Origin of the sequence: Salmonirosea aquatica (genome assembly GCF_009296315.1) — a bacterium.
GTDB classification, from domain to species: Bacteria; Bacteroidota; Bacteroidia; order Cytophagales; family Spirosomataceae; genus Salmonirosea; species Salmonirosea aquatica.
The window spans coordinates 2,130,508-2,361,193 of record NZ_WHLY01000002.1 but is presented as its reverse complement, the minus strand read 5'-3'; the positions used below and the strand labels follow the sequence as shown (position 1 = coordinate 2,361,193).

Here is a 230,686-nt window from a genome sequence, read left to right as displayed (position 1 = left end):
CCCGTCATAAGATTGAAGTTTTCGGTAAGAAAACCGATTTCGTCGTTGGAGGTGACTCTGACGGATGTGTCCACGGCTCCTTCGCGTACCTTGTTCACTCCCACCAGCAACCGTTCGAGCGGTATGATAATACTGGCACGCAAAATGATGGGGTATACCAGCGCTACCAGAAAAGTGGACATAACGATCAAGCCACAGACATTGATTAGATTTTCCTGGATCTCAGCCCGATGGACCAAATCTTCAGGTGGAAAAGGAGGAAAAAAAGTAAGGGTGACCACTGAAAGTACCAGCATGACCAGCACGAACGTAAAACCCACCAACTTGACCTGAAAAGTGATGGGAACTGTTGAAAATACTATGTAGAGGATGGCTCCTCCCAGAATCCCGATCCAGGTGAAAAGAAAATAGATCCAGTACCCTACCGAGCTATAGATCCCAATCGTGACCGCATCAATTTCTGAGCCGATAAAGAACAACTCCATCAGCATCAGCAACAAGCAGGCGGTCATGGACTGCCGATTGCTGTGAGTACGGAAGTAGAATACTTTTCGGAGATATACCAGTATGGTCCAGCTTATGATGAATAAAGCCGGAATAGCGATTATGACCGGTTCTTCAAATTCCCGATGTCCCTGACTGGAAAAAACATGGTAGACATAATATAGCCACACCAAACTTAAAGCCGCAGTACAGACCCACAATACAATTTTACGCTCCCGTTTGAAGGGGTTTTCGGGAAAAAGGTAGGCGAGTTGTATTTGAGCCAGCAGGATGAATACGCTGGATAAGCCATAGACCAGCACCAACTCCCACTTGCGCCAGGGAACGGATTCCAGATAGACGGGATTGAGACCGAACGTGATTACATTATCGAATTGCCACCCCAGGATACCCACCGACGCTGCGATGAGCCAGCGCGTCCAGGAGGGCTTATGCTCGAGATTGGAAAAGGAAAGGATGACCAATCCTGCCGTAAGGCACAGGATTAGAGACATCACCGCATGGGGATGTAGTAAAATTTTTTCCATAAAAGTTTTTGCGCTGAGTAGCTAAAGCATTTGCCTGCACTTCCCCGCAAACAGAGGACGGCTATGTAAATGTACCTGCTTTGGAGTGCTAGTCCAAATACTGACGGCATGATTTAGTAAAGGGTATTTTTTAGTAGCCTATCCAGGAATTAGGCAAGGCGTGCCACTCAGTATCAGGAGGATACAGAAGATCAACAAGCTGAATCTTTTTTGCGTAAGAAAATCTTTTTGATCGCTGGCGGCAGAGCCGCTGAACTGCACGTGAAATGGGTGTAACCGACAAGAGCAGAGGAAGAATGAGGGTAAACTCTTAGCGGCTGACTTGCTTGGACGGTTGCTTTGTTTTTTTCATAAAATCACCCTGGGCAAAATACTTCTCGATGAGGCAGTACATCAGGATGAAAAAGTAGCGGCTACCCATTTCCTTAATTTTCAATTTGGACTCGCCGTATTTCCGGTTGGTCCAGCTATTGGGCACTATGGCATAGTTGTAGCCCCTTACTATGGCTTTGAGCGGTAGCTCGATGGTAAGGTTGAAGTGAGGCGAAAGAAAGGGCTTGATGCCCTCTATCGTCTCGCGTTTATAGAGTTTGAATGCATTGGTGGTATCGTTGTAGCTGATACCCATGACAATTCGTACGATAAAATTAGCGACTCGGTTAATGAATTTTTTCAGTTTCGGATATTCCACCACCTTCCCCCCTTTGGACCAGCGCGAGCCAAATACACAGTCGTAGTTCCCTTCCAGCATTTTGAAATAGTACTTTACCAGGTCGTCGGGATCGTCGGACATATCGGCCATAAATACAGCCACACAATCGCCGTTGAAACGTTCCAGACCGTAGCGTACCGCGTATCCGAAACCGTTGGGACCAAGATTGGTATAGTATACCAATTCGGGAATTTCTACGGATAGTTCATCTAATACGCGCAAGGTTCCGTCTTTTGAGTTGTCGTTGGTTACCAATATTTCGTGTGGAATATTGTATTTCCGCAAAGCCTTATTCAAAGTCCGAAGGGTGTGGGGAATGGATTCTTCTTCGTTGTAGGCAGGAATAACTACGCTTAATTTCATAGACAAACAGCTGGATTTGAAAGCCCAAAGATAGGGAGAAAAAGGGTCAACGCGGGGGACATGGTCTTAAATGGACAGAGGACTACGGCTTAGTAGAAGTCTGAACTGTAAGCAGGGCAAGAATCGAACCACTTCGCGCAGAGGGTACCCCCTGCCCCCTGTAATCGTCAATAGGTGAATCGAGCTTCATTTGCCTTCAGCCAGGCCCTGACGTTTTCAAACATCTCCTTTTTATTTTTTACAAACCATTCATTCGCGGGCGTATGAACATGGCTTAGTCCCTCCTTATGCTTGCGATAGACACCCATCACGTCGGGAAGGTACCCTATTTTACCACGGGCGGCCAGTTGCAGTACCAGGGCCCAGTCTCCGGCGGCGGCCTGGGCATGCCAGTCTGCGAAATCTTCGGTCAGGAAATAGTTGCGGTACATCAGGCTCGCCGTGGCCATGAACCAGCGGTCGGCCAGTAAATCGTCAATCGTGGAGGTACCTTTTTGATCAGGGGTATTGAACAAATGTCCGGGTGAGCCATCTTCGAAGACGACCCGCACATTGTGATGGCAGATGACAAAATTAGGATGAGTATCCAGGAAGTCGACCTGCTTTTGCAATTTCTGAGGATCGGTCCAATAATCGTCGCCCTCACAAAGCGCCACGTACTCACTCCGGCAGGCTTTCAACAGAAAAAGGACATTGTTCCGTCCGGCAAACTCGCGCGGTACGTTTGGCCCTAAATTCTTGGGATGTAGGTAGGCACGGATGCGATCGGGGTAGCGCTCGGTGTAGGCCTGGATAATAGCTGGTGCACCATCCGTAGAACCATCATCACCAACCACGATCTCGTAGGAAAACGTAGTTTGCTGCGCCAAAGCTCCGTCGAGCATCTGCGCGATATAATCTGCGTGGTTGTAGGTAGGTACACAGACCGAAACCTTCGTCATGTCGTTCGCCGTAATCGGTGTGGCAGCAACGCAAAGAAACTGTAAATGTCCACAACCCACTTAGGCAGGATATAATCACGGAAGATTTCCCGGGTTTCAGCCTGATCGGGTCGGCGGTACTGCAGGTAGTGGACTGCCAGCCCTGCGCGCCGAAAATAGCTTCTGCCATATTGCCGGGCGTCGAGCATCATGCGGTGGTAGCGGGCTATATTCTTGCGAAGCAATGAGTTGTATTGGTGCCTGGTTTCGGCATTGATTCCCTCGTACATCATAATGCGGTTGCTGAGAAAACGAGCGTCGCGATAGTGGTCTTTAAAGCTTGCTCCCGCGTGGTTTTTTCGATAAACCGACATAGTGTCAGGAATATAACCGATAGGGCCGTTCTTAGCCAGAATCACGTAGCGGGGTATATCGCCGCTCGTCGATTTCAAAAACCATTCGGGATAGTGAATCAGGCCATGCTTAAACATCACCGCCGAGGTAGCCATGAACCATATTTCGTCTTCGCCAATGAGATCGTCCATCCCAATGACCTGCTTCTGATCAGGGGCGTTGACTTCCCGCGCGGGCGAGCCGTCCTCATAGGTAATGAGGGCATTATGAAAACAGGCCGAGAAATCAGGATGGCTTTCCATAAAATCCACCTGTTTTTGCAACTTGTGCGGGCTTGTCCAATAGTCGTCGCCATCCAGCGGAGCAATGTACTTTCCCTTTGCCAGCTTGAGGGTTTCGATGGTATTGAAAAGCCCGTTTTGGCCAAGATTAGTCTTGTGCAAAACGGGCTTTACCTTGTCAGGGTAGCGTTTCTGGTAATCTAGGATCACATCCCGGGTACCATCCGTAGAATAGTCGTCACCCACTAGAATCTCGTACGGAAAATCCGTAATCTGATTGAGTGCGCTTTCGATGGCTTGCCCAATAAAAGCTACCTGATTATATGTAAGTATCGTTACGCTGACTTTGGTCATGGCTGAATGAGTGAATGAAAGACGGCGTGCTCCTTAGTGGTATTTGCCCGTGCAACCCCGTCATAGCTCATAACTCCTATCTGTACAAATCCTTCAATTGCTGAGGGGTAGGAAAATTTGGTGTCACCAAATCGGGTTCCGGCTTGTAAATATAAGCCATGGGGTATCCCCGTTCAATAAAAGTAGGCTCGGCCAGATTGTTGTAGCGCAACTGCACCGACCAGCGGATGTTACGGGTAACATTATTGCCCGACTGGTGTACCAAAAAAGCGGAGAAAATAAGAACATCACCTGCCCGGAATTCTGTCTGCACAAAATCCTCTTCTTTCAAGGTGGCCGTTATGCCGCCCTGATAGCCGGAAGTATTGGCTTCCAACAGCCCCGATTTGTGACTGCCCGGAATCACCTGCAACGCGCCGATTTCGGCGCCAGCTTCCACCATCGGAAACCAGATCACGGTACTGTCCAGCGAGCCTTGTCCAGTACGCCAATCCTGGTGAGCATCGAGCTTCCAGTGCTTGCTGCCGTCTTTGGACAGGAACCGGCTATTGAACTGCATGGCAGGACGCGCCCCAATCACGGGTTTTTCGATGCCGATTTCTTTTAAAATAGCTTCAATTTGCTTGCTTACCGCCAGGCGATGAAGCGAAAATGAATGCTGAACGGTCTTACCCGTATTGACGAAAGCGTCGAAATCTTTTTCAAAGAAATCAAACATGGCCGCCTCAAAGGCATCCCGATCCTCGATATCGACCGGTTGCCCCGCAACCCGTTTGATTTGGGTGGCAAAAATCTCCCGCGCCTCGCGATAAATTTCCGCTACGGTTTCCTGGTCCAGAAAGTTACGCAGCAACACGTAGCCGTTTTTATTGAACTCTTCCTTATGCGTTGTCATGGTTTTGTTTTAGATGTGTGTAAAAAGATAGTGCTAGGTACTACTCTTTTTTGCGCCAACGACTGACCCACCTCAGTTCGTACATTGATTTTAGCTAGTGGTGCGTTGGTTCGTTTAGAGATTGAATTGATTTAAATGCTAAAGCATTCAGTGTTGCGATATAATTTACTACCATCCACTCCAATCAATCCTCCCAGACGGCATAGGCAAAACCCGCCGCTCCAAAGCCGTTACCATTGTAGAGGAGGTACTTTTTGCCATTATGTTCATAGCGGTGGGCGTAATTAATCATGGTATAATCAAAATCCTCCGGATTCTCAGATTTCGCTATTCCCACCAAATGGTCTTTCCGTTCCCAGTGGGTACCGTCTTTTGACTCCGCGTACCCCAGCCGGTAACTTTGGTTGCGATCGGTGCGGTAGTCGCGGGTATGGCGGTAGGAATAGTACATTTTGTATAGCCCATCCTCCTTGAACACACTCGGGCGCCCCACGGCGTGCAGGAAATCGTCGAATTCCAGGGTAGGTACCTCGCTGATTTCCCAGTGAATTCCGTCTTTCGAAATTGCCGATTGCCCCCGGTAGAAGGGTTCGGGATAGCCGTGTATGTACTCGCACTTATGGCCCGATATGTACCACATCCGCCAAGTACCGTCCTCATCGATCAGGACCGACGGCTGCGCCGCCCAGATGGGGTTCTGTATGCTGCGATCCATAATGGGGCCGGTAAACATTTTCTTAAATGTAAGCCCGCCGTCATGGCTCACCGACAAGCCCATCGAGAGCCGGTAGGAGTTCCAGGTCCGGTTCCAGCCGGTATAATACAGCCAGATATCGCCGTTGGGACGGTCCACAAACCACGCGGGCATGGCTCCGGTTTCGTCATACTCGCCCGGTCCACCGAGTTCCAGAACGGGCTTGTCGTGGATATATAAAATTTGGGCCGGATCGTCGTAATCTACGTCGATGAAGGTAGGCCGGGATTGCCCCTGGGCGTCGCGCGACGAAAAATAAATCCTCAGAAAATCCTGGTGCTTATAGGCAAAAGGTACCTGCGCGTGCGAAAGGCTGTGCGGCAGGGTACCATCAGGCTTATATACTATTCCTTTTTTAATCCACATATTGATGAGTTGAGGAGTCAGGAGTTCAGGAGTTTATGAGTTCATTAGTTTGTGAGGTCAGAACAGGGTACCCCCCCTATCGACTCATGAACTTTTCACTCATACACCCATACACTTCACAAACTCGTTTCAAAAATTTACTCCCCGGCTTTCTCGGCCCTGATCCGCCAATTATCCACAAAATCCTTGCCGGGAATGGGCAGGTCAATATCTATTTCGGGGGCCTGAGCCGTTACGGTGTACTCCATGACGTAAAAAGCATTTCCAAAAACCCAGTGTAGTCTGAAATTCGCCACATTGGGGGGCACATCTTCCAGGGGTACCTCGGCGCGGAACAGCGGGTTGGCCTTCCAGAGGGTCTGGTAGGTGGGCTGGTTGCGCATCCAGGGGGCAATGCTCTCGTCGCCGATCACGACCTTTCCGCCCGGACGCACCACACGGGTGAGCTCGTCGAAGGCTTTTTTGCGCTCCGAAAAGGTATTGATCCCTCCGAAATGAAAAACGGCATCGAAGGTGTCGTCGGCAAAGGGCAGGTAGGAACCATTACCCAGGAAATAATGCACGTTAACATCGTCGACGGCCAGTTTGTCCTGTGCCAGTTTCAGCATATTGGGCGACAGGTCCGAAAGAACGGCGGTACCACCGGGTTTAACTTTTTCAAGAATCAGCGCTGAATCTTTGCCCGTTCCGGCTCCCACTTCCAGGGCGGTCATGCCGGGCTTGAGATCCATCAGGCCAATCATAAACGCACGTGTGGCGGCTTCGTCGGAATGGTTGAGGGTTTCGAAAACCCAGGAAACGCCCCGGTCGTAACGCAGGAAAGCCTGGTCGTAGAGATACTGCTCACGGGCGTCATCAGGAAGCAACTCCTTCGGGTAAAGCATATTGACGATGCCCGTGTCGCCCACTTCGTAGGTGACCCCATCCTGGCTGGTCAGGCTTTTTTCGTCATCGGCCAGTTGGAGCGGGGTATGAGTGGTGGGACAAACGAGGGCGTGCAAAAAGTCCTGGTGGGTCATTAGGCGGGGTAATTAGATTTTTTTCAGTCGGGCAAAATTAATTATTTTCCGGGAAGTACTTCCATCCCCGCTGATGTTCTTCGTGAACGCAACTGAACTGACAACAATGTCGGAGTATCCGAGTTGATCGAAGTAGGAAGAATTTATTTTTTCACAACAGCTGGAAGCGAATGCCACGAAAATTACTCAAATACAAAAACTACGACATTCACTCGATCACCACAGCTACTCCCGACGGGCGAAAAAACGCCAACATTGCCATGTGGGTCATGCAGACGGCCATGGGTGGAAAAATGCTGTGCGTAGCTCTGGACAAAACCGACTATACGCTGGAACTGGTGAAGAAAAGCGGAATTGTGAACATAAATCTACTGTCCGAAGAGCAAACCCGGCTGATTGCCAAACTAGGCCGCCAAAGCGGGAGGGAGGTGGATAAATTCAAAAACCTGCCCTACGCCCTCGACGAGCGTGGTTGCCCCTATCTCACCGAAGCAGTGGGTTATGTACAAGGCCGGGTGACGGGCTACGCCGATGGGGGCGACCACGAGCTTGTTATTTGTGAAGTGCTGAAACAGCTGGTATTGCATCCCGACAAGCCGGTCATGACGCATCATTTCCTGCGGGAGAAAGGACTGGTGCGGGGGTAGGGTACCCAGGTTGTTATTTCTCCTGACTGATTATCTCCAGTATTTCTTCCAGGTACTTGCGGTCGTTGCTCAGCCGGGGTACCTTGTTCTGGCCGCCCAGTTTTTTGCGGCGCCCCATCCATTCGTAAAAGGTACCTGGCGCCACCGTATGCACCAAAGGCGTGAGCAGGGCCATGTCCTGGAAACGCTTGGCATCATAGTCGGAATTGACTTGCCGTAGGGTGGTGTCCAGAATTTCAAAAAAGACGTTTCGATCGTGGGGTTCCTGCGAGAATTCGATGATCCATTCGTGCCGGCCCTTTGAGCCGTCGCCCATATACACGGGGCCGGCGGTGAAGTCACTGACAATGGCCCCGGTTTGTGCGCAGGCTTCGGTAATGGCGGCTTCGGCATTTTCCACGATCAACTCTTCCCCGAAGGCATTGATGAAATGCTTGGTGCGGCCGCTGACTTTCAGGCGGAAGGGGTACCTCGAAGTGAATTTGATGGTATCGCCGATCAGGTAACGCCAGAGGCCCCCGTTGGTAGAGATGACAATGGCGTAATTCTTATCCAGTTCCACCTCGTCCAGCGTCAGCGTCCGCGGATGGGGTTTGCCTACCTCTTCCGGGGGAATGAATTCATAAAAGATGCCATAATCCAGCATCAGGAGCATTTCGCCGGGCTTACTCAGATCGTCCTGCAGGCCAATGAAGCCTTCGGAAGCGTTGTACGTTTCGAGGTAATAGGTCTGGCCGGAAGGAAAATATTTTTGGGAGAACAGATTGCGGTAAGGGTGGAAAGCCACCGCGCCGTGGACAAATACCTCAAAGTCGGGCCATACGTCGAGCATGGAGCTTGCACCCGTTTGCGCCATAATCCGGTCCAGCAGTACGATAGTCCAGGTAGGTACCCCCAAAATGCTGGTTACGTTCTCCTGCGAACAGATTTCAGCCATTTTTTCCAGCTTTTCTTCCCAATTATCCATGAGGGCCACTTCCAGCGGTGGGGTACGGATGAACTGACCCCAAGCGGGGAGGTTCTGCATGATTACCGCCGATACATCGCCCACCTGGGTGCGGGGATCGTACGGGTTGGCATGGATGGTACCCCCGATGGAAAGCCCCTTGCCATCGAACACCTGGGTATCGGGCCGGTTGGCGATGAGCAGCGTCATCATGTCCTTGCCGCCCATGTAGTGGCATTCTTCCAGCGACTCGGGCGTGACGGGAATGTACTTACTGCGGGCATTGGTGGTACCTGATGACTTAGAGAACACCTCTACCGGCGATGGCCACAGTACGTTGGGTTCGCCCTTCAGTACGCGCTCAATGTAGGGGAATAAATCCTCGTAAGTCGAAACGGGTACCTGCTCCTGGAATTCACGGATGGTTCTGATCTGGCTGTAGTTGTAGCGCATGCCCCACTCGGTGTAGCGGGCGGTTTCGACCAGTTCAGAAAACATGCGTTGCTGGGTTTCGACGGGCCGGGCCATGAATTCCTGAATGCGCGGCAAACGCCGCTTCATGAACCATACCACCGTGTCGTTGACCATTCCCATGTTCTAATGTGTTGCTTCTTGGTGTAGTTGAAATGTGTTCCTGCTCTCTACAAACTTACCAAAATATTATTTTAAAAGCTGAAAATGCCCGATCGACCGGAACAACCGAGGTAGGTAGGAGAATGAGGAAAATGAGCTTAAAACCGCAGCATTTGCTTCCAGGTACCTTTGATCCGATTGTACTTCAGGGTGCTCGGCAGGGCTTTCCACCAGTATTTGTTCATTTCTACGGCAAAGGAAGGCTGCATGTAGCAATTAATGGCGCAGCCCTCGCAGGCCGGCAGCCGGCCTTCCAGGGCCACAAGCTTCTGGACTTCTTCGGATTGATAGAGCGCTTTCAGATTCCCCTCAATGGGAAATTCCTTCAATCCCAGGTGATAACACGGAAGCACCAGTTTGTTTTCGGGTGAGATGACAAGCGTAGTGCTGGCCGCTTTGCAAACAGGATCCGCGACGTGGTTGCCGCCGTCCAGACGGAGTTGCACGAAACCGTCGTTGAGGTACACGTTCTTTTGTTTGCCCCAGCGGGTCAGTTCTTCCAGCGCGGCCGGGGAAAGCCGACCGCCTACGTCGTTGTATTCAAAAACGGGGTTCAGAATCAGTACCAGGTCATTAGGTATGCAGATGTCCTCCCAGAGACGGCGGATCTGATGAATGTTTTCTTCGAAAACAGTAAAAAGAATATCAGGCCGCTCGCCCAGCCGGCGCGCTACCCCGATGGATTCCATCACCTTATCGAAGCATTTTACGCCCCGTGATTGATCATGCTCTTCCCGAATGGGCGAATCCAGGGAGAAGTGGAGCATGTCGACCAGGCCGTGCAGCCGTTCGGCGTATTTGGGGTACAGTAGCCCGTTGGTCGTGACAGTGGTGATCATCCCCTGCTTCTTGGCTTCGCGCAACAGCTCGTCCAATTGCCGGTGTAACAGGGGCTCTCCGCCCGTAAAGTCGATGACTTTTACCCCCAATGCCTTGAGATCACGGACGTTTTGCCGGAAGTTGTCGAGGGTTACGTAGGGCGAGGGCCGTTCCCAGATATCACAAAACCCACACGTGGCATTACAACGGTAGGTTAGGTAATAATTGCACAGGACAGGATGGGAAACCAGCCGCATTTCGTAAGGATGAAGGGTGAATGATGAGAGGCAGCACGGGTGCCGCCAACGGACACCTAGGTAAGCATGCCGAGCAGACTGGTAAGTTTGTCTTTCAGATCTTTACGGTCTACGATAAAATCCAGGAAGCCATGTTCCAGCACGAATTCGGCGCTCTGAAAGCCCTTGGGCAGGTCTTTGCCGATGGTCTCGCGAATGACCCGCGGGCCGGCAAAGCCGATGAGCGCCTGGGGTTCGGAAATGTTGAAGTCACCCAACATGGCGTACGAGGCCGTGACGCCACCCGTGGTAGGATCAGTCAGTAAAGAAATATAGGGTACCCCGCTTCGGAAAGCAGGGCGAGTTTGGCTGAAGTCTTGGCCATTTGCATCAACGAGAAGCCAGCCTCCATCATGCGCGCGCCGCCCGATCGGGAAATCATCAGGAAGGGTGTTTTGGTTTTCAGGGCGTGGTCGATCGCCCGGGCGATTTTCTCACCGACGACCGAACCCATAGAGCCTCCAATAAAATTGAAATCCATACAGGCCACCACGATGTCGGACTCGTTCATTTTACCGTAGCCGGTGCGTACGGCATCTTTCAGGCCGGTCTTGAGCATGGTCGTTCGAATTCGGTCCGGATATGCTTTGGTATCCGTGAAATTTAGCGGATCAGCCGAAGTCATGTCCGCATCAAGTTCGGTAAATTCATTGTTGTCGAACAAAATTTCAAAGTACGCCTCGGAACCGATTTTTTCATGGTAGTTACAATGCTCGCAGGTATAGGCATTAAGCTTATGCTCACGGGTTTGCATGATTTTCTTGCAATTGGGACACTGGTACCAAAGTCCATCGGGCGCCTCGCGTTTCATTTCCGTGGGCGTACTGATTCCTTTTTCTTTTCGAATAAACCAAGACATGATGCTAGGAAGTTATTGCAGCGTTGGAACAAGTCTAATCTTTAACATAAAGCGGCGTTCGCTCCATGTTTGGGTTTCAAATATAGCAATAATTGCATTGGCTAGCGCAGCGACAGGTAGTATTGCCTGCGGAAAGGGGGTAGGTGTTCAATGGCATAGCGCAGGGAAGTACGCGGTAGGCGCTCGATATGGCGGTGCAGAAATTCCTCCATCACATCCAGATCGCGCTTCCCGGTTTCGCGCAGCATCCAGCCGATAGCCTTATGGATGAGATGGTGTTCGTGAGATAGTAAAAGCTCGGCTAGTGCCAGGAAATCGGCAAATTGATTTTTACGAATGAAATAAAAAGTAGCAATCAGCGACACCCGCTGCGACCACAGATGAGAACGCTGCGCCAGATCGTACAATACACTTCTGTCCTTATCAAATAGGTGCCTTCCCACAATATCCCGGGCTGACAAATCAACCAAATCCCAGTTATTAATATATTCCAAATGGGCCAGGTAGCTTTCGAAAATGGCTTGCCGCTGTGCTTCTGAAGCTTTAGGGTACTGCCTTACCCAAATGAGCAACGCGGCAAAACGGCATTCGTGTACCGGATCGCGAAGCAGATTTTCCACCGCTTCAAATTCCAGATGTTGCCATTGACGGGCTACCTTTCGTACTTCTGGATTAGAAATTCCCCAGAATACATCACCCTCGGCGTATTGTCCAGGTCCGGTCTGGAAGAATCTTGCTACCTGGACCGCCCGTGATTCGTCAGCCAGTTGGGCTAGCGCGGCTCGGATATTTTCCACCGATTGGAAGATTTTTAGGGGAGGAACAAAAACAAAAGCGGGGTTTGAGCCCCGCCTTTGCCTATTAGTTCAATCGGATTTGCTCCATTTCACTGGCCGGAATGCTGGGCTTGCGCCAAAGGTCGATCTGGCTACGCCGAAAGGCCGGGCTGCGATCAAGATCGTCCCAGTTTATTTTTTTCTTGTCTCGAAACCGCTCTACCATTTCTTTAATCCGATCGTATTCCGCATCTGACCAATCATCGCCCTCGGCTTGTCCAGGTACCATGCCGCCGTACGTATGGACGGGTGAGGGGTCGTAGGCAGGGAAGAATGTTTCGGGTTGGGTAGGTAATTCGCTGGTGGGTACCATCTCAGTGGGCGGCGCCACAAAAGGACTGGTAGGGGTACCTATCCCAGCCTCGGCTACAATAATGGTTTCGGGCTTGGTGGGACTCTCTTCGGGGGGAGTAGGCATGTCTTCCAGTGTAGCCTCTGGTGTTTCCTCGATCTCGGGCTCTGTTTCCTGAACCACGGTTTCATCTTCCGGTTCCATGGTCGCTTCTACTCCCGCAATGGGCGAATCGACACTATCAAAGCCCGCCGCTACTACCGTGACCCGGAGTTTTTCACCTAGGGTATCATCGGTAATGGTACCTAATTTGAACAGATGTGCTTCGCCTCCCACCTGGTCAAGAATGTACTTCCAGATTTCTCGCTGTTCCTTAACAATGGCCTCCCTTTTATTACTGGATGCCAGCGTGACCAGAATCCGCTTCGCACCCTTGATGTCACGGTCATTCAGCAGGGGAGAATCCAGCGCTCGGCGGATGGCCTCGTGCGCCCGGTTTTCACCTTCTACCTCAGCGGTACCCATTACCGACTGTCCGGCTTGCTTAAGAACTTTCTCGACGTCCCGGAAGTCGGTATTGATATTCCCGCTGGTGGTAATGATTTCGGAAATACTTTTTACGGCGTTGAGGAGAATGCTGTCGGCTTGGGCAAATGCCTCCGTAATGCGCATGTCTTCAAACAGCTCTTCCAGCTTGTCGTTAAGAACCACCAGTACGGTGTCACAGTATTTCTTGAGCTGCTCAATTCCTTCAAAGGCATGTTTTTTCTTGACTGTACCTTCCCACGAATACGGGGCCGTGACCACGGCTACCGTCAACAGATTCATTTCTTCCTTGGCGATCTGGGCAATCACCGGGGCAGCACCAGTTCCGGTTCCTCCTCCCATACCTGCCGTAATGAATACCATTTGGGTGGAGCCGCCAAGCAGGGATTTCAGTTCTTCAATCGTTTCCAGGGCAGCCTCGCGACCTCTTGAAATTTCCATTCCTGCTCCCAACCCCTTCGTGAGGGCGGCCCCCAACTGGATTTTGGTAGGAACCGGACTTTTGAGCAAGGCTTGGCGGTCGGTGTTGCAAATGGCAAACTCCACATCTTTGATTTTTTTCTCAAACATGTAGTTGACCGCATTACTACCTCCACCCCCTACTCCAATCACCTTGATGATTGATTGTTCTACGGCTTTATCCTCTATTCCGTTCACGATGTAGTCTTGTTCTAAGGCGTTTAACAAATTGGTATTCATGGGCGTGTACTTCGTTTCAGTCTGTTTGATGAACTACTAAATTCGGATCAGTATCCTCCTCCGGTCTTATCCTCTTTATCATTTCGGTCCGTACCGAAGAAGCGGCTCCTCAAATTCCAATTTGAAAAGAAATCGGTTGTTCTCTCGGTGGAGTCGTCTTGCTCTTTGTGCGTCGTTTTTTGATGGGTCGTGTGAGGCGCGCAAATCGAGTTAAGGCGCTTGTCAATTTTCTTGATGCCTGCCCAGGCCAGGCCCAAGGCGGTGGCATAGCTGGTGTTGCTTACCTCGTCGGCTTTGGGCGTATGAGCCAGACGTTCGGGAATTCCCACCCGCACAGGCATGTCATTGGCCACCCGGCTGAACAAGGTTTCTATTTCCGGCAGATTAGCCGTGCCCCCTGTAAGCACGATGCCACCAATAAGCTCGTCGGCCAGGCCCGATTCAAGAATATCGGCATATACCAGGGCAGCGATTTCCTTCAGGCGCTCCTCGATGATAAGGGCTATATTCTTTTTAAGTACCTGCTTGGCGGGCCGTCCTTTGAGGTAATTGACCAGAATTTCAATGTTCAGAGCCGTATGCGCCGATAGGGCTTCGCCAAACTCCTTTTTCAGAAGCTCGGCATTTTCAAGCTGAATCCCGCATCCGGCTTTCAGGTCGGCCGTAATGTGGTGACCCGCAATGGGCAAAGAGGAGATATGGCGAATAATGCCTCCCTGGTAAATGACAATATCGGTGGTATGATCACCAATATCGACTAAGGCGATACCGGCCTGTATTTCATCTTCACTCAGTACGGCTAGTCCCGCCGCAATGGGAGCTAGCAGAAGTTGATCGTATTCGAGTGTAGGATCGGCCGTAATCAAGCTCTTTCGAGTAACGTCAATGACTTGCTTATCCGTAGAAACCACCAGGAAGTCGCCTCCAAGACGTACTCCGATACGCCCGACGGGTACTCGCACACCCCGGCTGCTGTCTACCATGAATTCACCAGGGATAACGTGCATCACTTCGTTGTTGGGTTCCGTTTGGGCACGGTACAGATCTTTAATAAGATGCTCTACATCTTCCTGCGTTACTTCGTTGCTGGTGGCCGACGTGGGGCGGACCATCGAACTGCTAAGGGACGCTACCTGTATGTGACTTCCCCCAAAACTTACATTTACTGTTCCAATCTCCAGATCAGAGCGCATCGTTAGCTCTGATAGGGCGCTACGGATAGCCATCCCTACCTGCTTTACGTTTTTTACCGCTCCTCTCACAATGGCATCGCTTGGTACGGCTACCTCACTAAATCCGATGATTTCTACTGTGTCGTGGTCGCTGTAGAGGTTGCCCTGGCTTTCTACGGCAACAGCGGCTACCTTAGTGCTTCCTATATCAAGGCCTACGCAAATGGTGCCTTTTTTCATAATTTGAACGGTGTTATGGATCTATGGATTACTCACAAACAATCTGGTCGTGATATTTTATACTTATGCGCGAGTAACGACTCCAATCAGAAGCCATCACTTTTTGGTAAAAGATACGAAGTTTTGTCAACTTCGTTTTAATATCTTCGGCTTTTCCGAATTCAATCCGCTGGTTACCCAGGGCGGTTAGCATGTCTATTTCCCCATTCTTTGACACGTTCATCTGGATTACCTGAGCCTGCCAGAATGGATCTTCTTGTATGTACTTGATCAGATCCAGCACTGCTTCTCCCGACCCGGTGCGCAGATCGGCCCGATTCTGAAAAAAAGGGCCGGCTACCATTAAGACCCGCGCCGAGTAGCGGTCGGACAGGGGAATGAAGTCACCATCGCCATTGATATAAAAGCCACTGGACTTATGCCATTCCTCATTTTGCGAACTATTGATCCAACGGGCCACTGGCTTTTCCTGCTCTATGTCGACGACCAAATTACCGGCCAGATCGTGGTATACCTGACAGTCCCTCACAAGCTTGTTGATTCTGATCCGCTTCTCGAGGGTAGCCAACTGAATATTCTTCTGCTTACTCCCATGCAAAGGCTCGTGCCCATTGGCAGTCAGGAGGTTTTCCACATCCGACTGGTTAATGAAACGGATTCCCGAATCATAATCCACATTCACCAGCAGGTTGTCACACTGTTGGGTACTTACCCTACTTTCAGCCATTCCCACGCCCAGCAAAAAGACCAGCAGCCACAGGGTTTTACCGAGCCATTTTTTGGAATAGTCAAATTTACGTAACATGGTGATAATATTAAAAGGCTTTAAATATAAATTAGCAAATGGAAATCACAGGATTGCCCTGATTTCCCCAACCAGCTTGTCTATATCTCCTGCACCCAGGGTTACTACCACGTCGGTAGGAAGTGTTTTAAGCTCATAAAGCAAATCTTCTTTTGAAAGTAACACTTTATCTTGTATAGTCACTTTATTGAGTAACATTTCTGAAGTAACGCCCGCCATAGGCAACTCGCGGGCGGGATAAATATCCAGCAGGAGCAGACGATCTGCCAAACTCAGGCTGACGGCAAACTCATCGGCAAAATCGCGGGTGCGGCTGAACAAATGGGGCTGGAAAACAGCCGTTATGTGCCGTCCGGGGTACAAGGCCCTTACCGATTTCAGGAATGCTTCAATCTCGGCCGGATGATGGGCATAATCGTCAATCAATATTTTTTCTCCAGTCTCAATCCAATATTCAAAGCGGCGCTTTACACCCCGGTAAGAGCCCAGGCCCGACCGGATATGCTCGGGAGAAACGCCCAGTTGTAGCGCTACGGCCGAAGCGGCCACCGCATTTTCTACATTATGGTAACCCGGTACAGTCATGCGTATTTCTTCGATGGTACCCTGGGGATGAACAATATCAAAGACAAACCTGGCTTGCTCAATGCGCAGATTTGCACTTCGATAATTTCCTGCATCCAGCGAATAGTCCCGTACTTCGGCCGTAGTACTATGCATCAATTCCAGTCCTTTTCGCATAAATAGTACACCCCCGGGTTTGATTTGTCCCACAAAAGCCCGGAACGAATCGAGCAAGACATCGTGCTGGCCGTAAATATCGAGGTGATCGGCGTCGGTTGAGGTAACAATGGCCCAATCGGGATAAAGGGTAAGGAAAGACCGATCGAATTCGTCGGCTTCTACCACACAAACGATTTCTTCGGGGCGATCGGTAGGTTCGTTCAATAAAAAATTTGTCCCGTAGTTCTGGGTGATGCCCCCCAGGAAAGCCGTACAGTTGATGCCCGCCGACCGTAACAGGTGAGCCACCATGGAGGAAGTGGTGGTTTTGCCATGCGTGCCCGCTACACCCACCGTGCGTAGGGTACGGGTGATCCAGCCCAGCACCTGCGAGCGTTTGTATACTTCGAAACCGTGTTCCCGGAAATATTCCATTTGCCGGTGTCCGGCAGGAATGGCCGGGGTGTATACGATCAGGGTACCTTCAGGATTGGCTAGGAATGGTGCAGGTACCTGGTCTACCGCATCATCGAAACACACATCGATGCCCTCCTGTTCGAGAGTTTCGGTCAGCGTGGTGGGCGTACGGTCGTAACCTGCTACTGCGAATCCGTTCACGTTGAACCAGCGCGCCAGGGCACTCATACCAATGCCCCCGATGCCCACGAAATAGACGTGCTTCCAGGATAATTTTCCGTCGGGCGAAAGAGTCATTTGCTTCAATCGATTAGTTTCATTACTTCGTGGGCGATTTCGGTGGCCGCGTCGGGCCGCGCCAATTTCGCGATATTGGTTTTCAGTTCTTTCTGTTTGCCGGGGTCTTCGAGGAGCCGGATGGCCGTTTCGATCAAATCCCGGTGCGCGTAGGCATCCGTTACCAACAGCGCAGCGTTCTGTCGAATCAGGCTCATGGCGTTCTTCGTCTGGTGGTCTTCGGAAGCGGCCGGGTAAGGTACCAGAATGGCGGGTTTGGCAGCCAGGCACAGTTCCGAAACCGACAATGCGCCTGCTCGTGAGATTACCACATCGGCGGCGGCATAGGCCAAGTCCATCTGGTAAAGGAAGTCGAAGGCTTTGGTTCGTTCGCTCCCTACCTGGGCAATGGCTTCGCGGGCAGTTTGGATATAAGCCTTACCGGTTTGCCATATTATCTGATATCCCGAATCATTGAGTGCCTTCAGGCCTTCCCGGATGCTCTCATTTATGCTACGTGCTCCCAGACTTCCTCCCATAATGAAGAGTGTTTTGCGGTGATTGGCAAAGCCAAAATGAGCGAGTGCCTCGAGGCGTTTGCTACTGCTGCCGATGATGTCGCTGCGGACAGGATTTCCCAGAAGTTTGATTTTTCTTTTGGCAAAAAAGCTTTCCATGCCGGGATACGCCACACAAATGGTTTTGGCCCGGCGCGCCAGGAGCTTGTTGGTGATTCCCGCGTAGGAGTTTTGCTCCTGAATCAAAATAGGAATTCTCAGTAGCGATGCTACCATTAATAAGGGACCGCTGGCGAACCCGCCTACACCCACGGCTACGTCGGGTCGGAAGCTCCTCAGTACCGTCCGCGCCTTTAATAAGCTGCGCGTCAACTTCAATGGAAAGGCGGCATTGTCGAGCGATACTTCTCTTTTGATGCCCACAATGGGAAGGCCCACAATGTGGTACCCTGCTTTGGGCACTTTTTCCATTTCCATTTTCCCCTCGGCCCCCACAAAGAGTATGTCGATCGAGGGGTCCTCCATTTTCAGCGCATTCGCGATAGCTATGGCCGGGTAAATATGCCCTCCCGTCCCTCCACCACTAATAATAATGCGCTTTGACATAGGTATTCTAAATGGTTTTTTCTTCCAGTTCGCCCCGGCTTACACTGAGGATAATACCCATGGCCAGCCCGGTAAAGAGCATGGAGGTACCTCCCTTGCTGACAAAAGGCAAGGTCTGGCCCGTAACGGGCAAGAGGCCTACCGTAACAGCCATGGTGGCGAAAGCCTGAAATACAATACTGAATGTCAGACCCGCCGACAGCAGGCCACCGTATGGTCGCTTGGGCTTTTCGATGGCCCGCATTCCCCGGTAGAGCAAGAGTAGAAAAGCGCCGATCATCAGAATAGCGCCGATGGTACCATATTCTTCTACTACGATGGCAAAGACAAAGTCGCTATTGCTGTGGGGCAGAATGCGGCGCTGGCGGCTTTTGGCCACCCCTTCTCCAAACAGCCCCCCGCGTGCCATGGCAATAAACGAATGGGAAGCCTGGTAGGCCACTTTGTCTTTATCCATAAATTGTTCGATCCTGCTCTCGGCAGTACTACCCCGTTGCCCCAATTTGAGGACCACCAAAAAACCGGATGCAATGAGGAAGATGGCCAGGGTCGACAATAGGTACCGCACAGGTACCCTACCTACGTACATCATCATAAAGCAGGTAGCTCCCAGCAACGCAGCGGTAGATATATTGGAACGAAAGATCAAGGCACACACCATCCCGATCATGAAAATGGGTTCGGCCATGGATTCCATGCTATAGCTGGTCTTGAAACGCCGGGCCAGTACCAGGGCCAGATGAGCGATTAAAGCTACCTTGGCCAACTCGGAGGGCTGGAAGCGCTGCTTGATGAGAGGAATTTCGACCCACCGTGCGGCGTCGTTGACGCTGACGCCCTTGAAGAAAGTAAACAGTAGCAGAATGACCGACACCCATACTCCCAGCCGAGAGAAAACCACGAATTTGGTATAAGGCATCCGGTGTACCACGTACATCACCAGAAAAGCCATGACGGCTGCCTGAATCTGCTTGTACAGCAGGTACTCCGTATCGCCGTTGTACTCAAGGTACGACTCCATCACGCTGGCGCTGTATACGACCAACACCCCGCTCCCCAGCAAAAAAACGGCGACACCCCATAAAACCGGATCGCCCTTGAGATTGCGGGCAAACCAGGCCTGGATATCTTCTCCGAAATTCAGTATTGTTTCCATACTCAGTTATTTGCCAGATTTAGTACTTCATTCCTGAACTGGTCACCACGGTCCACGTAGCTTTTGAACAGGTCAAAACTGGCGCAGGCGGGCGACAATAGCACCACTTCGCCCGGCCCCGCCCAGGAGCGGGCCTTTTGCAAGGCGTCGTGTAAACTCTGAGTGGCGTAAAATTCCGGCACCATTTCTCCGAAATACGTTGTCAGCTTGGTATTATCTTTTCCTAACGCGATCATTCCTTTTACTTTTTCGCGCACCAGGGGAGCAATCTGGTCATAATCGTTGCCTTTGTCCACGCCTCCCATAATAAGAATAATGGGCTCTTGGAAGCTACCTAGCGCATAGAAAACCGAATCGACATTCGTGGCTTTGGAATCGTTTACGTACGCCACGCCGTCCAGGGTAGCTACCAATTCAAGCCGATGCGGTGCATTCACAAACGACCGTAAGCCGGCGTGGATCTGTGCGTCGGTGAGGCCGACGGCCTGAGCGGTGAGTACCGCAGCCAGAACGTTGATTGCATTGTGTGGACCTTGCAAAGGTAGCTCGCTCATGGCGTCGGTGAATTCACGGCCATGCCTCCGTGCCATCAGGATACCATTTTCCAGAAAACCGCCCTGCGGTAGGGTACCTTGCAGGGAGATGGGCCACTGACGGGCGGAGAGGGTACGTCGGGATAATTCAGCAGTCAGCGCTTCGCTTTCGGCAAAGTAGATGAAATCGTCGTCCGGCGTTTGATTCTGCGTAATTCTGAATTTGGAGGCCACGTACTTCTGGAAATCATAGTCATAGCGGTCCAGATGATCGGGCGTAATGTTGAGCAATACGGCCACATGGGCGTGAAAATCATACATATTGTCCAGCTGGAAGCTGCTGATTTCCAATACATAATATTCTTTGGGATCTTCCAAAACCTGCCGGGCAAAACTGTTCCCCACGTTTCCGGCCAGCCCGACCGATAAGTCGGCTTCCTTCAGAAGATGGTAAATCAGCAGGGTGGTGGTGGTCTTGCCGTTGCTGCCTGTAATGGCGATCATCCGGGCCCGGGTGTAGCGCGCCGCGAATTCGATCTCGGATAAAACCGGAATTTTCCGGCGATACAATTCTTGGATCAGGGGTACCTTGTCAGGAATACCAGGACTTTTGACTACTTCATCGGCCAACAGAATGCGTTCAGCGGTATGACCCCCCTCTTCAAAGGCTATATTTTCTTTTGCCAGTAAGTCGCGGTAGGTAGGCTGTAGAAGATTGTGATCGGATAAGAAGACATCATAGCCTCGCGCCTTGCCCAAAAGTGCGGCCCCCGCGCCACTCTCCCCCCCTCCCAGAATCACAAGTTTTTTAGCGGTGTACGACGGTGTCATTGGGTTGCGCAAAAGGTAATTCAGGGTAAATTTCGCAGAAAATGGGCCTTTATTCAAAGAAAAGACCGGCTCTTTTGCTACAAATATTTTATACAAAAAAAGGGGAAGGTACCTGCCTTCCCCTGAATTCCATTAATAATACAATTCTATTTCGTCACTTCTACGCTTTCTGAGGCTTTGATGCGGTTGGCAAAACGTACGATAAAGAAGATTACCAGCGCAACCAGCAAGAACTGTATGATAGTCTGAATGAAATTGCCATACATAATCGCCACCTCGGGTTCTTCGCCTACCGCTTCTTTTAATACAACTTTCAGATTTTCGAAATTGACCCCGCCTATGACCAGGCCCAGAATTGGATTCAGGATATCCTCCACCAGCGAAGTAGTGATTTTCCCGAACGCCGCGCCAATAATCACACCGACCGCCAAATCGAGGACGTTTCCCTTGGCCACGAAAATTTTGAATTCATTCAGCATAGTTGTACTGTTTAGATTTGATTGAAATATGAAAAGTGTATGTATTCAGAAAGTGTAGAGAAAACCGATTGAAAGCGACTGGGCAAGCTGGACGTCCAGACTCTGATCCTGATCATAAATCAGGATTGCGCCCAAGTTGACATTCCAATATTTATTGATTTTGGCCGTGAAACTTGCGTCCAGGCGATGATCCACCGCTCCTAAATCCTTATAATTAGCAAACAACTGATAGCGGAATTTAAGGTTTAGATTCTTGGCGATTTTTTTATCAAAATTAGCTATGAGTTGCATCAGAGCTACCTCGGTGCGCACGCGCTGACCGATAGGTACCCCGTAATTTTTGGGAAAGGTCTTGTAAAGATTCAGATCAGATACGATGGTCTGCCGGATTGCACCGGGTGAAAATGTCAGGAAAAAGTAATCCGCTGGCTGGTACTCGATACCCACGGCTTCGGTCAGGTAGGCCGGTGAGAAAAGGCCTGATACTTTCCTTCTTACTAATTCGCCGGTGGGTAATTCGTCGTAATCATAGCCGGGCGCAAACTGCGATAGGAAATTCAGGCTGGCGATCATGCTCCAATGCTCGGTAAGTTCGCGACCGTATTTGGTATCGAAAAACAGCCGGTCCACACTTTTACGACTTTCCTGACCCTTGTTGCGCACGATGCCGTATTGACCCTGAAAATCGTTACGCCAGCTGTTGCGGTCCTTTTCGTACGTTAGAACTGCGTTCAAATGAACTCCTACCGCGATGGAATTGACGGCTCCCCCTGTCCAATTGGAACTAAAACTGCCCTGATTCAAATTAGCACCGAATTCCACTTTTTTCTTCCAGGAAGTATCCACGGCGAGTTCGTTGCGTACGGAATCAATGAGTATCTCGTCTTGGGAAAAAGCGGGAAATGAATTCAGAATGGCGGTTATGACAAGGAAAATATAACTCCATTTCATGCTGTATAGGATTTATTGAGGGATGGTTTCGTTAAAAATCTCCACTTTCCTGGACTGGAAAAGCTGTAAAGGCAACACAATAGTAGCCTCGGCGCTCTGAATCGTCACGGACACATTGTCCAGTTGGGTAATGATTCCCTTGACGTCATCCAGTTTTACGGTCTGGCCTACCTTGTACTTTTTACGGCTGTACATCGCCGAAATCATATTGGCCAGCACATCGCGCGAAGCAATGCCATAGCCCAAAGCGAAAGCCGCTACGATGCCGCCAAGAATGAGGTTGAAGCTGGAGATTAGCAAAGTGGTTTCGATGCCGATCTGGCCCAGAGCGCTGATGAAGGTAATGATAAGAAAAAACACGAATACGAGGTTGCCGATGAGCTTGGCCGAAGGTATATTGAACGATTTGCATAGTCCCGTGACGGTATTTTTGATAACATCGGCCAGCATGATACCTACCTGTAACATAATGGCGGCGGCAATCAGCTGCGGAATAAAATTAACGATGGACAATACCATGCTCGTGATGGCATCTACACCCAGGGTTTCGGTCGCTGCCGTCAAGAACACCAGCAGTATGAAGTAGTACAGTACTTTGGCGGTGATCTCGCTGAGTTTGATTTCTGTCTTTAGTTGCTTGATGATGCTGATTTCGTTCAATTTCTCACCAATCCGGTCGAAACCTACCCGACCCAGTATATTGCCGACTAACACCGATACGCCCTTGGCTACTAGGTACCCCACGATGAGGATGACAAGACAGCCCATCAAACGAGGCACGAAATCAATGAATTGATTGATAAGCGTGTTGAACGTATTGATGAGTATTTGAGTAATGTTAGGAATTGTTTGCATACAGGATCGGGACTAGGGTTCTGAATCAACAAGTTGGGAAAGGTTGTTAATAGCCGCACCTAAAAAGCCTTCTGTAAAATGGGTGACGATCTGCAACGTATCACGAATGAAATCAATCTCCGACACCAGTGCTTCCTTCAGGTAGGCAGGAGCCTGATGGTCGGGATCCAGCTGTTTGAATGCGTCGTTCTCCACAGGGACTATTTAGTGTATCGTAACAATTCCAGTAGCTTGGCGAACAGCAAGCCCCAGAACACGATGGTTTCCAGGTACCTGGTCCTGAGTTTTTCCCGCGATCGCAGCAGGCGCATCTTGACCGCGCTTTCTGTAATGCGGAAAGCCTGTGCAATCTCCCGGATACTGAGGTCATCTTGGTATTTCATCATCAGAATTCCTTTTTCTTCGGTATGCAGGTAGTTAAGGGCTTCATTCAACCGCCGTATCTCCACATCAGGCTCCTCAAAGGCCATATCCAGATTCGTATCGTCCGGAATTTCCAGTTCCTCCTCAGCGTATACCTCGCTACGTTTTTTGTTGATCCGCAATTGATCCATACAATAATTGTAGGTAATAGAATACAGCCAGGTTGAGAATCGGGCATCTTCCTTATAGGTACCTAGCTTGAGAATCAATTTCAGGAAGATATCATGGGTGAAATCCTCTGCCCGGGCAGAATCCTTCACAAACGACAGGCACTTTCGGTATACCTTATCGGCATACCGTCGGTACAGTTCTTCAAAAAACAAATTGCGTTGGGTAATGATGAATCGATGAACGAGTTCCTCGTCACTATATACGTCAATTGCTTTATCCTGGAATGTTAGGACGTCCATAGGGTGGGAAGGTAACTTGCCCTGAGTACACTTTCTGCTATATATTATTTCAAATAACACAAAAAAGCCCGGCAATCTAAAATTGCCGGGCTTCTTGATACTATAATTATTATATAAATCAGAATTAGGCGCCAATCGCAACGCGCTTGAAATCTTTCACTGTAAGTCCTTTGGCGGTTTTTTCCAAGAGCTGGCGGATAGTCAAAGAAGAATCCTTTACGAAGTCTTGATTCAGGAGCGTATTGTCACGATAGAACTTGTTGAGTTTGCCCATGGCGATTTTCTCCAGCATGGCCTCAGGCTTGCCTTCGGCGCGAGCCTGATCCTTACCTACCTCGATTTCACGTTCGATGGTAGCAGCATCTACGCCGTCCTTGTCCAGGGCCACAGGTTTCATAGCCGCAATCTGCATGGCCACATCCTTGCCTAAATCGGTTACGTCAGTACCGTTAACACCCTCGAAACCTACCAGTACTCCCAACTTACCGTTGGAATGAATGTAAGACACCACTTCCTCAGCCGATATGTTTTCGTAGGCCACAACATCGAGTTTCTCACCCAATTTACCCACCAGGTCCACGATGTGCTCACTCAACGGGCGACCATCTTCCGCCGTTGTGGCCAGAAGTGTTTCTTTATCAGCGGCATCGGTAGCTACGGCTGTATCCAGAATAGCCTGAGCCAGGTTTTTGAAATCTTCTACGTTAGAAACCGGCTCGGTTTCGCAAGCCAGTGCTATTAGTTTACCATTCTTTCCGTTCTCGCTGATTTGTACTAATACCGTACCTTCCGAAGTAGCATTGTCGGCCCGTTTGGCGGCTACTTTTTGTCCCTGCTTACGCAGAACATCTACTGCTTTGTCAAAATCGCCATCGGCTTCAGTGAGGGCTTTTTTACAATCCATCATGCCGGCGCCAGTCATTTGGCGAAGTTTGTTTACATCTTGCGCAGTTATTGCCATGGTCTTCTTTTTCGATTAATGTTTGTTATTTGTTGGTCAAAATTTTGGTAAAGGTACCTCTAGTAACGTTACTGGTATTTTAATAATACAGTAGCCCATAGCGGGAGGCTACGGGCTACTCATCTATATTCAGATTTTCCTAAGAATAGCTGGTGCTGAACCGTACTCCACGTGGTGGTACCCGGTGCCGGACGGTTTACTCTTCGTCGCTCTCCTCAACAACTGCTTTGGGAGCAGCAGCCTTGGTTTCTTCGTCACTTTCAGTCTCGTTCCGCAGGTCGCTCTGACGCTTGGCTTCTTCTTCTTCGGCCAACCGCTGATCGTCCTTATCTTGCTTGCGCTCCATTAGACCTTCTTCGATGGCCTTGCCTACAGCTAGCGTAAGCAGGGAGATCGACTTATAGGCGTCGTCATTACCCGGAATCGGGAAATCCACCAGGTCAGGATTTGAGTTGGTGTCACAGATCGCAAACACCGGAATATTCAATCGCTGGGCCTCGGATACGGCAATATGCTCACGCTTTACATCTACCACAAACAAGGCAGCTGGCAGGCGCGTCAGGTCAGCTACACCACCTAACACTCTGTTCAGTTTTTCCTGCTCACGGCTCAGCATAAGCCGCTCGCGCTTCGCAATATTATTCACCGTAGCTTCGTCGCTAAGCATCTTGTCGAGCGTCTGTAGCTTCTTAAGTGATTTGCGAATCGTACCGAAGTTGGTGAGCATACCCCCTAACCAACGATCAGTGACGTAGGGCATTTTCAGGCGCTTGGCCTCTTCGGTCACAATTTCCTGGGCCTGCTTCTTAGTTGCCACGAACATGATCTTACGACCGGACCGGACAATTTGCTTGATAGCGTTCTCGGCCTGATCCAGGCAACTCAGGGTTTTGTTCAGATCCACAATATGGATGCCGTTCTTTTCCATGAAAATGTACGGGGCCATGCGGGGATCCCACTTGCGGGTAAGGTGGCCAAAATGCACACCTGCATCCAGCAAATCCTTATATTCTATTTGTGCCATTTCTGATTAAATAAATATGAGTATAAAAAAATAAAAATTACGCAGCACAGCACATCGGGCACGATAAGTACTGTCTGGACATTTATCAGCTACTGGCTATTGGGTTTCTTAAAAATACTAAGAAGCACTAGGACTGTCTGCGCATTTCTAAAAAGCTACCAGCCAGCTGCTATAAGCCATGGGCCAGATATTAACGCTTCGAGAACTGGAACTTCCGGCGAGCTTTCCGACGTCCGTATTTCTTACGCTCGACCATACGAGGATCGCGGGTAAGGAATCCTTCTTTCTTCAAAGCGGGACGGTTTTCTGCGCTATTCTCAACCAATGCCCGGGCAATCGCCATGCGGGTCGCTTCGGCCTGTCCGGTCACGCCGCCACCGCGTACGTTCACTTTGAGGTTGTAGGTTCCCGTCGCGTTAAGCGTCGTGAAAGGTTGCTGGAGAATGATCTGGTGAACTTCAAAGGGGAAATATTCTTTGTAGTCGCGGCCATTGACCTTAATTTCTCCATTTCCGGGCGTCATGTAAATCCGCGCCACGGCGGTTTTTCTTCTACCGATTGTGTTGATAACTTCCATGTGCTGTTGGCTTACAAATTAAATTTGACTTGCTTGGGCTGCTGAGCTTCATGCTTGTGTTCAGCGCCAGCGTACACAAACAAATTGGTGAACAAGCGACGACCCAAACGGCTCTTGGGCAGCATGCCCCGGACGGCCTTCTCGACGATGCGCTCGGGGTGCTTGGCCAACAATTCGCGTGGCGTTTGAAAACGCTGTCCGCCTGGATAGCCTGTATGCCGAACATAGACCTTGTCGGTCATTTTCTTTCCGGTCAGTTTGATTTTATCGGCGTTGATAACGATCACGTTATCACCACAATCAACGTGCGGGGTGAAGTCGGGTTTGTGCTTACCCCGGATGATTTTGGCTACTTCACTGGCCAAACGGCCCAGTACCACATCCTTGGCATCCACCACGATCCACTCCTTTTTGACTGTGTTTTTGTTCGCCGAGATGGTTTTGTAGCTTAACGTATCCACGATTAACAAAAAGTTTTATAATTGATATTCAGTATTTTACACAATAAAATGCCTGTCCCACCTGAAAATGGGACTGCAAATATAGAGTTTAACATTTTGAATTACAAGGCAGTGTAAGAAATTAATGTTTCGATATCCAGCGATAAAGGCGACGGCAGAGAAGCTCACGCAGGCAAATCCGCTGCTATTATTTGCCTCCCAGCCATTCCTGTTGCATTTTCTGAGCTTTGGCCGGTACCTCCGTTTTCAGCGTAGTAGAATACGATGGGTCACTCTGAAAAGTGACGGCTGATTTCTGCTTTTTTCCAAATCGCTCGAAAATAACCTCAACGGTTTCGCCTACCTTAAACTCGGCCAATAATTTTTGGGTGTCTGTATCATTGCCAACGGGCTTATAGCCAAGCGATAAGATCCGATCGCCCTGCGCCAGGCCTGCCAGATAGGCGGCGCCACCTTCGATCGGATTGGAGGCTACCAGGGCGGCTCCATCGCGGATAACCAGATAAGCTCCCAAACTGGCCGTTTTGGGATTAGCTTTATTGAGATTTACCCCGAAGTCTGCCAGTAATTTCTGGTAGTCCGGCATCTGTGATTTAAAAATATAAGAGCCAAAAAAGTCTTGGGCGAAGTTTTCCCCGGCATAGCTGCTGAGGGCCAATTCAAGATCCCGGACTGTGTAAGGTACCTCGCCCCTACCATAGGCGAGCCATACTGCCTGCATGAAACCATCCAGCGAAAGGCCTTTATCCAACTTTCGTAAGGATAGGTCTAGCGCCAGGCCCAGTACACTGCCGTAGGTATAGTACGAGATAAAGGTATTTTCCCGATTGACGGGATCGAGCGAGGTGGCTGCATCTACGAAGGGTGCCTGGTAGCTCATCTCGATGGGTGTAAAATACTTATGAGCGGGCGAATTCCAGACGTAATTGAGGCTACCCGCCAGTCCTTCCACGTATTCCTGAGGAGTAATCAAACCCGCCCGGCAAAGGATCAGACTGGTATAATATTGTGTGAAACCTTCGGCAAACCACAGCTCCCCCGACATATTGGCTTCAGTGTAGTCAAAGGGCTGCAGGGATTTGGGGCGGATACGCTCGACATTCCAGCAGTGGAAAAATTCGTGGGAAATCGTGCCGGCATTGCCCTTCAGACCTCCTGCCTCCAAGCTCCGGGTGCTGGTGAGCACTGTGGAATTACGGTGTTCCATGCCATCGCCTGACACATGGCCCAGGTAGCAGGCCAGGAAGGTATATTGGCCAAAGTCGTAATCGGGCAACTCGCCGTACACGGCTTTTTCCTGCCTAACGATCTTCTTTACACTTTCCATGTAGGTATCCAATTCTGCTTCGGTTCCTGTGTGGTGCAGTGCAAAGCGGATCGTATAGGGTTTGCCATTGGAGGTTTCTATAAATTCCCGAATTTGAAAGTTGCTGATTTCAGTAGGACTATCCATGAAATAATCTAAATCAGGCGCCAGGTAGGTATTGTTGCCTAAGTCTTTGAGTTGCGTCGCTACCTTCCAGTTCAGGTCGTCGCGAACTTTGACATGAACCCTAATAGGCCGATTTGGATATTGCGGAGGGTACATGAACGTAGCCGGGATGTTGAGGTGCGCGTGAGTTTCGTCTACTTGTGAGTAGGTACCATCGCCCCGATTGGCAAAGAGCGTATAGGAAAGCTTGACGGTACCGTGGTGGCCGCTCACATTCCACTGATAGGGGTTGGGCCGGGTTACGGACAGTACTTGGCCGTTTTCATCGGTGGCCTTGACGTTATAAACATTCTTGGCAAACTCATGGATGGCGTATCGGCCCGGCGAGGTACGGCTCATGCGTAGTTCGAGTACCTTATCTTCCAGTCCTTTGAAGGTGGCTGACACCTCTGCCTCGTGGTGAACGGCATTTGGGAAGGCGATCTGGTAGTCGTGGTGAGTTTGGGCGTAGGCGGGAGCAAACAGACAAATCAGCCCTATAAAATACTTCATGAATTTGATGGTTATAATTGGATCATTAGAAAAATTGCCATTACCTACACAAATAGAAAATACTCTCACAACCGCGCCAATGCCCGTTCTGATACCGTCTGCCCAATGGAAAGCGACGAGGTAGCCGCTGGCGACGGGGCGTTGATTACGTTGATGGCTGTGGTACTTTCCAGAATGGCGAAATCGTCGAGCAGTCCGCCGTCGTAGTCGCAGGCTTGGGCTCGGACGCCCGCGCCGCCAGGTTCAAGGTCCTCAGCCTGGATCTCGGGAATGAGCTCCTGTAATGCTTTAGTAAAAGCGGCTTTGGAAAACGAGCGGTACATTTCACCTAGCCCCGTTTGCCAGTATTTGGCCGCGACTTTCCGAAAGCCGGGCCAGGCCAGCGTTTCGATGAATTCTTTAAAATCAATATCTAGCTTGCCGTATCCTTCGCGCCGGAAGGCCAGCACAGCATTAGGGCCCGCCTCCACGCCGCCTTCGATCATGCGCGTAAAATGAACGCCCAGAAAGGGAAAGTTGGGGTCGGGAACGGGATAAATGAGGTTTTTGACCAGATGCTCTTTCTCCGCTTTCAGCTTGTAGTATTCACCCCGGAAAGGAATGATACGTACCTTCATGGAGTCTTCCTGCGTGAGTTGAGCTACTTTGTCGGAGTATAGGCCGGCACAGTTGATAATAAGTTTTGCCTTATATTCTCCACCCTTTTCGGTGCTGATCTGCGAACGTCCATCGGTAGCATGTACCTGGACAACCTTCTCGCCCAACCGGATTTCACCGCCCAATTCCCTGATTCGCTTCGCATATTTTTCCGATACAGCCTTGTAGTCGATGATGCCGGTGTAGGGTACCCATATTCCTTCCAGGCCCCGCACGTGGGGCTCGATTTCCCGCATTTCCTCCAAGGTAATTTTGCGGTTTTCCACCAGACCATTCTGCAGGCCGCGCTCATGCAGGCCATTAAGAATAGGTACCTCCTCGGGACGCGTAGCCACGACAATTTTCCCGCACAAGTCATAATGAATGCCCTCACGGTCGCAAAAATCCAGCAACATCCGGTAGCCCCGAATGCAGTTGGTGGCCTTCAGGCTGCCCGGCTTGTAGTAAAGCCCCGAATGAATGACGCCGCTATTGTGGCCGGTCTGATGCTCGGCCACCCGTTTCTCTTTTTCCAGTACGAGCACTTTCAGCTGGGGCCGTTGCTCTTTCAATTGCAGGGCAGTGGCAAGTCCGACGATGCCGCCGCCGATGATGATGATATCGTACATTTAACGCTGAATTGTTGGTTTGAGTAGTCGTGGAATCGTTTTGGTTGAAAGAAGATGGCAGGTATCTATATAAGGATAATGGATTACTCATTTCATTTGAAGATGTTGAATCATGAATCACCCAGAGGGCTGATGCTTCTTACACACGTTGGTACCTTTGCTCTATTATTTGTTTCTATCAATGACATTTATCCCGGGAACGAGATTTTCCCCATCGTAATGCTGGGTACCCCCTGCCGCCCACCAAAATCAACCGCTCCTCCGGCCACAGTTTCATTGGCCAGTAGAGCAAAAAGTACCGCCTCCTTGGCATCCCCCGCTACCCCTAGCTCCTGCATAGGTAGTATCTTGAAATCAGGTACCTGACGTTGGATCTCCCCCATCAAAGCCCGGTTGTGCGCGCCCCCACCACTGACATACAGGGTATGATATTGATCTAGATGAATTGTTTTTTTGATGGCATCCGCAATTGTATCGGCACTAAACCGGGTGAGGGTAGCAAGCAGGTCCCTGGGTTCGATTGTTTCGGTACTACTTTGTTGCTGGGCCCGTCGCACATATTCGATATTGAAAACCTCCGGTCCGGTGGTTTTGGGAAAATCCGATGTAAAAAAAGCGTGATCTTTCAGGGCATGAAGCAAACTTTCGTGGGGGGTACCTGCAGCGGCCAGTGTTCCATTCTCGTCGAAAGGTTTGTGAAAATATAACCGGGTGAAGGCATCCAACAGGATGTTACCGGGGCCCGTATCGGTTGTAAAAACTTCACGGGCATCCTGTGACCCGGATAGGTAGGTGAAATTGGCGATACCGCCCATATTCAGCAGAATCCTGTTTTCTCCTTTTTTAGAAAATAAAAGATAATCACCGTACACGGCCACGGGAGCCCCCTCACCGCCCGCCGCAACGTGCTTTTGCCGGAAATCGCTGATGGTGATGATGCCCGTCGTAACGGCTATATGATCGCCATCACCGATTTGCAAGGTACCATTAGGGAACCGAGTCAAGCCATGCTGTTTTTTGGGTGCATGATACACCGTTTGACCATGGCTAGCAATCAGGTCGATATCTTGGGCAGGAATATTCCAGGTTTGCAAACAGTCGAGTACCATGTGCCCATGCCGAATCCCGATATAAGGATTCAGGAGACATAGCTGTTGGAAATCAATTTCTTTCCTGGCAAAGACGGATCGTATTTCATCTCGAAAATCCTCGCTATAAGGTACCGTAGCGAACTGCTCGACACTTAGCTCGCTGGTCAGGCCGCTACCCGTGATACGGCATAGCGCTATGTCCAGACCATCGAGGGAGGTACCCGACATGAGTCCAATGATCCGCCGGGTGGAGCTTCCCGCCAGGTGGTACAGTTTTTCGAGTTGAGGGTTCACTTCCTGTCTTTTTTATACACTTGAAGGAAGGCGTTTGCTACCATGTGGTTGTAAAAGAGGCTGCCCGAACCGAACAGCCTCTTTCTCGCAACACGCCCCTACTTTTATTTCTTTACTTCATGATTTTTCCGCTTTAGGCGATTGATTCCGGTTCTTATTCCGGTTGTTGCGGTTTTTCTTCTTCTTTTTCTTTTGTGGTGACTCGCTGTACTTACGATCCAGACTTTCCAGATCGGTATTGAGCGAGCCGGCTTCCTTACGTTCCTGCGCCAGTGCCATCTCCGGCATCAACATGATTTCCAGTGATTCGGGTACAATCCCTTTTTTGTTCATGTCCAGGATTTCCCGCACTTTGTCCACGGCTACGGGGTACCAGTTGTTGTCCTTCTCGAAGCCGAAATACATAATCCGCTTGAAAATATCCGTCTTTTGTAGAAAGGCGTTGCCTTTCTTGGTCTTGAGTGGCGCATTTACGGACGGAATATCGCTGAGAGCATCCATGTAGGTCTCCAATTCATAATTGAGACAACATTTCAGCCGACCACACTGTCCGGAAAGCTTCGACGGATTGAGTGACAAATTCTGGTACCGGGCCGCTGAGGTAGAAATGCTTTTGAAATCGGTGAGCCAGGTAGAGCAGCAAAGCTCGCGTCCACAGGAACCCAGGCCACCCAGGCGGCTGGCCTCCTGCCGCAGGCTGATTTGTCGCATCTCAACCCGTACTCTGAATTCAGAAGCCAGTAGTTTGATCAACTCCCGGAAATCCACGCGCTCCTCGGAGGAGTAGTAAAAGGTAGCCTTGGTGTTGTCCGACTGGAATTCTACGTCCGACAACTTCATATTTAATTTCAGCTCGCGGATAATCTCGCGGCTTCGGTACATCACGGGTAGGTCACGGGCGATAGTCTGCGTGTGTTTTTCGAGATCCTTCTCATTCGCTACCCGGTAGATCACCTTCAGATCATCATTGACCAGTACTTTCTTGCGCTTCATCTGTAGGCGTACCAGCTCACCCTGTAGCGAAACCATGCCGATATGGTAGCCTGATTGCATCTCACAGACCACGAAATCGCCGGTAGTAAGGTCAAGCTGATTGACGTTGCGGAAATATTCCTTGCGTCCCCCTTTGAATTTTACTTCCAGTACGTCAAACCGCTGCGCCACAGGAATATCCATATCGCTCAGCCAGTCGAATACGTTCATTTTGTTGCAGCCGCCTGTTCCGCAGCTGCCGTTACTTCCACATCCGGCTACTGCGCCACTCGTGCCACAGCCACCCGATGAACATGATATGCATCCCATAATCTCTTTCCTCAATCTTTAAAACGAAGTAAATCGAGGCCGATATCATGGCGGTAGTATTTTCCTTCAAATTGCACCGTATGGGCCGCTCGTTGTGATTTATGAACGGCGTTTTCCAACGAATTGGCGATACCCGTCAGGACCAATACTCTTCCACCGTTGGTAACGACCTCCGTGTTGCCGTTGAATGCGGTTCCGGCGTGAAACACCACCACATCTTCGGTCTTGTCTGTATCGGCAATTACCTTGCCTTTTTCGTAGTCGCCGGGATAGCCTCCCGACACCACCACCGTTGTGACGGCCACCTGCGGCGAAATGCTCATGGGCGTATCCTGCAGGGTACCCTTGGCCGTGGCCGTCAGCAGCGTCACCAAATCCGACTGAATGCGTGGGAGCACCACTTCGGTTTCGGGATCGCCCATGCGAACATTATATTCGATTACATAGGGCTCACTCTTGACATTCATCAAACCGATGAAAATGAAGCCTACGTATTTTATGCCTTCCTGGCGAAGCCCTTGCAGGGTGGGCTTCACTACTTTCTCTTCTACCTTCCGCAAAAAATTGCTATCAGCAAATATTACGGGCGAGACGGCACCCATACCGCCTGTATTAAGGCCGGTATCGTTCTCCCCAATGCGTTTGTAATCCTTGGCTTCGGGCAGGATTTTGTAATGCTCGCCGTCGGTCAGGACGAACACCGACAGTTCAATTCCTTTCAGGAATTGCTCGACCACCACCTTGCTGCCCGCATCGCCAAACTTTCCATCCTGTAATATTTCACGCAGGCTTTCCTGCGCCTCCTGCACTGTTTCGGAAATGATGACACCCTTGCCTGCGGCCAGTCCATCCGCCTTAAGAACGACAGGCATGGTGTGTGATTGTAGGTAGGCCATGCCTTCCTCCACCGTAGCGGCCGTAAACGTACGGTACCCTGCGGTGGGAATGCCGTATTTTTGCATGAAGTTTTTGGAAAAGTCTTTGCTACCTTCCAACTGAGCACCTGCCTGATCCGGTCCAATCAGTCGTACGTGCTTCAGTTCGGGTCGATTTTGTAGAAAATCAATGATTCCTTTTACCAGAGGTTCTTCCGGACCCACAACGACTAGTTCGATGCGCTTCTCCGTAATCAGGGCGGCTATTGCTTCAAAATCATTGTAGGAAATTTCGAGATTAGTAGCCACTGACGCTGTGCCCGCATTGCCGGGTGCCACAAACAATTCATCACAAAGAGGACTCTGAGCCATTTTCCAGGCAAAGGCATGCTCCCGTCCCCCAGAACCCAGTATAAGTATATTCATAGAGTTGTAATCGTGACCGGGCTCCATGGGCTTATGGAGCCCTTTTGTAGGGATAATGTAATTTAATTGGCTAGTTCGGAGAGAAACTTGATCCGCATGAGACGAAGTTCTTCTTCTGTAATATCATCCTGGGCGAATTCTTCCAGCGCTACGGCGATGTTGTCGGTTTCGGCGGTCATGAAATAGTCATAAATATCCTGTTGTCGATCGCGGTCCATGATCTGGTTGATGTAGTAATCAAGATTGAGCTTGGTACCCGAATAGCAGATGTGCTCGATCTCTTCAATCAAATCTTCCATCCCGAGTCCTTTAACTTCGGCAATCTCTTCAAGATCTACCTTCCGATCCACTTGCTGAATAATGTATATTTTTATTTTTGACTTATTCACCATGGACTTAATGACCACGTCCTTGGCGGTTTCTATATCGTTTTCCTCTACATAGCGATTGATCGTCTCAAGGAATTGCCGACCAAATTTTTGGACTTTCCCCATTCCCACCCCATTGATCTGGGCCATTTCCTGCTGCGTGGTCGGGTAGGTGGTCGCCATTTCTTCCAGGGATGGGTCCTGAAAAATAACGTAGGGCGGCAGGTTTTTCTCTTTGGCTACCTTTTTACGGAGTGCCTTCAGTAATCCCAGTAAGGCATCGTCATAAGCATGCGCGTTACCACCCGATCCGTTATTACTGGATTCATCATCATCAGTCTTGGTGTCTTCTTCAGCGTAGTTGTGATCCGCATGAATCGTGACAGGATAGGGGTCTTTGAGGTAGTTGCTACCCTTTTCGGAAAGTTTCAGAACACCATAATTTTCGACATCTTTTTCCAGGTAGTCAAAAATCACCAATTGCCGGAGCAGGGATATCCAATAGTCAACCGACTCATTATATTCCACTCCCTTACCGTATACATCCAGCTTATCGTGCTCATAGCTGCGCACATACTGATTTTCCGTAGCCGTTAACAGATCGGCGATATGCTCACCGTCAAAACGCTCGTCGGTTAGCGTGACTGCCCGTAGGGCCAGCACTACTTCGTCCTGTACCTTATGCCTTTCAGTAGGTTTCACGCAGTTGTCACAAAAACCGCAGTCATGGTCCATGTACTCGCCGAAATAACTCAGCAATTGCCGACGGCGGCACACACCCAGGTTGGCATAAGCTACCATTTCACCCAATAAATGGCGGGCATTGTCGCGTTCGGTAACGGATTTGTCCTTATTGAATTTTTCCAGCTTCTGAATGTCCTCGTAGCTATAAAACATCAGACAGTTGCCCTCCAGCCCATCACGTCCGGCACGGCCCGTTTCCTGGTAGTAGCCCTCCAGCGACTTAGGTACATCATAGTGTATCACAAACCGTACGTCGGGCTTGTCAATGCCCATGCCAAAAGCAATCGTGGCCACAATGACATCGGCTTCTTCATTCAAAAAAGCGTCCTGATTGGCCATACGGGTATTGGAGTCCAGCCCGGCGTGGTAAGGAAGTGCCTTCACATCGTTCACACTCAATAGCTGCGCAATCTCCTCGACCGTTTTGCGACTCAGGCAATACACGATGCCTGACTTCCCCTTGTTGTTGCGAACATACCGGATCAGCTGCTTCTTGGCGTCGTTTTTGGAGCGGATCTCATAGTAGAGATTCTTACGGTTGAAAGAAGACTTGTAGGTTTCAGCTTCTTCCATTTGCAGGTTTTTGCGAATGTCCTGCTGTACCTTGGGCGTAGCGGTAGCGGTGAGGGCGATAATAGGCAGATCGCCGATATTGTCAATAATACCGTGGATGCGCCGGTACTCCGGCCGGAAGTCGTGTCCCCATTCGGAAATACAATGCGCTTCGTCGATGGCTACAAAGGACAGATTGGTCTTTTGTAGAAAATCAAGGTTTTCTTCCTTGGTGAGTGATTCAGGGGCGATATAAAGAAGTTTCAGGCTACCATCGAGGGCATCGCGCTTCACCCGGTTGATTTCGGCCTTCGTAAGTGTCGAGTTAAGAAACTGCGCGTTAATACCGAAGGCATTGAGTTGATCTACCTGGTTCTTCATCAGGGCGATCAGCGGCGAAATGACAATGGCCATGCCGTCGGTGACCAGCGCCGGCAGTTGATAGCACAGGGACTTTCCAGCGCCCGTGGGCATAATGACGAAGGTGTTTTTCCGGCTGAGGATATTCTGGATAATTACTTCCTGATCACCCCGGAACTGGCTATATCCGAAAATGTCTTTTAATCTTTCTTTTAGGGTGTCCAATATGGCTCTATCGACCTGCTGTATCATATTCGTGTCACAAATGGGTTATTCCAAAGTTCTTTATCTTTGTTCGTTGGTAAGGAAGGGCTTTTCGATTGATTTGAGCAAGCGCCGACTTCACATAAAACCGGGCTTGTCTGCTTCCCAGTTTTAAAAATAGCAATTCCAAAACAAGGATTCAAATTTGAAATTAGTAAAAAATATTCAGTCCATCGCAAAAGATGTGCTGGTCCAGGAAGCCGAAGCCATTCAGCAACTCGCTGAACGCATCGATGACTCTTTTGAACACTGCGTCGAGACTATTCTGCGGGCGGGCGGACGTGTGGTGATTACGGGTATCGGCAAGAGCGCCATCATTGGTCAGAAAATCGTAGCTACCCTCAATTCGACGGGTACCCCGGCCCTGTTCATGCATGCCGCCGATGCCATTCATGGCGACTTGGGCATGATTCAGCCCGACGATGTAGTCATCGCGATTTCCAAAAGTGGTGATACCCCCGAGGTGAAGGTACTGGTGCCCCTGCTGAAACAAACGGGCGTAACGCTGATCGCGATGGTCAGTAATAAAGATTCGTTTTTGGGACGTAACGCCGACTTTATTTTACATGCTTATGCGCCTTATGAGGCTGACCCGCTAAATCTTGCTCCTACCACCAGTACGACCGTCTGCCTGGCCTTGGGCGACGCTTTGGCTATTTGTCTACTCGAAGCACGAGGATTTACGCGGCAGGATTTCGCCCGGTATCATCCGGGGGTACCCTGGGCAAAAAACTATATCTGCGGGTAAGCGATCTCTACCCACACAACGCCCTGCCTACAGTACCCCAGACGGCCAATCTTAAAGAGGTGATTCTGGAAATTACGTCTAAACGCCTGGGCGCCACGGCTGTTCTGGATTCTTCACAAAAACTGGTGGGGATTGTTACAGATGGAGATTTGAGGCGAATGCTTAATCAACACCAAGAAACCGAACTGTTGCACCTCAGCGCCCGCGACATTATGACGGTAGCTCCCATTGGTATCGCTCCGGACGAATACGCCGTAAACGCTCTACAACTTATGCAGGCACGCAGCATCACACAGCTCGTGGTGGTAGATGAAGACCAACTGCTTGGCTTTGTACACCTGCACGATTTGTTAAAAGAAGGATTGATCTAACCAAATGTCAACGCATCCGGTTCGACTCCTTCACTAGGCGCTCGTCGCGGCGGATAAACCGATTTGCCAGTACATTGGACAGCATAGCCACAATCAACGCGTAGAAACCAACCAGATAGTCTCCCGTTTCCGTGGGATCGAAGAGTTTGGCGGCTTTGTAAAAAGTCTGGTACACCACTGTAGCCAGAATGACCGTCATCAGGATTGAATTGACTGCGCATAGGGCGGATTGCAGCAGGCGGTTGCGGAATTTGAAGATGGAAAAGAGCGCAACCGCTACGACCAGAATAGCCATCCCTGCCAGATAGAATACAGGCTGCACCTCGGATTGGGTAGCATTTATTTTGAGAGTAAGGTACAGGGCCGTCATAGAGGCTTCCTGTATACCATCCATCGCAACTTTATGCCAAAGAGGGAAAGCAACGAAAATACCCATGGCAATAGCCACGATCGCCAGAAATATGGATTGTACGCGTTGTAACACTTAGGTGATTATAAAGATGATAGTTGAAAAAGATTCTGCAAAATTAAAAACAACGCCTAAACTGCCAACCCTAGCTCACTACATTACCATACAAATCAAATTCCTCTGCGGATGTGATCTGAACCCGGGCATAATCACCCAGACGCACATAGTGTTGGGCAGGTACCAATACCTCATTATCCACCTCGGGTGAATCAAACTGAGTACGGCCAATGAAATAGCCACCTTCCTTACGGTCAAAGAGTACCTTGTGGGTTTGTCCGATTTTCTCTTGGTTCAATTCCCACGAAATACCCTGCTGTAGTTCCATGAGGGCATCGGCGCGTTCCTGCTTGATTTCGGCGGGTACATCGTCGGGCATGGTATGCGAGTGCGTATTGTCCTCGTGAGAGTACTGGAAAGCACCCAACCGGTCAAAGCGCATTTTTTCCACAAAGTCGTAGGTTTCGTCAAAAAGTGCTTCCGTTTCACCGGGATGGCCCACGATGAGCGTAGTGCGAAGCGCGATACCGGGTACCTTCTCGCGGATGGTTTCGATCAGCGCTTCGGTTTTCTCGCGGGTAATGCCGCGCCGCATGGCTTTCAGAATTTCCGTCGAGCCCGATTGCAAGGGCATGTCGAGGTACTTGCAGATATTGCTCCGCTCCTGCATCACATCCAATATATCCATCGGAAAACCCGCCGGGTATGCATATTGCAGCCGGATCCACTCAATACCTTCCACATCTGACAGCCGGGCGAGGAGGTCAGATAAGTTCCTTTTCTTATAAATATCAAGTCCGTAATAAGTCAGGTCCTGGGCGATGAGAATCAGTTCTTTGGTACCCCGTCGGGCCAATGACTTTGCTTCGGTCACTAATTCTTCGATGGGCCTTGACACATGGCCGCCGCGCATGAGCGGAATGGCACAAAAACTGCACGGGCGGTCACAGCCCTCGGCAATTTTGAGGTAGGCGTAGTGCGTGGGCGTGGTGAGTAGCCGCTCACCGACCAATTCATGCTTATAGTCGGCTTTCAGGGTTTTGAGCAGGCGGGGTAGCTCGTTGGTACCGAACCAAGCATCTACCGTCGGAATTTCCAGGGCCAGTTCGTCCTTGTAGCGGTGCGACAGGCAGCCCGTCACGTACACTTTATCCACTACACCCGCTGCTTTGGCGTCGGCGTAGCGCAGGATAGTGTCGATGGATTCTTCCTTAGCTCCATCGATGAAGCCGCAGGTATTGATGACCACGATCTGCGCATCGTCTTTTTTGGATTCGTGTGCCACGTTGTAGCCGTTGCCTTTCAATTGGGTGTAAAGTACTTCCGAGTCCACCAGGTTTTTGGAGCAACCCAGCGTGACAATGTTGACTTTATTAGTACGTATTCCTTTGGTTTTCATAAGTATGCCGCAGGCGATAAGCCCCAGGCCGGATGCTTTTTATGTAAATCGCTTAGTATGAAGCGAAATTCGGGCTGCAAAGTTCGGAAAAATTAAGGTAACAATCCTTTTTTGATGAAACCAAAGTAGGAGTAGCTGGCTGAAAATGGAATTTTGGGGAAGTATTCGTCGATTATATCCCAACGTACGCTCTCCGCTAACAGAAATCGGTCGCCATTGGTGAGGTAGTAAATTCGATAAGACAAACCTAATCTTGCTTTATGGACCACTGCCTCAATTCTTTCTATATCGCCTTCCCGCAATGTCAGGGACCGATCACGAAGTCTTATTTCGAGCGAATGATCGATGGGGTTGGTGGTGATGCTGACGCCTCGGACGTAAGGCCAGTGGTTGAGAAGCAGGGAGAAGGCCAAAACGCCTAAACCTGTACTACCCGTGAAAATCAGGAATAGCAGGAAATGGAAGAATAATGGATGGACAAGATCAGTAGAAGGGGGTACCCATATAATCAATCACAAGTAGGAAGGCTATTCCCTGCGCTATGGATATAAAGCCCATTATTCCGTAAAAACCCATAAAGTATCCCCGCTTCGAAACCTGGTACACGCGCCGGACTTTGAGCGGCGAATTCCCACCAACCGTATCGCGGGTAAGGCGCAGGAGCCGCCAGATTCCCCATGCAAATAGCCCGAAAATGAAGAGGAATATAAGCAAGGTACCCATAGCAAAGAATTCGTTCGGCTTATCGGTTCAATTGCGCTGCTTGGGGTATGGTAGGTACCCTACGCTTATGTCTGTGGAGGGGAAGGTTTTTGAAAAATTCAAAAATGGCATACGCTCCCTTTGTTTTGTCGGTGATGATCAATGCTCGGCCATCACGCAAGGTAAAACGGAAGTAGCTGTAAATAAACCTATAACCTTCATTGGAAAAAACATCGACCATTTCTATATCATTTTCGCTTAACACGTATTCATCCTCATCGGTTTGTACGGTCAGGACGCGTGCTTCTGGGTCAAAAGTTAGAATACGATCTTTGGTATATTTCCAGTAGTTGACATTCAGAAGGAGGATGTAGGAGGCTACCCCGGTACATAAAAACGTGAGTAGCAGATAAATAGAATAGACTACCCAGTAAGGAGTAGAGTCATTTATTCTAAGAGGCTGGGACAAGAGGGTTGTGAAAAAAGTGCCGAACACCAAGAGTAAGATGACCAGCAAAAAATCCATTGAAAAAAGGTAGAACCATGCTGAGGTACGGTAGGTGCGCGACTGGTAAACCGGTTCGAAAGTTTCGTCACTCGCACGAACTAATTGATAGATTATTAAAGCCCAGGGACCGACGGTACCTCCAAGTGTAATAAGTACAATCAGAATTGTTTCGCCCGTAGTCATCCAGACAGAAATTAAATCATAATTCAGGCTTCGTTGATTACCAGCATATCATTTACGCTAATCTCAAAATCGGGCAAGACGGGTGCGGCGGAGCAAATATCGTTTTCCAGGCAAGCCCGCACATCGCGGCGGGAAGTATAGACGTTGACAACTTGCTCTTCAGGAATCACAATCCACGCTATTTGTACCCCGGCTTTGAAGTACTCTGTGAGCTTGCGCTCCATCTTGTTGATCTCATCATTATTTGAAATAATCTCAATCACAAAAGCCGGAATCATTTCATTCCCTTTTTTACCTTGTACAAGTTGCTCATAGGTAAAATACGCAATGTCAGGGCGACGAAGTTGTATTCCACTCAGATGGACGTTCTGTTCCGCGATCAGCGCGCCTACCTCCGCATACCCTTTGCGAAAAAACAATCTGCTCAGGATGCCATAGATATAAGCCTGTTCTTTATTCATACCTGTAAATTGAATAATTTCCCCGTCATCCCACTCATACTTGAAGCCATCGTTCGGCTCCCAGTCAAGGAAAGTTTCCAGGCTTTGGGGGAGGGTTTCGGTAGTGGTTTGTGAAGTCTGGAGCATGATTCAATCGGCTTTTTTCCAAATATACAAAGAAATGCGTCAGAATATTTAACCTACTTATTGGGCAATTTTCCTACTTCTTAAATAGCGAATCCACGAACTCCTCGCGGTCGAAGACTTGCAAATCATCCATTTTTTCGCCCACGCCGATATACTTCACGGGGATTTGGAACTCGTCGGAAATACCGATCACCACGCCGCCCTTGGCCGTGCCGTCGAGTTTGGTGACGGCCAATGATGTTACCTCAGTAGCTTTTGTGAATTCGCGAGCCTGAATGACGGCATTCTGCCCGGTACTGCCGTCCAGAACCAGCATCACTTCGTGCGGAGCGTCGGGGAGTACCTTCTGCATCACGCGCTTGATTTTGCCCAACTCGTTCATCAGATTGACTTTGGTATGCAGACGTCCAGCTGTGTCGATAATGATGACATCCGCGCCAATCTCTACGCCTTTTTTCAGCGCGTCGAAGGCTACGGCCGAGGGATCGGTGTTCATACCGTGCTCGATCACGGGTACCCCTACGCGTTCGCCCCAGAGTTTGAGTTGGGTCACGGCGGCGGCCCGGAACGTGTCGGCCGCTCCCAATACTACCTTGCGGCCCCGCTGCTGAAACTGATGCGCCAGTTTGCCAATGGTGGTGGTTTTACCTACCCCATTGACCCCTACGACCATAATAACATAAGGTTTGGGCAGATGTTCCGTTTCAAAGCTATCCGTAACGCCCACAACAGATCCTTCGGAAAGCAAGCCCGCCACTTCTTCGCGCAGGATGCGGTCGAGTTCGTTGGTCGAGGTGTACTTGTCCTGCGCCACGCGGGCCTCGATGCGGCGGATGATCTTGACGGTGGTACCTACCCCTACATCCGAGGTAATCAGGATTTCCTCCAGCTCGTCGAGTACCTCTTCGTCCACGGTGTCTTTGCCCACCAAAGCCCGCGAAAGTTTACCGAAGATGCTATCCTTGGACTTTTCAAGTCCCTTATCGAGTGTTTCCTTTTTCTCTTTGGAAAAAAAACCAAATATGCCCATACCAGAAGTGGTTGCCCACCATTAAAGTGTTGAGGGTGCTATGTTTATAAAAAGCCATGCTAACGCAGAACCACTTGGAGGGGTACCTTAGCAACTTGCCCAAAAATAAAACAAAAAAAGTCCCATTTAGGGACTTTTCGTGTATTCGGTCGTAAAATCAGTCTTTTAGGCTGATTGCGCTTATCGTTTTAATACGTCCTGAACGGTATCAGTAGGTACCATTTCCTCTTTAAAAGTGTAGGCACCGGTTTTGGGCGATTTCACCGCCTTGATCACTTTGGCGAAGGTCCTGCCTCCTTCTTTTTTCAGGGTTGCAACTACTTTCTTAGCCATATCTATGAATAGTTTATGAATTGCGGGCTATACGGACAGAACTCATAGAAGTAGCCAACCTGATCCGATACCACCCCCAACGGGTTGTATATTATTTAATCTCTTTATGAACCGTATAACGACGCAGGTACGAATTAAATTTCTTCAATTCTATACGCGTCGGCGTATTCTTGCGATTCTTAGTCGTGACGTAGCGTGACATACCCGGTACGCCCGATCCTTTTTGTTCGGTGCATTCCAATATAACCTGAACTCTGTTACCTTTCTTAGCCATTGCTTTGCTTCTTTTTTACAAATAGGATTGCAAAAGTAAGGCTTATCCCTAAATTAGCAAAATCATTTTTTAAAAAAGCGAGAATTATTTCATCTCCCAGGCATCAGACGGTTTTTGATTGATTTTTTTTCAATACTCATTCTATTTTATTGTTCACAATTTAGGAAAATGTACGAGGTTTGTGCTTTATTGATAGAGAGTCTGTAACATGGCATGATTGTTTCAATCTCTCCTATTAACTTACTTCTTACCCAAATTCAGTCTCCGTATGGCACTCAAAAAACTAACCCTACTTGCTTCGTCGCTGGCCTTTGCCGCCTGTGTTGGTATAAGTTGCTCTTCCAAAGAAGATAAGGCCCAGTATGATAAATTTTACGGCAGTGGCCGCGCTGAGCGCGAGGAAACCGCCGGAGGTGGAAGTTTTACTCCCCGTAAGGACAATGACGAAACATTTGCAGACAATGAATTGAAAGTGAATCCTGACTCGATCAACTCGCTTTCGGTAACTGAAAATGCGGATTCGGAGCAAGGTACCAGTACCGCGCTGACCGAAGGGAAGCCCGAAACTGCCGGCAAAACCATAGCGGAAGTTTCGGAGAAAGAGGAAGCATCCGCTAAGAAAACTGACGAGGCGCCTAAGCAAAAACCTGTTCCGGCGGATATTGCGGCTCTGCTCAATAAAAATACCTGCTCAGCCTGCCACAAACCCTATGACCGACTGGTAGGCCCGGCTTATTCAGAAGTTGCTAAGAAAAAATATTCCATTGCTCAAATCGTGGAATTAGTGTACAAACCTCAGCCCGAGCATTGGCCGGGGTACCCACCTATGGCTCCCATGACCCAAGTACCCAGAGAAGAAGTAGAGAAGTTGGGAAGATGGATTAACTCCCTATAATATATATCTAGATCATCAAAAAAGGCTGCTCCATCTTATAGAAGCAGCCTTTTTTGTTCACTGGCTAAAGCGGTATAAGCTGAATGCCCGCCGGATCACATATTCTGTGGAGCTACCTTTGCCTCACGCAAGGCAAAATACACGACTACCCCAAAACAGAACAACGGCATGACAAAGGCCGTATTGATACTCTGGGTAGCGTCGGAAATCTGGCCTTGTACTCCCGTCAATACCGCACCGCCCAGGATAGCCATGATGAGCCCGGAACCGCCAATTTTGGTGTCCTGTCCCACACCACGCAGCCCCAAGCCGTAAATGGTAGGAAACATCAGCGACATACAGCCCGAGATACCTACCAAAGCATATACGCCTACATACCCTCCCGAAGCCATGACGGTACCTGTCAAGATCAAGGCCAGGACGGCCAGGCTGGCCAAAAGCCGATGGGGCGCAATGAACCGCATCAGGTAGGTACATACGAAGCGCGATAACAGAAATAGCACGAGCGCAGCCAGGTAATAGCTGGAAGCCTGCTCTTCGTTGACGTTTAATTCCTTCATCACGTAGCGGATCGTAAACGACCAGGTACCTATTTGTGCGCCAATGTAAAAAAACATGGTAATCACCGACCAGACATACGACCGTTTTTTGATCAACCGTCCCCAGGCTTCACCGAAGTTGAGCGAGCTATTTTCGTCTGAGGCGGTAGGCATTTTATTAAAAAATATAAGTAGCCAGATCAGAACCAGAAATAAAGCTACCCCTACATAAGGCCCCATCACACCCGTCAATTCTTCGGACTGAATAGCTTGCAATTGCTCGGGCGACATGGAGGCGCGTTCTGCTTCGCCTGCTACATTCAGTTTGGAAAGAATGAATAGTTTGCTGAGAAGTACCCCGATGATGGAACCAATGGGATTGAACGACTGCGCCAGATTGAGGCGCTGGGTGCCGGTTTCCTCAGGTCCCATAGCGATAATGTAGGGATTGGCCGAAGTTTCGAGCAGTGATAAGCCACCCGCCAAAATGAAAAGCGCCGCCAGGAAATGCCCATAGACCATGGTTTTGCTAGCAGGATAAAAAAGTAACGACCCGCCGATAAAAAGGCCCAAGCCAATGAGAATGCCGGTTTTGTAAGTATATTTTTTGATGAGGATAGCAGCCGGAATGGCCAGACAAAAGTATGCTCCGTAGAAAGCGTACTGCACAAAGGTAGTCTGGAAGTCGGACATGCTCATGATCCGCTTGAAGGCTGAAAGCAGCGTGTCGGTCATGTTATTGGCCAGGCCCCACATCAGGAACAGGCTGGTGATGAGAATAAACGGGAGGATAGGAGTTTTTTTCAGCATAAGGTGTTTTTTTAGTGTAGGAAGAGTGGGAAGGGGGAATCATACTTGCCTCGGGGAAAAAAAGCCGGGAATGAACCCGTACGTCCCCATATTCTGTTAAAGTCCGGATTTTCTGACCGCTCTTTGCCATTCTCTTTTGTACTTTTATCCCATGAATGTACCTCTGCAATACGATTACCGCCCCGAGCACCTGACCCATTCGGAGCCGAACAAATATGGGCTCAGTGATTTGCGGAAAGAGGAGATGATTCTGAACATGGGTCCTCAGCATCCGTCTACGCACGGGGTACTCAGGCTGGAGATCATTACCGACGGCGAAGTAGTGGTCGATGTGGTCCCTCATCTGGGGTACCTGCACCGCTGCTTTGAAAAGCACGCCGAATCGCTGCCTTTTAATCAGATTATCCCCTATGTCGATCGCATGGACTATGTGGCGGCCATGAACTCAGAACATGCCTACGTAATGGGCGTGGAGCGCATGCTGGGCATCGAAAACGATATTCCCAAACGGGTAGAGTACATCCGGGTATTGGTGGCCGAGCTGAATCGCCTGGCTTCGCACTTTGTGGCAATAGGTACCTATGCAATGGACATTGGGGCTTATACGCCTTTCCTGTGGATGATGCGGGATCGTGAACAGATTCTTCGCCTGTTGGAATGGGTTTGCGGCGCGCGGATGCTGTACAACTACATCTGGATTGGCGGGTTGTTCTACGACCTACCCGTGGATTTTGAAGAGCGGTGCGCCGAATTCATCCGATATCTAAAGCCCAAGCTTATCGAGCTGCAGCAGTTGGTTATCGAGAACAAAATCTTTATCCAGCGTACGGCCAATGTGGGCGTACTGCCCATGCCAACTGCGATCAATTATGGTTGCACGGGTCCGGTCCTGCGCGGCTCGGGTCTGCGCTATGACTTGCGGCGTGTAGACAACTACTCGGTGTATCCCGAACTGGATTTCGACATTCCCATCGGCACGGGCGAAATGGGTACCCTGGGCGACTGCTGGGATCGGAACTGGGTGCGCGTGGCCGAATGCTGGGAATCCGTGAAAATCATTGAGCAATGCCTGGCAAAACTAACGACCGACTACGCCCGTACCCGCGATTTTGACCCCCAGGCGATGGTACCTAAGAAAATCCGCCCCAAAGCCATGGACTTCTACGCCCGGGCCGAATCGTCCAAGGGCGAGCTTGGCTTTTTCTTCCGTACCGATGGACGTTCGGATGTGCCCGTACGCTGCAAGGCGCGTGCGTGCTCTTTCCATAATCTATCGGTCATCAGCGAGATTTCACGCGGCGGCCTGCTGGCCGACCTGGTGGCCGTCATCGGCTCGCTGGATTTGGTGATGGGGGAAGTTGATCGCTGAGCGCGAAACTCCTGACTTTGAACCGCAAATCTGTAAATTACTGAGTTTACAAAAAAAGCCGCTTCTGATCAAGGCAGAAGCGGCTTTCATAATTATTGGGTGTCAGATTGTTAGTGCAAACTTACACATTTTCGGTTACTTCAACCAACTCATGTTGAACAAGGTACTCCGCAATCTGTACTGCGTTGGTAGCGGCTCCTTTGCGCAGATTATCTGCTACAACCCACAAATTCAGCGTTTTGGGCTGCGTTTCGTCGCGGCGTATGCGACCTACAAAGGTATCGTCCTTGCCATGGGCCGTCAATGGCATAGGGTAAAGGAAATTCTTGGGATCGTCTTGTACCACTACGCCTTCGGTGGCTTCCAGGATAGCCCGTACTTCGGCCAGGTCGAATTCATTTTCAAACTCCACATTGACCGCCTCCGAATGCCCGCCGATGGTTGGGATACGAACTGTGGTAGCCGTGACCGCAATGCTGTCGTCCCCCATGATTTTCTTGGTTTCGTTGGTCATTTTCATTTCCTCCTTGGTGTAGCCGTTGTCGAGGAATACATCGATGTGCGGCAGCACGTTCAGGTCGATGGGGTGCGGGTAGACTTTCTTGATCGAATGGTCGCCTTTTCGCTCGGCAAAAAGTTGATCCACAGCCTCTTTGCCGGTACCTGTCACCGACTGGTAGGTCGAAACCACCACGCGCTTGATTTTATATTTTTGGTGCAAAGGATTCAGCACCAGTACCATCTGAATCGTTGAACAGTTGGGATTAGCAATGATTTTATCTTCAGGCGTCAGCGTGTGGGCGTTGATTTCGGGTACCACCAATTTTTTGGTGGGGTCCATGCGCCAGGCCGATGAATTATCTACCACCGTAATACCCGCTTCGGCAAATTTCGGAGCCAGATTGAGCGAGGTACCTCCGCCTGCCGAAAAGATCGCAATGGCAGGTTTGGCCTTGATGGCTTCCTCAAATCCCACCACTTTCACCTGTTTACCTTTGAACGTGATTTCCTTGCCAATGGAACGCTCAGAAGCAACGGGCAGCAATTCCGTCACGGGGAAATTGCGCTCGGCCAGTACTTTGAGGATTTCGCTGCCCACCAAGCCGGTAGCACCTACGACTGCGATTTTCATTTTTAGAATTGATTTGAATAAAACATGAAACGGGAATTGATAAAATTGGCGCAAAAATACAAAGAATATCCACACCTTAATTCAGGGAACCTGAAAATCAATAGTCCCAGCGGTGTACCGCGAAAGGCGTCACGCAGAAGTCGAGCCGAATGTCCCACGCATTCACATCACTGATGGCATCGATGGGCTCAAAAAAGGACAGGCCGATTTTTAGAGTATCCGACCGGCATTCGGCCAGGAAACGGTCGTAATAACCGCCGCCATAGCCTGCACGGTTGCCCTGTCGATCATAAGCCAGCAAAGGAACCAGGACGGCGTCGATCGAACGGAGGTCAAAGATTTGGGCAGAACTGGCGTCGGGTTCATCGATCCCCCAGCGATTGACCGAAAATACCGTGGTGTCGTCCCATACGTAATGTTCCATGCGGCGGGTACCAGGAATAATGCGGGGAGTAGCCCAGTCCAACGCCGGAATCTTGGTTTGCAACAGTTGGCGCAGCAGACGGGTATCAACTTCTTGGCGGGAGTCAGCCCCCAGGAAAGAATGAAGGTACCTCACTGAGCGTTCCGTAAGAATATGGAACAACCGACCGGCGATCAACCGGCTCAAATGTTCCGTTTCAGCGGGAGTGAGTTTGGCTCTTTCTTCGAGGAAAAACACCCGACTTTGCTGCTTGGTCAAGATCACTCTTCTAGAATATTAAACCTGAAATCCAGCGGATCGAAAGCATCGAACAGTATTTTGATGAAATTTCGGTTGTTCAGATAGAAGTTCAGGAAATTGTCGTGTCGCTCCTGAGGGGTACCTTTGGGAAAGAAAGTGTCCAGCAGATTTTCCAACTGACCTACCTGAATGCCGTGCTTACGTTCTTCGGCCTTTCTAATGCGTTTTTCCAGCTTTTCCAGGGAATTATAAAGCCGCGCCCGCTCGGCCAGCACGGCCTTTTCCAGGGTAGAGTCCACATCTACAGCCTTGTGCACTACCTTAGAAAGTACCTCGGCAAAGGAATATTTCTCCATATCCAGCGAAAGCGTATGCTCCGAAAGCCGCTCGACCAGATCGCGTTTTAGCTGGTATTTTTCCTTAAAAATAGCTTCGTACGTGAGCCCCAGTTTTTCGACCCGGTGGCGGCTGGCTGCATTAACGTACAGCGCAAAATTGCGCGGAATCATCATGGGAAAAGGTACCTTATAATGGTCGAACACATCCTTCAACTGCAGCCAGTAGGGTACCTCCGAAGGACCACCGATGTAGGCTAGGTTAGGTAGGATAATTTCTTCGTACAGCGGCCTGAGTACCACATTGGGACTGAAACGCTCAGGATGTTCGGTGGCTTCCTGGCGGATTTCAGCTTCGGTAAATTGCAGATTTGTATTAATTATTTTAAAGGTACCCTCGGCTCGGATAATGCGCTCGCGCAGGCCCTCCGTTAAATAAAACAGGTTGATTTCGCGCGCGTGAATCGGTGTGTGGTACCCCAGCTTCTCGAGTCGGGCAGTCGTTTCTGCTACCAGGCCACCGGAAGTTTGGTTAAACAATTCGTCTTCGATGACAGGCAGGAAGTGACTTTTGAGCGCTGCGTCGTCCGCGTCCAGGGTCACCAGTCCTTTTTTCCCAAACAGTTCATGCATATAACATCGCACGGCACCGGCCAGGGTTTCATTCTTAAGGTAGGCTTTTCGGAAAATGGGAACGGCTTCGGGGAGCTGGTTCAGAATTGTTTCAAGTTCTTTCGGATCGAGCCGGCCCACGGCCCCACGAGGGGTACCTGACCAGGTATATTTTTGTCCGAAAAGATTAAAAGAAGCGATCTCGGCAAAATCGTGATCTTCGCTGGCCATCCAGTAAACAGGCACGAAATCGTAGTCAGGGTAGGTTTCTTTTAAAACGCGCGCCAGATTGACCGTCGTCACGATTTTATAAATGACGTACAGCGGCCCAGTGAAGATATTCAGTTGGTGGCCGGTGGTAACGGTGAAGGTGGTTTCGTTCTGTAACAGCGAGAAATCAGGCGGATTGGAAATCCCTGCGTACTGTTTTGACAGAATCTCAACCAGGGTTTGTCGTTTGGCCGGATCAAAGTTCGTTCGTTGCTGTATCGCTTGCTTGGCCTCGTCGAGGCTAGGAAATACAGTATAAAAATCGTTCAGTTCGGGTTTTTGATCGAGATAATCGAGCAGAAGCGGGGGAAATTGACCCGTGGTACGTAGCGCAACGGAATGAAGTTTCATCGAATGTAGGTAGGTAGCTTTTGGCTGTTAGCGAATGGCTGATGGCTTTGGAAATAGGAGACTGAACAAAAAGCTGCAAAATAGTTGATTTAAGAACTATATGCCATTCCGTTAAGTTTCGACCATTCGAAAAGCCTTTTTTATTCTGAGCATTTTACAAAAAAGCCGACCCTGAATCAGAATCGGCTTTCTCAACGTAGTAGTCGTATTGGTTCTTAGTTGCGCGGACCTTGGCCCGTACAGTCTTGATTTTCCGCCACGTCGGAAAACGTCTCTTTAAAAAATATACTTGTTTTCGGCCAGCATGGCATCGGCAATGCGGCGGCGGGCCTCCTTCAGATTCATCGGATCGATTTTGGTGAAACGCTTCAGACCCATTAGCATGACCCGAAGCTCATCGCCTTCGGCAAAAGAGGTGATTGCCGAGCGACCTGCCGAATTGATCTTGTCCACGGCCTCGTGCAAATATGCCAGAGCCATATCTTTGGGCAAGGCCACAGCCGCTTCGTCCTGCTGACTCATGAGTTTTTCTACCCGCAGCAGGGCCGATTCGGCCGCATAGATTTCAATAATCATATCCGCTACATCCATCAGGATTTCCTGCTCGTGCGAAAGTTTCATCATGAACTTCTGCACGGCAGCACCAGCGATCATCAATGCGGCTTTCTTTAGGTTCTTCAGTACTTTTTTCTCTTTGGCAAAGGGTACCTCGTCATCCTCGATCCCAAAGTCGGGGATGGACATGATTTCCTTCGCCACGGCCGTGGCAGGACCCATCAAGTCCAGTTCGCCTTTCATGGCCCGCTTCAGAAGCATATCCACAATCAGCAGGCGGTTGATCTCATTGGTACCCTCAAAAATACGGTTGATACGCGAGTCACGGTAGGCCCGCTCCATAGGAGCATCGGCCGAATAACCCATACCGCCGTAAATCTGCACCCCTTCATCCACCACGTAGTCAAGTACCTCTGAGCCGTGTACTTTGGTGATAGCGCACTCGATGGCGAATTGCTCCACACCTTTTAGTTTGGCTTCGGCATCGCTCATACCACCTTGCTTCAAATCTTCCACGGCGTCGTCGATATTTTGCCCTGCGCGATAGCATGCGGTTTCCGACACGTAAATTTTCAAAGCCATTTCGGCCAGTTTGTGCTTAATGGCACCAAAACGACCAATCGAGATACCGAATTGTTTACGTTCGTTGGCATAATTGATGGCATGATCCAAGGTACCTTTGGCCCCGCCCAGAACTGCTACCCCTAACTTGATGCGGCCAATATTAAGAATGTTCACGGCAATCTTGAACCCGTTGCCTCTACTTGATAGTAGGTTTTCGACCGGGACCTGACAATCGTTAAAAAATATCTGGCGGGTATCCGAACCTTTGATGCCCAGTTTTTTCTCCGGCTCGTTCATGGTGATGCCTCCGAAGTCTTTTTCTACGATAAAAGCCGACAGGTTTTTATCCGTCTGGCCGCCCTCTTCGATCTTGGCAAAGACAATGAATAAATCCGCGAAGCCCCCGTTGGTAATCCACATTTTCTGCCCATTGAGATTGTAGTGCTTCCCGTCATCGGAAAGTACCGCTTTCGACTTACCAGAATTGGCGTCCGATCCCGAGTCCGGCTCAGTCAGGCAATAGGCGGCTTTCCACTCGCCCGTGGCGAGCTTGGGCAGGTACCTGGCCTTCTGTTCCTCGCTGCCGTAATATACGATAGGTAGCGTACCAATTCCCGTATGTGCAGACTGTGCCACTGAGAACGAATGGCCCGTTCCCAGGCTCTCGGCCACGAGCATGGAAGTATTGAAATTCATGCCAAAACCGCCGTACTCTTCTGGAACGGCAGTTCCCAGTAGGCCCAATTCACCGGCTTTGTCCATAAGCGATGCCATCAGCTCGGGCGATTTGGCTGCGTCGATTTCGTCAAGCCGGGCATGTACCTCGGTGCGCAGAAAATCCCGGCAGGTGGCGGCAATCATGCGTTGCTCCTCCGTAAATTCTTCGGGAATGAATATTTGCGATGCGTCGGTTTCCTGAATCAGGAATTCGCCGCCCTTGATGGAAGCTTTATCTTCAACAACTGACATAGACTTTTATTTTTCGGGTTTGGGAAATCAACCAAGTAGTATGCATGCATACTATAATAGACAAGGCAAATATAAGCAGTTCGATAATAGTATGCAAGCATACTATTATCGAACTTTTCCTTTCTAAAAAAAATGGCTGGCTATTTTTTCATGACCCTGAATAGCCGGACGTATTCTCCGTTGGATTCTACGCGCACAAAGTAAATTCCCGCCCCGATGGATAAGCCTGAGAGGTCGATTTGGGCGATTGAATTATAAAAGGACACCCATTTGGCGGGGACAGAAATGCGTTGCCCGGAGGTATTCACCAGCGAGAATGAGTAAGCAGCCGATGGCTGGCTTTCGGGGAGCTGGATATTAAAAACATTCTCGAAGGGATTAGGGTAGCTTTGCCATTCATCGAGGCTGGTTGCGGTCTGGATTGAATCACCGGGAGCAATACTGAATCGTAGCGAGTTGATGAGTACCAAAGAGTCCATTTTATAGGCTTTGGCTAAAAGGGTGTAGCTTCCAATATAGGGTGCAAAACCACTTTCATCATCAAAAAGGGCGTGCGGAAATTTTCGGGATGTGGCGTTGTGCCTGTAGGGTCCGCTCAGGCTAAAATCCACCCGGTCGAACTCAAAATTGCCATAGGCGTAAATGTTCAGTAAGGGGGGCATCGACCCTGCCCGCAGCGTGTCAGCCTCTTTAAGCGTGCGAATAAGCTGCCGATCGATTGCACGACCCGAGCGCAACAAGTCAAAAGTAAGACGGGGAATTTCCACATTCAGAATAAAGGGGGTATCCACATAGCCACCCACATTGTCGTAAGCACGGACAATGATCCGGTATTCGCCCACCTGAGGTGGAATGCCCGAAAACTCGTTGAGCGAAAAAGTAAGCCAGGTAGGCAAGTTCTGCGCCGTAATCAGAGCGATATAACCATCACCATCCCCGAATATGTTGGTAGGTAAAGTATACTTAAAAGGTTCGTTTACCTTCGTGAATTTCACAGGAATCGTATTCTGGACGTAGGGAGCATTATTCAGAAACCTGGGCTCTACTACCTGAATCGTAAAGTATATCTCCACAAAGGCATTCAGATCATCATAGGCTTTCAAAGCTACCCGATAATCGGCAGCCTTTGTTGGAAAGCCCTTAAACTGGCCATTTTGAAAAGTCAGCCACGGGGGTAGTTCACTAGCCTCGATGCGACTTACCGTTCCATCGTCATCCACAAATAAATCGCCAGGAAGCGTAAACAGAAACGACTCGTTGACCGCCGTTACCACATTGGCCAGATTTTTCCGTACTGTGGGAGGTTTATTGGCATTTTCTCGGGTATCAACCCGGATGGTCAGGTAGGCCTCCGTGACAGCGCCTTCGTCGTCAATGCCCCTTACCAGCAGCCGGGAATCTCCCAGTACGGTGGGCGTACCGGTCAGCACGCCATTTTCATACCTCAACCAGCTAGGAAGCGAGGGTACCTCTACGCGCATGATGCTTCCGTCGCGGTCGGCGAAGGTATCCGTCGGCAGCCGGAAGGTAAAGGCCCGGTTCACCGCGATAATTTGCATGGGTATAGGATTCAATATGTAAGGGGGCATATTAGCTGCCGCCTTCCAGTATTCATCCGTCAGGATATCCTCTTCCAGGTGTACATACACCGGTCGTGGAGTACTTCCGCCTCGTGCCAGCCTTTTCCAGGTGTCAAAGGCCCCCACATCATTGACTGTCTTGTCGATCACGCGTGACAGCAGGTAGGAAACCGTATCGGTGGCCACAATGGGCTCAAGGGGTTTATTGAGCCATTTAGCCGCCGAATTCCGGATTACCTCGCGAACGGCAGCCACGTGACCCGTAGTAGACAGCACAAATACCACCATTTTGGCACCACTTTCGAAACATTCGTCGATCTGTTCGTAGAACTCACTGTGGGGTAGGTAATCGGCGTAGAACACTTCGTTCATCACCATCTGGTCGGGTCGCGAATTGCTGCGGATTACATCCATCGTCCAGCGGTGGTCATACTGCTCCGAATCGTGGATTTTGATGCCGTCAGCTTTCTCACATAGATCCCGAAAAGCCAGCGTAGCCCGAACGGCACTGATGTTGTCAATAACAGCTCCAAATTCTGCAACATAGGATATACTGTTGTCTACTTCTCTAACGGCCTGAATCATTCGGTCGTTGAACTGCTTGAAGGCCAAATGACGGTAGATGTACCAATCTTTGCCCCGGCGCCCGAAAAAGGATTCCTTGACATCCCAGGGCGTGACCGGCGGTAGTATTTCATCAAAGGTCTTATAATCGCTTCCCCACAGCAGATTTAGTCGGACAAGTTTCTTATACTTACCCCTCAGCCAGGTAACAAAACCCTGTTTGTATAGTGTGGAGTAATCGAAAATAGTGAGATACAAATCCTTATACTCCCCGTTAGGGGGAATACTGAACATATGGTACCCTGCCTCCTGAGTGGGAGTAGCGACGGTGGATATGAAGAGCAGGTTATTCTGGGTTTGGAGGTACTTATAGCGTTCCGTTACCTGCTTCACAAAATCAGCGGCCAGATTCACCGAGGGCTGGTGCAGATAGCTGAAAGAGGTGGACTGATAGCCTTCCCTGAGGGGATATTGGCGATAATCCTTCATACTTTCGGCGTCGGTCCAAAAGCCCTTGAGAAAAGCGTTATTACGCCCCACCATGATTCGAATAGCTACTTTGAGGCCTAGTTCGGTAGCAAGTTTGATCTCACTATCGTAGCGGTACCAATCCCCTGGCCCCGTGGGAGAATCTTTATAGACCCGGTCCCAGTGCACCGTCAGGAGAACAGAATTCATGCCCGCTGCCGCCGCCTGCCGAATCACATCCAGTTCAAAATCCTTTTCCTGCGAAATATTGAGCAACATCAGTGAAAAGTACCGCTGCTTATCCGCTTGCGTGCCCGGATGCTGGGCCAGTACCTGACGAAATGACCCGCTTATAAAGATCCCCAGTAGACTTACTGCTAGAAAAATCTGTCTTAATCGGATAGGCCTGTAAAATGACGTACACATACTATGGTTTTCTTAATAAACTTATTGTTTCCCCACCGCTCCCTACCTCACTTGCTTTTTCGCCCCGTATCTCAGCATTTTCTGGTACAACGGATAAAGCAATTTTTTACATAAGTCTATCGGAAGTTATCTACTTACTCTAAGCCCGGGCTGGAGCTCAGGATAAAGGTAACACAAACATCAAGGGATTGTTGTTAGGAGCTTATATTTATCTATTTGTGTACAGTCATGGGGATGCACTAAATATAGAATTTCTTCATAGGAAAATTCTGTTGTAAGTACTCCAGGGAAAGCCTACTAGAAATACCGCCGGCGTCCCATTGGGATAGTATTGCTGAGGCTAATGGAAGTCATGTCAGGGTTGAAGGGGGTAGTGACAATATGTTCGACCTGTACTTTCAAATCGCCTAAAACTACACCGATGTGTGGAGCAACGGTCAGGAAAATATCGCGGTTACGGCGGCGTAGGTTATATACCTCATCAGTAGCCACATTCCGAGCTTCCAGCTTTCCAATGTAGGTAGCGCCCACACTTACACCAATAAGAAATCGCGCTGAATGGTAACCGGTGCCCCCCAGGTACAGATCCACAAAGGGTAGGGCAAAGGGAGTAAATTTGCCCTGTAGCTGGCTATTAGACTCCTGGTCATAAAACTTAGGCCTGAATACACCCCCCAACTTTAGGCCCATATTGATTCGTTGGGCAAGCAGAAGCTGTGGTGCCAGAAAAACCTGCCAGCCCAGACGGGTATTTCTCAGGAAAACAGGATTGACCGTATAGGCGGCCCCCGCTTTGGAAGCTACCGCCCCCACGCCGATCTCCATATAGCCATTTCGTTCGTCCTGGTAGGGTCTTTTGAATTCCTGCGCCTTCGTACTACCGAAAAAGACAAGGACACATAGTAAGGAATGATAGAGTGTGCGCATAGGTGCATATGTTATGGTGCAATTAGAACCCGAAACTACGGGACCCGGCCCGGCAGTAAAATTAAAAAAGCAACTGTACTTCACCTACCTTCCAAACCGCACCCAGTCCAGAGCTCCCGAATTTTTAGAAGCATTATCTTCCTTACGAACAAAGACGAAGTACAGGTCATGGATGCCAGAAGAGGTTTTTACAGGAGTACTCGCTTCGGCATATGCATCGGCGCTCTCCGATGGCGTGTAGGATAAAGTACTTAGTAAAGGACCTCCTGGCGATCCTGTGTGTACTTCTATTTGAACACCCGGTTCGCTTACGGCATACCGATAGGTCAGATTTTTTATTTCCTTTAAATCAATATTTTTCAATACAAAGAACGAGCCATTTTTTAGACCAGAAATACCCCCGCGCTCTTTCCTGATCTGATAGAGGCTGTCAGCCTGCTCGACTTCCACCTGGGCCGGGCGAAGCCATAAAGATGTTCTGGTCGTTAAAGGCATGATACCTCCGCCTCCTCCATCGGTATAGGCGGCCGTGATCTGGTACAGGCCGGGCTTGCCAGCTTCTGAGTGATCTTTGAGTACCCTAGTACCTTGGGGGGCAGGAATGATTGCCCTTCGCCCAGGGCCAGTACGTACTTCACAATTTCGGTGGCCTCTTCCTTGGAGAGTTGTGGGTGGGCATTCATGGCTGTTTCGCCCCACACACCACCACCACCCGTAATGACCTTGTTGGAAAGCCTGGCCAGGGCACCTTTGTCAGTTCGATATTTATTCGAAACGTCGGCAAAGGCGGGACCTACTGATGCCTTATCTACCTGATGGCATGCTTTACAGTCACTTTTTTCCATGAGCTCTTTACCCAGATCGACGTTTTCCGAAGTTTCCTGATGCCCGATGAGCGCAGCTTGATTGGCTAACTGGGGTATGAAGTTGAATTTTACTTTAATTCTTTTTGGATCAATGACCTTATCTTCCTGATCTGTTGCCTTTACAGAGTAGGCAAATGATTCATTATCAAAATAGAACGTGCTATTATTGGGAGTGTGGATTGCTACCTGTGGAAGCGTATTGCCCACCCGCACCAATAAGGTATCAGTAGAACTTGCACCCGTTGGATCGGTGGCTTTTAACGTTATAGGGTAGGTGCCATTTTTAGAAAATGTATAGGTTACCGTTCCGCCATTAGATGTTACTGTGTTGTTGCCGAACTTCCATTGGTAGGTAAGATCGTCCTGATCCAGATCGTAGCTTTTATTAGTATCGAACGTGACGTTCAGGGGAGCAGTCCCTAGTGAATCGGAAGCGGAAATAACTGCCACAGGAGTGCGGTTCCCGGCATTGTAATCAATCCGAACCAGCCGGGCGTCCTCATTGTCGATGCCATACACAGAGCCATATTCCAGTGCATAAAGTGATCCATCGGGACCGAAAGTCATGTCGATGGGGCGCCGGAAATCACCCGTAATTGGCATAAATGGCTCCATGCCCCGGTAGTTTTGGTTCTCATCCAGGTCGACAGCAAAAACCCAGTTGCGCATCCACTCGGTAATGAACAATTTATTATCAAAGTATTCAGGGAATTTTGTGGCCGATTTCAGAGCAGGATCGTAATGATATACCGGGCCGATGATAGCGCTCCGCCCGCCCTTGCCCAGCTTGGGAAACTCAGGTGAATCATCGTAGGGGTACCAAATCAGGGCCTTCTGGGCGGGGGGCAGGTTCTTGATGCCCGTATTATTAGGTGAGTCATTGACCGGGTGTGCCGGGTCGAAGGCCGGACCGATTTTCTCCGTGGCAAAATCATAGTCGTGGTAGGCTTTATTATCCCCAATGAAATAGGGCCAGCCAAAATTCCCCGCTTTCCGGGCTTGATTGTACTCGTCGTACCCTTTGGGCCCCCGGTCGCTATCCTTGCCGCTGTCGGGGCCAATCTCGCCCCAGTAGAGGATGCCCGTTTTCTGGTCTACCGTGATACGATAAGCGTTGCGTAAGCCCATAGCGTATATTTCCGCACGGGTACCGGGGGTACCTTGAGCAAATAAATTCCCGGCGGGAATACTCGCTGTACCGTTAGCCTCGGGATGGATGCGCAGAATTTTGCCCCGAAGGTCATTGGTATTGGCTGCGGATCGTTGGTCGTCGAACTGACTTCGTCCGGGGCGTTCATCAATGGGTGTAAAGCCATTGGATGCAAACGGACTGGTATTGTCGCCCGTCGAAATGTACAGGTTGCCATCGGGTCCGAAAGCCAGCGACCCACCCGTATGGCGGCTTATTTCAAACTCGATTGGAATCTCCAGCAGGACCTTTTCCGAGGTAACATCCAGCGTATTGTCGTCCAGAAGGGTAAAGCGCGATACGTGTTGCTTGGGTGTATCCGAGATAGGGGTGTTATAGAAATAAATGAAGTGGTTCTTTTCAAAGTCAGGGTCCAGAGCCAGGCCAATGAGGCCATTGCCGTACTTAGTTTCCCAGAATACTGGAAATTCACGGATGAGCTTGGTTTGTCGCGAAGCAGGATCATACATGTAAAAATTTCCCTTCCGTTCGGTAAAAAACACACGTCCGTCGGGAGCCACGGCCAACTCCATAGGCTCGTTCAGATCATTCGAAAGAACGGTTTTGGTGAAACGGTTCTCTTCAGGTACCTGAGGAGACTGCGCGCGGACATAACACCCTAAAAGGTATAAGGTAATCAGGGAGAGGTAGAACGTTTTTTTGGTCGGTTGCAGCAGAAGGGCCATACAGGTACAGGAATATAAGATAAACACAGGTAGCCCAATACGCAGGCTGAAATAGTAACGAACAATGGTTCAATGTCTTGTCAATCGCTGTCAGTAGGACGATTTTTCGTCGGATAAACCTGTATATTTTCTCACATTTTCCGGGAAATTTACAACAGGTAGTATAAGAACTGATCTGTTGGTCATCGTATTGGCAATTTACTCTTTCATTTGATTGCTCCTGATGGATGAGAATTGCAAAAGCTCCTGGGCGTTAGTAACCTAAATTCTTACAGACATTCTTCCTTTCGCCGAGTGTCCGTTATGCTTGCGATTTTCCAGCCATGCTGGGTTTTGATCAAAGTGAAAGCATTGACTCCACAGTGGCTGAATTTATCGCCCAGATAGAATTTGTAGGGTGCCCAAACGGTGGCCATGGGTCCATCCACCTGAATTTTCAGGTCGTAGATGCGTTCGTCCCATACATCTTTGTGAGGGGTACCTACCGCCCGTACAAAGCCGGTGATGGCGTTTTTCCCAATCTTGATTTGGCCGTCAGCAGTCAGCGACACCGATTGTAGGGTCGCATCGGCGGTGAAAGACTGACTGACAAGGGAGGAATCGCCCGTGCGCATGCCCGTAAAAAGACGGTCTACGGCCGCCTTTACCTCCATAGGCTCGCTTTGTGCGTATAGCTGCACACGAGCCCCAAGGAATACGACAAACGCCAGGAGCAGTACTTTCGGACTGAGACTTGATTTCATGGGGATTGGAATAATATTTTTGAATGACCTACCTTTGCATCCCTTTATCTACTTGAGAAATGTCTGACAAAATAGTTAAAAACGTAAACATTGTAAACCGACGGGCTTCATTTGAGTATTTTTTTCTGGATACGTTCTCGGCGGGCATGGCTCTGACCGGTACCGAAATCAAGTCGATCCGTCAGGGAAAGGTGAATTTTCAGGATGCTTACTGTCTTTTTCTTGACGAGGAACTGTTTATCAGGAGCCTGCACATTTCTCCCTACACTGAAGGTACCCATTACAATCATGATCCGATGCGCGACCGTAAGCTGCTCCTGACTAAGCGCGAACTCCGGCGGTTATCCGAGAATCTCAAAGATCAGGGCCTGACGATTATTCCTACCCGCCTCTTTACCAACGAACGGGGCCTGGCTAAGCTGGAAATCGCTTTGGCAAAAGGAAAGAAACTATACGATAAGCGTGATTCCATTAAGGAGCGGGATATAAAGCGTGAAACAGATCGAATGGAGTTCTAGGCAGAAAATAAAATTTTGCCCTAAAATTTACCAACAAATCACCTGCAATTGGCGTTAGTTTAAGGTATATTTTCTAAATTGCTCGAAAGAAAATACCAATTAGACTTATGGGCAGGAAAGTTTTGGTTCTCAATCAGGATTACAGTGCGCTTAGTGTTTGTTCCGTTCCCAAGGCCTTTCTATTGGTGTACATGCACAAGGCCGAAATGATTGCCCAATCTTCTACGCATGCCCTGAGAACTGTGAATGAGGTGTACCCTATGCCGACCGTAGTACGCCTGTACAAGTACATCCACCTGCCCTATCGGGGTGTGATGATGACCCGGCAGAATATCTTCAAGCGTGACGGGAATAGTTGCCAGTACTGTGGCACACAGGAAGATCTTACCCTAGACCACGTGTTGCCCAAATCACGCGGCGGTAAAACTAATTGGGATAACCTGGCTACCGCCTGCAAGCGGTGTAATTCCCGGAAAGGCGACTATACTCCCGAAGAGGCCTCGATGCCTCTACACCAGCGTCCATTCCGGCCTTCCTTTCTCATGTTCCTTCGTGACTTCTCAGGCTCGGTCGACGAGGGATGGCTTCCCTACCTTGGGGCCAGAGAAGCGGTTTATTAATCCAATACGCTTACCTACTTCATACGGTTATCGATCTCTTCGGCATGCCTAAAAGCATGCACGAAAAATGTTTGATTTTCTGTACGACGTCCAGAAAAAAAACACTACCTTTGCGGTCTATTTTTCAAAAGTAACAGTATGTTTCATAAAATTCAGTCCAGTGGTCCGGGGACTGATGTATAACAGGACAGATTCTCTAACTATTTATGGCAAAGGAAAAGAAAAGCCACGCGATGCCTGATTTTGATTGGGATACCGCAGATGACAAAGGATTCGGCACGGGATACACGGCCGCGGATCGTGCTCGGATGGAGCAAATGTACGAAACCACGCTTTCTCCGGTTCAGGAAAAGGAAGTGGTACGGGGCGCGGTGGTAGGTATCACCGACCGCGAAGTGATTTTGAATATCGGATTCAAATCGGACGGAATTGTATCGTCCAACGAATTCCGGGATCTGCCCAATCTTAAAATTGGTGACGAAGTAGAAGTTTACGTAGAAAATCAGGAAGATGCTCAGGGGCAACTGGTACTCTCGCGCAAAAAGGCGAAAGTGATTACTGCCTGGGACAATATTCAGAAATCATTTGAAGAAGACCTCGTTATGGATGCTACCGTAAAACGTAGAACCAAAGGTGGTCTGATCGTGGATGTATACGGCATTGAGGCATTCTTGCCGGGATCACAGATTGATGTGAAACCTATCCGCGACTTCGACGTTTTCGTCGGCAAGCGGATGGAAGTGAAGGTTGTCAAAATCAACCATGCCAATGATAACGTAGTAGTATCGCACAAGGTATTGATTGAGAAAGATCTTGAAGCACAGCGTCAGCTCATCCTCAACAACCTTGAGAAGGGTCAGGTACTGGAAGGGGTAATTAAGAATATGACCAACTTTGGTGCGTTTATCGATCTGGGTGGGGTCGACGGCCTGCTGCATATCACGGATATTTCGTGGGGCCGTATTGGTCACCCCTCCGAGCTGTTAAGCCTGGATCAGAAGACCAACGTCGTAGTGCTGGATTTTGACGAAGAAAAGAAGCGAATTTCACTTGGCTTAAAGCAATTGCAAGCTCATCCCTGGGATTCACTGTCAGAGGACATGGTAGTAGGTGCCAAAGTGAAAGGCCGTATTGTGAATGTGGCCGATTACGGCGCATTCCTGGAAATCATGCCTGGTGTAGAAGGATTGATTCACGTATCCGAAATGTCGTGGTCGCAACATTTGCGTAATCCACAGGAATTCTTGAGCGTGAATGACGAACTGGAAGCGGTTATCCTTACATTGGATCGTCAGGAGCGTAAGATGTCATTGGGTATCAAGCAGCTCACCGAGGATCCCTGGACACAGGCTGAATTGAAGGACAAATACGCGATTGGATCACGTCACACAGGTATTGTTCGCAATCTGACCAACTTTGGTTTGTTCATTGAGCTTGAAGAAGGTATTGATGGGTTGGTACACGTTTCGGACCTATCCTGGACTAAGAAAATCAAGCATCCTTCCGATTTCATCAAGGTAGGTGATAATCTTGACGTGGTAGTACTTGAACTGGACGCTGACAACCGCCGTCTGGCGCTGGGCCACAAGCAGCTCGAGGAGAATCCATGGGATACCTTTGAGTCGATCTTTGAAGTAGGTTCGGTACATCGTTGTACTCTACTGTCGAAAGGCGACAAATTCGCTACTTTGGAATTGCCTTACGGAATTGAAGGCATTGCCACGTTGAAAAACATCGCGAAAGAAGATGGTTCTATGCCTGAAACCGGTGAAAGCCTGGACTGCATGGTTCTGGAATTCTCAAAAGAAGAGAAGAAGATTGTTCTTTCTCATACCAAGGTATGGCAGGGTGGAACCGTAGAAGAAAAAGCTCCAAAAAGATCTTCGCCCAAGCCTGCCGAATCTGCCCCCGCCAAAGATACCAAGGAGGGAGACAAATCTACCTTTGGTGATTTGGACGTGCTGTCAGCGCTGAAAGAGCAAATGGAAGATACTGAGAAGAAGGAAAAGAAATCAGCCAAAGAAGAAAAGGCCGAAAAAGAACAGAAAGAAGCCGAGTAAGTCGGAATAATTTCTAATTTTGCCACCGTTCAGTACCTCGTGAACGAGGTACTGAACGGAAACAGGGTTCCGTGGCCGAGTGGCTAGGCAGAGGTCTGCAAAACCTCGTACAGCGGTTCGAATCCGCTCGGAACCTCGCTTGATAACAGTTGCCTCAACTAGCAGTTAGGAACTTTTTTGGAATTGGAAAAATACCATTTGTGAAAGTCTAAGATACTAGCTTTTTCAGATGGTATTTTTTTTGTAAGTATCTGATAGACAAACTAAAAGATATTTATTTTTACTGCTAAAAGGGTTGCTTAGATTAGAAAAAATATAAATAAGTAGGTAGGGGAAAATATAGCTGAAATACTTTTGTGGATAAAAAATCGTGCAGTAGATTTGCGTGTTGATGTATCACAGAGACCTCACTATGAATCTACCAGCAAGGAAAACCGTTCTCTCTGGAAAAAATCTACCCTTTAAAATGAAACAATTTATTGTAGGAGTAGCCCTTTGCTGCTTACCTTTTTTGACACTGGCTCAGGACGCCGGAGGTGATGCGGCGGCAGGGGAAACCATTTTCAAAAACAACTGTGCCAGTTGCCACAATGTCTCGGCCGAAAAGTCTGTAGGTCCCGGTTTAAAGGGGGTGGCGCAACGTCATGACCTACCTTGGCTGGTATCCTGGATTCACAATTCGCAGGCCATGATTGCGGCAGGTGATCCTGCGGCCGTAAAGTTGTACAATCAGTATAACCAGGCGCAGATGACGAGTTTTCCTAACTTGTCAGAGGATGATATCAAAGGAATTCTGGCGTACATTGAGCAGGCCAATGCCGCTCCTGCCGCAGCGGCAGACGGAGCACCCGCTGCAGGACCAGCCGTAGCTCAATCCAGCGGGCCTTCCGATCTGTTTGTGTTAGTGCTTGTAGCACTGCTGGTTGTGATGCTTCTGGTATTGGGAGTATTGCTGGTTATAGTCACACTGCTTTCCAAAGCAGTGAGCGGAGAAACCGGTACGGGTGAGACGGCACAACCGTTTATGGAGCGGTTGAAGGGTACCCTGACCAAAACTGCCACCAACCCGGCTATCCGATCTGCTACCATCTGGGTATTTATACTATTGGTAACCAAAGCGCTTCTTGACGGAGCCTACCACGTTGGAGTCCAACAGGGATATGCTCCAAAGCAGCCTATCGCCTATTCACACAAATTACATGCCGGTACCTACCAGATTGATTGTAACTATTGCCACACGGGAGTCAACCGAGGTAAATCGGCCCATATCCCTTCGGCCAATATCTGTATGAATTGCCACGGCGTAATAAAGAAAGAGTCGCCCGAAATTCAAAAAATATATGCGGCCATTGAAAACAACCAGCCTATAGAATGGGTACGGGTACACAACCTTCCTGACTTGGCGTACTTCAACCACTCTCAGCACGTAAATGTAGGCGGGCTGGAGTGCCAGCAGTGTCATGGCGAAATTCAGAACATGGAGGTAGTAGAGCAAAGGTCGTCACTCACGATGGGTTGGTGTATTGACTGTCACCGGAAAACCGATGTGAATACCAAAGGCAATGCGTACTATGACAAGCTTGTGCAGCTTCACGGCAGTGAAAGCAAAGAAGCCCTGAAAGTGGCTGATATTGGCGGTTTGGAATGTTCAAAATGTCATTATTAATAGCAGAGAGAATTCCAAGATACAATTTGTGTTGAACAATTTTATGGAAAATACTATTAAGAGGTACTGGAAAGGTCTGGAAGAACTACGTAACGATGCCAGCTTTGTCAGAAATGCCAACAGTGAATTTGCCCCAACCCCTCCTGGTGAGAATGAATATGAGAATTTGGTGGATGGAACCGGGACGCATCGACGCGATTTTCTGAAAGTACTGGGCTTTGGGATGGCGGCCGTCTCACTGGCTGCTTGTGAAACCCCGGTAAAAAAAGCCATTCCTTATTTGAACAAACCTGAAGGTGAGTTCCCGACCATAGCCAACTGGTATGCCTCCACATACGCCGAAGGGGGAGACTACGCAAGTGTACTGGTCAAAACCCGTGAAGGCCGCCCCATCAAACTTGAGCCTAATACTCTCTCAAGTGTATCAAGTGGGGTCAGCGCCAGAGTACATGGTTCGCTTCTAGGGCTCTACGATATCGAGAAATTGAAGGGCCCGGCTAAAGGAACCGACACCAAAGTAAGTTGGGAACAAGTCGATAAGGATATCATGGGGCAATTGGCTCAGGTTGCTGGCAGCGGCACTCCTATTCGCCTGATTTCCTCAACCATTATTAGCCCGTCTACAAAAGCTGTAATTGCCGATTTTACAGCAAAGTACCCTGCTACTACTCATATTCAGTACGATGCAAATTCGGCTTCTGCGCTATTAAAGGCCAATGGAGGAATTATTCCTGCTTTTGATTTCAGCAAGGCCAAGACCATTGTCGGTATCGATTGTGACTTTCTGGGAACCTGGCTCATGCCGGGTACTTTTGCTCGTCAATATGCCGAAACGCGCAAGTTGAGTAGCGAAAAGGGAGGCAAGAAAGAAATGTCGCGCCATTACCAGTTCGAATCAATTCTGTCGCTGACGGGTTCCAATGCGGATTACCGTACTGCTGTGAAGCCTTCTCAGATTGGTTCGGTAGTTACGGCGCTTTATAATAAGATTGCCGCCGGTACAGGAGGCAAGTCAGTATCTGCATCGGCGGCAAACATTCCTAATATAGACAAAGCTGCAGCCGACCTGATTGCTGCAAAAGGTCAGGCGCTCGTAGTGGCGGGTACAAATGACCCTGCCATTCAGACTGTTATTAGCTCGATCAATACCCTGCTCGGCAGCTATGGCTCCACGATCGACACTGGTTCGCCTCTAAACGTTCGTCAGGGTGATGATGTAGCCATGAATGGGTTTATCGACGAATTAAAAGGAGGCCGTGTTGGAGCCGTCATGTTCCTCAATGCCAATCCGGTGTACGATCACCCACGCGGAGCCGAGATTGCAGCCGCACTTCCCAAGGTACCCCTAAGCGTATCCTTTGCTGACCGGGCCGATGAAACTGCTTCCTTGACCAAATACATTTGCCCAGCTTCCCACTATCTCGAATCTTGGGGCGATGCAGAGCCGCGCTCGGGTTACTATAGTCTCACACAACCGGCCATTAGCCTTATCTACAATACGCGACAGGCTGAGTCCAGTTTGTTGAAATGGGCCGGTAAAAATGCCGATTACCATGAATATGTGAAAGCTTACTGGCGCAGTACTATGTATTCCCAAGCGGCCGGGGGTGGGTTTGACCAATTCTGGATAAAGTCGTTGCATGATGGGGTATTTGAGCCTAAGAAAGGTACCTCTCAACCCGCGAGTACATCAATGGCAACCGATGTGGACGCCGCATCGGCTGCCATCAGCAGAACTTTCAAAGCGGGTGGATCTGACCTGGAACTTGTCCTATACGAAAAAGTAGGGATGGGCACCGGAAGTCTGGCTAATAATCCTTGGATACAGGAGTTCCCGGATCCAATTACAAAAGCTTGCTGGGACAATTACGCCTGTCTTGCCAAAGCTACGGCCACTGAACTAGGAGTAGAACAGGGCGACATAGTAAAAGTTGACTTGAAAGGCAAGGCACTTGAGCTGCCAGTGGTTATTCAACCTGGACAGGCTCCAGGTACAGTAGCAGTCGCGATTGGTTACGGTCGTGAAAAGGCCGGAAAGTCAGCAAATGGCGTGGGTGTGAATGTGTATCCATGGGCCACTTTTGTGGGAGGGTACCTGTCATTCATGCCGGGTACGGCATCGATAACCAAAACCGGAGATTTCAGGGATATCGCTCAGACTCAGACGCACGATACCGTAATGGGTAGGGAGTCGGTGTTACAGGATACCGTTCTTTCCGATTACAAGAAAAATGTAATGGCCGGTCGATTTGTCCCAGAGGTAGAGACCTCTGAAGGTCCCAAAGAAGCCACCGATATCACACTTTGGAACGGGCACAACTATAAGAACCACTCGTGGGGAATGGTTATCGACCTGAATTCCTGCACGGGCTGTGGAGCTTGTGTAATTGGTTGCCAATCAGAAAACAATGTTTCGGTGGTAGGACGGCAAGAGGTAATCAATCGCCGTGAGATGCACTGGATTCGTATTGACCGGTATTATAGCAGCAAGTCTGCTGAAAGCCTCGACGCTCTTGAAGAAGCGGCTGAAAATCCTGAGGTGACTTTTCAGCCGTTGATGTGCCAACATTGTAATAATGCACCCTGCGAAACGGTATGCCCCGTATTGGCTACTACCCATAGCTCGGAAGGATTGAACCAAATGACCTATAACCGTTGTGTAGGAACGCGTTACTGCGCCAACAACTGTCCTTATAAGGTCCGTCGCTTTAACTGGTTCAAGTACTTCGACAATGACAATTTCGATTACCATTTTAACAATGACCTTGGTAAAATGGTAATTAACCCTGAGGTGACTGTTCGCTCTAGAGGCGTTATTGAGAAATGTTCGATGTGTGTACAGCGCATTCAGGAAGGAAAACTGACGGCCCGCAGGGAAAGAAGGCGTCCAGTGGATGGTGAAATTGTTACTGCCTGCGCCCAAACTTGCCCTACCAATGCCATTACTTTCGGAGATATGAATGATCCAGAAAGCCGGATTTCAAAAATACTGGAAGTAGAGCGCGAAGGACGAGCCTTCCACATGCTGGAAGAAATCAATGTACGTCCACAGATCTCGTATTTGACCAAAATACGGAATAAAGAAGCCGAACAGCCTGGAATGGCTGACGCGTGAGTAGAATACAAGCAGTAAACAGAGCTATTTATCCAATATAAAATTACACTCGTATGCATGTTACTTCACCCGTGAGACCGCCGCTCGTTACCGGCGGAAAGACGTACGCCGATGTAACGGAAGATATTTGTCGCCACGTTGAGAATAACCCTACAAAAGAGTGGCTGATCGCATTTGGTATATCCGTAATCGTGCTTATCTATGGTACCGCTTGCGTACTATGGACTTGGTGGGAAGGTCTTGGTGTCTGGGGATTGAATAAAACCGTAGGCTGGGCATGGGACATCACCAACTTTGTATGGTGGGTAGGTATTGGTCATGCCGGAACCCTAATTTCAGCAATTTTGCTGCTTTTCCGGCAAAAATGGCGGACTTCCATCAACCGCGCGGCGGAAGCTATGACGATTTTTGCAGTACTGTGTGCCGCCTCGTTCATTTTGATGCACATGGGACGTCCATGGCTTGCTTACTGGGCATTGCCATTGCCCAATGCATTCGGGTCCCTGTGGGTTAACTTCAACTCCCCACTGGTTTGGGACGTTTTCGCCATTAGTACCTATTTCTCGGTTTCACTGGTATTCTGGTACATTGGTCTTATTCCTGATTTGGCTACCATCCGTGACCGAGCTCGTAGCAAAGTGTCTCGTTTTATTTACGGATCGTTGGCAATGGGCTGGACGGGTGGTGCCAAAACCTGGTCGCGCTATGAATACATAAGTCTGATTCTGGCAGGTCTGGCTACTCCTCTGGTACTTTCCGTACATACGATTGTAAGTATGGACTTTGCAACATCGGTTATTCCAGGCTGGCACACCACGATCTTTCCTCCCTACTTCGTAGCTGGGGCAATTTTCTCAGGATTTGCCATGGTACAAAACCTGATGTTGATTACCCGGGTGGTCTATCGATTGGAAGATTACATTACCTTGGAACACATTGAGTCTATGAATAAGGTAATCACCCTGACAGGATCGATCGTTGGAGTAGCCTATCTTACTGAATTTTTTATTGCCTGGTATTCGGGGGTAGAATACGAAAGTTATGCTTTCATAAACCGTGCTACGGGCCCTTATTGGTGGGCATACGCTACCATGATGACCTGTAATGTGGTTTCTCCGCAACTCTTCTGGTCGCGCACCATTCGTAGGAGTGTAACATGGACTTTCTTCATCTCGATCATTGTAAACATTGGGATGTGGTTTGAGCGATTCGTAATCATTGTTACTTCATTGCACCGTGACTACCTACCTTCAAGCTGGGCGATGTTCTCACCGACTCGCTTTGACATTGGTGACTACATATTCTCGTTCGGGTTTTTCTTTACTTTCTTCCTGCTTTTTTCCAAGTATTTACCTGTCATAAACATGGCGGAAGTAAAAGCAGTAATCCGTTCATCGTCGGAGCGTTTGCCGATCAAGGTAGCTGGAGTTGCTAAAGGAGACCGGGTGGCAAGCCCTACATTTAATAAAGACGCCCAATAAATACTATTATATACTACCTATGTCGGACTTCAAAGGAAAATATTTGGTTGGGGTTTATGATGATGATGAAGTAATTCTTCATGCTGTCCCCAAACTCCGCAAAGCAGGAGTTAAAATAAATGAGGTATACTCTCCTTTTGCTATACATGGTATGGATGATGCCCTGGGACATCCTCGGACACGTATTGGGATAGCTGCCTTTATGTTTGGTGTGACGGGATGTATCTGTGCCCTTACTTTACTAATCTGGACAATGGGAATAGATTGGCCGATGATTGTAGGGGGTAAGGATCCTATATCTCTCCCAAATTACATTCCCATCACTTTCGAGTTGACTGTACTTTTTACCGCATTCGGTATGGTAACTACATTCTTTATTTCGAATGGATTAGGACCCAGTTTGGTGACTCCAGCCATGTTTGATCCACGGTCCACGGATAACAAATTCGTGATGGCCATTGAATTAAAGAAAAACCGCTTATCAGAAGCTGAGATTGCTCAATATTTAAGAGATACGGGTGCTGAGGAAATCAACATCAAACAATTCTAACCGGTCGGATGATGAATTTTAGAAATACATATAAGTACCTAATTGCATTTGTTGGAATCGTAGCTGCCTTTGCAAGTTGTACACGTGACCCTAACAATCAGGGGTTGGAATTTGCCCCTAATATGTACCTACCAGTAGGGTATGAGCCCTACCGCCAGGTAAAAGCAAATCCTATAAACCCGATGGGGTTGAACATGCGGAAACCGGTGGATGGTACCGTTTCACGGGCCAACTATGATACCAAGTTTGGAGAAGGGGATTCGGCCAAAGTGGATTTGATGGTATACAACATTTCGAAAGACAGCATCGGAATTGCCGAGCGTACTCTCACCAATCCGGTACCCCTGAATGAAAAGACACTGGCCGAGGGCAAAGTTCTTTACGAACGTTACTGCCAACACTGTCATGGAGCAACAGGTGCCGGCGATGGTACTGTTGGTAAAGTATACAAGGGGGTTCCCAATTATAAAGCTGACGCGTATAAGACATTAAATGACGGACATATTTTTCATGTGATCACACATGGCAAAGGCCGAATGTGGCCGCACGGATCACAGGTCAATCCCGAAGAACGCTGGAAAATAGTGCATTATGTTCATCAGCTTCAAAAGGATTAGTAATTAACCGAATAACCGAGTAACAATCACGATAATGGCATCAGTACATTCGCTACCCTCGATTGAAGAACGCTTTGAATTCACTTCGGGCGCAAAACAAAAACTGCTGATTGGTGGGGCCATCGGTCTGGCTCTTGTACTAGTTGGGGCATTCCTGTTGGCAAATGGTTCAGGACATGAAGCAGCCGCAGCCCATGGAGGGGAACATGCCGAAGGAGCTGCTCACGCTGGAAACTGGCTGACCCGTATTTGGGCCAATATTTGGGTCAACGCGGTTTACTTCACCGGAATCTCAGTGATAGGAATGTTTTTCATGTCATACAACTATCTGGCCGAAGCCGGGTGGTCGGTTGTATTCAAGCGTATACCCGAAGCAATGCCAGCGTTTCTACCCGTAACAGGGGTTATCATGCTTATCGTTTTTTTCCTGGGGGGGCACGATTTGTTTCACTGGACACATGAGGAACTATTCGACCCTGGAAACAAGCTGTATGATCCGATAATAAGCGGTAAGCAAGGATTCCTGAATACGCCTTTTTTCCTGATTCGCATGTTGGTGTATTTTGCGGCCTGGTACATGTTGTGGCGTGTACTTCGGAATGCTTCTTTACAAGAAGATGAACTAGGGGGTACCTCTTTCTACTACAAATCAATTCGCTACGGAACTGCTTTTCTAGTAATCTTTGCAGTCACTTCCTCAACGGCTGCCTGGGATTTTGTGATGTCAATCGATACCCACTGGTTTAGTACGATGTTCGGTTGGTATACGCTGGCGAGTTGGCATGTAAGCGGTCTGGCGGTGATAACCCTTACTGTGGTAACTCTTCGGGAAATGGGGTACCTGAGGGCCGTCAACACCAGCCATTTGCGGGATTTAGGCAAATTCGTCTTTGCCTTTAGCATCTTTTGGACCTACGTATGGTTTTCGCAGTTTCTACTGATTTATTACGCCAATTTACCCGAGGAGACCATCTACTATCGGGAGCGTTTTAGTGGATATGGCGGAATATTCAAGGCACCCTTTTTCATCAATCTTTTCCTAAACTTTTTCTTTCCCTTCCTAGTTCTAATGACACGGGATGCAAAGGCTACGCACTCGATTTTGAAGGTAGCCTGTTGGAGTGTGTTGATTGGTCACTACTTTGATTTTTGGAATAACATAATGCCTGGGACGGTCGGCGCCAATGCGGGCTTTGGTCCTGTCGAATTTGGTTTTATTCTGTTATTTGCCTGCTCATTTATCTGGTCGGTATCTACTCAACTTGCGAAAGCAAACCTGATTCCCAGAAACCACCCGATGCTCGAAGAGTCCCTTCATCACGACATACCTTGACAACCCGATAAAACTACGCTCATGTCTTATATCATAGGAATTATTTTTATAGTTTTTCTGGCCCTGACCGTTATGGTCATTTCCAGAATGCAGAATGTGCTGAAAGGTGTCAATGTAAAGGATGCCGATCCTTCCCGACCTGAAGGAAATAAGTGGAATGCTGCCATGTTTATGATTGTGCTGGTACTAGGAGCTATTGCATTGTTTTGGTCTTACCGAAGCGCTTCTGCCGATTTCTTACCAACAGCATCTTCAGTTCATGGGCGGCGCACCGATGACTTGTTCTGGTTCTCGATGGGAATTCTAACAATTCCTTTTTTGATTGTTAACTTTCTTTTGTTTTATTTTTCATGGCGTTACCAATACAAGGCAGGACATAAAGCCACCTTTTATCCCGAGAATCACCGTTTGGAGCTCATATGGACGGTTATTCCGGCTATTGTAATGGCGCTGCTGGTATTCACGGGCTGGCGTGCCTGGTCTGACATTACTTCTGATGCTCCTAAGGACGCTGAGGTTTTTGAAATCATGGGCAAGCAGTTCGCATGGTATATTCGTTACCCAGGTGTGGATAATAATAAGCTTGGAAACTACAACTACCGCTTAATCGATGCCCAGAATGAAATGGGGATAGATTTGTCGGATGAAAACGCATTTGATGACTTCATAAGTACCTCCGAATTGCATATTCCGGCCAATAAGCCCGTACTGTTGAAAATCCGCGCCCGCGACGTCTTGCACAGTGTCTATATTCCTCACATGCGGGTCAAAATGGATGCTGTACCAGGGATGCCGACAAAATTTTGGTTTGTGGCGGATAAAACGACAGCCGAGATGAAGTCAGAGACAGGAAATCCAAATTTCGATTACGAAATTGCCTGTACAGAAGTATGCGGTAGAGGCCATTTCGCAATGAAACTTCGTTTGATTGTTGAAGATGAAGCCTCATATCGTAATTGGATGGCCCAACAAAAGACTTTTCTAGAAACGTACCCTGATTATCTGGCCAAAGTGCCTGATAATCTGAAGCCAAAAGCAATGCGCTATATTCCTGCATCAGCCCCTGCTACCGCAAATCCCGATAGCACGACGGCTGGTGAGACAGGGCCGCAAACCACATCGGGCATTGGTACCTCAGCATCACTTCGTTAAAAAGAATCTAAACATTAAATAGTAAGTATTATGTCAGCAGTAGGAACAGGAATGGATTCGGTAGTACACGCAGAAGAGCATGTGCATCACGACCCGCAAAGCTTCTGGCGGAAGTATATATTTTCAGAGGATCATAAAGTCATCGCCAAGCAGTATTTAATATCAGGGATCTTCTGGGCCGTTTTGGGTTTGTCCATGTCGGTCGTGTTCCGCATTCAGCTGGGCTTTCCCGATGCTGATTTGTCATGGCTAAAGCCGGTACTCGGTCAATGGATTGATGAAACTGGTAAATTGGACCCCAATTTTTACCTGGCTCTGGTTACCATGCATGGTACCATCATGGTTTTTTTCGTACTTACAGCCGGACTGAGTGGTACCTTCAGTAATTTCCTGATTCCCTTACAGATTGGGGCACGCGACATGGCTTCGGGATTTTTAAACATGCTTTCATATTGGTTCTTCTTTATTGCCAGTGTGATCATGTTTTCTTCTTTATTCCTACAGACGGGTCCTGCGGCAGGCGGGTGGGTTGTTTATCCTCCTTTGAGTGCATTGCCACAGGCCCATATAGGATCAGAAATGGGTATGACGCTGTGGTTGACCAGTATGGCTCTTTTCATTGTGTCACAGCTTTTGGGAGGCATCAACTATATCACTACAGTGATCAACCTTCGCACGCGGGGAATGACGTTTAATCGTTTGCCTTTAACGATTTGGTCATTTTTGATCACAGCCGTACTTGGACTAATTTCCTTCCCAGTGTTGCTGTCGGCCGCTCTGCTTCTCATTTTTGACCGTAGTTTCGGTACAAGTTTTTATCTTTCTGAGATATACATTGGAGGAGAGGCTTTGCCAAATGTAGGGGGAAGTCCTATTCTGTTCCAACACCTTTTCTGGTTTCTGGGACACCCCGAAGTATACATTGTGATTCTGCCAGCATTAGGAATCACCTCCGAGATTATCGCTACCAATTCTCGTAAACCTATTTTTGGCTATCGGGCTATGATTGCATCCCTGCTGGGGATTGCCTTTCTTTCATTCATTGTGTGGGCGCACCACATGTTTGTCACGGGTATGAATCCCTTCTTGGGATCTGTGTTTATGTTTTTGACACTGATTATCGCGGTACCTTCGGCAGTCAAAGCCTTTAACTACATTACAACGCTTTGGAAAGGCAACATCCGGTTTACGCCGGCTATGCTGTTTTCCATAGGTTTGGTTTCATTCTTTGTATCAGGTGGTTTGACGGGAATCATACTAGGTAATAGTGCACTGGATATTCAGTTGCATGATACTTATTTTGTAGTGGCTCACTTTCACGTGGTGATGGGTGCTGCATCAGCCTTCGGACTATTGGCAGGTGTTTACCACTGGTTTCCCAAAATGTTTGGGCGTATGATGAACAACACGCTCGGACAGATCCACTTTTGGTTGTCATTTATCGGGATTTACTTGGTATTCCTGCCTATGCATTATGTGGGTATCGCCGGTTTTCCGCGTCGTTACTATCAGTTTACGAGTTTTGATTTTACTCATTCCTATACTGATCTGAATATGTTTATTAGTGCTGCGGCCATTTTGACATTTTTGGCACAGCTCATATTCCTGTGGAATTTCTTTTCAAGCATTTTTACAGGCAAACGTGCTACTCAGAATCCTTGGAATTCCAATACTTTGGAATGGACAGCTCCAATTAATCCAGGCCATGGAAACTGGGTTGGCGAAATACCAGCAGTGTATCGGTGGTCATATGACTATAGCAAGCCTGGTGCAGCGGAAGACTTTATTCCTCAAAATGTACCCTACTCACAGACGCTTGAATCGAATCTGCCTCATGAAAATGAGCAGATAAAGATGGAAGCTGAGATAGAGGCGCAAAACTTCAATGATCAATTCAAAGACGCCCACTGATAGTAGAAATGACCGTCTATTCCGGAAACTTACCCTGTTTGCGGTCATTACGGTTTACTTATTGATTGCGGCGGGAGGAATCGTTAGAAGTACCGGATCGGGAATGGGTTGTCCCGACTGGCCCAAATGCTTTGGTAGCTGGGTACCTCCAACGGAGGCATATCAGCTACCATCTAATTACAAGGAGCTTTACGGAGCTAAATTGAAAGGCGAAGTAGAGTTCAATGTAGTAAAAACCTGGACCGAATATGTAAACCGCTTACTAGGCGTTTTCACTGGAATTCTAATATTTGGTACTCTCCTGGCCTCGGTACCCTACCTGCGAACACACAAATCCAACTTATTTTACGCTAGTCTGGCAGCTTTCATACTGGTAGGAATTCAGGGTTGGCTTGGATCAAAGGTAGTTTCAACCGAATTGCATCCCCTGATGGTTACTCTACACATGGTTGTAGCAATAGTGATCGTTTTCATTCTGATCTACACTTTGATCCGATCGTACCCGCCGCGAACAAATACTTTTAAGAACAAGAAGTTCCTTCTGGTGAAGCAACTGATAGTACTAAGTATTGTACTGTCTTTCGGTCAGGTAATGCTGGGTACGCAAGTTCGTGAAGCGATGGATGGAGCGATTTCGATGTTAGGGTATGACGCGAGAAGCCAATGGATCGAGCAGTTAGGCTTACCCTTTTATATACATCGGTCATTTTCACTGGTGGTACTAGGGGTGAATACACTGCTTGTATACCAAATATGGAATGAGAGAAAAAGATCAAGACTACGGCGCTATTTAATTCAGGGAGTCATTGTAGTGATCCTTTTGGAAATATTTTCGGGAATCGTGATGGCGTATTTCTCTGTTCCAGCTTTTGCTCAGCCCATCCACTTAACATTGGCCATTGTGATGTTGGGTACACAATATAGTCTGTGGTTAGAAAGTACTGATATATTATCAGCGGAAAAGAAGCAAATGGTTGGTACTGCTTGAGGTACCATAAAATAATTAAATTGTTATGATTGTGTCAGATAGTAGTTTGTCGTTGGGAAACAAAGTGAATGAGAAAGGAAGGGCCCTTTTCGAATTACTAAAATTTCGGCTGGCAGCTTTGGTGTCATTTTCAGGGGCTTTTGGTTATAGTCTGGCTGTCGAAAAAATCGATTGGTTACTATTTGGACTATTTTGTGTGGCATCCATTGGAATAACGGGCTCGGCCAATATCATCAATCAAATCATTGAAAAAGATCTTGATAAATTGATGAAAAGGACAGCGAATCGGCCATTGCCAAATGGACGAGTCACAGTCCAGGAAGCGGCGTTATGGGCCTTCGTGCTTGGATTATTTTCGCTATTTATTTTCACCTACTACTTCAACATCACTACGGCTCTACTAGCTGCTTTATCCCTGGTGTTATACGGCTTTGTCTATACACCTCTGAAAAGGGTCGGTCCTATTGCTGTGTTTGTGGGAGCTTTTCCAGGAGCTTTTCCTCCCATGATTGGCTGGATTGCAGCCACAAATCATTTTGGACTCGAACCAGGAATTCTGTTTGCCATACAGTTCTTCTGGCAATTTCCCCATTTTTGGGCCATTGCCTGGGTACTGGATGAAGACTATAAACGGGCGGGTTTCAAATTACTTCCTTCACAAGGTGGAAAGGATCTCAATACTACCATTCAGATAATGATCTGGACACTATTCTTGCTCCCTTTCGGATGGTTGCCATTCAAATTGGGTATGACTGGCATTAATTCGGCGTTCATAGCAACTTTATTTGGGGTATTGTTTCTGGCACAAACCTTTCATCTGATGCGCAAGTGCACCGACAAAACAGCCCTGCAGTTAATGTTTGGCTCATTCATCTACCTTCCCATTGTTCAGCTTGCATTTCTCATTGATAAAATCTAAAAGGTACTTATAGAAATGGAGACGCTTCATCCCATACAGGTCCAGAAAGAACCCGAAGCCACACTTTCTGTCGATCCCAAAAAATTCATTTTGTGGCTCTTTATCGTTAGCATTGTTATGCTCTTTGCCTCGCAGACGAGCGCATATCTGGTGCGGCGAGCTGAAGGAAACTGGCTGGAATTTAATATGCCGGTTGTTTTCTGGTACAGCACGGCTGTTTTGGTAATAAGCAGTTTAAGCATGCATTGGGCTTATTATTCTGCAAAAAAAGATAATTTTACCAATCTGAAAATTGCAATTTCTGTTACTTTTGTGCTTGGGCTTGCCTTTTTATACATGCAATTCCAAGGCTGGCGGGAGATGGTGGACATGAAAGTCTATTTTGTAGGAAACCCTTCGGGGTCCTTCCTATATGTTTTTACAGGTCTACATGCCTTCCATCTGATCAGCGGTTTATTTGTATTACTTTTTGCGTTGGTTTCAGCATTCCGTTTCAAAGTTCATGCTAAAAACTTAAGACGAATCGAGATTTGCGCTACCTATTGGCATTTTCTGGACATCCTTTGGGTATACCTGTTTTTCTTTTTACTGACTTTTAATTGATAATTTAACCGAGCGATGGCTGCAACTACTACGACGACCGGCACCCTAAAACCCAGAATGTGGATGGGCGGAATCGAGCCCATGAAGGCTAGTTACGGAAAACTCATGATGTGGTTTTTCCTTATTTCCGATACATTCACATTTTCTGCACTGCTGGTTTCTTACGGATTGGTGCGCTTTAGTTTCCCCTCATTTGCCGGAACGCCCGAAGAGTTTGTATTTTCCCCCGCTTATTGGCCAATTCCCGAAAAAGTATATGAGGCAGTACCCTTCCTCCATGGTATTGAATTACCACTGGTGTTTGTGGGTATCATGACCTTCATCTTGATTTTCAGTAGCGTTACCATGGTGCTAGCAGTAGAAGCAGGACATAGGATGGACCGGAACAGCGTGGAAAAATACATGCTTTGGACCATTCTGGGCGGATTTACCTTTCTGGGGTGCCAGGCTTGGGAATGGGCACACTTTATTCATGGAACAGAAAGTGGTTCTGTGGTACGGGAAATTGTGAACGGTTCTTGGATTGAGAAAACCATTTACGGGGCGAACCTGACTGAAAATCAATATGGTCCGCCGGCGTTTGCTGATTTTTTCTTTTTCATCACTGGATTTCACGGTACGCACGTATTTAGTGGTGTCATATTGAATATTCTAATTTTCTACCGCTCGGCAACGGGCTTCTATGACCGTCGGGGTCATTACGAAATGGTGGAGAAGGTGGGTCTTTACTGGCACTTTGTGGATCTGGTTTGGGTATTCGTATTTACATTCTTCTATCTGGTTTAATCAGGATAAATTTTCAAGACTATGAGTGATTCACACGCTGCTGAACACAGCCCGGACGGAGGCGCAGCCCAACGCAAACAGATATGGAAGGTATTTATCATTCTTTCTGTTATCACCGCATTCGAGTTCCTTATTGCTTTCACGATGCACCATGGTACCCTGAAGATTGCAATCTTTGTCGGTATGACAATTGTAAAGGCTTTTTTCATTGTCGGTGAGTTTATGCACTTAAAACATGAAGTGAAAAGTCTTATCTGGGCCATTCTTATTCCCTGCATCTTTGTAGTGTGGCTGCTTTTGGCTTTGATGCTGGAAGGAGGCTCCATTTTTCAACTAAGGTAATTTCATGCAGAAATACATAAAAACCGGGTTACTAATCATCGTATTAGTAGTCCCGGTTTTAATTTTTTTATTCCTCCAGGGATATACCACTAATCATTTTGATCTTCCATACTATGTGCCGTTGCGGGACCCGGTAACGAATGAGGTAATAAGAGAAAATGGAGATACGGTATTTTACCAAATTAAAGATTTTTCATTGCCCGTTTCCGACGGTTATTCAACTACAAACAGAGTTTCTATAAAGGGAAAAATAACGGTCGTCAGTGCTTTTAAGGCTCCCTGTGAAAAAGGATGCGAGAGGGCATTAAGTCAACTGAAGCGCATACAGGCGCTCCACCAGTCTTATCCTTCGCTCAATATTCTGACGATCCTCGACGAAGAAGAAAATACATTGGTAGAAAAAATAGGTGACCGACCTAAGAGCGGTTGGTTATTAGCCAAGGTACCGGATAGCGTATATCATGCTGTGCTTCAAAACGTCTTTTATTTGATCCCTAAGGATGAAAAACAAACTAAAACAGATTTTAGCCAGTTTAGCTTAGTAGATCGGGACGGTTTTATAAGGGGTTTTTATGATGCTCGGGAAACTGCGGAGATAGAAAGACTAATGGCTGAAATCAGGGTACTGGAATACAATGAAAAGAATAATGAGTAATACGATGGAAACACTTTTGCTGGAAAAAAGTCCAAAATATAATCGCCTGATCAACGTACTAGCTGTGGCAATTCCATTGGTGGTTGCCGTTTTATTAGGTATACGGCAGAAAGTCGATTTGGGTGAATGGACTAAAATCCTACCGCATGTCAATGGCGTTATCAATACACTTACTGCTTTATTGCTCCTTATGGGTTTATACTTCATTCGGCAGAAAAATATAACGGCCCATCGGCGCACAATGACTCTGGCATTCGTGCTTGGATCGCTTTTCCTGGTAAGTTATGTTTTGTACCATCTAAGTAATGATTCAACCGCCTTTGGGGGCAACGGGCTGATTAGGCCAATCTATTATTTTTTATTAGTCAGTCATATTGTCTTATCAGTAGTAGTAGTGTGGTTTGTGCTAAGGGCGATCTATTTTGCGTACAGCAATCAGATTGCCGAACATCGAAAAGCAGTCAAATGGGCATTTCCTATTTGGCTGTATGTAAGTGTGACGGGAGTTATCGTATATTTATTGATTAGTCCTTATTATTCATGAAAAAATTAGCGAATCGGGTACTGCTAACTTTACTCTTTACGGCCATGACATTAGGACAGGGCTGGGCGCAATGTGCAATGTGCCGGGGCACTGTAGAAAGTACGATGGGAAATGGCCGAAACAATGTAGGAATTGGTCTCAATACGGGCATAATGTACCTTTTTGTTATGCCCTATATCATCGTAGCTGTTATTGCCTACCTATGGTACCGAAACAGCAAAAAAGCACGTGACGAACAGCGGCTTGTTGCCTCACGGGTGCAACAGGCAATGGATCGTTAAGGTTGGCATGTAACGACACAAGAAAGGGGAAACAATCCGAACGGGGCGTTTCCCCTTTTTTAGTACTGTTTATTTGGAGGCAGGCACATTCTTATAAAGAAGCAATATGAGAATTTCGATTGAAAATCAATGACTTATTATAATTCTCAGTCTACAATCAAAAAAAGGAAAATAAAATCCGAGATAAATGCGAAGTCGCGTGCAACCTGCCGGGCATGAAATTACATCTTGTTGATGAAGTACCCCGAAAGAATGGTCAGAATATTACCTCTATATACTCAGGAAGCGCAGTTGGTCAAGGCTCTTAGAAAAGCCGATCCCAAAGCGCAGCGTATGCTGTACGACAAGTACGCTTCGCGCATGCTAGGGGTTTGTATGCGTTATGTAGGTGATCAGATGACGGCTGAGGATATATTGGTAGAGGGCTTTATGAAGGTCTTCGACAAGATAGAGCAATTCAAAAGCGAAGGGAGTTTTGAAGGATGGATGAGGCGGATTATGGTGAATGAGTCATTAGGGTACCTGCGGCAACGTAAAAGACTTCAGGAGGATACTATTCTGGATGAGGCGCATGGGATAGTCGACGACACTGCCTTAGCCGATCAATCGTTGGAAGCCAGCGAAATGATGGATATGATCGAGACCCTACCTACCGGCTATAGGACAGTATTCAACCTCTATGCCATCGAAGGATACTCTCATGCCGAGATTGCCGACATGCTCGGAATTACCGAAAGTACGTCGAAATCGCAGTTGCACCGAGCTCGGGCCTTACTGCAACAACTCGTAAAAAATTGGGAAGACGAATTAAAAAAAAAAGAAATATATGAAAAAGCATCCAGTTGACGACCTCTTTGCCCGGAAACTGGCCGATTGGCAGCCAAGCACATCGCCAGACGTATGGAAGCGGATTGAGGACCGACAAGAAAAAAAATCAAGACGTCTAATAGGGTGGCACTGGTATGCCGCTGCCAGCCTTACTTTGTTGTTGATGGTAGGCTATGTAGTATGGCAAAACCAGTCGACCATACTACCTGATGCTGGTCGTGGATTAGCCACAGTTGAACAGCCACAACAACCTGAAACCAACACTTCACGATCTGATAGGGCATTACAGAAAAGCGAGGTACCTCCGATAAATTCTGAAGCAGAAAAGATCACTACACGCTCGAAAGTAGAAGAAAACATTCTAAATCAGAACACGAGAGCCTTTGCAAAAGTAGATCCAATCGCTCAGCCGCAACGGCAGGAGCCAAAGCCGGTTTTGGAAGATACGGAAGTAGCGGCTATTCAGAAAAAGGAAATTGGTTCCGAGCTTCTAATACCAGACAACAAAGCGATTACCTCCTTGCAACCCGTGGAAGCTCGTCTTGAAACCACGAATGAAACTCTAGCAGAACAAACCAAAGGGCGCGTAATAATCGCCCATATCGAAACGGATAAGTTAGTTCAGGAAGACCCAAAATCATCGAAATTTATCCGCATTTTGCGCCAACTAAAAAATGCTAAGGAAGGCGAAGCCATTGAATGGGATGAGGTTGGCTTTAACCCCAAAAAACTGGTAGCTCGTGCGGATGAGCGGCTGAGGGATGAAGAAGAAAAAATATCAAAAAAATATCAGGAATTAAAAGATAAGACAAAACTATAAATACCAATACCATGAAAAGCACCTTGAAAACCATCGTTCTGAGTGTAGTATGCCTCCTTAGCTTTGTATCTTCGTATGCCAAGCCAGCTCAAAAAGATTCTATTATCGTCACATTTGGAGACAAAACGCGGATAATAATTTACAGTGATGATCGTAAGGAACTGGAAAAGCTGATGAAATACGATCTTAACACCTTACTTCAAGACCTCGGTGCCCGGCTGGATACAATGCAGGGAGAAACCAAGATTTATTTTGACGATCTGGATGGTAGGAAGTACCTTAAAGACACTACTGGAATAAGCAAGGATAAGAACTACGTGCGCATCGGTCTGAAAGGAATACGGATTAAAGACGGCGATACAGAGGTAACTATCACAACCCGGGGTGTGGATATTAGGGATGGAGACGAGCAAGTACGTGTTGGTGGAAAACGAGACGGGTACGAGATTGATACGACTGCCCGTGACGGTAACGGAAGCAGTGATCGGGATTATGACAATGATGAGAAGGTGATGACAATCCGCCGTGTCCGCCGTTACTCCAGCCCGCGAAAAGGATTCAATATTTCACTGGGACTTAACGCATACGCACAGAATCAACCACAAGCCGCATACAACTCCGACGACTATGACTTGCGCCCATTTGGGTCACGCTACATTAGCCTGGGCTTTGTCAAAAGTGCTACGCTGGTCCGGGGTAAACAGGCCGGTCTGCATTTGGATTTTGGCCTGGACGTGGCGTGGAATAATCTGATGTTTGAAGGAAACAATACTGTTCGCAAAGATAGCACAGCTGTTTCTTTTCCCCTTGTCTTGAACAATGAAGGTCGGGAATTGGATTTACGAAAAAGCAAATTAACGGTTCCCTATTTGAATTTTTCCCTGATGCCTACCGTCAGCTTTCCAAATGCCTTCATTTCATATATTAGCGCTGGCGGCTACATTGGGTATCGCTTGGGCGGATATACCAAAACCAAGTTGGCTGATGGTAAAAAGGATCATGTCCGTAGTAATTACTATCTGAATGATTTACGTTACGGAGCGGCATTCGAACTTGGAATCCGGCATTTCCCTGACTTTTTTGTGCATTACGACATGAACCCTCTTTTCCAAAGCAACCGAGGGCCCGAAGTACGCATGATCAATTTTGGAATACGATTCTAGTAAAATTAAAGACGGGGTAAAAGGCGGCCTTGATGCAATTCAAGGCCGCCTTTAGTTTTATTATTGGAAAAATTTAAAAAGAATTTTGACAATAATGGAAAAGGCTATAATTTTGCGACTCCAAAGTGAATCGTAGAAGGATTCAGAGGTTTTGTAACAGTGTGAGGGGGTGTACCAGAGTGGCCAAATGGGGCAGACTGTAAATCTGCTGGTTTATACCTTCGGTGGTTCGAATCCATCCGCCCCCACCAAATATCTGCGGGAGTAGCTCAGTTGGTAGAGCGATAGCCTTCCAAGCTATAGGTCGCGAGTTCGAACCTCGTCTCCCGCTCTATTTTGAGGCCTCGAAGCGATCACCGAAACTATCCTCAGGAAATTTTTTCGATGATCGCTTTTAATATTTAGAGTAACGCCGTTGTAGCTCAGGGGTAGAGCACTTCCTTGGTAAGGAAGAGGTCAGGGGTTCAAATCCCCTCAACGGCTCATTTGAAGAAGTTGATTACAGAGTACAAATACCTGGCGTATGGATGACATAGATGCGCAAACAATCGACAAACAGTAATTATTTCGTATTAACTTTTAATTTAAGCATACCTAGAAAACATGGCAAAAGATAAGTTTGACCGCTCCAAACCGCACGTTAACATCGGTACTATCGGACACGTTGACCACGGTAAAACTACCCTTACCGCTGCAATTACCACGGTTTTGGCAAGCAAAGGTCTATCCGCAAAGCGTGACTTCTCATCTATTGATAATGCTCCTGAGGAAAAAGAGCGTGGAATCACGATTAATACTTCACACGTAGAGTATCAGACAGCCAACCGCCACTACGCGCACGTTGACTGCCCAGGTCACGCTGACTACGTGAAAAACATGGTAACGGGTGCCGCTCAGATGGACGGTGCTATCATCGTAGTAGCCTCTACGGACGGACCTATGCCCCAGACTCGTGAGCACATCCTGCTGGCTCGCCAGGTAGGTGTACCCCAACTGGTGGTATTCATGAACAAAGTAGACATGGTTGACGATCCCGAATTATTGGAACTCGTTGAAATGGAAATTCGGGAACTTTTGAGCTTCTACGAATACGATGGAGACAACATCCCTGTCATTCAAGGTTCAGCACTGGGTGCGCTTAATGGTGAAGAGAAGTGGGTAAAAACGGTAGAAGATTTGATGGATGCCGTTGATAGCTATATCCCCATTCCTCCCCGTATGACTGACCTTCCGTTCCTGATGCCTGTAGAGGACGTATTCTCGATTACGGGTCGTGGTACTGTAGCAACGGGTCGTATCGAGCGTGGAGTAATCAACTCGGGTGATCCTGTAGATATTTTGGGTATGGGTGCCGAGAACTTGAAGTCAACCATCACAGGGGTTGAGATGTTCCGTAAGATTCTTGACCGTGGTGAGGCTGGCGATAACGTGGGTCTGCTGCTGCGGGGTATTGACAAGGAAGATATTCGCCGCGGTATGGTGATTTGCAAGCCAGGTTCAGTGAAACCACATGCTCATTTCAAAGCCGAGGTGTACGTACTGTCAAAAGAAGAAGGTGGACGTCACACTCCATTCTTTAACAAATATCGTCCTCAGTTTTATTTCCGTACCACGGATGTAACGGGAGAAATTTCTCTTCCTGCTGGTGTGGAAATGGTAATGCCTGGCGACAATATCACGATCGAAGTAAAATTGATCAATAAGATCGCGATGGAGAAAGGCCTTCGTTTTGCTATCCGTGAGGGTGGACGTACGGTAGGTGCCGGTCAGGTAACTGAGATTCTCGACTAAGGGAATACAAAAGATAGAGAAACAAGTGCATTTCTTCGCGGGATGCACTTGTTTTTTATAGAAAAAAGCTATCTTTGCAGCCCCAAACATCTGAAAATTAAGTTTGGAGTGATTACGGGTGTAGTTCAAGGGTAGAATAGCGGTCTCCAAAACCGTTGATGGGAGTTCGAATCTCTCCACCCGTGCATTAAGTCATTAGTACAGAAAATGGAAAAACTTACCTCATTTTTTAAGGCTTCCTGGGAGGAAATCACACAACACGTGACTTGGCCTCCTTTTAGCGAGTTGCAGTCAAATACTACGCTTGTGTTGGTAGGATCCCTGATTTTTGCCTTCGTGGTCGGATTCATGGATTTCGTTTTCGAGAATGCACTCAATCTATTTTATCAGACTTTCTAAGACATCCGGTTGGATGCACGCATAATCCAGAATGGCATGACTGGTGTAAATTGGTACGTATTAAGAGCAATATCGGGTCAGGAGAAGAAGATCAAGACGTATATTGAAAATGAACTGGCCCGGCAGAGTCTCAGCGAATACGTTCCCGAGATACTGATTCCCACGGAAAAGATCTATGAAATGCGAAATGGCAAGAAACGGGTTCGTGAGAAGAACTTTTTTCCTGGCTACATCATCATATCTGCGGATCTGACTAAAGGCGAAGTGTTGCACGTAATTACCAGTATGCCTGGCGTAATTGGCTTTTTGGGTAATTCAGAGGGAAACTCCAAGGTACCCGTTGCCCTGCGCCAATCAGAAATTAACCGAATACTGGGTCGGGTCGATGAGGCAGCCCAGGAAGAGGAAACTCCCTCAATGTCGTTCATTAAAGGCGAAAGTGTGAAGGTAGTCGACGGTCCGTTCAGCGGCTTTATCGGCACTGTGGAGGAGGTATTCGATGAGAAGAAAAAACTCAATGTAGTTGTAAAAATATTCGGGCGCAGTACTCCCGTGGAACTCAGTTACGCACAAGTAGAAAAGGAAAGTTGATGACCCTGATGGGCAGGATTGCTTCACCTGCACGTGAGCCAGCGGGATTATCGATGAACCAACAAAATCAAAAACAATGGCAAAAGAAATAGGCGGATACGTTAAACTCCAAGTGAAGGGTGGCCAGGCCAATCCTTCTCCCCCCATTGGGCCTGCGTTAGGTTCCAAGGGTTTGAATATCATGGAGTTTTGCAAGCAGTTCAACGGTCGTACTCAGGATAAAATGGGTATGGTGTTGCCGGTAGTTATTACATACTACAAGGACAAGTCGTTTGACTTTGTCATCAAAACGCCCCCTGCCGCTATTCTGCTCATGGAAGCAGCCAAGTTGAAGAAAGGTTCGGCGCAGCCGAACCGGGCCAAGGTAGGGTCGGTAACATGGGATCAGGTTCGTCAGATCACTGAAACCAAAATGCCCGATCTGAATTGCTTCACGGTTGATTCCGGTATGAAAATGATAGCCGGTACAGCGCGTAGTATGGGTATTACCATTGCTGGTAAAGCCCCGTGGGAAGAAAACAACGAAGCGTCAACGAACGCCTAAGCAACTAAGAACATGGGAAAATTGACGAAAAAGCAAAAGGAAGCCCAATCGAAGATCGACAAGACTCAGTCGTATTCGTTTCAGCAGGCAGCCGAAGTTCTCAAAGATATCACCTATACCAAATTTGATTCCTCTGTGGATATCGACGTTCGCTTGGGTGTGGATCCCCGCAAGGCCGATCAAATGGTGCGTGGAGTAGTTACACTGCCGCACGGTACGGGTAAAGAGGTCCGGGTGCTTGTGCTGTGTACGCCTGACAAGGAAGCTGAAGCTAAAGAGGCGGGTGCTGACTACGTGGGATTGGATGAATACATTCAGAAAATCGAACAAGGCTGGACAGACATTGATGTAATTATCACAATGCCAAGCGTTATGGCCAAAGTAGGTAGGCTGGGTAAAATTCTCGGACCTCGCGGTCTGATGCCAAACCCCAAGTCGGGTACAGTTACTACTGATGTAGGTAAGGCAGTACAGGAAGTGAAAGCCGGTAAGATCGATTTCCGCGTTGACAAAACCGGAATTGTCCATACCAGCATTGGTAAAGTATCGTTTGATCCTGAAAAACTGGCACAGAACGCACAGGAAGTCGTTAACACGCTGGTTCGTTTGAAGCCTTCTTCGGCAAAAGGTACTTATGTGAGAAGCATTTACTTGTCGAGCACGATGAGTCCAAGTGTTTCCATTGACAAAAACACGATTCCAGGTTTATAATTATGACAAGGGAAGAAAAAGCAGCAGTAATTGACGAGTTAAGTCAGAAATTCGAGAACACTCCGTATTTCTATATTACCAACGCGTCGGGCATGACGGTGGATGAAGTTAATCAGCTTCGTCGCCTTTGCTTTGAGCGTGGAGTAGAGTATCGGGTGATTAAGAATACGCTGATTAGGAAGGCCCTTGAAACGTCAAACACCGATTATACTCCTTTCGACGAAAGTGTACTGAAGGGGTTCTCGGGTGTGATGTTTCACCCGGAGTCAGGTAAAGTCCCTGCGCAGTTGATCAAAGATTTCCGCAAGAAATCCGGCAAAGCCAAATTGAAATTCAAAGGTGCTTCGGTTGACTCCTCCCTGTTTATTGGAGCGGATCAGATCGATAAACTAATTTCTCTGAAATCGAAGCAGGAAATGCTTGGGGAAGTCATCGGCCTACTACAGTCACCTGCCAAGAATGTGTTGGGTGCACTGCTGGGAGGTGGTCACAAACTGGCTGGTATTCTTAAGACTTTATCCGAGAAAGAAGAAGCTTAAAAGTATAGGTTTCCAATCGGAGGTGGCGGATCGACTGGTTTTTTTTAGCTAATAATTTATTTAAAATCAATTGTAATCACTTAATCAAAAATAAAAAATGGCAGATTTGAAAGCTTTCGCGGAGCAGCTTGTTAACCTTACGGTTAAAGAAGTCAACGAACTTGCTGCAATTCTGAAAGACGAATATGGTATCGAACCCGCCGCTGCAGGTGCGGTTATGATGTCAGGTCCTGCTGCAGGTGGTGGAGATGATGCTCCCGCAGCGGCCGAACAGTCGTCTTTCGACGTTATCCTTAAGGCTGCTGGTGCCAGCAAGCTAGCAGTTGTTAAACTTGTAAAGGACCTGACTGGTCTTGGTTTGAAAGAAGCCAAAGAACTGGTTGACGGTGCTCCCAAACCTTTGAAAGAAGGTATTGCTAAAGATGAGGCGGAAGCCCTCAAGAAGCAACTTGAAGAAGCAGGTGCCGAAGTAGAGGTGAAGTAATTCATCATCTTCAGCCTACCATACAACGACAGGATCAGGCCTGACATACGTCAGGTCTTTTCCTGTTTAGTTATGAAGTGAAAAACTAATTTCCAAAAGATAGTGTTCTAACCACTGAGCATATCCTGCTTTTTCATTATTCTGCGCTCAGTTGAAACCATTACCAACCTTCCCGAAAACGCGATAGCGTTAGCTGCTGCACTATTTTCCTTTCAATTGGGAAAATCGGTCCGAAACACTTCTTTTCTCGTAGAAAGTAAGAAGAGGGACCCATTCTCCGACAAACTCTACGAGGCCTAATTTTGTGGTTTTAAACTAATTAGGGCTTTTGCACGTTTTTAAGAATTGCATTGGCTCTAGAATTTTTTGTTCTATTAACCCAAAAACGACATAGCCTTGGCTACTAAAACAACTTCCAGAAAAAACTTTGCCCGGATCACTCCGATTATCAATTATCCCGATCTACTGGGAATTCAGGTTCAATCATTTAGAGATTTTTTTAGCTTGGACACCTCGGTGGAAGATCGCTCAGGAGAAGGCCTTTATAAGGTATTTGCTGAGAATTTTCCGATTGCTGATTCGCGTGACAATTTCGTGCTCGAGTTCATCGACTATCTGCTCGAACCTCCCAAGTATTCGGTTGATGAATCGATTGACCGGGGTCTAACCTACGCTGTTCCGCTCAAAGCGAAGCTGCGTTTGATTTGCAATGATCCCGATCATGAAGAGTTCGAAACGATTGAACAAGAGGTATTTTTGGGGAATATTCCCTATATGACGGATCGGGGATCATTCGTGATCAACGGAGCAGAGCGCGTTATCGTATCACAACTTCACCGATCACCCGGTGTGTTTTTCTCCATGAGTAAGCATACCAATGGATCAAAACTCTATTCAGCCCGGATTATTCCTTTCAAAGGATCATGGATTGAATTTTCTACTGACGTAAACAATGTCATGTATGCCTATATCGACCGGAAAAAGAAATTCCCGGTTACGACGCTGCTGCGTGCCATCGGATTTGGCTCGGATAAAGATATACTTGATCTCTTTGGACTTTCCGAAGAAATCAATGCTAACCAAACGAATCTAAAGAAAGCCGTTGGTCGCCGTCTGGCAGCGCGGGTACTCCGTACTTGGACAGAAGACTTCGTGGATGAAGACACGGGTGAAGTCGTGTCTATTCAGCGGAATGAAGTACTGCTGGAGCGTGATTCTGTTATTAATCCAGAAGACATAGAGACGATTATCGAATCGGGCCAAAAATCAGTCATTCTGCATAAGGAGGATATGAATGTGGCCGATTACAATATTATATACAACACGTTACAAAAAGATAGCTCCAATTCCGACAAGGAAGCCGTAGAGCAGATTTATCGCCAGTTGCGTAATGCTGAGGCACCCGATGAGCAAACCGCTCGTGATGTAATTCAGAGCTTGTTCTTCAGTGATAAGCGGTATGACCTGGGTGAGGTAGGCCGGTACCGGATCAATAAGAAATTGGGTTCGGATACCAATCTCGATGTACGCGTTTTGACGACGGAGGATATTGTTTCTATTGTGAAGTACCTTATTGGACTTATTAATGCCAAAGCGGTCGTTGATGACATCGACCACTTATCCAACCGCCGTGTGCGCACTGTTGGCGAGCAGCTGTACGCTCAGTTTGGTGTGGGTCTGGCGCGGATGGCGCGGACGATTAAGGAGCGTATGAATGTTCGGGATAATGAGGACTTTAAGCCCGTTGATCTGATAAATGCGCGGACGCTTTCTTCGGTAATTAATTCATTCTTCGGTACGAACCAGCTATCGCAGTTCATGGATCAAACCAATCCATTAGCTGAGATCACCCACAAGCGTCGGATGTCTGCCTTGGGACCTGGTGGTCTGTCACGGGAGCGGGCCGGTTTTGAGGTACGTGACGTGCACTATACTCACTATGGTCGGTTGTGTACCATCGAAACGCCTGAAGGACCCAATATTGGTTTGATTTCCTCACTTTGTGTGTTTGCTAAGGTAAATGGCATGGGCTTCATCGAGACCCCTTACCGGGTTATCGATGGAGGAGGAAAGCTTACCAACGAAATCATTTACATGACTGCCGAGGAAGAAGATTCCAAGTACATCGCTCAGGCCAATGCCTCGGTGGATAAAAAAGGAAACTTCACGGTAGATAAAATCAAGACCCGATTTGAGGGAGATTTCCCAATGGTGGAGCCATCGCAGGCTTCTTTCATGGATATCGCCGCCAATCAGATCGTGTCGGTGGCCGCTTCACTGATTCCTTTCCTGGAGCATGATGATGCGAACCGTGCCCTGATGGGTTCAAACATGCAGCGCCAGGCAGTACCCTTGTTGCGTCCCCAGGCTCCTATTGTAGGTACTGGCCTGGAAGAGCGCGTGGCAATGGATTCGCGAGCCTTAGTAGTGGCTGAAGGCGATGGCGTTATTGACTATGTGGACGCCAATAAGATTATCGTACGTTACGAGCGTACCGAAGAAGATCGTCAGGTGAGCTTTGACGATGACACGGTTAGCTACAATCTGGTCAAGTTCCGTCGTACCAACCAGGATACCTGCCTCAATTTGCAACCCATGGTCTTGAAGGGACAGAAAGTGAAAAAGGGTGAAGCATTGTGTCAGGGTTACGGTACCGAAGGCGGCGAACTCGCTTTGGGTCGTAATATGATGGTGGCATTTATGCCTTGGCAGGGATATAATTTTGAGGATGCCATTGTCATCTCTGAAAAGGTAGTACGTGAAGATATTTTCACGTCTATCCACATTGAAGAGTTTGAACTGGAAGTACGCGACACAAAACGTGGTGAGGAAGAATTGACTGCTGAAATCCCGAACGTAAGTGAGGATACGGTTCGTAACCTCGACGAAAATGGGATTATCCGCATGGGTACTGAAGTGAAGGAAGGCGATATCCTGATCGGTAAAATTACCCCGAAAGGAGAATCTGATCCGACGCCCGAAGAAAAATTGCTTCGTGCTATATTCGGTGATAAGGCAGGCGATGTGAAGGATGCTTCCAAGAAAGCACCACCCTCTATGAAGGGCGTAGTGATCGACACCAAACTGTTCTCCCGTCCAACCAAGGAAGAGCGGGCCAAGCATAAAGACGATCTGAAGGTCCTCATGAAGCGTTACAGCCGTGATCTGACGGCGCTCCGCGACCGTATGATCGACAAAATGGTAGAGCAGATCGAGGGTAAAACCAGCCTAGGTGTCAAGCACAAGTTCGGTGATGTCATGGTAAGTAAGGGGGCTAAGTTCAACCGGAAGAACATCACGGAGAATCTTTTCCCGACAGCGAACCCCTACCGTGATGAAAGCCAGTACTCGGTACCTGAAGAAGTCAACCTGATTGGCGACGTATTGACCGACGCTTGGACGGATGATGCCGACGTAAACCGTCGCGTATTCCGTCTGGTTCGCAACTATCTTGCGCAACGTAGTGAGCTCATGGGCCAGTTCAAGCGGGAACGCTTCGCACTGGAAGTGGGTGACGAACTGCCCGCAGGCATTGTCAAGCTGGCCAAAGTGTATATTGCCAAAAAACGCAAGCTGAAAGTTGGGGACAAAATGGCGGGTCGTCACGGGAACAAGGGGGTCGTAGCCCGGATCGTACGGGATGAAGACATGCCCTTCCTCGAAGATGGAACGCCGGTGGATATTGTACTTAACCCTCTGGGGGTACCTTCCCGGATGAACATCGGGCAGATTTATGAGACTATCCTGGCCTGGGCTGGGCTCAAGCTGGGTCGTCGCTACGCTACGCCCATTTTCGACGGAGCCACAGAGGACGAAGTAGCTGCTGAACTAAAGGAAGCAGGCCTACCCGATTGGGGACGTACCTACCTCTACAACGGGCTTTCTGGTGAGCGTTTTGATCAGAAAGTAACTGTGGGCCTCATCTATATGATGAAACTAGGTCACTTGGTGGACGACAAAATGCACGCTCGTTCTATTGGGCCTTACTCGCTCATTACCCAGCAACCGCTGGGTGGTAAAGCGCAGTTTGGTGGACAGCGTTTCGGCGAAATGGAGGTATGGGCGCTCGAAGCGTTCGGTGCTTCGCACATTCTGCAGGAAATTCTGACCGTCAAGTCAGACGACGTGGTAGGCCGCGCGAAGGCTTACGAAGCAATCGTGAAAGGTGAAAACCTACCCAAACCCAATATTCCGGAATCGTTCAACGTACTGGTACACGAACTACGTGGCCTGGCCCTGGAGATTACTCTGGATTAAATAAATCAGGAGAGATGAAGATCCTGGTCCGGTTTTCATCTCTCCTTTGAAAAAAACAGGTTAAGACTATTGATTCACAAACATTAAGATCAACAATATGTCTTTTAAGAAAAACAAAAAACTGAACAGTGACTTCCTGAACATCACGATCAGCCTGGCCTCGCCGGAATCAATCCTCGAGAGTTCCTACGGTGAAGTGACTCAGCCCGAAACCATCAATTACCGGACTTACAAGCCGGAAATGGGTGGCTTGTTCTGCGAACGGATCTTTGGTCCCGTAAAGGACTGGGAATGTCACTGTGGAAAATATAAGCGTATCCGTTATAAAGGAATCATCTGCGACCGTTGTGGTGTGGAAGTGACCGAAAAAAAGGTACGCCGCGAGCGCATGGGCCACATAGAGCTAGTAGTTCCTGTGGCTCACATCTGGTATTTCCGGAGCTTGCCCAATAAGATAGGGTACCTGCTGGGGCTTTCTACCAAAAAACTCGATCAGATCATCTACTACGAGCGGTATGCCGTAGTACAGGCCGGTATCAAAGCAGAGGATGGTATCAGTTACATGGACTTCCTGACGGAAGATGAGTACCTCGACATCGTGGACAAATTGCCGCGTGAGAACCAGATGCTGCCCGATACTGATCCCAATAAATTTATTGCCAAGATGGGCGCTGAGGCGCTGGAAATGCTATTGGGCCGTACCCAGCTGGATGAACTCTCCTACGAATTGCGCCACCAGGCCGCTACTGATACTTCACAACAACGGAAGCAGGAGGCTTTGAAACGTCTGAAAGTAGTGGAAGCCTTCCGTGACGCTAATACCCGCATTGAGAACCGTCCTGAATGGATGGTGATTAAGATGGTACCTGTCATTCCACCTGAACTGCGTCCATTGGTTCCCCTGGATGGTGGTCGTTTTGCTACGTCCGATTTAAACGATTTGTACCGCCGGGTTATCATTCGGAACAACCGTTTGAAGCGTTTGATCGAAATCAAAGCGCCCGAGGTAATTCTGAGGAACGAAAAGCGCATGTTGCAGGAAGCCGTGGACTCGCTTTTCGATAATAGCCGTAAAGTGAATGCCGTGCGTTCTGAAGGGAATCGCGCCCTGAAATCGCTTTCGGATATGCTGAAGGGTAAGCAGGGCCGTTTCCGGCAAAACCTACTCGGTAAGCGGGTCGACTATTCGGGTCGTTCGGTTATTGTGGTTGGGCCTGAGCTGAAATTGCACGAATGTGGCTTACCTAAAGATATGGCGGCAGAATTGTTTAAGCCGTTTATCATCCGTAAGTTAATAGAGCGGGGTATTGTCAAAACCGTAAAATCGGCGAAGAAAATCGTTGACCGCAAAGATCCCGTAATCTGGGACATCCTGGAAAATGTACTGAAAGGTCACCCTGTGCTGCTGAACCGGGCTCCAACGCTACACCGTTTGGGTATTCAGGCTTTCCAGCCCAAACTGATCGAAGGAAAAGCCATCCAGCTGCACCCCTTGGTATGTACGGCATTTAACGCTGACTTTGACGGTGACCAGATGGCTGTACACGTACCCCTCGGACAGGAAGCAGTACTGGAAGCCTCCATGCTAATGTTGTCATCGCACAATATTCTTAACCCTGCCAATGGAGCGCCCATCACGGTACCTTCGCAGGACATGGTACTGGGACTTTATTACGTGACCAAAGGACGTACCAATACACCCGAATATCCCATAATAGGGGAGGGAATGGTATTCTCCAATCCCGATGAAGTGATTATTGCGGTCAATGAAGGGAACGTGTCAAAACACGCCCATATCAAGTGCCGCGTGAGGGTTCGGAACGAGGATGGTACCTTTGAGCGGAAGCTAATCGATACCGTTGCCGGACGTATTTTGTTTAATCAAAGTGTGCCGGAAGAAGTAGGTTATATCAACGAGTTGCTTACCAAGAAAAAGCTGCAACAGATCATTGGTCAGGTATTCAAACTGGCTGGGGTATCGCGTACAGCTCAGTTCCTGGACGATATTAAAGAGCTAGGTTTCCAAATGGCTTTCAAGGGCGGCTTATCCATCGGGCTTAGCGATGTGATGGTACCTGTAGAAAAAGAAAAACTGATCGAGGATGCTAAGGCCGATGTTGAAGGAGTCTGGAGCAACTATCTGATGGGTTTGATTACGGAAAACGAGCGTTACAATCAGGTAATCGATATTTGGACGCGGGTGAATTCCAAGATCACCGAAACGCTGATGAAACAGCTCGAAGCCGATCAGGGTGGATTCAACTCGATCTACATGATGATGCACTCCGGAGCCCGTGGTTCCCGTGAGCAGATCCGTCAATTGGGCGGTATGCGAGGTCTTATGGCCAAGCCGCAGAAGAACCTGGCGGGCGGAGCCGGCGAGATTATCGAGAACCCCATTCTTTCTAACTTTAAGGAAGGGCTGGATGTACTTGAATATTTCATCTCGACCCACGGAGCACGGAAAGGTCTGGCCGATACGGCTCTCAAAACAGCCGACGCCGGGTACCTGACCCGCCGTTTGCATGATGTGGCGCAAGACGTGGTAGTGGTGGAAAACGACTGCGAAACCCTGCGAGGTATCCAGATTTCGGCTTTGAAAGACAACGAGGATATCGTCGAGCCGCTATCTGAGCGGATTCTGGGCCGTGTCAGCGTTCACGATGTATTCGATCCTTTGTCGGGCGAAATGATTCTCGAATCTGGCCAGGAGATTACCGAAGAAATTGCTACCTATATTGATGAAACCAGCATCGAAAGCGTGGAAATCCGCTCGGTACTTACTTGCGAAACCCGCAATGGCGTGTGTGCGAAGTGTTATGGACGTAGCCTTGCCTCGGCCCGCATGGTTGACATCGGCGAAGCCGTAGGCGTAATTGCCTCGCAGTCGATCGGAGAGCCAGGTACCCAGCTTACCCTACGTACTTTCCACGTGGGTGGTACCGCGTCCAATATCGCCGTAGATGCCAACATCAAGGCGAAGTTTGAAGGACTTATTCAGTTTGAGGATCTGCGTCTTGTGGAATCCACAAACAGCGAAGGTGATCCTATTACGGTCGTGATGGGCCGCTCAGGCGAGGTTCGGATCGTGCATCCCGAAACCAAGCAGCTGCTTATTGCCAACAACGTACCCTATGGAGCGCACCTGAGCGTGAAGGATGGGGATACCGTTTTCAAAGGACAGGAAATCTGTACCTGGGATCCTTACAATGCCGTAATCCTTTCAGAGTTCGACGGATCGGTTGAGTTCGATGCCATAGAGGAGGGAATCACCTACCGTGAAGAATTTGACGAGCAGACTGGTTTCCAGGAGGCAGTAATCATCGATACCCGGGATAAAACCAAAAACCCCGCCGTGGTGGTGAAAGGGAAAAGTAAGCTTCTCAAGGATCAAACTGAGAAGTTCTACAACCTACCCGTTGGAGCCCGTTTGGTAGTGAAGAATGGCGTAAAAGTCAAATCGGGTCAGCCGCTGGCCAAGATACCTCGTGTTGTGGGCAAAACCCGTGACATTACGGGTGGTCTGCCCCGCGTAACGGAACTTTTCGAAGCCCGTAACCCGTCCAATCCTGCTACCGTCAGCGAAATCGACGGTGTGGTAAGCTACGGCGGCGTAAAACGTGGTAACCGCGAAATCATGATCGAGTCGAAGGATGGCGTGCAGCGCCGCTATATGGTGACACTGTCGAAGCATATTCTGGTACAGGACGGTGACTTTGTGAAAGCGGGTGATCCGCTTTCGGACGGTGCCATTACACCGGCTGACATTCTCTCGATCAAGGGACCAACCGCCGTACAAGAGTACCTGGTGAACGAGATTCAGGAAGTGTATCGCTTGCAAGGTGTAAAGATCAACGATAAGCACATTGAATGTATCGTGCGCCAGATGATGCAGAAAGTAGAAATCCTGGATGCCGGCGATACGAACTTCCTCGAAATGCAGCCCGTAGATCGTTGGGTATTCCGCGAGGATAACGATAAGATTCTAAATATGAAGGTAGTGGAGGAGTCGGGTGATTCCGAAGTTCTGAAGCCGGGGATGATTGTAACGGTACGCCGTCTGCGTGATGAGAATTCCAGCCTCAAGCGCCGCGACCTGAAACTGGTGAAGGCCCGTGATGCTCAGCCCGCTGTGGCGAAGCCCACGCTAATGGGGATCACACAGGCATCATTGGGTACCGAAAGCTTTGTATCGGCGGCGTCCTTCCAGGAAACCACTAAGGTACTCAGCGAAGCGGCTGTCCGTGGTAAGCGCGACGAACTGCAAGGTCTGAAAGAGAACGTGATTGTAGGTCACCTGATCCCAGCTGGTACTGGAATGCGCAAATACGTGAATCTGCTGGTAGGCTCGAAGGAAGAGTTCGATGCCCTCACGGATTCCCGGGAAAGAGCCTCTCGCAAAAAACGCGAACTGGCTTAAACAATTCGGATAATGGATAGTTTTGAAGCCGGCCCCTCAGAGGGGCCGGCTTTTTTCTGAATGTAAAAGTTTGGTATCAAGTTCGTTGCCTTGCGTTTTTCTATATTTGTCAAAAAAACTCAATCATGGAAAACAAAAACCAAGAATCAGAACAGCAGATCAACGTGGAGCTGCCCGAAGAACTGGCCGAAGGCGTATACTCGAACCTGGCCATGATTGCGCACTCCAACAGCGAATTTATTCTGGATTTCATTCGGCTGATGCCGGGGGTACCTAAAGCCAAAGTAAAAGCGCGCATTATTATTACGCCAGAACATGCCAAAAGACTGCTGGAAGCGCTAAAAGACAATATTCGCAAGTTTGAAGATATGCACGGGCCTATTCAAAATAGCAATGACGACGGCTCGCATTTCAATTTTCCGATGAGTTTTGGCGGTCCGGGCGGAGAGGCCTGAGCCATCGGCTAGCCAATAATTTTTCTACATAAAATTACAAAAAGGCCAATTCCCTCGTTAAGTAAAGTACCATTCACCAATTTATAAATAATGAAGCACTCATTTGTTCGCTTAGGATTCATGGCTTTTTGGCTATTGGCGAGCCTAAGCACCTTTGCCCAGGAGGCCACGAAGTCGGCCTATGACGCCCACGTCCTATTCAATCCCTTGCTTAATTTCCAGCCCGGTAACGAGTATCGTACTGCGGGTGGCTCGCCAGGGCCCCGCTATTGGCAAAATCGGGCCGATTACAAAATCAACATCGCCCTCGACGAAGCTGCCTCGACCCTTTCGGGTGATGTGGAAATCACGTATAAGAACAATAGTCCTGAAGATCTGAAATTTTTGTGGCTACAGCTTGAACAAAATGCCTTTAGCGATACCTCGCGCGGAGGCCGCACAACGCCGATTACGGGGGGACGCTTTGGGAATATCGGATTTGCCGGAGGCGACAAGATTACCTTTGTTACTGTGCAGCAGGGTAAAGGCAAAGCCGTGGACGCGCAGTATATCATCAACGACACCCGAATGCAGATCCGCTTGAAGGATCCGCTGAAGGCCAACGGGGATGTTATTAAAATCAAGGTAGGGTACTCCTTCATAATTCCTCCCTATGGTTCCGATCGCATGGGTACCCTGGAAACCAAAAATGGAATTATATATGAAATAGCGCAATGGTACCCTAAGATGTGCGTCTACGACGATATCGAAGGTTGGAACGTGTTGCCCTACCTGGGGGCTGGCGAGTTTTACCTGGAATACGGCGATTTTGAATACGCTGTGACTGTCCCCTGGGATCATATCGTGGTAGGTTCGGGCGAATTGATCAATGCCAGCGAGGTACTTACTAAAGAGCAACGGAACCGTCTTGAGCAGGCCGCCAAAAGCGACCAGACCGTTATGATCCGTACGGCTGAGGAAGTGACCAACGCGGAATCACGTCCCAAACAGTCGGGTACCTTGACGTGGCGTTTCCGATGCCAGCAAAGCCGCGATGTGGCCTGGGCCACATCCAAGGCTTTTGTATGGGATGCCGCACGCATGAACCTACCCAGCGGCAAAACCGCACTGGCCCAATCGGCCTACCCCGTTGAAGACGGGGGTGAAAAGGGCTGGGGGCGTTCTACGGAGTATGTGAAAGCGTGCATTGAATTCTATTCCAACTACGTATATGAGTTTACCTACCCTGTAGCTACCAATGTGGCAGGGATTGTAGGAGGTATGGAGTATCCGGGTATTGTATTCTGTTCCCATTCCGACCGCGGGGCTAGCCTGTGGGGCGTAACCGACCACGAGTTCGGCCATAACTGGTTCCCGATGATTGTGGGTAGCAACGAGCGCAAATATGCCTGGATGGACGAAGGATTCAACACATTTATTAATTTCCTCTCAACGGATGCATTTAACAGCGGCGAGTACAAGAGCAATCAGATGAGCGACCAGCACCGTATTGCACCGGCCTTATATCCACCCGGCGATGATCCCATTATGGCCATCCCTGATGTGATAAGAGCTAACAACCTGGGAATTGAAGCCTATTACAAGCCGGGTATCGGCCTCAGAATGATGCGCGAGCAGATACTTGGGAAAGATCGCTTTGACTATGCATTCCGGGAATATGTGAAGCGTTGGGCGTTTAAGCACCCTACGCCATACGATTTCTTCCGTACTATGGAAGATGCCGCTGGCGAGGATCTGGGCTGGTTTTGGAAAGGCTGGTTTTTTGAAAATTACAAACTTGACCAAAGCGTAAAGGACGTAGCGTATGTGGAACAGAACCCCCAGAAGGGAGCGCTAATCACGATCGAAAATCTGGACCAACTGGCCATGCCTGCAACCGTAGAAATGGAAGAAGCCAATGGAAATAAGACCCGGGTGACGCTGCCTGTGGAGATTTGGCAGCGTGGAGGAAGCTGGACTTTTCGGACCGATACGCAGCAGCCCCTCCGTTCGGTGAAAATTGATCCTGATAATCAGTTGCCGGATGTAAAACCATCGAATAATACATGGAAACCGATTCGCTACTCGGTCCCTGAGCCTAACTAAGTAGAAAAAACAGAATTCGGTGAGATGCCGCAACGGTGGGAAAGAAACTTGTGTTTCTACCCTGCCGTTGCGGCATCTTTGTGGATAGAAAGTAGCAATTTCAGGGAAAATTTTTGCAAATTGTGGAGCTTTGTTCAGCCGTGAGAATGAAAATAATTCTACTCTTTGCCCTAATGCTTACCCTTACTTCCGGTCCTTTGGAAACAAAGGCACAGGCGAAGCGTTTTGGCTTTCATCTCATACAAAAACGCCGAAGCACCCGTATTCCGTTCGAGCTGCACGCCAATTTAATCATCATTCCAGCCTGCATAAACAATTCGGATACCCTCCATTTTATTCTTGATACGGGTGTAGGTTCCACGATCATTACCGATCCGACAGTGACTCCCTACATTAATTCCCAATTTGTGCGTGCGATCAGGCTCGATGGCGTCGGTCAGGACAGTACCATGGAAGCCCAGGTCAGTATCGGCAACACATTGCGGGTAGGATTTGCCCGTACGTTTAACCACAACCTGGTCGTATTGCAAAAGGATGTATTGAAGCTGTCAGAACTGATCGGCACGCCCATCAATGGTCTGATCGGCTACGAACTCTTCGAAAGATTCGTGGTGACTATTGATTTTCGGCATCGTGAAGTTCTGCTTCAGCTTCCCGAGTACTATAAATACCGGCCTAAAAAAGGAGCGTTGGTACCCTTGGATCTGGTAGATAGGAAGCCATACATTGAAGATGTTACCATTCGCGGTAAAGGGGGGGAACAAAAAGTAAAACTACTGTTGGATACCGGGGCAGGCCATGCCGTGATGCTGAATACCTATTCGACGCATATTCCCTTGCCAGATACGACCATTGACGTACAATTGGGGATTGGTCTATCGGGTAAAATCAGTGGTTCCCTGGGGCGCTTAAAAGGTATTAAGATTGGGGGATATAACCTTTCAGACGTTGTGACGTCTTTTCCCGATAGTCTTTCTTTTGGGGGAAAGTTAGGGCCCAATACAGGGCGCGAGGGGAATGTTGGAGGAGAGCTACTGCGGCGGTTTCGGGTGACGATCAATTACCCCGATCGATACATGGTCTTGAAGCCCATCCGAAAAGCCATGAAGGAAACCTTCGAACATGATATGAGTGGAATGGATTTGCGGGCTAAAGGCGAAAAATTCAATGAGTACTACGTTGATAAGGTAATAGAAGATTCGCCCGCCGACGCTGCCGGCTTGCAGAAAGACGACCGACTGATGTTTATTGGCAATTCTTCGGCGAGTGAACTCAATATGACTGAAATTTATAAACTTCTCCAACGCAAGGAAGGGAAAGCCATTGACCTCGTGGTAAACCGGAAGGGAAGCCTGGTATTTACTACCTTGATTTTAAAACGAATTATCTAGACAGGCTATGGAAATCAATCACACCTCGATAAGCATGGCCCCATAGGAGTACCCCCGCCAAAGACCGTCACGACGAGCCGCTGTCCTTTTTCAAAACGATCGAAGTTTTCAGATAGTGCAATGGCACAGCCTGCGCAGCCGGTGTTGCCCAGCCGCTGGATGTTCGAAAGCAGTTTGTCTTCTGAAATGCCCAGGGTACCTATTACATTGAGGCTGATGCGGTGATTGGCCTGGTGAGGGATCAGGTAGTCGATATCGGCAATGGTCAGACCACAGGCTTGCAGTACCTGCTGGCTTACTTTAGGCATGTAGGTGCAGGCATTCTGGAACACATCCCGGCCATAAGGCATCACCACGCCTCGCTCGTTGGGCCGTAGCACTACGGCTTCAATTGCTTTTCCGCTTGTGGCCGCACCTCCGGTAATCAATTTACGAATAAAAAGATCGGAATCGGTTTGTCGCTCTTTAGAAATCAGTAGCGCCGATGCCCCGTCGCCCCACAAATGCCCCGAAATGGTATCCCGTTCGTTGTAGTAGGCAGTGTTATGGTCAGACACAACCACCAAAGCCCGGGTGGCTTTCTTCATAGCAAAGTACCCCTCTACCAGTTCAATAGCATTGAGTAGCGACGAGCAGGCCGACGAAACCGACACGACGGGTATATCCGGTATTTCCAGAAAATGCTGCACGGCATGTGCAGGGGATACGATCGTATCATAAGGCGTATACGTAGCTCCTACGATCAGATCAATCTCATTCTTGCTGTACGGAATCGTTTCAAGCAGACTTTTGACTGAGTCGATGGCCATGGTATTGGTGTTTTCGCCATCGCCTGCCTTCCGGCGTTCGCTGATACCCGTACGTTCTACGATCCACTCACTGGAAAGGTTATTTAATTCAGTAAAATATTCATTACCAATTATTTCGCTTGGCAGGTAATGACTCACCCGGTTAATATACATAGTAGATTGGATGGCTATTCGAAACGATACGCAAGAATACTTCCGAAAGTTAAATATTTCGTAGAAAGCATGGTACTAAATATTTGAACAATTCAATAAAGTATTAAAATATTTCTGTTAAAATTATTGATAATCAAAATCTTGGCTCGGCCAAAGGAGCTTCACCAAGTATAGTACGGTAATACTCCATAAGAATCCGCTCCTCACTCTGCCAATTATACTTATTTTTCACGGCCTCACGGCCTCTTTCGCCCATTATTTGCCGCTCTGCCGGATCCGCCACCAACTCCTGCATTCTTTCAGCTAGGGCCGGAGCATCATAGGGAGATACACAAAAACCGCACCGATGTTTTTCGACTACCTGCTGATACAGAGGAAAATCCGAAGTGATGACCGGAATCCTGAGCGCCATGTACTCAAAAAGCTTAGTAGTATAGGAATCGGGATAATCTCCTACGGGTTTGAGCAGCGCGAGGCCGGCGATCGCCTTGTGAGCCTGTGCAAGGGCAACGCGCTGATCAGTATAGCCATAAAAAACCAGATTCGGTTGAATTGTTTTGAAGTGCGGCAACAATTCCATCTCTCCTTCTGAAAATCGGATGGGACCGAACAGGTGAATCTGAACTTCAGGGCAAGTCTTGACAAGCAGCGCTACCGCAGCTACTAAGATATCGAATGACCTTTCAAGGGAAATGACGCCACTGTAAATAAAAAAAGGACGGTCGGTAAGGGGCTTGGAGGGTACGGGCAGGCTATCCAGAAAAGGCAGTGCCGCATAATTATGAATTATGGCGGAGGGGTACCTCAATTTCCGATACTCATCCCGGTAAGCATCTTCAGTAAGAATACAGTAAAAGTTTCGTCGGGCCAGATGGTCGAAAAGGTGAAAAAAATATCTGAATATGAATTCGTTGTTGTAGCGTTTCAGGGCAAACTTTTTGTAAAGATTCTCCTGAATTTCATAGACAATGCGGGCTCCGAAAAATCGGAAGACAAATGCCAGGGGGATTAGTTCAGGAACAAAGATGTGTACCACGTCGGGGCGAAACCGCAGGCATTTCCAAAGTACGACGGGATGGCAAAAAAGTAGCCGAAATAATAACTGGCGAAAGCGGGGTAGTTTTACCGAGGTCCTCACGCCCGTCTGACCAGGCGAAAGCAAACCAGGTAGCGCCAGCATGACCTCATACCGCCGGGCCAGGGCGGGTGCGATTTTATACACGATGCGGGGATCGGCGAATGGATGCACGGTGCTAAGTAGCAAAACCCGTTTCATGCTTTGCTCATTAGAGATACGCCGGCTGACGTCCCCAGCCGGCTGGCACCCGCCTCAATCAATGCCATTGCCTGCTCGTGGGTGCGAATGCCACCTGAAGCCTTGATCCTTATTGACTCAGGTAGTAGCTCGCGTAGTAAGGCTATGGTAGCAGGGTCGGCACCCGCAGGAGCAAAGCCTGTGGAAGTTTTGACAAAATCAGCCTGCGCTTCCGCACAAATTTCACAGGCCGTGTGGAGTTCAAACTGATCCAGATAGGCAGTCTCGATAATCACCTTTACAAGCGTGTGGCTGGCATGGGCTAATTCTATGAGCTGGCGTAGTTCGTCCTGCACGCTAAGGTAGGCTATGGACTTGAATTGTGCCAGATTCATTACCACGTCCAACTCAGTAGCTCCGTCGCGCAGAGCATTTTCGGCTTCATGAAGTTTAGTGCTGGTTGTAGCATAACCCAGGGGAAATCCGACCACCGTAGCAATTTCAATCGGAATGGGACAAAATTCAAGCATCTCCCGGGTATAGCGTACATAAGTAGGGGCTATACACACTGCCTTGAATGCATGTAGCCATGCTTCCTCACACAACTTGCGAATGTCCGTTTCGCTGGCGATGGGGCTAAGCAGCGTGTGATCGATGTAGGAGTTAAGATGTATGGGGGTGGGATTGCTCACAAACGGGGCGGGAAGCTGAATTGCAAAAATAAAGAAACCCCGCAAATACTCGCGGGGTATGGACCATACAATGAAACAACAGTTGCGCTATTCCGTGGCTGTTTCTTCGCTCTTTTGACTGGCTACGATAGTTTTTTTTGATTCCTCTTCTTCAAAGGCGCCGGGATAATTCTCCGAAATCGTATTGTACCAGGAAATGATTTTCTTGATGTCAGATACGTACACGCGTTCCCGGTCAAACTCAGGAAGTACTTTATCTAAAAATTCGATCAGGTCTTTATCGGAAGCTTCTTTAATAGAAATCTCTACCTTATCACCATGAATATTCTTGATATTCATGAATACATCCGAAAGAGGCACTGAATCCTGTTTGCCTACCACAAAAATGGATACATCCTTAAGCACCGACACCCGCGCACTGGCCCCGATCATCGTTTTTTCCTTCTTTCCATCCAGGCTTTCCACAATAACACCCGAGCGACTCGGCTTCAGGATACGATACAGGCCACTCTTGCCTGACACATTGGCAATCTCTTTTAGTATTTCCATTCCAGGTTTTAGTCTATCTACACAAAAAATTTAACAGATTCGCTTTCTGTTTCCAGAAAAGAGCCGCAAAGTAACGCAAAGATCAGCGGCTAAGCAACTAAGCGCTTTCTGAACTTAGAAACGCGTCGTTGTAGGTTTGTATTGTTTCCAGTAAAGGATCACGTCCTTGCCCTTTTTCGGCCGAGGTCACAAAGGATAACGGCAATTCTTCCCACGTTTCCAGCAGTTTTTCCTGATAGCTGGCGACCTTTTCAGGCAGTTCGTGGTTTTTTACTTTGTCGGCTTTGGTGAAGACCAGATGAAAAGGGATGCCTTCTTCGCCGAGCTGCTCGATGAACTCCATATCTACCTTTTGGGGAGGATGGCGGCTATCCACCAGCACGAAAGTACATACCAGGTTTGGCCGATAGCGAAGGTACTCATAAATCATATGCTCCCACTTGGCCCGCTCGGACTTGCTGATCTTGGCGTAACCATACCCTGGCAAATCGACCAGGTACCAGGCATCATCCACCAGAAAATGATTGATAAGCTGCGTTTTGCCCGGAGTTTGCGAGGTTTTGGCCAGTCCTTTGCGCTGGGTGAGCATGTTGATGAGCGATGACTTGCCCACATTGGAACGCCCGATGAAGGCGTATTCGGGTAAGGTAGGGGGCGGGCACAGCCGGTAATCGGTATTGCTGGTTACGTAGCTGGCGGTCTGGATAGTCATGGCAGGGCGCTTAAGTTTTGAGCGTGCAAAGATAGGGCTTTTTAGACAATGCCTGGCCAACCTGTCTTGTGCGTCAGCCAGTTGGTTTTTTTCTAGAAAAGGGATGAAAATTTTTCGAGCGAAACGAAAATCGCATTACTTTACGTTATGTACGTGCTTGATCATGTATCACTAAAATAACCATAATGAAAAGGTTTCACAAGGTATTCTGGGTAGGGGGATTGATATTGCTGACCACCGGCGGAGGATGGGCCGACGGGGGGAAAGACAAAAAAGCAAGGCCCACCGAAAGTGAAGGAATTCAGTTTACAGACGCAGCCTGGGCAACTGTGGTGAAAAAAGCGAAAGCGGAAAATAAAATCATATTTCTGGATGCCTACGCCAGCTGGTGTGGACCTTGTAAACTGTTGCAAAAGAATGTATTCACCCGTCCTGATGTGGGCGAATTGTTCAACAAGAATTTTATCAACGTCAAGGTAGATATGGAGCGGGGCGAAGGCCTGCAACTCGCCCGCCTGTTTCCTTTAGAAGCTTACCCTACCTTGTTCTTTATTGAGCCAAATGGAAAAATTGTCAAAAAGGTAATCGGGTATCAGACACCCGAAGCGCTGATTGGTATTGGCAAAAGCGTGACGAAATCGCTGTAAAGAATTCTCACTTTTGAGATGAACTAGCGCGAAGGCCCGGATCTAATTGATCCGGGCCTTCGCGATGATTAGGAAAACTGGTCTTTGATGCATTCGGCAATTCGCTGCAAGTCCAACTCACTCAGATTAGAACCGGAGGGTAGGCACAGTCCATGTTCAAACAGCGATTCCGCTACCTTACCACCAAAATAGGGGGCTTCTGAAAATACCGGCTGCCGGTGCATGGGCTTCCAGAGAGGCCTTGACTCGATGTTTTCTTTTTCCAAAGCCAGGCGGATGCGCTCGCGGGTGATTCCGCCTGCTTGTTGAGGAAATACCGTCATACAACTGAGCCAGCGGTTGGAAAAACTCCATTCGCCTTCTTCCTGAAAAGATATACCCGGCAAGGTACCCAGGGTACCTTTGTAAAAATCGAAATTAGCCCGGCGTTGGGCTACCCGCTCGTCAATCACTTCCAGTTGGCCCCGGCCTATTCCCGCGCACACATTGCTCATGCGGTAGTTGTAGCCGATTTGTGAATGCTGGTAATGGGGTGCAGCATCACGCGCCTGCATAGCCAGAAACCGGGCCTGCCTGATGGATTCTTCGTTTTTAGACAGTAGCGCTCCTCCACCCGAAGTCGTGATGATTTTGTTCCCATTGAACGACAGAACTGACATGGCTCCAAAAGAACCCGCCTTTCGACCATAATAGGTCGATCCCAGTGCTTCGGCGGCATCTTCAATAAAAGGTACCTCGAAGTCTTCACATATTTGCAGTACCTCTTGCAATTTGGCAGGCATCCCGTACAAATGTACCCCAATGACTGCCTTTGGCTTTTTGCCTCTATCCGTATAATATGTGAGTGCTTTTTCCAGGGCATCGGGACAAAGGTTCCAGGTATCGCGCTCGCTGTCGATAAAAACGGGTGTAGCACCCTGATACACGATCGGATTGGCCGAAGCAGAGAAGGTAAACGACTGGCACATCACTACGTCGTCTTTCTTTACGTCCAACATAATTAAAGCTAAATGCAGGGCGGCCGTACCCGACGACAGAGCCGCCGCATGTGGGGTACCTATGTAGTCGCAAAGTTCTCGCTCGAAGCCATCGACATGTGGGCCAAGGGGCGCGATCCAGTTCGTATCGAAGGCTTGCTGCACGTAAGCGATTTCGCGCCCGCTCATGTGCGGAGAAGAAAGCCAGATCTTGTTGTTCAAAATTGGTAGTGTAAATGATGAATGAATCTACTAATGGGGGGCGCTTGAGCTGATTATGAGGTAGCGATGATTCGGGCGGGATTACCGCGGACCGTTGCTCCGTTGGGAACACAAACGGTGACCACGCTACCCGCAGCAATAAGACAGTCGGCTCCGATGGTAAGATTCGGTGCTACCACGCTACCCGCGCCAATTAGTGTATTTTCTCCTACCTGAACGGAACCGCAAAGCGTGACGCCGGGAGCCACATGAACAAAATCCCCCAATTTACAATCATGATCGACTGTAGCACCGGTATTTACGATCACGTGCTTGCCCATTGAGGTACCTACCTGCACAATGGCACCTTGCATGATCACGCTACCTTCACCTACGGTAACGTTCGTGTCAACCAGAGCAGTTGGATGAATAGCCGTTCCAAAAACATGCTGAATGTGGCGGGCGATTTGTCTACGGACAGCATTGTAGCCAATGGAAATAATCAGCGGAGCTGTCGGTTCATGCTTCGGATCATAGGTACCTATCACCGGAATTCGTTCGAGCAATTTCTTCTCCGGATCATCATCAAAGATGGCCGTCACGCGCTGTCCGTTAGCTTCCAATATCGACAGAATCACCTTGGCATGGCCACTGGCACCGTATAGCAGCATCGTTGTTGAACTTCGTGAATGTTGAGTTGATAATTTGCCGCTTGCGACGCTGTCGGCATCTCCCTCTATCCTCCCCTGAATTTCTCCATGGTCGCTGAGGTTTCGGACGTTATTCCTTCACTCCGGATTATTTTTGCCAAAGTTAAAAATACGATCCTTACGTCCAAACCCAGCGAAAGGTGTTCGACGTACCATACGTCATGGGCAAATTTATCAGTCCAGCCCAGAGTATTGCGGCCGTTGACCTGAGCCCAACCGGTAATACCAGGACGCACATCGTGGCGCTTTCGCTGGGTTTTATTGTACAAAGGCAAATACTCGACCAGCAAAGGCCTCGGCCCAATCAAACTCATGTCGCCCCGCAGTACGTTCCAGAGTTGGGGGAGTTCGTCGAGCGAGGTTCTGCGCACGAATTTACCAATCCGGGTCAACCGTTCGGCGTCGGACAAGAGCTGCCCGGCGGCATCGCGGCGGTCGTTCATGGTTTTGAATTTTATTACCGTAAAAATACGGCCGTTCTGTCCGGGTCGCTCTTGCCGGAAAAAAGGTTTGCCTCCATTGGCTACCGCCAGAAAAAGCGTAATAAGTACCAGGAAAGGAGAAAGTAAAACCAGCAATAGGAACGACACCGCCAGGTCAAGCATCCGTTTGCCAAAACGTGCGTACATAGCAGGTACCCTGGCTACAGGTAATTCGGAAAATGGTGCGGCTCGGCTTCATGAAGAAGGGCATAGGCCGCTTCTACCACATCCTCTACATTCGGTTTGGAAAAATAGTCGCCATCGGATCCGTACGATGGGCGGTGCTCTTTGGCGGAGATTGTCTGGGGAGCAGAATCAAGCCAGCGGTAGGCATTTTGTACTTCCAGTACCTGTTGCATCATGAAGGCCGAAGCACCACCGGGTAAATCTTCGTCTGCAAAAATCACCCGGTTAGTTTTCTGAATGGACTTCACAATACGTTGATCCAGGTCGAAGGGGAGCAGAGTCTGTACATCGATCACTTCGGTTTCGATGCCCAGGCTGGCCAGCTGAGAAGCGGCTTCCAACACGATGCGGCACATGGAGCCGTAGGTGACAATGGTGAGGTCGGTACCTTCCCTTAGGAGCTCGGGCTGCCCAAGAGGAACCGTGTATTCGCCCAGATTGTCGGGTAGTTTCTCCTTGAGGCGGTAGGCATTCAGAGGTTCCACAACCAGCGCGGGATCGTCGCCCTGCATCAAAGTGTTGTACAATCCTGCCGCCTGCGTGAAATTACGGGGTACTACGATATGTAAGCCGCGCAAGCTGCCCAGCATGGCTCCCATGGGCGAACCTGAATGCCAGATGCCTTCGAGGCGGTGGCCCCGCGTACGGATGATGAGCGGAGCCTTCTGCCCGCCCGCCGTGCGGAAGCGCAGGGTGGCCAAATCGTCGGTCAGGGTAGCCAGAGTATAAAACACGTAGTCGAAATACTGGATTTCGACGATAGGCCGTAGTCCGCGCATCGCCAGGCCGATTCCCTGGCCGATAATGGTGGTCTCACGAATGCCTGTATCAGTAATGCGTATTTCGCCATACTTTTCCTGTAGGCCCGCCATCCCCTGATTCACGTCACCAATATGCCCCACATCTTCACCCAGGGCTACCACCCGCAGATCACGGGCAAACAAAATATCGAAATAAGCGCGGATCACTTCGCGCCCATCGACTGTCGGGCCATCTTCCGAGTAGGTAGGCGGGATGGATTCAACCCGCAGGGGCGATTCGTCGGATTCGCTGTATAGGTGAGCACTGAAGCGTTTTTCATTGCGAAGCAACTCCCCGTGCAGCCACTCCTTCAGAGGTGGTACAGTGGCAATCGGTTCATCGCGCAGGGCTCTCAAGGCCTTACGAACTGCCATTACGATGTCGCGCCGAATGGGATAATGCGCTCTGTTTAAATCGTTGATGCTATCCTTAAGATCGTCCGTATGGTGGCTGCTTTCCCGGGTTGCATTTTCGAGCAGCAGCTGCACGTCTTTCAAATCGTCCTCGATGGGCTGTCGATAGGCTTTCCAAGCCTCATTGCGGGCCTCCCGGGCGGTTTCCTTTGCCTCATTTTCAATCGCTTCCAGTTCTTCGGAAGCAGCATAGCCATTTTCAAGAATCCACTCCTTGAACCGCAGATTACAGTCATGCTCGGCTTCCCACAGCAGTCGCGCGTCCCCTTTGTAGCGTTCGTGCGAACCCGAAGTAGAATGCCCCTGGGGCTGGGTCAATTCCTGTACGTGCACCAGTACGGGTATCTGTTGGCTGCGGCAGAGTTCAGCCGCTCGTTGGTAGGTTTCTACCAGGGCCGGGTAGTCCCACCCTTTTACAGTGATTATTTCTACACCGTCTTCGTGGGGTTCGCGCTGGAGTCCGGCCAATGCTTTGGAAATGCTGCTTTTAGTCGTCTGGTATTCAATCGGCACCGATATTCCATAGCCATCGTCCCAGACCGACATCAGCAGGGGTACCTGTAGCACGCCGGCCGCGTTCATGGTCTCCCAGAACATACCCTGCGACGTAGAGGCGTCGCCGATCGTGGCAAACACGATTTCGTTACCTTTATGGGAAAAAGTGGTAAGGTACTGAAGGTCTTTGTTGAGTCGATAGAGTTTGGAGGCGTAGGCCAGTCCCAGCGAACGGGGAATCTGCCCGGCGGTAGGCGAAATGTCACATACGGAATTATAAAGTTGGGTCTGGTCTATCCATTTGCCGTTTTCGTCGAGCCAGCGGGTGGCATAGTGGCCATTCATGGAGCGGCCTCCGGTGTGCGGCTCGTGGTGCAGGTCAGGATGAGCGTATAGCTGCGCAAAAAACTGTGTCCAGGTCAAATTCCCTAAGGCCGCTTCAATGGTCTGATCGCGATAATATCCCGACCGGAAGTCTCCCCGCTGGAACACGTGGGCCAGCGCAAGCTGAGCTACTTCCTTACCGTCGCCAAAGATTCCGAATTTCGCCCTACCGCCCATCACGTCCTTCCGTCCCAGCAGGCTTACCTGTCGGCTTTCGCAGGCAATCCGATAGTCCGTAAGTACTTTCTCGACGCTGAATACACTATTTTCCGGTAAGGTTTCGTTTAGAAGCATAGCATTTTGGTAATACCACTCGGGCAAATATTCTGGGTTAAGTTACGTTTAAAAACGATTTTCGTCAAAATTAAAATTAAAAATTCCCCTTTCAAAAAAACGATTTCTTACGTTACTTTGTTGGAAATGTGCCGCAGCGATTGAAAAGCTCGGTGAAACGTAGTAGTAACGATTCTCCTATTGTCTTAGCAAACAAATTATTCACTATTTAATTTTAAGCATATTATGAAAAAGTTTTTTGCGGTTCTGGTACTTCTGTTGACGGTAGCTTCGATGAGCTTCGCGCAGAAGGGTGTAATGAAGTTCAAGGAAGAAACCCATAATTTCGGTAAGATCGAGCAGGGCAAACCCGTTACCCAGGAGTTCGTATTTACCAATACCGGCACGGATCCGATTGTCATTACCAATGTGAGTGCTTCCTGTGGCTGCACCACGCCGAGCTACACCAAAGATCCTGTACTTCCCAAACAAACGGGAACCATCAAAGCTACCTACAACGCAGCTGCTATGGGTACCTTCAATAAATCGATCACGGTATTCAGCAACGCCGAGTCACCCAGCTTGACCCTTTTCCTCAAAGGTGAAGTAGTCGAGAAAGGCGCCGCTTCCAAGCCTTCTTCCGAGAAGTAGGCTTGTGAAAAATGCATATGTATGAAAAAGAGGCGGGTTCCACGCAGGAACCCGCCTCTTTTTTGTTCATGTGTTTCCAAGCAGTGTGTTTCCAAGCAGCGGGGGTGTGGTAGGTCGAGGTAAAAACCACATTATTTTTTTAGATTTACCCGGGAAGCGATTTTTCAACCTTCGCCGTAGACTCTGCAAATCATGCGTACCCGACCGGTATTCCGGGCACTTCTCCTGTTAAGCGCCCCTTTGTTCAACAATTGCAATGGACAGGCAACGCAAACGCCTACCCACAACCCTTTACAGCAAATTCAGGAGTCGCATATCGAAGCCAATGTACCCGACGAATCCCGATTTGCAGCTTTCATGCAAAGGGATCTGGAAGAGTACTTTTCCGATGACTACGGTAAAAAAGTCACTGTCCAGTGGGAGTTTTTGCGGGAAGGGGCAACCCAAAGCGGTGTTGCCTACCCTAAATATTACCTCTGGACTAAAATTTATGTGGGTGAAAAGTTCCTAAATGAGGGCGCGGTACGAGTGGCAGCGATCGAAAAGACGACCTTTGAGGTGACGAATTTTGTGAGTATCGATGAAATCAAAAAAAAGAAGCAGGATATCTATCTGGTATTTCCCGCCCCGGTTTGTGAGAAGATCAAAGCCAAAATCCATTGACACTACCTACCTACTTATGAACCTTTTTGAACGAGAGACAACCAGCCCTAAACCCGGTGAATCCAACAAAATGAAACACAGGTACTCCGCCTCTTACTTGGGAAAGCTTCTACTCACACTGTTCACTATCGTCCTGCTCAAGGGCGTCAGCGCCCAAACCCCAACCGAATCTATTCGCCTGAATCAGGTAGGTTTCTATCCGCAGGCGCCCAAACTGGCCGTGGTAATTAACGCGGAGGCAGGAAAATTTTCCATCCACGCACCGGAAAGTAAAAAGGTGGCTTTCGAAGGTACCCTCAGCGAAAGCCGTCGTTCGCCGTTTTCGGACAAAACAACCCGGATCGCTGACTTTTCGGCCCTGACTCAGCCGGGTGCCTACGTACTCGAGGTACCTGGTACGGGTACGTCCTACCCTTTTGAAATAAAAAGCAACGTTCACGAAGCCGCCTCTAAAGCGGCTATCAAGGGCTACTACTTCCAGCGTCTGTCGATGCCTTTGGACAAAAAATACGCGGGAAAATGGGCACGGCCCGCGGGTAATCCTGACACCGATGTGAAGATTCACCCCTCGGCTGTAGGGACTGGCCGACCTGCGGGCACCAGCATTTCGAGTCCGGGCGGTTGGCTGGATGCCGGCGATTATAATAAGTACATTGTGAACTCCGGCATCACCATGGGTACTCTGCTTTCGGCCTATGAGGATTTTCCCGAGTACTACTACAAGCTTACACTGAACATCCCCGAAAGCAACAATCAGGTACCCGACCTGCTCGATGAGGTACTCTGGAACCTGCGCTGGATGCTCACCATGCAGGATCCTACCGATGGCGGGGTGTACCACAAGCTGACCAATGCTTCCTTCGACGGGATGATCATGCCCGATAAAGCCACCAAAACCCGCTACGTGGTGCAGAAGGGTACCGCTGCCGCCTTGGATTTTGCGGCCGTTATGGCACAGGCCAGCCGGGTGTACAAACGGTACGAGACACAACTGCCCGGCCTGGCCGACAGCTGCCTCATTGCGGCGCAGCGCGCCTGGGGCTGGGCGAAGGTACATCCGGACGTGGCGTACGATCAGAATGTCCTGAATAAAACCTTTGATCCGGACGTAGTGACGGGGGCTTACGGCGACCGCCGGTTTGACGATGAATTCATCTGGGCGGCCTGCGAGTTGTACATAACCACCCGCAGCGAGGATTACTACACGGCGGTGAATCTGTATCCTGACGACAAAATGCCGCTGCCTTCCTGGGCGCAGGTACGGTTACTGGGCTACTATTCACTACTGCGCTTTGCTACAGAACTACCACCCATCGCCAAAAAGGACATGGATCAGCTGGGGAGGCGCGTATTGGCCATGGCGGATGCCCTGATCGAAGGTACCGATACCCACTACCTGAATACCGTGATGGGACACCAAAAGTCGGACTATGTGTGGGGGAGCAGCTCGGTGGCGGCCAATCAGGGAGTGGCCGTTTTGCAGGCCTTCCGGCTTACCAAAAATGTGAAGTACCTCGATGCCGCACTCATGAATCTGGATTATCTGCTGGGCCGCAATGGCACGGGCTACTCGTTTCTGACGGGGTTTGGGAGCAGGCAAGTCATGCATCCGCACCACCGCCCTTCCATAGCCGACGGCGTGGCGGAGCCCATACCGGGCCTGCTTTCGGGCGGGCCCAATCCCGGTAAGCAGGACAAATGCACGACCTATACCTCCGACCTGCCCGACGAAGCTTTTACGGATGACGACTGCTCGTATGCGTCCAACGAAATCGCCATCAACTGGAACGCTCCGCTGGTGTACCTGATCGGGGGAATAGAGGCGTTGCTGGGAAAGAAGTAGTCCGGCTTCATGGGGATGCCATTCAATTTTCAATCAATCAGACTTTAAAAAAATGAATTACCGAAAGCTGGGAAAAACCGGATTCAACGTATCAGAAATAAGCCTGGGTACCTGGCAGGTAGGCGGCAAATGGGGTGATGATTTCGATCATACATTGGCCGAAAGCATTCTCCACGAAGCCGTGGATGGGGGTGTCAATTTCATCGATACCGCCGATGTGTACGGCGCGGGTGAAAGCGAGAAAGCCGTGGGGAAATTTGTAAAAAGCCGCTCGGAGCGTATCTACGTAGCTACCAAGTGCGGGCGGCAACTCAATCCGCACACCAACGAAGCCTACCAGCCCGAGGTACTTCGCCAATTTGTGGAAGACAGCCTGACCAACATGGGCCTGGAAACGCTGGATCTCGTCCAGCTGCATTGTCCGCCGACGGAGGTGTACTACCGACCCGAGATTTTTGAACTCTTCGACCGCCTGAAAGATGAGGGTAAAGTACAGAATCTGGGTATCAGCGTCGAGAAAGTGGAAGAAGCGCTGAAAGGCATCGAGTTTGACAACGTAACGACGGTGCAGATTATCTTCAATATGTTCCGGCAGCGGCCTTCGGAGTTGTTTTTTGAGCAGGCCAAAAAGAAAAACATTGGGGTCATCGTGAGGGTACCTTTGGCCAGCGGTCTGCTAACCGGGAAATTCTCGAAAGAATCCACCTTCACCGAAGGCGACCACCGGAATTTCAACCGCCACGGCGAAAAATTCGACCGGGGCGAAACCTTCTCCGGCGTGGACTACGAAACCGGCCTGGCGGCAGTCAACGAACTGAAAGCAGTATTTCCCGGCTACGAGAATCTCGCGCCGGTAGCACTGCGGTGGGTATTGCAATTCGACGGCGTGAGTACCATTATTCCCGGTGCCTCACGGCCCGACCAGATGGAATCCAACCTGAAAGCCGCTGAACTGCCCCCGCTCACCACGGAGCAAGTGCAAGCGGTAGACGAAATTTATGCGAAGTACATTAAGCCTCGCGTGCATCAGCTGTGGTAGCCTACCATTTGTCCTGAATTATAGACCCGTAATAAAGAATAGCTTGGGAGTGTTAGGAAATCTTGTCTAATTGGAAAGGTACTTTCAATCTACAATTCCTGCCATGCAACGACGCGATTTCCTTTCCCAGGCCGGTGCTTCTGCCGGGATCCTACTCACTTCTTCGTTAGGAAGTCCGGTTTTTCCGGCTAAGGTACCCCCTGCTCGCAAGCTCGGCGTGGCGCTGGTGGGGCTGGGTAACTACAGTACCCGTCAATTGGCTCCGGCCTTGCAGGAAACGGAACTATGCCGCCTGGCGGGGATTGTTACAGGTACCCCCGCCAAAGCCGAAGCCTGGAAAGAGAAATACAATATTCCGGAAAAAAGTATCTACAGCTACGAGAATTTCGAGCAAATCAAGTACAATCCTGATATCGACATTGTGTACGTGGTGCTGCCCAACTCCATGCACGTCGAGTACACCATCCGGGCAGCTCTGGCCGGCAAACACGTGATTTGTGAAAAACCGATGGCCCTCAACGTGGCCGAATGCAAGGAGATGATCGCGACCTGCCGGGAGGCGGGCGTAAAACTGTCGGTAGGGTACCGTCTGTATTTTGAACCACACCATCAGGAAGTACGTCGCCTGGGTACTGAGAAAATCTATGGTGCCGTGAAGATGATGGAAACCAGCCTGGGCTTCTCCATGGCCGACCCGACGGTGTGGCGGCTCAATCCAAAACTAGGCGGTGGCGGTGCCATTATGGACCTGGGTGTGTACGCCATTCAGGGTGCGCGGCGGGTCATTGGCGAACTCCCGGTGGCCGTGACGGCGCAGGGGTACATCCGCGACAAGACGATCTTCAAGGATATTTACGAAACCATGCTGTTCCAGATGGAATTTCCCGGCGGGGCCATTTCCAATTCTACTACCACCTACACTTCCTACGTCGATCGGCTGTACGCCACCACGGGTTACCGTTGGTTTGGCCTGCAACCGGCCTTTAACGCCACCGGTGCCACGGGCGATTCGAGCGAAGGCAAGATTGAATTCAAAACGCCCGCTTACCAGCAAATCCGGCAGATGGATGCTTTCGCTAAAAGCATCATGGACAATACCGAGCCGCTGGCGTCGGGCGAAGAGGGCATGAAGGACCTTCGCATCATTGAAGCCATCAAGCAGGCCGCCGATACGGGAAAACGCGTGGAAATTGACTGGAAGAGCTGAGGAAAACGGCCGCTATTGATTCAAGTCAACCTTTTCTCCGTTGATCGAGACATTAGTTGTCTGTATATCCTTCGCATTAGTGAACTTGTAGGGAGTTTTAGCTCCTTTGATGGTCACATTGATCAGCCGGATATTCTGCACGGGTGATTCCGGATAGCCTTCCAGTAGGATGCCCGTTTTGCCACCCTGCTCCACGGTCATGTTGCGCACTTCGATATTCCGGATGGTGGGCATGAAGTTGCCGGTATCTTCATAAATCATCGTGGCAATGATGGTTTGTTCCTTCACCTGACCTACCTCAATATCTTTCAGGTAGATATTTTCAACGGTACCTCCCCGGGCCGTATTGGTCTTAATGCGCAGGGCCCGCTCCAGTTCGGGACTGCTCATTTTACAGTCATGGGCAAACACATTTCTGACGCCCCCCGAAATCTCACTCCCCATCACCACGCCCCCGTGTCCGTTGGCCATGGTACAGTTCCGGATGATGATGTTTTGGCTAGGTACGTTGATCCGCCGCCCATCGGCATTGCGGCCCGATTTGATGGCAATGCAGTCGTCGCCGGTATTGAAATAACAGTTTTCGATCAGCACATTTTTGCACGATTCCGGGTCGCAGCCGTCGTTATTGGGGCCGTTGCTGGTCAGGGTCACCTTATTGATCGTGACATTGGTACACAGCACCGGATTCAGCAGCCACATGGGAGAGTTGATGAGCGTGACGCCTTCGATCAGTACATTTTCGCAGCGGTAGGGTTGCACAAACTGCGGGCGCAGGTAAGAGCCGTCGCCAAATTGGCGCTCCGCAACGGGTACCCCCTTTTCTGCCTGATCAAACAAAGCCGCCCGTTTGTTTTTGTCCAACTGACTGGGCGTGCCGGCCTTGTAGCCGTAGTGGGGAACACCCTTCCAGGGCCACCAGTTGGTTTCGTTGGCTTGTCCGTCGAGGGTACCTTCGCCGGTGATGGCGATGTTATTTTGCTCAAAAGCATACACCAGCGGCGAGTAGCCCATCAACTCGATGCCCTCCCAGCGAGTAAACACCGCAGGCAGGTAGTCGTCAGGGCGGGTCGAAAAGGCGATGGTAGCCCCTTTGCTGACGTGCAGATTGACGTTGCTTTTTAAATGAATGGCACCCGTCAGGTACCTACCCTCCGGCACGACTACCCGGCCGCCTCCTTCTTTATTACAAGCTTCAATAGCCTTTCGAAAAGCTTCCGTACAATCGGTTTTTCCATCCGCCACGGCTCCGAAGGTCGTGATGGGGTAGTCTTTGTCGCGGAAAACCGGCCGTTTGATTTGCTTCAGAATGGCAGGTACCTGATTCCACGGATCGTTTATGTCGGATATTGCACGATTTGACGTAGTGCTGCAAGAGGCAAGGCTCAATACTACTACTAAAATCAGCGTGTGAGGAAGGTACCTTGGGAGCTTTGCCATTGAAAGGTATAGAGAAGTTGATTGTGCCAATCGCTATTTGTAGGACTGCAAAAAGGGTAAGGTACCCGTAAATTACGGCCTTGGGCATGACGAATGCTACCCTGAAAATTTTCGCATTCCTTATTTGTTAGAGAACAAACTTCCTATTTTAATAATCTTACACTCAGCTACTCGTTTGTTTCCTTCCATAAAGTACCCTTTTGTCCCGACCTTGACATATTTTTGATGAAGGGGCTTCGTGTGAGCGCTAATGATCCACATTCTGGCGGTGCCTTTTGCGAGTACAGGTGTTTCTGATTCAGTAATCACAAACCCGTCTTCATCCTCGAATTCTGGCCAGATCATGTATATGCCTTTATTTTCGGGTATTTCCTGATCATAATCAAAGTCTGACCTATAGCCTTGATAAACCGGATTCCACCGCCCGCCTTCTTCCGGCGTATAAAATCGGTAGGCTACTGTGAAATCGTGTGAACGTCCAAGTCGTTCTTCGTAGGGCTGGTGCATAGGTTTTGGCGGTTTAGATAAAGTCATTATGCTACCCTACAAGTCAAAGTCGCTTATGAAGCTTGGGTCTTTACCCTCAGCCGGGTAATAATAGTAAATTACGATTAGCCTCGATTTAGTAGGAATACCTTTAAGTCTGGTATTGTTGACGCGAGCATTTTTGCGTAAGTATTCGGTAAAAAGCTGCGCTAGTTTTGGATTATCGAATGCTTGGCGTGCCGTAATTTTACCAATGGATAAATCTTCGTTGATGTCCAATTCATACACGGCAAACCGGTTCTGATTGTCAAACTCTCTAAAAAGAGTAGTATCATGAAGGCCTATATCATTTATATTCAGGTTGTAAGGATTGCTATCTTCCAGCTCATTATTTTTCAGAAAAGAAAGTACCGCTAGTTTCAAATCGATCCTATTTTTGTAATTATTAGCCGCCTTGGGGTACTTGACCATATCATAGTATGGTTCTGTCGGTTCGCTACCCGAGCAAGATCCAAAAACTGGGATATCGTTATCTCCCATGGACGCGAAGACCAGCCAGGTAGAGCCTTTGGGTACCTCAAATGCACACGAAGTTTCGGATGCCGTATTTACCCTGATGAAGGGTACCTCTTTCCCCTTATATAACTGTACTATCTCGATATTCAAATAATGATAGTCGCCTTCCGAACTATGATGTTCGCGGTCCAGTGTGATTTCTACAACTTTTACAGCAGCCACAAAATCTGACTTCTGGTAGTAGTAGAGGAGTGGAGCAGGTATGCATTCGCAGCCGAATGCCTGGATGGAAACCAAGGCGAAGAAAAAAATGAGGATATTTTTCATGGCAGAAGGTGCTTGTCGCGGTACGAATTTTAAATTGTCAATTTAACGAAAGCCACGAAAATTCCCTCACTTCACTTCCGTAAAATTCAGCTTGGGTAGCTTCATGGCATTTTCAATCAACTTGATCTCCACATTCAGTATTTCGGCTTCGGCCTGGGCATCCACTTTGTCGGCGTCGTCGGTAGGGGTGTGATAATCATCGTGGCCACCGGTGTGAAAGAAGAGTACGGGGATGTTTTTGGCGTAGAAAGAGCCGTGGTCGGAGCCACCGCTGCCCGCACGGTCGGTGAAGAACTTGACTTCGCCCTCCACATCATTGAACACTTCCGGCCAGGCGTCCGAGGTACCATAGCCGCCGATACCTACCCCTGACCGGCGTTATAGCGCCCGATCATATCCATATTGGTCATGAAATTGATTTTTTCTAGGGGGAGGGTGGGATTATTCACAAAATACCGCGATCCCTGCAAGCCTAACTCTTCGGCCCCGAAGGCAATGAACAGGAAGTTGTACGGCTCTTTGATGGCATTTTGTGAGAAATACCGGGCGAGCTCCAACAGTCCGGCTACGCCCGAGGCGTTGTCGTCGGCCCCGTTGTGGATTTGCCCTTCCGGCTGCGGGGCTTTGGAGCTACCTTGTTTACCCATACCCAAGTGATCGAAATGCGCGCCAATGACAATGGTATAGGGGGCATCGTTGTTCAGAAAACCCAGCACATTGTTGGTTGGCCGCAGGCTGTCGGGTACCACCACCCGCCGAACTTTAGCGGTGAAGGGCTGTCGATAGCCGTCGGTACCCTGGGGAGCGAGACCCAGTTTCCGGAATTGTTTGATGATGTATCGGGCGGCCTTGTCATTTTCGCGGCTACCGGTACCCCGGCCTTTCATGCGGTCGGAGGCAAGGTACTTCACGTGTTGGCTGATGCGTTCGGCGGAGGGAGCGGCCTGCTGGGCGTGAAGAAAATAGGGAACAAAAAGTAATAGAAAGAGGAATTTCATGGGAACGAAAAACGATGGACAAAGCCCAAAGGTAAGGTACCTTGGCAAAATCCACGGCCAACCCTTATCTTTAAAACGGCAAACAACTCAATTGGATACATGGAAGACCTGCTCGCCGCCCGGCTACAAATGGCCCTTTCGCTGGGCTTTCACATCATCTTTGCCTGCATCGGCATGACCATGCCCGTGCTGATGGCGTTCAGCGAGTGGCGGTGGCTGCGTACCAACCGGCAGGAGTACCTCGATCTGGCCAAGGCGTGGTCGCGGGGTGTGGCGTTGTTTTTTGCGGTGGGAGCCGTGTCGGGTACGGTACTTTCCTTTGAGCTAGGGCTGCTGTTTCCGGGTTTTATGCGGCATGCCGGGGCTATCATCGGCATGCCTTTTTCGTGGGAGGGTACCGCTTTCTTCGTAGAGGCCATTGCACTGGGGGTTTTTCTGTACGGCTGGGATCGGCTGAACAAATGGGTCCATTGGGCTTCGGGCGTGCTGGTGGGGATTTCGGGGGTACTTTCGGGTATCTTCGTGGTGTCGGCCAATGCCTGGATGAACAGCCCCTCCGGGTTTACCTGGGAAAACGGACAAGCTAAAAACATAGATCCCGTGGCGGCGATGTTCAATGATGCCTGGCTGTCGCAGGCGCTGCACATGACCCTGGCGGCTTTTGTGGCTACGGCCTTTGCCGTGGCGGGGGTACATGCTTTTCTTTTGCTGAAAAACCTGGGAAATGTGTTCCATCGTACCGCCGTCCGCATGGCGCTTTCCTTCGGAGCGGTAGCAGCCTTACTCCAACCCCTCAGCGGCGACTTTTCGGCTAAGGATGTTGCTGAGCGGCAACCTGCCAAACTGGCCGCGCTGGAATCACACTTCAAAACCAGTCAACCTGCCGATCTAATTATCGGAGGAATTCCCGATTCAGAAAAAGAAGAAGTCCACTACGCCATCCACATTCCGAAAGCTCTGAGCTTTCTGGCCCACGGCGATTTTAACGCCCAGGTTACCGGGCTGGATCAGTTCCCGAAAGCGGAGCGCCCACCCGTCCTGATCGTGCACCTGGCCTTCCAATTCATGGTAGGTATCGGTTTTCTACTGGCTACGGCAGGACTGTTATTTTTGTTGTTCAACTGGCGCTGGAAAAGGTACCTCGCCCGCAAAGGATGGTTGCTATTCATCGCCTGCCTCACGCCACTGGGCTTTCTGGCCGTCGAAGCCGGGTGGATCGTCACGGAGGTAGGGCGGCAGCCATGGATCATTTACAAGGTCATGAAAACCAAAGACGCCGTGTCACCCATGCCGGGACTCCATTATTCCCTGTATACCATTGTCGCCGTGTATCTGTTGCTGACCTTCATGCTGGCGTGGCTGATGCAACGGCAGATCGCCACGGTGGAAGAATTTTATCCTTCGGCCCGAAACTCTATTGACTAACCTATGCTGCTGACTATCATTGCTATACTGGGCGTAGCCTTTATCCTGTACACGGTGCTGGGTGGTGCCGATTACGGGGCGGGTATCGTAGAAACATTTGCAGGCAAACGCGGCGAAAAAACGATTTCCAAGGCCCTGGCCCCCGTTTGGGAGGCTAATCACGTATGGCTTATCTTGGCGATCGTGATTCTGTTCACCGGATTTCCGCGGGTATACGCTACCATCAGCACGGCCCTGCACATACCTCTGATGGTGGTTTTGATCGGGATTGTACTGCGGGGCTCGTTCTTTACCTTCCGGCATTACGACATCGGTGAGGTAGGTACCCACCCCTATTACACCACCATTTTCAAGGTATCCAGCTTCGTCACGCCTTTTTTTCTGGGGATCACACTCGGGGCTATGATCCTGGGTCGGGTAAGCCTGGATGCTACGGGTACCTTCTACGAGCAGTACATCGGGCCGTGGCTCAATGGCTTCTGCGTAGCCATGGGAATTTTCTCGACCCTGCTTTTTGGCTATATCGCCTCTATTTTCCTAATCGGCGAAACGGTCCATTCGCCGGAACGGCATCGCTACATCCGGTTTTCCAAACTTTTTATGGTGCTTACTTTTGGGGTAGGTATTTTGGTTTTTGTGATTGCAGAATTCGAGAACCATCCCGTGTTCGCGGCTTTTTTTAGTTCCTGGCCTAGCCTGGTGGCTTTTGGGGGTGTGGTGCTGCTGATACCCGTGGTCCTGTATTTGATAAATCACCCCTGGGTCGTCTACCTACGGCTGGCGATTGGATTACAAGTAGCCTTGATTATGGTAGGCTGGTTCGCCATTCAGTACCCGGTTCTGGTTTTTGAGCGTAGCGGCAACCACCTGACTTTCTACAATACGCAGGCCCCCGAAGCTACCCTGTTTCAGTTGCTGATCGCGCTGTTTGTGGGGCTGTTGCTGGTAGTACCCTGCTTCTTTTTTCTGTTCAAGGTGTTCAAACCTGCTACTGATGAACACCGGGTCAAGTAAGAGGGGCCGTATATGATTTTTCTTGTTAATTTTATTCCATCCCTAAATTATCAAGCTTTACCGCTGGAACAGCGATACGAACCGTCATGGATGCGAACACGAAGCGAAACAGCATTCTTATCCTGGAAACTATCCTGGTGTTCATAGGGATTAGCGGTTTGGCAATCGCTCTTTTCAACGCGCCTATCTCGGGTACCTTCCGGGGGGTGCTTTACGTACCCCTGCTTTTGTTTCAGGGGCTCTGGTTTTATCGTTTCTACATCGTTGGGCACGAGGCTTCGCATCGGAAGCTATTTGTCAACCATCGCTTTCTGAATGACTTGCTGGGTTCGCTGATCTTGCTACCCATTCTGGTGCCGATCAATGTCTATCGCAAAATCCATATGTTTCACCACGGCTTCAACCGCAAGGATGATCATACGTCCGTTCTGGATACGTTTACGACCCGCAACCTGACACCGCTGAAAAGAACTTACTACTATGCCCTGTGGTACCTCAGCGTTTTTTGTGGGGGCTTTTTCCTGCATTCGCTGGTATCGGTGCTACTGTTTCTGTTCGTTCCGCCCCGCCTGGCTCCCAAAATCTCGCCGGCCTTCCACGGGTGGAGTTTGGGCGAGCAGATGAAAGCCATCGCCCTGTTCGGTCTGGGGGTAGGTTTTCATGGGCTGGTCTTCTACCTTTTTGGAAAAACGACCTACCTGCTAGTGTTGGGATTTCCCATGCTTTCGTTTGCCTGGGTGTTGTCGCTGCTGGTGTATATTTTTCACTACGATACCACCGTAGGCGACGGCGTGCGGTACAATGTACGGTCGGTGGAGCGGGTACCTTTCTTTTCGTGGGTATTGCTCAACTTCAACGAACACGCCACCCACCACCAGCATCCCAACATTCCGTGGTATGAGCTACCCCGCAAACGCAAACCCCTGCCCGAGGCCTACGCCCGCCGCAACCAGAACACTTACAATTTTTTTAAAGCCATCACCAACCAGCTGAAAGGTCCGAGGATTGTGTATGAAGAGGATACTAAGAAAGTCGGTACCGACTGATGCTGCGGCATTTGTCGCACTGAAAAGCAAGTTGCCGATGCCCACCGGAAACGACCAAACGTCCGCCGGGGGCTTCCTGTTGGGCACCGATTTGGCTACCTACGAATGGTACATCCAGAATACCTACTCCTTGTCACTGGAATACGAGGGGAATTTGGTAGGCTTCGGTATCCTAATTCCCGACGCGATTGTGAAACAGGGCGAGCTGTGGGCCAAACGAAATGCCGCAGAGTGGCAGGTAGATGTAGGTTCAATTGAAAATAAGGCGGTCTGTTACTTTGAACAACTCGCCTTCCTGAAAGGCTACGGCCGGTTCGCACCTGAATTGTGCTACCATCTGATTGACAGGGCTTTCGGACAAGGCCATGAGCTGCTGCTCACGACCACGGTCAACCGGCCCGTTGTGAATCAGGCGGCCATTCCGTTCATCCGGGCCGTGGGTGGTCAGTTGGTAGGTAATATCGACGAATATTATCCAGAGGTAGGTCCGATCCATTCGGACATCTGGGCGATTGAGTCCGAAGAATATTTTCGTAAAGTTCAGGGATTGTCCTTCTACCCACGTTTGAAGGCAAATACTATAAAATGGTAGGGTGGTACATGCTTCACCGCAATTCTTCCGGCGCGAGCATGCGCGATTTGCGGGTCAGCAGATGGATGATCAGCCAGGCTACCAGATACGTGAAGCCACAGATTGTGAAGATAATATTGTAGCCTCCTTCCAGATTCCCGGCGGCTTTGTAAGTATCCAGCAAGCTTCCAATGAGAATCGGAAACAGGATACCCCCCACCGCCCCGGCCATGCCGCCGATGCCTACCACCGAACTGACGGCCTGCTTCGGAAACATATCCGAAGGAAGCGTAAATACATTGGTAGCCCAAGCCTGATGCAGCGCCACGGCGAAGCTGATAAGCGCCACGGCGACCCACACATTGCCGGCGAACTGGATGCCGATCACCGATAGCTCCAGCACGGCAAAGGCCAGTAGTACCGCCTTGCGGGCTTTGATCACTTCCCAGCCCCGTTTGATAAGCTGCGACGAAAACCAACCTCCGCTGATGCTGCCTACGGTGGTGGCGGTGTAGATGATCATCAATTCCAGACTGAATTTTTTGAGATCGAGGTTAAACGTAGAAGCGAAATAAGAAGGCAGCCAGAACAGAAAAAACCAGTAAATGGGGTCGATGAGGCCCTTGCCGGTGATGTAGGCCCAGGTTTGGGGAAAGGTGAAAAGCTTCACCCATTTGACTTTGGCGCTTCCACTCGCCAGTTTTTCTTCCACTTCCTGCCCGGCCGCGATGTACTCGTATTCGGCGGTGGACAAACGTTTCTGCTGGGCAGGTACGTCGTAAAAAACCAGCCACAAAATCAGCCACACAAAGCCCAGAGCCCCGGTGATCCAGAATACCTCCTGCCAACCATAGTGGCTCAGAATCCAGGGTACTAGTAGCAGCGCTACCACCACGCCCACGCTGGTGCCGGCATTGAACAGGCCGGTAGCCAGCGCGCGCTCCTTGTTGGGAAACCACTCGGCTACGGTCTTGACAGCCGCGGGGTAGTTTCCTGCTTCTCCCAACCCCAGACCCACGCGAGCTACTCCAAAACCGAAGGCCGATCGGGCTACGGCGTGCAGCATGCCGGCGATGCTCCAGAATACGATGGTAATGGAGTAGCCCAGCTTGGTACCTACCCGGTCGATGAACCAACCCAGTGAGATCAGACCCACGGCGTAGGCAGCGGTGAAGGCCATGACGATCCGGGCAAAATCGGTTTCCGTCCAGCTGAACTCCGTTTCCAGGATTGGCTTCAACAGACCGATGATCTGTCGGTCGAGGTAGTTGATGGTAGTGGCCGCGAAAAGAAGAAAAACGATGAACCAGCGGTAGTTTCCGATTTTTTGGGTACTCATGTAGCGAAGGGTTAGTAAATTTTTTTAAGCGATTTTTGGCAAAAAGGCTCCAATCCGCCGACAGGTTAGGGTAGGGCAAATGCCACATAGGTACCCCCGGCGGGCTGTCCCTGGCGGTTACCCCCGGCGGCGATGGCGATGTATTGCTTTCCGTTGATCATATAGGTAATCGGCGTGGCGAAGCCCGCAGCAGGTAGCTGGTATTGCCACACGATTTTGCCGGTTTTGGTATCGAAAGCCCGCAGCTTGCCGTCGCGGGTGGCCCCGATAAACAGTAGCCCTCCGGCCGTCACGACGGGGCCGCCATGGTTTTCAGTACCCGTAGGGGGAAGTCCTTTTGCCACCAGTTCAGGATATTCGCCCAGGGGTACCCGCCACAAATAATTGCCGGTGTTGAGATCCACGGCGTTGAGGGTACCCCAGGGAGGCTTGATGGCGGGGTAATTTTCGTTATCCAGAAACTGAACGTTGCCATTGTTGATGTAGGGCGGTGCGTACGGAAAATCCTTGCCCTTTTCGGCTTTCACCTCAGTAACCTTATGAATGTCGTCAGGTACAGTGCTGGCCGGTGGTTCGGTTCCAAGCAGGAAATTCACCAGCGCCGTGCGGTCTGCTCTGGAAAGATGCTGAAACGAAGGCATCCGGCCCCGGCCCGTTTCCAGAATGGTTGTGATTTCCTGCCGCGACAGACGTTTGCCTACCTCCTTCAAATTAGGATAGGTCTGCGGAGTACTTGAAGCGTTGGCGCTTGCTTCCAAAGCGTGGCAACTGGCACAATTGGTATTGAACAGCAGTCCACCCTGGGAGAGGGCTTTGCCATCCCTAGTTTCGCGGGCGTTCCGCATTTTCAGCCACCAGAGCATGTTGTTGCCGTTGACGTACATAATTCCCTTGGGGTCGGCGGCCGTACCGCCCCATTCGGCCCCCCGCCCATGCCATACATGAGGGTACCTTCTTCATTGGGGGGCAGATTTTTGGGACCACTGCGGCTATGTTCGAAACGGTCCAGCGCGTAAGCGTAGGCTTGCGGCGTACGTTGGGTCAAGTCCCCTTTGGTAATATTCTGATTGGCAAACGGGGCCGGTTTGGTAGGTACGGGTTGCGTGGGCCAGGGATGCTCGCCTGGTAGGGTGGGGGCGTTGGGTACGGGTACCTCCTTGACCGGAAAGAGCGGCTTCCCCGTCTCGCGGTCAAACACAAAGATGAACCCATCCTTGGTCGCCTGCGCGACGGCGTCTACCAATTTTCCATTATGCCTGACCGTAATCAGATTGGGCGGACAGGGAATGTCGCGGTCCCACAGATCATGGTGGACGGTCTGGAAGTGCCAGACGCGCTGGCCGGTTTCGGCGTTGAGGGCGATGACGCAGTTGGCAAAAAGATTACTTCCCTGCCGGGAACCCCCGTAAAAGTCGGAAGAAGGTGAGCCGGTACCCAGAAATACCATTCCGCGTTTTTCGTCTACCACCAGTCCGGCCCAGCAGTTGGCACCGCCCAGCTTTCGGTACGAATCTTTTTCCCAAGTTTCATAGCCATACTCACCCGGCAACGGGATGGTGCGAAAGACCCAGGCCAACTTACCCGTGCGCACATCAAAAGCCCGGATGTGGCCCGGAGGGGCATTCCCTCCTTCATTGACAGCCGAACCCATGATAATGAGGTTTTTGTAAATTACCCCCGGCGTGGTAGAGCGAATGCTAAACTGATTGACGTCATAGCCTAAGGTAGCCTCGTCGCCGAGACCGGCGTGTAAATCTGTTCCACCATTTTCTCCAAAACTTCTAACGGGCTCACCCGTCAGGGCGCTGATGGCATAGAGAGTTTGGCCCACTGAATACAGTATTCGTTGATCGTCGCCGTCGGCCCAATACACTACCCCGCGCACGGGCTGAAAGTTGGGTCTTACCGAAGGGTCGGCGAAGGGATCAAATTTCCAGAGTTGTTTGCCCGTGGCAGCATCGGCAGCGAAGAGTTTCAGCTGTGGGGTGGTGCCATACATAATGCCTTTGACCACGATGGGCTGGCAGGGCATCACCAGTTGCCGGGAGTCGTTCGGCTTGTTTTCTCCGGTGTCGTACGACCACGCCAATTGTAGGTTTTTGACATTTTGTAGGTTGATCTGGCTTAGTTCCGAGTAGCGGCTTCCCGCTGGATCGCCCCCGTAGGTACGCCAGTCTACATTTTTTTCATCAAGAGTTCCCTGATATAAAAAAGCGGCTCCGCCGACCCACAATATGAGGAGTCCGAGGGAGAAGTAGCGCCAGTAATTTTTTTGGAAAAAGGATTTAATCGGCTGTATCATCCAAACATTACGGTTGATTGTCAACTTCAAATTCATAGCGGATATTCCAGCGGATGGTTTCGCCCGGCTGGGCGGATAACCGGATATAGGGCTCCGGGCAAGAGGTATTGGGGTTAGACCAGTACACCAGTTTTTCCAGGGGCCGATCTCCTTGAATATGGACGCCCGCGCCGCTTTTCAAATTCCGGATGGTGAAGTCATAATTCTGGGGAGTAGCCGCTATGCCCTGTACCCCGGCGGTAAACACATTCTCTCCCTTGGCCAGGATGCGGTTATAGGTGATGGATTTATTTTTGGCTTCGGCGATGGTACCGAACCCTTTACCTTCGGCGCTCACTTCATAGGGAAAAGTGGTGCGGATGTTCGGGCCGGTAGGTTCACCGTCGATGACAAAAAAGTTGTGGTTGTAGGTACTGAATTCCATGGTTTTGGTACCTATGTTTTTCAGGCTATGTTCCAGTACCAATTCCGGTTTTCCTTTTACCAGTTGTACTGCTTTCCGGTACTCATAGGCATAGCCAGCGGCATCTTTCAGTATGTGGGTGTACTCCACGCGGTCTTTTCCGGGTTTTACCGTCCAGGTACCCGGGTTTTTGATTTCGTAATTTCGGGCGAACGAATAAGGCTTGTCATCGGGTTTGACCAAAGATCCAACTCCGATCTTGACGAACTCCTTCCCAACCTCTGCTTCCTCCAAACCTACCGCCGTAAACTCTTCCACAGGACCGGTGATGGCATCGTGCAGTTTCGGGTCGTAGGGCGCCGGGTTCCATAGTCCGAAGTACTGATGTCCCTTGTATTGCAGCGAGGGCATTACGCCCGACCAGTCGAAACGGGTACCCCGGTAGTAGCCTTTCTGGGCGTCGGGTAGGTGCAGTGTGGCCGTAATGAGTCCGTTGGTGATTTGGGTGGAGGGGAAATCATCTCTAGGTATGAAGCTCAGGCACAGGAGAGCAACAGCTATTTTCTTTTTCATGGAATTGTGTTTTTTGAAAAAGGAAAGTAAAACGACTTTTTTACTTCCATGAATTGTGCAAAGCGGATTCATCGCGGCGAGAAAGGTCATTAGATTGGACCCTAACTTTGAATAAATCTGCCGGAAAATCACCAATCCGTCACCGAGCCATCCAGGGCATTGTAGGTTTCCGGGTTTTTCCAATCGTGGCCGATCTTATCCTTCATCAAATCCTCATCCAGCTCCACGCCAAGTCCGGGACCTTTCGGAATAAGTACAGTGCCGTCTTTCTGCAGCTTGAAAGGATTCTTAAGGTACCCCTCGCCCAGTGAAACCTGCTCTTGCACCAGGAAATTGGGTACGCTAGCAGCGAGGTTCAGGCCGACAGCCAGCGAGATGGGGCCCATGGGATTATGTGGAGCAATGGGTACGTAGTAGGCCTCGGCCATGCCTGCGATCACGCGGCCTTCGGTGATACCGCCCGCGTGGCACAGGTCGGGCTGGATAATGCTGGCGGCACCTTTTTCCAGAATTTCCCGGAAACCCCACTTGGTGAATATGCGCTCGCCTGTGGCGATAGGAATATGGGTACCCCGGGCTATATCCACCATGGTATCCACATTCTGCGCCTGGCACGGCTCTTCTACGAACATCGGCTGGTATTGTTCCAACTCCTTGATGAGTACCTTGGCGGTTTGGGGAGCTATGGACCCATGAAAATCGATGGCGATGTCCATATCCAGGCCGCCCGCCTCCCGCAGGGAAGCAAAGTTGTCGGCCGCGTACTTTATGAATTTCGGGTTTTCGACAATATTGGCCGGGTTGATTTTGGCTACTCCCGTTTTGATCACGTTATAACCCTCCGCTTTCCGTTTCTTCATGTCTTCCGCATTAGCGGCGCGGCCGTAGATGCGTACCCGGTCACGAGTGGGGCCGCCCAGTAGCTCGTAGACAGGTACCCCGAGGAGTTTGCCTTTGATATCCCAGAGCGCGTGGTCTATGCCGCTGAGGGCGCTGGTGAGGATGGGGCCACCGCGGTAGAAGGCGTGGCGGTAGATGGCCTGCCAGTGATGTACCACCTGGCGCGGATCTTTGCCGATGAGGTAGGGCTCTACTTCTTTAATGGCCGTTTGAATGGTGAGCGCCCGGCCTTCCAGCAGCGGTTCACCCAGGCCGTAGATACCGCCCGCATCCGTGTGGATCTTCAGGAAAATCCAGCGGGGTTTTACCAGAAAGGTTTCCAGCTTGGTAATTTTCACCTGCCCGTAGTCGCGGAACGGAGTAGGCGTGGCAGCATAGGAATTTTTGGGCAATGCTATGGCGCTCATTCCCGCCACGCCCAGTACAGACTGAATGGCACTACGGCGGGAGACAGAGTTTTTTTTCATGATGTAAGGGTTTGTTTTTTATTAGATACAAAGGGGAAAAGGCATATAGGCGCAAAGTTGGCTTTAGACTTTATTCTGTTATTTTCTTTGCAGAAACGTATTTTACGCAAGACGAAAAGTCTTTGTGCCTTTGTCGCTCTGTACCTTCGTCCCTTCAAAAACTACCAGTTATGAATCGACCCGTCGGGGGCTTTCAGGTAGGGGTGCGGGAATTTGGTGTTTTCCTTCACTTCTATCACAAACGTGGCCTTCTTCGGGTCGAACTTTACACCCAGTCCAGGGCTCGGATTTAGGTACAGCTTGCCATTTTTGAAATTGATATAATCTTCATTGAAATAGGCTGGACGCTCGGGCTGGCCTCCGCCCAGTTCCATCAGGCAGCGGGACGGACTGCTCGACCCCAGCACATGTACCAGCGCGGCGGTGGAAAGCGGACCAGTAAAGTGCGGGATCATACCTACGTAGTGCGTTTCGGCAATGGCGGCCAGCTTTTTGAATTCGGCAATGCCACCGGTGTTGGGCAGAGTAAAGCGGGTGTAGTCGATCAGGCGGTCTTCAATTAGCTCATTGGTATCCCAGCGGTCGCCATACTGCTCACCCACGGCAATGGGTACCTTGGTCATGGTGCGCACGTTGCGGTACACGCCGGGGTTTTCGGAGCGGACGATGTCTTCCACAAAGTAAGGTTCCAACTCTTCCAGAGCCGTGCAGATTTTTAGGCCGTCGGTGAGGTCGAAGCGGGTGTGCAGGTCGATGGCCCAATGCCCGCCACCGCCTACGGCCTCGTCGATGCGCTTGCAGTGCTCGATCGTTTTCTTCACATTCTCATAAAAATCGAAACGCTCATCACCATTGTTGCCGCCGGTAGGGCCGATTCGGTAAGCGCGCAGGCCGGCCTCGATGCAGTCGCGGGCGCGCTCCTCCTCGGTTTTGGCTTTGGAAGCACTGAATCCGGTGGCGTAGCATTCCACATAATCGCGGGTAGCGCCGCCCAGCAAATCATACACGGGTACGTTAAGGGCTTTTCCCTTAATATCCCAAAGCGCCATTTCGATGGCCCCCAGCGCGTGTAGCTTCTCACGCCCGGGCGGGTAGAACATGCCCCGGTAGACATACTGCCACAAATGCTCGATGCGGAAGGGGTCTTCGCCGATGAGCATTTGGGCGCACTGCTCGATCATATCCTTGGAGCCGCCTTCGCCGATGCCGATGATGCCGCCGTCAGTCTCGACTTCCACGATTCCCCGAGCCTGATTGAACAGAGGTTTGTTGTAGCCCGGCGCGGCGTAGTAGCGGATTTTAGTGATTTTCAACTTAGAAGCCGCCTCGGTTTTGTACTGAGGCAGGCCCGAAAGTACGGCCGCAGTACCTAGCGTAGTCGATTTAAGGAAATGTCTTCGTTGCATGGTTAGTAGTTAAGGCACAGGGCCCGTTCTCGCATCTCAGCGGTTAGCTTTACACAGGATAACTCACTTGGTCAACTCCACCCGACTCCTGGTCATCGAAGATTCCCGGGCTACCAGTTTGGCTTCCATCAGGATTTGCTTCATGCCCTCGTCGGGATTTTTTATTTTGCCAATCAAAAACTCGACGGCGGTTTTCCCCAGCAATTCCAGGGGCTGTTTCATAAAAGTAATGGGGCAGTAATACAGGTCGAAGCCTTCGGCCTGTCCAAAACTGACGATGGCCAGGTCGGAGGGTACCCTGAGACGCAATTCATTCAGGTACTTAAGGCCGTTGATTGCCAGTCCGTAGGTGGCAAAAACCAGGGCATCCAGCTTTTGTTCCGATGAGACTATGGCATCAAGCGCGGCCTTCACTTCTTTTTCCAGGTATTCAAAGCGGATTTCCTTCAGCCATTCCGGCTCAAACGCGATCCCCCGGTCCCGCAGCGCGTGCTGGTACCCCCTGATCCGCTCTTTCATGTGGTACATGTCCGACTTGTAGGCCAGCAGCCCGATCTGTTCGTAGCCGCCCTCGATGAGATGAATCGTGGCATCGTAGGAGGCTTTGTAGTTGTTGGTGGCCACGAAATCGGTCTGGATGTCCGGGAAGTGGCGGTCTAGCAATACGAAGGGGATATTTTTTTCCTTTAAATAAAGTACCTGTTTTTCGGAGCTCTCGGAAGAAACAATAATAAAACCGTCCACCTGCCGGTTGATCAGGACATTTAGCAAATCCCACGATTTATCGGCGTTTTCATCGCAGCTTCCGATGATGACGGTGTAGCCGCTGCGCTTGGCTTCATCCTCCACGACCCGGGCGATGTTGGCAAAGAAAGGGTTGGATATGTCGGCTATGATCAGTCCAATGGTATGGGTTTTGCCACTGCGCAGGCTTTTGGCCACATGATTGGGCTGGTAGTTTAGCTCCCGGGCAATAATCTTGATCTTTTTGGCCATTTCCTCACCTACCCGACTCTCTTTTTCTTTCCCGTTCAGGACATAGCTGACCAGGGCGGTGGATACCCCCGCCTTTTCAGCAATGTCCTTCATAGAAACGCGTTTTTTCAATGACAGAATAAGTGAATGTTGGAACGATAGTAAATTAATGAGCGAGTGACAGGATAGGAATTCTTTTTTATTCTATCATTCGCTCATTCAAAATTGATTTAAGGCCGAATGATCGTTCCGTCCGCGCGGCGAACCTGCCAGTTGGACTTCGTGCCGATGGGGTACTTGGCGGCTTCTTTTTCGTTGATATCAACGCCCAGGCCGGGTACCTCATTGACCGACATGTAGCCGTCTTTCATGGTAGGGCAGCCAGAAAATACCTCCTTCATCTTGTCGGAAAAATTGACGGCTTCCTGGATACCGAAATTCCAGATGGCAAAGTCGATGTGGGCCTGCGCGGCGTGACCCACGGGCGACACGTCGCCGGGGCCGTGCCAGGCTGTGCGGACGTTGAACCACTCACCCAGCCGGGCTATTTTCATGGCGGGCGTAAGGCCGCCAATCTGCGACACATGGCAGCGGATGTAGTCGAACAGGCGGTTGGCCATGGGCTCCTTGAACTCATTGATGTTGTTGAAAAGCTCACCCATGGCGATGGGTACGGTCGTAGACATCCGCAATTGCCGGAACCACTCCATGTTCTCGGGCGAAAACGGATCTTCGATGAAGAAAGGTCGGAATTCTTCCAACTTCTTGATCATGTTGATAGCATTCATCGGCTGCACCCGCTCGTGGATATCGTGCAGGAGTTCCAGTTCTTCGCCGACGCGCTTTCGCACGGTTTCAAACATGAGAGGTACCGATTTCAGGTATGCCTGCTCGTTCATAAAATTGTCGGTTGCTCCGCCGAAACCCTCGGCCTTGAAATCGGCTTGCTGGGCGGTGCTGCCCACGGCTCCGTAGCCACCCTGCTGAATGCGGATGTGCTTGTAGCCCTGTGCCTGCAGCCGTTGTACATCTTCGGCAACGGCCTCGGGCGAGTTGCCATTGGCATGGGTGTAACACGGAATGGCAAAGCGTACCTTACCGCCCAGCAGTTGGTATACGGGCATGCCGGCGCGCTTGCCCTTGATATCCCAGAGCGCCTGATCCAGACCGCTGAGGGCATTATTCAGCACGGGGCCGTTGCGCCAGTAGGAACTCACGTAGGCACCCTGCCAGATATCCTCGATGTTGTCCACGTCTTTGCCGGCGCAGAATTCATCAAGATAAGTATTGATGGCGGGCAGCACCACGGCGGCGCGCTGGGTAAATGTGGAGCAACCCAACCCGTACAAACCCGGCTCGGAGGTTTCGACTTTTACTACGATCAAATTGGAGCCCTGTGGAGCGGTGGCAATGGCCCGTACCTTGGTGATTTTGACGGGTTTCATGGCTTTAGCATAGGAGGGGGTACCTTTCTCCTCACGAGCCTGTGCTTCGGAAACGCCACCAAACAAACCCAGTAAACCCGCCGAGCCTCCCAGGCCGAGTGTTTTGAGAGCGTCGCGGCGTGTATTGTTGTTCTTCATAGTGATAGATTGATAGTTGGCAGGGTACCTCCGTGGCGGTTGCCCGTGCGATGAGTAAATGGGTGAGGGTAGCACAGCTTCTCCACGGTGACTGATTGAATGCAAAAGACAAAAAGCAGCATTTTATATTCACTCAATCCCTCATTCTGTCCGCTTCGGTATGCTGATTTAAAATTGATTTTTACTTGTCCCACCAAACACGGGTATCCAGATTGTTCGGTCCCTGCCGGGTGATGGCCTCGTTGAGATTGCCCGAATTGACCACGATCTCACTGTCAGGGTAGGGTAGGCGGCGGATGAAGTCACCCTTGATTTCGGAACCGGGGTAGGGGTTCTTTTGCAGCGCCGGGAATCCGCTGCGCCGGAAATTGGCCCATGACTCGTTGCCATCCAGGAAGGTGGCTACCCAGTACTGCGTGTTGATCAGATCAAGCGCTTTACTTTCGTCATAGGGATGCGCAGACAGGTAGGCTACAATATCAGCCTCTTTGATCGTGGCACTGGCATCGTAGAGCGCCATTTGCTCCATATTGGCGCGAATACCCTTGGCGTAGTAGTCGGCTGCCGAGCCCGACACCCAGCCCCGGTAGGCGGCCTCGGCCAATAGCAGCAGGGTTTCGGCGTAGGTCACGTGGAATTCGGGAGCGTCGAGTTTCAGAACCGTGGTCAGGTTGACCTGCGAGTAATCCCAGAGGCTGGCCACTCCGTTGGCCTGCAGGGTCGAAGTGATCGTGACGTCGTTGTAGCCTACGGGCATCCCGATCTGATCCTTGGGGGCCGAGGAGGCGCGGGCCGCTACCTGCTCGGGACCGCCCTTGGCCCCCACGTACCGTACGGCAAATACTGGCAGACGCGGGTCGTTATTGGTCTTTAGGTAGTTGACAAAAGGCGCTGTCAGGTAGAAGTTGGTTTTTTCCCGTGCAGCGAGGTGATTGGCGATGTAGTTATTATAAATAGCCGTATGGCGAATCACAGAATTGTCGGCATTGGACTGGAATACGCCACCCGCTACGGCTTTTTGCACATAAGTCTTCGCCAGATCTGCATTCACCTTGGTCAGGCGCATGCCGGCGCGCAGCATCAGGGAGTACCCCAGCTTTTTCCATTTAGCTACATTACCTCCGTACAGGATGTCCGTGACTACTGCGGCCTGGGCCGGGTCGAGGGCGGCAGATGCCTCGTCGAGCTCTTTCAGGATGTCTTTGTAGATAGCTTCCTGAGGATCGTATTTGGGCGTGATGATTTCGTTGGTGTAGCCTTGGCCGGCTTCAAAGTAGGGTACATCGCCGTAGGTGTCGGTCAGGATCATAAAAGCGTAAGCTTTCCAGATCCGCGCGGCGTTGTAGATATTCGATTGCAAGGGGTCGTCTTTGGTCTGATCCAGCACCGAAACTAACTGCTTGACCACATTGCGGTAAAAATTCACCCACACCAGCGGCGTGTTGCTGTTGTTGATTTGATTGTAATTGCCGCCCGAAAGCGAGCTGCCGTAGGGTGTAATGATCTGCTGCACGATCCCGAAGTTGTAAGTCAGCATGCCCAGCGTGGAGCCACCGTCGAGGTAGGTGGTACTGATGATGGCCTTGTTGAGCACCAGCGAAGGCGCCAGTGAGGTAGGGTCCACCTTATTGGTATTTATTTCGTCGAAGCCTTGGTCGCAGCCTGAAAGCACGCTCAGCGAGAGCACCAGGCTTACTATGTATTTTAGATTCTTTTTCATGATGATTGGATTTCTAGATTGGAAAAATGGCGAGCAGCTATTGGCCAATAGCTGAAAACCTAAAATCTGACGTTCAAATTAAAGCCCACGCTGCGGGTAGGGGGTAGGCCCGGCCAGAAATCCATCCCAACGCCATTGTCTGAGGCTACAAGCGCTTCTTCGGGGTCCATGTTTTCCGTCCATTTTTTGATAATGAGCACATTGTTGGCCACAGCGTTGACTTTCAGTCCTTTGATAAATAGGCGCTCGGGTAAGAGTTTGGTGAAATCATAGCCCAGTGTGATCTGACGCAGTTTCCAGAACCCGGCGTTGGACACAAAATCTTCGTTGATTCCCAGCGGATTGATGGATTCATAGAAAGGCTGTACGGCCGCTTTAGTCTGGTTGATTTCGCCGTCGGGATTCACTCCATCGCCAATGACGTACCCTACGTCCCGGCCCGGTAGAGTACGTTTCGACAAGCCGTGGCGGATGTAGTTGATGTTACGCCCCGCGATCATCTTGAAGCCCAGTTTGAAATCTACTAAGGCCGACAGCGAGATGCCCCGGTAGGTAAAGGTGTTGGTGATACCGCCAAAGTACTTCGGCAGGGCATTGCCCACATTCATCAGCGTGTTATTGCGCAGGGGCATGCCACTATTCTTGTCAAAAACCTGCCGACCCTGCGCGTCGCGCAGGTAGGTGAAGGTGTACAACTGGCCGATGGGCTTGCCTACGACTTCGTTCAGGGTACGTCCACCGCCACCGCCTACGGTAATGACCGTATCGTTTTCCGAAAGTCCCAGTTTGAGTACCTTGGATGTATTGTACGAAGCATTGGCGCTTACATCCCACCGGAAGGCATTGGTGTTCACGGGTGAGAAAGTCAGCAGCATTTCGACGCCCTGATTCATGCTGCGGCCCACGTTGATCAGCTTGCTGGTATAGGATGAGGCGTCGGAAATCTGGGCGGCCAGAATCTGGTCTTCCGTGATTTTGTGGTAGTAGGTGAAATCAAAGCCTATCTTATTCTGGAACAATTTCAACTCCATTCCTACCTCAGCCTCCTTCACCCGAAGCGGGCGGAGGTTTTTGTTAGGTACCGTGGAAGCATTGATACCGCCCACGGGCACCAACTGTCCCGACGGGTTGGGAAACGAGTTGTTGTCCACAGCATAGTATAGCGCATTGGAGTAGGGGTTTACGTTGTCGGAGCCCACCTGTGCGTAGGCCGCCCGCAGCTTACCGAACGACAGCCAGGCGGGCAGGCCCTCGAATGCCTGCGAGAATACGAAGCTACCCGTGACGGAAGGGTAGAGGATACTGCGATTAGCCGGAGCCAGAGTCGAGAACCAGTCGTTGCGGGCAGTGACACCCAGGTACAGAAACTCCTTGTAGGAAATGGTAGCCGCACCGAAGAGTGAATTGATTTTCTTTTCCGACAAACTGTAGAGCGGATTTTTGACGCGGCCATTCATGACTGTATAGAGGCCTGGCTGGATAAAATCCTGGACCGTCACGCTATTGTAGTCGTTGCGGGCGTAGCGTTGGTTGCCCCCCAGATTCACATCAATACCGATATCGCCGAAAGCTTTATTGATACCCAGGATAAAGTCGAGGTTTCGCTCGGTGTTCTGGCGTACATCCTGCGTGAAAGAGCCGTTCACAAAGCCGACGGGAGCTTTAGGGATGGGCGCATAGCCGTTGGGGATGTTGTAATCCTGATTGCGGATGTAATAATCCTGCGCAATGCGGCCCTGCAGGTACAGCCAGTCGGTGAACTGATACTTCAGCGCGATGTTGCCAAAAAGGCGATCCCGGTTGATATTTTCGAAGTGGTAGTTCATGGAGTAGTAGGGATTGTTCCGCACCAGGAAACGCGAAAAAACGAACTCGTCACCGTTGGGCATCGTCTGATTCTGGCGCAGGGCGTCGAAAGGCATGGAGTTAGCCAGCGTGAATACCACGGTCGACACCGAAAAATCCTGCGTGTTTAGCTGCGGGGGATTGACGTTCTTTTCCTTGGAATAATTAATGTTGCCCGAAGCCGTCAGTTTGCTGGTGATGTTCTGCGTAAAGCCTAGATTAATCACTTTGCGGTTGAAAGTATTGTTTTCCATGATGCCCTTGCTGTCGGTATTGCCTAGGGAAAGGCTGAAGCCGCCGTTCTGACCATTGTTCGACACCGTAACGGTATTCGTGAAATTGGTACCTACCCGGTAGAATTGCTTCACGCGGTTGCGAACCGGCTCGTAGGGCCAGGTTTCGTTGTCGAAGAGGGTTTGGGTCATGCCGGGCTCAAACTTCTCGCCAAAGCTCCACACCCCCGAGGTAGGGTTGGCCGTCGTGGGGCGCTTGCCTCCCTCACCCTGACCATATTCGTACTGAAAATCGGTATAGTCCAGTGGAGTATCGGTAGTAAAGTTGGCGTTGTAGCTTACCCCGAATCCCTTGCCCGTACCCCGGTTTTTGGTCGTAATCATCACCACGCCATCCTTGGCACGGGAGCCGTAGAGCGCCGCGGCGGTGGCCCCTTTCAAAACCGTCATGGTTTCTATGTCGTCAGGATTGATGCTGCTCAGACCGTCGCCTCCGTCGGAGCTATTGGCTGCGCGGGTACCGAAATCACCCCCCAGAGCGTAATTGGAGTTGTCAATAGGTACCCCGTTGACCACGATCAGGGGCGAGTTGTTGCCGCTGAACGACGATTGACCTCTAATACGGATTTTGGCTGTGCCCGCGGGACCGGTACCCATGGTCGTGATGTTGACCCCCGACATTTTGCCCTGTAATCCGCTCACAAAGTTAGGCGTGCGATTGGTCGAAATCTGGTCGGCATCTACGGTGGCAGTAGCGTAGCCTAGCGTTTTGGCCTCGCGCTTAATGCCCAGCGCCGTCACGACCACTTCGCTAAGATTTTTGGATTCAGGGGCTAGCTGCACATTTACCACCGAGCGGGTACCTACCTTAACCGATTGGCTTTCATAGCCAATGTACGAAAAAGTGAGCGTGGCGTCAGAAGCCGCGGCAATGGTAAAATTGCCTTCGGCGTCCGTAGTCGTGCCGCGGGTCGTGCCGTTTACCAGCACGTTCACGCCGGGCAAGCCCTCATTGGCCTGATCGGTCACCCGTCCTGTAATGCTTGGCGCCTGGGCAAAAATATGGCCCAGGCTTAGCAATAACACGAGGAATAATGAAGTAAGTGTTTTTTTCATAAGGGCATTGGGTTTTATTTTTTTGTAAGGATTTAGGAAAAGCTTTAACGATTAAGCAAAAAAATCAAAAAATTTAATCAAGCGATCGACCAAAGATGTGTGGGTAAGTATGAAATAAGACAGGTACCTATTTGGTGTGGGTATGTTAAGAACTGTTTTAATAGTAATTAACTGGTTATCTTACAAGTAGGTATGGGCAAAAAAGAAAATGAAGTAACTGATTTCGTTAATCAGAATAGGGTGAAATGTTTCAGCAGACTAATCTACGTATTCGTTCAGTACTATTGGATGAAAAAATGTGGTTTTAAATGAATGAATCAAAAGTATGCTTAACCGTTTAAACAAAAAAATATTTACCAGACTATTTTTATAAAAAATCTTCATAAAATATAAAAAAGCCAAAATCGGCGCGTAAGGGCATACAATAGCACTATAAGAAATAGTTAATGAATCAAAAACCGGAAGAAAGGAGTCAGGAAAGGTGGCCTATGAAAGAATTATTAAGCGATCTAGTGCTTAATAATTCCCGATAATGAGGGATGGGCAGACCCTGTTGCTATGCCACATATGTGCCTAGGCCTGAATGAGTACCTCTTCGGGTTGTTTATCGAGCGCGGCTTTTTCTTGTTGGTGAAGCGTTTGCTTTTTGAGGTAGCGGGCGTACATCGTAGCTACCAGCAAGGCTATGATCCCCTCGGCCAATACCGTGGCCTGTACCCCGATGTAGTGCGATACGCTCCCGATAAGAAGACTCCCAATGGGTACCGCTCCGGCAAAAACCATCACGAAAATACTAAGTACCCGTCCGCGTAGCTCGTGAGTTACGTTGAGCTGGATCATGGTATTGCTGATGGTGACGACCGACATCATGCCGAAAGCTCCGAACGTGACAAACATCAGGGCCAGGGGGTATAGGGTGGTGTAGGAAAAAAGTATAAGCCCGGTCCCGAAGACCATGGTGTTGATAGCCAGTACTTTACTCAAATTAGTCCCAGCCTTCAACGAAGCCAGAAATATGGCCCCTACGAAAGCACCCAGACCGATGAATCCGTCAATGACACCCAGCGTAGTGGCGTTGCCGTTGAAAATATCCTTGGCATAGACGGGGGTGAGGGTAGAGTAGGGCAATACCAGCAAACTCATGATGCCCGCAAAAATAATGGTACTGCTAATGGCTGGCGTCGCTTTGATAAAGGCAAAAGCCTCGCGAAATTCCCGCCGAATATTCCGGTCTGTCTTTGACTTGGGCTGATATTTGGGTAGCTTCATCAGCAACAAGGAAATAATGACGGGAATGAAACTGACGGCGTTCAGGCCGAAACAGACCTGATTGCCGAATTTTTCGAGAATAAATCCGGCCAGGGCGGGGCCAATGAACTTGGAAAGATTGACCATGGACGAATTCAGGGCCAGGGCATTCGGCAAATTGCTCTTGTCATCGACCAGTTCGTGTACCAGCGATTGTCGGGCCGGGACATCGAATCCGTTGATTATCCCCAACACGGCACTGAGGATGATGATTTCCCATACCACGTATTGTTTGAAAAATACTACGGCAGCCGTCAGCAGTACGGCCTGGATGAGTGAAAAGATTTGGGTAGTCAATAGTACCTTATAGCGGTCGTAGCGATCGGCGACAATACCGCCGAATAGTGAAAAGACCGATGCGGGAAACAACGTGGCAAAAACCGACACGCCCAGCATGAATTTGGACTGCGTGATGGAGTAAATCACCCAACTCACGGCCGTTTTCTGCATCCAGGTACCGATCAGTGATAATGACTGGCCCATGAAGAATAACCGGAAGTTGCGGCTTCGGAAGGAATCGAAGGTGGTAATGTTCATATCGGAAAGGGTACTGCGAAATACTCTCGATGCGGGATTTTAAATCTTCTGTTGTGAAGCATGTCCGCAAAAGCAGTACCAGCCACCAAGAAGGGGCGTAAGGGTAGGCTCAGTGGGGTAAAAGTACCCGACTACGCGCTGACCGTCAGCAAAACAGGCCTTTCAGGGTGTCATATATTCCCACCGTACGGGGCCGTAACGCCAGGCTATCCCCTGGGTAGGTGATTGCTTGCCTGCTCTGTTATTCACTTCCAGCAAAGTCCAGCCGAAGGTACCTTTTTCGTAGTTGAAGGTTTCACCATCGTCGTCATACAGCCTGAAGGTACCCGGCAGAGTACCGTAATAGCGCACGGTCAGGGGAAGTTTTTCATCTTGCGTCGGCGAATGCAGGGTCGTCGAAGTCATGGGGATGATACCGCCATCTTTCACAAATAGCGGGATTTTGTCCAGCTTGATGGACTGATCAACGGTGATTGTTTCGCCATCGCCCACGAATTTCCCGGTGTAGAAATCGTACCATTTGCCCTTGGGGAGAATCACTTTGCGAATCGGCTCTTCGGCGAACATCGGCGCTACCAGCAAATAATCGCCCACCATGAACTGATCCTTCACATCCTTACGCACGGCCTGGGCGTAGGGATTGTCCGTCGCGTCCAATTTCCCGGCGATGAGGGTACCTGCATCGGCAAAACCTTCCACCAGATTCATGGCCCGAATAGGCGGGGTACCTTCATAATGATATTGCGCGAAAGTCGTGTAGAGGTAGGGTAGCAACTGCATCCGCAGCTGCATCACATCTTTCACCTGATCGGCTACTTCGGGAAAAGTCCAGGGCTTGGTACCATCGGCCCAGGCGTTGAGCATGGCCATGGGCGACAGGCAGACGGCCTGCATCCGGCGTAGCCATTCCTCCGCCGTCTTGGAAGAGCGCGCTTCCGGTGTCCAGAGTACCCCGATAAAGCTACTGTTGCAGAGGGCAGTAATGAAATCCTTGTGATTATAGTAGTCGTTGTAAATGACGTAGGGTAGGTTCGACGCCCCGGCGTTGGAGGCCCGCGTCAGGCCGTAGGTACGGGTATTTTTTTCGCGAAACCAGTCGGTGGACATTTTCTGGAATTGCAGCCCATAAGTTTGCCGTACCTGCTCGGCGCTGAAACCAGACGGGAATTTGGCCACATCGGGCCACAGCCAGCGGTCGTACCCATCGGTTTCGTCTACCTTGTAGCCCGACACGCCGATGTTCAGGTGCCGTTCGGTGAAGAGTTTTTTGAACTGATCCCGGGCGGGTTTCAGGTTAAAATCAGGTACCACACCCACCCACACCGTGTGGGAAGCCGTATAGGGCAGGATGTTTTTGTAAATCGGCGAGTGCGATGAGACGTAGGGGTTGATCCAGAGGTTAGCCCGGATGTTTTTCGCCAATAATTGATCCAAAAGCCGTTTGGGCTGCGGGTAGCGTGTGCTGTCCCACACGAAACTATTGGGATAGGAGTACGACTGCCAGCCGGGTTCCAACCCGACTACGCTCAGGGGGTACCCTTTAGCCTCGAACTCGTTTACTTCCTGCATCACCTGCGCATCGGTAAACAGGGTAGGCATGCGGTGCACAAACCCCAGCCCCCACTTGGGCGGCAAGGTACCCCCGCCGCAATACAAATTGTAGCGCTGCACGACTTCCATCGCATTCTTGCCCGCAAAGACATAGACTTCCGTCCCCGTCGCCGGTACCAGTACCTCTACGGCATCGGAGTAAGGCTGAGAATTCCAGTTTTTCTGACTATTCCGGTTCATTTCTTCCGGCGGATTTTTGCTGTCCTTCCGCACCGCTGAACCCGCGTACACCGTGACGTACCGCGCCGAGTTGATGAGTACCCCATAGCCCCGATCCGACACGTAAAAAGGTACCGGCGCGTGGGTGCGGCCATCATCCTTGCCGCCGTAGTGATCCACGTGCAGGGTTTTGATGGTACCCCGCTGCTGCACGGATTTGAAGTTCAATCCCAGCCCATACAGCTGTTCGCTCCTTTCCAGCGGAAAACGCAGGTACACCTTGCCATCGGTGCGTTCGCTTTTGCTTTCTTTTAATTCTGTGGGAAAGGTAGGGGTACCTAATTTCTGCAGCGCTTCCACGCGCGGCTTTACGTCAGCCACGCCCAGCGGTGAAATCGCTTCCGGTTTGCCCACGGTGGCTTTCCACACGCCGGTAGCGACCTGTTGCCATTGGAAGGGGGTAGTTTGGGCGTGGCTTAGGAAGGAAAGGAGAAGGAAGAAGGATAGGACGAAGGTACTTTTCATGAGCAGGGCATTTTAGGTAAAAAAGCCCGATTATTGTAAAAATACCCGAAAAGCCCTTCACACGGTTTTTAGCTTTTTGATTTTGCCGGTCTTTTCATCGATAACATATACAATACTGAAAGGCGAACCGCCCCCGCGCGTTAACCTGACAAGGTTTCTTGATTCAATGCTTCCGTCCGGTTTGTATCTTTCCACCCACCGGCCCACCTTCGTCTGAGCAATGAAAACCCGATCTCCCACTTCATCCAGCAGAAAATCTATCTGCTCGGGAGATACCCGATTATGAATTGGCATGTCATTCTCATCGAATTCATAAATCAAGATGATTTTTCCCATGAAATGGGCAAATTGATTAGGAGGGTCATTCTTGAAGTGATCATCAAGTACCTGGGCAAGTATAATCAGTTTTTCACCGCCTATGAATGGGTGGATATGTACCTCAATCACACCCTGAAACTTATAAGTGTAATCAAGTTCAATGCAGTCTTGCTGAAACTCCTTTAAGAATCCCCCCAATTGTGAAGTGTCGCTAATGAAAACTTTTTTGAGCGTTTGCGCGGAAGTGGAAGAGAAAGCACAAGCGAGAAGTAAAAAAAGGTAGGATTTCAGATTCATTTGCAATACTGTTTAGTAGGATTTACAATACTCAACAGGTACCCCTTTACCCCACCGCAATTCCCATCATCCGCATCAACTCACTGGCGTTGAAGCTTTGGCAGATACCTTCGTGCAGTTTATAATCGAAGTGGAGTTGGCCGTCCTGCACGTCGGAGCGGAAGTGGAAGTTTTGGACGTAGGGCTGGGTGGCGCCCCATTCACCCAGTTCGAGGTCGTGGGTGGATACCATGCCCGAGGCGGGCAACGGGTGCAATTGGCGGATGAGTGCTTCAGCCCCGCGGTGACGGTCGGCAGAGTTGGTACCTTTCAGGATTTCGTCCAGCAAGTAAAAAATGGGTAGCGTGCGGGTCGTGTCTCCGGAGAGTTCCAGCAACTGCCGCAAGCGTTTCAGCTCAGCATAAAAGGATGAGGTATTCTCGACCAGTGAATCCTGCGTCCGCATGCTGCTGAACACCTGCACGGGCGCACAGGCCAGGCTGTTGGCGCACACGACGGCACCCGTTTGGGCCAGCACCAGATTCAATCCGACGGTACGCAGGAAGGTACTTTTGCCCGACATATTCGAGCCTGTCACGAGCATGGTGTGGCCCGTACCTACCAGCGAAAAATCATTGCTCACGCGCGCTTCGCGGGGAATGAGTGGGTGCCCCAGTTGTGTGGCCTCAATGCGGATATTTTCTTCCCAGGTAACCTGAGGCATGACGTAGTCGGGCTGGGCAAAGGCAAAGCCCGCCAGGCTATTCATGGCTTCGGTATCGGCCAGGGCATCGAGCCATGCGGCCAGTTCGGCTCCGTGGTTCTTTTTCCATTTTTCCAGCGCCGCCAAACAATGCAGATCAAATAAGAAAGGTACCCCAACAAAAATCAGAAAGAAAGGGTGCAGGCGGTAGTCGAGTCGGGCAAACCACTGGCCTACCGAGCGAATGGCGGCGGGAGCTTTTTTGATGGTACCTTGTCGCATCTGCCACCAGCGCGACTGGTACGGTGCGTCGTTGGCGAGTTCGAGCAGATCGGCATAGGCTACCAACGTCAAGCCCAGGTCGGTGGTGCGTTGGGTAAGCGACTGAATGTCCGCGTTGTAACGTTTCAGAATGATCCCCTGCCAGATAATCCCCAGCCAGAAAGGCCAGCCTGGGATTAAGTTGAGTAGGGCAAGTACCCCCAGCGTAACAGTCACGATAGGAAACCAACGCCAAGTCAATGATTTTTGCAGCGACTTGCTCATAACTTCTTTCGCCCAGGTACGCAGGGCACCAACCTGTTGCGAGGCATGCTCGTGCAGCAGTGCGGTAGCTTCCCAGCTTTGCCGCCAGTCGGCGTTTGCTTTGAATTCTTCCACGGCTTCCTGCCGCATCAGCAGTTCATCCAGCGCGGCGGGGTTCCTGAGCCAATGCGCCAGGCGACGGCTTCCTTCGTCGGTACGGGTGCGGTTAAGCAGGCGGTAGAGCGAGTGCTTGCCGAAAATATCGAGATCTGTGGCGTAGGGATGCAGGGGATCGCCAAATGAATCACCGGTTTCGGGACGCCGGAATTTGAGGTCAAGCCGATCCAGCTCATCGGCATTGATGGTTTGTAAATTTCGAAGAAAGTCGCGGTTTCGTTTCGCCTTATGCTGCCGTACCATTAATACCAGGAAAACGACACCGGCCACCAAGCCCAGTAGCCCCCAAAGGGGCTGGTTGGCAGAACTCCACAGACCCAGCGAAATTATAAGGGCTACAAAGGCCAACAGCCGCCCACCGGCCAGGGCGTTGAAAAGCTGCTGCGCTTCAGCTTCCCGCTCAGTGGCGTCCTTTAATTGTACTCTGAAATAGTCGGCGGGTGCTTTCCCTGTTGGCTTCGCTAATGGTTCAGTCGTCATGTTTGCTATCCATTATCCACTAGCGAAGCTGTTTCAAACTGCAACTTGATCAAATTAGCGTAGAGGCCGTTGTCGATCAGAGCCAGTTGATTATGCGAGCCGGACTCTACGATTTGTCCTTCGCGAATCACATAAATGGTATCTACTTTCCGGATGGTGGCCAGACGGTGGGCAATAACGATCGTCGTACGGTTTTTCATCAGTTCGTCCAGGGCAGCCTGTACCAGTTGCTCGCTCTCGGCGTCCAGTGAACTCGTGGCCTCATCCAGAATGAGGATTTTCGGATCTTTCAGAATCGCCCGCGCAATGGCTACGCGCTGCCGCTGCCCGCCCGATAGTTTCACGCCACGCTCACCGACGATGGTTTGCAGCCCTTCGGGAAATGAATCGATGAATTGCAGGGCGTTGGCTTTGCGGGCGGCTTCCCGTACTTCGCTTTCAGAAGCACCGGGCCGACCGTAGGCGATGTTCTCCTGAATGGTACCCCCAAAAAGCATGACTTCTTGCGGCACGATAGCCATCATACTCCGCAAGGCACTAAGCGGATACGACGCGATGTCTACGCCGTCCACCAAAATTTTGCCCCCCTGCGGATTATAAAACCGCATGAGCAGCTGCACAATGGTCGACTTGCCCGCTCCGCTATACCCGACGAGGGCAATTTTCTCACCCGCCGCCACGTCGAACGAAATGCCTTTCAGTACTTCCACATCGGGCCGTGAGGGGTAGGTGAATTGTACGTTTTCGTAAGCAATATTACCCTCCACAGTGGCTATGGTTTTTTCTTCCACGTTAAGATCCACTTCCGAAGTTTCGCCCAGAATTTCTACCAGCCGCTCCGAAGCACCAATGGTTTTGTTGATCTGAGCGTACATATCGCCCAAGCCACCCATCGCCCCGCCAATGAAGGTAGTGTACAGTACGAACGTAAAGAGATCAGCTATGGTCAGGTCGCCGCTCTGCACCAGATTAGCACCGTACCAGATCACGCCTACGATGCCGCCAAAGAGGGCAAAAATGATAAACGACACGAATCCACCCCGAAAGGTGGCGGCTTTTAGGGCGTTAGCTACAACACGATCCAGAGCAGTGCGGTAGCGTTGCACTTCCAGCCGCTCGTTGGTGAAGGCCTTCACGACCTGTACCGATTGCAGGGTTTCTTCGGCAATGACGTTGGCTGCCGCCAGCTCGTCCTGGGCTTTTTTGGAAAGTCGACGGATATATCGTCCAAAGAACATGGCTGCCACAACCATAATCGGAAAGGTAGCCAGCATAAAAAGCGTCAGCTTCCAGGAGGTCAAAGAAATAAGTGTAATGCCCACCACGAGTGTGGCAATTTGCCGAAAGAACTCCGCGATGGTAAAGGAAAGCACATCCTGTAACTGAGTCACATCCGACGTAATGCGACTCGTGAGCTCACCCACACGCCGCTGTTCCAGGAATCCGATCGGCAGCGTAATGATTTTGCTGTACACGTCACGACGCACATCAGCCATCGCCCACTCGCTAACGCGGGAGAAAAGGTAGATGCGAAGGAATGAAAAAACCGCCTGGAACACCAGAATGGCTATGAGTACGCCCGTAATCTGGTTGATAGTATAGGGCGATTTGCCCTCGATTACTTCAATGATACTCCCGACCAACTTGGGAAATGCCAGCGAGGTACCCGTAGACAGAATCAGGAATATGAAGCCTACGATGAAGTAGGTCTTGTAAGGGAGTGTGTACCGGAAAATTTGCAGGGTTTTCTTAAGCCCGCTCCAGCTTAGTTTCTTTACTGCGAAGGGCGATTCCGTACTGTTTTCGTCGTCACCGCCTCTTCGGCCAAATCTGCTTTTTGCCATTATGTTTCTAGCTGTCGGCTAATGGCGGTTGGCCGGGCGGCGTTCCGCTATTAGCTTTGATGTTTTTAATTACTATATGTTATTTTTATTGCGTTGCTGAAGCTACAGCCACCGGCTAACAGCCAATGGCTTCTTAGCTCATTCGTCCATCTGTCCCTTATAACCTGATTGCTGTAAAATCTGCTGGGCGTTGGGATTGTTCATCAGTTCAGGTAAAGTCACGTCGGGATGCTCCTCCATATAACGGCTCACGATACGCCAGCCCAGCCACCGCCCGATGCCGCCCGGTACGTCAGGACCGATCTCGGGCGTAAAAGGACGCTCGCCTACGTACTTCTGTTTTACCAGTTGAGCCTTTTCGTAGAGCAGGCGGTTTTCCACCACAAAAGCCCAAATGGCGGTCTGGCTGTTATAAGTGCGCGTCAGGTTCTTTTCAGAAAAGCCCAGAACCAGGCTGTCCGGCGTCTGAGGAGCACACCGCTTCACAAATTCGAACGATTTGCCATAACCTATCATATCGGCCAGCAACGTCTTATCTGCGGGATCGGTCCGGTTGTATTGGTCTGCCATAAAAAAAAGAATGGACGGAACCAGATACTCTTTCTGGTAGCGTCCCAACTGATAGGCATAGACCTGGGGACGGTAGGTAGCTTGAGGCCCCCCGAAATAATCAAGGCCAATGATGATGAGACTGTCGGATATATATAAATCGCTCCCCATGAAACCCGTAACCAGGGTCACCACGCGAGGCGCTTTGAAACGTGGGTAGTAATATTTGATATGTTTGAACGCTGTTTCGAGAGGTTGCCTGAGTTGCTGGTTTTTATCACTAAACAAAGAATCCACTTCCTCCTTGAATCCCCGAAGCGAAGTATTACGTATATGCTCGTACAGAACAGGGGCTAACGAGGAGTCCTGCGGTGCAACATCAGGAAAATAGACCTGGCTGAGAAAAGGATAACGAGCAAGGAATTTTTCCATGGCTTCAACCGACTGGCAGGCAAATAGCGAATCTTCCAGTGATTCGATGGCAACTTCCACCTGTACGGTACTTACGTCGGGTGATGTATCGGACGAATTGTTGCAGCTCGTAAAGAGCCAGACAACGCCCAGAAATAGAATTAATCGCGGTAAAGCCATTCGCATCAGATGAGGAAACACGCTAACCAAACATGCAAAAGTAACTAAAAAGTTGCAGTGAGCGGGTTTCATTTCACACGGATCGCAGGTAGCCAGTGACTAGGTTGAACGTTCGATATCATTTGGCTGACAAGGATTATGGCTCATGCAAGCGGAAAGACAATAAGTGTTGTAGGATGTGGATGGCTAGGAAAGTCGCTGGCCGAACGGCTGCTGGTTGAGGGGTACCTTGTGAAGGGAAGTACTACTTCTCCGGCAAAACTGGCAGGACTCAAAAGCCTGGGCATAGAAGCCTATGTAGCCAGTCTGAGCCCTGACCCGCGAGGAGAGCATTGGTCCGAACTTCTGGATGTTGATACTGTGATTGTAGACATACCTCCCCGGGTGTCGCACCTAGGGGGGGATTTTCATCCTCAGCAAATGGATTTTCTGGCGGCTATGCTAAATAAAACGTCGGTTTCGAAAATAATCTATGTGAGTTCTACCTCGGTATATCCCGAATTGAACAGGGTAATGACCGAAGCCGATGTGCTGGAATCCGGCCAATCCGCTTCTCCGGGACTGGTGCTGGCAGAAAACAGAATGCTGGACCTGGCCAGTGCAAGCCGCCGAGTGACTGTATTGCGATGTGGTGGGCTGATGGGCTATGACCGGATACCGGGCAAATATGTGCGTGGAAAACAGAATATGACTACGGGTAGTCTTCCGGTCAACTACATTCACCGCGATGATGTCATCGGAATTGTCAGTGCTTTATTGAGGTCGGAAAATCCCGATGGAGTATACAATGCAGTAGCTCCTCAGCATCCGTCGCGCCGGGAAGTGTACGAGACTTCCTGTGCTGAATTTGGCTGGGAATCACCTACTTTCAAGGTACCCACACACTCAGAAAAATATAAGTTGGTCTCCTCCGATAAGTTGGGCAGTATGTTGGATTATACCTTTCAATATCCTGACCCGCTGACTTTCCATTACGAATTATTTTACAAGACACGTGACAACTAATGTAGGTACAATTTTGGTACGGGATTTAGGTTTGTTAAGCTTTCAGTAATTTTTATTCAACAGTATTTACTCTATATAATTATATGAAAACTACATATTGTACTAATATAGTATAGCGATTTAGTTAATGGGTTGAAAATCAAGACGCGTTTAATTGAGCAGGCGTAGTTTTTATTAATAATTGAAATGAAAGTTCAACGAAATTTGGAATCTTGTTTAATGTTTATTTAATTTGGTTCAACAAAATCTACTTAACCTCAGACTTTCTATGACAGCTCTTGAATTCACTTATAATATAAACCGGGTTTCCAAAACGCTAAGGCCTTTTGCCATGCGCCTGACCCGTGATTCGGAAGATGCTAATGACCTGCTGCAGGATACGATGCTTAAAGCTTTTACTAATCGGGAGAAATACACCGACGGTACCAACCTGAAAGCCTGGTTGTATACAATTATGAAGAATACCTTCATCACCAATTACCAGCGGATGATGAGGAAGAATACCTTTATCGATACTACGGACAATCTGCACTACATCAATTCGTCCGATAACAGCACCCACAATGAGGCCTATTCTAGTTTCGCCATGGACGACATCACAACTGCCATCGAGTCGTTGGAGTCGGCTTATAAGGTACCCTTCATGATGCATTTCCGTGGCTTTAAGTACCACGAAATCGCGGCTAAACTGGAAATTCCCATCGGAACCGTCAAAAATCGGATTCACATTGCCCGCAAGGAACTTAAGCATCTGCTGCGGGTCTATTCGCACCTGGACTGAGTACGGAGTTGAGTATATTGATTGATTACTATTGTTTGGTTTATGGAGAGGAAAGATGCAGAAAGTCAGATGGGGTACCATCTGACTTTTTTGTCGGCTGCTGCCTCCAACCCGCCTTTTCCCCGATAAGTGCATGAGTGAATCCCGACGGGTCATTGTGATTGGGGCCGGTTTTGCCGGCCTTTCTGCCGCCACGCAACTGGCGCATCAGGGCTATGACGTAACAGTTCTGGAAAAAAACAGCCTCCCGGGTGGCCGGGCGCGGGTATTCCGTGAGCAGGGCTTTGTGTTCGATATGGGCCCAAGCTGGTACTGGATGCCCGATGTGTTCGACGACTATTTTGCTCGGTTCGGGAAAAAGCCCTCTGACTACTATGACCTGGTGCGGCTCGATCCTTCCTACAAAGTAATCTTTGGCCCTGGCCAGCAGGTAGACTTGCCGGCTGACATGAAGGCGCTGCGGGCGCTGTTTGAGTCCATGGAACATGGTAGCGCCGCACAACTGGACGAGTTTCTGCGGCAGGCGGCCTATAAGTACGAAGTCGGAATCAAGAAGTTTGTGTGGAAACCCAGTCGGAAGGTGTCCGAATTCCTGAGTCTCAAGCTGCTCTACGACGTCACGCGCCTGGATGTGTTCCAGTCGTTTGCCTCACACGTACGTAAGTTCTTCAAAGACCCGCGCCTGCTACAGCTCGTGGAGTTTCCGATTCTGTTTTTGGGAGCTACCGCCGAGAAAACCCCCGCCATGTACAGCCTGATGAACTACGCCGAAATGGCACTGGGTACCTGGTACCCCATGGGTGGCATGCACGAAATCGTACGGGGTATGGTGGCGCTGGCCAAGGAGAAAGGTGTGAAAATCATCCTGAATCAGAATGTCCGGCACATTGCGGTCGAACAAGGCAGGGCTAGCCGGGTGCTGACCGCCGAAGGTACCTACGAGACGGATATTGTCATAGCAGGCGCCGACTATCACCATGTGGATAGCCAATTGCTGGCCGAACCCTACAGGAACTACACTGAAGGCTACTGGGACAAACGGGTCATGGCTCCCTCGTCGCTGCTGTATTATGTGGGGGTGAACAAAAGGGTACCCCGGCTGACACACCATAATCTGTTTTTTGACGAGGATTTTGCGCTGCACGCCGAAGAAATCTATGAAAATCCGAAGTGGCCTTCCCGTCCGTTGTTCTACGTGTCGGCTCCTTCCAAAACCGACCCGAGCGTGGCTCCCGAAGGCAGCGAGAATTTGTTTTTGCTCATTCCGGTAGCACCAGGCTTGACCGACGACACCGAAGCCATCCGGGACAAATACTTCAACCTGATCATGGACCGTCTGGAAGCCTATGTGGGCGAGGCCGTCCGGCCTCATGTGGTATACAAACGGAGCTATGCGCACTCGGAATTCAGGGAAGACTACAATGCCTTCAAAGGCAATGCCTACGGACTGGCCAATACGTTGCGGCAAACGGCCCTCCTGAAGCCTGCTCTGAAAAACAGAAAGGTCAAAAACCTGTACTATACCGGGCAGCTTACCGTACCCGGACCTGGCGTACCACCATCCCTCATTTCAGGCCTGGTGGTGGCGAAGGAAGTAGAAAAAGAATTTCCCCTGAGGTAGGTTTGTCTGACGTTTTTGAAAAAACCTTTAACAAAATCCGAGAGTTCGGGTTATATTGAAACTAAATTTTAGAAAGATCCAAAAGGCCCACTCGATGCTGGAACTATTCAATCGGACGACGCTGCAATGCAGCAAGATCATTACGGAGAACTACAGCACCTCCTTCACGCTGGGCATCCGCACGCTCGACCGAAAGTTTCACCTACCTATCTACGCCATTTATGGTTTTGTCCGCTTTGCCGACGAAATCGTGGATACCTTTCATGATTTTGATAAAAAAGACCTGCTGGATCGCTTCCGGAAAGAGGCGTTTCAAGCCATTGAAGAGAAAATCAGCCTCAATCCCGTCCTGCATTCCTTTCAGTTGGTGGTGAATCAATACCATATCGAACATGAATTGATCGAAGCCTTCCTGAATAGCATGGAAATGGATTTGTACGAGCACACCTACACGCCCGATGGCTACCAGCAGTACGTCTATGGATCGGCGGAAGTCGTAGGGCTTATGTGTCTGCGGGTATTCTGCGAGGGTAACGAAGCGCAGTATGATCACCTGCGCGAAGGGGCGCGTAGCTTGGGGGCGGCCTTCCAGAAAGTGAACTTTCTGCGCGATCTCAAAAGCGATTTCCAGGATCGGGGCCGGGTGTATTTTCCGGGGGTAGATTTCAAAGCGTTCGATCCGAACGCCAAAAAATGCATCGAGGCCGACATTCAGGCTGACTTTGACGCTGCCTACAAAGCGATCCTCCAATTGCCCAAAGGCGCGCGGCAGGGCGTGTATCTGGCCTACGTATACTACTGCACTTTATTCAATAAAATAAAAAGCCTGCCCGCCGCCCGCGTGCAGGAAGAGCGCATCCGCGTGCCCGACAGTCGCAAGCTGGCCTTGCTGGCTCAAACCTACGTCAAGTTTAGGATCAGCGCGCTGACCGCTTCGCTGTGGTAGGTTATTCGCGGAGGTACCTGTGCCGGTAGTTGAGGAATTCGCACGCTGACGTCAGGATAAGTTCGTTATCCCTTTGTTCCAAATCCCAGGAAGGACATGAGATGCAATCGACATAGGCGCACTGGGGATTAGTAGGTACCTTAGCCTTGGGTTTAATCTTGAACGAGGTACCGTTGACGATCAGCGTCTCCGGTGAACAGCACCACGACAATCCCTTTTCACCCAGGATCACTCCATCAAATCGAAAAACCAAATAGTATGTAAAGATTGGAACAGGACCAGAAACCTGTTCCCACACTTTCTGTCCATTTACGGTCTTTTCCACGGCATCCAGCCGCCACTTCCCTACGATTTCTTCAATAGCCGGAAGCGGTGCGGGTTCACTTTCTTTTTTACAGTTGAGTAGCAGAAGCGGAAGTAGGAATATGTATAGGTACCTTTTCATGTTTTTGACGTTATTCTCTTACATATTTTGATCGAGAATGGTATTGACCGCAGGTTACAGTTGCAATTAATTCATCATTTTCCACTCTCATATCTCTGGGGCAAGAAGCACAGTTGATTAATTCACACTCAGCATTGTAGGGTACCTCTATTTGAGGTTTCGCTACGTAGGGTACCCATCGATACTGTATTTGTCCAGTCCGCAGCAAGGCGGCAATCCGTTGCTGCCCAATAGAATCCCATCAAATCGGATGGTGAAAGTATCTCCATCCTGAGCGGGTACCTCTTCCCAAACAGTTTGACCATTCACAGTCTTTTCCACGGCTTTCAACCGCCATTTGCCCACAAGCTCTTTAATAGCGGGCGGGGTTTCAAAATCGTGTTTTTTACAGCCAACCAGCAAAATTGGCAGCAGGAGCGCGTACAAGAATCGTTTCATAGTGTTAGTAAAGTTACTCGCGGAGGTACCTGGATCGGTAATGAGGATTTTCTATCCCTGGTGTAACGATGAGCGTGTCGGCATTTTGCTGTAAAATCAAATTAGGCATGTATAAACAGCTTACGTTTCCGCAGAATTCGGATGATACCGGAGCAAGTGGTTTGATCGTAAAGGGAACACCATTTACGATTAGCGAACCAGGGGTGCAACAAGGCCGATTACCGTTTTCATTCAGGATAACTCCATCGAATCGAAATATCAGATAGTAACTTGCCGTAGCACTCTCCCAAACTTTTTCTCCGTCTACGGTTGTTTCCGTGGCTACCAGCCGCCACCTACCTACGAGTTCTTTGATAGTCGGAAGCGGGTCGGGTACTTCGTCCTTTTTGCAGTTTAACAAAAAGAGCGGAATCGCGAGAATGTACAGGTAGCGTTTCATAAGCTATTCAGGCTGTTTGTATAGATAGAGTGGAATCAGGAGTAATTGGTTGGAAAGGCAGGTCAGAATTTCATCCCAAAAGGCCCGACGTTGCCATCTTCCCGGATTATTCGCTACTTTGCTGTAAAGTTTCCAAGAGGTAAGCAATCAACAGATTCGGCTGGGTTTCGTATGAAAAAGGCAATCGTGTTCTTGATTTTGATGATAGGATGGAGTAGCTGCACGAAAGAAGAATCGCTGGGCGTAGGGTACCCCCGCTGGTAGGTACCTGGAAGCTGGTGCAGAAAAACGTTCTCAACGATTCAACGTACGTCTTGAAAACCATCGAGAATCCTGACTTGAACACCCTGACCTTTGCGAGCGATGGTACCCTGTCGTCCCTGGGTGAAGAAACCGAATACTACCGTAGTAGCAAATACTACAAGGTGGATTCCGTCCGGTTCGTGGGGCAACGGGTGGGCTTCATTGCCGGTAACACCTACCCGGCCTTCTACCAGGGACTTACCCTAAAAGCCGATTCGCTCACACTTTCTCCCTGTCCCGACCACGTGTGCGATTTGGTTTTTATCAAGGGGCGATGACTTTCTTTTTTCAGTAGGATAGTCTGGTTTGTGCCTTCTTTATCCAAAAAAATGCCATTCCGGATCAGGTACCATACCCTACCTTTGTCGTCCAGAAAGCATTCCTGAATCACCTAACTACTTCTTGTCCTTGAAAATAGCTGTTCCCAAAGAGACCAAACCCTTCGAGCGGCGCGTGGCTCTCACGCCCGATGTAGTCAAATCGTTGCAGAAAGCCGGATTTACGTGCCTGATCGAAAGTGGTGCCGGTACCAATTCCTATTTTTCCGACGAAGCCTACCAACAAGCCGGAGCCGGCATAGTGGCCACCACCGCCGCGGCCTACGCCGAAGCCGATGTGGTGCTGCGGGTCAATGCTCCCACCGAAGCCGACGTGGCCCTGATGAAGGAAGGTACCATCCTGATTTCGTACCTCTACGCCTACACCATTCCGACGATCGTGGAGGCTTTGAATAAAAAGAAAATCACGGCTTTTTCGATGGATGCGGTACCCCGCATTTCGCGCGCCCAAAAAATGGACGCGCTGAGCTCGCAGGCCAACCTGGCGGGCTACAAAGCCGTACTGCTGGGGGCCAACGCGCTGGGTAAGATATTCCCGCTGATGATGACTGCCGCCGGTACCATCACGCCCTCGCGGGTGCTGGTATTCGGAGCGGGCGTGGCCGGTTTGCAGGCCATAGCTACCGCCAAGCGCCTGGGTGCGGTGGTGGAGGCTACCGACGTGCGGGCCGAAACCAAAGAACAGGTGGAATCGCTGGGAGGCCGCTTCCTACAAGTGGAAGGCGCTGAGGGTGTGAAAGTGGAAGGCGGCTACGCCAAAGAAGTTTCGGCTGACTATCTCCAGAAACAGCAGACCCTGATCAAAGAACGCATCAAGGAAGCCGATATCGCGATCACTACGGCTCTGGTGATCGGGAAAAAAGCACCGGTGCTAATTACCGAAGACATGGTAAAAAGCATGAAAACGGGCTCAGTGATCGTCGACATGGCCGTCGAATCGGGCGGTAACTGTGAGTTGAGCGAATTCGGGCAGACCGTCGTCAAGCACGGCGTTACCATCATTGGTGAAGCCAATATGCCCTCGTTGCTACCCGTCAACGCCAGCGAGTTGTACGCCAAGAATATTTCTACGTTGCTACTCCACCTAGCCACCAAAGACGGCTTCAAGTGGGAAATGGACGAGGACGTGACCAAAGGTAGCCTCATCACCCACGAAGGCGAATTGGTGCACGGCTTTACGAAAGAGATTTTGGCGAAGAGTAAATGAATGTAAGTACAGAAGTACCTGAGTACAAAAGTACCGGCAAAGAACACCTGGGGAACTTTCGTCTAACCACTCCTGTACTTCTGAACTTTTGTACTATAAATCACCACCCTACACCCCAATACTACCACCATGTCAATCGAAAATTTCATATTCCTCTTATACATTCTGGTACTGGCCAGCTACTGTGGCTTTGAACTGATCGCCAAGGTACCCCCCACCTTGCACACCCCGCTCATGTCGGGTTCCAACGCCATCTCAGGTATTACCATCGTAGGGGCCATCCTGTGCGTCCGTGAGGGCGAGGTCAGCAAGTACCTCGGCATGGCCGCGCTCGTACTGGCTACCATCAACGTAGTGGGCGGCTACGCCGTGACTGACCGCATGCTGCAAATGTTCAAGAAGAAAAAAAGCTGATAGCCATTGGCTTTTGGCTGATAGCTACCTGGCTGTTAGCCACATAAGTAACCCGTTCGCAGTGCACCATTTGACCTAGTGATTGATTAAAAAAGCTAACAGCCAATGGCCATCAGCCATCAGCTTTATACCTTCCCTTATGTACATCTATATAGAAATCACCTACCTCATTGCCACGATTCTGTTCATCGTGGGTATCAAAAAACTCAATAAAACCTCCGAGGCCCGGCAGGGAAACATTCTGTCGGCCGTAGCCATGTTGCTGGCCGTACTGGCTACGCTGGTGGAATCGCAGCTACTCACGCCCGTCGAAACGTTCAGCTGTATCCTGGTGGGCGGAGCCATTGGCCTGGTGTGGGCGCGGCGCGTCGAAATGACCCAAATGCCCGAAATGGTAGCGATCTTCAACGGGTTCGGGGGGGCGGCTTCGCTTTTCGTCGCATTTTCCGACTACTGGACCCGCGCCGTCGAGCAGCCCGACCTGCCTACGGACTTGATTACGATTATCAGCATTCTGCTATCAGTATTGATTGGCGCCGTTACTTTCACGGGTTCATTAACCGCCTACGGCAAACTGAGCGGAAAAGTGAGTGGCAATGCCATCGTTTTTAAAGGGCAGCACCTGCTCAATCTAGTGTTACTGCTGGTAGCAGTGGCTTGCGGGGTACTGGTTGCCATCAGCACCGGCTCCGTGACGGCCATGATCGTGATGGGGGTGATTTCGCTGGTACTCGGGATTCTGGTTGTAATCCCCATCGGAGGGGCGGACATGCCCGTGGTTATTTCGCTGCTGAACTCTTACTCGGGGATGGCCGCCTGTACTACGGGTTTTGTGCTCAACAACTCCGTACTGATCGTAACGGGCGCGCTGGTAGGTGCCTCGGGCATTATCCTGACCCAGATTATGTGTAAAGCCATGAATCGGTCGCTGGTCAGCGTGTTGCTGGGGGGCTTTGGGGCTACCTCGGGTGGTGGCGCCGCCGGTGCGGGCAACGCCAGCGATATGGTGATCAAAGAGGTAGGGGTAGAAGAAGCGGCCATGATCTTCGATTCGGCTTCGTCGGTAATTGTGGTACCCGGTTACGGCATGGCCGTGGCGCAGGCCCAGCACGTGGTGCGCGAAATGATGGATCTCTTGGAGAAAAAAGGCATCAACGTTCGGTTCGCCATTCACCCCGTTGCGGGTCGGATGCCCGGCCACATGAATGTACTGCTGGCCGAGTCGAACGTACCCTACGACAAATTGATCGAAATGGAAGAAATCAACGACGATTTCGGCAATACCGACGTGGTACTGGTGGTAGGGGCCAACGACGTAGTAAACCCCGCCGCCCGTACCAATCCCGCCAGTCCGATCTACGGCATGCCCATCCTGAATGCCGACAAAGCCCGCACGGTGATCGTCAGCAAGCGGTCGATGGGAGTAGGTTACGCGGGAATTGAAAACGAACTCTTCGGGTACCCCAACTGCCTCATGCTGTTTGGCGACGCCAAATCGACGCTGACGAAGATGGTCGGGGAGTTGAAGGAGATGTAGGGTGTTCTATTGCAATTAGGCTCAGCCCACGTCGCCGCAAAGCGACAAAAATTAACAATTATGCTTATAGCTTTTATCGGCCTAAGTTTTACTTAGTTGGTCTCCCAAAATGATAAAACTCAAAGGACTACTGTTGCTGGCAATACTCTCTGCATTTTGGTCCTGCAAAAAGGATGAGTGTGAGGGAAAGGAGTATTATACAGCCGATTCGAGAGTAATAGAGGCGATACCTTACACCGATAAACAGGTGGTTAGATTTCTTACTAATCGGGGGGATGTCATTTTGGCCAATGTGAAAAGGTCGTTCGAAGTCGAACGCTCCGATTTCATGTGCGATGAAGGCCTACTGGTTAATTTTAATACTGGGGATCCTTTGCCTTATATGCAAATTATCTACCGGGCGTCTTCTTCGAATGGACCCGTAATTCAAATTAACTTTACTCCCAATCGTGATCATATTTCGTATGGGATGCAAATACTTTTACTGGAGGGTGAGAAAATGGGAGCCTTTCTGCCAGGGGAATATCGTAAGGCCATTTTTCATGACACCATTACTATTGAAGGTCACTCATATACTAAGGTAGTAGAGATTGTTGATACTGCTCCTGCCTGGAAAGGCATTGTTCACCTTTTCTACAGTAAGGCGTATGGGATTATTCAATTTAAGACTGGCGAGGGACTGGTCGTAAGCCGTCAGTAATCCAATATGCTCTTTTCCTTACCTACTGCTGTCAATTTTTGGAATATTGACTAATAGAATAAACCCCAATGGAGCGCCAAAGTAGTTATGCAATAGTGAGAGCTGCGGATTGGGTGATCCTATGCAAACAAAAATAACTCCTAACCCGAGAAATTCTTCTTCGGTCATTTTGAAGTCATCCGTGAAGATCGCTTTTCCTTTACCTTGCAAAATACCTAGCTTGCGTTCGGGTTTGGGGACAAGGTAGGCGATTACCTCCCTTTTTTTACCAAAGGCAACGGCTATTTCCTCTCCGGCCTTTACATCCTTGATGATTTGTGAAAACTGAGCCTTTAACTCTCCGACGGTCAATGTTCTCATGGATATGGATGCTGCTTTTTAGTAAAAAGAGTTTTTTCCTGACAACTTGACAAGATTTGGTTGAATCCTTTTAACTATGAGAACCTACCTCTGGCTATTCTGCTTCACCTTTCTTCTAGCCCCACTTTTTACCCTGGCCGACATACCCGAAACCCTTCTCCTGACTCCATCCCAGCAAAGGTACCTGGCCGAACTGATCAGAACGAACCCCTCCGCTAAGACACAATGGCTGAAAGTCGAGGAAGAAGCCAAAGGCTACCTGAACGACGCGCCTCGCCCGCTGCGGGTAATCCACTACGAAGGGTTGCTGGATACAGACACCAGGCGGATCGATACCGAAAAAAGCCTGCGGGATATGGACAAATTGGCGGCCTGGCTATTTGCCTACTACGGGCCGCAGGACAAACTGTACGCACAAAAGGCCAAAACCTACATCCTGGCTTGGGCGGGTACCTATGAGCCTACGGGCAACCCTATCAATGAAAACAAGCTGGAGCCCCTGATTCATTGCTATCAGACAATGAAAAGTTACTTTTCAGAATCGGAGCAGAAAAAGGTCGGATACTGGCTGGCGCAGATCGCGGAAGCTGAAATATCTTTTCCGAACATGCCCGAAAACAACTGGAAGACCAAACAGATAAAACTGGTAGGTACTATCGGGCTGATTCTGAACCGGGAACCCTACGTTGTCTATGCTATAGAACAGTCAAAGGGGTACATCGACAAAGCGCTCTACGGCGATGGCACCAGCCGCGACCTGCGGCAGCGCGATGCCCTGAGCTATCATGTGTCGGGCCTGAAACCGCTAATGACACTTGCGATTACGATGGATCAATTAAGCGAAAACAAATACGGCTTGCAGACTTTCAACTACCAAAACCCGGCCGGGGGTAGCCTGCGCAAATCCGTTGACTATGTAGTGCCCTACGCGCTGGGGGAGAAAACACATGCCGAATGGGTGAACACCAAAGTAGAACTGGACAGGCAACGGGCAGCAGCGGGCATCGCCCATTACCAGCCGGGTACCCTGTACGAGCCGGAGCGTTCAAGAGAGATGTTCGAGCTGGCGTCCTACTTTGCCCCTAGCTACCAAGAGGTACTTCGAAATCTGAAAAACGATGGAAGAAATGAATTCAACTCCTGGTTCTCGGTGCTAGTCGCGGCGGCGCGGGAGTAAGCGATACTCTCATTCCGGTTTTCCGCTTCATCTCCCTATCTTTGTGCCTAGAACCACGATCTTATGATTTCCACAAAACTTTCCCCGGCCGGGGTACCTGACGAACTTCTGAATCAATACGAAACCGTCATTGGTCTGGAAGTACACTGTCAACTCCTCACCGAATCCAAGCTTTTTGCGTCCGACACCAACCGTTTTGGCGGTGAGCCCAATACCCATATCAGTCCGCTGACGCTGGCGTTGCCGGGTACCTTGCCCAAACTGAACAAAAAAGCGGTGGAATATGCGGTACGGCTGGGATTGGCCTGTGGCTGTGCCATTAGTCCGCGCACGATCTTTGACCGTAAGAATTACTTCTACCCCGACCTACCTAAGGGCTACCAGATTTCGCAGGACAAAGCCCCGATTTGCGTGGGCGGCAGCGTGATAGTTTCGACCAAAGGTACCGGTAACGAAACTACAGAACGCGCCATCCGCTTTCATCACATACATCTGGAAGAGGATGCGGGAAAATCGGTGCATGATGGCAACACCACCGACACCCAGCTCGATTACAACCGCGCGGGTACCCCCCTGGTAGAAATGGTATCCGAACCTGACCTGCGCTCGGCGGAAGAAACGGGGGCATTCGTCACCGAGATCCGTCGCTTGGTAAGGTACCTCGACATCAGCGACGGTAACATGGAGGAAGGCTCGTTACGCTGCGATGTGAATGTGTCGGTGCGACAGGTCGGTGCGAAGGAGTATGGTACCAAGGTGGAGATTAAGAACATGAACTCCATCCGTAACATCATGCGGGCGGTAGAATACGAGCGGCGGCGGCAGGTTGCGACGCTGGAAAACGGTGATTCGCTCTTTCAGGAAACGCGCATGTTCGACGCCGAAACCGGCGAAACCTACGGCATGCGAGTGAAGGAAACCATGAATGACTACCGGTATTTCCCCGATCCCGACCTGTGCCCGGTGGAACTTTCCGAAGAGAAAGTTCAGGAAATACGTGAGCGCATGCCCGCCTTACCGCGCGAACTCCGGGAAAAATTCACGGCACAGTATGGCGTTCCGGCCTACGATGCCGCCGTCCTGACCGATACGCGTGACATGGCCCGCTATTTTGATACATTGTGCGGCCTGACTACGTATTACAAAACTGCTTCCAACTGGCTGATGGGGCCGGTACGCTCTTACCTGAACGAAAGCGGTACGGAAATTGCGGCTTTTCCCATAGCCCCAAAGACCCTGGCCGAATTGATCGAACTAGTGGAAACGCAGGTCATTAGCCATTCGACGGCTACCCAAAAAGCTTTCCCGGCCTTAATCCAGGAACCTCAGCGCTCGCCCCGCGAGCTGGCCGAAGCAAACAACTGGCTGCAAAACCGCAATACGAACGAACTTGAAACGTTGGTAGAAGAGGTACTCCAAGCCATGCCGGATAAGGTACTGGCTTACCAAAAAGGAAAGAAAGGGCTTATGGGACTTTTTGTGGGCGAAGTGATGAAAAAATCGAAAGGCAACGGAGATCCCAAGCTGATCAACCAACTTTTAGCCGATAAACTGCGTTAACATGGTCTGTTAAAACTATACAATCAACTCTGAATCAATGAAAAAGATACAATACCTTGCATTTTTCATGCTGCTCAATGTGGCTGGATTTGCTCAACAGGCCGTTACCCCCAAAGAATTTACGGTGACGGGTAAAGTGAAAAACGGCTCGGCGGGCGAAAAAGTCTACCTGCAGTTCTCTACCAACCCACCCACCACGCTGGATTCCACCACGCTGGCTGCTGATGGTACCTTCACCATTAAAGGTACTGAGAAGGAAGGTGGTAATTTCTACATGCTCGACCTGGCCGGACGTCAGAAAATCATACTGCTGGTAGAAGGTGGGGAAAACTTCACGGTAACGGCCGACGGTTTTGAGCAGGACTCGAAAGGTACACCCGGCAAGTACGAGGTGAAGGGCTCCAAAAACATGGACTATTATGCCAAACTCATGGAACTCAACCAGTCCATGGTAACGCGCGTAAACAAATGGAACGATGAGTACGCCAAGGCTACCGAGAAGAAGGATGAGAAGAAAATGCAGGAGATCCAGAATAACTTCCAGCAGGCCGAAACCGAGCACGTAGCCAAAATCAAAGCTTTACTACCCGAAATGGGTAGCTCGCTGGTTGCTATTTTTGCCGCCAATAATCTGCTGAATCCCCAGCGCGACTTTGCCGAAATGGAAGCCGTTGCCCAGCGCTTTGAAAAAGAAAACCCTTCGCCCAAAATCGTACAGGCCTACGTAGGGTACATCAAGCGTATCAAGGGCGTATCGGTTGGAGATGAGGCTCCGGATTTTACCCTGAATAACCCCGAGGGGCAGGATATAGCGCTGTCGTCGCTACGGGGCAAGTACGTCCTGATCGACTTCTGGGCTTCCTGGTGCGGTCCCTGCCGCATGGAGAACCCCAACGTGGTGAAGCTTTATAATAAATACAAAGACAAAGGCTTTGCCATTTACGGGGTTTCGCTGGACAAGGACAAAAATGCGTGGCTTGGAGCGATCAAAAAAGATGGCCTGACCTGGACCCACGGCTCTGACCTGAAATTCTGGAATTCGGCCGTAGCCCAAACCTACGGCGTCAACGCCATTCCGGCTACCTATCTGCTGGATAAGGAAGGCAAAGTAATTGCCAAGAACCTGCGGGGACCGTCGCTGGAAGCTAAACTGAGTGAGCTGCTCGGGGAAGAGTAACCTACCCCGATTTGTCATAAAGAAACTGAAAGCCCGGCCCTGCGTCGGGCTTTCTTGTTATCTTGCGCCTCCAAAAATCACCAGAGATCTGTAAACCTCTCACTATGAAAATTGCGATTATAGGCTGCGGCAATATGGGCATGGCCTTTGCCCGCGCCTTTCTGAAATTTGATCTGGTCAAAAAAGAAGACTTCCTGCTGGTGGAGAAAAGCCCGGAACGCATGGAAAGCCTGCGGGGTTTTCAGCCCGGGGTTCTGACGGGTATCATTGACCCCAAAATCGGAGACTACGACCTGGTGATTCTCTCCGTTAAGCCGCAGGATTATCTGCTCGTAGCCGAATCGTTGCAACAAGTAATCCGGCCGGAACAGATCGTTTTTTCGATTATGGCCGGCATCGCCATCCAGACCATTCAGGGTACCCTAAACCACCGGGCAGTGGTGCGGGCTATGCCCAATACGCCCGCCATGCTGGGCATGGGCATTACGGCCTATGCTGCCTCGCCGGAAGTGGACCGAAACCAGTTGCGTAAGGTCGAAAACCTAATCAATGCCACCGGGCGTTCGGTTTTTCTGGAAGATGAAAGCCAACTGGATGCCGTCACGGCTCTGAGTGGCAGCGGCCCGGCGTATTTTTTCTATCTGGTAAAAACCATGATCGAAGCGGGCAAGCAAATGGGTTTCGAAGAATCCGTGGCTACTTTACTGGTCAAGCAGACCATGCTGGGGTCGTACCACCTGATCAACAACGCCGACCGATCCCTGGATGAGCTGATCAAAGCGGTAGCGTCCAAGGGGGGTACCACCGAGGCGGCTCTACGGGGCTTCGAGGCGGGCAAACTGGCCGATGCCCTCACGCAGGGTATCCACGCCGCTCAAAAACGCGCCACAGAACTTTCGCAAGGGTAGGTAGGGTACCTGTTTTTTCTCCTGCCTCTACTCCACCACTCCCAGATAGTTGAAGGGGGTAATGGTACGTAACTCCTGGCGTATCTCTTCCGACACGTCGAGTGTTTCGATGAATCGGGTGAGGGTTTCGTGCGTTACGTGTTGATTGGTACGGGTAAGCTCTTTCAGCGCTTCATAGGGTTTGGGGTACCCTTCGCGACGTAGGATAGTCTGAATGCCTTCGGATACCACGACCCAGTTTTCTTCCAGTTCGGCGCGAATCACCTGCTCGTTCAGTTCCAGTTTTCCCAATCCTTTCAGCAGCGAGTGCAGGGCAATAACCTGATGCGCAATGGGTACCCCGATATTACGAAGTACGGTGGAGTCGGTCAGGTCGCGTTGCAGGCGCGAAATGGGTAGCTTGGACGAAAAGTGGTCGAATAAGGCGTTGGCAATCCCCAGATTTCCCTCTGAGTTTTCAAAGTCGATGGGATTGACCTTATGGGGCATGGCCGACGAGCCTATTTCTCCCGCTTTGATTTTCTGCTTGAAAAAGTGCATGGAGATGTACGTCCAGAGGTCACGGTTCAAATCCAGCAGAATAGTATTCAGGCGTTTCAGGCCATCGAAGGTAGCGGCCAGGTTGTCGTAGTGTTCGATTTGGGTAGTATGGCGGCTACGTTTCAGTCCCAGGCCATCCACAAAGTGATTGGCGAATTCCATCCAATTAATGTCAGGATAGGCTACGTGGTGAGCGTTGAAATTGCCTGTTGCTCCACCAAATTTGGCCGAGTAGGGAACATGGTCCAGCAATTCGAACTGGCGTTCCAAACGCTCCACAAACACCAGAAACTCCTTTCCTACCCGCGTAGGAGAAGCGGGCTGCCCATGCGTGTAGGCCAGCATAGGTACATGGCGCCATTCAATGGTCATTCGCTTAAGCACAAAAAGTACCTGCCGGAATAGGGGCTTCACCTGCCGTTCGAGAGCATCTTTGAGCGACAACGGAATGGCCGTATTGTTGATATCCTGAGAAGTAAGGCCGAAGTGAATAAATTCCAGGTACTTTTCCAGCCCCAGCGTCTCGAATTTCTCTTTGAGGAAATATTCGACGGCCTTTACATCGTGGTTGGTTTCTTTTTCGATCTCCTTGATGTGGAGTGCCTCCGCTTCGCTGAAATTCTTGTATATGTCGCGGAGTTTCGGGTAAAAAGACTTGTCTATTTCTTTTAACTGGGGAAGCGGCAGATCGCAGAGCGCAATAAAGTACTCCACCTCTACCATGATCCGGTAATAAATGAGCGCATACTCCGAGAAATAAGACGAAAGCTCGGTGACCTGTTTATGGTAGCGGCCGTCTACGGGCGAAATGGCCGTCAATTGGTTCAAATTCATAGTGTAAGGAAGATTTATTTTTTAGAGGCGCAAAGTTAACTGAATTAACCCTTTACGAGGCCGATAAAGGACCTAAAATGTTATTTTGGCATTTATTATGGATATTTTGACACAATTCCCGTATTTGCCGCCCCAAACCTTCTTCCCAATTTTTTTTCTCAAAAATGTATGGTTTCCTCTCCCTTCTTAGGTGAATTAATCGGTACCACCGTTCTGCTCTTGCTGGGCGACGGCGTAGTGGCCAATGTGGTGCTACAAAAAACCAAAGGCCATAATAGCGGCTGGATTGTAATTGCCACGGGTTGGGGCTTGGCCGTAGCTATGGGTATCTTTACGGCCAATGCCTTCGGTAGCGCCGACGCGCACATCAACCCCGCCGTTACGCTGGCCGATGCCATCCTTACGAACGATTTTTCGAAAATTGCCACCTATGTACCCGCTCAGATGCTGGGAGCATTTCTCGGGGCCGTGCTGGTATGGTTGCAATACCTACCACATTGGAGGGCTACCGAAGACCCTGCCGCCAAACTAGCCTGCTTTGCGACGGATCCTGCCATTCGTTCTACGGTACCTAACCTGATCAGCGAAATACTGGGTACCATCGTGTTGATCGTAGGCGTAACGGCCATCAGCAAAGTAGAAGGCATCCAGGTGGGCCTGGGGCCCTACCTGGTGGGGTTGCTGGTGTGGAGCATCGGACTGTCATTGGGTGGTCCCACGGGTTACGCCATCAATCCGGCGCGCGATCTGGGCCCCCGCCTGGCGCACGCCCTACTACCCATTCCGGGCAAAGGAGGCTCTGACTGGAGCTACGGCTGGATTCCGGTCGTCGGCCCGATGATCGGAGCGGCGGTGATTGCTATTGTCCTGGGATTGATTTCCTTGTAGGTACGCTACTCATAGCGTCTTTACATACCGCCGACGACTACTTCGGTCATGGTGTCAAGCGCCAGATGTGTTTGGGCAAGGTACATGATGTCCTCGGCGGTCGTGGCGTGAATTTGCTCAATGTATCGGTCAAAGAAATCGGCGGGAAGGCCATCCATGATCAGAATTTTCTGACGGTCGGCCACATCGAAGGCGGTGTTGAGTGAACCGGCAAACTCGCCGGCCATAAAATTCTTGACGGTCTGCAGTTCGTCTTCGGGTACGGGTACCGTTTGTAGCAGGCTTATTTCCTTACGAATCTCGCTCAGGGTCTGTTGGGTGAATTCTTTCTTTACGTCCGTTCCAATCATAAAGTACCCCTCGTGCCGGAGAGTCGAAACGTTGGACGAAATGCCATAGGTAAGTCCTTTTTCTTCCCGGATGTTCTTCATGAGCCTCGATCCGAAGTATCCCCCCAGAATCTCGTTCGTAACCAACATTTTATAATAATCAGGGTGATGGCGGGTGAATAACCGTTTGCCGTACCGGATGGACGATTGTAGACTTTCGGGCCGTTCTATGGTAAGTTGCTTTTGGTCGGTCGGGTTCAATACAAACGAGGGTGAAGTCTGCTCCGTATCAGCGAAGGGGGTACCTTTCCCCAGAAAAGCATTCACCGCATCAATTTCTTCGCGGCCTACCTTGCCTGCCATGACCAGCCGGTAGGGAGCGTGCTGAATCTGGGATTTGTAGTGGGCTATGGCTTCCTCCTTCGCTAATCCAATGATCTGCTCCTCGTCACGTTGGTGGCCGTAGGGATGTGCCGGCCCGAAGATGGCTTCCCGAAAATGGGCCGTAGCGCGGAAAGCGTTCTTTTCCCAATTGACACGATGATTCTGTAAAGTGATGTTGCGCAGGTCATTCCATTCTTTTTCCGGAAAAGAAGCTTCGGCTATAAGCTCCTGCACCACGGGCAGTACCTCTGGTAGGAAACGCGCCAGACAGTATACCACAATGCCCGAACGGTCGGACGTGTGGCTCATCTCGGTAAAGGCACCCACCCGGTCGAAGGCCGCACTAATCTCGGCCGATCCGCGGGCAGAGGTACCCTCAGGCAGCATTTTGATGGCAAAATAGGAGGCTCCCGGCGTGGATTCGTACCAGGTACCAGCCTCAAAAAGACATTCCAGCCGGACTATGGGCTGATCGCCGATGTTGATAACGTGCAGGGGCAAGCCGTTGTCCAGCGTCAGGGTTTCGACGGCAGGCAAGTTGATATGGCGGATTACCTGAAAAGGCGGGGCAATGGTTCGGTCTAGATGCATAGGGTAGGTGGGGTATAAAAAAGAATGACATCCTGAGGGGACGTCATTCCAGAAAAAAGAAAGGTACCTGCGACTAGTTTTCCAACTCCTCCTCGAGCAGCGTCCGGTCTTTCTTTTTCAGATTCATGGATAACGAAATGCGTAAGGTCTGAGCCAGGGGGCTTCCTTGCCGCTGGGGCATGAGGTAGGCGAAATCCACTCCGTATTTTTCCTGGAAACGTGCTCCAAAACCGACCGTAAAGTACTTGCGGTCGCCCTTCATCCGGCTCTCACTAAAATAGCCGAAGCGGGCCGCGAATACGTCGTTGTACCAGTATTCGACACCGGTCGAAATCATGATTTCTTTCAACTCTTCGCTAAACCCATCGGGCGCATCGGCGAACGAGCCGAAGATACCACCCAGGGTGGACAAGTCCCGAGGGTCGCGACCCCGGACTACGACGGGTTGGTTGTTCTGTATCACATAGACGGGCGGGGTAGGTACCATCAGTTTGTTAGCATCGAGGACGAAATTAAAACGGTTACGCCCATCGGCGGTGAAGGAAAGACCGGTCCCCAATTTGAAATTGGTAGGGATAAAGTACTTATCGGAACTACCATACGACACCTTGCCACCCAAGTTGGAGATCATCAGTCCCCACGACCAGGTAAGGTTACTGCCCGTTTCTTCGTTGTTGAATTCTTTCTTATAGTAGGCGCTGATATCACCTGCGGCTGTGGAAGCCGGGCGGATTGAAATGTTATTTACAATGGAACTACCCGCCAAATTGGAATTGACATATTTTAACGTTAGTCCGACCGAAAAATTTTCGCCCAGCTGACGGCCGTAGGTGGCCCCTACCATAAACTCCCGGGAGTTGAAAGTACCAGTATTGGCACCTACGTTGTTGCGAAAATCCAGCACGCCCAGATCGAAATAGTTAACCGAAAGCGCCACTACCTGCCCTTTGGCTACCTTCTTGTAGCCCGTCAGGTAGGTAAAGTACATATCATCCACCAGATTGCGCAACCACGGGGTATACGATAAGGACACGCCAAAATCGTCCTTCAGGTAGGGCAGCTTGGCGGGATTCCAGTAGGTGGCGTTGGCATCGGGGCTAAGGGCTACTCCAGCATCACCCAGCGCGGCAGAGCGGGCATCGGGTGAGAAATTAAGGAAAGCAAGCGGAGTGGTGGGAATGCGACCTGTGGTGTCCTGTCCCGTGACAAGCTGAGCTTGGGCGGTCATGAATCCTCCGCAAAGGAGAAAAGCGGAAGAAAGACTAACGAAAAGACGATTCATATTTCTTTGGTTTGGCGGTAAAGAGCAATGACGGTATCTGAGAGAGTTGGGTCTAATTTAACGAAACACGAAAGTACTACAAAATTTAAATTAACCCGCCCAATTCGTCATCATCAGGGGGTGTGCAACAGCTTTCCAGCTTGTCGGGCCGTAGTTTGATCTTGGATAGAACGTATTTGTACATCGTACAAGTATAGGGTAATTTTTGGATCAATAAAAAGGCTGCTGGCATTTAACTCGATCGTTCCGGTAAGAAGTGGTTCGCTGGCATAGTATATATGGTTAAATGTATGTATTAACTGGCCTGATATACTGAACAGCCGGATCGTAAGCTCTATGTCTTCTTCCGGCCGGTTGTGCGCGATAGTGAACGATAGTCGCTCTTTGAATGGGTTGGGGAAGAGCGTAGAAGTACTCAGTCGGATTCCGCGCTCCCCGGCGACTATAAATCGCAACGTCTGTTCGGCTGAATTAGTATAATTGTCCCAGATTTTTATCCGGAGTGTATAGCTTCCCGCAGGAAGATCATCCAGCGGAAAACGGAAGGTACCCTGCTGATAGTCGTTAGGCTGGGCCTGAAAATAGTCATTCAACACATAAGTGACCGTGTCGTTCAGTATAGCCGTAGGATTCTGTCCCAGGCCCGCCGAGGAAATACTGATACCGCTCTCGTCAGAGGCCCTGATCCACAACACAGAATTGGCGGGTACCGTCTGCCCATCCCGGAAGGTACTGTCGTTGAGGTAAGCGGTAAGCTGTGGAGGCGTCTGGTCGGCTGGGCTTGCGTCGGCTCCTCCTACCCAAATATCGAGTTGTCCGGCGGCATCGGCCAGGCTGTCGCTCCGGATAGCGTACACACTCACACGGCCAGGGCCGGGGCGGTAGTCGATATTACGGGGTACCACAAAGCTTACTGTGAATTGGCCCTGTTTCACAGTCACCAGCCCATCATACAGTTTGTTTCTTAGTTCGCTGTACTCGGCAGCCGTGCCTCCTTCACCATTGGTACGAAAACGGACAGGCTTATCGTACACCGTAACTGAAGCCGTTCCGTCGAAACTGGTAGCGGTCTGCGGGGTACCCTGTTGATGGATGGTACCCTTTAGTGTCACTTTTTTCAGGGCACTCAGGGTGTCCGGTTCAGTTGCCCATTTTACTTCATATTCGGCTTGTGCCAGTTGCATGGACGGGTCGCCCAGTAAGGCAAAATTCCGGTTGAGGCTGCCGCTCAGGCTATTGTTCTTGGTATGCTTCATCAAATCGCCCACACGTGTCGCGGCATTTCCGGCGGCCAAAGCTTCATAAAAGGCTTTGTTCAGGGAAAAATTAGTACTCGAAAAGACCGGTCGGGTTGTGGTAAGCGCCCCGATGGCCGCTCCTCGGGGACTAAGCACCATCAGTTCGGCTCCGGAAACCACGGCCGGGTCGTCATAGCGGCCGAACTCACAGGTTGCCGTCAGCAGTAGCGGTAGATTGTCGTAGCCGCGCACAGATTGCATGTCGGCCAGGGTCAGAATTTGTTCTTCGGCCCAGCCTGTGGTACCCCCATGGCCGGTGTAATTCAGGATCAGGGTACCTTCGTTGATCCGCTGCCGGATCGTGGCGTTCAGGTCGGGCGTTTTGACGCCTTCGGGAGAAATGACGTGCGGAAAGGCATCGACGAAGAGGCGCTGAGCCAGAAAGCGATCCTGGATTTGAGTGGCCAGCAGATCGGCATGCTGCTGGTGGATGTTTCCGTCGCCATCGTCGGCCACAAAACTAATCCGGTTACGCCAGCGTCCCAACGTCTGGGGCGAAGCACCATAATGAATCAACTTATCCACGACCGTACGGGCTTCTTCGCGCGATTTGACGGGCAGGCGCCCAATGCCCAAATCCAGCGCATGATCACCCGCCGGAGTTTCCAGCCATTCGCCTTCCTGGTCGTCCAGGAAACCAAAATAATCGTCGGAAGAATAGGTGAAAACCGGATGCAGCGACTCGCGGCTCTCGTACACAGGTACCCACTGCCGCTGTTGCGTGGCCGACTGGGTACCACTGCGGTTCTTATAGTCGTAGGTAGCATCGCCGAAAAGTAACAGGTAGCGCAGGCGGTCCGGATTCTGCTGGTAAAGGTACCTTACCAAATCCCGAAGCGCGGTGGGATCAGGCTTTCCCGCTGAAAATTCGTTAAACACCTGTTCGGTTGTTACTACGGCAGTTTTTAACCCGTCGTTTTTCTGACGGAAATCCGCCAGGCGCAACGCTTCATTTTGCCAGGTTGCGGGCGTAATGATCAGCAAATCAGGAACGGCCAGAGCGTGTAGGTTTTGGTTGGGTACCTTTTGCCAGTCCAGAGGTTCTCCGGCCTGTGAGAGGGAGAAGCCAACGTAGGTGCGTACCGTATGGCCATCGGCAGCATTGAATTCTGCCGTTGCGTCGGCGCTGCGTATTAAGGTACCCTTTTGCGGGCGCGGCGGGTCTGAAATATCCCACCACTGCCAATCCGTGGGTATATCTTTAAATGAATAAGTAACAGAAGAGTCCGCCCCAGGCAGGAAACGGTAGATTTGCTGCGTTGCGTAGGCACGGAGCTGTCGTTTTATCTGCAAAGCGGCGTAATCCAAGTAGGCCTGGGCGTTGCTTTGGCCATTCTTGTCAAATTCGACTCCAATATCGAAAGTGGCCGTAGGCGTATTGTCCAAAGTAAAAGTGTAGCTCTTTTCGCTGCGCTGTGCTTTCAGATCGTAGCGGTAGGTACTGACGGTTCCTTGCGACTGTTCGCCCACATCCTGTCCATTGACCCGCCAGAGCAGGCGGGTAGGTACCTGCGCCGACGCAATACCTGCACCCCGAAGCAAAGCGACCGAATTGGGTACCACACCCGGTAACTCAGCTTTAAGATGTACCTGCCCCGATAAGCCCAGGTACTCGCCCCACCATTCCCGGCCCGATTGCAGGTGGTTGACGGTTTCTTCTTCATGAAACCAGTAGTCGTCAAACTGATCTATCGGGGTACCTGTGTTTGTTTGGGAAGCAACATCCACCACGCGCAAGCCCGGCTGTGCGCCGACAGTCAGGTAATAGTAGCCGCTATCGGAGTAGGCATTGATCTGATGGGTGAAGGATTTTTGCGCTGAATCGAAGCGTACCACGTGCGGCCCTTCGGCGTAGAAGTACAGCGCATCGGATTCATCGAAACGGTTATCTGCCTCACCTTTTACCCAAATGGCAAGCTGAATAAGATCGACGGGACGCGGCAATGCGTTGCTTTGCGGCAACATGGCGCCCCCATTGCCGTACATTTGCAGATTCTTGGGGTTCAATCCGGCCACATTGATGCCCATTTCGCGTAGCTTCCCGGCATCGATCCGGTATACGCCCGACTGGGTAACGGCAACTTTGTACCAGGTACCTTCGGCCAGCACGGAGGGTACCTGAGCGTAACATCTTCCTCTTATGCCTATGACAGCCAAGAGCACCAGACCAATTATCAGACGTTGGACTGTATAGTGCCTACGTAAAAACTTTCCATTTTTCAACTTTCAAGCGCACCGGCGATCCGGTTTCAACTAATTAACATTCTTCCACTAAAGCATGGGCTGGGATCGTATAGCGACGGCGGGAGTTTTTTTCAACGCACAGTACGCGGGTTCGTCGCAAAGGGCCACGAATGAATTCCCTTTTCTGGAAAACGAAATTTACGCCTTCGCTTAGGTGCATCAGCGATTTTTTATTCGGTTCCACCAGGGTTTGATTATATCGGGCGAGCGCCTGAACCAGAGCGGTGTCACTGCCCGTGGAGGCTTTGGGATTCAGGGCGTACCGTTGCAAAGGGAGTAGCACGTCTTCGGGAAAACAGGTAGTGCTTAGCACCGGGCCAAGTAATTCCTGAAAGGCACTCTTCCATTCAGGGCCATGAGGTGCTATTTTCTTTTTATAACGGACAGAGTACACCACATGATGCGCCACCTCATGCAGGTAGGTGATCAGAAAGCTATACGGATTGAGGTTGGAATTGACCGTAATGCGGGAGCGTTCGTGCGGTTTTTTCGTAAAATCACCCAGTCGGCTGCGCCGGGGCCGCACTATACGCAGCTCAAACTGATGCTGCTCCCAGAGCGCCGCACAGTAAGTGAGGGCTGGAGCCGGAAGCCAGGGTGCCAGAAAATGATTTTTTTCCATACCCCTAAATAAAAAAAGATAGCCCTATTTTCATAGAGCTATCCTTGGGATTTCTGACGGTGTAATTTCTTACAAAGTGTCAGTCATCATCGTGTCCATAGCCATCGTGTCCATGTCCATCATTGTGTCAGCGTCCATAGTCATGGTCGTTGTATCAACAGCGGCGTCCTCAGAAGGCTTGCTGGTGCAAGATGCGAAAGCAATCATGCCAGCTACGAATGCGAATGCAAGTACTTTTTTCATTTTTGTAGTGTTTTATAAGGTTTGTGGCACAAAACTACTACTAATAATCGAATTGCAAAAAAATGTAGTTTGTATTTTTCTAAGAACTTAAAATTTCCTTAGAAATTCATGCACTACATTGTTTTTATGCAATGCAATCCCCGGTGGTACTTATCACCTCAGATGGTATTTATGGAATTCTGGTTGAAGGACTGTACGCATTGTGCTATTTCGGGAAGAAGGAGCGGATTGTGCTCAATGCCGTTCCCTACCACGATCACATCCGCGCCGGCTTCGAGGGCCGCATAGGCCTTTTCGCCGGTATTGATCCCGCCCCCTACGATCAGGGGGGTCTGGGTAACGGCCCGTACGGCGGCGATGATGGTATCCGGCACGGCGTACTGGGCGCCACTGCCCGCGTCGAGGTACATGAGCCGCAAACCGAGCATTTCTCCGGCCATGGCCGTGCAGGCAGCTACGCTGGGCTTGTCGTGCGGCATGGGAATCGTGTTGCTAATGTAGGATACCGTCGTGAGCTTGCCACTTTCCACCAGCATGTAGCCCGTCGGCAGAATTTCCAGTCTGCTCTGGCGCAGCACGGGCGCCGCAATGACGTGTTGCCCGATCAGAAGTTCGGGATTACGGCCGGAGATGAGCGAAAGCAGCAGAATGGCGTCGGCACTGGGTTCGATATGCAGGCTGTTGCCCGGAAACAGGATGGCGGGGATCGTGGTATGCTGATGAATGGCCGCCACCAGTCGGTCGAGGGCATAGTGTGTTACCAGACTGCCTCCCACAAAGAAAAAATCAACCTTGTGTTCCGTGGCCTTACGCAGAAAGTCGGGAAAAGAAGAAAAGTCAATCTTATCAGGATCGAGCAATACCGCAAAGGATTTCTTTTGCTCGGTACGCTTTTTCTGCAAGAGGGCCGCTATTTTATCATTCTTTTGCTGCATCCGGTTTTTCTGGGTGGTAAAACAGTTACGGACGGGTTCGAAAATTTAACAAAGGTACTAAATCGACCGCCCGCGTTTTTGCTAGTAGTATAAGTTAAGTGGCATCAGCAACGAGCCGGGTCAGTCGGCAAACATGCCCAGAATGCCCGAGATGACTGCTACAATCAGCGCAAAAAGAATGGCTGAAATAAGGTCTCTTATGGCGAATCCATCGACCAGGGCTGCTGCCAGATAAATCATCAGGATATTGATGACGAAATAGAATAGTCCCAGGGTCAGGATCGTGATAGGCAGGGCCAGGATCTGCAAGACCGGCCGTACGAATGCGTTGAGGAAGCCGAGCACAATGGCGGCAATGATAGCAGAGGTGAGGTTGGAAACGACTACGCCATCCAATAAATAGCCCGCAATCATGATGGCTACGGTGCTGATTACTAATCGTATTAATAAGCCCATGCAGTATAGAGGTTAACGGTGACGGGTACGAAGTACGCTAATTACTTCATCTAAGTCAATGTTTTTGTGTTCGAGCAATACCAATAAATGGAACAGCAGGTCGGCTACCTCCCCTTTGAAAAGGTCGTCGTTGGAATCTTTGGCCTCAATGACGACCTCCACGGCTTCTTCTCCCACTTTCTGCGCAATCTTGTTTACCCCCCGATTGAAAAGCGAGGTAGTATAGGAGGACTCGGATGGATTCTCCTTCCGGTCGCGGATGATTTTCTTCTGTAGGTAGTTCAGAAACAGCGCCTGTCCGTCATTATCCTCATTGAAACAGGTGTCGGCTCCGGTATGGCAGGTAGGGCCATCGGGGGCGGCCTTGATCAGGATGGTATCCCCGTCACAGTCGATCCGAATTTCTTTGACATTCAGAAAATTAGAGGAAGTTTCGCCCTTGGTCCACAACCGTTGTTTGCTGCGACTGAAAAACGTCACTTTGTTTTCCGCCTGGGTTTTTTCCAGTGCCTCGGCGTTCATGTAGCCCAACATGAGGACTTTACCCGTTGCGTAGTCCTGAATGATTGCAGGCAGAAGACCGTCGGGAGATTTTTGAAAATCGATTTTTTGAGACATAGATAGTTCAGTAGATGGGCGATTGCCGGCTCTCAGCCGGCAGCCATTTGCTTTTTAGTTCGTCATCCGCATAGGCAGGCCCTGAGTCTGCAGGTACCTTTTCAGATCAGGAATGTCGATTTCGCGAAAGTGAAAAATACTGGCGGCCAACCCGGCATCGGCTTTACCCGTGGTAAATACTTCCTGAAAATGGGCCATGGTACCCGCCCCACCCGAGGCAATGACGGGTATGTTGGCGTTACCCGAAACAGTAGCCGTGAGTTCAAGGGCGAAACCCGCCTTGGTACCGTCGGTGTCCATCGAGGTGAGCAGGATTTCACCTGCACCGCGGTCTTCCACTTCCTTGGCCCAGACAATGGTACGTTTTTCGGTGGGGGTACGGCCGCCGTGGGTATGGACGATGTGATCGCCGCCCGCTTCGGGAACGTCCTCTACGTGCGGTATATAGCGGCTATCGATGGCTACGACGATGCACTGGCTGCCGAATTCGAGGGCCAGCTCATTGATAAGACCGGGATTACGCACCGCCGCCGAATTGATGGAAACCTTATCGGCCCCCGCGTGCAGGAGGGCCGACACGTCGGCTTTGGACGAAATACCGCCGCCTACCGTAAAAGGAATGTTAATGGTATGTGCCACGCGCCTGACCAGTTCTATAAAGGTACCCCTACCCTCGACGGTGGCCGTGATGTCAAGGAAAACCAGCTCGTCGGCGCCCTGTTCGGCGTAGAGTGCGCCCAGCTCCACGGCGTCGCCCGCATCGCGCAGGTTCACAAAATTGACGCCCTTCACGGTGCGGCCGTCCTTCACATCCAGGCAGGGGATTATTCGTTTGGTCAGCATCAGAAATTCAATTTTCGTAAATCTTCCAGGATTACGCGGCCTTCGTAGATCGCCTTGCCGACAATGACTCCGTAGAGGTTCATTTCGGCCAGTTTGTAAAGATCGTTCATATTACTGACGCCGCCACTGGCGATGATGTGCAAGTCGGGGCACCTGTCCTGCAGATTCCGGTATAGATCAAAGGAAGGACCCTGCAGAAGCCCGTCCTTGGCCACATCGGTACTGATGATGTACCTGACGCCTTTTTCCTGGTATTTCTCCACAAAATCATATACCCACAGATTGGTACCCTCTTCCCAACCACTGACGGCAATTTTTTCATTTTTGGCGTCGGCCCCCAGAATGATCTTCTCGCCGCCGTATTCTTTGAGCCAGCTTTCAAACACATCGGGCTGCTTCACGGCCACACTGCCGCCAGTCACCTGTTTGGCCCCGCACTCGAACACGACCCGCAAGTCGTCATCCGACTGCACACCACCACCGAAATCCACGTGCAGGCTGGTTTTGGAGGCGATGGTTTCCAACACTTTCCAGTTGACGACTTTTTTGGCTTTGGCCCCGTCCAGATCTACCAGATGCAAACGGGTGAGCCCGGCGTCTTCAAACTGCTTGGCTACCTCCAGCGGTTTTTCATTATAGATTTTCTTTTGGCCGTAGTCGCCCTGCGTCAGGCGGACGCACTTTCCTTCAATAAGGTCGATGGCAGGAATTATGTGCAAGGGAGCGATGAATTATGAGTTATGAATTATGAGATCACTGTCCTGGATTTCGCGGTTCATTTTTCTAGTTATAACTAATTGAGGTTAAGGGTAATATTTGTTTATTTCTTAAAATATATGGCCTAGTGCCTTAACTACATTTTCAGAAAATTACGCAGGATAGTTTCACCGATATTACCGCTGATTTCACAGTGGAACTGGGCGGCATAAAAATTATCCTTGTGCAGCAGCGCGCTGAACGGACGGATGTACTCGCAGGTAGCAATGGTATAGTCACAAACGGGCGCGGCGTAGCTATGGACAAAGTACACATAGGCATTCTCCGGCACCCCTTCCAATAGGGTACTTTTATAGTCGTGCAGGCTGTTCCAGCCCATGTGGGGTACCTTGATGCCTGGGGTAGCCGGAAACCGCTGCACGTCCACGTCGAAAATACCCATGCAGTCGGTGCTGTTTTCTTCGGAATAGCGGCACATGAGCTGCATGCCCACGCAGGTACCCAGAACGGGCTGTTTCAGGGTAGGAATGAGGCGATCCAGCTTTTTGCTGCGCAGGTACGCCATGGCGGTACTGGCCTCGCCCACCCCCGGAAAAATCACCTTATCGGCTGAGCGGATTTCCTCCTCCTCATCGGTGTAAAGGTAGCTAACCCCCAGCCGGTCTAGCGCGTACATGACCGACTGCACGTTACCCGCGTTGTATTTGATGATGACAGTTTTCATATAAAAAGCCAATAGCTATTAGCCATCGGCCATTAGCTTTTTCTTAAAAAATAAAGCCCGATTCGGTAAGGAATCGGGCTTCGGGGGTACTCTGTATTCAACCTTATTACACTGTATTCTCTCTCAAAAACACATCACCCAAAAACCTTATTCCAGCGGCAGTTGGTGAGCGTGATGGTATGTTGCTGTGCTGAACATGCCACAAAGGTATATAAACTTATTGAAGGAAAACAGAAAAAATGTATCAAAATAATTCGCCCTGAATGACCTGCGGGCGAATCTCGGGTGGTTGTAGGGATAATCCCATTTTTGTGTTGAATCCTTCTATCCAATACTTGGCTAACTCGGGCGAAAAGGTATTGTCTTCGGTATGAATAAAAATATAAACCTTGTGCAGCCCCTGCTCAAACCACGCCTTGATGCGCAGCAGCCACTCGTCCGTGCGGGTATAGTCGGTGCGGTGCAGTTCGTTACCCACAAACCGCAGTACCAGCGTGGGAGTAGTCAGGCTCATGTGCAGCACATCGCGGCGGCCCGCTACGTCGGACATCACGGTACCTACGCCCAGTTCGTGCAACAGATCCAGCGTCTGCTGCAAGGCGTATCCGTCAGTAAACCAGCTCGGATGCCGGAACTCGACCGCAATCGGGAAGTCTTTCGGGAGCGTCTTTAAGAAAAATTCGAGATTGGAAAATTTAGAGGTATCGAACGAAGGGCCTAGCTGCAGGAATGTGGTTCCCAGTCGATCGCCCAGTCCCAATACCGCCCGCACAAACTCATCAGAGGGAAGCATCACATTGAGTAACTGCGCATCGTGACTGATGATTTGGGGCCATTTGGGGCAGTACCTGAATCCCTCAGGGGCCGTTTCGCGCCAGCGGTCGATGGTGTCGTCGCTCGGGATTTGGTAGTGGGTCACGTTCAGTTCGATGGTATTGAACTGCCGGGTGTAGTGGTAGAGGAAATCCTTGTCTTTGGCATTGGAAGGATAGATTTTGCCCACCCACTCTTTGTTGGCCCAAATCGGTGGGCCCACGTACACTTCCTTGTTGGGAGAAAGCGCGGTACCTGCCAGCGTTTCCGTCGTGAACTTGTGCGTGAACGGAAGCGTGAAGTCCACGTTTTCTATATTTTCCAATTTACCAAAATCCATGGCTGGGTAATTTTGAATAAGCGAATAGTTTATTCAAGCTTTTAAAAAATCAGGCCAATGAGAATCTAATACTCTGTATCCTACTCATCACATGAAACTAATCAGATAGCCCTGCAAATCCTGCTCGGTATCAAGCCCCAGTTTCTTCCGCAGCCGATAGCGGGCCGTCAGAATACTTTCGTTGGAAATGCGCAGGGTGGCCGCAATGTCCTTGGATGACAAATTCATCATCAAAAGCGAAATCAATCGAATTTCGTTGGTTGTCAGATTGCCGTGTTTTTCGGTGAGTGCCTCCATGTAGCCTTTGTGCAAGCTCCTGAATTCTTCCCCAAATTGCTCCCACTGCTTGTCTTCCGCAATATCGCTTTTGATCAGGCGAATGATTCGGCGGGAGGTTTGCCTTACGGTATCCTCCATACTGTTTTTGAGGACAGCTACCTGTTCTTCCAGTGAGTTCAGAAATTCATTCTTGCGGGCCAATTGGAGCACTTTGGTGGTGAGTTCTTTATGCTTAAATTCCAGTTCCTGCTCTACATGCAGCCTTTCCTGTTCGGCATTCATTCTTTGTTGCCGCACCAGAGCGTTTTCGGCCAGGAGCTTTTTCCGCTTAACGGCCAGGCTGTAAATCCAGGCGGCGGCGGTCAGGGCCAGAAGTACCAGTATGACCACTAATGCAATTCTGCGGTTGCGATCCAGTTCGGCATTTTTGTTCAGGATTTCGATTTCGGCGTCTTTTTTGGCCGTTTCGTACTGGGTTTGGAGTTGATTGATCTGTTTGGTTTTTTCAAGGGTATATATACTGTCTTTCACAACCAGCAAAGCATCAGCGTGAAAAAGCGCCGTCGCAAGATCGCCCTGTTCGGCGAAAATCTCCCTTGCAATGAAGTGGCCTTCCTTCTGTTTTTCCAGTGCTTTTATCTGTCTGGCCAGGTCGAGACCATGCACTATCTGCTGCCGGGCCTCAGCGCTTCTTCCCTGCTTATGTAAGCTACGGGCGAGGTTGATACGGGCGTCGGCTAGCGATTCCATATAGCTGACCTGCGTAGCCAGATCAATCGACCTTCGCAATTCGGCCTCTGCCTCTGGGTACCTTCTCATCAGATTCAGTAAGATGCCTTTGTTATCGGCCAGGATAGCCGAAATGCGGTTGGACTCCAATGGCTCAGCTACTGTTTCGGCCTCTTGGTACATGGCCAGGGCCTTACGGTACTGTTTGGTGTCTTTATAGAGTACACCCAGATTGTTAAGTACGGAAACGAGGGCATAAGCATCCTTTGATTCTCTAAAAAGCGGTAATGCTTCCTCATCCAGCGCGATAGCCTTATCGAAGTTGCCGATTTTTTTCTGAACTATGGCCATATAATCAAGGGCGTGGGCATGACTAAGCAGGTCATTCCGGGCGATGGAGAATTTACTTGCTTTGGTTAAAACGGCCATGGCCGCGTCGGTCCGATCGAGGAGATTATTTATAAAACCTACACGAAGAAGCAGATCGATCAGGCTGGACGTGTCTTTTCTGGCTTCCATGATTGACCGCGCCTCCCTAAAGAGATTTAAAGCTTCTTCTTTCCGACCTACCTCGGCGATTTTCTGGGCCTTGGCTACCAGGGTATTCCCTATTTCGGGCAGGTCGTTTTCCTGTCGGCTCAGGCTAAGGGCCAGGTCGTCGTACTTCATGGCCGAGTCCATGTTATTTTTGTAGTAGTAGACCTCCGCAAGCCATTTGGCGGCGTTCATTTTCCCCCAATAATAGTTTTCTTTTGAGGACAGGTTAAAGGCTTTGTAGGAATACTTCAGGCTCCTGTTATCCGCTTTGCCAATCAGGCTTTTACCCTTTGCTACAAGGCTATCTATGGCCGGATTGGTCTGGGCCAAAGCCAGGGAATTGGTCAATATTAAAATCAGGAAGTACTTCATAGTGCTATCCTTATTTCATCCGTATGAAAAAGTCATTATTCAAGATAATTACTTTTTTTCAATGGCCTTGTTCATTGATTCAAAATGTGCATCCATCTTGGATCTCAATTGAGTCAACTCCTGCTCAATTTTTTTGAGCAAAGCCTGTTTTTTCTGAATCATTTCCTGCCTTTCTTTCAGTTTTTGGGCGGCTTTCGGATTTTTCATGCGGTCAGGGATTGGGTGGGAGCTTTCTTCCTTCCGGTTATGCCCAGAAAGGAAAACCAAAAAAAACGACGTGGCTAACTTTGACGCGCTCCCATTATCATTTGATGCAAAAAAGCATTTGCAATAGAACAGACCCGTTGACCTTTCCCCTGCAAATGCTTTGGGACGATTTGTTATTATTTAAAATGTACCCAGACCCGCTAACAACCAATCACCTTTATACTCCAACCCGTACATCCTACAAAATAGGATGTGCAGTATGCTTCGTAGCAAATGTCACTATTTATGTAGTTAAGCCTTAACTCTCCCAAAGTACTCCATTGGACGAGATCCCATACCTCAAACTGAATCCGCACATCGTGGGCACCAGCAGGTGGTCGGGCACCTACTTTGATATTGTTTTTCGTTACTTCGGTCCAGCCCGTGGTCTTGAAGGTCTGCGAACCCTGCGCTTTGTAGGTAAAACGGAAGTGTACAGTATTGTCTATGGTCTTTTTTACGAAAGCGTTTTTGTGCTGGTAGGCACTCTCTCCACAAGAAACGGTTTTGTAATCAGTAGTATAGCCTAGTTTGGCAAAGGAATTGTCTTTCAGGTAGCGAACCGTGTAGGCTATCGGCACTCCGGGGTTGTCGCGGCTGTATAGCGCATTCTTACCTGTGATAATTTTTTTGAGCGATCCCGGCCCGGTTGCGCTCACGGCTTGTGAGGCTACCTCGGCGTTCCCTCCGATGGTCACTACCGTGATGGACGAATTTTTCAGGATGGCATCGTAGGTGGAGTTGACGGTAGCAGTGCCACTTACGCCCGCTGCGTACTTGAGTACGGCATCGAGATCGACGGATGTGCGGGTATCGGTAGTTTCCATCCTGAACATGATGATGCGTCCGTAAGAAACCGAGTTGACATAAGCCGGCGGGGCATCCGAACCAATGGCCGACTGTACCGTAGTCAGAGATACGTCGGGGCCAAATACGCTGGCCGGGTTTTCCGGGGTGTCCATGGTTACGGTATAGAAGACCTGCTTGTAAACCATAGAGGCCACCCGCTTGGTGGCACTGCTAGCATAGTCGAGTTGTGACGCCACCGATCCGGTGGCCCATTCGATGTTTAATCCCACATCCAGGCTCATTTGTTTAGAACTGTATGAGGTAGAGGCCTGGTAGGACGAATTGGAGGCATTCACGTAGCCATCCTGGTAGGCGTTGGCGTTCCACCATTCGAGCGCTTCGTCGATTCCGGTTTGTACCGACGAGTTGGCCGGTTCTTTGATCACGATATTGCCCTTCTCGCCGATACCCGGGAGATCGAGTCTGAGCTTAACCGGATTGCGGGGCAGCGTAAGTGGGTCGGGCAGGCCGTCGAGCATGCTCTGATTTCCCAGGACTAAGGCTCCCGGCCATACGATACCATTGGTGGGTCGGATGATAGCTACCTCATCGAAGTTTGTTTTCAGATTATAATCTTCCGTAACGCAGCTTTGGATGATACCCAGGTTGGGGCCTGAGGTGGAACTGTTCTTTCTCGTCAGGGTTCGCTTGGATGGAGTACCCCCCAAATCATTGACGTTGAGCATGGCGCTGGCGTCGTAGGTCATACCCGAAATTAAAGTATTGATTTCAGTGGCCTCAGGATTTGGTTTGATTTCAAGGCCAACATCTGATTTTTGGCACGCCCCTATCCCCAAGAGAAAAAAACAAACAACCGGGATGAGGTAGGGTTTTGATAAATGGTTTTTCATGGGTGATACGGGTTTAGAGATTTGAACTCTCCAAAACTAGTATCTGCCTGTCCCTGAGCCTAATTAGGCGCATAGACAAACCATAGACAGGACAAAAATAGATTGATTTGATCCCCGAGGCTCCCGCACAAACTCATCGGCGGGCAGCATTACATTGAGTAACTGCGCATCGTGGCTGATGATTTGCGGCCATTTGGGACAGTACTTAAAACCCTCAGGCGCGGTATCGCGCCAGCGGTCGATGGTGTCGTCACTGGGAATCTGATAGTGCGTCATGTTCAGTTCGATGGTATTGAACTGGCGCGTATAATGGTAGAGGAAATCCTTGTCTTTGGCATTGGAAGGATAGATTTTGCCCACCCATTCTTTGTTGGCCCAAATCGGTGGGCCACTTACACTTCCTTGTTGGAAGAAAGCGCGCTACCTGCCAGCGTTTCCGTGGTGAACTTGTGCGTGAACGGAAGCGTGAAGTCCACGTTTTCTATATTTTCCAGTTTACCGAAATCCATATAGGCTAATTTTAACAGGGAGCTGTACAGAGGTTGATGGAGAGATAACTTAGGGTACCTATATTTGCCTACTCTCTAAACATAGAAAATAACAAAACTATGCCAAATTGGCTCAATCCCATACAACTGGAAGGACAAAAAGTGGATTTGGTACCTCTCGAAAAATCGCATCGGGACGATCTGCTGCTGGCGGCTGCTGACGGCGAACTATGGAATATATGGTACACCTCGGTACCTTCGGAAAGTACTATCGATAAGTATCTTGAAACGGCTTTGCAAGAACAGGCGGACGGAAAATCGCTGCCGTTTGTGGTGGTCGATAGAGAGAAGGGTACCCTAATCGGCACGACGCGGTACTGCAACGCGGAACCCGAACATCGCCGCCTTGAGATCGGCTACACCTGGTACGCAAAAAGTTTTCAGCGCACCGGTGTCAACACCGAATGCAAGTACCTCTTGCTGCGGCATGCCTTTGAAAGCCTTGACACGATCGCCGTCGAATTCAGAACCAACTGGTTCAACTATCGTTCACGAAATGCCATTTTGCGGCTCGGGGCCAAACAGGATGGTGTATTGAGAAATCACCGTATCGATAAGGACGGGATTTTGCGTGATACCGTTGTGTTCTCGATTATCCAGCCGGAGTGGAAAACCGTGAAACGTTCACTTGAATATGAAATGGGTCGCTACGGGCACTGAGCGGTAGAGTTTTCTTTACTATTTTATCCAATACCTATATTTACCTTACTTTAAGGACTACCTATTATGTCTGAACTCGCACAACGACTCATCGAACAGGAAGAAAGGCAGCGCACCGGGTACTTGGACCTTGGCAATTGCGGGCTTACGGAGATGCCCGACCTTTCCGGATTGGATTGGCTGGATACCTTGATATTTTCGGATAGGTGGCGGGATTGGGGAAAAAGAGGGTTGATTTATAGCAAAAATGAAGGTCCCCGAAACCGTGTAACTCAGTTCGAAACCGCTCGGTTTCCCAAAAGCCTTCGAAAAATTATTCTTTCCGAGCTTGAAATAAGCGACGGGACATTTCTGAGCAAGATGACCACGCTGACCACGCTTGATCTCAACGGCAATCAAATCCGTAGCGGGTCATTCGTGGGCAAACTGACCAATCTGACCACTCTTAACCTCGGCAGCACTCGAATCCGGGAATGGCTATTTCTGGGCAAACTGAGTAATCTGACTGCGCTTGACTTATCCGGTAATCAAATCTGGATCGGATCATTTCTGAGCAATCTAAGTAATCTAACAATGCTTAACTTATCCGGTAATCAGATCCGGGACTGGTCATATCTGAGCAAAATGCCAAACCTGACTGCGCTTGACTTATCCGGCAATCAAATCAGCGACGGGTCATATCTGGCTAAAATGGCCAATCTGACCACGCTTGACTTATCTGGTAATTATATCCGGGACTGGTCCTTTTTGGAAAACCTGATCAAGCTGACTACGCTTGACTTATCCGGCAATCAAATCAGCGGCGGATACTTTCTGCGCAACCTGACGAACCTGACCACGCTCAAATTATCCGGCAATCGAATCGGCGATGGCTCCTTCCTAAATAAGCTGACGAACCTGACCACGCTTGACTTATCCGGCAATCAAATCAGCGACATGGCATTCCTAGAAAACCTGACCAAACTAACCACGCTCAAATTATCCGGCAATCGAATCGGCGATGGCTCCTTCCTAAATAAGCTGACGAACCTGACCACGCTTGACTTATCCGGCAATCAAATCAGCGACATGGCATTCCTAGAAAACCTGACCAAACTAACCACGCTCAAATTATCCGGCAATCGAATCGGCGATGGCTCCTTCCTAAATAAGCTGCCAAACCTGACTGCGCTTGACTTATCCGGCAATCAAATCAGCGACGGGTCATATCTGGCTAAAATGGCCAATCTGACCACGCTTGACTTATCTGGTAATTATATCCGGGACTGGTCCTTTTTGGAAAACCTGATCAAGCTGACTACGCTTGACTTATCCGGCAATCAAATTAGCGGCGGATACTTTCTGCGCAACCTGACGAACCTGACCACGCTCAAATTATCCGGCAATCGAATCGGCGATGGCTCCTTCCTAAATAAGCTGACGAACCTGACCACGCTTGACTTATCCGGTAATCAAATCAACGACTTTGAGCATTTTAGGTTTTTAGCTGAAGAAAAGGGGCTAATTGTAGTTTGGAAGGAGATGTATGAAATCGGTATAGGGGAAATTAACTTGAAAAATAATCCTTTTAAAAACCCAGGTGTCGAGGTGGTAAAACAAGGCAACGCCGCCATCCTTGATTACTTCAAACAAAAACAAAAAGGCCAAAAACTTTTGCTCGAAGCCAAACTCGTGCTTCTCGGTGACGGCAGAGCTGGTAAAACCTCACTCGCCAACCGCCTGCTCAACAAGCCTCTACCCACCGAGAGTGACCGAACCAAAGGGGTGGACATTATCATTGGTGAGTATCAATTTGAGGTGGCAGGGGAAGATTTTAAACTGCACATTTGGGATTTTGCCGGGCAGGACAAATACAAACCCCTGCACCAGTTTTTTTATACCGAGGGTGCGGTTTATGTCATGGTCGCCGACAGTGGTAACGCGCGGACCGACTTCGACGATTGGTTTCAAACGGCCGAACTATTCGGTGCGGGAAGTCCGCTGCTAGTCGTACTCAATGAGTTTTCTGAGACGATGGGCAAAAGTACCTTCGATGAAGATCACTGGCGCAAGCAGTTTCCGAAGCTTATCAAAGAAGTGTGTTTGGTCAATCTGCTGAGCCAGAAAGGCGTACCGCAGCTTGAAAAAAGCCTTTGCTACTTTGCGGAAAACCTGCCGCACGCCAAAACTCAATACCCCAAAAACTGGGCGGATATCCGCTCGGAACTAGAACGGAGGCGCGATGAAAATTATATTTCTGTGCAGGAATATTTTCGCGTCTGTGAGCAAAACGACCTAATAGGGGAAGAAAGCGCCTTAATACTGAGTAGTATTCTGCACAAAATCGGGGTCTGTCTGCACTACCAGCATAATCCGCTGCTGGAGCAATTTGTCATTTTGAAAAATGAGTGGGCCACGCAGGCGGTTTATAGAATTCTGGAAGATGAGATGATCTTGGAGCAGAAAAAGGGATTTTTCGATCGGAACGATCTTGAGAGAATCTGGTTGGATGCCACCTACAGACGCATGCTTCCGCAACTGCTCGAACTAATGCAACAGTTCAAAATGGCCTACGCACTGCCCAACCGCAAGGAGTTCATCACCCCGCCCTTGCTGCCCCCCGTCCCGCCTGACGATTGGAAATTCCCCGATGGGGACTCGCTTGAACTCTTCGTAGAGTACGAGTTTTTGCCGAAAGCGCTGCTCACCCAATTCATCGTGACCCGCCACACAGACATTGACCGGGGTCGCACGCTTGTCTGGCGCAACGGTGTGGTGTTGCGTTGGTCGAACCACACTTTTGCTGAGATAACAAAAACCAAATCCCAAGGGCGCCATGCTTTCAACATTCGGGCGATGGGCAGTAACCGCCGTGGCTTGCTCACTTCAATTTTGAAAAGCCTCCGCGACCTGCATGAGGAGTACAAAGGGATCCGCTCCGCCGAAATCGTGGCCTGCCCATGCTCCGATTGCCGTTCTGGGAAAAACAAGCAGCACTATTTCGAGTTTGAAATCCTGACGAACCGTTTAGAAAAAGGTTACCGCGAGGCCGAATGCCAGCGCTCAATGGAAAAGTTGGATTTGATGAAGTTAATAGGTGATTTGCTTGTAGTAGAACAGTTGGGCGTCGGGCAGAAGGTAGTGTTGAAAGACGTGAAAAATGAAAAACTTGAGACACAAAAACCTGATAAAACAATCCGCGTTTTCCTTGCTTCCTCCGCCGAGCTGGCGGAGGACCGCAATAAACTACGGGCGTTTTTCAGCGAGAAAAATGATCGCTATAAGAAGTCTGGAAATCCGAATTATTTGATGCTAGAAAACTGGGAAGCTATGAGCGGCACCATGTCAGAAACCCGAAAACAGGACGATTATAACAAGCGGATTCCGGAATGCGATCTTTTCGTTTGCCTCTCCCACACGAAAGTCGGAAAATACACCGAGGAGGAATTTGACCTGGCTTGGGCTACATTCCAAGAAACGGGTAAACCCAAGATTTTGACTTGTTTCAAAACGGAAGGCGTAAACCCGCTTAGCGTTCAATCGAGCCTGCGCGATTTTAATAAAAAGCTAACCGAAACGCTAGATCACTTCCCCGATTCGTACACTAGCTATGCGGATTTGGAGCGGAAGATTTGGAAAGAATTGGAAATATTTTTGAGTTGAAAACCGTGAAAAAGTCGCTGGAATTTGAGATGGGTAAGGAACGGTAACGAACCGTTTACTTTCCTGTTACATCATCAAACAGAATTTTGATATTGCCAAGAAAGGACCTGGCGTCATCCCTGTGCAGGAAATGGCCGCTGTTGGAAAGGTAGATAAGACTGCCGCCTTTTGGGGAAGAATAAATGAAATTTCTCCACCTTTTTATATTGATATCCGTCCTTACGGAAAAGAACTGCCTTTGGTCAAAATCATCGCTCCAGTATTTTTCCGGTACTTCAAATCGACCGCCGATGAAAAAGTAGATAGGTACCTCAGGTAAGGGAAGCGCGTTGATTTCGGCAAAATCGGTCCGCCGAAGCTCTTTGAGGTACTCGCTTTCACTCCAAGGACCGTACCGAACAGAATCTACGGATGATTTTTCATACAAACGCTTGAAAAGGAGTTGATCAATTTTCTCGGTGGGTACCCCCAGCTTTTCAAAAATTTGATTCCATTCCTTCTTCGTTTCGGTAAAATCAGCCGGATCGATAAAAACCAAACCTTTGACATCATCCGGGTACAAACCGGCATATCCGCGTACATACACGCCTCCCATCGAATGACCAATCAGTATATAGGGCGGAGCAATAGCTAGTTGGGTGAGGATTTGTTTAAGGTTATCGGCCACGTATCGGACTGTCGGCTTTTTGTACACTTTTTCCGATTCACCGATCCCAGCCCTGTCGTAAGCCAAGACGGGAGAGAGTTGGGAAAGTCCTTCCGTGACGGTATCCCAATGTTCAAACCCTACGCCAAGTCCATTTTCGAGGATGAAAACGGGGGTACCTTCCTTTCGATTTTCGATTCCTTTTGCCTGTACACTGTATCTCCTCCCGTATACCTCCACTGTTTGTGCCTGGGCTCGTAACAGAGTCGGCACAAACAGTGATAATAAGACGATTATAGCCTGCTTCATGTCTGAAAAGCCTCTACCTTAATGAGCGTAATTATAGGCGCGAGGCGTATATTAAAAAATCAGCCCACTACTTCTGCCCACTTCCCAACTTACCGGCAGGCTGGGGCATGCCCGGCTGCACGATCTGGAAATTCTCGTCCTTCTTCGCTTTTTCTACGATCTCCCGAACATCGGCCAGCAGTTTCTTGGCGTCATAGACGATGCCATCCTTCACGGTGTACTTCACGCCACCGACGCGAGTCACTTCGTTGTTTTCGTCAAGGTGAATGGCACCCGTACCGTAGAGTACCTTCAAATTAGCCAAAGGATTTTCTTCCACGATCACGAAATCCGCAAACTTACCTACTTCCACCGAGCCGATCTGATCAGCCATACCCAGCGCCTCGGCGCCTTTGATGGTAGCGGCACGAATTACTTCCAGCGGATGAAAACCCGCTTCGCGCAGCAGCTCCAGTTCGCGGATGTAGGCAAAGCCGTAAAGTTGGTAAATGAATCCCGAATCGGAACCGGCCGTGACGCGGCCGCCTCGATTTTTGTATTCGTTGATAAACTGCATCCACATCTGGTAATTATGCTTCCACTCTACTTCCTGCTCGGTACCCCAATTGTGCCAGTAGGAACCGTGTGAAACGCGACTCGGTCCGTAGAAACGCCAGAGCGCAGGTAGGGTATACTCATCGTGCCATTCGGCGCGGCGGGCCAGCATCAGTTCGCGGTTGGCTTCGTAGATATTGAAGGTAGGGTCGATGGTGAAATCCAGCGCGATAAGTTCGTCCATCACCTGGTTCCATTTTTCGGAGCCGGGTTTGGCGGCTTGTTGCCACAGCTTTCCGGCTTCCTCGAAGCGGTTCTGCTCGTTGTTGTAGTTGTAATCGGCGGGGTAGTTCTGGATGGTTTTGTCCTCAAACATCGCCTCAGGCAGGCCATACCAGTGTTCCATGGTCGTCAGTCCCGCTTTAGCAGTAGCCAGTACGTTCATGCGGGCTACTTCCAGTTGCGCGTGGTGGCAGGCCGAGCGGAGGCCCAGTTTCTTGTTTTCGTCCAGCGCCGCTTTGAAAATTTCCGGCTCAGCGCCAAAGAACTTGATGCCATCGGCCCCGTTCTTGGCGTTCTGGCGTACCCATTCGCGGGCTTGCTCGGGGGTCGAGATGGGTTCTTTGGCTCCCATACCGAAGGCGGTGTAGGCCAGGATGCGCGGTGCCGTGATCTTATTCTCCTGGCTTTTCTTCTTGTGTTCCAGGGTCCAGGCCAGCCCATTGCCCGCCGATGGGTCACGAATGGTGGTAATCCCGTGGCCCAGCCACAGCTTGTACACATACTCGGCGGGGGTACCCTGCGCACGTCCGCCGGTATGCCCGTGCATGTCGATGAAGCCCGGCATGAGGTACATGCCCTCGCAGTTGAGTTCCTTATCGCCCGCGTTGGCTACGGGGCGGCGTTTGGGATCGATGGGTACCCCGGGATTACCTACCGTCTGAATGGATTTTATCTTATTTTTCTCCACCACGATATCTACCGGACCCATGGGTGGTGCCCCCGTGCTGTTGACCAGCGTGACGCCCCGGATGATGAGCCGATTGTAAGGACCATCCCCTTCGGCGCGGGGCGGCGCATCCACGACCTGCGCCCGCAGGCCAGCCAGGGATAGTGAAACGAAGAAAAAGGAAACGAGGAAATGTCGGAGCATAGGTTTGTTGGTAAAAGTCGAAATTAGCTACTGATTCTTTTGCAAAACGTTGTTCTGACAAAAATAGCAAAATCTTCGACAGTAGCTGATTCCCTGTCGGATAAAGAATCAGCTACGGCCCGGAACCTACCTAACTCAGAATTTCACAACCTCCGCTACTCTCCTTCCTCCTGCACCAGCGCACTCACCTTGGTAGGATTAGGATTCACTTCGTCCGATTCGACCAAGCCGTCGCGCAGGCGGATGATGCGGTGGGCGTACTTGGCAATATCCTCCTCGTGCGTTACCATCACAATGGTGTTGCCTTTGCTGTGCAGTTGGTCGAAGAGATCCATGATTTCGTAGGAAGTCTTGGTGTCCAGGTTTCCCGTGGGTTCGTCGGCCAGCAGAATGCTGGGATCATTGACCAGGGCCCGGGCTACGGCCACGCGCTGGCGCTGACCACCGGAAAGTTCGTTGGGTTTGTGGCCGCCACGATCGGAAAGTCCCACACTTTTTAGGGACAATTGCGCTTTTTCGGTACGGTCGGCCTTATTGAGGCCCGAATAGATGAGCGGTAGGGCCACATTGTCCAGCGACGACATGCGGGGGAGCAGGTTAAAGGTCTGGAAAACAAACCCGATTTCCTTGTTACGAATTTCGGCCAATTCGCTCTCGGTCATATCGCTCACATCCTTCCCATTCAGAACGTAGCGCCCCGAGCTGGGGGTATCCAGGCAGCCAATGATATTCATCAGCGTCGATTTTCCTGAACCCGACGGCCCCATGAACGCCACGTACTCGCCTTTGTTGACCGAAATCGTGACCGATTTCAATGCCTGAATGACTTCGCTTCCCATGACGTAACGCCGGGCGATGTCGGTAGTCTCGATGATTTTCACTTGCTTAACGGATAGTTGACAGTTGACAATGGACAGTTCTTATTTTCAGATTGCAGCCGTGCTATCCGGCTGCAAATCCCTTGTTTTAGCTACCACCCCACATACTTGGGCGGCAGAATCCCATTCAGCCGCAGGTACACGATGGCCTGGGCGCGGTGGTGGGTCAGATGGTCGTTCATGAGCAGGATAATCTGCCGCCTGGTCATGGGGCCGGCGAAAAATTGGACCGGCTCATTGAGTTGCTTTGGGTCGAAATTCTTTAAAGTCGCGGCGGCGTAATCCAACGATTCTTCTACGATTTTAAGTACCTCATCCTTCGGTTTTGCGGAGTACCCCTCAATTTCCTTCCGGTTGTGGGGTGGTTTTGCACCGGACAGATAATCAGAACATAACCACACCATGTTGGACGACAAATGTACCAACTGCTCACCAAACGACATTTCTTCTGCCACCGGACGGAAACCGTATTTTTCGGCGGGCATGGACTCGGCCAGCGCCAGGGTGTAGGTTTTGGCGTTACTCCATTTCTGCCGCAATTCCTTCAAATGTACCTCCTCGGACTGAGCGCAGGCAGACAGCGCGACACCACAATAAAGAAGGAATAAGACATATCTCATGGAGTTTTAATAAACTGCTTAGTCGCCGATGGATGGGGTACTTAGGGTTTTCAAAATTTCCTGTCGAACCTCTGCGCTACCAGAAAGCACTTTTTGTTGAAACTCGGTTAACATGGTCTGCAAGAACTTGCCCTCCAAGGGAGTCAGGTCATTGAAGAAAAAAACCAAGCGGGTACGGTTGCCCTGTCGATCGGTAGCATAAAGGGCGTATGTCAGCACAAATGCCGTAGAGCCCCCTTTGGCACCCAGATGCTGGTATTTCTGGCGGTTGCTGTCGAAGGCTTCCATCGGCCATTCCATGATCTTCTCCAGGGTACCCTGCGCCGTAGAATCGAAGTAGGTACGACTCTGAATTTTTTGTAAAATACTATCGTACTCGCGAACGGTACTTCCGGGCAGGCGGTCGGACCACACCCGCTGTACGGGCATGCTGAGGTGGGCGAAGTTGAATTTTGCTTTTACCGTCGTATCCACTTTCAGGGTTTCGAAGTACTGCCCGGCTTTTTTCTTGTAGAGGTCCATACCCATCAGTTGCAGCCCCTTGGCCGAATTTTCGTCCGAACACACGTAGAGCGCCGATGCGAACGGATAGAGCGAGTCGTGTTGGGCCAGACCCAAAGCCGACAGGTTGGCATTGATCGCATTCAGACCCAGCCGCCACATCAGGTACTCGGTGTTGGCATTGCTGCTGAACCGGATCATACCTTTGGCAATTTCCAGGAGGGGTACCTTGCCATCCTGTACCAGATTCTTTTCGTTAAGATGCTTTAGCCAGGCGGGATGCGCCCCGCCGTCGGTTTCGGGAATATAGAAACGGGCCGGTTCGCCGAGGGGTACCTGGTCGGCCGGGTTGATCTTGCCGGAAGAAACCTGCTGAGCAAACTCAATGGCGATGATGATTTTGACCGTACTGGCCAAAGGCATTTTCTGGTCAGGATTTTGCTCAGCCACCAAGCTGTCGTTCCGCATCCAGTAGAGGGCACTTTTGGTAGGATTTTTGGCCATGAAGTTGGCGACGTAATCACCCTCTATATTAAAATAAGTAAAGTACGCGTAGGTGGCCAGCCCTGCAAATACCAGGACGATAACCCCCACCACAATACCGACTATTTTTAGAACCTTCATGATCCGCTTTTTAATTTCAATTTACAAAGTACCCCATCAGTACCCCCAGTGCAAATCCTACCACTATACTCAGAAGGGATCTTCTGAAAAAATAGCTGTGAATATAAAGACCCGCCATCGTGACAAGCGGGGGTAGGTACCCCTCGGTGATGGCACCCTGGGTACCTATCCTGTTCGAGGACAGGTACTGACTTTCTTCTTCCGCATTGCCTACGGCCCAGCTACCCCAGCCATTTTTTTGCAAAGATTTCCACGTAAAGATTTCTCCTTCATAATGAATGGTCGCTGTGCGGGGAAAGTACCCGAACTCAATGGTACCTAGTACCTTTTCGCCCTCAATGTCCAGAATACTTGCCTGGTACCTGCGCTTGCTGTCTTTCTCAAACCGCATCAGGTGGCCTTTGAATTCGCCGTAAGCCCGGCTGTTCCAGACGTTGTTCTTCAAAAGACCAACAATCTGTTTGCCATTGAACAGACGGTATTCCCGCGCCAGACCAAGCATCCGCCAGCTTAGATTCATTTTTTGAAAAGCAAATGGCTACCAGCCTTTTAAGAATGTACGAGAAGCCATCAGCCCATTGCTAACGGCCACCAGCTAGTCACGAAGTTCAAAAATAACGCATCATCTAAACTCGGCGCGCCGTTTTTCGATGAGTGCCCGCATGGGCTGATAGCGATTCAGAAATGCCTGATAGTCGGCATCGGAAGTGAGTTGCTGTACCTGGTCGGCGGCCTCGTCACCCTGCGCCAGTAGCCCCTGTTCAACACTCAGGTAGGCGTACTGTTCCCAAAGCAGTGGGGAGGTTTGGTTGAATTGCAGCGCATTCACCACCAGTTCGTAGGCACGGGCCGATTGCCGATGCCGACGGAGGTAATCGGCTGCTGCTGCCACCGTGCGTCCATGGTACGGATTGGCCTGCCACGCTTTTCGGTAAGCTTCCAGAGAGGGGGTACCCTGGGCCACCCGCAAAAGGGAGTCGCCCAGGATGGGTGGCTTGAAACCCGAAGCCAGGGTTTTCCGCAGGAGAGCCATTGCGCCTTCGGCCCCGCGGGCGGGCAAGCCTTCGATCAACACGCCGGCAATGGCGGGTTGCCCCCGGAACGCATTGGCCAGGATTTGCCCGATCAATCCTTCGGCCCCTTCGACCAGGCCGAATTGTTCCGCCGCCTGCTCGTACAGTCCGAGCTGAAGCAGCCAGTGACCGAAAATCTTACGGTAGAGTTCGACTTTCTCCCCGCCGTTTTCTACCAAAACCTGCATGGATTCGAGGGCCCGCTGTCGGTTGCCTGAATAAAAATCGGCATACAGCGAGGGGAGTAACAGGTCATCGGCCAGCAGTGGATTCTTATCGGCCAGTGCCGCAATCAGCCGTACGGGCATAGTATCGTGTCGGGCCTGATTGAGCGAATAGTTGACCAGGTAGGCGAGCCCCGATACGTTCAGCAGCGAATCGGGGCGGATGGCTTTGGCAGCAAAAGGTTGCTTATCGAACTGCTGCCGCAGATTTTGCACCGCCAGCCAGTTGGCCTGCCAAGGGTAGTAGTCGCGGTCGACAGTAGACTCGGCGAGGGAATCCAACAGTTCCGTATCGGTATTCTTAGCATACAGCGCCAGCAAATTAGTGGCCGGTATGTCATTACTCCGATCGGCCTGCTCGGCACGGTCGAGGTAATAGTAAGCCGAATCGGCCACGTTGGTGCGGGCGTACAGAATCCCCAGATTATTGAGGAGTTCGCTGCTTTTCGGAAACGTTTTAATCCCTTCCTGATAGCTGGAAACGGCGTCGAAAAACAAGCTCTCCTGCGTCAGTACCCCACCCAGGCCTACGTAAGCCTGCGGCGAAGGGTTTTTCAGGGTAGCCTGTTTGAAATAATAGGCTGCGGCGGTTTTGTCGTCCTGCCGCAGCGCGAGGGAAGCCAGCGCGTAGTTGGACTTATGGTTCTGGAATTCCTGCTGAAGGGCGAATTTATAGTACTGCTCGGCCAGCGTGTACTCTTTCGTTTTAGTGTAAAGATCTCCCAAGCCATTAAAGTACCCCGCCACACCCTGGTACAAGGGTAATATTCCCTGCGTGGCGATCAGGAAAACGACTCCCCCAAAGCCCAGCAGCCGGGTTTGCATGAGGCCGAATTTCAGGGGCTTGTAGAGTACCTTATGTACCGGAAGCCCCTGCCTGAAAAGCGGCAGGAAATTGGCCAGAACATAAAAATAGAACAGCGCGCTCATGGCCAGTTGTCCCTCCACGGTCATGTCTTCCAGTACTTCCAGCACCGGATCATTGGCCGTGGCGGCTGCGTACCCACCGAAACATAACGCTACCGTAAATAGTCCAATGTAGAGCCAGAAACCGGCCGAACGAAAGTGTAGTACCTCGGAAGCGGCATGCAGTCGCTTGCGGAAACCCCAGATACCCAGTAGACCCGCCGCCAGCGCCAGCGCCGCAGGGTTCAAGATAAAGGTATTCCACTCGATCCGCTGCGTGTTTTTCAAATAGAGCAGCAGTAGCGTCAGGAGGTAAAAACTACTGATGATCAGAAAATTGTTGAACGAGGATTTTCCCTTGCGACCGCTGGTACTTAACCATACCAGGCCAGCCATGATTTCGGTGGCGGACATGAGCAGGAAAATGACCGAGAGCGGTAGCCATAGGGGGTAACTGAAAGCCGCAAACGTCAGCATCGGTTCGGCAACCGGTGAAGCCAGCGCCACCAGCAAAACCATAAGGGCTGTCAAACCTATGAAGGCCAGAATCCGGACGCGGATGTCCCAGTCGGAGCGGAATGCGTGAAGGTAGTAGCTGAGTCCGCCGAAGGCGACTACCACGATGATAAAGAAAAGGCGCGACCCTTCCCCGAATAAGCCCAGGGTTTCGAGGCGGCAGGCCGCCACCAGCAGAATGAAAGTGACCATGCTGCCCAGGTACCAGAAGCGCGGTAGGGCGGTGAGGGCGGCCAGGATCACGCAAAGACCGAGCAGGGCCAGAATGCCTCCGAAACGGATGAGATTGACGGGCAACTCCATCGGTGCGGCCAGGAACTGCTCCATCGTCAGAAAGGAGGGGACGGTCACGCCGAATTGCCAGCCGTCGAGCGGCAGAATATCCACCACCGAAGGGATTTCGGATAGTTCGCTCAAAACGTCCCAATGTACCGTATTGGCAAGCGGGTCAATGATGGTGGCCAGGAAAAATAGCAGACTCAGACTCAGGATTCCCAGCGCCCAATGCGCGATCCGTCGTTCAGCGGCGGGCCAGGACCGCCAGAAAAAGAGTTGTTTCATAAAATGCAAAACGCCCTTTCTGAAAATTTCTATACACTTTTCGTGAAAAGAGGGCTTAATTCTAAAAAATATCCAATAAATGAGTAGGTGCGCTCTTGGTACTGACCAAATTATCGGCTAATTTTGCGGTCTGAAAAAAGGCCTATGGCCGATTTTCAAGCGTGCAAAGACAAAGTGTAACAATCTGATCAATAGTATTCTCTCATTTACCCAATCACAATTCACTCATTACTAAAAAGATGGCGAACGTGACAAACATAGGCAAAGTTACGCAGGTAATTGGCCCCGTAGTTGACGTATCATTTGAAAACAGCGAATTCATTCCCTCCATTCTGGATGCAATGGAAGTCGTAAAGCCCAACGGCCAGAAAGTAATCCTGGAATGCCAGCAGCACCTTGGCGAAGACCGCGTTCGCACCATCGCGATGGATGGAACCGAAGGCTTGCAGCGGGGCATGGAGGTGAAGTCTTTCGGCTCACCCATCCGGATGCCCATCGGCGAAGCCATCAAAGGCCGCCTTTTCAACGTCGTGGGGGATGCCATCGACGGACTTCAGGATGTGGACAAAACGGATGGTTTGTCAATTCACCGTTCTGCCCCTAAGTTTGAGGATTTGGCTACTTCCACCGAAGTACTCTTTACCGGAATCAAAGTTATCGACCTCCTGGCTCCCTATGTGAAAGGTGGTAAGATCGGGCTGTTCGGTGGAGCCGGAGTAGGCAAGACCGTTTTGATTCAGGAACTGATCAACAATATTGCCAAAGCGTACGCCGGACTTTCGGTATTTGCCGGAGTAGGTGAGCGTACCCGTGAGGGAAATGACCTGATGCGTGAGATGATCGAAGCCGGTATCATCAAGTACGGCGATGCATTCAAGCACAGCATGGAAGAAGGCGGCTGGGATCTGAGTAAAGTGGACTACAACGAACTCAAAGATTCGCAGGCTACCTTTGTGTTCGGACAAATGAACGAACCTCCCGGAGCCCGCGCCCGGGTGGCCCTCTCGGGTTTGACCGTGGCCGAGTACTTCCGCGACGGCGATGGCGAAGGTCAGGGACGCGATATACTTTTCTTTATTGACAATATTTTCCGCTTTACGCAGGCGGGTTCTGAAGTATCGGCTCTTTTGGGTCGGATGCCTTCAGCGGTAGGGTACCAACCTACCCTGGCTACCGAAATGGGTGCCATGCAGGAGCGCATTACTTCTACCAAGCGCGGATCCATTACATCAGTACAGGCCGTATACGTACCTGCTGATGACTTAACTGACCCCGCACCCGCCACTACCTTTACCCACCTTGACGCCACGACGGTACTGAGCCGGAAAGTAGCCGAAAAGGGAATCTATCCCGCTGTGGATCCCCTGGATTCCAATTCGCGTATCCTGACCGCCGAGAACCTCGGTGCCGCGCACTACGATTGCGCCCAGCGCGTCAAGAACGTATTGCAGCGTTATAAGGAATTGCAGGATATCATCGCGATTCTGGGAATGGAAGAACTTTCCGATGAAGATAAGCTGGTTGTATCGCGCGCGCGCCGTGTGGAGCGTTTCCTATCGCAGCCCTTCTTCGTGGCGGAGCAATTCACAGGCCTGAAAGGGGTACTGGTAGATATTAACGATACCATCAAAGGCTTCAATCAGATTATGGATGGTGAGTTTGACCATCTGCCCGAAATGGCCTTCAACCTCGTAGGTACCATTGAAGATGCCACCGCTAAGGGTGAGAAGATGATGGCCGACGCGGCGAAATAAACCAACGACTCATGCATTTAGAAATAATAACTCCTGATAAAAAAGTATTCGCCGGTGAAGCTACTGCGGTAACGTTCCCCGGTACCGAAGGCCAGTTTCAGGTACTCAACAATCACGCTCCGCTGGTAAGTACCCTGGGTGTGGGCGATGTGGTGGTGGAAACAGCTGCCGCTGCGAAGCAAACGTACCGCATTGACGGCGGTGTAGTGGAGGTGTTGAAAAATAAAGTGCTCGTTCTGGCAGAAGCAATTATTTAGTTGGCCATAGACGATTTGTGTCATCAATTTTTTTATTTACAAAAGCGCGGAGTCCATTGGATTCCGCGCTTTTGTTTTACGTGGAGCGCAGAAGGGAGTACGTTCCACCCGTGAAATAAAAGAAGGCCACGGAAACATCCGCGGCCTTCTTTTGGAATATAGTGGTACCTTTCCTATGCTTTGTTGCCGCTAAATTTGCGGTACAGCCACAGCAACAGAATAGCGCCCAGGATAGCGATGAAGAGACTACCAATGTTAAAGCCATCCACGGTTCCCATGTTGAGCGCGCTGGCGATAAATCCTCCAACAATAGCTCCTGCAATACCAATTAGCATCGTGACGATGAAGCCACCGGGATCTTTGCCCGGATGAATGGCTTTGGCAATGCCGCCCGCGACGAGTCCTACGAAGATCCACGTTAAAATTCCCATGATTTTTCTTGATTTAAGGGGTGCAAATTAAATGAGTAAGTGTACAATGTACGAAGACCTGAAACAAAAAACCATGCCATCCGTTGCGCAGCGGATGGCATGGTACTAAAAACTTTTTTACAGAGTTTACTCGTTGGGCGAATTGAAGAACATATTGCCGCCTGCGGCGTGCCGGTCGATGGATGAATGTACTTGCGGACCGGCCTGAGGCTGATCTGAATCCTCCACGCCCCGGCGGGCTACCCGCGTGCCGAAAATTTGGAACAGGGCTTCGCCCAGCAACGGATCGCGGGGATCACCATACGGATACAGCAGGGTACCTTCGGTTTTGGCTACATCGGGCGTGAAGCCCGCCGTATAATCGGAACTGTGCAGACTGTTCGACGAGCGCGACACGATGGGTTGAATGCCCCACTTGATACGTTTCGACTTGTCAGAGAGCGTGATGGACCCGACGTTTTTCCCGGTTGTCTTTCCCCCGATCAGGTATAAATTCATAAACGGTTGTAGGCCGTTGATAACCAGCTCGCTGGCCGAAGCCGTGGAGGTGGAGGTAAGGAAAAATACGCGGTTCAGGTTTCCACCCAGGTTCTGGGTCTTGTTCAGAAAGTTATCGTGAAAGTAGTCTTTCCCGTACTGCTTCTCGAGGTCGGGCGTGACGGTTTTGTTATATTCTTTGTAATAGAAAACGTCCTTGTCCGAGGTACCTTTTCCGATGAGGCTGGCGATTTGGGTGGCTGAACTGACGTAGCCGCCCCGGTTGTACCGAAAGTCGATCACCAATTCATTGACATTCTTGCTCTTGAAATCGGCAAATACTTTCTCCAGTTCCTGATCGTAGGTATTGCTGCTGCTGCCATTGGGGCCGGGAATAAACTGATGGTACACCAGGTACCCCACGCGCTTGTCGCCTTTCACGAAAGTAGTATCGAAATATACCGGATCAGCCTGAATCACGGTAGGCGTGACGGTGCGGGTAGCCGTGCTGCTCACTACTTTTTTATCCGCATCAAGCTCACCCATCGTGAATACCTTTGCCTCACTATCCGTATACAGCAAAGCGTAATAGTTGTCGACGGTCAGTTTCTGCCCATTGACATGCGTAAAGAAATCGCCGCGTTTGAACCCGGCCTTCTCGGCGGGTGAACCTTTGATCGCATACGTGACGATTCCGAACAGATCGTCGCCTCCGCTCGCGTAGCGGATCAGCCTGAATTCCAGGCCAGGGCTGGTCGTTTCACCGCTGAGAGAGGCTTTCAACTCATCAGCACTTGCCTCTAGCCAGGAAAAGCGATCGCCGTCGGGACGCAGCGTAGCGTCGTATTTGTAGAGAATCGATTGAAAAAAACTCTGCGGATCGGGCGTAAAATCGGGACTAGTGGGCAACTTGTCGTTCCAGAAATACCAGGTTTTCATGTTATCGTAAATCCAGTTATTGACCTCGGTATCGGCTGGATTGCCTTCCGGAACGATGTTTTTTTCCCGGCAGGAAAATAGAAAAGCTGAAATGACCAGCCAAAGCAGTAGCGAATTCCTTTTCATTGATATAACGGATTCAGTTCTTGTACCAGAAGATCAGGTGATATGAAACGCAAACTACTATGATTCAGTATTAGTTCAGGTAGTAAGGTCTGAACAAAAATAAGGAAAAAGCCTGGGGTGTGGCAAACTGATTTTGGAATCGCGGGATCCCGCGCCAGGCAGTCGGATAGAAGCGGGTTGGCAGGTACGGATGGCTTTACCTACCTTTGTTTTTTTGCCAAAAATTAGATCGGGAAAACCACATGGCGAAGCGGATCAGATATGGGCACACCTGGTGGGGGCAGCAGTGGATTAGCGTGCTGGAAGGCATGGATCAGAATGGGCGCCTGGCCCGGGGACGTACCTATGCCAATGGTGGTGCAGTGCAGTCCATTGATTTTGAGGGTAATAGTTTCAAGGCCAAAGTGAGGGGTACCCGACCGATTCCTTATAAAGTCAAGTTCAGCATCGAGCCACTTTCCACTTCCGACAAGGCGAAGGCGATGGGGTTGATTGCGGAGAATCCGCTTTTCCTGACCCAGCTCCTCAACCGCCAGCTCCCCGCCGAATTCTTCGAAGCCTGCCGCCGGGTTGGGGTGGCTTTGTTTCCCAAAAGCTGGAGCGAAATCGACTCGTCCTGTACCTGTCCCGATTGGAGCGATCCCTGCAAGCACCGGGCGGCGGTACTCTATCTGGTTGCCAATGAGATCGACAAAAATCCCTTTTTGGTTTTCGAACTGCGTGATTTCGATTTGTTCAAAGCACTGGAAGGGTTGGGGGTAGCCTCCGCCGAGCAGAAAGACGTGGAAATCCTGGACGTAACCCTTCTGCGCAAGCCCGTCGAATTAGGCGAAGAAACCGAATTTCGACCCGACGAAAGTCTGTACACGGCCATTGATTTTTCCACCCTACCTTCCCTAAGTGACGACCTGCTGTCGTTACTGAGCGACGCGCCGCTTTTTTACAAAACGGGCAATTTCAAAACCATTCTGCGGGACTTTTACAACGACGCTCAGAAAAAAGCCCACGCCCTGGCCGTAGCCGACGCGGCGGATTCCGAAGCCGTACGGCGGGAATATGATTATGATAAGGATCTCGACGCGGTGGAGAGCGGCGAAATCATCTGGGACGAAGCCATGAGTTTTCTGCAGGCCAATTTCCGGGACACCAACGAACGTCTGGTGTATCAATTCAATAACGTGCAGAAACTCGTGGACTGGCTCCAGCATGTACCCACCAGTCAGCTACCCCAGCTGTCGCCGCTGCTGCGCGGATTGTACCTCACCAATCGTTTTGCCGGCAAGCTGCTGGAAAAGGGCGGAATGCTTCCGCAGTTATTACGGGTGCAGCTGAAAAAGGAAGCCTACTTTGTGCGCTGGATTCCTGCACTACTCAATGAAGACATCGCGCGCGTGGCTGAGCAGCTCAAGCTTCTGCTACCCCCCGAATTTTTATTCTACAAAATCGGCCGCAACGACATTTACGAACCCATCGCCAGCGACTGGTTCACACTGCTATGCTCGCTGCTGCTGACCGAGCGTATCCGGCAATTCAACGACCGATATCACTACAAGGATACCGAAATCGAGGATATGTTTTTCCGGCGCGAGCTGGCCCGTTTCAGCGGATTCGACAGTCGCGAGATTCCGGCAGGCATTCAGCTTTGGCTCAATAAATTCTTCATCGCCCAGCGTGATTTCGTCCCCGTGCTTCAGGTAGAGGACGATACCGAAAGAGGTACCTTCGTGGTGCATATTCTGGTGGAAAACAATGCCAAAGAAATGGCTGCCCCGGTACCCTTTAAAGAATTTATGCGGCAACCCGACTATGCGCCAGTACGCCTGGGCGTGCTGCGCGATCTGTCGATGATGGCTGAGCATTTTCCCCGACTCAATACGCTCATTTCGTCCAAAGGTGAAGACGAGCTTGCATTCAATGCCCGGGAATTTCCCGAGGTACTGTTCAAGATGCTACCTCCCCTGAAACTGTTTGGCATCCGGATCATGTTGCCCAAGGCGTTGCAAAAACTGGCCCGTCCTCAGCTTTCGATGCTGCTGGACGATGAGGAAAACGGGAAAGTGGCGGCTAGCTCGGTAATTAGTCTGGACGAAATGCTGGGCTTCCGCTGGGAGGTCGCCATCGGTGAGCAACACGTGGATACCCAAGAATTTGTCCAGATCATTGAGAACTACCGGGGGTTGGTCAGAATAAAAGACCAGTACGTCTACCTGGACGAGCAGGAAATCCGCTCGCTGCTGGACAAGCTCAAAAATCCCCCCGAACTGGATTCTCAAACCCTGCTCCAGACCGCTCTGACCGAAGAGTATCAAGGTGCGGGCGTGACGCTGACCGCTGCCGCCCGCAAGCTCATCAAAGACCTCACGACGCCCGAAGCCTTAAATCTACCCACAAAACTCGACGCTACGCTACGGCCCTACCAGTTGCGCGGCTACGAGTGGCTGTACAAGAATGCCCGCATCGGCTTCGGTAGTCTGATCGCCGACGATATGGGCCTCGGCAAGACGTTGCAGGTGATTGCTACCTTGCAAAAATTCAAGGAAGAAGGGGCTTTTAAGAAAAACAAAGGATTGGTGATACTGCCTACTACCTTGCTCACCAACTGGAGCAAGGAAATCACCCGTTTTGCACCCGGCCTGAAAGCTCACGTGTATCACGGTCCCAACCGTAGCAAACTCGAATTTAAAGATACCGATCTGGTACTGACGACCTATGGCGTGGTACGCAGTGAAGAAGAAACATTCACTAAAACCAATTGGCCTGTAGTGGTGATCGACGAGGCCCAGAATATTAAAAATCCCGCTACCGCCCAAACCAAGGCGGTCAAGAAAATCAAAGCAGGCGTACGCATCGCCATGAGTGGTACCCCCGTCGAAAACCGTCTGAGCGAATACTGGAGTATCATCGATTTTATAAACAAGGGGTACCTGGGTACCCTGAAGAAATTCAGCCAGGATTTTTCGATTCCCATCGAGGTAGATCGCGACCAACATCGCCTCGATGTGTTTCGCCGTATGACCAAGCCGTTTATTCTGCGGCGGGTGAAGACCGACAAAAGCATCATTCAGGATTTGCCTGACAAAATCGAAATGGACCAGAGTTGCCAGCTTTCGGCGGAGCAGGCGGCTTTGTACCAAAGTGTAGTGGATACTGCTTTGCGCGGCATCGAGGGCGCAAAAGATGGCTTCAAACGCAGCGGCATGATTTTCAAAATGATGACCGCACTTAAACAAATCTGCAACCATCCCACGCACTACCTTAAGAAAGGCGGCACCGATCCGCAGGCTTCCGGCAAGAGTACTTTACTGTTGGAACTGGTGCAACAACTGCTGGAAAACGGTGAAAAAGCTTTGATTTTTACTCAGTACGAAGAAATGGGTACCCTGCTACAGACCATGCTGCGCGAGCAACTCGAACTAGAGGTACCCTTCCTGCACGGCGGCGTAAGTCGGAATAATCGCGATGAAATGGTGGAAGATTTTCAAACGAACCGCGCCACGCGGCTACTGTTGCTGTCGCTTAAGGCGGGCGGTACAGGTCTGAACCTGACTGCCGCCAACAATGTGATCCATTATGACTTATGGTGGAACCCAGCCGTGGAGGCTCAGGCTACCGACCGCGCCTTCCGCATCGGCCAAACCCGCAACGTGCTGGTGCACCGCCTGATCACCGAAGGTACCTTTGAGGAAAAAATCAACCAACTGATTCAGAATAAGAAAGAACTTGCCAACCTGACCGTCGCCAACGGCGAAACCTGGATCGGAGAATACTCCAACGCGGATTTGAAGGAGCTGGTGGCGCTGAAGTGAAGGAAGCCGGGTTCACTAAAATCGATATCCCTTGTTTTTATTATATTTGATAAAAAACTGAAAACATGTACACTTCGATCAGCGGCGTTTATGAAAATGGGAAACTGACTCTTTTGGAGGCTCCACCCACCCAAAAGAAAGCGAAAGTTATCATCACATTTATCGAGGACGAGGACAATATAACTTCCCAGAGAAAATTAGGTGGGTTGGAGGGTAAAATAACCCTTCCTGACGACTTCAACGAGCCGTTGGATGATCTGAAAGATTACATGTTCTGATGCGCTATTTGATCGACACACAAATAGCTGTTTGGGCTAAGGAAAACAATCTAAAGCTGACGCCCTATGTCAAATCCCTATTAGAAGACTCCGGTAATGAAATTCTGGTTAGCCGGTTTAGCCTGATCGAACTGTCGATCAAATTGAAAATCGGTAAACTTCCCGATTTTATCATCAATCTCGAAACATTCATTGAAACACTTGTTGCGGATGGGTTCACCCTTCTTCCTGTCAGCAATCGACACATTTCAACCTACCAGGACATTCCTTTATTTGATGAACACCGCGATCCGTTTGATCGGTACATCATAGCAACTGCTCACGCCGAAGGCTTGCCTTTGATTTCGGCCGACAGCCAATTTGAGCGCTATGAATCGTTCATTAGTTTGATAAAAATCTGAAACAGATTTCGAACGTCGCCAATGGCGAAACCTGGATTGGAGAATACTCTAACGCGGATTTGAAGGAGCTGGTAGCCTAGAAGTAAGAGGGTTTTAAAAAGGGAGTACTGTTCCCGTACCAGTGATTTCTACCCCAACGCGCGGATTCCCTTTGTAGAGAACCTTACCACTACCATCCAGCCAACCATAGAGTGTCTTTTCAGCGTTGACTTTAGCAGTTCCCTTACCCGAAATATCAACAGTAACTTTCTCCGCTTGCATCTGTTCCAAATGCAGGGTACCTGTTGCGTACATCGAAGCAGTAAGAGACTTTGTCTTTCCGGTCAAGCGCAATTCGCCTGTATTATTGGTTAGGGCAATTAGAGATTCGCAGGTAAAGTCGGTTTTCGACTCAACCAGGCCCGTCCCTATATTTTCTACACCCATAAGAACGGGAAGCTGTACGTGAAGTTCCAGATTGTTATTTCTAATCATAACATCTTCTGGCGTTTCGATGACCAGGAAGGGAGTTCGCCAGTAAACATTTACCAGGGGAAGCAGGTTTTTGGAACCTGACAACCTGACCTCGAAGGTATTTCCCTGATAAAGATACACGGTAGGCGACCCTTTTACCTGGATGTGGGCAAAGCCATTGATGGCAATGAGGGAATCGATGGCAGGTCCTTTCCCTTCCACCATTTTGATGTCTGGGGAATCGGATTTGCAGCTTGTCAGGAATAAAAATATCCCCAACGTTAGAGAAAGAACATAAACGAGCTTTTTCATAGTAGTATGGATTATGTGTTGATGGCTTGGTAAAAAATAGCTGGTGAGGGACATGGCCCAAAGTAGCATGAATATATTGCTTTTCAGTTTATTTATCAATCCATGCCTGGCTTTATTTTGACCAGGAGGAGCTATTGACTTTTCTTATTGTACCAATGCTTCGGCATAACCTGGGATGTTGATGAGCCGCATTAAGCTAAAAGTTAATTTCCATTGACAACCGTGCGTGTACCGACTATCTTGCCGTATGTTCCAATTTCTCGCTCAGCCTTACCCCCGTGAACAGCGCAGTCCCTGGCGCTGGCTACTCACATCGGCGGGTTCCGGTCTTTTCGTAGCCCTCTTTCTTCTGATTTTTCAGCCCTTCGGATTGGCACAGTGGAATGATCCCGTCAAGCCCTACCTAATCGCAGGCTATGGGCTCGTGACATTTATTTGCCTGACGGGGGTAGGTCTGGTCTTCCCGAAGGTACTCGGGAATTTTTTCGATGAAAAAAACTGGACAGTTGGTAGAGAAATAGCCTGGACACTTTTTGTAATCATTTTCATTGCCTTGGGCAATATCCTTTATAGTCAATGGACGATGGGCAATGGCTTCGCCCACGTCCTGGTTTGGTTAAGCTTCACCGCGGCTGTAGGTGTGATTCCGGCTACAGTTATTACGCTGCTAAGCTACACACGTCTGTTGCGCAGGTATGCTACCGACAACCTGCAGATCGAGAAACACGAGCCGGAATCCGTTATTTCCCGCGAATCCGGCAACATCACCCTTACCGCCGAAAATGAGAAAGATTCCCTGACCGTGGCGGTGGACGATTTACTGTTTATCGAGTCGGCGGACAATTACTCGGAAGTCGTTTTTATTCAAAAGGATAAAGTCGAAAAGACGTTGCTGCGCGGCAGCCTGAGCCGCTTTGAAGAGCAAATTCATCATCCCGACCTGGTACGTTGCCACCGTTCCTACATCGTAAATCTGCAACAGGTCGAAAGCATCTCCGGCAACGCGCAGGGTTACAAGCTGCAACTTAAACACCATTCTGTGCTAATCCCCGTAGCGCGGCGATATGGCGATCGGGTAGCGGATTATTTCCGGAAATAGCCTTGTCAAACGTCCCAAAAAGTGCATAACAGCCCAAATGGCTGTCTTTTATCCCAAATTTTGGTTGCCCATCCCTTTTATTTGCACAGAGATTTATGGGTAGGTAGGTTTGTCCCAGTCAAATCGCTCACCCGCAAAATTTCAAGCTCATGGACTTCTACAAAATTATTCTCCTTATCCACGTCGCCTTCGGTTTCTCCGCACTCGCAACGGGCGTGGTACCTATGCTTGCCAAAAAGGGGGGCAAGGTCCATAAGTTTTGGGGCAATGTATATTACTGGTCCATGTTTGGTGTGTTCATAACCACGCTCATGCTTTTTGCCCTGCGACCCGGACAACTCAAACTGCAATTTTTCTTGTGCATCGCTATCCTGAGTTTTTACTTCACCTTCTCAGGCGAACGCGTGTTGGCAATGAAAAAATCGGCCACTCAGGCCACTGTTCTGGATCGGGTAGCGGCAGGACTTGCTCTGGCCTGTGGCCTGGCGATGCTGGGTTATGCGGGGTATGGCATTATTGGGCTGCAGAATTATTTCATCGCCATTCTATTTGCCGTTTTCGGAACGCTGATTTCAGTCAATGCTCGTAAAGATTTGCAATTGTTTTCGGGGAAAATCGAATCCGAGAAAATGCACTGGTACTTCGGTCATATCAGTAAAATCATGGGCGCCTACATCGCCACCATTACAGCCTTCTGCGTCAATATGACGCGCTATCTGCCCGAAGACGCCTCGGTCTACCTGCAGTTGATTCCATGGCTGACGCCGGGTGTGCTGCTGGGGGTAGGTACCGCCTACTATTCCAAACGCCAGCGCGAGAAGCGTCGGATGCCTGTAAAGTATGGATTTATCACAAGTGGGTTGCGGCGGGTACTGGTACGTTGAATCTGGAAACACGCTTTCGATACCACCAGAAGGTACCGCCTAGCAAGAGGGCCAGGAAGAGTATCGTTCCTCCTATCCAGAACCACCGCCCATCGTGCAGAGCTTCCACTTCCCCCACCAGGATCATGCCCGCCCACTGCGAAGGCAGCGTGTGGGCCGCGCCTCCTTCCCGGAGCCAGTCTAGCTTGGCGTGTTGCAGGGCGATGTCCTTGGGCAGGCCTTCGTTCAGATGGGTATAGAATAGCCTGGTAAGTGTGTAGGTAGGTTGATTCTCGACAGTCCAGAGGGTAGTAATGGTACTGGGGACACCCAATGCCGCAAAACTCCGGGCTAGGCTAAATATCCCTTCGCCGCGCTGGTTGGCTCCTACGCCAGTTCTGCAGGCTGAAAGTACCAGAAGTTGCGCCTGGAACCGATCAACCTGGTTTAGTTCGGAAAGGTTGAGGGCGGTGTCATGAAAATAAATCCGGGGTTCAGTCAGGTCGGTGCTGTCGGCATCGGCATGAGTATAAAGCTGGATTACGCGGGCAGTGGGCGCATACTGTAGGAAATTAGCTTTAGTGGCTTCATGGTTGACCAGTTCTTTTCCAAACCAGAATGATTGACTTATGGATGCTAGGGCTTCGGACGAACCCTGGAGGGAGGGAAGCTTAGGCCTGTTGAAAAATTCTGGAGCAAAACCCACAAAGCCCGATCCGGGAAAGGCCCCGGGCTGCTCGGTTGATGGCTGCATGAGCCGAGCCGAATAGGAATAACTGATGGCATGGCGCCTGAGCAGAAAATCATCGGGACCCGGAGTCGTCAGCAAGGCTTCGAGAGGCAGGAATATGCCATCAGGTACCACCATAACCCGTGCAGTAGTGATCGCGAGGGGTTTCCACAACTGCCGGTACAGAAGGTACGCAAGTGCCCTATAGCGGGAATAGTGCGCGTTTAGGTAGGGGCCATTGGCGCTCAGGGCCAACAATTCGCCAGCACCAGCCTGGTACTGGGCCGGCGTGATGGCCAGCTTTACCAAACGAGCCTGATGGAGCGTGAGCACAAACGCATAGACAGCACTATCACCCATGAAATAAGACACTAAGGTAGAGGCTGGTCCTTGCCCTGCTTTCGAAGAAAAAAGCCTCTTTCGGGTTTCGGTCAGGCTGGGAATATGCGAATCGTACTTGTAGCGGTAATAGGCCGGGTTTGTTTTTTCAAGTTTTCGCCGGAATACATCGAATTCGTCTTCGGTTTTTTCCAGTCGGCTTCGTAGTGCCAGGTAGTTTTTATCTCCGACTGGCGTTTCGTCCAACTGGTAGTGCAGCCCCGACACGCTATCGCGTAGAGCGCGCTGCTGGCGGGTATCGGCTTCCGAGAGTTGGCGGTTGGCTCCCAGTTCGTTGAGTTTGTCGGCCAATAGTACGGCTTTGGATTTTTCCAGAAAATGAAAGGCACGTTCCGGATCATTGGCCAGGTAACACGCTTCAATGGCACGTTCGTACAGGCCGTGCGTTTGCTGCCGCCAAAACAGTTTGGAGCCTTCCCCTTCGTGTTCGTAACGCATGTAGTCAATCATGCTGTCGGCCAGCGCGTAAGTACGCAGGGCGTTTCGCAACCGTACATTCCTGCTCGGCGAATCCGGCGCGCGCCGGGCATAGTCGAGCCAGGTATCGGCTTTGTCCTGTATCGTAGCCAGAAGGTAAAGTTTCTGCGTAATCAGCCGGATGTGTTTTGACGGTGGCAACTGGCCAAGCGTGGTAGGCTCGAAATCGGTCACTAATTCGGCGATACTTAGCTGGTAAAAGGATAAAGCCCGTCGGAATTGATTGAGCTTCCAGTACACCGCTCCCAGATTATCGAATATCAGGCTTTTACTGTAGGGACTTTGATCCAGTTCAAGGGCAATTCTGTAGTACCGGATCGCTTGCGGATAGTTTCCAAGCTCATAGTGGAGGTAGCCTAGACTTGTTGCGAAGTCCGCAGGTTTATATTTTTGGCGCTGGGCAATCCGAAATGCCGTATTGAGGCACTGGACGGCCTCGTCGGTTTTGCCCAGATTCTTGTAGACATCCCCGAGCAGGCGGTACTGGGAGGCCACGCTGCGCTGGTGGACGGGATTGCTCTTCAGAATCCCAATGGCATCTTCAAGGGCAACTTGCGCCTCGCCAAAGCGTTCTTGCTCACTCAGCACCTGCGCTTTTTGCTGTAGTATTTTCGAAATGGAAATAGTATCGCTGACCTCACGGGCCAGCGTTTCCCCGCGCGTGGCGTGGAGCAGGGCTTTCTGGTAATCGCCTTTGGCAAAGTAGTTATAGACCAGGTAGAGGTGAGCGTTGGAGGACCACACTTTCCCTTCCGCCGTAGTATCGGCTACCCGGATTGCCTTACGCAGAAGTTCCATGGCCTGGTCGTCTTCCAGATAATGCAAAGCAACCGCCTGACGGTAGTAGGCTTTGGCCAAATCACTTCTTCTGAGTTGGGAATTGGGCCTGCCGTATAGTGCCACGACCTCTTCCGAAAGGCGGATAGCCTCTGGGTAGGTACCCAGGTTCAGGTACACCAGCCCCAGTTGCAGGGTGCCATCCACGTAGTTTGAATCCTTAGGATAACCGCATCGTATCCACCGGATGCTCCACTGCCGTAGCTCCGATACCTGTTGGGGATAGGGCCTGCCTACGATCTGTTGCAAAGTATCCCGCAACTGCCGGGGCGAGGGACATTGTGCCAAGACCAGCGACGGTAAGGCTATCAGCAGTAGAAAGCCAATCAGTCTTTTATGTAAAAGTCGAAAGGATGGCATGCAGGACAGACTTGAAGTTAGCTTCGATACTCTTTCGGGTCACGGTGTCCAACTCAAGGTACCTACCCTGCTGGACCTGAGCCTCCAGACTGGCATGGGTTGATAGGGAAGCGAGGATTTCGGCGCGGGTAGCGTTAGGGTTATTTTTTAGGTACCTGACCACATAAGCCGACATATAAGCCGTTGCAAACGAAGAGCCTGCCAGGGGTGGCGGTGCCGGGCTGCCGAAAGGCATGGGGAAAATACCGCCTATCGGGTGGGCTACTACGCCTACCTGCACATACTGAGACGAATAGTTCTCAACCGCTGTATAACCATCCGGAATGATATTGACGAACAGATTCAGGAACCACTCCAACCAGTTCCCTGAGGCAAGCAGCCTCTTGTGTAGGTCCCGGTTGATATAGCGCGACCGTTTCATACGGTTGTAAAAAACCTCTTTCCAATTTTCTACCACCGTGGTGACCGTAATTACGTTGTCGTAGGTTGCTGAATAGCAGGCAGGTACCGCGGGTTCGTCTGATAAGTTACGCCCAATAGTCTGGTCGATGCTGTCCCGATTTCCTGCCGCGGCCAGTAGGAAAACACCCCTTTTCTGTAATTCTTCAATTTTTCTTTCCAGAAGTCGGTACACATCCGTACCCTTCTTAGGAACGGCCGCCCCCCAGCTGGCATTTATGATCCTGATATTCTCGCCCGCCTCGATCCGCGAGAATATGTAATTGAATCCGCACAGGATATCGAATAAGGTACCAAAACCCAGGAAGTCGAAAATTTTCAGGGGGATAATCGCCGAAGCGCCGGCGGGATTCTGGGCCACGATGGCTGCGATGCAGGTACCATGGCGTCCGTGGTGGTCATCGTTCGGATTACGCAAGACCATGCCATCGTCGGTCGGGATTCCTGTAAGAAAACTGGCGTTCCTGGGAGGCATGGGGTAGGTGTCGTCGAGGTAGTTCGTCAGCGAGCAAAAACCGATGGGGTTAAGATCTGAAGGTACCCCGTTCGGGTTGGGTGCAATGGGAAAATAGGTCGTTTTTCCGTCCCAGGTCGTGTATTTCTGCTGAGGAAGCTCATTCTGTTGGCCGCAAGGGGTATGGATCTTAAGCTTAAGGCCCGTATCGCTCACTACGACTTTGATGGTATCGTCAGGATAATCCGGTAGAGCGCTAGTAATAATCCCGTAGACGTCAGCAGAATAGTCACTTTTGGCGAGGGGTAGCTCCAGGAGTCCCGATCCCAGGACCAGGCTTCGGATGGGAGGATCAGGTTCGGAGATAGGGTTACGCGGATTGATGATGAAATTGTCAGCCTGCTCGGCTTGATCTATGATTGTGATGGCATTTGTCCCTTTATTGACCGATGTGACTTCATCTATAAAATCGGGGGTACCTTCCCATTCAATTAAAACCGTCAGGGTAAATATCGGAAGGTTTGATGCATCCTTAAATTCTGCCGGGGCATTAGGGTACTCACTTATGCGTTTTACCCGTGCTTCAAGTTCGCCCGCGCTGTGGGGTACCTTTACGGTGTCTCCGTTCTTAAGGTTGGCGGATACTGCTTCCGCATGCGCAATAACGAGTATTTTCTGTCGGGTCTGGGCGATCAGACCTGACGGCGACTGGCCGGTTCTGTAATAGGTACTCAGCAGGCTCCTGATCTCCTTAGGATCCAGGGAGGAGACATTGCTCTGGGCTAATAGCTTTTGAACGAATTCTTTTTTTATTCTACCTATGGTAGCCTCCAGACCCGACGGGACCTTGGAGCTACGCGGGGGAAACTGAGTCTGGTCGGCCATGAGAGTCTATTTTAGAGGGTTAGAATTTTGCGTCATTAGGCGTTGGCATGCCTACAAGTTCGTTCTTTGCTTACCCTCAAACAATTATACAGCCCGAAATTTATCGAACGGTAACTTTTCGGTAGCTCTTACCTTTCTCTGTTCGCTAGGCATACTGTAAAGGCAGGGTTTGAAAAACACCGAACGCTGATTCCAGCTGTTGTCGCACGTCTTTGCGCCGACGCCGTGAGATGGGCATCATAGTGCCATTGGAGAGCGTAACCCGGTGGCCGTCGTAGTTCTCGATATGGTTTCGGTTGACTAATTCGGATCGGTTGACCCGAACAAAACCTTCGGCGGTGAGGCGGTCTTCCAGGGTACCCAGGGTCGTCGCCACCGTCATTTTGCGTCTTTTGACAAAATATACGTGAGTGTAATTACTATCCCCCCGGCAAAAGAGGATTTCTTCGGGTTGTACGTGGGCGTAACCACCGATATGGATGCAGGAAGTAGGGGCGGCGGGCTGATTCATGATGGGGCGTTCTGTTTTAGTGAATGGATCGGTATGCCCCCTTAGTCGCAGAAAGGAGTACCCCGGTAAACATCCCGAGCTGATTTTTTGTAAGGTAATGCCTGTCAGTTATTTATAGAATCAATCATTGGCTTTGTCGAAAGTCGGCCGTTTGTGCTATATTTCCCGACGCTAACTCACACGAATGAATTTTTTGGCCAAAACACCCCAGGACTCCAGTATTATCGAGGGTATCCGTACGGGAGGACCCCGGCGTCGCTCGTACGAAAATCATCTCTACGAAAAATACGCCTACCTGATCCGGGACGGCCAGCGCAAACACCGGCTTTCGGCGGAAGACTGCTCCATGGCGTACTCCGATGCCGTCCTGACCGTGATCGAGCATCTCGTATCGGGCCGTTTCGAGGGGCGCTCAGAACTCAAGACCTATCTTCATCAGATTTTTTCTAACAAATGTGTTGACCTTGTGCGCCGAAACACGACTAAGAAAGCACAGGTATACCAGCCCGGGCCACTAACTGATGCGCTGAACCTGCTGCCCGACGAAGCGCGTTCGGTGGTTCAGGAAATTATGCGGCAGCAGGATGTGGATTTGCTCCGCCATCGGCTCGGAGCATTGGGCGACAAATGCCGTCGCATTCTGTGGGCGTGGGGAGAAGGGTATAAGGATGAGGAGATCGCGATGCAACTGGACTACCAGTCGGCGGCAGTGGCCAAGACCAGCCGACGACGCTGCCTGGATAAATTGCGGGAACTGTACCATACCGGAAAATAGTAGCAGCCAATGAACCCACGAAGTCATGAACGAACGTATTGAACCGTATTTCAACGAAGCACTGTCTCCTCCCGAACGGGAGCAGTTCGAGCAGGAACTGCTCCACAATCCCCAACTGGCCGAAGAAGTGGCTTTTTACCTGAGCACCCGACAGGTGCTTCGGGAACAAATACTGGCCGAGCGCCACGCCGCATGGCAAAAACAGGAATATAAGGTACCCTATGGCGCGACTTTGATGCGTAGACTTCAGCCCTGGTACTATGCGGCGGCGGCCGTAGTGCTGCTGGCGTTGACGTGGTTCTGGTTGAGTATGTCCAAACTCACGGCGCGCGAAATGGCCGGTGCCTATATAGAAAAGAATCTTGTTACCTTATCGGTGCAGATGGGCGGGGAAGCCGATAGCCTGCAAATGGCCATACAGTCCTACAATGATGGCCAATTTGCCACGGCCCGATCGCTTAGCGAAGCACTTCTGCAACGGAATCCTGACAATGCGGAGGCTCTGAAACTAGTGGGTATTATCGCACTGCGCCAGCAGAATTACGACGAGGCTATCACATATTTCCATCGCTTGGCCCAGCGGCAGGATTTATACGCCAATCCCGGAACATTTTACGAAGCCCTGGCCTATCTCCAACGCAACCGGCCCTCGGATGTAGACACCGCTCGGAAACTATTGCAAACTGTAGTTTCAGAAAATCTCGATGGCAAGCCGGAAGCCGTGAAATGGCTGGAGGCAATGGATGAAAAATAAACAGAAGGTGAGGCTGCTGATTTGCACCTTTCCCCACTTCCCCGTACTTTTCCGGTATGATGGAAACCAATCCCCACGAACTCCGCGACCTGATTCGCCTCGCCCTGCGTGAAGATGTCGGCGACGGCGACCATTCGGCGCTATCCTGTGTACCCGAAAATGCCACCAAACGTGCCCGACTCCTGGTCAAGCAAGCGGGGGTACTGGCCGGGGTAGAGGTAGCGCTGGTTGTTTTTGAAGAAGTAAACCCTACCCTGAAAGTCGAAGTGTTCATCCAGGATGGTACCCGTATTCAGGTAGGTGATATTGTCCTGACGGTCGAAGGCAGCGCGCGCTCTATTCTGATGGCTGAGCGACTGATGCTCAACATCATGCAGCGCATGAGCGGTATAGCCACTTACACCCGCAGTATGGTGGATTTGATCGCCGACCTACCTGTAAAATTGCTGGATACCCGGAAAACGACGCCTAATTTTCGCCTGTTCGAGAAAATGGCTACCCGCATCGGTGGTGCGCACAACCACCGCATGGGCCTGTACGATATGATTATGCTGAAAGACAATCACATCGACTACGCCGGAGGCATCGAAGCAGCCATAACCCGTGCCCGGGGGTACCTTGCCGAAACCGGACGGAACCTGAAAATAGAAGTAGAAACCCGCAACCTGGCCGAAGTGGACGAAGTACTGCGCGTGGGTGGCGTGGATATCATTATGCTGGATAATTTTTCGCTGGCTGACATGCGCGAGGCGGTAACGCGTATCGGCGACCGCATCGAAACAGAGGCTTCCGGTAATATCAACGAAACGACCCTCCGCGCCGTGGCCGAAACCGGCGTGGACAGCATTTCGAGCGGGGCCTTGACCCATCAGGTCAAGAGCCTGGATTTGAGTCTGAAAGCGTATTAGTCTAAATATGAGATATGAATTATGAGATGCTTATATGCGGCAGCCTTTGCTCATTTCTAATATCTCATATCTTGAATTGAAAACCTATGCCTGCACCGCTACTTGTCAGAATACTTCTTGTTTTGATCAGTAGCGGAGCCTTTTTTCTCACCGCTTCCCCGGCTCATGCCCAAACCCCGCCACGCCGCGAGATCGACATCCAGCAGTTTGTGCAGGAACTTTTCCCTGTACCCAGTGAAGATATTAATTACAGCGACTTGTTCGAGTCGTTATTTCAGTTGTACGCCAATCCGCGCGATCTGAACATCGCCACGCGTGACGAACTGGCGGCGACCTACATTCTGTCGGAAAGCCAGTTGGATGCGTTCATGAAGTACCGCACCGAACTCGGGCCGTTGCTTTCGTTGTACGAATTACAGGCCATTCCCGGCTTCGACCTACCTACCATCCGGCGATTGCAGCCCTTCGTGACGGTACAGACGCGGCAACTTACGCTGCGCGAGTCGCTGAAAAACCCTACCCAACATTTCCTGATCCTGCGCTCGGAACGACTGCTGGAGCAGCAAAAAGGGTTCTCGGATATCGACACCACTTCGCGCTCGCGAACCCGCTACGCGGGTGATCCCTACCAGACCTACCTGCGTTACCGGTACTCTCGCATCGGAGCGTACAGTTTTGGCTTTACCGCCGAAAAAGATGCCGGGGAAATACTGGCCTGGCGGCCCGACCGCCAGGTTTTTGGCGCGGATTTCACTTCCTTTCACGCCCAGATCATGAACCGGGGACGGCTCAAAAACCTCATCATAGGTGATTTTCAGATGCAGGCCGGGCAGGGTGTGGTGATGGCGGCAGGTTTCGCGCTGGGGAAAGGTACCGAAACCATCCTGACCACCTACCGCAGTACCCTGGGCTTGCGACCCTATACTTCCGTGCTCGAAGCGGGATTTTTCCGGGGCGCGGCGGCTACCGTGAATGTGCGTAAGAATTTGGATGTGACCCTGTTCGGCTCGGCTACCCGTCGCGATGCCAGCCTGAATGAATTATCCGACGGGCCCGATGGCACGGTCATTTCTTCGCTGCTCACCGCCGGGCTGCACCGCACCCCTACCGAGCGCGCCAATCAGGGGCTCATTCCTGAGAAAAACGCGGGCTTCCACGCACTCTATACTTTCCCCAGGCAAAGCGGGAAAATCGGTTTGACGGCACTGTACACCCACTTCGACAAAAGCCTGCAACGCCGCGACCTACCTTACAACAAGTTTGAATTTACGGGAAAAGAAAACCTGACCGTCGGGCTGCACGGCGACTACCACTGGCAGAATTTTCATTTTTTTGGCGAAGGAGCACGGTCGCAGAGCGGAGGCTTGGGTGGGGTAGGTGGGCTGATCGTCCCATTGAGCAAGGCGCTGGATTTTACGTTTCAGCTGCGTCACTACGACCGCGATTTTCATACATTTTACGGCAATCCGATCACCGAAGGTTCTCGACCTATCAACGAGTCAGGTACCTACTGGGGCTTGCGCTATAAACCCAACCGCCGCTGGCAGATCAGCGGCTTTTACGACCGCTTCCATTTTCCATGGTTGAAATACCAGGTCAACGCGCCTTCTGAGGGGAATGACCGGCTGCTGCACGTCCGCTACACGCCTAACAAACGGTTTACGGCTTTTGCCCTTTTTCATGAAGAGCACAAAATGCGGAATGTACCGGGAAATACTTCGCCCTTAGCCGAAGTAGCGTCAACGATTCGCCGCACAGCGGTATTGCAAGCTGAGTACGACGTACCCCTGCGCTTTGCCGTGCGTACCCGCGTGCAGGGCGGTAATTTTGGATTTGAAGGTACCTCCCGTTCGCAGGGAATCACCGTTTTGCAGGATTTAACGTGGCGATTTTCCAGGCTGGAACTGAGCGGCAGGGTCGCTTTCTTCGCTACTGACAATTACGACAGCCGCCAGTATGTGTACGAGAAAGATGTACTGTACGCTTTTTCGCTGCCTGCCTACTACGACCAAGGTACCCGGCACTACCTGATGCTACGCTATGCGCTCTCCCAAAATATGCGGATTTGGCTGCGTTGGTCGCAGTCGCGTTTTTTCAACACCGAGCTGATTAGTTCGGGATTGGGTGAGATTCAGGGCAACACCCGTAGCGAAGTAAAGGCGCAGGTGATGTATTCTTTTTGAGCAACAAAGGGGAAGAGGTACAAAGGCACAAAGCGACCAAGTTTTTTAATTGTGTAAGCTGCACCAGGGTACCGTATTTTTAGATACTTTGTACCTCTGTCCCTACGCTCCTCTGTGCCTAACTTTTCGGCTTCGCCTTCTTGGGGTCGATCACCGTTTCGGCGCGACTGACGGCAGAGGCTCCGAAGAAGCCTAACGCTTTCTTCCCGTTGGGCTTTACATTTTGGATATTGGTGGGAATATTGGCGGGAGGTACCGCGAAAATTCCCCCGTTGGCCGATTCCTGCCTGACCTGCAGCAGAAAATAGTAGCTTTCGGGCGTGATGCTGTGCAGCTCCACACCAGCCGTGTCGCCCGCCGAAAACAGGCCGTTGACCGTAATGGACTGCCGGAGCGGTTGGATGAAAATCAACCCATCGGAAGGTGAGCCCGGACTGAAGGCCCCATCAAAAGCCAGCGAAATAGCGCTGGCCTCGGTACCGTTGAGTTTGCCGCCTTTTAACGGTTTGATCCAGTACGTATCGCCCAGACCAAGAAAATCACGGGCGTAAAATTGAGCAATGTAGCCTTCCTGTGGCCCTTTGTCAGGTTTGATGGGAAATCTTTCTTCTTCATATGCCAACGAATCGATGCGCGGCACACGCTTGATCTGATTGGTAGCCACGTAGGTTTCACCTTCGTAGCGAACCGTAAGGGTGTAGGTACGTCCTATGTGGCCCAGCGCCAGGGTATCCTGCGCTGGTATCCATTCGTAAGACTTCTTTTTGGGATTATAGCTGAAAGGAAAATCAGTGCCCTCATCGTCGGTGACGAGTACTTCCGCTCCAACAGCCGTTGTGGCGGGGCTATTGTTGAAATAAGCCGCCGAAAGCGTCAGGCGAATCGTTTGTGGGCCGGGCTGATCGGTAATCCAGCCGTCCACTACGAGTTGGGATGGGCCGGTTTCGGTTTTGAGGTCGATTACGTCCTCACAGCCCGTCAGCATTGCCATCGAGGTCAGGGCCAACAGAATATAGAAAGGATATGCTTTGTTCTTCATGACTTTTTAGGTGTAAAAAATAATCGGCTTTTGGTGGAGGTAGGTGTTTTCTTCTAATGCATCGAGCATAAACCTGGCTACCATCCGGCGGCTGATCATCAATTGGGTGGGCTTGGCGGTTTTGCTTTCCAATAGTACCCCGATGGGCTTTTCTTCAGTATCGTTGTTGAGTCCCACGGGGCGTACGATGGTCCAGTCCAGGCCCGATTTTGCCCAGATTTCTTCCTGCCGTTCGTGGTCACGGTAGGTCACGCCAATTTTGGTAGTATTAATGAAAAACCGAAACCAGCCCGGAATATCTTGCTTCGTTTCGCCGGTACCCCAGGCGGTCACGACCAGGCAGCGTTTCAGATTGCTTTGGTTCGCTACGTCCACCGTTTTTTGGGCTACATCGCTCAGGAAGGTGGGTGACGAACTCAACTCCGACCAGGGCCACCACTCATTTTTTCGGGAAATGTTCAGCGCACTCAACACAGCCTCGCAACCCTCCATCACCCGCATCAAATCCATGGTGGCGGTAGGGGTACCTTTGATGATCGTCAGGTCATTATGCTCGATATTCAAGCTACTTTGCTCACGCACCAGGGCGTTCACCGCGTAACCCCGCTGTAAAGCTTCCTGCACAATCCAGATTCCGGTTCGGCCCGTTGCCCCAAGCACAGCGATTTTCTTTTTCATACTACTTGGCTTTTAATCCCTGTCCCCAAGTTCAGCCTTGGGCAATTGATTTGATTTTTCTCTTTCCCTTTTACCTCTTTGTGCCTCTGAGCCCGTGTTCCTTTGCCCCTGAAAAAATCAAAATTTAAAATTATACGTCACCGCCGGAATGATGGACCCGATGACTGAAAAGCGAATGGCTTCGGTGGTCAGCGGATTGTCCTCATTCGGCTGTACATACACCGAGTACGGATTGCGGCGGTTGTAGGCGTTGTACACCGAAAACACCCATTCGCTTTCGCCAGTGTTGAACAATTTTCGTTTTGATTTCAAGGTCGCTGCCAGATCCAGCCGGTGGTAGGGCGGAATCCGGTTGTTGTTGCGGGCATTATAGACATTGTAGGGTAGAGCCCAGCCGTTGTACTCGAACCGATTCGTCGGGAACGTGGCGGGGGTACCTGAAGCAATTGTAAAGTTGGAAGATAAGGTCAGGCGCTTGTTCAATTCAAAAATACCGACCGCCGTAAGGTTGTGGGGTTTGTCGAAGCGGGCCGGAAACCACGCGTCGTTATTCACGCCTTCCACCAGCCGTTCCGTGCGGGCCAGCGTATAACTGAGCCAGCCTGTCAACCGTCCCTTGTTCTTTTTCAGGAAAAACTCCGCTCCGTAGGCTCGGCCTTTGCCAAACAGCAAATCGCCTTCGACGTAACGATTGAGCAGCAGGTCGGAGTTACGTACATAGTCGATTTGGTTCTGCAAATCCTTGTAGTACACTTCCACGGAAGCCTCATAGGTATTGTCGCGGAAGTTCTGGAACCAGCCCAGCGCCACCTGATCAGCGATTTCGGGCTTGATGAGATTGGTACTCAACGTCCACACATCCAGCGGCGAGCTCGCGGCCGTATTGGATAGCAAATGCAGGTACTGGGCCGTGCGGTTGTAGCTGGCTTTAATAGAAGCTGTGGAAGTCAGGCTCATATTCAGGGAAAACCGGGGCTCCCAGTTGCCATACTGCTTAATGACATCACCCTTGGGTACCGCCGTGCCGGGCAGTACCGGATATTTACGTTCGCCTTTTTGAATTTCCTGGTATTCATACACCTGGCCCGGCCCCAGGTTGCGGTAGAAAGAGTAGCGAAGGCCGTATTGTAGTGAAAGGAGATCGGAGATTTTCTGTTCGTTAGCGATGTACAACGCCGACTCGTCGCCATAGCGTGAATCGAGGCTGATATTGCGGCTCTCGCCACTTGAAATGGCCACGGCGTTGCCGGGGCGGGTATTATACCGTATGTACTGCCCGCCAAAACTGATCTGATTGTTCGGCGTCAGGTAGTAAGTAAAGTCCGGTTTGAGACTCGAACTGATGATTTTGGAGTTCCAGGTGAACTTGTCCTCGGCGTCCTTATTGTTGCGGTCCGACTCGATGGAATAGTCGTAATTGCTATAATAACCCGTCAGATTCAGGAACAATTTATTAGAAAAAATGTGGTTCCAGCGGGCAGTGGCGGTGCCATTGCCCCAGCCAAAGCCAAAATCTGCCGCCCCGAACACATCGCGCCCGAAGTAGCCGGAGGCATAAAAAGTATTTTTGTCATCGAGGCGGTAGTTGACCTTAGCCGTGAGGTCATAGAAGTTGAAGCGGCTTTTTTTCAGATCGCCTTTTAGGAAAGGTTTCGCCAGCACATCGATGTATGACCGCCGCGCCGCCACGATGAACGAGCCCCGGCTCTGGGCGAAGGGCTGCTCGTAGGTCAGTCGGGAGAAAATGGTACCAATGCCGCCGTTGATTTCGCGCTGCTTGGTGTTCCCTTCTTTCATTCTGACATCCAGAATCGACGAAATACGCCCGCCGTACTGCGCCGGAATACCTCCCTTGATCAGCTTCACATCCTTGACGGCATCAGGGTTGAAGACGGAGAAAAATCCAAAGAGATGCGAGGAATTGTACACGGGCGCTTCATCGAGCAGAATCAGGTTCTGCGACACGTCGCCACCCCGCACATTGAAGCCCGAAGCACCTTCTCCTACCGTGGTTACCCCGGGTAATAATTGGATACTTCTAATAACATCCACTTCACCGAGCAGGGCGGGAATCTTGCGGATGGTCTTGATGTCCACTTTATTGACCGACATTTCCAGGCTCCGCACATTGTCGTCTTCCTTGGTCGTAGACACCACGACCTCCTGCAATTGCCGGCTTTCGGCGGCCATTTCCACATTGAGGCGCTGGTCGGAACCGAGCGTGAGGGTACGGGTCAATTTCTCGTACCCTATGTAGCTGAAAACCAAAGTATACTCTCCTTGGGGCAAAGTGAGGGAATAAAAGCCGTAGGGATTGGTAACGACGCCCGTGCTGGCCTCCCGTACATAGACCGATACGCCGATCAACCCTTCACCGTTGGCTATGTCCTTCACGTAGCCGCTGACTGTGTATTTTTCCTGAGCCTGTGCGTTCGTTCCGATTCCCCATAGAACCAATCCGAGGCAAACGACTCGCAGTATATTTTTCATCAAATTGAATTTTTCCTGTTTATGCATCCACAAAACAACGCATAAGCGGAATAGTTTGATCCGAAAATATGACGAACCTAAGACTATACGCGACGAACGGCTAAAAGTTAATACTGTAAGTAGGTTTCGGAACATGCACCAAGCACAAAAAGCCTCTCCGTGACCGAAGAGGCTTTTCAAAATAACAGTTGGAAAGCGCTTAGATGCTCAGGGTACCCCTCTCGTAGGCCTTGCGAATGGTAGCTTCGAGGCCGTTTTTGTTGATGGTACGCAGCGCCGAGGTAGAAACCTTCAGCGTAATCCACTCACCCGTAGAAGGTACGAAGAAACGCTTCTTCTGCAGGTTGGGGTAAAATTTACGCTTCGTTTTATTATTGGCGTGAGAAACGTTATTTCCAACGCGAGTTCTTTTTCCGGTAATTTGACAAACCTTAGCCATGATCTTTCAATTTTTGCAAATGAGGGTGCAAATATAGAATTCTTAGTTTAGAGTTCAAAGACTTCCCTATGTATTTTTTTGTAAAAGGTTGTAGGTCAAACCCATAACTCGCTTTTTAGTATGTCCGGTTCCACTTAGCTGTTGGATGAGTGAAAGCCGTAAGGACAATGTCGACAGCCGCTCTTGCAGCAGTAGCCCCTTTTGAGGTGGTACGTGGCGGTAAAAACCATCAAGCCTTCTTCATTGAAATAGTAATCTTCCTTAGAAAGGGCAGGGCGGGGGCTCTCTGCCGGAGATTTTTTTCCAGTGGTGTCCAACTTTGCGCGGAGGTGAGGTTTTACTACCTTTACTCCACAACCTCCGGTTTATTTTAATTGTTCTAAAACCTCTGAAATCAGACGACCCATGCATCCTATCGATACCACCCACTCCGAAGCCACCGAACACGCCATCGAACTCGAGTGGAGGTATGGAGCCCACAACTACAAGCCCATGCCCGTGGTGCTGAACCGTGGCGAGGGCGTTCATGTGTGGGATGTGGAGGGCAATAAGTATCTGGATTTCCTGTCGGCCTACAGTGCGGTAAGCCAGGGGCACTGCCACCCGCGTATTGTAAATGCTATGATCGAACAGGCCCGGAAACTGACGCTAACTTCCCGCGCCTTCCACAGCGACCGGCTGGGTGAGTGCGAGAAATTCATGGCCGAGTATTTTGGCTACGACAAGGTACTGATGATGAACTCGGGCGTAGAAGGGGGCGAAACGGCCCTCAAACTTACCCGCAAATGGGCTTACAAAGTAAAAGGGGTACCTCAGGATCAGGCGGTGACGGTGTATGCTACGGGCAATTTCTGGGGACGTACCCTGGCGGCCATCTCTTCTTCAACCGACCCATCCAGTACCGACGACTACGGCCCGTTCCTACCGGGTACGGCGCTCATTCCCTACAACGACCTGAACGCGCTTGAGGCAATTCTACAAAAAAATCCCAACGTCGCGGCCTTCATGGTCGAGCCCATTCAGGGCGAAGCGGGCGTGGTGGTACCCGACGAGGGGTACCTTAAGGGCGTTCGTGCGCTTTGCACGCAGTACAACGTGCTTTTTATTGCCGATGAGGTACAGACGGGTATCGGCCGTACGGGCAAGCGCCTGGCTTGTGACTGGGAAGGCGTAAAGCCCGATATTCTGGTGCTGGGCAAGGCCCTTTCGGGGGGTACCCTACCCGTATCGGCTGCTCTGGCCGACGACGAAGTGATGCTCACGATCCTGCCTGGCGAACATGGCTCTACCTACGGCGGCAATCCGCTGGCCTGCGCCGTGACCATGGAAGCCCTGCGGGTCGTGGAAGACGAAAACCTGGCCGAAAACGCCGAGACAATGGGACGGTTTTTCCGGGGGCGTATGGAGGCGTTGCGGGCTAAAATCGATTTGATCCAGCTGGTACGGGGGAAAGGCCTGCTCAATGCCATCGTTATCAACGACACTGAAGAAAGCAACACTGCCTACAAACTCTGCATGAATATGATGTACAAAGGGCTGCTCTGCAAGCCCACCCACGGCAACAAAATTCGCTTCGCTCCGCCGTTGGTCATCGACGAAGAGCAGATGGACCGGGCCTGTGGGATCATCGAGGAAGCCTTTCTTGCCTAAAAAATCGCCCTATTTCCTACTTCCTATCTGTTCTGTTTACCGCTCCGGCTACTGGTGCGGCTTCTACCTAGGGTTTTCCCTAAGTTTTAAACGTTCGGGTATTCACTATTCCTAAAATATTCGGGCAATCCTACTTTTGCTAAACAAAATTCAATTTATCGGACGTTATTGGGTAGCAAAGTGCTAGTCTGGCAATAATGGAAGCGCCGATTTAGTTAGTATTACCTACGATTCAACCGCCCAGAGAATAGCTATGATACGCGTACTTATTGCCGATGACCACAATGTATTCGTCGAAGGCATCGAATCGCTTATTTCGGGCTCGCCGGATATCGAAGTGGCCGAGCGCTGCTTCAGTGTGGAGGCGGTCATGGAGCGGCTGGATCAGACCGTGATCGATGTGGTTCTGCTGGATATTTCGTTTCCAACTATTGAGGCGGGCCTAGGCTTGTGTGACTACATCTCGCACACTTTTCCCGAAACCAAGGTTGTGGCGCTGACCATGCACGACGACGCCAGCCTGATCAAGCGGGTGGTGAAAAAGGGAGCTAAGGGGTACCTTCTGAAGAACACGACCAAGCTGGAACTGATACAGGCCATTAAAGCGGTACACGAAAAGAAACAGTATTTCAACGATACCATCACGCATATCCTGCTGAACGACGAGCCCAGAAGCCGTAAATCATCAACCGGAGTAGCCTTGAAACCCAATCTTACCCCGCGGGAAACGGAGGTCCTCGCCCTGATGGCGCAGGGGTTGACTACCCAGCAGATGGCCGCTCAAATGTTTGTGAGCGCCAAGGCGGTCGAGTTTCATCGCAGCAGTTTGCTGATGAAATTTGGGGTACCCAATACGGCGCTCTTGATCAAAACCGCCATGGAACTGCAATTAATTGCCTGATCTGGCGACGACAGGCGTCGAAATGAACGATCTGAATGAAACGTACCGGCCTGTATGAATGGAGGTTTTTAGGATGGACTTTAGTACTGATGCTCCTGGCATCAGGTGCTGAATGCCAGTCAGGTAGGTCTATGGGTGAATCGGCACCGTTCGACAGTCTCAAGCAGCAGATCAGTCAATTGTCACAAAAAAAGCAATACGCTCAGGTGGCCCGTGCCTACGATTCCCTGGGACAATTGTATCATCAGCAATACGGGTACAATAAGCATTCGCTGGATGCTTATTTCAAAGGATTGCACTATTATGGCCTACTGGGTGATTCGCTGGGGTACTACAACGAATATATCGTGATCGGGGATTACTACACCCACGATTATTTTATGCAGGGTACCGCCGAAAAGTACCTTACTAAAGCCCGGCAATATTTCGAGCGGACCCGGAATATGCCCAAAGTGATCGAGAGCCGCCTCGGCCTGGCCAACATTGCCCAGAAAAGGGATCCCTTACCGGCGGATTTGATCACCCAATTGCGCGAAACGGAACAGTTGAGCGCCCAATATAAGCAACCCCAGCTGCAGGCTTACGCCCTGAATTTGCTGGCCAATACCTATTCGAGAGTTAAAAAACCAGACTCCGCCGAATACTTTGCCAACCGGAGCTTGAAGATTGCCAGCCCGCTGAAAATCAATTGGCTCGTTGCCTTGAACCACTTTTACCTGGGCCTGGTGCATCAGTTCAGAAACGAGTCCAAAGAGGCCATTGAATCTTACCGGAAGAGTTTTGAAATAGCCGAATCAGAAAATGACCTGTCGATGCTGCGGGAACTGTCCCGGCATACCGCCGACAGCTATTCGCGGCTGGGTGAGTACGAAAAGGCGTACGAAGCGTCGCTGATGACACTCGATTATGCCAATCGGTTCAATACCTCCGAGCAGACCAAGAGCATTCGTTTGCAGGAATACGAAAGCCAGATCAACACGCTGGCTGTGGAAAAACAATTGATTGAGGAGCAAAACCGCACGCAGCGGGTCGTGAATTCTATGTTGGCAGTGGGTTTGATTATCAGTGTCTTGGGCGTGGGTACGCTGGTGTTTCTGCGCCGCCAGCAAAAGTTGATTGCGCATCAGGAAACGGTCATTGCCCAGCAGCAGATCCGGGAGCTGGAACTGAAATCGCTGCGCGCCATGATCGAAGGGCAGGAAGGCGAGCGTAGCCGCATCGCCCGCGACCTGCACGACGGACTGGGCATTCAGTTGTCTCGCATCAAGCTCTTCGTCGAGGCGCATCAGGATCAGTTGCCGCTGAGTGTCAAGGAGCCGCTGAACCAGTTTCTGGACGAAGCCTGTACCGAGACTCGACTGATTTCCAGTAATTTAAGACCTTACTCGCTCTCTACGTTTGGGTTCATTCCAGCTCTCGAAGATTTGGTGCAAAAGCTGAATCTGGTCAATGAGACAAAACTGGTCCTAGAACACTACGGTGAGGTACCCCCTTTGGGTAACGAGGCTTCGGTGATGATTTACCGGGTCGTGCAGGAACTACTCAACAACGCCCTCAAACACGCCGATGCGCACACCATAACCGTACAAGTCATGGCCAGCAACGAAACCACCCTCATCAGCGTGGACGACGACGGGCGTGGGGCCGATTTCGAGCAGGAATCACTCGCTGGAAACGGCATTGCCAATATCCATTCCCGCATTGCGTTTCTGGGCGGGCAGGTCATGTGGCAAAGTGAACCCGGCAGGGGTACCTCCGTGATGATTTCGCTGCCCATGGAAAAGATAACCAAACCGAGTTTGAATACAATCTGATGGGGATTGATTGAAGATCAGGGATATGTATTCTATAATTAATACTACCTAGTTAGTCTATCGTTTAAGTCAATAAGTCAACCTTTAATTTTTTTACTATGATGAAACATGTGCTTTCGGGATGCCTCATCCTGGGCGGATGGCTAAGCCTCACCGCACAGGCCCAGCTCCCGACCCATGCCAGGCCGACAAAAATTCAACCGGTGCTGGCCCAAGTGACGCCAATTCACGCGGATAAATTAATCGATGTAAAAGCAACCGTGAAGGGGGTCGTATCGGACGATAAAGGCAATACGCTGCCGGGCGCTACGGTGTCTGTGAAAGGAATGCAAATGGGTACTACCACCAATGTAAATGGTGAATATTCGATCAACATGCCCGCCGGAGCCAACGTGCTGGTGTTTTCGTTCATCGGAATGACCACCCAGGAGGTGGAAGTAGGCAGCCGCACCACCATCAACGTGACGCTGGCTCCCGCCGACCGTACCCTCGACGAGGTGGTCGTGATCGGCTATGGTACCTCCAAGCGGGCCGACGTAACGTCTTCGATCACCACGGTGAAAGCCACCGACATCAAGGACATTCCGGCGGCTGGCATCGATCAGCTTTTGCAGGGTAAAGCCGCCGGGGTCACCGTGACCAGCAATGGCGGACAACCCGGCGGCGGCGTGTCGGTCAAGGTACGGGGCGTGACTTCCATCAACAACAACGACCCCCTGTTTGTGATCGACGGGGTACCTTTTGTGGGCGGCAATACGTCGTCGAGTACAGGTTACGCGGGCTTAGGTGGTGGCGATGGCCAAACCGGCAACAGTGTGATGGCCATGCTGAATCCTAATGATATCGAAAGCATTGATGTATTGAAAGATGCTTCGGCGCAAGCTATTTATGGTTCGCAGGCGGCCAACGGGGTGATTCTGATCACCACCAAGAAAGGCAAGCAGGGCGAAGGCAAAATCAACTACGAGATGTACACCGGGGTTTCGGAAGTGGCCCGGCGGCTGGATTTGATGAAACTGCCCGACTTCGCCCGCTATCAGAACGAGGTACTGCCCATCATTGGTAATCCCGTAGCCGATGAATTCAAGAATCCCGAACTGCTCGGACCCGGTACCGATTGGCAGGATGCCATGTTCCAGCGGGGTACCATCAACAACCAGCAACTGAGCTTTTCGGGTGGACGCGACAAAACCACCTACTACCTGTCGCTCAACTATTTTGATAACAAAGGAATTCTGCTCGGTTCCGATTTCAAACGGTACTCGTCGCGGTTCAGCCTGGACACGCAGTTGAAAAGCTGGGCCAAGGTAGGCCTGAGCGCCAACGTGTCGCGCAGTATCCAGAACATCTCGCTGGCCGACGCGGCCGAGGGTACCATCTGGTGGGGCGCCTCTACCAGTCCGCTTACGCCCGTAAAAAATCTGGACGGTACCTGGGGCGGTGGTCAGACCGTGGGCGGCGTGGAGTACAACAACGCCAACCTGGTAGGTAACAGCCAGTTCCGGGGCAATACCAAAACCACCAATAATGTTTTTGGTAGCCTCTACGCCGAATTCCAACTGCTAAAAGATTTGTCGCTGCGCAACGAACTATCGTATTCGTTGGGACAAAACAACAACGAGGCGTTCCAGAAGGCTGGTAACGTAGGGGGTACCTCATTCCGTAGTAAGCTGATCGACTCGCGCTCGGACAGCTACTACTGGTCGCTGACCAACTACCTGAGCTACAATAAGTACTTTAAGAAACACGGCATTCAGGGTACCCTGGGCCACCAGGTGCAGAACTCCTACTATCAGAGCATTTCGGGAACCAAGGTCGATTTGCAGGCCAATATTTTCGACCTCAACACGGGTAGTGCCGACCAGACCACCTGGGGATTGAGCGGTGGCAAGGGGCAGTGGGCGATGGAATCGTACTTTGCCCGTGCCAACTATACCTATGACGAGCGTTTCTCGCTTTCGGCCAGCTTCCGGGCGGATGGCTCGTCCAACTTCGGCCCCAACAACCGTTGGGGGTACTTTCCTGGCGTGTCGGCAGGCTGGACCATCTCGAATGAGAAGTTCATGAAAGGCGCCGTCGGCAATGTGCTCAATTTCACCAAGTTGCGCGTAGGGTACGGCGTGGTGGGTAACCAGAACTTCCCCAACGGAGCGCCCAACCCGGCCTACGTGGGGGCTGTACAGTTTTTTTCCGGCCCCGTGGGCTTCGGCTCGTCGAACATGATCAACGGTATTCCCAACCCGAACCTGAAATGGGAATCGGTGAAGACTTCCAACGTAGGACTCGACCTGGGCTTCCTGGGCGGGCGCATCGATGCGACCATCGACGTGTATAAGAAAGTGACCTCCGACATGATCATTTTCCTCACCGGCCCCAATCTCATCGGGGTAGGCGACCAGTGGGACGACCTGAAAGCACCCCTGGGCAACGCCGGCCAAATGACCAATACGGGCGTGGACATCGGCATCACGACGACCAATATCAAGAAAGGTGACTTTACCTGGAAAACCAACCTGGTATTTACGCAATTCACCAACAACTACGACCAGGCGGCCAGTGCGGCCTCGGCGCTTGACGGCAAGGTATACTACAACAACTACCTCATCACGCACACCACACCCGGCCGGCCCGTGGGCTCATTCTGGGGATTGGTGACCGACGGTCTGTTCCGTACGCAGGAAGATTTGGACAATAGCCTGCCCCAGTTCGGTTATAATGTAAATCAATCAGAAACCTGGTTGGGCGATGTCCGCTTCAAGGATATCAACGGCGACGGTAAAATCGACGCCCAGGATTATACCTTCATCGGTAGCCCGCTGCCCAAGTTCAGCTGGGGGCTTACCAATTCGTTCAACTACGGCGGATTCGACTTCTCACTGTTTTTGCAGGGAAGCCAGGGAGCCAAAGCGTTCAACTTCCTGCGCTGGCAGTTGGAAGGGCTGAACAACGCCTACACCAACCAGATGACCACCGTGACGGACCGCTACACCGAAGAAAACACAGACGGTACCCTGCCCCGGTTTACGAACACCAACAAGAACAACACCGCTATGTCGGACCGCTACGTGGAGGATGCCTCCTACGCCCGGATTCAGAACATCACGCTGGGGTACCGCTTGCCCGCCACGTTGTTGAGCAAAGCTAAAATTTCGAATGTGCGTATTTATGCGTCCATCCAGAATTTGAAGACATTCACCAAGTACTCAGGCTATGATCCCGAGATTGGCGCTTTCAACAACAGCATCAAACTGATGAACGTGGATACGGGTCACTATCCCAACCCGCGTACCTTCACCGTTGGGGCTAATTTGCAGTTCTAGTAGAGTACCTCGCCGATAGTCCTGGCTTTCTCGTGAGATTTTGAAAAAAGAAAGAATAAAAAACTGAATATAAACAAGATACCAATGAAAATCAAACCATTCATTGCCCTGCTACTGCCCGTGCTGGTGCTGGCTTCCTGCAAGGAAGACTTCATCGACCGGCCCTCGCTGTCGGGTACCACCACCGGCAACTACTACAACAACGCCGAAGAAGTACGGGGCGCAACCAGTACCCTGTACAGCGGCCTGCCCTGGCGAAACTACGAAAGCCGCGCGCAGGACGCCATCGGCGACGTCATGGGCGGCAATATGTTCACCTACACCGATGTGGAGTACCTCAACTTCACGGTTTCGTCGGCTTCTGACCGCATTGGTGCGGCCTGGGGTGCCTTTTACAAAATCATCGGCTACGCCAATGTGATGATTAAAACCTTTGAGGAGAAGAAAGCCGCCGGTGGCAGTGCCGCCTACCTCGACCCGGCCATCGCTGAATGCCATTTCATTCGCGGGATGGTGTACTTCTACATTGCCCGTACGTGGGGTGCGGCGCCCATCATTACCGATCCGGGCGAAACGGCGCTGTCGGGCAATTTCAATATCCCGCGCTATTTGCAGAGAGATGTACTCCGCTTTGCGCTGGAAGAATTGAAAATGGCCGAGGAAGGTCTGCCCGAAACCGACGTGCCGGGTCGCGTGACGAAGTACTCAGCCAAGGGCATGATGGCGAAGCTGTACTTATATAATAAGGACTACGCCAATGCCAAGGCTAAAGCCGAAGAAGTGATCAATTCGGGCAAATACAGTCTGGTGAGCGATTACAACGGCATGTTTACCAAAATGAGCCTTGACAATAATCCCGAGACGCTGTTTTCCATCCAGCACCAGTTTGCGCAGGATCCCTGGGGTACGGGCAATATCAAAAACCCCGACCGGGGTGCGGGTGCCCTGCGTACGGCGGAAGCTGATGCCTGGGAGATGTATATCCCTACGCTGGATATTCTACAGGAGTATGAGTTTGGTGATTTGCGCCGGAAGTGGTCGGTGATGGAGCACGGCTGGACCAACCTGAACTGGAAACCCCAGCGTGTCAATGCGCCCAAGTACAACGAATTCATGGCCAACGGATTCCGCTACGACACCATCCAGCCTACGGCCGATGGAGGTAGTCTGAATGCCACGCGTTCCAACATTGCCAAGTACTTTGCCGGCCCCGGCAAGAGCTTCGGCGGCGAACCCGTACTGGGCCAGAATTCGGGTAATAACGTGGTACTGCTCCGCTACGCCGACGTGCTGCTGATCTACGCCGAAGCTACCCTGGGTACCGCCGCTTCCACCACCGATGCCAAGGCCCTCGAAGCCCTCAATTTGGTGCGGAGCCGGGCCGGACTACCCGCGCGGACCTCGTTCACGCTCGATGACATTCTGCACGAACGCCGGGTAGAATTCGCTTTTGAAGGCGACTACTGGTACGACATTCAGCGCCAGGGGTACGCCAAAGCCAAAGCCATCATCGAAAAGCAAAACCGGGGTACCGTCACGGGAGCCAATTACATCACCAACTTCACCGAAGACAAGATGTACCTGCCCATTCCCGCCGGAGAAATCGTCCAGGATCCCGAGTTGGGTAAAGAGCCGGTTCCGTACTATAATTAATTAACAGGTTGCTTTCCGGCCCGGCCTACCAAAGTGTTCGGGTCGGAAGGTACCTTCAACATTCAAATTCTCAATTCCATGAAATTACATATTTTCAATCGAGCTGCGGGGCTGGGCATGGTGATGCTGGTGGCCGGTTTGGCGCTCACTGCCTGCGAGGAAGATACCGACGGAACACCACGCTTTGAGGCAGGTACCCCCGTAGCCACCCAAATCATGCCCGACTCCGCCGCCAGCGGTGGCATCGTGACCCTCATGGGAACGGGGCTGGGCGACATGCGTACCATCACGTTCGAAAAGCAGGAGGTACCGGCGGGTTTCCAGCCTACGCTCAATACCGATCAGGCCCTGATTTTCCGGGTACCTACCGAGGCATCGGGCGGGGTACAGAATATCACCTTTACCAACAGCGCCGGCAAGTCGACCACCATTGCCTTCAAGGTACTGGCGTATCCTTCGGTGAGCGATGTGTCGAACTATAATTTCACCAAAGGCACGGTCATTACCCTGACGGGCAACAACCTGGATGATGTGACCTCCGTAGCCGTAGCCGATTCCGTAAAGGGCATTTCGGACGAGGCCACGATCATTTCCAAAGATAAAAAAGAACTGGTTGTGCAGATGCCCGCCACCACGCTGAGCCGGGGTACCCTGAGCATTACCAATGGCACGGGACGCGTTCGCACCCAGCAGGAGTTTATTAATATGGACCTGTCCTATAAAATCTTCA

At 50.3% G+C, this 230,686-nt stretch carries 197 protein-coding genes, 5 tRNA genes and 4 pseudogenes (2 of these 206 running past the window's edge); 87 read left to right on the top strand and 119 right to left on the bottom strand.

The genetic code is table 11. The annotated features are described in order from the left end of the window. The 7 genes from GBK04_RS10930 to GBK04_RS10900 form a co-directional block, all read right to left on the bottom strand. A protein-coding gene (locus GBK04_RS10930; protein ID WP_152759601.1) for a sensor histidine kinase crosses the window boundary here: on the bottom strand, positions 1-1,031 show its 5' portion. The gene continues 892 nt to the left of window position 1, outside the view; only the first 1,031 of its 1,923 coding nucleotides appear in the window; its start codon is at positions 1,029-1,031; its stop codon lies off the left edge, out of view. A gap of 310 nt (positions 1,032-1,341) precedes the next feature. Next, positions 1,342-2,106 carry a glycosyltransferase family 2 protein gene (locus tag GBK04_RS10925; RefSeq protein ID WP_152759599.1) on the bottom strand — a complete coding sequence of 255 codons (765 nt, stop codon included), beginning with the start codon at positions 2,104-2,106 and terminating at the stop codon, positions 1,342-1,344. Between the two features lie 167 nt (positions 2,107-2,273). After that, a complete protein-coding gene (locus GBK04_RS10920) occupies positions 2,274-3,047 on the bottom strand; it encodes a glycosyltransferase family 2 protein (RefSeq protein WP_152759598.1) in 774 nt (257 codons plus the stop codon). Beyond that, on the bottom strand, positions 3,044-4,015 hold the full coding sequence (locus tag GBK04_RS10915) for a glycosyltransferase family 2 protein (RefSeq protein ID WP_152759596.1): 972 nt from the start codon (positions 4,013-4,015) through the stop codon (positions 3,044-3,046). The genes GBK04_RS10920 and GBK04_RS10915 overlap by 4 nt, the downstream gene beginning before the upstream one ends. Before the next feature lie 76 nt (positions 4,016-4,091). Beyond that, positions 4,092-4,910, bottom strand: a complete 819-nt coding sequence (locus tag GBK04_RS10910; protein WP_152759594.1) for a phytanoyl-CoA dioxygenase family protein — start codon at positions 4,908-4,910, stop codon at positions 4,092-4,094. Between the two features lie 184 nt (positions 4,911-5,094). After that, positions 5,095-6,030, bottom strand: coding sequence for a hypothetical protein (locus GBK04_RS10905; RefSeq protein WP_152759592.1), 936 nt, complete (start codon positions 6,028-6,030; stop codon positions 5,095-5,097). Between the two features lie 137 nt (positions 6,031-6,167). Next, the gene (locus tag GBK04_RS10900; protein WP_152759590.1) at positions 6,168-7,049 is read right to left on the bottom strand and encodes a class I SAM-dependent methyltransferase; all 882 of its coding nucleotides are present in this window, start codon (positions 7,047-7,049) and stop codon (positions 6,168-6,170) included. Between the two features lie 170 nt (positions 7,050-7,219). On the opposite strand from GBK04_RS10900, the gene GBK04_RS10895 reads away from it, so the two are divergent. Further along, positions 7,220-7,696, top strand: coding sequence for a flavin reductase family protein (locus GBK04_RS10895; RefSeq protein WP_152759588.1), 477 nt, complete (start codon positions 7,220-7,222; stop codon positions 7,694-7,696). A 13-nt stretch (positions 7,697-7,709) separates the two neighbouring features. Here GBK04_RS10895 and GBK04_RS10890 read toward each other — a convergent pair whose 3' ends face one another. From GBK04_RS10890 to recQ, 26 genes and pseudogenes are all read right to left on the bottom strand, one after another. Continuing rightward, positions 7,710-9,236 carry a GH3 auxin-responsive promoter family protein gene (locus GBK04_RS10890; protein WP_152759586.1) on the bottom strand — a complete coding sequence of 509 codons (1,527 nt, stop codon included), beginning with the start codon at positions 9,234-9,236 and terminating at the stop codon, positions 7,710-7,712. Between the two features lie 137 nt (positions 9,237-9,373). Further along, on the bottom strand, positions 9,374-10,351 hold the full coding sequence (locus GBK04_RS10885; protein WP_152759584.1) for a radical SAM protein: 978 nt from the start codon (positions 10,349-10,351) through the stop codon (positions 9,374-9,376). A gap of 56 nt (positions 10,352-10,407) precedes the next feature. Then, positions 10,408-11,249, bottom strand: a pseudogene (gene accD, locus GBK04_RS10880) (acetyl-CoA carboxylase, carboxyltransferase subunit beta). A 101-nt stretch (positions 11,250-11,350) separates the two neighbouring features. After that, positions 11,351-12,046 (bottom strand): DNA alkylation repair protein, encoded by a 696-nt coding sequence (locus GBK04_RS10875; protein WP_373330888.1) that lies wholly within the window; start codon positions 12,044-12,046, stop codon positions 11,351-11,353. A 64-nt stretch (positions 12,047-12,110) separates the two neighbouring features. Next, positions 12,111-13,622 carry a cell division protein FtsZ gene (gene ftsZ / locus GBK04_RS10870; RefSeq protein WP_152759582.1) on the bottom strand — a complete coding sequence of 504 codons (1,512 nt, stop codon included), beginning with the start codon at positions 13,620-13,622 and terminating at the stop codon, positions 12,111-12,113. A 47-nt stretch (positions 13,623-13,669) separates the two neighbouring features. After that, a complete protein-coding gene (ftsA, locus tag GBK04_RS10865; RefSeq protein WP_152759580.1) occupies positions 13,670-15,034 on the bottom strand; it encodes a cell division protein FtsA in 1,365 nt (454 codons plus the stop codon). Between the two features lie 28 nt (positions 15,035-15,062). Then, complete coding sequence (locus tag GBK04_RS10860; RefSeq protein WP_152759578.1) at positions 15,063-15,839, bottom strand: cell division protein FtsQ/DivIB; 777 nt, start codon at positions 15,837-15,839, stop codon at positions 15,063-15,065. Positions 15,840-15,884: 45 nt separating this feature from the next. Then, a complete protein-coding gene (gene murC, locus GBK04_RS10855; RefSeq protein ID WP_152766022.1) occupies positions 15,885-17,276 on the bottom strand; it encodes a UDP-N-acetylmuramate--L-alanine ligase in 1,392 nt (463 codons plus the stop codon). Positions 17,277-17,281: 5 nt separating this feature from the next. Continuing rightward, positions 17,282-18,379, bottom strand: coding sequence for an undecaprenyldiphospho-muramoylpentapeptide beta-N-acetylglucosaminyltransferase (gene murG / locus GBK04_RS10850; protein WP_152759577.1), 1,098 nt, complete (start codon positions 18,377-18,379; stop codon positions 17,282-17,284). 7 nt (positions 18,380-18,386) lie between these two features. Then, positions 18,387-19,535 (bottom strand): FtsW/RodA/SpoVE family cell cycle protein, encoded by a 1,149-nt coding sequence (locus tag GBK04_RS10845; RefSeq protein WP_152759575.1) that lies wholly within the window; start codon positions 19,533-19,535, stop codon positions 18,387-18,389. A 2-nt stretch (positions 19,536-19,537) separates the two neighbouring features. Then, complete coding sequence (gene murD / locus GBK04_RS10840; protein ID WP_152759573.1) at positions 19,538-20,899, bottom strand: UDP-N-acetylmuramoyl-L-alanine--D-glutamate ligase; 1,362 nt, start codon at positions 20,897-20,899, stop codon at positions 19,538-19,540. 146 nt (positions 20,900-21,045) lie between these two features. After that, entirely contained in the window at positions 21,046-21,378 is a 333-nt protein-coding gene (mscL, locus tag GBK04_RS10835; RefSeq protein ID WP_152759571.1) for a large conductance mechanosensitive channel protein MscL, read from the bottom strand. 45 nt (positions 21,379-21,423) lie between these two features. Further along, a complete protein-coding gene (locus GBK04_RS10830; protein WP_152759569.1) occupies positions 21,424-22,329 on the bottom strand; it encodes a DUF3078 domain-containing protein in 906 nt (301 codons plus the stop codon). A 12-nt stretch (positions 22,330-22,341) separates the two neighbouring features. Then, entirely contained in the window at positions 22,342-23,184 is an 843-nt protein-coding gene (locus tag GBK04_RS10825) for a mechanosensitive ion channel family protein (protein ID WP_152759567.1), read from the bottom strand. 12 nt (positions 23,185-23,196) lie between these two features. Then, positions 23,197-23,379: a hypothetical protein gene (locus GBK04_RS10820; protein WP_152759565.1), complete on the bottom strand. Its 183-nt coding sequence runs from the start codon at positions 23,377-23,379 to the stop codon at positions 23,197-23,199. Between the two features lie 5 nt (positions 23,380-23,384). Then, complete coding sequence (locus GBK04_RS10815) at positions 23,385-24,017, bottom strand: RNA polymerase sigma factor (protein ID WP_152759563.1); 633 nt, start codon at positions 24,015-24,017, stop codon at positions 23,385-23,387. A gap of 124 nt (positions 24,018-24,141) precedes the next feature. Then, a complete protein-coding gene (tsf, locus tag GBK04_RS10810; protein WP_152759561.1) occupies positions 24,142-24,978 on the bottom strand; it encodes a translation elongation factor Ts in 837 nt (278 codons plus the stop codon). Between the two features lie 196 nt (positions 24,979-25,174). After that, positions 25,175-26,002 carry a 30S ribosomal protein S2 gene (rpsB, locus tag GBK04_RS10805; protein WP_152759559.1) on the bottom strand — a complete coding sequence of 276 codons (828 nt, stop codon included), beginning with the start codon at positions 26,000-26,002 and terminating at the stop codon, positions 25,175-25,177. Positions 26,003-26,192: 190 nt separating this feature from the next. Beyond that, entirely contained in the window at positions 26,193-26,579 is a 387-nt protein-coding gene (rpsI, locus tag GBK04_RS10800) for a 30S ribosomal protein S9 (protein ID WP_152759557.1), read from the bottom strand. 11 nt (positions 26,580-26,590) lie between these two features. Continuing rightward, positions 26,591-27,040 (bottom strand): 50S ribosomal protein L13, encoded by a 450-nt coding sequence (gene rplM / locus GBK04_RS10795; protein WP_373330887.1) that lies wholly within the window; start codon positions 27,038-27,040, stop codon positions 26,591-26,593. A 187-nt stretch (positions 27,041-27,227) separates the two neighbouring features. After that, a complete protein-coding gene (locus tag GBK04_RS10790; RefSeq protein WP_152759553.1) occupies positions 27,228-29,024 on the bottom strand; it encodes a M61 family metallopeptidase in 1,797 nt (598 codons plus the stop codon). A 65-nt stretch (positions 29,025-29,089) separates the two neighbouring features. Then, a complete protein-coding gene (gene lhgD, locus GBK04_RS10785; RefSeq protein ID WP_152759552.1) occupies positions 29,090-30,289 on the bottom strand; it encodes an L-2-hydroxyglutarate dehydrogenase in 1,200 nt (399 codons plus the stop codon). Between the two features lie 188 nt (positions 30,290-30,477). After that, positions 30,478-31,674 carry an anhydro-N-acetylmuramic acid kinase gene (locus GBK04_RS10780; RefSeq protein WP_373330886.1) on the bottom strand — a complete coding sequence of 399 codons (1,197 nt, stop codon included), beginning with the start codon at positions 31,672-31,674 and terminating at the stop codon, positions 30,478-30,480. Between the two features lie 117 nt (positions 31,675-31,791). Then, positions 31,792-32,877, bottom strand: coding sequence for a PSP1 domain-containing protein (locus GBK04_RS10775; protein ID WP_373330885.1), 1,086 nt, complete (start codon positions 32,875-32,877; stop codon positions 31,792-31,794). Positions 32,878-32,987: 110 nt separating this feature from the next. Further along, positions 32,988-34,277, bottom strand: a complete 1,290-nt coding sequence (gene purD, locus GBK04_RS10770; protein ID WP_152759548.1) for a phosphoribosylamine--glycine ligase — start codon at positions 34,275-34,277, stop codon at positions 32,988-32,990. A 62-nt stretch (positions 34,278-34,339) separates the two neighbouring features. After that, positions 34,340-36,553: a DNA helicase RecQ gene (recQ, locus tag GBK04_RS10765; RefSeq protein ID WP_152759546.1), complete on the bottom strand. Its 2,214-nt coding sequence runs from the start codon at positions 36,551-36,553 to the stop codon at positions 34,340-34,342. A 157-nt stretch (positions 36,554-36,710) separates the two neighbouring features. Here recQ and GBK04_RS10760 point away from each other — a divergent pair. Next, positions 36,711-37,684 (top strand): annotated as a pseudogene (locus GBK04_RS10760) (KpsF/GutQ family sugar-phosphate isomerase). A 7-nt stretch (positions 37,685-37,691) separates the two neighbouring features. On the opposite strand, the gene GBK04_RS10755 reads toward GBK04_RS10760, so the two are convergent. Further along, entirely contained in the window at positions 37,692-38,168 is a 477-nt protein-coding gene (locus GBK04_RS10755; RefSeq protein WP_373330884.1) for a DUF4293 domain-containing protein, read from the bottom strand. 70 nt (positions 38,169-38,238) lie between these two features. Continuing rightward, positions 38,239-39,549 (bottom strand): 30S ribosomal protein S12 methylthiotransferase RimO, encoded by a 1,311-nt coding sequence (gene rimO / locus GBK04_RS10750; protein ID WP_152759544.1) that lies wholly within the window; start codon positions 39,547-39,549, stop codon positions 38,239-38,241. A gap of 260 nt (positions 39,550-39,809) precedes the next feature. On the opposite strand from rimO, the gene GBK04_RS30515 reads away from it, so the two are divergent. Further along, on the top strand, positions 39,810-39,971 hold the full coding sequence (locus GBK04_RS30515; protein ID WP_373330883.1) for a hypothetical protein: 162 nt from the start codon (positions 39,810-39,812) through the stop codon (positions 39,969-39,971). 61 nt (positions 39,972-40,032) lie between these two features. On the opposite strand, the gene GBK04_RS10745 is transcribed toward GBK04_RS30515, so the two are convergent. The 6 genes from GBK04_RS10745 to rpmG form a co-directional block, all read right to left on the bottom strand. Further along, positions 40,033-40,272 carry a hypothetical protein gene (locus tag GBK04_RS10745; protein ID WP_152759542.1) on the bottom strand — a complete coding sequence of 80 codons (240 nt, stop codon included), beginning with the start codon at positions 40,270-40,272 and terminating at the stop codon, positions 40,033-40,035. Between the two features lie 19 nt (positions 40,273-40,291). Next, the gene (locus GBK04_RS10740) at positions 40,292-40,942 is read right to left on the bottom strand and encodes a PH domain-containing protein (RefSeq protein WP_152759540.1); all 651 of its coding nucleotides are present in this window, start codon (positions 40,940-40,942) and stop codon (positions 40,292-40,294) included. Positions 40,943-40,965: 23 nt separating this feature from the next. Continuing rightward, positions 40,966-41,529, bottom strand: a complete 564-nt coding sequence (locus tag GBK04_RS10735) for a Uma2 family endonuclease (RefSeq protein WP_152759538.1) — start codon at positions 41,527-41,529, stop codon at positions 40,966-40,968. Between the two features lie 73 nt (positions 41,530-41,602). After that, positions 41,603-42,559, bottom strand: a complete 957-nt coding sequence (ftsY, locus tag GBK04_RS10730; protein WP_152759536.1) for a signal recognition particle-docking protein FtsY — start codon at positions 42,557-42,559, stop codon at positions 41,603-41,605. A gap of 180 nt (positions 42,560-42,739) precedes the next feature. Continuing rightward, on the bottom strand, positions 42,740-42,892 hold the full coding sequence (locus tag GBK04_RS10725; protein ID WP_152759534.1) for a DUF4295 domain-containing protein: 153 nt from the start codon (positions 42,890-42,892) through the stop codon (positions 42,740-42,742). Between the two features lie 91 nt (positions 42,893-42,983). After that, positions 42,984-43,166 carry a 50S ribosomal protein L33 gene (gene rpmG / locus GBK04_RS10720; RefSeq protein ID WP_152759532.1) on the bottom strand — a complete coding sequence of 61 codons (183 nt, stop codon included), beginning with the start codon at positions 43,164-43,166 and terminating at the stop codon, positions 42,984-42,986. Positions 43,167-43,434: 268 nt separating this feature from the next. Between rpmG and GBK04_RS10715 the strand changes: the two genes are divergently transcribed. Beyond that, positions 43,435-44,061: a c-type cytochrome gene (locus tag GBK04_RS10715; RefSeq protein ID WP_152759530.1), complete on the top strand. Its 627-nt coding sequence runs from the start codon at positions 43,435-43,437 to the stop codon at positions 44,059-44,061. A gap of 95 nt (positions 44,062-44,156) precedes the next feature. Here the strand turns inward: GBK04_RS10715 and fucP are convergent, their stop codons facing one another. Beyond that, positions 44,157-45,410 carry an L-fucose:H+ symporter permease gene (fucP, locus tag GBK04_RS10710; protein WP_152759528.1) on the bottom strand — a complete coding sequence of 418 codons (1,254 nt, stop codon included), beginning with the start codon at positions 45,408-45,410 and terminating at the stop codon, positions 44,157-44,159. Between the two features lie 151 nt (positions 45,411-45,561). Between fucP and GBK04_RS10705 the strand changes: the two genes are divergently transcribed. Further along, positions 45,562-46,779 carry an NADH-quinone oxidoreductase subunit D gene (locus GBK04_RS10705; protein WP_152759526.1) on the top strand — a complete coding sequence of 406 codons (1,218 nt, stop codon included), beginning with the start codon at positions 45,562-45,564 and terminating at the stop codon, positions 46,777-46,779. 121 nt (positions 46,780-46,900) lie between these two features. On the opposite strand, the gene GBK04_RS10700 is transcribed toward GBK04_RS10705, so the two are convergent. From GBK04_RS10700 to GBK04_RS10660, 9 genes are all read right to left on the bottom strand, one after another. Further along, positions 46,901-47,911 (bottom strand): aspartate-semialdehyde dehydrogenase, encoded by a 1,011-nt coding sequence (locus tag GBK04_RS10700; protein ID WP_152759524.1) that lies wholly within the window; start codon positions 47,909-47,911, stop codon positions 46,901-46,903. Between the two features lie 97 nt (positions 47,912-48,008). After that, positions 48,009-48,593, bottom strand: a complete 585-nt coding sequence (locus tag GBK04_RS10695) for a 5-formyltetrahydrofolate cyclo-ligase (protein WP_373330882.1) — start codon at positions 48,591-48,593, stop codon at positions 48,009-48,011. Positions 48,594-48,595: 2 nt separating this feature from the next. Next, positions 48,596-50,143 (bottom strand): bacillithiol biosynthesis cysteine-adding enzyme BshC, encoded by a 1,548-nt coding sequence (bshC, locus tag GBK04_RS10690; RefSeq protein WP_152759519.1) that lies wholly within the window; start codon positions 50,141-50,143, stop codon positions 48,596-48,598. Positions 50,144-50,419: 276 nt separating this feature from the next. After that, complete coding sequence (locus tag GBK04_RS10685; RefSeq protein WP_152759517.1) at positions 50,420-52,231, bottom strand: acyl-CoA dehydrogenase FadE; 1,812 nt, start codon at positions 52,229-52,231, stop codon at positions 50,420-50,422. 140 nt (positions 52,232-52,371) lie between these two features. Further along, complete coding sequence (locus GBK04_RS10680) at positions 52,372-55,269, bottom strand: putative Ig domain-containing protein (protein WP_152759515.1); 2,898 nt, start codon at positions 55,267-55,269, stop codon at positions 52,372-52,374. 297 nt (positions 55,270-55,566) lie between these two features. After that, positions 55,567-56,196: a hypothetical protein gene (locus GBK04_RS10675; RefSeq protein WP_152759513.1), complete on the bottom strand. Its 630-nt coding sequence runs from the start codon at positions 56,194-56,196 to the stop codon at positions 55,567-55,569. Between the two features lie 84 nt (positions 56,197-56,280). Continuing rightward, a complete protein-coding gene (locus tag GBK04_RS10670) occupies positions 56,281-56,691 on the bottom strand; it encodes a carbohydrate-binding protein (protein ID WP_152759511.1) in 411 nt (136 codons plus the stop codon). Further along, entirely contained in the window at positions 56,682-58,937 is a 2,256-nt protein-coding gene (locus GBK04_RS10665; protein WP_152759509.1) for a PQQ-dependent sugar dehydrogenase, read from the bottom strand. The genes GBK04_RS10670 and GBK04_RS10665 overlap by 10 nt, the downstream gene beginning before the upstream one ends. A gap of 269 nt (positions 58,938-59,206) precedes the next feature. Further along, complete coding sequence (locus tag GBK04_RS10660; RefSeq protein WP_152759507.1) at positions 59,207-59,680, bottom strand: nuclear transport factor 2 family protein; 474 nt, start codon at positions 59,678-59,680, stop codon at positions 59,207-59,209. Between the two features lie 59 nt (positions 59,681-59,739). Here GBK04_RS10660 and smpB point away from each other — a divergent pair, with 59 nt between their 5' ends. The 39 genes from smpB to GBK04_RS10465 all read left to right on the top strand — a co-directional run bounded on the left by smpB (position 59,740) and on the right by GBK04_RS10465 (position 100,299). Then, positions 59,740-60,198, top strand: a complete 459-nt coding sequence (gene smpB / locus GBK04_RS10655; protein ID WP_152759505.1) for an SsrA-binding protein SmpB — start codon at positions 59,740-59,742, stop codon at positions 60,196-60,198. 107 nt (positions 60,199-60,305) lie between these two features. After that, complete coding sequence (locus GBK04_RS10650; protein ID WP_152759503.1) at positions 60,306-60,818, top strand: HNH endonuclease; 513 nt, start codon at positions 60,306-60,308, stop codon at positions 60,816-60,818. Between the two features lie 206 nt (positions 60,819-61,024). Beyond that, on the top strand, positions 61,025-62,878 hold the full coding sequence (gene rpsA / locus GBK04_RS10645) for a 30S ribosomal protein S1 (RefSeq protein WP_152759501.1): 1,854 nt from the start codon (positions 61,025-61,027) through the stop codon (positions 62,876-62,878). Between the two features lie 65 nt (positions 62,879-62,943). Further along, positions 62,944-63,014: transfer RNA gene (locus GBK04_RS10640), tRNA-Cys, on the top strand. Between the two features lie 330 nt (positions 63,015-63,344). After that, the gene (locus tag GBK04_RS10635; protein WP_152759499.1) at positions 63,345-64,544 is read left to right on the top strand and encodes a c-type cytochrome; all 1,200 of its coding nucleotides are present in this window, start codon (positions 63,345-63,347) and stop codon (positions 64,542-64,544) included. Between the two features lie 43 nt (positions 64,545-64,587). Then, entirely contained in the window at positions 64,588-67,659 is a 3,072-nt protein-coding gene (locus GBK04_RS10630; protein WP_152766016.1) for a TAT-variant-translocated molybdopterin oxidoreductase, read from the top strand. A gap of 53 nt (positions 67,660-67,712) precedes the next feature. Then, positions 67,713-69,140, top strand: coding sequence for an NrfD/PsrC family molybdoenzyme membrane anchor subunit (gene nrfD, locus GBK04_RS10625; RefSeq protein ID WP_152759497.1), 1,428 nt, complete (start codon positions 67,713-67,715; stop codon positions 69,138-69,140). 19 nt (positions 69,141-69,159) lie between these two features. Then, positions 69,160-69,690, top strand: a complete 531-nt coding sequence (locus tag GBK04_RS10620; RefSeq protein WP_152759495.1) for a DUF3341 domain-containing protein — start codon at positions 69,160-69,162, stop codon at positions 69,688-69,690. Between the two features lie 11 nt (positions 69,691-69,701). Next, on the top strand, positions 69,702-70,307 hold the full coding sequence (locus GBK04_RS10615; protein ID WP_152766014.1) for a c-type cytochrome: 606 nt from the start codon (positions 69,702-69,704) through the stop codon (positions 70,305-70,307). Positions 70,308-70,341: 34 nt separating this feature from the next. Continuing rightward, positions 70,342-71,640, top strand: a complete 1,299-nt coding sequence (locus tag GBK04_RS10610) for a quinol:cytochrome C oxidoreductase (RefSeq protein ID WP_152759493.1) — start codon at positions 70,342-70,344, stop codon at positions 71,638-71,640. A gap of 21 nt (positions 71,641-71,661) precedes the next feature. Further along, entirely contained in the window at positions 71,662-72,792 is a 1,131-nt protein-coding gene (locus tag GBK04_RS10605) for a cytochrome c oxidase subunit II (protein ID WP_152759491.1), read from the top strand. A 30-nt stretch (positions 72,793-72,822) separates the two neighbouring features. Next, entirely contained in the window at positions 72,823-74,703 is a 1,881-nt protein-coding gene (locus GBK04_RS10600) for a cytochrome c oxidase subunit I (RefSeq protein WP_152759489.1), read from the top strand. Beyond that, a complete protein-coding gene (locus GBK04_RS10595; RefSeq protein ID WP_152759487.1) occupies positions 74,678-75,691 on the top strand; it encodes a COX15/CtaA family protein in 1,014 nt (337 codons plus the stop codon). Before GBK04_RS10600 ends, GBK04_RS10595 begins: the two co-directional genes overlap by 26 nt. A gap of 25 nt (positions 75,692-75,716) precedes the next feature. Beyond that, positions 75,717-76,610: a heme o synthase gene (gene cyoE / locus GBK04_RS10590; RefSeq protein WP_152759485.1), complete on the top strand. Its 894-nt coding sequence runs from the start codon at positions 75,717-75,719 to the stop codon at positions 76,608-76,610. Between the two features lie 15 nt (positions 76,611-76,625). Then, positions 76,626-77,213 (top strand): cytochrome c oxidase subunit 3, encoded by a 588-nt coding sequence (locus tag GBK04_RS10585; RefSeq protein ID WP_152759483.1) that lies wholly within the window; start codon positions 76,626-76,628, stop codon positions 77,211-77,213. 15 nt (positions 77,214-77,228) lie between these two features. Next, positions 77,229-77,999, top strand: coding sequence for a cytochrome c oxidase subunit 3 (locus tag GBK04_RS10580; protein WP_152759481.1), 771 nt, complete (start codon positions 77,229-77,231; stop codon positions 77,997-77,999). 21 nt (positions 78,000-78,020) lie between these two features. Next, entirely contained in the window at positions 78,021-78,341 is a 321-nt protein-coding gene (locus GBK04_RS10575; RefSeq protein ID WP_152759479.1) for a cytochrome C oxidase subunit IV family protein, read from the top strand. A 4-nt stretch (positions 78,342-78,345) separates the two neighbouring features. Further along, a complete protein-coding gene (locus GBK04_RS10570) occupies positions 78,346-78,996 on the top strand; it encodes a hypothetical protein (RefSeq protein ID WP_152759477.1) in 651 nt (216 codons plus the stop codon). A 4-nt stretch (positions 78,997-79,000) separates the two neighbouring features. After that, positions 79,001-79,540: a DUF420 domain-containing protein gene (locus tag GBK04_RS10565; protein ID WP_152766012.1), complete on the top strand. Its 540-nt coding sequence runs from the start codon at positions 79,001-79,003 to the stop codon at positions 79,538-79,540. After that, positions 79,537-79,821, top strand: a complete 285-nt coding sequence (locus GBK04_RS10560) for a CAMCR motif-containing small membrane protein (protein ID WP_152759475.1) — start codon at positions 79,537-79,539, stop codon at positions 79,819-79,821. The genes GBK04_RS10565 and GBK04_RS10560 overlap by 4 nt, the downstream gene beginning before the upstream one ends. 252 nt (positions 79,822-80,073) lie before the next feature. Beyond that, the gene (locus GBK04_RS10555) at positions 80,074-80,667 is read left to right on the top strand and encodes an RNA polymerase sigma factor (protein WP_152759473.1); all 594 of its coding nucleotides are present in this window, start codon (positions 80,074-80,076) and stop codon (positions 80,665-80,667) included. Next, positions 80,648-81,469 (top strand): hypothetical protein, encoded by an 822-nt coding sequence (locus GBK04_RS10550; protein ID WP_152759471.1) that lies wholly within the window; start codon positions 80,648-80,650, stop codon positions 81,467-81,469. The genes GBK04_RS10555 and GBK04_RS10550 overlap by 20 nt, the downstream gene beginning before the upstream one ends. Before the next feature lie 11 nt (positions 81,470-81,480). Next, complete coding sequence (locus GBK04_RS10545; protein ID WP_152759469.1) at positions 81,481-82,632, top strand: outer membrane beta-barrel protein; 1,152 nt, start codon at positions 81,481-81,483, stop codon at positions 82,630-82,632. Between the two features lie 165 nt (positions 82,633-82,797). Continuing rightward, a tRNA-Tyr gene (locus GBK04_RS10540) sits at positions 82,798-82,883 on the top strand. A 7-nt stretch (positions 82,884-82,890) separates the two neighbouring features. Further along, a tRNA-Gly gene (locus GBK04_RS10535) sits at positions 82,891-82,963 on the top strand. 80 nt (positions 82,964-83,043) lie between these two features. Continuing rightward, positions 83,044-83,115 (top strand) — tRNA-Thr (locus tag GBK04_RS10530). A 120-nt stretch (positions 83,116-83,235) separates the two neighbouring features. Then, positions 83,236-84,423, top strand: a complete 1,188-nt coding sequence (gene tuf / locus GBK04_RS10525; protein ID WP_152759467.1) for an elongation factor Tu — start codon at positions 83,236-83,238, stop codon at positions 84,421-84,423. A gap of 114 nt (positions 84,424-84,537) precedes the next feature. After that, positions 84,538-84,608: transfer RNA gene (locus tag GBK04_RS10520), tRNA-Trp, on the top strand. Positions 84,609-84,630: 22 nt separating this feature from the next. After that, entirely contained in the window at positions 84,631-84,822 is a 192-nt protein-coding gene (secE, locus tag GBK04_RS10515) for a preprotein translocase subunit SecE (protein ID WP_152759465.1), read from the top strand. Between the two features lie 36 nt (positions 84,823-84,858). After that, on the top strand, positions 84,859-85,413 hold the full coding sequence (gene nusG / locus GBK04_RS10510) for a transcription termination/antitermination protein NusG (RefSeq protein WP_152759463.1): 555 nt from the start codon (positions 84,859-84,861) through the stop codon (positions 85,411-85,413). Positions 85,414-85,489: 76 nt separating this feature from the next. Continuing rightward, complete coding sequence (gene rplK, locus GBK04_RS10505) at positions 85,490-85,957, top strand: 50S ribosomal protein L11 (protein ID WP_152759461.1); 468 nt, start codon at positions 85,490-85,492, stop codon at positions 85,955-85,957. Between the two features lie 12 nt (positions 85,958-85,969). Continuing rightward, complete coding sequence (gene rplA / locus GBK04_RS10500) at positions 85,970-86,668, top strand: 50S ribosomal protein L1 (protein WP_152759459.1); 699 nt, start codon at positions 85,970-85,972, stop codon at positions 86,666-86,668. Between the two features lie 2 nt (positions 86,669-86,670). After that, positions 86,671-87,207 carry a 50S ribosomal protein L10 gene (rplJ, locus tag GBK04_RS10495; RefSeq protein WP_152759457.1) on the top strand — a complete coding sequence of 179 codons (537 nt, stop codon included), beginning with the start codon at positions 86,671-86,673 and terminating at the stop codon, positions 87,205-87,207. A gap of 97 nt (positions 87,208-87,304) precedes the next feature. Next, positions 87,305-87,691, top strand: a complete 387-nt coding sequence (gene rplL, locus GBK04_RS10490; RefSeq protein ID WP_152759455.1) for a 50S ribosomal protein L7/L12 — start codon at positions 87,305-87,307, stop codon at positions 87,689-87,691. A 396-nt stretch (positions 87,692-88,087) separates the two neighbouring features. Further along, positions 88,088-91,948 carry a DNA-directed RNA polymerase subunit beta gene (gene rpoB / locus GBK04_RS10485; protein WP_152759453.1) on the top strand — a complete coding sequence of 1,287 codons (3,861 nt, stop codon included), beginning with the start codon at positions 88,088-88,090 and terminating at the stop codon, positions 91,946-91,948. 97 nt (positions 91,949-92,045) lie between these two features. Then, positions 92,046-96,368: a DNA-directed RNA polymerase subunit beta' gene (gene rpoC, locus GBK04_RS10480; RefSeq protein WP_152759451.1), complete on the top strand. Its 4,323-nt coding sequence runs from the start codon at positions 92,046-92,048 to the stop codon at positions 96,366-96,368. A gap of 125 nt (positions 96,369-96,493) precedes the next feature. Next, complete coding sequence (locus tag GBK04_RS10475; RefSeq protein ID WP_152759449.1) at positions 96,494-96,823, top strand: DUF3467 domain-containing protein; 330 nt, start codon at positions 96,494-96,496, stop codon at positions 96,821-96,823. A 90-nt stretch (positions 96,824-96,913) separates the two neighbouring features. Next, positions 96,914-98,908, top strand: a complete 1,995-nt coding sequence (locus GBK04_RS10470) for a M1 family metallopeptidase (RefSeq protein ID WP_152759447.1) — start codon at positions 96,914-96,916, stop codon at positions 98,906-98,908. A gap of 146 nt (positions 98,909-99,054) precedes the next feature. Beyond that, positions 99,055-100,299 carry an aspartyl protease family protein gene (locus tag GBK04_RS10465; RefSeq protein ID WP_152759445.1) on the top strand — a complete coding sequence of 415 codons (1,245 nt, stop codon included), beginning with the start codon at positions 99,055-99,057 and terminating at the stop codon, positions 100,297-100,299. Between the two features lie 18 nt (positions 100,300-100,317). Here GBK04_RS10465 and GBK04_RS10460 read toward each other — a convergent pair. From GBK04_RS10460 to yihA, 5 genes and pseudogenes are all read right to left on the bottom strand, one after another. Next, a pseudogene (locus GBK04_RS10460) lies at positions 100,318-101,261 on the bottom strand (3-oxoacyl-ACP synthase III family protein). A gap of 133 nt (positions 101,262-101,394) precedes the next feature. After that, positions 101,395-102,537: a glycosyltransferase gene (locus tag GBK04_RS10455; RefSeq protein ID WP_152759441.1), complete on the bottom strand. Its 1,143-nt coding sequence runs from the start codon at positions 102,535-102,537 to the stop codon at positions 101,395-101,397. Next, positions 102,534-103,208: a deoxyribose-phosphate aldolase gene (deoC, locus tag GBK04_RS10450; protein ID WP_373330881.1), complete on the bottom strand. Its 675-nt coding sequence runs from the start codon at positions 103,206-103,208 to the stop codon at positions 102,534-102,536. Before deoC ends, GBK04_RS10455 begins: the two co-directional genes overlap by 4 nt. Positions 103,209-103,295: 87 nt before the next feature. Then, positions 103,296-103,757, bottom strand: a complete 462-nt coding sequence (locus GBK04_RS10445; RefSeq protein WP_152759437.1) for a DUF5606 family protein — start codon at positions 103,755-103,757, stop codon at positions 103,296-103,298. Between the two features lie 97 nt (positions 103,758-103,854). Then, the gene (yihA, locus tag GBK04_RS10440; protein WP_152759435.1) at positions 103,855-104,469 is read right to left on the bottom strand and encodes a ribosome biogenesis GTP-binding protein YihA/YsxC; all 615 of its coding nucleotides are present in this window, start codon (positions 104,467-104,469) and stop codon (positions 103,855-103,857) included. A 185-nt stretch (positions 104,470-104,654) separates the two neighbouring features. On the opposite strand from yihA, the gene GBK04_RS10435 reads away from it, so the two are divergent. Beyond that, complete coding sequence (locus GBK04_RS10435; protein WP_152759433.1) at positions 104,655-105,116, top strand: thioredoxin family protein; 462 nt, start codon at positions 104,655-104,657, stop codon at positions 105,114-105,116. 68 nt (positions 105,117-105,184) lie between these two features. Here GBK04_RS10435 and GBK04_RS10430 read toward each other — a convergent pair whose 3' ends face one another. From GBK04_RS10430 to GBK04_RS10415, 4 genes are all read right to left on the bottom strand, one after another. Continuing rightward, a complete protein-coding gene (locus tag GBK04_RS10430; RefSeq protein WP_152759431.1) occupies positions 105,185-106,315 on the bottom strand; it encodes a DegT/DnrJ/EryC1/StrS family aminotransferase in 1,131 nt (376 codons plus the stop codon). 53 nt (positions 106,316-106,368) lie between these two features. Then, positions 106,369-106,965, bottom strand: a complete 597-nt coding sequence (locus tag GBK04_RS10425) for an acetyltransferase (protein ID WP_152759428.1) — start codon at positions 106,963-106,965, stop codon at positions 106,369-106,371. A gap of 65 nt (positions 106,966-107,030) precedes the next feature. Then, complete coding sequence (locus GBK04_RS10420) at positions 107,031-107,633, bottom strand: sugar transferase (protein ID WP_152759426.1); 603 nt, start codon at positions 107,631-107,633, stop codon at positions 107,031-107,033. 14 nt (positions 107,634-107,647) lie between these two features. Continuing rightward, a complete protein-coding gene (locus GBK04_RS10415) occupies positions 107,648-110,059 on the bottom strand; it encodes an alpha-ketoacid dehydrogenase subunit alpha/beta (RefSeq protein WP_152759424.1) in 2,412 nt (803 codons plus the stop codon). A 225-nt stretch (positions 110,060-110,284) separates the two neighbouring features. On the opposite strand from GBK04_RS10415, the gene GBK04_RS10410 reads away from it, so the two are divergent. The 5 genes from GBK04_RS10410 (at position 110,285) to GBK04_RS10390 (ending at position 115,441) form a co-directional block, all read left to right on the top strand. Continuing rightward, a complete protein-coding gene (locus GBK04_RS10410) occupies positions 110,285-110,689 on the top strand; it encodes a DUF1573 domain-containing protein (RefSeq protein WP_152759422.1) in 405 nt (134 codons plus the stop codon). A gap of 192 nt (positions 110,690-110,881) precedes the next feature. Then, positions 110,882-111,352 carry a hypothetical protein gene (locus GBK04_RS10405; protein ID WP_152759420.1) on the top strand — a complete coding sequence of 157 codons (471 nt, stop codon included), beginning with the start codon at positions 110,882-110,884 and terminating at the stop codon, positions 111,350-111,352. A 70-nt stretch (positions 111,353-111,422) separates the two neighbouring features. Next, complete coding sequence (locus GBK04_RS10400; protein ID WP_152759418.1) at positions 111,423-113,195, top strand: glycoside hydrolase family 9 protein; 1,773 nt, start codon at positions 111,423-111,425, stop codon at positions 113,193-113,195. A 52-nt stretch (positions 113,196-113,247) separates the two neighbouring features. Further along, a complete protein-coding gene (locus tag GBK04_RS10395) occupies positions 113,248-114,234 on the top strand; it encodes an aldo/keto reductase (RefSeq protein WP_152759416.1) in 987 nt (328 codons plus the stop codon). Between the two features lie 103 nt (positions 114,235-114,337). After that, the gene (locus tag GBK04_RS10390; RefSeq protein WP_152759414.1) at positions 114,338-115,441 is read left to right on the top strand and encodes a Gfo/Idh/MocA family protein; all 1,104 of its coding nucleotides are present in this window, start codon (positions 114,338-114,340) and stop codon (positions 115,439-115,441) included. Positions 115,442-115,453: 12 nt separating this feature from the next. Here the strand turns inward: GBK04_RS10390 and GBK04_RS10385 are convergent, their stop codons facing one another. The 5 genes from GBK04_RS10385 to GBK04_RS10370 form a co-directional block, all read right to left on the bottom strand. Beyond that, positions 115,454-116,881 carry a glycoside hydrolase family 28 protein gene (locus tag GBK04_RS10385; protein WP_152759412.1) on the bottom strand — a complete coding sequence of 476 codons (1,428 nt, stop codon included), beginning with the start codon at positions 116,879-116,881 and terminating at the stop codon, positions 115,454-115,456. 120 nt (positions 116,882-117,001) lie between these two features. After that, a complete protein-coding gene (locus tag GBK04_RS10380) occupies positions 117,002-117,388 on the bottom strand; it encodes a hypothetical protein (RefSeq protein WP_152759410.1) in 387 nt (128 codons plus the stop codon). A gap of 36 nt (positions 117,389-117,424) precedes the next feature. Continuing rightward, complete coding sequence (locus tag GBK04_RS10375; RefSeq protein ID WP_152759408.1) at positions 117,425-118,210, bottom strand: hypothetical protein; 786 nt, start codon at positions 118,208-118,210, stop codon at positions 117,425-117,427. 66 nt (positions 118,211-118,276) lie between these two features. After that, complete coding sequence (locus tag GBK04_RS30510; RefSeq protein ID WP_373330880.1) at positions 118,277-118,534, bottom strand: M28 family peptidase; 258 nt, start codon at positions 118,532-118,534, stop codon at positions 118,277-118,279. Positions 118,535-118,572: 38 nt separating this feature from the next. Further along, positions 118,573-119,208, bottom strand: coding sequence for a M20/M25/M40 family metallo-hydrolase (locus GBK04_RS10370; protein WP_373330879.1), 636 nt, complete (start codon positions 119,206-119,208; stop codon positions 118,573-118,575). Positions 119,209-119,307: 99 nt separating this feature from the next. Between GBK04_RS10370 and GBK04_RS10365 the strand changes: the two genes are divergently transcribed. From GBK04_RS10365 to GBK04_RS10350, 4 genes are all read left to right on the top strand, one after another. Then, positions 119,308-120,633 carry a cytochrome ubiquinol oxidase subunit I gene (locus GBK04_RS10365; RefSeq protein WP_152759406.1) on the top strand — a complete coding sequence of 442 codons (1,326 nt, stop codon included), beginning with the start codon at positions 119,308-119,310 and terminating at the stop codon, positions 120,631-120,633. A gap of 3 nt (positions 120,634-120,636) precedes the next feature. Beyond that, positions 120,637-121,647 carry a cytochrome d ubiquinol oxidase subunit II gene (locus tag GBK04_RS10360; protein WP_152759404.1) on the top strand — a complete coding sequence of 337 codons (1,011 nt, stop codon included), beginning with the start codon at positions 120,637-120,639 and terminating at the stop codon, positions 121,645-121,647. Positions 121,648-121,733: 86 nt separating this feature from the next. Next, positions 121,734-122,693, top strand: a complete 960-nt coding sequence (locus tag GBK04_RS10355) for a fatty acid desaturase family protein (protein WP_152759402.1) — start codon at positions 121,734-121,736, stop codon at positions 122,691-122,693. After that, entirely contained in the window at positions 122,659-123,285 is a 627-nt protein-coding gene (locus tag GBK04_RS10350) for a hypothetical protein (RefSeq protein WP_152759400.1), read from the top strand. The genes GBK04_RS10355 and GBK04_RS10350 overlap by 35 nt, the downstream gene beginning before the upstream one ends. 13 nt (positions 123,286-123,298) lie before the next feature. Here GBK04_RS10350 and GBK04_RS10345 read toward each other — a convergent pair whose 3' ends face one another. From GBK04_RS10345 to gldB, 15 genes and pseudogenes are all read right to left on the bottom strand, one after another. Further along, positions 123,299-124,603: an MFS transporter gene (locus GBK04_RS10345; RefSeq protein ID WP_152759398.1), complete on the bottom strand. Its 1,305-nt coding sequence runs from the start codon at positions 124,601-124,603 to the stop codon at positions 123,299-123,301. A 65-nt stretch (positions 124,604-124,668) separates the two neighbouring features. After that, positions 124,669-126,905 (bottom strand): annotated as a pseudogene (locus GBK04_RS10340) (outer membrane protein assembly factor BamB family protein). 7 nt (positions 126,906-126,912) lie between these two features. Continuing rightward, positions 126,913-127,881, bottom strand: coding sequence for a hypothetical protein (locus tag GBK04_RS10335; protein ID WP_152759396.1), 969 nt, complete (start codon positions 127,879-127,881; stop codon positions 126,913-126,915). Between the two features lie 128 nt (positions 127,882-128,009). Continuing rightward, entirely contained in the window at positions 128,010-129,248 is a 1,239-nt protein-coding gene (gene dgoD / locus GBK04_RS10330) for a galactonate dehydratase (RefSeq protein WP_152759394.1), read from the bottom strand. Positions 129,249-129,409: 161 nt separating this feature from the next. Beyond that, positions 129,410-130,654 carry a mandelate racemase/muconate lactonizing enzyme family protein gene (locus tag GBK04_RS10325; protein ID WP_152759392.1) on the bottom strand — a complete coding sequence of 415 codons (1,245 nt, stop codon included), beginning with the start codon at positions 130,652-130,654 and terminating at the stop codon, positions 129,410-129,412. A 63-nt stretch (positions 130,655-130,717) separates the two neighbouring features. Beyond that, the gene (locus GBK04_RS10320) at positions 130,718-131,743 is read right to left on the bottom strand and encodes a LacI family DNA-binding transcriptional regulator (RefSeq protein WP_152759390.1); all 1,026 of its coding nucleotides are present in this window, start codon (positions 131,741-131,743) and stop codon (positions 130,718-130,720) included. 116 nt (positions 131,744-131,859) lie between these two features. After that, positions 131,860-133,212 carry an enolase C-terminal domain-like protein gene (locus tag GBK04_RS10315; protein WP_152759388.1) on the bottom strand — a complete coding sequence of 451 codons (1,353 nt, stop codon included), beginning with the start codon at positions 133,210-133,212 and terminating at the stop codon, positions 131,860-131,862. Positions 133,213-133,393: 181 nt separating this feature from the next. Continuing rightward, on the bottom strand, positions 133,394-134,932 hold the full coding sequence (locus GBK04_RS10310) for a SusD/RagB family nutrient-binding outer membrane lipoprotein (RefSeq protein ID WP_152759386.1): 1,539 nt from the start codon (positions 134,930-134,932) through the stop codon (positions 133,394-133,396). Positions 134,933-134,991: 59 nt separating this feature from the next. Next, positions 134,992-138,126, bottom strand: coding sequence for a SusC/RagA family TonB-linked outer membrane protein (locus GBK04_RS10305; protein ID WP_152759384.1), 3,135 nt, complete (start codon positions 138,124-138,126; stop codon positions 134,992-134,994). A 573-nt stretch (positions 138,127-138,699) separates the two neighbouring features. After that, entirely contained in the window at positions 138,700-139,971 is a 1,272-nt protein-coding gene (locus GBK04_RS10300; RefSeq protein WP_152759382.1) for an MFS transporter, read from the bottom strand. A gap of 162 nt (positions 139,972-140,133) precedes the next feature. Next, positions 140,134-142,266, bottom strand: a complete 2,133-nt coding sequence (locus GBK04_RS10295) for a glycoside hydrolase family 31 protein (protein ID WP_152759380.1) — start codon at positions 142,264-142,266, stop codon at positions 140,134-140,136. A gap of 57 nt (positions 142,267-142,323) precedes the next feature. Then, positions 142,324-142,881 carry a hypothetical protein gene (locus tag GBK04_RS10290; RefSeq protein WP_152759377.1) on the bottom strand — a complete coding sequence of 186 codons (558 nt, stop codon included), beginning with the start codon at positions 142,879-142,881 and terminating at the stop codon, positions 142,324-142,326. Positions 142,882-142,927: 46 nt separating this feature from the next. Then, positions 142,928-144,745, bottom strand: coding sequence for a MutS-related protein (locus tag GBK04_RS10285; protein ID WP_152759374.1), 1,818 nt, complete (start codon positions 144,743-144,745; stop codon positions 142,928-142,930). A gap of 5 nt (positions 144,746-144,750) precedes the next feature. Next, positions 144,751-146,589, bottom strand: a complete 1,839-nt coding sequence (locus GBK04_RS10280; RefSeq protein ID WP_152759371.1) for an ABC transporter ATP-binding protein — start codon at positions 146,587-146,589, stop codon at positions 144,751-144,753. A gap of 138 nt (positions 146,590-146,727) precedes the next feature. Further along, a complete protein-coding gene (gene gldB, locus GBK04_RS10275) occupies positions 146,728-147,729 on the bottom strand; it encodes a gliding motility lipoprotein GldB (protein ID WP_152759368.1) in 1,002 nt (333 codons plus the stop codon). Positions 147,730-147,867: 138 nt separating this feature from the next. On the opposite strand from gldB, the gene GBK04_RS10270 reads away from it, so the two are divergent. The 4 genes from GBK04_RS10270 to GBK04_RS10255 all read left to right on the top strand — a co-directional run bounded on the left by GBK04_RS10270 (position 147,868) and on the right by GBK04_RS10255 (position 152,082). Continuing rightward, positions 147,868-148,734, top strand: coding sequence for a Rossmann-fold NAD(P)-binding domain-containing protein (locus tag GBK04_RS10270; protein ID WP_152759365.1), 867 nt, complete (start codon positions 147,868-147,870; stop codon positions 148,732-148,734). A 268-nt stretch (positions 148,735-149,002) separates the two neighbouring features. Then, positions 149,003-149,515, top strand: coding sequence for an RNA polymerase sigma factor (locus GBK04_RS10265; protein ID WP_152759362.1), 513 nt, complete (start codon positions 149,003-149,005; stop codon positions 149,513-149,515). A 133-nt stretch (positions 149,516-149,648) separates the two neighbouring features. After that, complete coding sequence (gene crtID / locus GBK04_RS10260) at positions 149,649-151,136, top strand: bifunctional phytoene desaturase/3,4-desaturase (protein WP_152759360.1); 1,488 nt, start codon at positions 149,649-149,651, stop codon at positions 151,134-151,136. Positions 151,137-151,230: 94 nt separating this feature from the next. Next, positions 151,231-152,082: a phytoene/squalene synthase family protein gene (locus GBK04_RS10255; RefSeq protein WP_152759357.1), complete on the top strand. Its 852-nt coding sequence runs from the start codon at positions 151,231-151,233 to the stop codon at positions 152,080-152,082. A 1-nt stretch (position 152,083) separates the two neighbouring features. Here the strand turns inward: GBK04_RS10255 and GBK04_RS10250 are convergent, their stop codons facing one another. The 3 genes from GBK04_RS10250 to GBK04_RS10240 all read right to left on the bottom strand — a co-directional run bounded on the left by GBK04_RS10250 (position 152,084) and on the right by GBK04_RS10240 (position 153,404). Beyond that, a complete protein-coding gene (locus GBK04_RS10250) occupies positions 152,084-152,527 on the bottom strand; it encodes a hypothetical protein (protein ID WP_152759354.1) in 444 nt (147 codons plus the stop codon). 162 nt (positions 152,528-152,689) lie between these two features. Further along, the gene (locus GBK04_RS10245; RefSeq protein ID WP_152759351.1) at positions 152,690-152,965 is read right to left on the bottom strand and encodes a hypothetical protein; all 276 of its coding nucleotides are present in this window, start codon (positions 152,963-152,965) and stop codon (positions 152,690-152,692) included. Positions 152,966-152,978: 13 nt separating this feature from the next. Beyond that, positions 152,979-153,404 (bottom strand): hypothetical protein, encoded by a 426-nt coding sequence (locus GBK04_RS10240; protein WP_152759348.1) that lies wholly within the window; start codon positions 153,402-153,404, stop codon positions 152,979-152,981. Between the two features lie 278 nt (positions 153,405-153,682). On the opposite strand from GBK04_RS10240, the gene GBK04_RS10235 reads away from it, so the two are divergent. From GBK04_RS10235 to GBK04_RS10215, 5 genes are all read left to right on the top strand, one after another. Further along, complete coding sequence (locus GBK04_RS10235; protein WP_373330878.1) at positions 153,683-153,985, top strand: hypothetical protein; 303 nt, start codon at positions 153,683-153,685, stop codon at positions 153,983-153,985. Positions 153,986-154,115: 130 nt separating this feature from the next. Beyond that, positions 154,116-155,252, top strand: a complete 1,137-nt coding sequence (locus GBK04_RS10230) for a Re/Si-specific NAD(P)(+) transhydrogenase subunit alpha (protein ID WP_152759342.1) — start codon at positions 154,116-154,118, stop codon at positions 155,250-155,252. A 129-nt stretch (positions 155,253-155,381) separates the two neighbouring features. Then, entirely contained in the window at positions 155,382-155,666 is a 285-nt protein-coding gene (locus tag GBK04_RS10225) for an NAD(P) transhydrogenase subunit alpha part 2 (protein ID WP_152759339.1), read from the top strand. A gap of 139 nt (positions 155,667-155,805) precedes the next feature. Next, complete coding sequence (locus tag GBK04_RS10220) at positions 155,806-157,203, top strand: NAD(P)(+) transhydrogenase (Re/Si-specific) subunit beta (RefSeq protein ID WP_152759336.1); 1,398 nt, start codon at positions 155,806-155,808, stop codon at positions 157,201-157,203. Positions 157,204-157,312: 109 nt separating this feature from the next. After that, positions 157,313-157,903 carry a hypothetical protein gene (locus GBK04_RS10215; RefSeq protein WP_152759333.1) on the top strand — a complete coding sequence of 197 codons (591 nt, stop codon included), beginning with the start codon at positions 157,313-157,315 and terminating at the stop codon, positions 157,901-157,903. Positions 157,904-157,921: 18 nt separating this feature from the next. Here the strand turns inward: GBK04_RS10215 and GBK04_RS30505 are convergent, their stop codons facing one another. Further along, entirely contained in the window at positions 157,922-158,263 is a 342-nt protein-coding gene (locus GBK04_RS30505; RefSeq protein ID WP_373330877.1) for a type II toxin-antitoxin system Phd/YefM family antitoxin, read from the bottom strand. A 76-nt stretch (positions 158,264-158,339) separates the two neighbouring features. Here GBK04_RS30505 and GBK04_RS10205 point away from each other — a divergent pair, with 76 nt between their 5' ends. The 4 genes from GBK04_RS10205 (at position 158,340) to proC (ending at position 163,085) form a co-directional block, all read left to right on the top strand. Further along, a complete protein-coding gene (locus GBK04_RS10205; RefSeq protein WP_152759329.1) occupies positions 158,340-159,440 on the top strand; it encodes an alginate lyase family protein in 1,101 nt (366 codons plus the stop codon). A gap of 63 nt (positions 159,441-159,503) precedes the next feature. Continuing rightward, positions 159,504-161,000, top strand: a complete 1,497-nt coding sequence (gatB, locus tag GBK04_RS10200; RefSeq protein WP_152759326.1) for an Asp-tRNA(Asn)/Glu-tRNA(Gln) amidotransferase subunit GatB — start codon at positions 159,504-159,506, stop codon at positions 160,998-161,000. A gap of 37 nt (positions 161,001-161,037) precedes the next feature. Beyond that, the gene (locus GBK04_RS10195) at positions 161,038-162,177 is read left to right on the top strand and encodes a redoxin domain-containing protein (RefSeq protein ID WP_152759323.1); all 1,140 of its coding nucleotides are present in this window, start codon (positions 161,038-161,040) and stop codon (positions 162,175-162,177) included. Positions 162,178-162,281: 104 nt separating this feature from the next. Beyond that, positions 162,282-163,085 (top strand): pyrroline-5-carboxylate reductase, encoded by an 804-nt coding sequence (gene proC / locus GBK04_RS10190; protein WP_152759320.1) that lies wholly within the window; start codon positions 162,282-162,284, stop codon positions 163,083-163,085. 27 nt (positions 163,086-163,112) lie between these two features. Here the strand turns inward: proC and purB are convergent, their stop codons facing one another. Then, positions 163,113-164,459 carry an adenylosuccinate lyase gene (purB, locus tag GBK04_RS10185; RefSeq protein ID WP_152759317.1) on the bottom strand — a complete coding sequence of 449 codons (1,347 nt, stop codon included), beginning with the start codon at positions 164,457-164,459 and terminating at the stop codon, positions 163,113-163,115. A gap of 168 nt (positions 164,460-164,627) precedes the next feature. Here purB and GBK04_RS10180 point away from each other — a divergent pair, with 168 nt between their 5' ends. After that, a complete protein-coding gene (locus GBK04_RS10180) occupies positions 164,628-165,347 on the top strand; it encodes an MIP/aquaporin family protein (RefSeq protein WP_152759315.1) in 720 nt (239 codons plus the stop codon). A 20-nt stretch (positions 165,348-165,367) separates the two neighbouring features. On the opposite strand, the gene GBK04_RS10175 is transcribed toward GBK04_RS10180, so the two are convergent. The 16 genes from GBK04_RS10175 to GBK04_RS10110 all read right to left on the bottom strand — a co-directional run bounded on the left by GBK04_RS10175 (position 165,368) and on the right by GBK04_RS10110 (position 182,009). Beyond that, complete coding sequence (locus tag GBK04_RS10175) at positions 165,368-166,651, bottom strand: M16 family metallopeptidase (RefSeq protein WP_152759291.1); 1,284 nt, start codon at positions 166,649-166,651, stop codon at positions 165,368-165,370. A 73-nt stretch (positions 166,652-166,724) separates the two neighbouring features. After that, positions 166,725-167,933, bottom strand: coding sequence for a type IX secretion system outer membrane channel protein PorV (gene porV, locus GBK04_RS10170; protein ID WP_152759288.1), 1,209 nt, complete (start codon positions 167,931-167,933; stop codon positions 166,725-166,727). Positions 167,934-168,046: 113 nt separating this feature from the next. Continuing rightward, the gene (gene porU, locus GBK04_RS10165; RefSeq protein ID WP_373330876.1) at positions 168,047-171,388 is read right to left on the bottom strand and encodes a type IX secretion system sortase PorU; all 3,342 of its coding nucleotides are present in this window, start codon (positions 171,386-171,388) and stop codon (positions 168,047-168,049) included. A 100-nt stretch (positions 171,389-171,488) separates the two neighbouring features. Further along, complete coding sequence (locus tag GBK04_RS10160; protein ID WP_152759285.1) at positions 171,489-172,097, bottom strand: hypothetical protein; 609 nt, start codon at positions 172,095-172,097, stop codon at positions 171,489-171,491. Between the two features lie 69 nt (positions 172,098-172,166). Further along, positions 172,167-172,340 (bottom strand): hypothetical protein, encoded by a 174-nt coding sequence (locus GBK04_RS30500; protein ID WP_373330875.1) that lies wholly within the window; start codon positions 172,338-172,340, stop codon positions 172,167-172,169. Positions 172,341-172,498: 158 nt separating this feature from the next. Further along, positions 172,499-173,275, bottom strand: coding sequence for a phosphoglycerol geranylgeranyltransferase (locus GBK04_RS10155; protein ID WP_152759282.1), 777 nt, complete (start codon positions 173,273-173,275; stop codon positions 172,499-172,501). A 120-nt stretch (positions 173,276-173,395) separates the two neighbouring features. Then, positions 173,396-173,731, bottom strand: coding sequence for a phage holin family protein (locus GBK04_RS10150; protein WP_152759279.1), 336 nt, complete (start codon positions 173,729-173,731; stop codon positions 173,396-173,398). Between the two features lie 12 nt (positions 173,732-173,743). Further along, on the bottom strand, positions 173,744-174,349 hold the full coding sequence (hisIE, locus tag GBK04_RS10145; RefSeq protein WP_152759276.1) for a bifunctional phosphoribosyl-AMP cyclohydrolase/phosphoribosyl-ATP diphosphatase HisIE: 606 nt from the start codon (positions 174,347-174,349) through the stop codon (positions 173,744-173,746). Between the two features lie 54 nt (positions 174,350-174,403). Further along, positions 174,404-175,192 (bottom strand): imidazole glycerol phosphate synthase subunit HisF, encoded by a 789-nt coding sequence (gene hisF / locus GBK04_RS10140; RefSeq protein WP_152759273.1) that lies wholly within the window; start codon positions 175,190-175,192, stop codon positions 174,404-174,406. Then, positions 175,192-175,911 carry a 1-(5-phosphoribosyl)-5-[(5-phosphoribosylamino)methylideneamino]imidazole-4-carboxamide isomerase gene (gene hisA, locus GBK04_RS10135; RefSeq protein ID WP_152759270.1) on the bottom strand — a complete coding sequence of 240 codons (720 nt, stop codon included), beginning with the start codon at positions 175,909-175,911 and terminating at the stop codon, positions 175,192-175,194. Before hisA ends, hisF begins: the two co-directional genes overlap by 1 nt. Before the next feature lie 134 nt (positions 175,912-176,045). Further along, positions 176,046-176,633, bottom strand: a complete 588-nt coding sequence (gene hisH / locus GBK04_RS10130; protein WP_152759267.1) for an imidazole glycerol phosphate synthase subunit HisH — start codon at positions 176,631-176,633, stop codon at positions 176,046-176,048. A 244-nt stretch (positions 176,634-176,877) separates the two neighbouring features. Further along, complete coding sequence (locus GBK04_RS10125; RefSeq protein WP_152759265.1) at positions 176,878-177,786, bottom strand: DUF72 domain-containing protein; 909 nt, start codon at positions 177,784-177,786, stop codon at positions 176,878-176,880. Between the two features lie 87 nt (positions 177,787-177,873). After that, entirely contained in the window at positions 177,874-179,703 is a 1,830-nt protein-coding gene (locus GBK04_RS10120; protein ID WP_152759262.1) for a tetratricopeptide repeat protein, read from the bottom strand. A 48-nt stretch (positions 179,704-179,751) separates the two neighbouring features. Beyond that, entirely contained in the window at positions 179,752-179,910 is a 159-nt protein-coding gene (locus GBK04_RS30495) for a hypothetical protein (RefSeq protein WP_373330874.1), read from the bottom strand. A gap of 200 nt (positions 179,911-180,110) precedes the next feature. Further along, the gene (locus GBK04_RS10115) at positions 180,111-181,649 is read right to left on the bottom strand and encodes a thiol-activated cytolysin family protein (protein WP_152759259.1); all 1,539 of its coding nucleotides are present in this window, start codon (positions 181,647-181,649) and stop codon (positions 180,111-180,113) included. 63 nt (positions 181,650-181,712) lie between these two features. After that, entirely contained in the window at positions 181,713-182,009 is a 297-nt protein-coding gene (locus tag GBK04_RS10110) for a DUF72 domain-containing protein (RefSeq protein WP_373330873.1), read from the bottom strand. Positions 182,010-182,257: 248 nt separating this feature from the next. Here GBK04_RS10110 and GBK04_RS10105 point away from each other — a divergent pair, with 248 nt between their 5' ends. Together GBK04_RS10105 and GBK04_RS10100 are read left to right on the top strand one after the other, a co-directional pair. Beyond that, a complete protein-coding gene (locus GBK04_RS10105; RefSeq protein WP_152759256.1) occupies positions 182,258-182,857 on the top strand; it encodes a GNAT family N-acetyltransferase in 600 nt (199 codons plus the stop codon). 66 nt (positions 182,858-182,923) lie between these two features. Further along, a complete protein-coding gene (locus GBK04_RS10100; protein ID WP_152759255.1) occupies positions 182,924-186,499 on the top strand; it encodes a leucine-rich repeat domain-containing protein in 3,576 nt (1,191 codons plus the stop codon). 55 nt (positions 186,500-186,554) lie between these two features. Here GBK04_RS10100 and GBK04_RS10095 read toward each other — a convergent pair whose 3' ends face one another. The 7 genes from GBK04_RS10095 to GBK04_RS10065 form a co-directional block, all read right to left on the bottom strand. After that, positions 186,555-187,454: an alpha/beta fold hydrolase gene (locus tag GBK04_RS10095; RefSeq protein ID WP_152759253.1), complete on the bottom strand. Its 900-nt coding sequence runs from the start codon at positions 187,452-187,454 to the stop codon at positions 186,555-186,557. Between the two features lie 67 nt (positions 187,455-187,521). After that, on the bottom strand, positions 187,522-189,141 hold the full coding sequence (locus GBK04_RS10090) for an amidohydrolase family protein (protein ID WP_152759250.1): 1,620 nt from the start codon (positions 189,139-189,141) through the stop codon (positions 187,522-187,524). 155 nt (positions 189,142-189,296) lie between these two features. Then, complete coding sequence (locus GBK04_RS10085) at positions 189,297-190,022, bottom strand: ABC transporter ATP-binding protein (RefSeq protein ID WP_373330872.1); 726 nt, start codon at positions 190,020-190,022, stop codon at positions 189,297-189,299. Positions 190,023-190,111: 89 nt separating this feature from the next. Then, entirely contained in the window at positions 190,112-190,639 is a 528-nt protein-coding gene (locus GBK04_RS10080; protein WP_152759247.1) for a DinB family protein, read from the bottom strand. An 18-nt stretch (positions 190,640-190,657) separates the two neighbouring features. Further along, entirely contained in the window at positions 190,658-191,764 is a 1,107-nt protein-coding gene (locus tag GBK04_RS10075; protein ID WP_152759245.1) for a serine hydrolase, read from the bottom strand. A 16-nt stretch (positions 191,765-191,780) separates the two neighbouring features. Further along, a complete protein-coding gene (locus GBK04_RS10070; protein ID WP_152759242.1) occupies positions 191,781-192,284 on the bottom strand; it encodes a hypothetical protein in 504 nt (167 codons plus the stop codon). A gap of 102 nt (positions 192,285-192,386) precedes the next feature. Then, entirely contained in the window at positions 192,387-195,044 is a 2,658-nt protein-coding gene (locus GBK04_RS10065; protein WP_152759239.1) for a UDP-N-acetylglucosamine--peptide N-acetylglucosaminyltransferase SPINDLY family protein, read from the bottom strand. A gap of 239 nt (positions 195,045-195,283) precedes the next feature. On the opposite strand from GBK04_RS10065, the gene atpD reads away from it, so the two are divergent. After that, the gene (gene atpD, locus GBK04_RS10060; RefSeq protein ID WP_152759234.1) at positions 195,284-196,798 is read left to right on the top strand and encodes a F0F1 ATP synthase subunit beta; all 1,515 of its coding nucleotides are present in this window, start codon (positions 195,284-195,286) and stop codon (positions 196,796-196,798) included. 11 nt (positions 196,799-196,809) lie between these two features. Further along, positions 196,810-197,055 carry an ATP synthase F1 subunit epsilon gene (atpC, locus tag GBK04_RS10055; protein ID WP_152759231.1) on the top strand — a complete coding sequence of 82 codons (246 nt, stop codon included), beginning with the start codon at positions 196,810-196,812 and terminating at the stop codon, positions 197,053-197,055. A gap of 173 nt (positions 197,056-197,228) precedes the next feature. Here atpC and GBK04_RS10050 read toward each other — a convergent pair whose 3' ends face one another. After that, positions 197,229-197,486, bottom strand: coding sequence for a GlsB/YeaQ/YmgE family stress response membrane protein (locus GBK04_RS10050; protein WP_152759228.1), 258 nt, complete (start codon positions 197,484-197,486; stop codon positions 197,229-197,231). A 126-nt stretch (positions 197,487-197,612) separates the two neighbouring features. Next, positions 197,613-199,028, bottom strand: coding sequence for a S41 family peptidase (locus GBK04_RS10045; protein WP_152759225.1), 1,416 nt, complete (start codon positions 199,026-199,028; stop codon positions 197,613-197,615). Positions 199,029-199,270: 242 nt separating this feature from the next. Between GBK04_RS10045 and GBK04_RS10040 the strand changes: the two genes are divergently transcribed. The 3 genes from GBK04_RS10040 (at position 199,271) to GBK04_RS10030 (ending at position 203,513) form a co-directional block, all read left to right on the top strand. Then, positions 199,271-202,834 (top strand): SNF2-related protein, encoded by a 3,564-nt coding sequence (locus GBK04_RS10040; protein WP_152759222.1) that lies wholly within the window; start codon positions 199,271-199,273, stop codon positions 202,832-202,834. Positions 202,835-202,899: 65 nt separating this feature from the next. Beyond that, positions 202,900-203,112, top strand: coding sequence for a DUF2281 domain-containing protein (locus GBK04_RS10035; RefSeq protein WP_152759219.1), 213 nt, complete (start codon positions 202,900-202,902; stop codon positions 203,110-203,112). Further along, complete coding sequence (locus tag GBK04_RS10030) at positions 203,112-203,513, top strand: type II toxin-antitoxin system VapC family toxin (RefSeq protein WP_152759217.1); 402 nt, start codon at positions 203,112-203,114, stop codon at positions 203,511-203,513. The genes GBK04_RS10035 and GBK04_RS10030 overlap by 1 nt, the downstream gene beginning before the upstream one ends. Before the next feature lie 93 nt (positions 203,514-203,606). Here GBK04_RS10030 and GBK04_RS10025 read toward each other — a convergent pair whose 3' ends face one another. Continuing rightward, positions 203,607-204,278, bottom strand: coding sequence for a GIN domain-containing protein (locus tag GBK04_RS10025; protein WP_373330871.1), 672 nt, complete (start codon positions 204,276-204,278; stop codon positions 203,607-203,609). Positions 204,279-204,525: 247 nt separating this feature from the next. On the opposite strand from GBK04_RS10025, the gene GBK04_RS10020 reads away from it, so the two are divergent. Together GBK04_RS10020 and GBK04_RS10015 are read left to right on the top strand one after the other, a co-directional pair. Beyond that, complete coding sequence (locus tag GBK04_RS10020) at positions 204,526-205,377, top strand: LytR/AlgR family response regulator transcription factor (RefSeq protein ID WP_152759211.1); 852 nt, start codon at positions 204,526-204,528, stop codon at positions 205,375-205,377. Between the two features lie 149 nt (positions 205,378-205,526). After that, a complete protein-coding gene (locus tag GBK04_RS10015; RefSeq protein ID WP_152759208.1) occupies positions 205,527-206,261 on the top strand; it encodes a hypothetical protein in 735 nt (244 codons plus the stop codon). Here GBK04_RS10015 and GBK04_RS10010 read toward each other — a convergent pair. The 3 genes from GBK04_RS10010 to GBK04_RS10000 form a co-directional block, all read right to left on the bottom strand. Then, positions 206,227-208,971 (bottom strand): CHAT domain-containing protein, encoded by a 2,745-nt coding sequence (locus tag GBK04_RS10010; RefSeq protein ID WP_373330870.1) that lies wholly within the window; start codon positions 208,969-208,971, stop codon positions 206,227-206,229. The genes GBK04_RS10015 and GBK04_RS10010 overlap by 35 nt on opposite strands. 46 nt (positions 208,972-209,017) lie before the next feature. Beyond that, the gene (locus GBK04_RS10005; protein WP_152759203.1) at positions 209,018-210,841 is read right to left on the bottom strand and encodes a S8 family serine peptidase; all 1,824 of its coding nucleotides are present in this window, start codon (positions 210,839-210,841) and stop codon (positions 209,018-209,020) included. Between the two features lie 145 nt (positions 210,842-210,986). Next, the gene (locus GBK04_RS10000; RefSeq protein ID WP_152759200.1) at positions 210,987-211,352 is read right to left on the bottom strand and encodes a LytR/AlgR family response regulator transcription factor; all 366 of its coding nucleotides are present in this window, start codon (positions 211,350-211,352) and stop codon (positions 210,987-210,989) included. Positions 211,353-211,536: 184 nt separating this feature from the next. On the opposite strand from GBK04_RS10000, the gene GBK04_RS09995 reads away from it, so the two are divergent. The 4 genes from GBK04_RS09995 to GBK04_RS09980 all read left to right on the top strand — a co-directional run bounded on the left by GBK04_RS09995 (position 211,537) and on the right by GBK04_RS09980 (position 215,972). Then, positions 211,537-212,127, top strand: a complete 591-nt coding sequence (locus GBK04_RS09995) for an RNA polymerase sigma factor (RefSeq protein WP_152759197.1) — start codon at positions 211,537-211,539, stop codon at positions 212,125-212,127. Between the two features lie 25 nt (positions 212,128-212,152). Beyond that, positions 212,153-212,881: a tetratricopeptide repeat protein gene (locus tag GBK04_RS09990; protein WP_152759196.1), complete on the top strand. Its 729-nt coding sequence runs from the start codon at positions 212,153-212,155 to the stop codon at positions 212,879-212,881. Positions 212,882-212,940: 59 nt separating this feature from the next. Continuing rightward, positions 212,941-213,789 carry a carboxylating nicotinate-nucleotide diphosphorylase gene (nadC, locus tag GBK04_RS09985; RefSeq protein ID WP_152766006.1) on the top strand — a complete coding sequence of 283 codons (849 nt, stop codon included), beginning with the start codon at positions 212,941-212,943 and terminating at the stop codon, positions 213,787-213,789. A gap of 86 nt (positions 213,790-213,875) precedes the next feature. Continuing rightward, complete coding sequence (locus tag GBK04_RS09980; protein WP_152759193.1) at positions 213,876-215,972, top strand: helix-hairpin-helix domain-containing protein; 2,097 nt, start codon at positions 213,876-213,878, stop codon at positions 215,970-215,972. Positions 215,973-216,090: 118 nt separating this feature from the next. On the opposite strand, the gene GBK04_RS09975 is transcribed toward GBK04_RS09980, so the two are convergent. From GBK04_RS09975 to GBK04_RS09955, 5 genes are all read right to left on the bottom strand, one after another. Beyond that, positions 216,091-217,011 carry a DUF4249 domain-containing protein gene (locus tag GBK04_RS09975; protein ID WP_152759190.1) on the bottom strand — a complete coding sequence of 307 codons (921 nt, stop codon included), beginning with the start codon at positions 217,009-217,011 and terminating at the stop codon, positions 216,091-216,093. Between the two features lie 6 nt (positions 217,012-217,017). Next, positions 217,018-217,689 carry an NAD(P)-dependent oxidoreductase gene (locus tag GBK04_RS09970; protein WP_152759187.1) on the bottom strand — a complete coding sequence of 224 codons (672 nt, stop codon included), beginning with the start codon at positions 217,687-217,689 and terminating at the stop codon, positions 217,018-217,020. 117 nt (positions 217,690-217,806) lie between these two features. Further along, on the bottom strand, positions 217,807-220,179 hold the full coding sequence (locus tag GBK04_RS09965; protein WP_152759185.1) for a TonB-dependent receptor: 2,373 nt from the start codon (positions 220,177-220,179) through the stop codon (positions 217,807-217,809). 199 nt (positions 220,180-220,378) lie between these two features. After that, on the bottom strand, positions 220,379-220,618 hold the full coding sequence (gene rpmB, locus GBK04_RS09960) for a 50S ribosomal protein L28 (protein WP_152759181.1): 240 nt from the start codon (positions 220,616-220,618) through the stop codon (positions 220,379-220,381). Between the two features lie 134 nt (positions 220,619-220,752). After that, the gene (locus GBK04_RS09955; RefSeq protein ID WP_152759178.1) at positions 220,753-220,935 is read right to left on the bottom strand and encodes a C1orf53 family protein; all 183 of its coding nucleotides are present in this window, start codon (positions 220,933-220,935) and stop codon (positions 220,753-220,755) included. 88 nt (positions 220,936-221,023) lie between these two features. Between GBK04_RS09955 and rocD the strand changes: the two genes are divergently transcribed. From rocD to GBK04_RS09925, 6 genes are all read left to right on the top strand, one after another. After that, positions 221,024-222,268, top strand: coding sequence for an ornithine--oxo-acid transaminase (gene rocD / locus GBK04_RS09950; protein WP_152759175.1), 1,245 nt, complete (start codon positions 221,024-221,026; stop codon positions 222,266-222,268). A 253-nt stretch (positions 222,269-222,521) separates the two neighbouring features. Then, positions 222,522-223,169 carry a response regulator gene (locus GBK04_RS09945; protein ID WP_152759172.1) on the top strand — a complete coding sequence of 216 codons (648 nt, stop codon included), beginning with the start codon at positions 222,522-222,524 and terminating at the stop codon, positions 223,167-223,169. 35 nt (positions 223,170-223,204) lie between these two features. Further along, a complete protein-coding gene (locus GBK04_RS09940) occupies positions 223,205-224,983 on the top strand; it encodes an ATP-binding protein (RefSeq protein WP_152759169.1) in 1,779 nt (592 codons plus the stop codon). Between the two features lie 98 nt (positions 224,984-225,081). Continuing rightward, positions 225,082-228,303 carry a SusC/RagA family TonB-linked outer membrane protein gene (locus tag GBK04_RS09935; RefSeq protein ID WP_152759166.1) on the top strand — a complete coding sequence of 1,074 codons (3,222 nt, stop codon included), beginning with the start codon at positions 225,082-225,084 and terminating at the stop codon, positions 228,301-228,303. 84 nt (positions 228,304-228,387) lie between these two features. Next, the gene (locus tag GBK04_RS09930; protein WP_152759163.1) at positions 228,388-229,956 is read left to right on the top strand and encodes a RagB/SusD family nutrient uptake outer membrane protein; all 1,569 of its coding nucleotides are present in this window, start codon (positions 228,388-228,390) and stop codon (positions 229,954-229,956) included. A 78-nt stretch (positions 229,957-230,034) separates the two neighbouring features. Further along, a protein-coding gene (locus tag GBK04_RS09925; RefSeq protein ID WP_152759161.1) for an IPT/TIG domain-containing protein crosses the window boundary here: on the top strand, positions 230,035-230,686 show its 5' portion. The gene runs 440 nt beyond the window's last position; only the first 652 of its 1,092 coding nucleotides appear in the window; it begins with the start codon at positions 230,035-230,037; the stop codon falls past the right edge of the window.

What these genes read in the sequence shown, in the direction of transcription:
- gatB (WP_152759326.1), top strand. Translation starts at nt 159,504, where the DNA reads ATGATTTCCACAAAACTTTCCCCGGCCGGGGTACCTGACGAACTTCTG.
- hisH (WP_152759267.1), bottom strand. Translation starts at nt 176,633, where the DNA reads ATGAAAACTGTCATCATCAAATACAACGCGGGTAACGTGCAGTCGGTC.
- GBK04_RS10300 (WP_152759382.1), bottom strand. Translation starts at nt 139,971, where the DNA reads ATGAACATTACCACCTTCGATTCCTTCCGAAGCCGCAACTTCCGGTTA.
- GBK04_RS10400 (WP_152759418.1), top strand. Translation starts at nt 111,423, where the DNA reads ATGAAACACAGGTACTCCGCCTCTTACTTGGGAAAGCTTCTACTCACA.
- cyoE (WP_152759485.1), top strand. Translation starts at nt 75,717, where the DNA reads ATGATTGTGTCAGATAGTAGTTTGTCGTTGGGAAACAAAGTGAATGAG.
- GBK04_RS10595 (WP_152759487.1), top strand. Translation starts at nt 74,678, where the DNA reads ATGATCAATTCAAAGACGCCCACTGATAGTAGAAATGACCGTCTATTC.
- GBK04_RS10220 (WP_152759336.1), top strand. Translation starts at nt 155,806, where the DNA reads ATGTACATCTATATAGAAATCACCTACCTCATTGCCACGATTCTGTTC.
- purD (WP_152759548.1), bottom strand. Translation starts at nt 34,277, where the DNA reads ATGAATATACTTATACTGGGTTCTGGGGGACGGGAGCATGCCTTTGCC.
- GBK04_RS10445 (WP_152759437.1), bottom strand. Translation starts at nt 103,757, where the DNA reads ATGGAAATACTAAAAGAGATTGCCAATGTGTCAGGCAAGAGTGGCCTG.
- GBK04_RS10325 (WP_152759392.1), bottom strand. Translation starts at nt 130,654, where the DNA reads ATGCAACGAAGACATTTCCTTAAATCGACTACGCTAGGTACTGCGGCC.
- GBK04_RS10555 (WP_152759473.1), top strand. Translation starts at nt 80,074, where the DNA reads ATGGTCAGAATATTACCTCTATATACTCAGGAAGCGCAGTTGGTCAAG.
- GBK04_RS09980 (WP_152759193.1), top strand. Translation starts at nt 213,876, where the DNA reads ATGCCTGCACCGCTACTTGTCAGAATACTTCTTGTTTTGATCAGTAGC.
- GBK04_RS10920 (WP_152759598.1), bottom strand. Translation starts at nt 3,047, where the DNA reads ATGACGAAGGTTTCGGTCTGTGTACCTACCTACAACCACGCAGATTAT.
- GBK04_RS10705 (WP_152759526.1), top strand. Translation starts at nt 45,562, where the DNA reads ATGAATGTACCTCTGCAATACGATTACCGCCCCGAGCACCTGACCCAT.
- rplA (WP_152759459.1), top strand. Translation starts at nt 85,970, where the DNA reads ATGGGAAAATTGACGAAAAAGCAAAAGGAAGCCCAATCGAAGATCGAC.
- GBK04_RS10825 (WP_152759567.1), bottom strand. Translation starts at nt 23,184, where the DNA reads ATGCAAACAATTCCTAACATTACTCAAATACTCATCAATACGTTCAAC.
- GBK04_RS10725 (WP_152759534.1), bottom strand. Translation starts at nt 42,892, where the DNA reads ATGGCTAAGAAAGTAGTTGCAACCCTGAAAAAAGAAGGAGGCAGGACC.
- GBK04_RS10310 (WP_152759386.1), bottom strand. Translation starts at nt 134,932, where the DNA reads ATGAAAAAGAATCTAAAATACATAGTAAGCCTGGTGCTCTCGCTGAGC.
- GBK04_RS10550 (WP_152759471.1), top strand. Translation starts at nt 80,648, where the DNA reads ATGAAAAAGCATCCAGTTGACGACCTCTTTGCCCGGAAACTGGCCGAT.
- GBK04_RS10420 (WP_152759426.1), bottom strand. Translation starts at nt 107,633, where the DNA reads ATGTACGCACGTTTTGGCAAACGGATGCTTGACCTGGCGGTGTCGTTC.
- GBK04_RS10830 (WP_152759569.1), bottom strand. Translation starts at nt 22,329, where the DNA reads ATGAAATGGAGTTATATTTTCCTTGTCATAACCGCCATTCTGAATTCA.
- ftsA (WP_152759580.1), bottom strand. Translation starts at nt 15,034, where the DNA reads ATGAAAAAAGGCACCATTTGCGTAGGCCTTGATATAGGAAGCACTAAG.
- GBK04_RS10845 (WP_152759575.1), bottom strand. Translation starts at nt 19,535, where the DNA reads ATGGAAACAATACTGAATTTCGGAGAAGATATCCAGGCCTGGTTTGCC.
- GBK04_RS10660 (WP_152759507.1), bottom strand. Translation starts at nt 59,680, where the DNA reads ATGAAATCAAGTCTCAGTCCGAAAGTACTGCTCCTGGCGTTTGTCGTA.
- GBK04_RS10270 (WP_152759365.1), top strand. Translation starts at nt 147,868, where the DNA reads ATGGCTCATGCAAGCGGAAAGACAATAAGTGTTGTAGGATGTGGATGG.
- GBK04_RS09990 (WP_152759196.1), top strand. Translation starts at nt 212,153, where the DNA reads ATGAACGAACGTATTGAACCGTATTTCAACGAAGCACTGTCTCCTCCC.
- rpmB (WP_152759181.1), bottom strand. Translation starts at nt 220,618, where the DNA reads ATGGCTAAGGTTTGTCAAATTACCGGAAAAAGAACTCGCGTTGGAAAT.
- GBK04_RS10245 (WP_152759351.1), bottom strand. Translation starts at nt 152,965, where the DNA reads ATGAAACGATTCTTGTACGCGCTCCTGCTGCCAATTTTGCTGGTTGGC.
- GBK04_RS10560 (WP_152759475.1), top strand. Translation starts at nt 79,537, where the DNA reads ATGAAAAAATTAGCGAATCGGGTACTGCTAACTTTACTCTTTACGGCC.
- GBK04_RS09970 (WP_152759187.1), bottom strand. Translation starts at nt 217,689, where the DNA reads ATGAAAAAGAAAATCGCTGTGCTTGGGGCAACGGGCCGAACCGGAATC.
- GBK04_RS09935 (WP_152759166.1), top strand. Translation starts at nt 225,082, where the DNA reads ATGATGAAACATGTGCTTTCGGGATGCCTCATCCTGGGCGGATGGCTA.
- tuf (WP_152759467.1), top strand. Translation starts at nt 83,236, where the DNA reads ATGGCAAAAGATAAGTTTGACCGCTCCAAACCGCACGTTAACATCGGT.
- GBK04_RS09945 (WP_152759172.1), top strand. Translation starts at nt 222,522, where the DNA reads ATGATACGCGTACTTATTGCCGATGACCACAATGTATTCGTCGAAGGC.
- GBK04_RS10735 (WP_152759538.1), bottom strand. Translation starts at nt 41,529, where the DNA reads ATGCTCCAGACTTCACAAACCACTACCGAAACCCTCCCCCAAAGCCTG.
- GBK04_RS10150 (WP_152759279.1), bottom strand. Translation starts at nt 173,731, where the DNA reads ATGGGCTTATTAATACGATTAGTAATCAGCACCGTAGCCATCATGATT.
- GBK04_RS10470 (WP_152759447.1), top strand. Translation starts at nt 96,914, where the DNA reads ATGAAGCACTCATTTGTTCGCTTAGGATTCATGGCTTTTTGGCTATTG.
- GBK04_RS10410 (WP_152759422.1), top strand. Translation starts at nt 110,285, where the DNA reads ATGAAAAAGTTTTTTGCGGTTCTGGTACTTCTGTTGACGGTAGCTTCG.
- rimO (WP_152759544.1), bottom strand. Translation starts at nt 39,549, where the DNA reads ATGAAAACCAAAGGAATACGTACTAATAAAGTCAACATTGTCACGCTG.
- GBK04_RS10370 (WP_373330879.1), bottom strand. Translation starts at nt 119,208, where the DNA reads ATGAAATTCCTCTTTCTATTACTTTTTGTTCCCTATTTTCTTCACGCC.
- nadC (WP_152766006.1), top strand. Translation starts at nt 212,941, where the DNA reads ATGGAAACCAATCCCCACGAACTCCGCGACCTGATTCGCCTCGCCCTG.
- GBK04_RS10000 (WP_152759200.1), bottom strand. Translation starts at nt 211,352, where the DNA reads ATGAATCAGCCCGCCGCCCCTACTTCCTGCATCCATATCGGTGGTTAC.
- murD (WP_152759573.1), bottom strand. Translation starts at nt 20,899, where the DNA reads ATGACACCGTCGTACACCGCTAAAAAACTTGTGATTCTGGGAGGGGGG.
- GBK04_RS10415 (WP_152759424.1), bottom strand. Translation starts at nt 110,059, where the DNA reads ATGCTTCTAAACGAAACCTTACCGGAAAATAGTGTATTCAGCGTCGAG.
- GBK04_RS30505 (WP_373330877.1), bottom strand. Translation starts at nt 158,263, where the DNA reads ATGAGAACATTGACCGTCGGAGAGTTAAAGGCTCAGTTTTCACAAATC.
- GBK04_RS10425 (WP_152759428.1), bottom strand. Translation starts at nt 106,965, where the DNA reads ATGCTGCTATACGGTGCCAGTGGCCATGCCAAGGTGATTCTGTCGATA.
- GBK04_RS10180 (WP_152759315.1), top strand. Translation starts at nt 164,628, where the DNA reads ATGGTTTCCTCTCCCTTCTTAGGTGAATTAATCGGTACCACCGTTCTG.
- GBK04_RS10575 (WP_152759479.1), top strand. Translation starts at nt 78,021, where the DNA reads ATGAGTGATTCACACGCTGCTGAACACAGCCCGGACGGAGGCGCAGCC.
- GBK04_RS10120 (WP_152759262.1), bottom strand. Translation starts at nt 179,703, where the DNA reads ATGAAGTACTTCCTGATTTTAATATTGACCAATTCCCTGGCTTTGGCC.
- GBK04_RS10375 (WP_152759408.1), bottom strand. Translation starts at nt 118,210, where the DNA reads ATGAAAAATATCCTCATTTTTTTCTTCGCCTTGGTTTCCATCCAGGCA.
- GBK04_RS10125 (WP_152759265.1), bottom strand. Translation starts at nt 177,786, where the DNA reads ATGGATTTTGGTAAATTGGAAAATATAGAAAACGTGGACTTCACGCTT.
- GBK04_RS10050 (WP_152759228.1), bottom strand. Translation starts at nt 197,486, where the DNA reads ATGGGAATTTTAACGTGGATCTTCGTAGGACTCGTCGCGGGCGGCATT.
- GBK04_RS10670 (WP_152759511.1), bottom strand. Translation starts at nt 56,691, where the DNA reads ATGCCTTTAACGACCAGAACATCTTTATGGCTTCGCCCGGCCCAGGTG.
- GBK04_RS10265 (WP_152759362.1), top strand. Translation starts at nt 149,003, where the DNA reads ATGACAGCTCTTGAATTCACTTATAATATAAACCGGGTTTCCAAAACG.
- GBK04_RS10815 (WP_152759563.1), bottom strand. Translation starts at nt 24,017, where the DNA reads ATGGACGTCCTAACATTCCAGGATAAAGCAATTGACGTATATAGTGAC.
- murC (WP_152766022.1), bottom strand. Translation starts at nt 17,276, where the DNA reads ATGACTCTTTCGCCCGACGGAAAATTATCCTGGAAGCACGTCTATTTC.
- murG (WP_152759577.1), bottom strand. Translation starts at nt 18,379, where the DNA reads ATGTCAAAGCGCATTATTATTAGTGGTGGAGGGACGGGAGGGCATATT.
- GBK04_RS10095 (WP_152759253.1), bottom strand. Translation starts at nt 187,454, where the DNA reads ATGAAGCAGGCTATAATCGTCTTATTATCACTGTTTGTGCCGACTCTG.
- GBK04_RS10295 (WP_152759380.1), bottom strand. Translation starts at nt 142,266, where the DNA reads ATGAAAAGTACCTTCGTCCTATCCTTCTTCCTTCTCCTTTCCTTCCTA.
- hisF (WP_152759273.1), bottom strand. Translation starts at nt 175,192, where the DNA reads ATGCTGACCAAACGAATAATCCCCTGCCTGGATGTGAAGGACGGCCGC.
- GBK04_RS10115 (WP_152759259.1), bottom strand. Translation starts at nt 181,649, where the DNA reads ATGAAAAACCATTTATCAAAACCCTACCTCATCCCGGTTGTTTGTTTT.
- rpsI (WP_152759557.1), bottom strand. Translation starts at nt 26,579, where the DNA reads ATGGAAGTTATCAACACAATCGGTAGAAGAAAAACCGCCGTGGCGCGG.
- lhgD (WP_152759552.1), bottom strand. Translation starts at nt 30,289, where the DNA reads ATGTACGATATCATCATCATCGGCGGCGGCATCGTCGGACTTGCCACT.
- secE (WP_152759465.1), top strand. Translation starts at nt 84,631, where the DNA reads ATGGAAAAACTTACCTCATTTTTTAAGGCTTCCTGGGAGGAAATCACA.
- GBK04_RS10070 (WP_152759242.1), bottom strand. Translation starts at nt 192,284, where the DNA reads ATGAATCTAAGCTGGCGGATGCTTGGTCTGGCGCGGGAATACCGTCTG.
- GBK04_RS09930 (WP_152759163.1), top strand. Translation starts at nt 228,388, where the DNA reads ATGAAAATCAAACCATTCATTGCCCTGCTACTGCCCGTGCTGGTGCTG.
- GBK04_RS10895 (WP_152759588.1), top strand. Translation starts at nt 7,220, where the DNA reads ATGCCACGAAAATTACTCAAATACAAAAACTACGACATTCACTCGATC.
- GBK04_RS10390 (WP_152759414.1), top strand. Translation starts at nt 114,338, where the DNA reads ATGCAACGACGCGATTTCCTTTCCCAGGCCGGTGCTTCTGCCGGGATC.
- GBK04_RS10355 (WP_152759402.1), top strand. Translation starts at nt 121,734, where the DNA reads ATGGATGCGAACACGAAGCGAAACAGCATTCTTATCCTGGAAACTATC.
- GBK04_RS10335 (WP_152759396.1), bottom strand. Translation starts at nt 127,881, where the DNA reads ATGAAAAAGAAAATAGCTGTTGCTCTCCTGTGCCTGAGCTTCATACCT.
- GBK04_RS10885 (WP_152759584.1), bottom strand. Translation starts at nt 10,351, where the DNA reads ATGCGGCTGGTTTCCCATCCTGTCCTGTGCAATTATTACCTAACCTAC.
- rpsA (WP_152759501.1), top strand. Translation starts at nt 61,025, where the DNA reads ATGGCAAAGGAAAAGAAAAGCCACGCGATGCCTGATTTTGATTGGGAT.
- gldB (WP_152759368.1), bottom strand. Translation starts at nt 147,729, where the DNA reads ATGGCTTTACCGCGATTAATTCTATTTCTGGGCGTTGTCTGGCTCTTT.
- atpD (WP_152759234.1), top strand. Translation starts at nt 195,284, where the DNA reads ATGGCGAACGTGACAAACATAGGCAAAGTTACGCAGGTAATTGGCCCC.
- GBK04_RS10630 (WP_152766016.1), top strand. Translation starts at nt 64,588, where the DNA reads ATGGAAAATACTATTAAGAGGTACTGGAAAGGTCTGGAAGAACTACGT.
- GBK04_RS10700 (WP_152759524.1), bottom strand. Translation starts at nt 47,911, where the DNA reads ATGAAAATCGCAGTCGTAGGTGCTACCGGCTTGGTGGGCAGCGAAATC.
- fucP (WP_152759528.1), bottom strand. Translation starts at nt 45,410, where the DNA reads ATGCTGAAAAAAACTCCTATCCTCCCGTTTATTCTCATCACCAGCCTG.
- GBK04_RS10280 (WP_152759371.1), bottom strand. Translation starts at nt 146,589, where the DNA reads ATGGCAAAAAGCAGATTTGGCCGAAGAGGCGGTGACGACGAAAACAGT.
- GBK04_RS10090 (WP_152759250.1), bottom strand. Translation starts at nt 189,141, where the DNA reads ATGCTCCGACATTTCCTCGTTTCCTTTTTCTTCGTTTCACTATCCCTG.
- atpC (WP_152759231.1), top strand. Translation starts at nt 196,810, where the DNA reads ATGCATTTAGAAATAATAACTCCTGATAAAAAAGTATTCGCCGGTGAA.
- crtID (WP_152759360.1), top strand. Translation starts at nt 149,649, where the DNA reads ATGAGTGAATCCCGACGGGTCATTGTGATTGGGGCCGGTTTTGCCGGC.
- GBK04_RS10585 (WP_152759483.1), top strand. Translation starts at nt 76,626, where the DNA reads ATGGAGACGCTTCATCCCATACAGGTCCAGAAAGAACCCGAAGCCACA.
- GBK04_RS10250 (WP_152759354.1), bottom strand. Translation starts at nt 152,527, where the DNA reads ATGAAAAGGTACCTATACATATTCCTACTTCCGCTTCTGCTACTCAAC.
- GBK04_RS10105 (WP_152759256.1), top strand. Translation starts at nt 182,258, where the DNA reads ATGCCAAATTGGCTCAATCCCATACAACTGGAAGGACAAAAAGTGGAT.
- GBK04_RS10715 (WP_152759530.1), top strand. Translation starts at nt 43,435, where the DNA reads ATGGCACTCAAAAAACTAACCCTACTTGCTTCGTCGCTGGCCTTTGCC.
- GBK04_RS10360 (WP_152759404.1), top strand. Translation starts at nt 120,637, where the DNA reads ATGCTGCTGACTATCATTGCTATACTGGGCGTAGCCTTTATCCTGTAC.
- GBK04_RS10790 (WP_152759553.1), bottom strand. Translation starts at nt 29,024, where the DNA reads ATGAAGTATTTTATAGGGCTGATTTGTCTGTTTGCTCCCGCCTACGCC.
- GBK04_RS10615 (WP_152766014.1), top strand. Translation starts at nt 69,702, where the DNA reads ATGAATTTTAGAAATACATATAAGTACCTAATTGCATTTGTTGGAATC.
- GBK04_RS10380 (WP_152759410.1), bottom strand. Translation starts at nt 117,388, where the DNA reads ATGCACCAGCCCTACGAAGAACGACTTGGACGTTCACACGATTTCACA.
- GBK04_RS10030 (WP_152759217.1), top strand. Translation starts at nt 203,112, where the DNA reads ATGCGCTATTTGATCGACACACAAATAGCTGTTTGGGCTAAGGAAAAC.
- GBK04_RS30500 (WP_373330875.1), bottom strand. Translation starts at nt 172,340, where the DNA reads ATGAAAAAAGTACTTGCATTCGCATTCGTAGCTGGCATGATTGCTTTC.
- GBK04_RS10565 (WP_152766012.1), top strand. Translation starts at nt 79,001, where the DNA reads ATGGAAACACTTTTGCTGGAAAAAAGTCCAAAATATAATCGCCTGATC.
- GBK04_RS09940 (WP_152759169.1), top strand. Translation starts at nt 223,205, where the DNA reads ATGAAACGTACCGGCCTGTATGAATGGAGGTTTTTAGGATGGACTTTA.
- GBK04_RS10290 (WP_152759377.1), bottom strand. Translation starts at nt 142,881, where the DNA reads ATGAATCTGAAATCCTACCTTTTTTTACTTCTCGCTTGTGCTTTCTCT.
- rplL (WP_152759455.1), top strand. Translation starts at nt 87,305, where the DNA reads ATGGCAGATTTGAAAGCTTTCGCGGAGCAGCTTGTTAACCTTACGGTT.
- GBK04_RS10580 (WP_152759481.1), top strand. Translation starts at nt 77,229, where the DNA reads ATGGCTGCAACTACTACGACGACCGGCACCCTAAAACCCAGAATGTGG.
- GBK04_RS10285 (WP_152759374.1), bottom strand. Translation starts at nt 144,745, where the DNA reads ATGACGACTGAACCATTAGCGAAGCCAACAGGGAAAGCACCCGCCGAC.
- GBK04_RS10395 (WP_152759416.1), top strand. Translation starts at nt 113,248, where the DNA reads ATGAATTACCGAAAGCTGGGAAAAACCGGATTCAACGTATCAGAAATA.
- bshC (WP_152759519.1), bottom strand. Translation starts at nt 50,143, where the DNA reads ATGAAACTTCATTCCGTTGCGCTACGTACCACGGGTCAATTTCCCCCG.
- rplJ (WP_152759457.1), top strand. Translation starts at nt 86,671, where the DNA reads ATGACAAGGGAAGAAAAAGCAGCAGTAATTGACGAGTTAAGTCAGAAA.
- GBK04_RS10605 (WP_152759491.1), top strand. Translation starts at nt 71,662, where the DNA reads ATGTCTTATATCATAGGAATTATTTTTATAGTTTTTCTGGCCCTGACC.
- GBK04_RS10915 (WP_152759596.1), bottom strand. Translation starts at nt 4,015, where the DNA reads ATGACCAAAGTCAGCGTAACGATACTTACATATAATCAGGTAGCTTTT.
- GBK04_RS10040 (WP_152759222.1), top strand. Translation starts at nt 199,271, where the DNA reads ATGGCGAAGCGGATCAGATATGGGCACACCTGGTGGGGGCAGCAGTGG.
- GBK04_RS10175 (WP_152759291.1), bottom strand. Translation starts at nt 166,651, where the DNA reads ATGCATCTAGACCGAACCATTGCCCCGCCTTTTCAGGTAATCCGCCAT.
- GBK04_RS10035 (WP_152759219.1), top strand. Translation starts at nt 202,900, where the DNA reads ATGTACACTTCGATCAGCGGCGTTTATGAAAATGGGAAACTGACTCTT.
- GBK04_RS10080 (WP_152759247.1), bottom strand. Translation starts at nt 190,639, where the DNA reads ATGAGATATGTCTTATTCCTTCTTTATTGTGGTGTCGCGCTGTCTGCC.
- GBK04_RS10215 (WP_152759333.1), top strand. Translation starts at nt 157,313, where the DNA reads ATGATAAAACTCAAAGGACTACTGTTGCTGGCAATACTCTCTGCATTT.
- rpoC (WP_152759451.1), top strand. Translation starts at nt 92,046, where the DNA reads ATGTCTTTTAAGAAAAACAAAAAACTGAACAGTGACTTCCTGAACATC.
- GBK04_RS10305 (WP_152759384.1), bottom strand. Translation starts at nt 138,126, where the DNA reads ATGAAAAAAACACTTACTTCATTATTCCTCGTGTTATTGCTAAGCCTG.
- GBK04_RS10740 (WP_152759540.1), bottom strand. Translation starts at nt 40,942, where the DNA reads ATGACTACGGGCGAAACAATTCTGATTGTACTTATTACACTTGGAGGT.
- porV (WP_152759288.1), bottom strand. Translation starts at nt 167,933, where the DNA reads ATGAATCGTCTTTTCGTTAGTCTTTCTTCCGCTTTTCTCCTTTGCGGA.
- GBK04_RS10675 (WP_152759513.1), bottom strand. Translation starts at nt 56,196, where the DNA reads ATGCGCACACTCTATCATTCCTTACTATGTGTCCTTGTCTTTTTCGGT.
- GBK04_RS10350 (WP_152759400.1), top strand. Translation starts at nt 122,659, where the DNA reads ATGAAGAGGATACTAAGAAAGTCGGTACCGACTGATGCTGCGGCATTT.
- GBK04_RS10195 (WP_152759323.1), top strand. Translation starts at nt 161,038, where the DNA reads ATGAAAAAGATACAATACCTTGCATTTTTCATGCTGCTCAATGTGGCT.
- mscL (WP_152759571.1), bottom strand. Translation starts at nt 21,378, where the DNA reads ATGCTGAATGAATTCAAAATTTTCGTGGCCAAGGGAAACGTCCTCGAT.
- GBK04_RS10775 (WP_373330885.1), bottom strand. Translation starts at nt 32,877, where the DNA reads ATGAACGTATTCGACTGGCTGAGCGATATGGATATTCCTGTGGCGCAG.
- GBK04_RS10635 (WP_152759499.1), top strand. Translation starts at nt 63,345, where the DNA reads ATGAAACAATTTATTGTAGGAGTAGCCCTTTGCTGCTTACCTTTTTTG.
- recQ (WP_152759546.1), bottom strand. Translation starts at nt 36,553, where the DNA reads ATGATACAGCAGGTCGATAGAGCCATATTGGACACCCTAAAAGAAAGA.
- rplK (WP_152759461.1), top strand. Translation starts at nt 85,490, where the DNA reads ATGGCAAAAGAAATAGGCGGATACGTTAAACTCCAAGTGAAGGGTGGC.
- GBK04_RS10225 (WP_152759339.1), top strand. Translation starts at nt 155,382, where the DNA reads ATGTCAATCGAAAATTTCATATTCCTCTTATACATTCTGGTACTGGCC.
- GBK04_RS10320 (WP_152759390.1), bottom strand. Translation starts at nt 131,743, where the DNA reads ATGAAGGACATTGCTGAAAAGGCGGGGGTATCCACCGCCCTGGTCAGC.
- GBK04_RS09995 (WP_152759197.1), top strand. Translation starts at nt 211,537, where the DNA reads ATGAATTTTTTGGCCAAAACACCCCAGGACTCCAGTATTATCGAGGGT.
- GBK04_RS10155 (WP_152759282.1), bottom strand. Translation starts at nt 173,275, where the DNA reads ATGCAGCAAAAGAATGATAAAATAGCGGCCCTCTTGCAGAAAAAGCGT.
- GBK04_RS10240 (WP_152759348.1), bottom strand. Translation starts at nt 153,404, where the DNA reads ATGAAACGCTACCTGTACATTCTCGCGATTCCGCTCTTTTTGTTAAAC.
- GBK04_RS10665 (WP_152759509.1), bottom strand. Translation starts at nt 58,937, where the DNA reads ATGGCCCTTCTGCTGCAACCGACCAAAAAAACGTTCTACCTCTCCCTG.
- GBK04_RS10160 (WP_152759285.1), bottom strand. Translation starts at nt 172,097, where the DNA reads ATGGAAAAAAATCATTTTCTGGCACCCTGGCTTCCGGCTCCAGCCCTC.
- GBK04_RS10205 (WP_152759329.1), top strand. Translation starts at nt 158,340, where the DNA reads ATGAGAACCTACCTCTGGCTATTCTGCTTCACCTTTCTTCTAGCCCCA.
- GBK04_RS10315 (WP_152759388.1), bottom strand. Translation starts at nt 133,212, where the DNA reads ATGAAGAACAACAATACACGCCGCGACGCTCTCAAAACACTCGGCCTG.
- GBK04_RS10365 (WP_152759406.1), top strand. Translation starts at nt 119,308, where the DNA reads ATGGAAGACCTGCTCGCCGCCCGGCTACAAATGGCCCTTTCGCTGGGC.
- nrfD (WP_152759497.1), top strand. Translation starts at nt 67,713, where the DNA reads ATGCATGTTACTTCACCCGTGAGACCGCCGCTCGTTACCGGCGGAAAG.
- GBK04_RS10910 (WP_152759594.1), bottom strand. Translation starts at nt 4,910, where the DNA reads ATGACAACGCATAAGGAAGAGTTCAATAAAAACGGCTACGTGTTGCTG.
- yihA (WP_152759435.1), bottom strand. Translation starts at nt 104,469, where the DNA reads ATGACTATCCAGACCGCCAGCTACGTAACCAGCAATACCGATTACCGG.
- GBK04_RS10005 (WP_152759203.1), bottom strand. Translation starts at nt 210,841, where the DNA reads ATGGCCGACCAGACTCAGTTTCCCCCGCGTAGCTCCAAGGTCCCGTCG.
- GBK04_RS10475 (WP_152759449.1), top strand. Translation starts at nt 96,494, where the DNA reads ATGGAAAACAAAAACCAAGAATCAGAACAGCAGATCAACGTGGAGCTG.
- GBK04_RS10610 (WP_152759493.1), top strand. Translation starts at nt 70,342, where the DNA reads ATGGCATCAGTACATTCGCTACCCTCGATTGAAGAACGCTTTGAATTC.
- GBK04_RS10385 (WP_152759412.1), bottom strand. Translation starts at nt 116,881, where the DNA reads ATGGCAAAGCTCCCAAGGTACCTTCCTCACACGCTGATTTTAGTAGTA.
- GBK04_RS10905 (WP_152759592.1), bottom strand. Translation starts at nt 6,030, where the DNA reads ATGTGGATTAAAAAAGGAATAGTATATAAGCCTGATGGTACCCTGCCG.
- GBK04_RS10620 (WP_152759495.1), top strand. Translation starts at nt 69,160, where the DNA reads ATGTCGGACTTCAAAGGAAAATATTTGGTTGGGGTTTATGATGATGAT.
- GBK04_RS10860 (WP_152759578.1), bottom strand. Translation starts at nt 15,839, where the DNA reads ATGTTACGTAAATTTGACTATTCCAAAAAATGGCTCGGTAAAACCCTG.
- ftsY (WP_152759536.1), bottom strand. Translation starts at nt 42,559, where the DNA reads ATGGGCATATTTGGTTTTTTTTCCAAAGAGAAAAAGGAAACACTCGAT.
- GBK04_RS10435 (WP_152759433.1), top strand. Translation starts at nt 104,655, where the DNA reads ATGAAAAGGTTTCACAAGGTATTCTGGGTAGGGGGATTGATATTGCTG.
- GBK04_RS10925 (WP_152759599.1), bottom strand. Translation starts at nt 2,106, where the DNA reads ATGAAATTAAGCGTAGTTATTCCTGCCTACAACGAAGAAGAATCCATT.
- dgoD (WP_152759394.1), bottom strand. Translation starts at nt 129,248, where the DNA reads ATGAAAAAAAACTCTGTCTCCCGCCGTAGTGCCATTCAGTCTGTACTG.
- GBK04_RS10745 (WP_152759542.1), bottom strand. Translation starts at nt 40,272, where the DNA reads ATGGGTACCTTGCTTATATTCCTCTTCATTTTCGGGCTATTTGCATGG.
- GBK04_RS10685 (WP_152759517.1), bottom strand. Translation starts at nt 52,231, where the DNA reads ATGTCAGTTGTTGAAGATAAAGCTTCCATCAAGGGCGGCGAATTCCTG.
- GBK04_RS10255 (WP_152759357.1), top strand. Translation starts at nt 151,231, where the DNA reads ATGCTGGAACTATTCAATCGGACGACGCTGCAATGCAGCAAGATCATT.
- tsf (WP_152759561.1), bottom strand. Translation starts at nt 24,978, where the DNA reads ATGGCAATAACTGCGCAAGATGTAAACAAACTTCGCCAAATGACTGGC.
- GBK04_RS10680 (WP_152759515.1), bottom strand. Translation starts at nt 55,269, where the DNA reads ATGTGTACGTCATTTTACAGGCCTATCCGATTAAGACAGATTTTTCTA.
- proC (WP_152759320.1), top strand. Translation starts at nt 162,282, where the DNA reads ATGAAAATTGCGATTATAGGCTGCGGCAATATGGGCATGGCCTTTGCC.
- rpmG (WP_152759532.1), bottom strand. Translation starts at nt 43,166, where the DNA reads ATGGCTAAGAAAGGTAACAGAGTTCAGGTTATATTGGAATGCACCGAA.
- GBK04_RS10570 (WP_152759477.1), top strand. Translation starts at nt 78,346, where the DNA reads ATGCAGAAATACATAAAAACCGGGTTACTAATCATCGTATTAGTAGTC.
- GBK04_RS09965 (WP_152759185.1), bottom strand. Translation starts at nt 220,179, where the DNA reads ATGAAAAATATACTGCGAGTCGTTTGCCTCGGATTGGTTCTATGGGGA.
- GBK04_RS30515 (WP_373330883.1), top strand. Translation starts at nt 39,810, where the DNA reads ATGGACCACTGCCTCAATTCTTTCTATATCGCCTTCCCGCAATGTCAG.
- rocD (WP_152759175.1), top strand. Translation starts at nt 221,024, where the DNA reads ATGCATCCTATCGATACCACCCACTCCGAAGCCACCGAACACGCCATC.
- GBK04_RS10075 (WP_152759245.1), bottom strand. Translation starts at nt 191,764, where the DNA reads ATGAAGGTTCTAAAAATAGTCGGTATTGTGGTGGGGGTTATCGTCCTG.
- GBK04_RS10015 (WP_152759208.1), top strand. Translation starts at nt 205,527, where the DNA reads ATGGACTTCTACAAAATTATTCTCCTTATCCACGTCGCCTTCGGTTTC.
- nusG (WP_152759463.1), top strand. Translation starts at nt 84,859, where the DNA reads ATGACTGGTGTAAATTGGTACGTATTAAGAGCAATATCGGGTCAGGAG.
- GBK04_RS09975 (WP_152759190.1), bottom strand. Translation starts at nt 217,011, where the DNA reads ATGAAGAACAAAGCATATCCTTTCTATATTCTGTTGGCCCTGACCTCG.
- GBK04_RS10020 (WP_152759211.1), top strand. Translation starts at nt 204,526, where the DNA reads ATGTTCCAATTTCTCGCTCAGCCTTACCCCCGTGAACAGCGCAGTCCC.
- GBK04_RS10650 (WP_152759503.1), top strand. Translation starts at nt 60,306, where the DNA reads ATGGGCAGGAAAGTTTTGGTTCTCAATCAGGATTACAGTGCGCTTAGT.
- GBK04_RS30495 (WP_373330874.1), bottom strand. Translation starts at nt 179,910, where the DNA reads ATGAAAAATCCGAAAGCCGCCCAAAAACTGAAAGAAAGGCAGGAAATG.
- GBK04_RS10405 (WP_152759420.1), top strand. Translation starts at nt 110,882, where the DNA reads ATGCGTACCCGACCGGTATTCCGGGCACTTCTCCTGTTAAGCGCCCCT.
- GBK04_RS10045 (WP_152759225.1), bottom strand. Translation starts at nt 199,028, where the DNA reads ATGAAAAGGAATTCGCTACTGCTTTGGCTGGTCATTTCAGCTTTTCTA.
- GBK04_RS10600 (WP_152759489.1), top strand. Translation starts at nt 72,823, where the DNA reads ATGTCAGCAGTAGGAACAGGAATGGATTCGGTAGTACACGCAGAAGAG.
- GBK04_RS10890 (WP_152759586.1), bottom strand. Translation starts at nt 9,236, where the DNA reads ATGGGAATGGTCAACGACACGGTGGTATGGTTCATGAAGCGGCGTTTG.
- rpsB (WP_152759559.1), bottom strand. Translation starts at nt 26,002, where the DNA reads ATGGCACAAATAGAATATAAGGATTTGCTGGATGCAGGTGTGCATTTT.
- GBK04_RS10345 (WP_152759398.1), bottom strand. Translation starts at nt 124,603, where the DNA reads ATGAGTACCCAAAAAATCGGAAACTACCGCTGGTTCATCGTTTTTCTT.
- purB (WP_152759317.1), bottom strand. Translation starts at nt 164,459, where the DNA reads ATGAATTTGAACCAATTGACGGCCATTTCGCCCGTAGACGGCCGCTAC.
- smpB (WP_152759505.1), top strand. Translation starts at nt 59,740, where the DNA reads ATGTCTGACAAAATAGTTAAAAACGTAAACATTGTAAACCGACGGGCT.
- GBK04_RS10025 (WP_373330871.1), bottom strand. Translation starts at nt 204,278, where the DNA reads ATGAAAAAGCTCGTTTATGTTCTTTCTCTAACGTTGGGGATATTTTTA.
- GBK04_RS10065 (WP_152759239.1), bottom strand. Translation starts at nt 195,044, where the DNA reads ATGAAACAACTCTTTTTCTGGCGGTCCTGGCCCGCCGCTGAACGACGG.
- ftsZ (WP_152759582.1), bottom strand. Translation starts at nt 13,622, where the DNA reads ATGAATACCAATTTGTTAAACGCCTTAGAACAAGACTACATCGTGAAC.
- GBK04_RS10100 (WP_152759255.1), top strand. Translation starts at nt 182,924, where the DNA reads ATGTCTGAACTCGCACAACGACTCATCGAACAGGAAGAAAGGCAGCGC.
- GBK04_RS10455 (WP_152759441.1), bottom strand. Translation starts at nt 102,537, where the DNA reads ATGAAACGGGTTTTGCTACTTAGCACCGTGCATCCATTCGCCGATCCC.
- GBK04_RS10900 (WP_152759590.1), bottom strand. Translation starts at nt 7,049, where the DNA reads ATGACCCACCAGGACTTTTTGCACGCCCTCGTTTGTCCCACCACTCAT.
- GBK04_RS10465 (WP_152759445.1), top strand. Translation starts at nt 99,055, where the DNA reads ATGAAAATAATTCTACTCTTTGCCCTAATGCTTACCCTTACTTCCGGT.
- hisIE (WP_152759276.1), bottom strand. Translation starts at nt 174,349, where the DNA reads ATGTCTCAAAAAATCGATTTTCAAAAATCTCCCGACGGTCTTCTGCCT.
- GBK04_RS10545 (WP_152759469.1), top strand. Translation starts at nt 81,481, where the DNA reads ATGAAAAGCACCTTGAAAACCATCGTTCTGAGTGTAGTATGCCTCCTT.